General features: G+C 49.5%; 243 protein-coding genes, 7 tRNA genes, 1 pseudogene and 1 other annotated feature (1 of these 252 running past the window's edge). Of the genes and pseudogenes, 150 read left to right on the top strand and 101 right to left on the bottom strand.

The annotated features are described in order from the left end of the window. Positions 1-37 precede the first annotated feature (37 nt). From A1WG_RS00005 to A1WG_RS00090, 18 genes and pseudogenes are all read right to left on the bottom strand, one after another. The gene (locus A1WG_RS00005; protein ID WP_016242514.1) at positions 38-1,342 is read right to left on the bottom strand and encodes a tyrosine-type recombinase/integrase; all 1,305 of its coding nucleotides are present in this window, start codon (positions 1,340-1,342) and stop codon (positions 38-40) included. A gap of 45 nt (positions 1,343-1,387) precedes the next feature. Then, on the bottom strand, positions 1,388-1,633 hold the full coding sequence (locus A1WG_RS00010; RefSeq protein WP_000005726.1) for an excisionase family protein: 246 nt from the start codon (positions 1,631-1,633) through the stop codon (positions 1,388-1,390). 75 nt (positions 1,634-1,708) lie between these two features. Then, on the bottom strand, positions 1,709-2,053 hold the full coding sequence (locus A1WG_RS00015) for a hypothetical protein (protein ID WP_001281193.1): 345 nt from the start codon (positions 2,051-2,053) through the stop codon (positions 1,709-1,711). 76 nt (positions 2,054-2,129) lie between these two features. Continuing rightward, the gene (locus tag A1WG_RS00020) at positions 2,130-2,429 is read right to left on the bottom strand and encodes a hypothetical protein (RefSeq protein ID WP_001447403.1); all 300 of its coding nucleotides are present in this window, start codon (positions 2,427-2,429) and stop codon (positions 2,130-2,132) included. An 87-nt stretch (positions 2,430-2,516) separates the two neighbouring features. Beyond that, positions 2,517-2,798: a hypothetical protein gene (locus tag A1WG_RS00025; protein ID WP_000022062.1), complete on the bottom strand. Its 282-nt coding sequence runs from the start codon at positions 2,796-2,798 to the stop codon at positions 2,517-2,519. Positions 2,799-2,912: 114 nt separating this feature from the next. Beyond that, positions 2,913-3,524, bottom strand: coding sequence for a DUF551 domain-containing protein (locus A1WG_RS00030; RefSeq protein ID WP_016242513.1), 612 nt, complete (start codon positions 3,522-3,524; stop codon positions 2,913-2,915). After that, positions 3,521-3,730 (bottom strand): hypothetical protein, encoded by a 210-nt coding sequence (locus A1WG_RS00035; RefSeq protein WP_000951706.1) that lies wholly within the window; start codon positions 3,728-3,730, stop codon positions 3,521-3,523. The genes A1WG_RS00030 and A1WG_RS00035 overlap by 4 nt, the downstream gene beginning before the upstream one ends. A 1-nt stretch (position 3,731) precedes the next feature. After that, positions 3,732-3,923 carry a hypothetical protein gene (locus tag A1WG_RS25340; protein WP_016242512.1) on the bottom strand — a complete coding sequence of 64 codons (192 nt, stop codon included), beginning with the start codon at positions 3,921-3,923 and terminating at the stop codon, positions 3,732-3,734. Positions 3,924-4,082: 159 nt separating this feature from the next. Then, entirely contained in the window at positions 4,083-4,733 is a 651-nt protein-coding gene (locus A1WG_RS00045; RefSeq protein ID WP_016242510.1) for an ead/Ea22-like family protein, read from the bottom strand. Next, positions 4,733-5,083: pseudogene (locus tag A1WG_RS00050) on the bottom strand (ead/Ea22-like family protein); the annotation flags it as partial. The pseudogene A1WG_RS00050 and the gene A1WG_RS00045, both read right to left, overlap by 1 nt. Further along, the gene (locus A1WG_RS00055; RefSeq protein WP_016242508.1) at positions 5,080-5,247 is read right to left on the bottom strand and encodes a DUF2737 family protein; all 168 of its coding nucleotides are present in this window, start codon (positions 5,245-5,247) and stop codon (positions 5,080-5,082) included. The pseudogene A1WG_RS00050 and the gene A1WG_RS00055, both read right to left, overlap by 4 nt. Positions 5,248-5,257: 10 nt before the next feature. After that, positions 5,258-5,551, bottom strand: coding sequence for a phage anti-RecBCD protein (locus A1WG_RS00060; protein WP_016242507.1), 294 nt, complete (start codon positions 5,549-5,551; stop codon positions 5,258-5,260). A gap of 23 nt (positions 5,552-5,574) precedes the next feature. Continuing rightward, on the bottom strand, positions 5,575-5,958 hold the full coding sequence (locus A1WG_RS00065; protein ID WP_016242506.1) for a hypothetical protein: 384 nt from the start codon (positions 5,956-5,958) through the stop codon (positions 5,575-5,577). Next, on the bottom strand, positions 5,958-6,563 hold the full coding sequence (locus A1WG_RS00070) for an ERF family protein (protein WP_016242505.1): 606 nt from the start codon (positions 6,561-6,563) through the stop codon (positions 5,958-5,960). The genes A1WG_RS00065 and A1WG_RS00070 overlap by 1 nt, the downstream gene beginning before the upstream one ends. 256 nt (positions 6,564-6,819) lie before the next feature. Then, positions 6,820-6,972, bottom strand: a complete 153-nt coding sequence (kil, locus tag A1WG_RS00075; RefSeq protein ID WP_001243355.1) for a host cell division inhibitory peptide Kil — start codon at positions 6,970-6,972, stop codon at positions 6,820-6,822. After that, the gene (locus A1WG_RS24800) at positions 6,957-7,091 is read right to left on the bottom strand and encodes a hypothetical protein (protein WP_000972063.1); all 135 of its coding nucleotides are present in this window, start codon (positions 7,089-7,091) and stop codon (positions 6,957-6,959) included. Before A1WG_RS24800 ends, kil begins: the two co-directional genes overlap by 16 nt. A gap of 75 nt (positions 7,092-7,166) precedes the next feature. Continuing rightward, complete coding sequence (locus A1WG_RS00085; RefSeq protein ID WP_016242504.1) at positions 7,167-7,535, bottom strand: DUF2528 family protein; 369 nt, start codon at positions 7,533-7,535, stop codon at positions 7,167-7,169. Between the two features lie 182 nt (positions 7,536-7,717). Beyond that, positions 7,718-7,918, bottom strand: coding sequence for an antirestriction Ral family protein (locus A1WG_RS00090; protein WP_000213979.1), 201 nt, complete (start codon positions 7,916-7,918; stop codon positions 7,718-7,720). A gap of 209 nt (positions 7,919-8,127) precedes the next feature. Here A1WG_RS00090 and A1WG_RS00095 point away from each other — a divergent pair, with 209 nt between their 5' ends. Further along, on the top strand, positions 8,128-8,622 hold the full coding sequence (locus tag A1WG_RS00095) for a hypothetical protein (protein ID WP_016242503.1): 495 nt from the start codon (positions 8,128-8,130) through the stop codon (positions 8,620-8,622). A 30-nt stretch (positions 8,623-8,652) separates the two neighbouring features. On the opposite strand, the gene A1WG_RS00100 is transcribed toward A1WG_RS00095, so the two are convergent. From A1WG_RS00100 to A1WG_RS00110, 3 genes are all read right to left on the bottom strand, one after another. Beyond that, positions 8,653-9,015 (bottom strand): hypothetical protein, encoded by a 363-nt coding sequence (locus A1WG_RS00100; protein ID WP_016242502.1) that lies wholly within the window; start codon positions 9,013-9,015, stop codon positions 8,653-8,655. 2 nt (positions 9,016-9,017) lie between these two features. Next, the gene (locus tag A1WG_RS00105) at positions 9,018-9,290 is read right to left on the bottom strand and encodes a transcriptional antitermination N peptide (RefSeq protein WP_016242501.1); all 273 of its coding nucleotides are present in this window, start codon (positions 9,288-9,290) and stop codon (positions 9,018-9,020) included. A 345-nt stretch (positions 9,291-9,635) separates the two neighbouring features. Next, a complete protein-coding gene (locus A1WG_RS00110) occupies positions 9,636-10,331 on the bottom strand; it encodes a LexA family protein (RefSeq protein WP_016242500.1) in 696 nt (231 codons plus the stop codon). 76 nt (positions 10,332-10,407) lie between these two features. Here A1WG_RS00110 and A1WG_RS24035 point away from each other — a divergent pair, with 76 nt between their 5' ends. The 37 genes from A1WG_RS24035 to A1WG_RS00275 all read left to right on the top strand — a co-directional run bounded on the left by A1WG_RS24035 (position 10,408) and on the right by A1WG_RS00275 (position 35,962). After that, the gene (locus tag A1WG_RS24035; protein ID WP_000067728.1) at positions 10,408-10,623 is read left to right on the top strand and encodes a helix-turn-helix transcriptional regulator; all 216 of its coding nucleotides are present in this window, start codon (positions 10,408-10,410) and stop codon (positions 10,621-10,623) included. A gap of 141 nt (positions 10,624-10,764) precedes the next feature. Further along, positions 10,765-11,061 carry a CII family transcriptional regulator gene (locus A1WG_RS00115; protein WP_000442612.1) on the top strand — a complete coding sequence of 99 codons (297 nt, stop codon included), beginning with the start codon at positions 10,765-10,767 and terminating at the stop codon, positions 11,059-11,061. A gap of 32 nt (positions 11,062-11,093) precedes the next feature. Beyond that, entirely contained in the window at positions 11,094-11,255 is a 162-nt protein-coding gene (locus A1WG_RS24935; protein ID WP_000166961.1) for a hypothetical protein, read from the top strand. Continuing rightward, positions 11,242-12,063: a replication protein gene (locus A1WG_RS00120; protein ID WP_016242499.1), complete on the top strand. Its 822-nt coding sequence runs from the start codon at positions 11,242-11,244 to the stop codon at positions 12,061-12,063. The genes A1WG_RS24935 and A1WG_RS00120 overlap by 14 nt, the downstream gene beginning before the upstream one ends. Beyond that, positions 12,060-13,436: a replicative DNA helicase gene (locus A1WG_RS00125; RefSeq protein ID WP_016242498.1), complete on the top strand. Its 1,377-nt coding sequence runs from the start codon at positions 12,060-12,062 to the stop codon at positions 13,434-13,436. The genes A1WG_RS00120 and A1WG_RS00125 overlap by 4 nt, the downstream gene beginning before the upstream one ends. Positions 13,437-13,508: 72 nt before the next feature. Then, the gene (locus A1WG_RS24930) at positions 13,509-13,715 is read left to right on the top strand and encodes a hypothetical protein (RefSeq protein ID WP_000229808.1); all 207 of its coding nucleotides are present in this window, start codon (positions 13,509-13,511) and stop codon (positions 13,713-13,715) included. Between the two features lie 128 nt (positions 13,716-13,843). Continuing rightward, positions 13,844-14,089: a phiTE_015 family protein gene (locus A1WG_RS00135; RefSeq protein WP_001341809.1), complete on the top strand. Its 246-nt coding sequence runs from the start codon at positions 13,844-13,846 to the stop codon at positions 14,087-14,089. Further along, positions 14,061-14,471, top strand: a complete 411-nt coding sequence (locus A1WG_RS00140; protein WP_000814611.1) for a recombination protein NinB — start codon at positions 14,061-14,063, stop codon at positions 14,469-14,471. The genes A1WG_RS00135 and A1WG_RS00140 overlap by 29 nt, the downstream gene beginning before the upstream one ends. Continuing rightward, positions 14,468-14,644, top strand: coding sequence for a NinE family protein (locus A1WG_RS0122615; RefSeq protein WP_001254255.1), 177 nt, complete (start codon positions 14,468-14,470; stop codon positions 14,642-14,644). The genes A1WG_RS00140 and A1WG_RS0122615 overlap by 4 nt, the downstream gene beginning before the upstream one ends. Before the next feature lie 2 nt (positions 14,645-14,646). After that, complete coding sequence (locus A1WG_RS00145) at positions 14,647-15,048, top strand: hypothetical protein (protein WP_016242497.1); 402 nt, start codon at positions 14,647-14,649, stop codon at positions 15,046-15,048. Then, complete coding sequence (locus A1WG_RS0122610; RefSeq protein WP_077688242.1) at positions 15,008-15,217, top strand: protein NinF; 210 nt, start codon at positions 15,008-15,010, stop codon at positions 15,215-15,217. Before A1WG_RS00145 ends, A1WG_RS0122610 begins: the two co-directional genes overlap by 41 nt. Beyond that, complete coding sequence (locus tag A1WG_RS00150) at positions 15,210-15,479, top strand: hypothetical protein (RefSeq protein ID WP_016242496.1); 270 nt, start codon at positions 15,210-15,212, stop codon at positions 15,477-15,479. Before A1WG_RS0122610 ends, A1WG_RS00150 begins: the two co-directional genes overlap by 8 nt. Next, positions 15,479-15,769, top strand: coding sequence for a DUF1364 domain-containing protein (locus tag A1WG_RS00155; protein WP_000002243.1), 291 nt, complete (start codon positions 15,479-15,481; stop codon positions 15,767-15,769). The genes A1WG_RS00150 and A1WG_RS00155 overlap by 1 nt, the downstream gene beginning before the upstream one ends. After that, positions 15,766-16,128: a RusA family crossover junction endodeoxyribonuclease gene (locus A1WG_RS00160; RefSeq protein WP_001008200.1), complete on the top strand. Its 363-nt coding sequence runs from the start codon at positions 15,766-15,768 to the stop codon at positions 16,126-16,128. Before A1WG_RS00155 ends, A1WG_RS00160 begins: the two co-directional genes overlap by 4 nt. Next, complete coding sequence (locus A1WG_RS00165) at positions 16,125-16,319, top strand: NinH protein (RefSeq protein WP_016063210.1); 195 nt, start codon at positions 16,125-16,127, stop codon at positions 16,317-16,319. Before A1WG_RS00160 ends, A1WG_RS00165 begins: the two co-directional genes overlap by 4 nt. Continuing rightward, complete coding sequence (locus tag A1WG_RS00170; RefSeq protein WP_000512805.1) at positions 16,310-16,828, top strand: antiterminator Q family protein; 519 nt, start codon at positions 16,310-16,312, stop codon at positions 16,826-16,828. Before A1WG_RS00165 ends, A1WG_RS00170 begins: the two co-directional genes overlap by 10 nt. Positions 16,829-16,891: 63 nt before the next feature. Then, a tRNA-Asn gene (locus A1WG_RS00175) sits at positions 16,892-16,966 on the top strand. Between the two features lie 5 nt (positions 16,967-16,971). Then, positions 16,972-17,047 (top strand) — tRNA-Thr (locus A1WG_RS00180). Positions 17,048-17,289: 242 nt separating this feature from the next. After that, a complete protein-coding gene (locus A1WG_RS00185) occupies positions 17,290-17,613 on the top strand; it encodes a phage holin, lambda family (RefSeq protein WP_000783734.1) in 324 nt (107 codons plus the stop codon). After that, entirely contained in the window at positions 17,597-18,073 is a 477-nt protein-coding gene (locus A1WG_RS00190) for a glycoside hydrolase family 24 protein (RefSeq protein ID WP_000229392.1), read from the top strand. Before A1WG_RS00185 ends, A1WG_RS00190 begins: the two co-directional genes overlap by 17 nt. Next, positions 18,070-18,537, top strand: a complete 468-nt coding sequence (locus tag A1WG_RS00195; protein WP_016242495.1) for a lysis protein — start codon at positions 18,070-18,072, stop codon at positions 18,535-18,537. Before A1WG_RS00190 ends, A1WG_RS00195 begins: the two co-directional genes overlap by 4 nt. Next, positions 18,525-18,677: a hypothetical protein gene (locus A1WG_RS00200; protein ID WP_001139675.1), complete on the top strand. Its 153-nt coding sequence runs from the start codon at positions 18,525-18,527 to the stop codon at positions 18,675-18,677. Before A1WG_RS00195 ends, A1WG_RS00200 begins: the two co-directional genes overlap by 13 nt. Positions 18,678-18,841: 164 nt before the next feature. Then, the gene (locus A1WG_RS00205; RefSeq protein WP_016242494.1) at positions 18,842-19,084 is read left to right on the top strand and encodes a DUF2560 family protein; all 243 of its coding nucleotides are present in this window, start codon (positions 18,842-18,844) and stop codon (positions 19,082-19,084) included. 79 nt (positions 19,085-19,163) lie between these two features. Next, entirely contained in the window at positions 19,164-19,589 is a 426-nt protein-coding gene (locus A1WG_RS00210; RefSeq protein ID WP_000179910.1) for a terminase small subunit-like protein, read from the top strand. Continuing rightward, positions 19,586-21,001: a PBSX family phage terminase large subunit gene (locus tag A1WG_RS00215; protein WP_000200766.1), complete on the top strand. Its 1,416-nt coding sequence runs from the start codon at positions 19,586-19,588 to the stop codon at positions 20,999-21,001. The genes A1WG_RS00210 and A1WG_RS00215 overlap by 4 nt, the downstream gene beginning before the upstream one ends. A gap of 1 nt (position 21,002) precedes the next feature. After that, positions 21,003-23,201, top strand: coding sequence for a portal protein (locus tag A1WG_RS00220; RefSeq protein ID WP_000818366.1), 2,199 nt, complete (start codon positions 21,003-21,005; stop codon positions 23,199-23,201). Between the two features lie 90 nt (positions 23,202-23,291). Continuing rightward, positions 23,292-24,185, top strand: a complete 894-nt coding sequence (locus A1WG_RS00225) for a phage scaffold protein (RefSeq protein WP_016242493.1) — start codon at positions 23,292-23,294, stop codon at positions 24,183-24,185. An 18-nt stretch (positions 24,186-24,203) separates the two neighbouring features. Further along, positions 24,204-25,457 (top strand): P22 phage major capsid protein family protein, encoded by a 1,254-nt coding sequence (locus A1WG_RS00230; protein ID WP_016242492.1) that lies wholly within the window; start codon positions 24,204-24,206, stop codon positions 25,455-25,457. 41 nt (positions 25,458-25,498) lie between these two features. Continuing rightward, the gene (locus tag A1WG_RS00235; RefSeq protein WP_001389518.1) at positions 25,499-25,687 is read left to right on the top strand and encodes a hypothetical protein; all 189 of its coding nucleotides are present in this window, start codon (positions 25,499-25,501) and stop codon (positions 25,685-25,687) included. Further along, entirely contained in the window at positions 25,668-26,129 is a 462-nt protein-coding gene (locus A1WG_RS00240) for a packaged DNA stabilization gp4 family protein (protein ID WP_001140510.1), read from the top strand. Before A1WG_RS00235 ends, A1WG_RS00240 begins: the two co-directional genes overlap by 20 nt. Positions 26,130-26,138: 9 nt before the next feature. Further along, positions 26,139-27,557: a packaged DNA stabilization protein gp10 gene (locus A1WG_RS00245; protein ID WP_016242491.1), complete on the top strand. Its 1,419-nt coding sequence runs from the start codon at positions 26,139-26,141 to the stop codon at positions 27,555-27,557. After that, entirely contained in the window at positions 27,557-28,510 is a 954-nt protein-coding gene (locus tag A1WG_RS00250; RefSeq protein ID WP_016242490.1) for a tail needle knob protein, read from the top strand. Before A1WG_RS00245 ends, A1WG_RS00250 begins: the two co-directional genes overlap by 1 nt. Next, on the top strand, positions 28,510-28,965 hold the full coding sequence (locus tag A1WG_RS00255; protein WP_016242489.1) for a DUF2824 family protein: 456 nt from the start codon (positions 28,510-28,512) through the stop codon (positions 28,963-28,965). Before A1WG_RS00250 ends, A1WG_RS00255 begins: the two co-directional genes overlap by 1 nt. 2 nt (positions 28,966-28,967) lie before the next feature. Further along, a complete protein-coding gene (locus A1WG_RS00260; RefSeq protein ID WP_016242488.1) occupies positions 28,968-29,663 on the top strand; it encodes a hypothetical protein in 696 nt (231 codons plus the stop codon). A gap of 9 nt (positions 29,664-29,672) precedes the next feature. Continuing rightward, a complete protein-coding gene (locus A1WG_RS00265; RefSeq protein ID WP_016242487.1) occupies positions 29,673-31,004 on the top strand; it encodes a phage DNA ejection protein in 1,332 nt (443 codons plus the stop codon). After that, positions 31,005-33,398: a transglycosylase SLT domain-containing protein gene (locus tag A1WG_RS00270; RefSeq protein WP_016242486.1), complete on the top strand. Its 2,394-nt coding sequence runs from the start codon at positions 31,005-31,007 to the stop codon at positions 33,396-33,398. A gap of 164 nt (positions 33,399-33,562) precedes the next feature. After that, positions 33,563-35,962, top strand: a complete 2,400-nt coding sequence (locus A1WG_RS00275) for a phage head-binding domain-containing protein (protein ID WP_016242485.1) — start codon at positions 33,563-33,565, stop codon at positions 35,960-35,962. Between the two features lie 119 nt (positions 35,963-36,081). Here the strand turns inward: A1WG_RS00275 and A1WG_RS0122605 are convergent, their stop codons facing one another. After that, positions 36,082-36,813 (bottom strand): GDSL-type esterase/lipase family protein, encoded by a 732-nt coding sequence (locus A1WG_RS0122605; protein ID WP_016242484.1) that lies wholly within the window; start codon positions 36,811-36,813, stop codon positions 36,082-36,084. On the opposite strand from A1WG_RS0122605, the gene A1WG_RS00280 reads away from it, so the two are divergent. After that, positions 36,814-37,470, top strand: a complete 657-nt coding sequence (locus A1WG_RS00280; RefSeq protein WP_016242661.1) for a DUF1796 family putative cysteine peptidase — start codon at positions 36,814-36,816, stop codon at positions 37,468-37,470. Positions 37,471-38,141: 671 nt separating this feature from the next. Here the strand turns inward: A1WG_RS00280 and pliG are convergent. Together pliG and A1WG_RS00290 are read right to left on the bottom strand one after the other, a co-directional pair. Beyond that, on the bottom strand, positions 38,142-38,543 hold the full coding sequence (pliG, locus tag A1WG_RS00285) for a g-type lysoyme inhibitor PliG (RefSeq protein WP_000700038.1): 402 nt from the start codon (positions 38,541-38,543) through the stop codon (positions 38,142-38,144). A gap of 192 nt (positions 38,544-38,735) precedes the next feature. After that, positions 38,736-39,140 carry a DUF1398 family protein gene (locus A1WG_RS00290; RefSeq protein WP_000373061.1) on the bottom strand — a complete coding sequence of 135 codons (405 nt, stop codon included), beginning with the start codon at positions 39,138-39,140 and terminating at the stop codon, positions 38,736-38,738. Between the two features lie 327 nt (positions 39,141-39,467). Between A1WG_RS00290 and zinT the strand changes: the two genes are divergently transcribed. Further along, positions 39,468-40,115: a metal-binding protein ZinT gene (gene zinT / locus A1WG_RS00295; protein ID WP_001516569.1), complete on the top strand. Its 648-nt coding sequence runs from the start codon at positions 39,468-39,470 to the stop codon at positions 40,113-40,115. Positions 40,116-40,240: 125 nt separating this feature from the next. Here zinT and yedF read toward each other — a convergent pair whose 3' ends face one another. Both yedF and yedE read right to left on the bottom strand, forming a co-directional pair. Then, positions 40,241-40,474: a sulfurtransferase-like selenium metabolism protein YedF gene (gene yedF, locus A1WG_RS00300; RefSeq protein WP_000790504.1), complete on the bottom strand. Its 234-nt coding sequence runs from the start codon at positions 40,472-40,474 to the stop codon at positions 40,241-40,243. Beyond that, positions 40,471-41,676, bottom strand: coding sequence for a selenium metabolism membrane protein YedE/FdhT (gene yedE, locus A1WG_RS00305; RefSeq protein WP_001516568.1), 1,206 nt, complete (start codon positions 41,674-41,676; stop codon positions 40,471-40,473). The genes yedF and yedE overlap by 4 nt, the downstream gene beginning before the upstream one ends. 186 nt (positions 41,677-41,862) lie before the next feature. Between yedE and yedD the strand changes: the two genes are divergently transcribed. Beyond that, a complete protein-coding gene (gene yedD / locus A1WG_RS00310) occupies positions 41,863-42,276 on the top strand; it encodes a lipoprotein YedD (protein WP_001516567.1) in 414 nt (137 codons plus the stop codon). A gap of 33 nt (positions 42,277-42,309) precedes the next feature. Here yedD and amyA read toward each other — a convergent pair whose 3' ends face one another. The 4 genes from amyA to fliD form a co-directional block, all read right to left on the bottom strand. Further along, a complete protein-coding gene (amyA, locus tag A1WG_RS00315) occupies positions 42,310-43,797 on the bottom strand; it encodes an alpha-amylase (RefSeq protein WP_001516566.1) in 1,488 nt (495 codons plus the stop codon). A 77-nt stretch (positions 43,798-43,874) separates the two neighbouring features. After that, entirely contained in the window at positions 43,875-44,240 is a 366-nt protein-coding gene (fliT, locus tag A1WG_RS00320; RefSeq protein ID WP_001015042.1) for a flagella biosynthesis regulatory protein FliT, read from the bottom strand. Next, complete coding sequence (gene fliS / locus A1WG_RS00325) at positions 44,240-44,650, bottom strand: flagellar export chaperone FliS (protein WP_000286599.1); 411 nt, start codon at positions 44,648-44,650, stop codon at positions 44,240-44,242. Before fliS ends, fliT begins: the two co-directional genes overlap by 1 nt. 14 nt (positions 44,651-44,664) lie before the next feature. Next, a complete protein-coding gene (gene fliD / locus A1WG_RS00330) occupies positions 44,665-46,080 on the bottom strand; it encodes a flagellar filament capping protein FliD (RefSeq protein WP_001516565.1) in 1,416 nt (471 codons plus the stop codon). 245 nt (positions 46,081-46,325) lie between these two features. Here fliD and A1WG_RS00335 point away from each other — a divergent pair, with 245 nt between their 5' ends. From A1WG_RS00335 to sdiA, 8 genes are all read left to right on the top strand, one after another. Beyond that, positions 46,326-47,636 carry a FliC/FljB family flagellin gene (locus tag A1WG_RS00335; RefSeq protein WP_001516564.1) on the top strand — a complete coding sequence of 437 codons (1,311 nt, stop codon included), beginning with the start codon at positions 46,326-46,328 and terminating at the stop codon, positions 47,634-47,636. A 305-nt stretch (positions 47,637-47,941) separates the two neighbouring features. Continuing rightward, entirely contained in the window at positions 47,942-48,661 is a 720-nt protein-coding gene (fliA, locus tag A1WG_RS00340; protein WP_000839544.1) for an RNA polymerase sigma factor FliA, read from the top strand. A gap of 45 nt (positions 48,662-48,706) precedes the next feature. Further along, positions 48,707-49,258, top strand: coding sequence for a flagella biosynthesis regulatory protein FliZ (fliZ, locus tag A1WG_RS00345; protein WP_024191890.1), 552 nt, complete (start codon positions 48,707-48,709; stop codon positions 49,256-49,258). Between the two features lie 87 nt (positions 49,259-49,345). Then, a complete protein-coding gene (gene tcyJ / locus A1WG_RS00350) occupies positions 49,346-50,146 on the top strand; it encodes a cystine ABC transporter substrate-binding protein (protein WP_000779811.1) in 801 nt (266 codons plus the stop codon). Between the two features lie 104 nt (positions 50,147-50,250). Beyond that, complete coding sequence (gene dcyD, locus A1WG_RS00355) at positions 50,251-51,237, top strand: D-cysteine desulfhydrase (protein ID WP_001128252.1); 987 nt, start codon at positions 50,251-50,253, stop codon at positions 51,235-51,237. A gap of 14 nt (positions 51,238-51,251) precedes the next feature. Beyond that, the gene (gene tcyL / locus A1WG_RS00360) at positions 51,252-51,920 is read left to right on the top strand and encodes a cystine ABC transporter permease (protein ID WP_001158227.1); all 669 of its coding nucleotides are present in this window, start codon (positions 51,252-51,254) and stop codon (positions 51,918-51,920) included. Then, positions 51,917-52,669 carry an L-cystine ABC transporter ATP-binding protein TcyN gene (gene tcyN / locus A1WG_RS00365; protein WP_001516561.1) on the top strand — a complete coding sequence of 251 codons (753 nt, stop codon included), beginning with the start codon at positions 51,917-51,919 and terminating at the stop codon, positions 52,667-52,669. The genes tcyL and tcyN overlap by 4 nt, the downstream gene beginning before the upstream one ends. Before the next feature lie 228 nt (positions 52,670-52,897). Next, on the top strand, positions 52,898-53,620 hold the full coding sequence (sdiA, locus tag A1WG_RS00370) for a quorum-sensing transcriptional regulator SdiA (RefSeq protein WP_001154282.1): 723 nt from the start codon (positions 52,898-52,900) through the stop codon (positions 53,618-53,620). Positions 53,621-53,686: 66 nt separating this feature from the next. Here sdiA and yecF read toward each other — a convergent pair whose 3' ends face one another. Both yecF and A1WG_RS24795 read right to left on the bottom strand, forming a co-directional pair. Beyond that, positions 53,687-53,911, bottom strand: coding sequence for a DUF2594 family protein YecF (gene yecF, locus A1WG_RS00375; RefSeq protein ID WP_000106471.1), 225 nt, complete (start codon positions 53,909-53,911; stop codon positions 53,687-53,689). Next, on the bottom strand, positions 53,898-54,038 hold the full coding sequence (locus tag A1WG_RS24795; RefSeq protein WP_228929308.1) for a hypothetical protein: 141 nt from the start codon (positions 54,036-54,038) through the stop codon (positions 53,898-53,900). Before A1WG_RS24795 ends, yecF begins: the two co-directional genes overlap by 14 nt. 332 nt (positions 54,039-54,370) lie before the next feature. Here A1WG_RS24795 and uvrY point away from each other — a divergent pair, with 332 nt between their 5' ends. The 7 genes from uvrY (at position 54,371) to yecA (ending at position 58,774) form a co-directional block, all read left to right on the top strand. After that, positions 54,371-55,027, top strand: coding sequence for a UvrY/SirA/GacA family response regulator transcription factor (gene uvrY / locus A1WG_RS00380; protein WP_000611331.1), 657 nt, complete (start codon positions 54,371-54,373; stop codon positions 55,025-55,027). Then, the gene (gene uvrC, locus A1WG_RS00385; protein WP_000116020.1) at positions 55,024-56,856 is read left to right on the top strand and encodes an excinuclease ABC subunit UvrC; all 1,833 of its coding nucleotides are present in this window, start codon (positions 55,024-55,026) and stop codon (positions 56,854-56,856) included. The genes uvrY and uvrC overlap by 4 nt, the downstream gene beginning before the upstream one ends. Positions 56,857-56,912: 56 nt before the next feature. Beyond that, a complete protein-coding gene (pgsA, locus tag A1WG_RS00390) occupies positions 56,913-57,461 on the top strand; it encodes a CDP-diacylglycerol--glycerol-3-phosphate 3-phosphatidyltransferase (protein WP_001160187.1) in 549 nt (182 codons plus the stop codon). 151 nt (positions 57,462-57,612) lie between these two features. Then, a tRNA-Gly gene (locus A1WG_RS00395) sits at positions 57,613-57,688 on the top strand. 53 nt (positions 57,689-57,741) lie between these two features. Further along, positions 57,742-57,815 (top strand) — tRNA-Cys (locus tag A1WG_RS00400). A 12-nt stretch (positions 57,816-57,827) separates the two neighbouring features. After that, positions 57,828-57,914, top strand: a tRNA-Leu gene (locus A1WG_RS00405). Positions 57,915-58,108: 194 nt separating this feature from the next. Then, the gene (gene yecA, locus A1WG_RS00410; RefSeq protein ID WP_000847906.1) at positions 58,109-58,774 is read left to right on the top strand and encodes a UPF0149 family protein YecA; all 666 of its coding nucleotides are present in this window, start codon (positions 58,109-58,111) and stop codon (positions 58,772-58,774) included. 56 nt (positions 58,775-58,830) lie between these two features. Here the strand turns inward: yecA and tyrP are convergent, their stop codons facing one another. Beyond that, positions 58,831-60,042 (bottom strand): tyrosine transporter TyrP, encoded by a 1,212-nt coding sequence (gene tyrP, locus A1WG_RS00415; RefSeq protein WP_000797551.1) that lies wholly within the window; start codon positions 60,040-60,042, stop codon positions 58,831-58,833. Between the two features lie 190 nt (positions 60,043-60,232). Between tyrP and A1WG_RS00420 the strand changes: the two genes are divergently transcribed. Continuing rightward, positions 60,233-60,472 (top strand): YecH family metal-binding protein, encoded by a 240-nt coding sequence (locus tag A1WG_RS00420; protein ID WP_000443798.1) that lies wholly within the window; start codon positions 60,233-60,235, stop codon positions 60,470-60,472. A 37-nt stretch (positions 60,473-60,509) separates the two neighbouring features. Here A1WG_RS00420 and ftnA read toward each other — a convergent pair whose 3' ends face one another. Next, positions 60,510-61,007 (bottom strand): non-heme ferritin, encoded by a 498-nt coding sequence (ftnA, locus tag A1WG_RS00425; RefSeq protein WP_000917208.1) that lies wholly within the window; start codon positions 61,005-61,007, stop codon positions 60,510-60,512. Positions 61,008-61,185: 178 nt separating this feature from the next. Next, a complete protein-coding gene (gene yecR, locus A1WG_RS00430) occupies positions 61,186-61,509 on the bottom strand; it encodes a YecR family lipoprotein (RefSeq protein WP_000681531.1) in 324 nt (107 codons plus the stop codon). A 263-nt stretch (positions 61,510-61,772) separates the two neighbouring features. Between yecR and azuC the strand changes: the two genes are divergently transcribed. Beyond that, on the top strand, positions 61,773-61,859 hold the full coding sequence (azuC, locus tag A1WG_RS24415; protein WP_010723106.1) for a stress response protein AzuC: 87 nt from the start codon (positions 61,773-61,775) through the stop codon (positions 61,857-61,859). 112 nt (positions 61,860-61,971) lie between these two features. After that, on the top strand, positions 61,972-62,223 hold the full coding sequence (yecJ, locus tag A1WG_RS00435; RefSeq protein WP_000082115.1) for a DUF2766 family protein YecJ: 252 nt from the start codon (positions 61,972-61,974) through the stop codon (positions 62,221-62,223). 84 nt (positions 62,224-62,307) lie between these two features. Here yecJ and A1WG_RS00440 read toward each other — a convergent pair whose 3' ends face one another. Beyond that, positions 62,308-62,811, bottom strand: coding sequence for a non-heme ferritin-like protein (locus A1WG_RS00440; RefSeq protein WP_000246123.1), 504 nt, complete (start codon positions 62,809-62,811; stop codon positions 62,308-62,310). 782 nt (positions 62,812-63,593) lie between these two features. Here A1WG_RS00440 and araF point away from each other — a divergent pair. From araF to otsA, 5 genes are all read left to right on the top strand, one after another. Beyond that, positions 63,594-64,583: an arabinose ABC transporter substrate-binding protein AraF gene (gene araF, locus A1WG_RS00445; RefSeq protein WP_000548681.1), complete on the top strand. Its 990-nt coding sequence runs from the start codon at positions 63,594-63,596 to the stop codon at positions 64,581-64,583. Positions 64,584-64,652: 69 nt separating this feature from the next. Further along, the gene (gene araG / locus A1WG_RS00450) at positions 64,653-66,167 is read left to right on the top strand and encodes an arabinose ABC transporter ATP-binding protein AraG (RefSeq protein ID WP_001187777.1); all 1,515 of its coding nucleotides are present in this window, start codon (positions 64,653-64,655) and stop codon (positions 66,165-66,167) included. A 14-nt stretch (positions 66,168-66,181) separates the two neighbouring features. Next, on the top strand, positions 66,182-67,168 hold the full coding sequence (araH, locus tag A1WG_RS00455; RefSeq protein WP_000100211.1) for an arabinose ABC transporter permease AraH: 987 nt from the start codon (positions 66,182-66,184) through the stop codon (positions 67,166-67,168). Positions 67,169-67,331: 163 nt separating this feature from the next. Further along, entirely contained in the window at positions 67,332-68,135 is an 804-nt protein-coding gene (gene otsB / locus A1WG_RS00460; protein ID WP_001516560.1) for a trehalose-phosphatase, read from the top strand. Next, a complete protein-coding gene (gene otsA / locus A1WG_RS00465) occupies positions 68,110-69,534 on the top strand; it encodes an alpha,alpha-trehalose-phosphate synthase (RefSeq protein ID WP_001516559.1) in 1,425 nt (474 codons plus the stop codon). Before otsB ends, otsA begins: the two co-directional genes overlap by 26 nt. A 6-nt stretch (positions 69,535-69,540) precedes the next feature. Here otsA and uspC read toward each other — a convergent pair whose 3' ends face one another. Continuing rightward, positions 69,541-69,969, bottom strand: coding sequence for a universal stress protein UspC (uspC, locus tag A1WG_RS00470; RefSeq protein WP_000122662.1), 429 nt, complete (start codon positions 69,967-69,969; stop codon positions 69,541-69,543). Positions 69,970-70,747: 778 nt separating this feature from the next. Here uspC and flhD point away from each other — a divergent pair. The 14 genes from flhD to flhe all read left to right on the top strand — a co-directional run bounded on the left by flhD (position 70,748) and on the right by flhe (position 84,869). Next, positions 70,748-71,098, top strand: a complete 351-nt coding sequence (gene flhD, locus A1WG_RS00475) for a flagellar transcriptional regulator FlhD (protein WP_001516558.1) — start codon at positions 70,748-70,750, stop codon at positions 71,096-71,098. A 2-nt stretch (positions 71,099-71,100) separates the two neighbouring features. Then, on the top strand, positions 71,101-71,679 hold the full coding sequence (gene flhC, locus A1WG_RS00480; RefSeq protein ID WP_001291590.1) for a flagellar transcriptional regulator FlhC: 579 nt from the start codon (positions 71,101-71,103) through the stop codon (positions 71,677-71,679). 124 nt (positions 71,680-71,803) lie between these two features. Next, positions 71,804-72,691, top strand: a complete 888-nt coding sequence (gene motA / locus A1WG_RS00485) for a flagellar motor stator protein MotA (protein WP_000906344.1) — start codon at positions 71,804-71,806, stop codon at positions 72,689-72,691. Next, on the top strand, positions 72,688-73,614 hold the full coding sequence (motB, locus tag A1WG_RS00490) for a flagellar motor protein MotB (protein WP_000788500.1): 927 nt from the start codon (positions 72,688-72,690) through the stop codon (positions 73,612-73,614). The genes motA and motB overlap by 4 nt, the downstream gene beginning before the upstream one ends. A gap of 4 nt (positions 73,615-73,618) precedes the next feature. Continuing rightward, positions 73,619-75,583 (top strand): chemotaxis protein CheA, encoded by a 1,965-nt coding sequence (gene cheA, locus A1WG_RS00495; RefSeq protein WP_001516557.1) that lies wholly within the window; start codon positions 73,619-73,621, stop codon positions 75,581-75,583. Between the two features lie 21 nt (positions 75,584-75,604). Then, positions 75,605-76,108 (top strand): chemotaxis protein CheW, encoded by a 504-nt coding sequence (gene cheW / locus A1WG_RS00500; RefSeq protein ID WP_000147305.1) that lies wholly within the window; start codon positions 75,605-75,607, stop codon positions 76,106-76,108. Positions 76,109-76,258: 150 nt separating this feature from the next. Then, complete coding sequence (gene tar / locus A1WG_RS00505; RefSeq protein ID WP_001516556.1) at positions 76,259-77,920, top strand: methyl-accepting chemotaxis protein II; 1,662 nt, start codon at positions 76,259-76,261, stop codon at positions 77,918-77,920. Between the two features lie 161 nt (positions 77,921-78,081). Continuing rightward, the gene (gene cheR, locus A1WG_RS00510) at positions 78,082-78,942 is read left to right on the top strand and encodes a protein-glutamate O-methyltransferase CheR (protein ID WP_001516555.1); all 861 of its coding nucleotides are present in this window, start codon (positions 78,082-78,084) and stop codon (positions 78,940-78,942) included. A gap of 2 nt (positions 78,943-78,944) precedes the next feature. Beyond that, positions 78,945-79,994, top strand: coding sequence for a protein-glutamate methylesterase/protein glutamine deamidase (cheB, locus tag A1WG_RS00515; RefSeq protein WP_000036407.1), 1,050 nt, complete (start codon positions 78,945-78,947; stop codon positions 79,992-79,994). A 14-nt stretch (positions 79,995-80,008) separates the two neighbouring features. Continuing rightward, positions 80,009-80,398, top strand: coding sequence for a chemotaxis response regulator CheY (gene cheY / locus A1WG_RS00520; protein ID WP_001516554.1), 390 nt, complete (start codon positions 80,009-80,011; stop codon positions 80,396-80,398). Positions 80,399-80,408: 10 nt separating this feature from the next. Continuing rightward, complete coding sequence (gene cheZ, locus A1WG_RS00525; RefSeq protein ID WP_000983595.1) at positions 80,409-81,053, top strand: protein phosphatase CheZ; 645 nt, start codon at positions 80,409-80,411, stop codon at positions 81,051-81,053. 201 nt (positions 81,054-81,254) lie between these two features. Further along, positions 81,255-82,403, top strand: a complete 1,149-nt coding sequence (gene flhB / locus A1WG_RS00530; RefSeq protein WP_001516553.1) for a flagellar biosynthesis protein FlhB — start codon at positions 81,255-81,257, stop codon at positions 82,401-82,403. Then, a complete protein-coding gene (gene flhA / locus A1WG_RS00535; protein WP_001516552.1) occupies positions 82,396-84,474 on the top strand; it encodes a flagellar biosynthesis protein FlhA in 2,079 nt (692 codons plus the stop codon). The genes flhB and flhA overlap by 8 nt, the downstream gene beginning before the upstream one ends. After that, positions 84,474-84,869 (top strand): flagellar protein FlhE, encoded by a 396-nt coding sequence (flhe, locus tag A1WG_RS00540; protein ID WP_001257156.1) that lies wholly within the window; start codon positions 84,474-84,476, stop codon positions 84,867-84,869. Before flhA ends, flhe begins: the two co-directional genes overlap by 1 nt. 52 nt (positions 84,870-84,921) lie before the next feature. Here the strand turns inward: flhe and argS are convergent, their stop codons facing one another. Then, on the bottom strand, positions 84,922-86,655 hold the full coding sequence (argS, locus tag A1WG_RS00545; protein ID WP_001025346.1) for an arginine--tRNA ligase: 1,734 nt from the start codon (positions 86,653-86,655) through the stop codon (positions 84,922-84,924). Positions 86,656-86,870: 215 nt separating this feature from the next. Here argS and A1WG_RS00550 point away from each other — a divergent pair, with 215 nt between their 5' ends. The 4 genes from A1WG_RS00550 (at position 86,871) to torZ (ending at position 92,126) form a co-directional block, all read left to right on the top strand. Then, on the top strand, positions 86,871-87,437 hold the full coding sequence (locus A1WG_RS00550) for a VOC family protein (RefSeq protein ID WP_001516550.1): 567 nt from the start codon (positions 86,871-86,873) through the stop codon (positions 87,435-87,437). A 13-nt stretch (positions 87,438-87,450) separates the two neighbouring features. Continuing rightward, a complete protein-coding gene (gene cutC, locus A1WG_RS00555; protein WP_001185711.1) occupies positions 87,451-88,197 on the top strand; it encodes a copper homeostasis protein CutC in 747 nt (248 codons plus the stop codon). Positions 88,198-88,571: 374 nt separating this feature from the next. Further along, a complete protein-coding gene (locus tag A1WG_RS00560; protein ID WP_001516549.1) occupies positions 88,572-89,672 on the top strand; it encodes a NapC/NirT family cytochrome c in 1,101 nt (366 codons plus the stop codon). 24 nt (positions 89,673-89,696) lie between these two features. Then, positions 89,697-92,126: a trimethylamine N-oxide reductase TorZ gene (gene torZ, locus A1WG_RS00565; RefSeq protein ID WP_001516548.1), complete on the top strand. Its 2,430-nt coding sequence runs from the start codon at positions 89,697-89,699 to the stop codon at positions 92,124-92,126. 197 nt (positions 92,127-92,323) lie between these two features. Here the strand turns inward: torZ and cmoB are convergent, their stop codons facing one another. Genes cmoB through A1WG_RS00590 form a run of 5 tightly spaced genes read right to left on the bottom strand, consistent with a single transcriptional unit; the run spans position 92,324 to position 95,905 of the window. Further along, complete coding sequence (cmoB, locus tag A1WG_RS00570; RefSeq protein ID WP_001516547.1) at positions 92,324-93,295, bottom strand: tRNA 5-methoxyuridine(34)/uridine 5-oxyacetic acid(34) synthase CmoB; 972 nt, start codon at positions 93,293-93,295, stop codon at positions 92,324-92,326. After that, positions 93,292-94,035 (bottom strand): carboxy-S-adenosyl-L-methionine synthase CmoA, encoded by a 744-nt coding sequence (gene cmoA / locus A1WG_RS00575; protein ID WP_000019599.1) that lies wholly within the window; start codon positions 94,033-94,035, stop codon positions 93,292-93,294. The genes cmoB and cmoA overlap by 4 nt, the downstream gene beginning before the upstream one ends. A 40-nt stretch (positions 94,036-94,075) precedes the next feature. Continuing rightward, positions 94,076-94,471, bottom strand: a complete 396-nt coding sequence (locus tag A1WG_RS00580) for an MAPEG family protein (protein ID WP_000252980.1) — start codon at positions 94,469-94,471, stop codon at positions 94,076-94,078. Positions 94,472-94,523: 52 nt separating this feature from the next. Next, on the bottom strand, positions 94,524-95,342 hold the full coding sequence (locus tag A1WG_RS00585) for a DUF72 domain-containing protein (protein WP_000639250.1): 819 nt from the start codon (positions 95,340-95,342) through the stop codon (positions 94,524-94,526). Then, the gene (locus tag A1WG_RS00590; RefSeq protein WP_000891641.1) at positions 95,339-95,905 is read right to left on the bottom strand and encodes a hydrolase; all 567 of its coding nucleotides are present in this window, start codon (positions 95,903-95,905) and stop codon (positions 95,339-95,341) included. The genes A1WG_RS00585 and A1WG_RS00590 overlap by 4 nt, the downstream gene beginning before the upstream one ends. 310 nt (positions 95,906-96,215) lie before the next feature. On the opposite strand from A1WG_RS00590, the gene aspS reads away from it, so the two are divergent. The 4 genes from aspS to ruvC all read left to right on the top strand — a co-directional run bounded on the left by aspS (position 96,216) and on the right by ruvC (position 99,962). Then, on the top strand, positions 96,216-97,988 hold the full coding sequence (gene aspS, locus A1WG_RS00595; RefSeq protein ID WP_001258665.1) for an aspartate--tRNA ligase: 1,773 nt from the start codon (positions 96,216-96,218) through the stop codon (positions 97,986-97,988). Between the two features lie 117 nt (positions 97,989-98,105). After that, on the top strand, positions 98,106-98,558 hold the full coding sequence (gene nudB / locus A1WG_RS00600) for a dihydroneopterin triphosphate diphosphatase (protein WP_010375688.1): 453 nt from the start codon (positions 98,106-98,108) through the stop codon (positions 98,556-98,558). A 107-nt stretch (positions 98,559-98,665) separates the two neighbouring features. Continuing rightward, the gene (locus A1WG_RS00605; protein WP_000907234.1) at positions 98,666-99,406 is read left to right on the top strand and encodes a YebC/PmpR family DNA-binding transcriptional regulator; all 741 of its coding nucleotides are present in this window, start codon (positions 98,666-98,668) and stop codon (positions 99,404-99,406) included. A gap of 34 nt (positions 99,407-99,440) precedes the next feature. Then, on the top strand, positions 99,441-99,962 hold the full coding sequence (gene ruvC / locus A1WG_RS00610) for a crossover junction endodeoxyribonuclease RuvC (RefSeq protein WP_001516546.1): 522 nt from the start codon (positions 99,441-99,443) through the stop codon (positions 99,960-99,962). A 1-nt stretch (position 99,963) separates the two neighbouring features. Here the strand turns inward: ruvC and A1WG_RS00615 are convergent, their stop codons facing one another. Next, positions 99,964-100,566, bottom strand: a complete 603-nt coding sequence (locus A1WG_RS00615; protein WP_016242660.1) for a YebB family permuted papain-like enzyme — start codon at positions 100,564-100,566, stop codon at positions 99,964-99,966. 277 nt (positions 100,567-100,843) lie between these two features. Between A1WG_RS00615 and ruvA the strand changes: the two genes are divergently transcribed. Beyond that, positions 100,844-101,455 carry a Holliday junction branch migration protein RuvA gene (gene ruvA, locus A1WG_RS00620; RefSeq protein WP_000580346.1) on the top strand — a complete coding sequence of 204 codons (612 nt, stop codon included), beginning with the start codon at positions 100,844-100,846 and terminating at the stop codon, positions 101,453-101,455. Between the two features lie 8 nt (positions 101,456-101,463). Beyond that, entirely contained in the window at positions 101,464-102,474 is a 1,011-nt protein-coding gene (gene ruvB / locus A1WG_RS00625; protein ID WP_000568526.1) for a Holliday junction branch migration DNA helicase RuvB, read from the top strand. An 87-nt stretch (positions 102,475-102,561) separates the two neighbouring features. Here the strand turns inward: ruvB and dsbB are convergent, their stop codons facing one another. Beyond that, positions 102,562-103,092, bottom strand: coding sequence for a disulfide bond formation protein DsbB (gene dsbB, locus A1WG_RS00630; RefSeq protein WP_000943467.1), 531 nt, complete (start codon positions 103,090-103,092; stop codon positions 102,562-102,564). 145 nt (positions 103,093-103,237) lie between these two features. Continuing rightward, on the bottom strand, positions 103,238-104,779 hold the full coding sequence (gene nhaB / locus A1WG_RS00635; RefSeq protein ID WP_001516544.1) for a Na(+)/H(+) antiporter NhaB: 1,542 nt from the start codon (positions 104,777-104,779) through the stop codon (positions 103,238-103,240). A 221-nt stretch (positions 104,780-105,000) separates the two neighbouring features. Between nhaB and fadR the strand changes: the two genes are divergently transcribed. Beyond that, on the top strand, positions 105,001-105,720 hold the full coding sequence (fadR, locus tag A1WG_RS00640) for a fatty acid metabolism transcriptional regulator FadR (RefSeq protein ID WP_001516543.1): 720 nt from the start codon (positions 105,001-105,003) through the stop codon (positions 105,718-105,720). Positions 105,721-105,863: 143 nt separating this feature from the next. Here fadR and A1WG_RS00645 read toward each other — a convergent pair whose 3' ends face one another. Beyond that, the gene (locus A1WG_RS00645) at positions 105,864-107,396 is read right to left on the bottom strand and encodes a SpoVR family protein (protein ID WP_000190867.1); all 1,533 of its coding nucleotides are present in this window, start codon (positions 107,394-107,396) and stop codon (positions 105,864-105,866) included. 329 nt (positions 107,397-107,725) lie between these two features. Between A1WG_RS00645 and dadA the strand changes: the two genes are divergently transcribed. Beyond that, positions 107,726-109,024, top strand: a complete 1,299-nt coding sequence (gene dadA / locus A1WG_RS00650) for a D-amino acid dehydrogenase (RefSeq protein ID WP_001266919.1) — start codon at positions 107,726-107,728, stop codon at positions 109,022-109,024. A 9-nt stretch (positions 109,025-109,033) separates the two neighbouring features. Further along, complete coding sequence (gene dadX, locus A1WG_RS00655) at positions 109,034-110,104, top strand: catabolic alanine racemase DadX (protein ID WP_000197889.1); 1,071 nt, start codon at positions 109,034-109,036, stop codon at positions 110,102-110,104. A gap of 54 nt (positions 110,105-110,158) precedes the next feature. Here dadX and A1WG_RS00660 read toward each other — a convergent pair whose 3' ends face one another. Together A1WG_RS00660 and ldcA are read right to left on the bottom strand one after the other, a co-directional pair. After that, positions 110,159-111,901, bottom strand: coding sequence for a potassium/proton antiporter (locus A1WG_RS00660; RefSeq protein WP_000338390.1), 1,743 nt, complete (start codon positions 111,899-111,901; stop codon positions 110,159-110,161). 95 nt (positions 111,902-111,996) lie between these two features. Further along, positions 111,997-112,911 carry a muramoyltetrapeptide carboxypeptidase gene (gene ldcA, locus A1WG_RS00665; protein ID WP_001516542.1) on the bottom strand — a complete coding sequence of 305 codons (915 nt, stop codon included), beginning with the start codon at positions 112,909-112,911 and terminating at the stop codon, positions 111,997-111,999. 99 nt (positions 112,912-113,010) lie between these two features. Here ldcA and emtA point away from each other — a divergent pair, with 99 nt between their 5' ends. Further along, positions 113,011-113,622, top strand: a complete 612-nt coding sequence (emtA, locus tag A1WG_RS00670) for a membrane-bound lytic murein transglycosylase EmtA (protein WP_001516541.1) — start codon at positions 113,011-113,013, stop codon at positions 113,620-113,622. A 1-nt stretch (position 113,623) separates the two neighbouring features. On the opposite strand, the gene A1WG_RS00675 is transcribed toward emtA, so the two are convergent. Next, a complete protein-coding gene (locus A1WG_RS00675) occupies positions 113,624-114,358 on the bottom strand; it encodes a flagellar brake protein YcgR (RefSeq protein WP_000020127.1) in 735 nt (244 codons plus the stop codon). A 199-nt stretch (positions 114,359-114,557) separates the two neighbouring features. Between A1WG_RS00675 and A1WG_RS00680 the strand changes: the two genes are divergently transcribed. Further along, entirely contained in the window at positions 114,558-114,812 is a 255-nt protein-coding gene (locus A1WG_RS00680) for a GlsB/YeaQ/YmgE family stress response membrane protein (RefSeq protein WP_000511315.1), read from the top strand. A gap of 49 nt (positions 114,813-114,861) precedes the next feature. On the opposite strand, the gene A1WG_RS00685 is transcribed toward A1WG_RS00680, so the two are convergent. The 10 genes from A1WG_RS00685 to dhaK all read right to left on the bottom strand — a co-directional run bounded on the left by A1WG_RS00685 (position 114,862) and on the right by dhaK (position 126,605). Then, entirely contained in the window at positions 114,862-116,832 is a 1,971-nt protein-coding gene (locus tag A1WG_RS00685) for a TonB-dependent receptor plug domain-containing protein (protein WP_001516540.1), read from the bottom strand. Positions 116,833-116,857: 25 nt separating this feature from the next. Next, a complete protein-coding gene (modD, locus tag A1WG_RS00690; RefSeq protein ID WP_001516539.1) occupies positions 116,858-117,712 on the bottom strand; it encodes a ModD protein in 855 nt (284 codons plus the stop codon). Further along, positions 117,709-118,521, bottom strand: a complete 813-nt coding sequence (locus A1WG_RS00695; protein WP_000903986.1) for a class I SAM-dependent methyltransferase — start codon at positions 118,519-118,521, stop codon at positions 117,709-117,711. The genes modD and A1WG_RS00695 overlap by 4 nt, the downstream gene beginning before the upstream one ends. A 9-nt stretch (positions 118,522-118,530) precedes the next feature. After that, on the bottom strand, positions 118,531-119,289 hold the full coding sequence (locus A1WG_RS00700) for an ABC transporter ATP-binding protein (RefSeq protein ID WP_001516538.1): 759 nt from the start codon (positions 119,287-119,289) through the stop codon (positions 118,531-118,533). Then, positions 119,286-120,272 carry a FecCD family ABC transporter permease gene (locus A1WG_RS00705; RefSeq protein ID WP_001261268.1) on the bottom strand — a complete coding sequence of 329 codons (987 nt, stop codon included), beginning with the start codon at positions 120,270-120,272 and terminating at the stop codon, positions 119,286-119,288. The genes A1WG_RS00700 and A1WG_RS00705 overlap by 4 nt, the downstream gene beginning before the upstream one ends. Continuing rightward, positions 120,272-121,294, bottom strand: coding sequence for an iron ABC transporter substrate-binding protein (locus tag A1WG_RS00710; protein ID WP_001516537.1), 1,023 nt, complete (start codon positions 121,292-121,294; stop codon positions 120,272-120,274). Before A1WG_RS00710 ends, A1WG_RS00705 begins: the two co-directional genes overlap by 1 nt. 337 nt (positions 121,295-121,631) lie before the next feature. After that, a complete protein-coding gene (locus A1WG_RS00715) occupies positions 121,632-123,329 on the bottom strand; it encodes an alpha,alpha-trehalase (protein WP_001516536.1) in 1,698 nt (565 codons plus the stop codon). 133 nt (positions 123,330-123,462) lie between these two features. Further along, the gene (gene dhaM, locus A1WG_RS00720) at positions 123,463-124,881 is read right to left on the bottom strand and encodes a dihydroxyacetone kinase phosphoryl donor subunit DhaM (protein ID WP_001516535.1); all 1,419 of its coding nucleotides are present in this window, start codon (positions 124,879-124,881) and stop codon (positions 123,463-123,465) included. A 10-nt stretch (positions 124,882-124,891) separates the two neighbouring features. Continuing rightward, the gene (gene dhaL / locus A1WG_RS00725; protein ID WP_001516534.1) at positions 124,892-125,524 is read right to left on the bottom strand and encodes a dihydroxyacetone kinase subunit DhaL; all 633 of its coding nucleotides are present in this window, start codon (positions 125,522-125,524) and stop codon (positions 124,892-124,894) included. A gap of 10 nt (positions 125,525-125,534) precedes the next feature. Further along, positions 125,535-126,605 (bottom strand): dihydroxyacetone kinase subunit DhaK, encoded by a 1,071-nt coding sequence (dhaK, locus tag A1WG_RS00730; RefSeq protein ID WP_000733746.1) that lies wholly within the window; start codon positions 126,603-126,605, stop codon positions 125,535-125,537. Positions 126,606-126,831: 226 nt separating this feature from the next. Here dhaK and dhaR point away from each other — a divergent pair, with 226 nt between their 5' ends. Then, positions 126,832-128,751, top strand: coding sequence for a dihydroxyacetone kinase operon transcriptional regulator DhaR (gene dhaR, locus A1WG_RS00735; protein WP_001516533.1), 1,920 nt, complete (start codon positions 126,832-126,834; stop codon positions 128,749-128,751). Positions 128,752-128,788: 37 nt separating this feature from the next. On the opposite strand, the gene A1WG_RS00740 is transcribed toward dhaR, so the two are convergent. From A1WG_RS00740 to pth, 3 genes are all read right to left on the bottom strand, one after another. Next, a complete protein-coding gene (locus A1WG_RS00740) occupies positions 128,789-128,971 on the bottom strand; it encodes a hypothetical protein (protein WP_001516532.1) in 183 nt (60 codons plus the stop codon). Positions 128,972-129,161: 190 nt separating this feature from the next. After that, on the bottom strand, positions 129,162-130,253 hold the full coding sequence (ychF, locus tag A1WG_RS00745; protein ID WP_000505858.1) for a redox-regulated ATPase YchF: 1,092 nt from the start codon (positions 130,251-130,253) through the stop codon (positions 129,162-129,164). 116 nt (positions 130,254-130,369) lie between these two features. Next, positions 130,370-130,954 (bottom strand): aminoacyl-tRNA hydrolase, encoded by a 585-nt coding sequence (gene pth, locus A1WG_RS00750; RefSeq protein ID WP_000152932.1) that lies wholly within the window; start codon positions 130,952-130,954, stop codon positions 130,370-130,372. A 277-nt stretch (positions 130,955-131,231) separates the two neighbouring features. On the opposite strand from pth, the gene ychH reads away from it, so the two are divergent. Then, positions 131,232-131,510: a stress-induced protein YchH gene (ychH, locus tag A1WG_RS00755; protein ID WP_000823885.1), complete on the top strand. Its 279-nt coding sequence runs from the start codon at positions 131,232-131,234 to the stop codon at positions 131,508-131,510. Between the two features lie 59 nt (positions 131,511-131,569). Here the strand turns inward: ychH and dauA are convergent, their stop codons facing one another. From dauA to lolB, 4 genes are all read right to left on the bottom strand, one after another. Beyond that, the gene (gene dauA, locus A1WG_RS00760) at positions 131,570-133,249 is read right to left on the bottom strand and encodes a C4-dicarboxylic acid transporter DauA (protein WP_001033338.1); all 1,680 of its coding nucleotides are present in this window, start codon (positions 133,247-133,249) and stop codon (positions 131,570-131,572) included. A 124-nt stretch (positions 133,250-133,373) separates the two neighbouring features. Then, the gene (gene prs, locus A1WG_RS00765; protein ID WP_001516529.1) at positions 133,374-134,321 is read right to left on the bottom strand and encodes a ribose-phosphate diphosphokinase; all 948 of its coding nucleotides are present in this window, start codon (positions 134,319-134,321) and stop codon (positions 133,374-133,376) included. Between the two features lie 150 nt (positions 134,322-134,471). Beyond that, positions 134,472-135,323 carry a 4-(cytidine 5'-diphospho)-2-C-methyl-D-erythritol kinase gene (ispE, locus tag A1WG_RS00770; protein WP_001516528.1) on the bottom strand — a complete coding sequence of 284 codons (852 nt, stop codon included), beginning with the start codon at positions 135,321-135,323 and terminating at the stop codon, positions 134,472-134,474. Beyond that, positions 135,323-135,946 (bottom strand): lipoprotein insertase outer membrane protein LolB, encoded by a 624-nt coding sequence (gene lolB / locus A1WG_RS00775; RefSeq protein WP_001130692.1) that lies wholly within the window; start codon positions 135,944-135,946, stop codon positions 135,323-135,325. The genes ispE and lolB overlap by 1 nt, the downstream gene beginning before the upstream one ends. A 213-nt stretch (positions 135,947-136,159) precedes the next feature. On the opposite strand from lolB, the gene hemA reads away from it, so the two are divergent. The 6 genes from hemA to kdsA are packed head-to-tail and all read left to right on the top strand — an operon-like array spanning position 136,160 to position 141,465. Beyond that, positions 136,160-137,416 carry a glutamyl-tRNA reductase gene (gene hemA, locus A1WG_RS00780; RefSeq protein WP_001516527.1) on the top strand — a complete coding sequence of 419 codons (1,257 nt, stop codon included), beginning with the start codon at positions 136,160-136,162 and terminating at the stop codon, positions 137,414-137,416. Between the two features lie 41 nt (positions 137,417-137,457). Continuing rightward, positions 137,458-138,540, top strand: a complete 1,083-nt coding sequence (gene prfA / locus A1WG_RS00785) for a peptide chain release factor 1 (RefSeq protein WP_001516526.1) — start codon at positions 137,458-137,460, stop codon at positions 138,538-138,540. After that, positions 138,540-139,373: a peptide chain release factor N(5)-glutamine methyltransferase gene (gene prmC / locus A1WG_RS00790; RefSeq protein ID WP_001516525.1), complete on the top strand. Its 834-nt coding sequence runs from the start codon at positions 138,540-138,542 to the stop codon at positions 139,371-139,373. The genes prfA and prmC overlap by 1 nt, the downstream gene beginning before the upstream one ends. Beyond that, positions 139,370-139,762, top strand: coding sequence for an invasion regulator SirB2 (gene sirB2 / locus A1WG_RS00795; RefSeq protein ID WP_000200357.1), 393 nt, complete (start codon positions 139,370-139,372; stop codon positions 139,760-139,762). The genes prmC and sirB2 overlap by 4 nt, the downstream gene beginning before the upstream one ends. A 3-nt stretch (positions 139,763-139,765) precedes the next feature. Further along, positions 139,766-140,575 (top strand): invasion regulator SirB1, encoded by an 810-nt coding sequence (sirB1, locus tag A1WG_RS00800; RefSeq protein WP_001257034.1) that lies wholly within the window; start codon positions 139,766-139,768, stop codon positions 140,573-140,575. Positions 140,576-140,610: 35 nt separating this feature from the next. Next, positions 140,611-141,465, top strand: coding sequence for a 3-deoxy-8-phosphooctulonate synthase (kdsA, locus tag A1WG_RS00805; RefSeq protein WP_000811071.1), 855 nt, complete (start codon positions 140,611-140,613; stop codon positions 141,463-141,465). A 179-nt stretch (positions 141,466-141,644) separates the two neighbouring features. On the opposite strand, the gene A1WG_RS0122585 is transcribed toward kdsA, so the two are convergent. Together A1WG_RS0122585 and chaA are read right to left on the bottom strand one after the other, a co-directional pair. Beyond that, complete coding sequence (locus A1WG_RS0122585) at positions 141,645-141,752, bottom strand: type I toxin-antitoxin system toxin Ldr family protein (RefSeq protein WP_032141347.1); 108 nt, start codon at positions 141,750-141,752, stop codon at positions 141,645-141,647. Between the two features lie 408 nt (positions 141,753-142,160). Beyond that, positions 142,161-143,261 (bottom strand): sodium-potassium/proton antiporter ChaA, encoded by a 1,101-nt coding sequence (gene chaA / locus A1WG_RS00810; protein WP_001516524.1) that lies wholly within the window; start codon positions 143,259-143,261, stop codon positions 142,161-142,163. A gap of 268 nt (positions 143,262-143,529) precedes the next feature. Between chaA and chaB the strand changes: the two genes are divergently transcribed. Both chaB and chaC read left to right on the top strand, forming a co-directional pair. Next, positions 143,530-143,760, top strand: a complete 231-nt coding sequence (gene chaB, locus A1WG_RS00815) for a putative cation transport regulator ChaB (RefSeq protein WP_001146437.1) — start codon at positions 143,530-143,532, stop codon at positions 143,758-143,760. Between the two features lie 157 nt (positions 143,761-143,917). After that, on the top strand, positions 143,918-144,613 hold the full coding sequence (gene chaC, locus A1WG_RS00820; RefSeq protein ID WP_001516523.1) for a glutathione-specific gamma-glutamylcyclotransferase: 696 nt from the start codon (positions 143,918-143,920) through the stop codon (positions 144,611-144,613). A 43-nt stretch (positions 144,614-144,656) separates the two neighbouring features. Here chaC and ychN read toward each other — a convergent pair whose 3' ends face one another. Further along, complete coding sequence (gene ychN, locus A1WG_RS00825) at positions 144,657-145,010, bottom strand: DsrE/F sulfur relay family protein YchN (RefSeq protein ID WP_001516522.1); 354 nt, start codon at positions 145,008-145,010, stop codon at positions 144,657-144,659. 183 nt (positions 145,011-145,193) lie between these two features. Here ychN and A1WG_RS00830 point away from each other — a divergent pair, with 183 nt between their 5' ends. Beyond that, a complete protein-coding gene (locus A1WG_RS00830) occupies positions 145,194-146,588 on the top strand; it encodes a YchO/YchP family invasin (protein WP_000087125.1) in 1,395 nt (464 codons plus the stop codon). Here the strand turns inward: A1WG_RS00830 and narL are convergent, their stop codons facing one another. Continuing rightward, positions 146,589-147,239, bottom strand: coding sequence for a two-component system response regulator NarL (gene narL / locus A1WG_RS00835; protein WP_000070491.1), 651 nt, complete (start codon positions 147,237-147,239; stop codon positions 146,589-146,591). Further along, on the bottom strand, positions 147,232-149,028 hold the full coding sequence (gene narX, locus A1WG_RS00840) for a nitrate/nitrite two-component system sensor histidine kinase NarX (RefSeq protein WP_000918090.1): 1,797 nt from the start codon (positions 149,026-149,028) through the stop codon (positions 147,232-147,234). Before narX ends, narL begins: the two co-directional genes overlap by 8 nt. A gap of 338 nt (positions 149,029-149,366) precedes the next feature. Between narX and narK the strand changes: the two genes are divergently transcribed. The 12 genes from narK (at position 149,367) to A1WG_RS00900 (ending at position 164,969) form a co-directional block, all read left to right on the top strand. Beyond that, positions 149,367-150,758, top strand: a complete 1,392-nt coding sequence (narK, locus tag A1WG_RS00845) for a nitrate transporter NarK (RefSeq protein WP_001516521.1) — start codon at positions 149,367-149,369, stop codon at positions 150,756-150,758. Positions 150,759-151,149: 391 nt separating this feature from the next. Further along, positions 151,150-154,893, top strand: coding sequence for a nitrate reductase subunit alpha (locus tag A1WG_RS00850; RefSeq protein ID WP_001516520.1), 3,744 nt, complete (start codon positions 151,150-151,152; stop codon positions 154,891-154,893). Further along, positions 154,890-156,428: a nitrate reductase subunit beta gene (narH, locus tag A1WG_RS00855; protein WP_016242659.1), complete on the top strand. Its 1,539-nt coding sequence runs from the start codon at positions 154,890-154,892 to the stop codon at positions 156,426-156,428. Before A1WG_RS00850 ends, narH begins: the two co-directional genes overlap by 4 nt. After that, a complete protein-coding gene (gene narJ, locus A1WG_RS00860; RefSeq protein ID WP_001516519.1) occupies positions 156,425-157,135 on the top strand; it encodes a nitrate reductase molybdenum cofactor assembly chaperone in 711 nt (236 codons plus the stop codon). The genes narH and narJ overlap by 4 nt, the downstream gene beginning before the upstream one ends. After that, positions 157,135-157,812 (top strand): respiratory nitrate reductase subunit gamma, encoded by a 678-nt coding sequence (narI, locus tag A1WG_RS00865; protein ID WP_001160120.1) that lies wholly within the window; start codon positions 157,135-157,137, stop codon positions 157,810-157,812. The genes narJ and narI overlap by 1 nt, the downstream gene beginning before the upstream one ends. 251 nt (positions 157,813-158,063) lie before the next feature. After that, a complete protein-coding gene (locus A1WG_RS00870; RefSeq protein WP_001516518.1) occupies positions 158,064-159,071 on the top strand; it encodes a 3-oxoacyl-ACP synthase in 1,008 nt (335 codons plus the stop codon). Continuing rightward, complete coding sequence (locus A1WG_RS00875) at positions 159,068-160,084, top strand: NAD-dependent epimerase/dehydratase family protein (RefSeq protein ID WP_000699365.1); 1,017 nt, start codon at positions 159,068-159,070, stop codon at positions 160,082-160,084. Before A1WG_RS00870 ends, A1WG_RS00875 begins: the two co-directional genes overlap by 4 nt. Continuing rightward, positions 160,062-160,868 (top strand): MBL fold metallo-hydrolase, encoded by an 807-nt coding sequence (locus A1WG_RS00880; RefSeq protein ID WP_001516517.1) that lies wholly within the window; start codon positions 160,062-160,064, stop codon positions 160,866-160,868. The genes A1WG_RS00875 and A1WG_RS00880 overlap by 23 nt, the downstream gene beginning before the upstream one ends. Further along, on the top strand, positions 160,865-162,151 hold the full coding sequence (locus A1WG_RS00885) for a F390 synthetase-related protein (protein WP_001516516.1): 1,287 nt from the start codon (positions 160,865-160,867) through the stop codon (positions 162,149-162,151). Before A1WG_RS00880 ends, A1WG_RS00885 begins: the two co-directional genes overlap by 4 nt. Then, positions 162,148-162,765, top strand: coding sequence for a phosphatase PAP2 family protein (locus A1WG_RS00890; protein ID WP_001516515.1), 618 nt, complete (start codon positions 162,148-162,150; stop codon positions 162,763-162,765). The genes A1WG_RS00885 and A1WG_RS00890 overlap by 4 nt, the downstream gene beginning before the upstream one ends. Beyond that, positions 162,758-163,885 (top strand): sterol desaturase family protein, encoded by a 1,128-nt coding sequence (locus A1WG_RS00895; protein WP_001516514.1) that lies wholly within the window; start codon positions 162,758-162,760, stop codon positions 163,883-163,885. The genes A1WG_RS00890 and A1WG_RS00895 overlap by 8 nt, the downstream gene beginning before the upstream one ends. After that, entirely contained in the window at positions 163,872-164,969 is a 1,098-nt protein-coding gene (locus tag A1WG_RS00900; protein ID WP_001516513.1) for a fatty acid desaturase family protein, read from the top strand. The genes A1WG_RS00895 and A1WG_RS00900 overlap by 14 nt, the downstream gene beginning before the upstream one ends. 16 nt (positions 164,970-164,985) lie before the next feature. Here A1WG_RS00900 and A1WG_RS00905 read toward each other — a convergent pair. From A1WG_RS00905 to A1WG_RS00920, 4 genes are all read right to left on the bottom strand, one after another. Further along, positions 164,986-165,070: transfer RNA gene (locus A1WG_RS00905), tRNA-Tyr, on the bottom strand. A gap of 21 nt (positions 165,071-165,091) precedes the next feature. Beyond that, positions 165,092-165,176: transfer RNA gene (locus A1WG_RS00910), tRNA-Tyr, on the bottom strand. Positions 165,177-165,335: 159 nt separating this feature from the next. Further along, positions 165,336-166,178 carry a formyltetrahydrofolate deformylase gene (gene purU / locus A1WG_RS00915; RefSeq protein ID WP_000555861.1) on the bottom strand — a complete coding sequence of 281 codons (843 nt, stop codon included), beginning with the start codon at positions 166,176-166,178 and terminating at the stop codon, positions 165,336-165,338. Between the two features lie 49 nt (positions 166,179-166,227). Beyond that, positions 166,228-166,686, bottom strand: a complete 459-nt coding sequence (locus A1WG_RS00920; RefSeq protein ID WP_001516512.1) for a YchJ family protein — start codon at positions 166,684-166,686, stop codon at positions 166,228-166,230. A 112-nt stretch (positions 166,687-166,798) separates the two neighbouring features. Here A1WG_RS00920 and rssA point away from each other — a divergent pair, with 112 nt between their 5' ends. The 3 genes from rssA to galU all read left to right on the top strand — a co-directional run bounded on the left by rssA (position 166,799) and on the right by galU (position 169,920). Next, complete coding sequence (rssA, locus tag A1WG_RS00925; protein WP_024191887.1) at positions 166,799-167,710, top strand: patatin-like phospholipase RssA; 912 nt, start codon at positions 166,799-166,801, stop codon at positions 167,708-167,710. An 86-nt stretch (positions 167,711-167,796) separates the two neighbouring features. Continuing rightward, positions 167,797-168,810, top strand: a complete 1,014-nt coding sequence (rssB, locus tag A1WG_RS00930) for a two-component system response regulator RssB (RefSeq protein ID WP_001516510.1) — start codon at positions 167,797-167,799, stop codon at positions 168,808-168,810. Between the two features lie 201 nt (positions 168,811-169,011). Then, the gene (gene galU / locus A1WG_RS00935) at positions 169,012-169,920 is read left to right on the top strand and encodes a UTP--glucose-1-phosphate uridylyltransferase GalU (protein ID WP_000719000.1); all 909 of its coding nucleotides are present in this window, start codon (positions 169,012-169,014) and stop codon (positions 169,918-169,920) included. Positions 169,921-170,063: 143 nt separating this feature from the next. Here the strand turns inward: galU and hns are convergent, their stop codons facing one another. Then, positions 170,064-170,477 carry a histone-like nucleoid-structuring protein H-NS gene (gene hns, locus A1WG_RS00940; protein WP_001287385.1) on the bottom strand — a complete coding sequence of 138 codons (414 nt, stop codon included), beginning with the start codon at positions 170,475-170,477 and terminating at the stop codon, positions 170,064-170,066. Positions 170,478-171,076: 599 nt separating this feature from the next. Here hns and tdk point away from each other — a divergent pair. Beyond that, positions 171,077-171,694: a thymidine kinase gene (gene tdk / locus A1WG_RS00945; RefSeq protein ID WP_000068068.1), complete on the top strand. Its 618-nt coding sequence runs from the start codon at positions 171,077-171,079 to the stop codon at positions 171,692-171,694. A 303-nt stretch (positions 171,695-171,997) separates the two neighbouring features. Here the strand turns inward: tdk and A1WG_RS00950 are convergent, their stop codons facing one another. Together A1WG_RS00950 and adhE are read right to left on the bottom strand one after the other, a co-directional pair. After that, positions 171,998-173,326, bottom strand: coding sequence for an IS4-like element IS4 family transposase (locus A1WG_RS00950; protein WP_001516509.1), 1,329 nt, complete (start codon positions 173,324-173,326; stop codon positions 171,998-172,000). A 125-nt stretch (positions 173,327-173,451) separates the two neighbouring features. After that, on the bottom strand, positions 173,452-176,124 hold the full coding sequence (adhE, locus tag A1WG_RS00955; RefSeq protein WP_000301631.1) for a bifunctional acetaldehyde-CoA/alcohol dehydrogenase: 2,673 nt from the start codon (positions 176,122-176,124) through the stop codon (positions 173,452-173,454). Between the two features lie 478 nt (positions 176,125-176,602). On the opposite strand from adhE, the gene ychE reads away from it, so the two are divergent. The 6 genes from ychE (at position 176,603) to oppF (ending at position 183,568) form a co-directional block, all read left to right on the top strand. Further along, positions 176,603-177,250, top strand: a complete 648-nt coding sequence (gene ychE, locus A1WG_RS00960; protein WP_000616766.1) for an NAAT family transporter YchE — start codon at positions 176,603-176,605, stop codon at positions 177,248-177,250. A 731-nt stretch (positions 177,251-177,981) separates the two neighbouring features. Further along, on the top strand, positions 177,982-179,613 hold the full coding sequence (gene oppA, locus A1WG_RS00965; protein WP_010377652.1) for an oligopeptide ABC transporter substrate-binding protein OppA: 1,632 nt from the start codon (positions 177,982-177,984) through the stop codon (positions 179,611-179,613). 85 nt (positions 179,614-179,698) lie between these two features. Beyond that, positions 179,699-180,619: an oligopeptide ABC transporter permease OppB gene (gene oppB, locus A1WG_RS00970; RefSeq protein WP_001516507.1), complete on the top strand. Its 921-nt coding sequence runs from the start codon at positions 179,699-179,701 to the stop codon at positions 180,617-180,619. Positions 180,620-180,633: 14 nt separating this feature from the next. Next, the gene (gene oppC / locus A1WG_RS00975) at positions 180,634-181,542 is read left to right on the top strand and encodes an oligopeptide ABC transporter permease OppC (RefSeq protein ID WP_000979659.1); all 909 of its coding nucleotides are present in this window, start codon (positions 180,634-180,636) and stop codon (positions 181,540-181,542) included. Between the two features lie 11 nt (positions 181,543-181,553). Next, positions 181,554-182,567, top strand: a complete 1,014-nt coding sequence (oppD, locus tag A1WG_RS00980; protein ID WP_001516506.1) for a murein tripeptide/oligopeptide ABC transporter ATP-binding protein OppD — start codon at positions 181,554-181,556, stop codon at positions 182,565-182,567. After that, complete coding sequence (gene oppF / locus A1WG_RS00985; protein WP_000994879.1) at positions 182,564-183,568, top strand: murein tripeptide/oligopeptide ABC transporter ATP-binding protein OppF; 1,005 nt, start codon at positions 182,564-182,566, stop codon at positions 183,566-183,568. Before oppD ends, oppF begins: the two co-directional genes overlap by 4 nt. A gap of 50 nt (positions 183,569-183,618) precedes the next feature. Here the strand turns inward: oppF and A1WG_RS00990 are convergent, their stop codons facing one another. Both A1WG_RS00990 and cls read right to left on the bottom strand, forming a co-directional pair. Then, the gene (locus A1WG_RS00990; protein ID WP_000366964.1) at positions 183,619-183,948 is read right to left on the bottom strand and encodes an HI1450 family dsDNA-mimic protein; all 330 of its coding nucleotides are present in this window, start codon (positions 183,946-183,948) and stop codon (positions 183,619-183,621) included. A 34-nt stretch (positions 183,949-183,982) separates the two neighbouring features. Then, complete coding sequence (gene cls / locus A1WG_RS00995; protein WP_001516505.1) at positions 183,983-185,443, bottom strand: cardiolipin synthase; 1,461 nt, start codon at positions 185,441-185,443, stop codon at positions 183,983-183,985. Between the two features lie 142 nt (positions 185,444-185,585). On the opposite strand from cls, the gene A1WG_RS24780 reads away from it, so the two are divergent. Then, positions 185,586-185,759, top strand: a complete 174-nt coding sequence (locus A1WG_RS24780; protein ID WP_122983112.1) for a YciY family protein — start codon at positions 185,586-185,588, stop codon at positions 185,757-185,759. A 34-nt stretch (positions 185,760-185,793) separates the two neighbouring features. Here the strand turns inward: A1WG_RS24780 and kch are convergent, their stop codons facing one another. Both kch and A1WG_RS01005 read right to left on the bottom strand, forming a co-directional pair. Next, on the bottom strand, positions 185,794-187,035 hold the full coding sequence (gene kch / locus A1WG_RS01000; protein WP_001516504.1) for a voltage-gated potassium channel protein: 1,242 nt from the start codon (positions 187,033-187,035) through the stop codon (positions 185,794-185,796). 319 nt (positions 187,036-187,354) lie between these two features. Then, on the bottom strand, positions 187,355-187,651 hold the full coding sequence (locus A1WG_RS01005) for a YciI family protein (protein WP_000967596.1): 297 nt from the start codon (positions 187,649-187,651) through the stop codon (positions 187,355-187,357). A 223-nt stretch (positions 187,652-187,874) separates the two neighbouring features. On the opposite strand from A1WG_RS01005, the gene tonB reads away from it, so the two are divergent. Beyond that, the gene (gene tonB, locus A1WG_RS01010; protein ID WP_001516503.1) at positions 187,875-188,594 is read left to right on the top strand and encodes a TonB system transport protein TonB; all 720 of its coding nucleotides are present in this window, start codon (positions 187,875-187,877) and stop codon (positions 188,592-188,594) included. A gap of 39 nt (positions 188,595-188,633) precedes the next feature. Here tonB and yciA read toward each other — a convergent pair whose 3' ends face one another. The 3 genes from yciA to A1WG_RS01025 form a co-directional block, all read right to left on the bottom strand. Continuing rightward, positions 188,634-189,032 carry an acyl-CoA thioester hydrolase YciA gene (gene yciA, locus A1WG_RS01015; protein WP_000108161.1) on the bottom strand — a complete coding sequence of 133 codons (399 nt, stop codon included), beginning with the start codon at positions 189,030-189,032 and terminating at the stop codon, positions 188,634-188,636. A gap of 104 nt (positions 189,033-189,136) precedes the next feature. Continuing rightward, positions 189,137-189,676, bottom strand: a complete 540-nt coding sequence (locus A1WG_RS01020; RefSeq protein ID WP_000808656.1) for a septation protein A — start codon at positions 189,674-189,676, stop codon at positions 189,137-189,139. 30 nt (positions 189,677-189,706) lie between these two features. After that, positions 189,707-190,450 carry a YciC family protein gene (locus tag A1WG_RS01025; protein ID WP_001516502.1) on the bottom strand — a complete coding sequence of 248 codons (744 nt, stop codon included), beginning with the start codon at positions 190,448-190,450 and terminating at the stop codon, positions 189,707-189,709. A 516-nt stretch (positions 190,451-190,966) separates the two neighbouring features. On the opposite strand from A1WG_RS01025, the gene ompW reads away from it, so the two are divergent. Beyond that, complete coding sequence (gene ompW, locus A1WG_RS01030; protein WP_000737210.1) at positions 190,967-191,620, top strand: outer membrane protein OmpW; 654 nt, start codon at positions 190,967-190,969, stop codon at positions 191,618-191,620. Between the two features lie 168 nt (positions 191,621-191,788). Here the strand turns inward: ompW and trpA are convergent, their stop codons facing one another. The 6 genes from trpA to trpL form a co-directional block, all read right to left on the bottom strand. Further along, on the bottom strand, positions 191,789-192,595 hold the full coding sequence (gene trpA / locus A1WG_RS01035; RefSeq protein ID WP_001516501.1) for a tryptophan synthase subunit alpha: 807 nt from the start codon (positions 192,593-192,595) through the stop codon (positions 191,789-191,791). Continuing rightward, the gene (trpB, locus tag A1WG_RS01040) at positions 192,595-193,788 is read right to left on the bottom strand and encodes a tryptophan synthase subunit beta (protein ID WP_000209515.1); all 1,194 of its coding nucleotides are present in this window, start codon (positions 193,786-193,788) and stop codon (positions 192,595-192,597) included. The genes trpA and trpB overlap by 1 nt, the downstream gene beginning before the upstream one ends. Before the next feature lie 11 nt (positions 193,789-193,799). Next, the gene (gene trpCF / locus A1WG_RS01045) at positions 193,800-195,161 is read right to left on the bottom strand and encodes a bifunctional indole-3-glycerol-phosphate synthase TrpC/phosphoribosylanthranilate isomerase TrpF (protein WP_000983852.1); all 1,362 of its coding nucleotides are present in this window, start codon (positions 195,159-195,161) and stop codon (positions 193,800-193,802) included. Then, a complete protein-coding gene (trpD, locus tag A1WG_RS01050) occupies positions 195,162-196,757 on the bottom strand; it encodes a bifunctional anthranilate synthase glutamate amidotransferase component TrpG/anthranilate phosphoribosyltransferase TrpD (RefSeq protein ID WP_000763504.1) in 1,596 nt (531 codons plus the stop codon). Then, positions 196,757-198,319 (bottom strand): anthranilate synthase component I, encoded by a 1,563-nt coding sequence (gene trpE, locus A1WG_RS01055; RefSeq protein ID WP_001194558.1) that lies wholly within the window; start codon positions 198,317-198,319, stop codon positions 196,757-196,759. Before trpE ends, trpD begins: the two co-directional genes overlap by 1 nt. Positions 198,320-198,340: 21 nt before the next feature. Further along, positions 198,341-198,434, bottom strand: a sequence feature (Trp leader region). Beyond that, positions 198,411-198,455 carry a trp operon leader peptide gene (gene trpL, locus A1WG_RS23980; RefSeq protein ID WP_001700591.1) on the bottom strand — a complete coding sequence of 15 codons (45 nt, stop codon included), beginning with the start codon at positions 198,453-198,455 and terminating at the stop codon, positions 198,411-198,413. It overlaps the preceding feature by 24 nt. 137 nt (positions 198,456-198,592) lie before the next feature. Between trpL and rnm the strand changes: the two genes are divergently transcribed. The 6 genes from rnm to A1WG_RS01085 all read left to right on the top strand — a co-directional run bounded on the left by rnm (position 198,593) and on the right by A1WG_RS01085 (position 204,619). Continuing rightward, the gene (rnm, locus tag A1WG_RS01060) at positions 198,593-199,474 is read left to right on the top strand and encodes an RNase RNM (protein ID WP_001285652.1); all 882 of its coding nucleotides are present in this window, start codon (positions 198,593-198,595) and stop codon (positions 199,472-199,474) included. Next, the gene (locus tag A1WG_RS01065) at positions 199,471-200,091 is read left to right on the top strand and encodes an L-threonylcarbamoyladenylate synthase (RefSeq protein ID WP_001516499.1); all 621 of its coding nucleotides are present in this window, start codon (positions 199,471-199,473) and stop codon (positions 200,089-200,091) included. The genes rnm and A1WG_RS01065 overlap by 4 nt, the downstream gene beginning before the upstream one ends. Positions 200,092-200,118: 27 nt before the next feature. Next, a complete protein-coding gene (locus A1WG_RS01070; protein ID WP_001516498.1) occupies positions 200,119-202,020 on the top strand; it encodes a DUF2207 domain-containing protein in 1,902 nt (633 codons plus the stop codon). Positions 202,021-202,232: 212 nt separating this feature from the next. Beyond that, the gene (gene rluB / locus A1WG_RS01075; protein ID WP_001291217.1) at positions 202,233-203,108 is read left to right on the top strand and encodes a 23S rRNA pseudouridine(2605) synthase RluB; all 876 of its coding nucleotides are present in this window, start codon (positions 202,233-202,235) and stop codon (positions 203,106-203,108) included. Between the two features lie 169 nt (positions 203,109-203,277). Next, the gene (locus A1WG_RS01080; protein ID WP_001516497.1) at positions 203,278-204,300 is read left to right on the top strand and encodes a hypothetical protein; all 1,023 of its coding nucleotides are present in this window, start codon (positions 203,278-203,280) and stop codon (positions 204,298-204,300) included. A gap of 10 nt (positions 204,301-204,310) precedes the next feature. Further along, positions 204,311-204,619 carry a hypothetical protein gene (locus tag A1WG_RS01085; protein WP_001516496.1) on the top strand — a complete coding sequence of 103 codons (309 nt, stop codon included), beginning with the start codon at positions 204,311-204,313 and terminating at the stop codon, positions 204,617-204,619. Between the two features lie 52 nt (positions 204,620-204,671). On the opposite strand, the gene cobO is transcribed toward A1WG_RS01085, so the two are convergent. Together cobO and A1WG_RS01095 are read right to left on the bottom strand one after the other, a co-directional pair. Beyond that, a complete protein-coding gene (gene cobO, locus A1WG_RS01090; protein WP_001516495.1) occupies positions 204,672-205,262 on the bottom strand; it encodes a cob(I)yrinic acid a,c-diamide adenosyltransferase in 591 nt (196 codons plus the stop codon). Next, entirely contained in the window at positions 205,259-206,017 is a 759-nt protein-coding gene (locus tag A1WG_RS01095; protein WP_001516494.1) for a YciK family oxidoreductase, read from the bottom strand. The genes cobO and A1WG_RS01095 overlap by 4 nt, the downstream gene beginning before the upstream one ends. Before the next feature lie 217 nt (positions 206,018-206,234). Here A1WG_RS01095 and sohB point away from each other — a divergent pair, with 217 nt between their 5' ends. After that, entirely contained in the window at positions 206,235-207,284 is a 1,050-nt protein-coding gene (gene sohB, locus A1WG_RS01100; protein WP_000422073.1) for a protease SohB, read from the top strand. Positions 207,285-207,319: 35 nt separating this feature from the next. Here sohB and A1WG_RS01105 read toward each other — a convergent pair whose 3' ends face one another. After that, a complete protein-coding gene (locus tag A1WG_RS01105; protein WP_001031530.1) occupies positions 207,320-207,571 on the bottom strand; it encodes a YciN family protein in 252 nt (83 codons plus the stop codon). Between the two features lie 379 nt (positions 207,572-207,950). Between A1WG_RS01105 and topA the strand changes: the two genes are divergently transcribed. The 7 genes from topA to acnA all read left to right on the top strand — a co-directional run bounded on the left by topA (position 207,951) and on the right by acnA (position 217,277). Beyond that, complete coding sequence (gene topA, locus A1WG_RS01110; protein WP_001516492.1) at positions 207,951-210,548, top strand: type I DNA topoisomerase; 2,598 nt, start codon at positions 207,951-207,953, stop codon at positions 210,546-210,548. Between the two features lie 209 nt (positions 210,549-210,757). Then, positions 210,758-211,732 (top strand): HTH-type transcriptional regulator CysB, encoded by a 975-nt coding sequence (gene cysB / locus A1WG_RS01115; protein WP_000776256.1) that lies wholly within the window; start codon positions 210,758-210,760, stop codon positions 211,730-211,732. A 316-nt stretch (positions 211,733-212,048) separates the two neighbouring features. After that, positions 212,049-212,189 (top strand): YmiA family putative membrane protein, encoded by a 141-nt coding sequence (locus A1WG_RS01120; RefSeq protein WP_077627674.1) that lies wholly within the window; start codon positions 212,049-212,051, stop codon positions 212,187-212,189. A 2-nt stretch (positions 212,190-212,191) separates the two neighbouring features. After that, complete coding sequence (yciX, locus tag A1WG_RS01125) at positions 212,192-212,362, top strand: protein YciX (RefSeq protein WP_000261428.1); 171 nt, start codon at positions 212,192-212,194, stop codon at positions 212,360-212,362. A gap of 116 nt (positions 212,363-212,478) precedes the next feature. Then, positions 212,479-212,574 (top strand): small membrane protein YmiC, encoded by a 96-nt coding sequence (ymiC, locus tag A1WG_RS24775; RefSeq protein ID WP_122983110.1) that lies wholly within the window; start codon positions 212,479-212,481, stop codon positions 212,572-212,574. A gap of 447 nt (positions 212,575-213,021) precedes the next feature. Continuing rightward, entirely contained in the window at positions 213,022-214,374 is a 1,353-nt protein-coding gene (gene ltrA / locus A1WG_RS01130) for a group II intron reverse transcriptase/maturase (RefSeq protein ID WP_001516490.1), read from the top strand. 227 nt (positions 214,375-214,601) lie between these two features. Next, a complete protein-coding gene (gene acnA, locus A1WG_RS01135; RefSeq protein ID WP_001516489.1) occupies positions 214,602-217,277 on the top strand; it encodes an aconitate hydratase AcnA in 2,676 nt (891 codons plus the stop codon). 63 nt (positions 217,278-217,340) lie between these two features. Here acnA and ribA read toward each other — a convergent pair whose 3' ends face one another. Then, on the bottom strand, positions 217,341-217,931 hold the full coding sequence (gene ribA / locus A1WG_RS01140) for a GTP cyclohydrolase II (protein ID WP_001176295.1): 591 nt from the start codon (positions 217,929-217,931) through the stop codon (positions 217,341-217,343). Positions 217,932-218,100: 169 nt separating this feature from the next. Between ribA and pgpB the strand changes: the two genes are divergently transcribed. The 5 genes from pgpB (at position 218,101) to yciH (ending at position 221,754) form a co-directional block, all read left to right on the top strand. After that, on the top strand, positions 218,101-218,865 hold the full coding sequence (gene pgpB, locus A1WG_RS01145; protein ID WP_001516488.1) for a phosphatidylglycerophosphatase B: 765 nt from the start codon (positions 218,101-218,103) through the stop codon (positions 218,863-218,865). Positions 218,866-219,013: 148 nt separating this feature from the next. Then, entirely contained in the window at positions 219,014-219,322 is a 309-nt protein-coding gene (gene lapA, locus A1WG_RS01150) for a lipopolysaccharide assembly protein LapA (protein WP_000876278.1), read from the top strand. A 6-nt stretch (positions 219,323-219,328) separates the two neighbouring features. Continuing rightward, on the top strand, positions 219,329-220,498 hold the full coding sequence (gene lapB / locus A1WG_RS01155; protein ID WP_000891363.1) for a lipopolysaccharide assembly protein LapB: 1,170 nt from the start codon (positions 219,329-219,331) through the stop codon (positions 220,496-220,498). Between the two features lie 192 nt (positions 220,499-220,690). Beyond that, a complete protein-coding gene (pyrF, locus tag A1WG_RS01160; protein ID WP_001516487.1) occupies positions 220,691-221,428 on the top strand; it encodes an orotidine-5'-phosphate decarboxylase in 738 nt (245 codons plus the stop codon). Continuing rightward, positions 221,428-221,754 (top strand): stress response translation initiation inhibitor YciH, encoded by a 327-nt coding sequence (gene yciH, locus A1WG_RS01165; protein WP_001516486.1) that lies wholly within the window; start codon positions 221,428-221,430, stop codon positions 221,752-221,754. The genes pyrF and yciH overlap by 1 nt, the downstream gene beginning before the upstream one ends. Before the next feature lie 127 nt (positions 221,755-221,881). Here the strand turns inward: yciH and osmB are convergent, their stop codons facing one another. From osmB to yciZ, 3 genes are all read right to left on the bottom strand, one after another. Beyond that, entirely contained in the window at positions 221,882-222,100 is a 219-nt protein-coding gene (gene osmB, locus A1WG_RS01170; protein WP_000498252.1) for an osmotically-inducible lipoprotein OsmB, read from the bottom strand. A 268-nt stretch (positions 222,101-222,368) separates the two neighbouring features. Next, entirely contained in the window at positions 222,369-223,118 is a 750-nt protein-coding gene (locus A1WG_RS01175) for a DNA-binding transcriptional regulator YciT (protein WP_001088603.1), read from the bottom strand. An 88-nt stretch (positions 223,119-223,206) separates the two neighbouring features. Beyond that, positions 223,207-223,380 carry a YciZ family protein gene (gene yciZ / locus A1WG_RS01180; protein ID WP_001288366.1) on the bottom strand — a complete coding sequence of 58 codons (174 nt, stop codon included), beginning with the start codon at positions 223,378-223,380 and terminating at the stop codon, positions 223,207-223,209. 38 nt (positions 223,381-223,418) lie between these two features. Between yciZ and A1WG_RS25040 the strand changes: the two genes are divergently transcribed. Then, positions 223,419-223,547: a hypothetical protein gene (locus tag A1WG_RS25040; protein ID WP_214678595.1), complete on the top strand. Its 129-nt coding sequence runs from the start codon at positions 223,419-223,421 to the stop codon at positions 223,545-223,547. On the opposite strand, the gene pdeR is transcribed toward A1WG_RS25040, so the two are convergent. After that, positions 223,529-225,514, bottom strand: a complete 1,986-nt coding sequence (pdeR, locus tag A1WG_RS01185; protein ID WP_000849463.1) for a cyclic di-GMP phosphodiesterase — start codon at positions 225,512-225,514, stop codon at positions 223,529-223,531. The genes A1WG_RS25040 and pdeR overlap by 19 nt on opposite strands. A gap of 53 nt (positions 225,515-225,567) precedes the next feature. Here pdeR and A1WG_RS0122555 point away from each other — a divergent pair, with 53 nt between their 5' ends. Further along, on the top strand, positions 225,568-225,690 hold the full coding sequence (locus A1WG_RS0122555) for a hypothetical protein (RefSeq protein WP_000323866.1): 123 nt from the start codon (positions 225,568-225,570) through the stop codon (positions 225,688-225,690). A gap of 62 nt (positions 225,691-225,752) precedes the next feature. Here A1WG_RS0122555 and rnb read toward each other — a convergent pair whose 3' ends face one another. Next, on the bottom strand, positions 225,753-226,691 hold the end of the coding sequence (gene rnb, locus A1WG_RS01190; RefSeq protein ID WP_001516485.1) for an exoribonuclease II. The gene runs 996 nt beyond the window's last position; the window shows 939 of its 1,935 coding nt (coding positions 997-1,935); its start codon lies off the right edge, out of view — the gene reads right to left on this strand; its stop codon occupies positions 225,753-225,755.

The following is a 226,691-nucleotide window of genomic DNA, read 5'->3' as shown; positions in this document are numbered from 1 at the left end:
TGATGTCCATGCAGGTGTAGGTTTTGTAACCTGTTGACTATACTTGTTTAATTACATCCGATTCCACAGCGTGGGGCATGGATGGGGCAAACTCACTCAATTTCTGGTTTAAAATGGATACCTGATCCTGATTGTTTTCTGCCATCCACGATCCGTAAACGCGATAAACCATCTGAGCATCAGAGTGTCCCATTTGCTTCGCGATGAAGTTAGGGTTAGCTCCAGCGGTCAAAGACCAACATGCATAAGTGTGCCTGGACTGATATGCTTTGCGGTAGCGAATCCCGGCGCGTCGCATTGCAGTTTCCCATGACTGATTAATCGACCCAACTGCATAATGGTGCCCGGCAAGGCCATTACGCGTAACGATTTGCGGATTGAAAACAAAAGTGCACGGATGCATTTCAGTTCGACCATACTCACGAAGTTTCACTTCAACCTGATACTGCTTACCAAGCCGTGTCATTTCAGCCTGATTCTTAAGCACGTCTATTGCAGGTTGAATAAGGTTGATAACACGGTTTGTTCCCGCTTCGGTTTTTGGAAGAGTGAACTCTTTCGTTAATGTGTGGTTTCTTCTGATCGTCATTGTCCCAGCCTTCAGGTCTATATCTTCCCATGCCAGAGAAACCAACTCTCCGTGGCGAACTCCCGTATAAACAGCCAGTGACCACATATTTTTTAATTGCTGATGCTTAAATGCGTTAATCAACCTGACAAATTCATCACGGGTTAACGGATCAGGTTCCGTTCGTGATCTCTTCAGTTGCGAAATGGCTGCGAACGGATTTTCTTTGATGTATCCGCTGTCGGCTGCGAACTGAAACATCCCCGCCATGGTGTTCATGTAGTTATTAACAGTTGGCACGGAACGTCCCTTAATGGGTGTTTTTTGCCCGCGTTTCAGAACGTGATATCCGGTCAGCAAATCCTTTCGTATGAACAGTAGCTCTTCCTGAGTCACAGCAGATGCAAGTCTGTTGCCTCCGATTCGGGGAACCATATTTCTTACAATGGAGCTGTAACGCCCCATCGCATTGGTACTGATTTCCAGCTTTTTCAGATCCAGCCATTTCTCAGCCAGGTCTGCGACGGTAATTTCCTTACTTTCCGCACCAAATTTTCTCAGGTTGGGAGAGTCCGGAAACTGAGCGGCATAGTCGAAATTACCCGTCTTAATGGAAAAACAAACAGATGCTCGTAGCTCGCCAGCTATTTTCCTGTTTTTTGGTGTATCCGGCACACCGAGACTTTCCCGCACTCGTGTGCCTTTATACATGAACCATATGCGGAGTGATCCGCCATGGTTCTCAACGCCTGTTGGGTATGCTGTCTTAGCCATTGTTCCCTCCTGACGCCCAAGAGCGCATTAAGCATAAACGGTTCTTCATCGACGCGCACCAGGCTGTTTTTTTGACATACTCTCAACCCACTGGTCGATAGCCTTGCGGTTATACATGCATTCGCTGTTTTCTTTTGGAATACCGTCCGGTGCAACATGGAGATATTCACGACCAACAAGCCAGGATTGTTTACGTGCTCTCTCTATGGTTCCTGGGCGTAAACCTGTAATTTCGATCAGTTTTTGCTCTGTCACCCAGTCGTTGGGCACAATTAAGTTAACTTCGCTCATTGTTTTCTCCGGTGCTGGAATGAAAGGGGGGGGGTTAACATGCCTCATTGGGGTTGAGGCTGTGTGATTCCATGGTTAGTCCTTGCGTAGTTCGCTAATTCTTCTGTAAGTCTCTGGTGCTTTGTTCCCGTACGTCTTCATTTCAGACTTCAACAGAGCAACGAGTGAATCCCATTCGTTGAGGATTCCTTTGAATGCCGGAACGCGCTTTGCAACCTTGTCGAATGAATCCCTGATTTCTGGAATCTGCTCAACAAGTGCAACGCATCGCCGAAAGTCTGCTGCGTCATGGGGAGCGCCGAAGTGATGACCATAGATATTCTTTTTCAGGCCACATGCGATTGAGGCAAGAGTTGCGCTACTGATACCGACATCGCCAGTTGATTGCCATTTCAAAACCTTCATAGCCAAATCTGACATTTCTTGTCTCCAATAAAAACCGCCATCAGGCGGCTTGGTGTTCTTTCAGTTCTTCAATTCGAATATTGGTTACGCCTTATTCGATGCGCACTCCTGGTATTTCACCTTTTGATATTGCTAAGTCATAAATTTGCGCGGCACTATACCCATCTCGCATCCATGAATCTAAGGCGCGAACAGCCTCGCTACGCTTTTTATCTTCTCTCTCATTTTTGATATCAACGAGGACATCAACGCAATTAAGGCAAATGTGGATTTTGTCCTTACATTCGATCATGGCGGCTTTACCATGATTTCCGCCACACAGTGAGCATAAATCTTCAGGGTCTGGCTGGTATTTCTGTAACGTTAGAGGGTTGAATGTTGAACAGACCATAATCATCTCCATAAAACAAAACCCGCCGTAGCGAGTTCAGATAAAAGAAATCCCCGCGAATGCGAGGATAGTTACTTGTTCATATTATTAATCGTCAATGTATTTTGAGCATTGTGGGCAATCATCAATCCCACAATACGATTCATATGCATCCTTTATTGCGTCGCGGGCTTCAGTAAGAGTATTGAATAAGTTGCAGCTATTATCTTTTTGATATAGGTAAGTTCCTAATTTATAAGCAGAAGAAGCATCATTTCCGCTGTCTAAAATTACATCGTTATGGATTCTGCACCTTGCAAGAACTCCTGATCCCATAAGGGTCTGCATAGCCCATTGCTCTTGATCTTCACACAAATCATGAATGCTCATTTCAACACCTCTCTTCACGTTTCACACACGTTAAGATTAACAGTGTTTTTACATGCTTTGGAAGATTTATTTTATAAAAACTCTTTTAATACAAATAGATATAATAGTTCACTATTATAGCTCCTTTAATCGAGGCGGTTCTGGTAGCGGCATCCAGTGGGTTACATTGCGGCTCTGCGTTTCGAAGAACTCCTCACCATTGCGGACAACATCAAAAAACTCACCGTTTCGATATTGCGCATAAAGAACGAATGCGCCATCACATAAAATAATTACGTGCTGACCATCATCCGGCATTCGCTCACTACAGCTTATCCAACCATCCGGAGTTACCGGATAGTTGCCATTCACAAGGTCAGCTCGAACATATAGTGTGTCATCATGGTGCTGATTGTGGCTGCACCACGTTAATTCGCTTAACTCGCCATCTTCTGGCCATACTCCAGCTGTTTGCAGCCAGATATGGGCTGGCGCATCTTGGCAAGGTGTATTAACTGGCAACTTGTAAGTTTGGTTTACAGGTTCGGCTTCCAGCGATGCCAGCGCAATCCGTGCCAGCTCACGCACAACTTCAGGGGGCGCGTGACGGTCATTCAGGTCATCCCACAGACGTAGCATGTTATCGCTATCAGGGTTAACATCCTCATTAGTTCCGGCCAGCGCACTAATAACCTCATCGGCTGCTTCAATAATTTTCTGTGCCTGTTCTCTGGTAATAGTGGTCATTTGTTAATCCTCAAAACTTTATGCCCGGGCGCAAAAGCACGCGTTTTGTCTTTGCTTATTCGCCAGCCATCCTTGCGCGCCTCTTTTGCACAGCCAGCCCATGACGTACCTATATACTCACCGAAGTCTGGCGACTTATATTTGCCATCTGTACACTGGAGGCAATCACAATAGAGATGCATGGTGTAACTTGCGGCAATAGCCATATTAGGCTCCTTTAGTGCGCAAGTGGTTTTCCCAGCGGTTTTGCGCCGCGCTGCCCTTATCTCGGACTCCCTCTCTGGCAATTCCAGAAAATGAAAACAACACCACACGACGATTGCTAACTCTCAACCACTGGCTGGGATAGCAAAGTCTGTATACACGGGAGATAAGCATCTTAGCTTTACGGTTTTTCATCGCACTGCGCCCCCCTTCTCTCGTCTGTTCCGCGACGCGGTGGGTTTATAGTTAAATGCGAATACCACCCTACCAAACATGCCGATCACCGCCCGTTTGTGATTGCTGATTGGTAGCTTCTCGTACCCCGTCGAACGCGATAAAAGAAGTAATTTTGCTTTACGGTTTTTCATCGTTTTGTTCTCCTGCGTCTCCTTTGATGCGAATGCCAGGGGCGCGTGGCACATTAACTTCCACGATGCGCACAGTTGGTTTGTACATCTCAATCGCTGTCAGCCAGTCAGCTCCTGTCATGCGCTTTTCCGCATCGCCATTAGTCCACTGAACCGGTACACCAATAGCCTTCATCGCGATTTCTATTTCCCCGGCAATGGCGCTTTTTCCGCAACCAGTAAAACCAGATACAACGACAAGAACTTCGCCTTTGGCTGGTTTTATTTCCCGTGCTTCCAGTTCTGCTATGCGCTTCTCTGCGGCTTCCAGCTCAACGCGCAGCCTCCCTACCGTTAGCGCAATTTCCTCGTTCTCCTGGTCGCGGCGTTTGATGTATTGCTGGTTTCTTTCCCGTTCATCCAGAAGCGCCAGCACTAATTTAGGGTTGAAAGCTGCGATAAATTCTGCGTTGTTCTCTGCATTTTTCTGGTCGTCAAAGCCAGGCCATTTGATAATGTCTCCGCAACGTTCATCCCCCGGCGTATGCACCGCATATGTACCAGTGTCCGGCGAGATGAATGCACGCCATTCGCCCTGTGTTGCCTGTTGCGCTATCTTACGTAAGGTAGCTAATTGTTCGCTGGTAAAAGTCATCATGGTTGCATCTCCCGTTCTTCTGCCCACTTCCGAAGCCCTTCAATCTCACCATTACGAGCTATCAGCTCGCGACACAGTCTTTCGTTTTCATCCAGCAGCGCCAGCACGGTAGCTGGATTGGCTGCGGCGATGAATTCAGCATTGGCCTGCTGTTCCATTTGGAAATCTTCATAGAAACGGCTTTCTGGATGCGCTCCTTCAATTCTGCAAATAGGAATATATCCAGCAACCTCGCGATGAATTAGTGCATCATCACCATCAAATCGTCCCTCTCCATATTCGAGCGACCACACACCACACGTTGCTTTCTCTGCCTTTTCACGCAGTGCCTGATAGTCAATCTTGCTCACTGGCTGCCTCCTTTGCGCCACATCGCATTCAGATATTTGTTGTCATTAACAGAACCGAAACTCTTTCGCTTAAGCAATTCCTCTCTCGATGGCATTGGCTTTACGCGTTGGCGAATAATCATTTCTGCCGGAAGAATGCCGGGATTGTATGCAAGTCCTCTCATGGTAAATTCCTCAGTCATTACTGATAGCGCCATAGCGTGAGCGGTAATTACGCAGGCGCTGGTCAATTTCAGGGAAGTGGGTATATGTGGCTTTGCGGAATGGTCGGATTGATGTCTGGTAAATTCGCTCGCGTTCTTCTTTCTCTGCAAGCCATATACAGTGGCGAAATTCCTTTTCCTCTTTCGTTTCCTGCGGTAGCGACATTATCAGGTCGTAGTTTTTTCTGAATTTATCCAGCACCTCCGATACGGAATTGCCGGAACAGCGGCGCGCGTCATCCGCACCATACAGAGGCGCTGGCATAATGGAATCCTTATTTTTCTAAATCAGAATGGGATGGAATCGTCGTATACAGGAGTGTTCTGCTGGTTACTGCTTTGTTGCTGTTGGCTGTTTCCTGAAGTTGCAAATCCAATCTTTGAATTCAGTAATTCAAGAGTGATTGATTGACCATTTTGCCCCTGATAAACATCAACCCTGATGTTTTCTCCGGTAATTTCTACAATGCCACCTTCAACCAGAACGCTACGGTAGTAATCCGCTTGCGCTCCCGGCTTGGCAAATACAACGGCGCTGTAGTTTGTCCATTCTTTCTTTTTTGTCTGGCGATCGTAATACTGAACGCCAGCACGGATGTTGAATCCGATATTTTCCCCGGCCTGAAACTCTCTTGCGGGCTTGTTTAGTCTTACAGTAATCGAATGTGCCATTAAGCAGCAGCTCCTTCTAATTCGTCTCGTCTGATGTTGTAAACGTCCTGCGCTTTGTGCTGCTCAGGTGTGCCTTCGAGCATCTTCCACGCTTTGGCGAACGCCTGTTTAAGCTCTTCTACGGTGTTTTTCTGCATTGCTGCGTCAGTGAATGCTTTTAGAACCTGTTCAGGTGTAGGTGATGGTTTTGATTGCTTTGCTACTGCGTTCTGCTGATGTTTATGCTCGTCTGTATCTGCATCTTTCGCATCATCAATGCCGAACAAACCATTGAGGCAATACTTGCGTGCATAAGAGCTTGTAGCTCCCGTAACTTGTGCAGAATCCATTCCTTTCTTGCTTTCTTCCTCTCGTGCAAGAGCGGTTGACGTATGACTGTTTTCGCCATCGGTAATAGTTGCCGTGGCTTTCACGTAATACCGATCACCAATCAACACAACTTCATCGCTGATTGATAAAAACAGACCATTCAGTAACGGCTTAACGCCTTCAAGAATATCTTCGCAGCTTCTGTATTTATATTTGCCGAATGAGTTGTACTGATTCTTTGGCGCGTTCAGATTCTCCTGAATAGCTGCCAGTCTTGCGTAAAATTCTTTGCTCATATGATTGTTCTCAGAATGGACACGGCCCAAGGAAATAACGCTGATTTAATACTTCGACTCGGGACAAATTAAGGCATACCCGCATTCCTTCGCGGTCACCATTATGGCGATACCAGAGAGCTTTCTGCGTGTACATGCGTCTCTGTAACTTGCTCTCCTTCACTGTGGTTGCAAGTGACATGAATATCTCCTTCGTTACCGATTAATTCTTTCATCTGACGAATGAATTCTTCGTCTGACCAGTTATCTGTAAAACTCATTTCCTGCGATACCACGGAAGGTTGATAGCTGATTTCATCGCTTTATTTGCTTCAAGCCACATTTTTGAATCACCAATAAATCGGGCTATTACTGCTTTGTTCTGTGCAGCACGAAGCATCTGGTGATTGATGGCTATTTCATTGCGCATAACGCCTCCAGTTGTTTCTTTGCTGCTCTGATTAATTGTTTAACTCGGCGTGATAATTCAGATTCGTGCGGGTAGAAAGCGGACATGACGCCGCTACCCGCGAGCTGAAAGTGCATCATGGGTAACTCCTTATATTTGATTGCATAACGAAAACGCCTCGAGTGAAGCGTTATTGGTATGCGGTAAAGCCGCACTCAGGCGGCCTTGATAGTCATATCATCTGAATCAAATATTCCTGATGTATCGATATCGGTAATTCTTATTCCTTCGCTACCATCCATTGGAGGCCATCCTTCCTGACCATTTCCATCATTCCAGTCGAACTCACACACAACACCATATGCATTTAAGTCGCTTGAAATTGCTACAAGCAGAGCATGTTGCGCCAGCATGATTAATACAGCATTTAATACAGAGCCGTGTTTATTGAGTCGGTATTCAGAGTCTGACCAGAAATTATTAATCTGGTGAAGTTTTTCCTCTGTCATTACGTCATGGTCGATTTCAATTTCTATTGATGCTTTCCAGTCGTAATCAATGATGTATTTTTTGATGTTTGACATCTATTCATATCCTCATAGATAAAAAATCGCCCTCACATTGGATGGCAAAGAAGATTTCCAATAATCAGAACAAGTCGGCTCCTGTTTAGTTACGAGCGACATTGCTCCGTGTATTCACTCGTTGGAATGAATACACAGTGCAGTGTTTATTCTGTTATTTATGCCAAAAATAAAGGCCACTATCAGGCAGCTTTGTTGTTCTGTTTACCAAGTTCTCTGGCAATCATTGCCGTCGTTCGTATTGCCCATTTATCGACATATTTCCCATCTTCCATTACAGGAAACATTTCTTCAGGCTTAACCATGCATTCCGATTGCAGCTTGCATCCATTGCATCGTTTGAATTGTCCACACCATTGATTTGTATCAATAGTCGTAGTCATACGGATAGTCCTGGTATTGTTCCATCACATCCTGAGGATGCTCTTCGAACTCTTCAAATTCTTCTTCCATATATCACCTTAAATAGTGGATTGCGGTAGTAAAGATTGTGCCTGTCTTTTAACCACATCAGGCTCGGTGGTTCTCGTGTACCCCTACAGCGAGAAAAATAGTAAAATCCTCTCACCCCTACAGTAAGAGAGTAATTTATATGGATGTGTTATCTGGTATAACTGCCGCGAAACAGGCTTATGATCTGCTGAAGACAATAAAAGAAACCAGAGACGATGCGGTTATCGCTAAAGCTATTGGAGATCTACACCAAAGAATAACTGATTTACAGATGCTTAATGCGGAGCTCTCTGGCCTTTATCAGGCCGAGAAGGAGATCGCAATGAAGCTTCGAGATGAAAATAGAAAAATCAAGATGTTTGTTGTGCAAGCTGAGAATTATGAACTTCATACAACTGAAGGTGGTTCTGCCGTGTATAGACCTAAGAGTCATTCCGATCCTTCTATTCAGCAGCATAACCTTTGTGCACATTGCTTCGGCGAACATAAAATATCGATACTTCAACCAAGCACGGTTACTATAAAATCTAATGGGTTCTTTGTGCATTCATGTCCTCGCTGTAAGAATGAATACCGGATGTATAGAGCGCCAGACCCTAAGCCTGTATATGTACCGCCGCTGACAAATTATTAATTTTATTCCTGAAATAGCCTCTTCACCCCCTTACTTTGTCAGGGGGATATCTCCTTCAGTTCTGACCATTCGCCTTAATACTTTCCTTAAGTCGATGTAAAGTTGAAGGTCTCCATTTGCTGCGGCATCAGCCATTTTTTGCCTGACAAGCAGTAATGTTTCATACGGCTCAATAAGAATATCGTCATGAGTAATTAGGTGAAGCGTTGCCGCATCAACTATTCCTAGAGCTGCGCCAAGTATCAAAAATTCCCTGCTATTTTTGTCGCATGAGGAGATAAGCGTATTTAGCGCATACCTAATATTCTTTATAGCTGTTGTTAATGCTGCAATTTCTTCTATGGCGTCTTCTTCAATGAGCTTTTTAAGCTCATATTTTTCTTCCTGACCCATAATTACCTCGCCGTCAGTTGTTTTGATTTCCGGTAGCCTGCCGCGTAAATAGCTACGTTCGGAAGACAAGTTGAACCTTCATATTTTCTGGTCAACGTTGTCAGAGTTATCACTTCTGCTCTCATTGCTGGTTTGCGCTTGCATTGCAAGACCACTCGTGAAGGGGTTGGCCTGTGTAGCTTGTCGGAGCTGATCGCCTCCTGACTTTGCAGATTTGCGCGACGATCTCTACGGCGAGAAGCTGCGGTTCCTTTAAATTCTGTTTTTCTGGACATGGATTCCTCCCGAATAAACTCTGGCGATGCAATCCCGAAGCTACTCCTGAGAGAGTTGCTTCGGCATTGCATCCCACAGCTTATGTGGTTGGGTGATCTGGCTTTTCAGCCACGTAGTCGAGTGTTCGACGTTGTTTAAAGAGCCTGCCAGTCTGTTCCGTTTGGCTTCCAGCTTCCTGCTGATGGCTAAATAGTACGATGTGTACTTTACTGAGTCAATACAAAATGTTCTAAATATGGTTTAGTTTTTTATAACACTTTGTATTTTATTGATTTATATTTTGGAAAAAGAAAACCCGACGCTAAGGTCGGGTTATTGTTGTGTGTTTTAGAGTGGTGAGGCTGTTAACTAAATGTCTCTTCAGGCCACTGGCTGGCGATAACTTTCCCTACTACGGAACAGCTATCATTGCATGGAATCATTGGATATTGCGGGTTTAGTGGTTGTAGGAACACCTGACCGCTATCCCTGATCAGTTTCTTGAAGGTAAACTCGTCACCACCAAGTCTGGCTATGCAGAAATCACCTGGCTCAACAGCCTGCTCAGGGTCAACGAGAATTAACATCCCGTCAGGAAAGCTTGGCTTGGATCCTGTTGGCGCGGTCATGGAATTACCTTCAACTTCAAGCCAAAACGCACAATCACTGGCTTTTTTGGTTGTGCTGACCCATCTCTCCGCATCACCTTTGGTAAAGGTTCTAAGCTCAGGCGAGAACATCCCGGCCTGAACATGAGAAAAAACAGGGTACTCATATTGTTTTTTAACGGGGGCAGATGAGTATTCGCCAACAGGTGAAAATGTACCGTCGTGGTTGAATGAGACGTTATCAATACCAAGGTATTTAAACACCACACCAATCTCGTCAAGAGATGGATGACGAGATCCGCGCAACCAGTGACCAATTCCACCCTGCGTCATACCAAGCTCTTCAGCTAACTTCTCTTGAGTTATGCCGAGCTCTTTCATTCTGGATCTAGCCAGTTCATACCATTTCATTTTCATACCCTTATTATTACGCTCTGTACTAAAATCATCCATGCACAAGATGTATTTTTTTGTTTGCATTCTAAAAGTACATATCGTATTATTGCATTGTGATTACTATGGAGGGCATATGAGCAACCTACGAAAATATCGAGAGTCACTGAATATCTCTCAAACAACACTTGCTAAGGCAGTTGGATGCACACAGGGAGCTATCGGACATTGGGAATCTGGTCGTCGCTTCCCAGACCTTAAAACATGCCGTGCTCTTGTTGAGTGCCTAAACAAGTTAGGCGCAAAAGTCAGTCTTGATGACGTGTTCCCGCCGGAACACAAAGCTGCTTAATAAGCGGATCCGCTCTTTGTAACAACGGACATTCGTCCTACGTCGCTGAAAAGCGAGTCCCAATATATCTGACCAACTAAGGCCATATGCGTTTCCACGCATACCTTTCAACTAACTATTCACTATTGGAAATCTTAAGAAATGGAAAGAACAAGTTACAGCAAACTATCACAGCGTGACGTTGATCGCGCTGAAACTGATTTACTCATCAACCTGTCAACGCTTACCCAGCGCGGTCTGGCAAAGATGATTGGCTGTCATGAATCGAAGATAAGCAGAACGGACTGGAGATTTATTGCTTCGGTGTTGTGTGCTTTCGGAATGGCATCAGACATCAGTCCGATTAGCAGGGCTTTTAAGTATGCGCTTGATGAAATCACAAAGAAAAAATCCCCGGCCGCCACCGAGGATTTTAAGCAAATTGATATGCAATTCTGAGGGAATTACTGGATCAATCCACAGGAGTAATTATGACAAAACGTCGTAAGAAATACCAGGAAAAAGAAGAGATTCGACACCCTGATTCACCTGAGGGATTAGTGGTAGCCGCAGCAAATAACAGGGCGTTCGCAGAGCGCCTTGTTGGTGTTTACAGACTAGCCAAAGCAGGAGTGAAACATGGGCGTCGTTAAGTTAGCTGATTACAGGCCTCAACTTGAGGTCGTGGAGCATCGCGTGGCAGATACCGAAGATGGTTTCATGCGCGTTGCTAACGAGATTACCGACAGTCTGCTGATGGCTGATTTAACCGTCCGGCAGTTGAAGGTGATGCTCGCTATCATGCGCAAGACATACGGATTCAATAAGCCGATGGATCGACTCACAAACACGCAGATAGCAGCCATGACAGGTATTCATCACACTCATGTTTGCGCTGCCAAGCGCCAGCTTATCGAGCGTAAATTCCTCATTGCTGATGGCGTGAAAATCGGAGTGAACAAGGTGGTTTCTCAGTGGATTAGCCAGGACAGCTTAACATTAGCTAAAACAGCTAATAAAACATTAGCCAAGTCGGCTAATGGGTATAAGCCAAGTCAGCTAAACACAAAAGACAATATACAAAAGACAATAAATACAAATACCCCCTTACCCCCTAACGGGGGTGGCGATGGGCAGGTTAAACCTGAACGTCGCAAGGCAGAACGAATCGACTACGAATCCTTCCTGAACGCCTACAACACCGAAGTCGGTGACAGACTGCCACACGCTGTTGCGGTCAACGAGAAACGCAAACGCCGCCTGAAGAAAATCATCCCGCAACTGAAAACGCCAAACGTGGACGGTTTCAGAGCGTATGTCAGGGCGTTTGTGCATCAGGCCAAGCCGTTTTACTTCGGAGACAACGACACGGGCTGGACGGCTGATTTTGATTACCTGCTGAGGGAAGACTCGTTAACGGGAGTTCGGGAAGGGAAGTTTGCAGACAGGGGGATTACATGAGACAGGATATCGAAGCGAGCGTTATCGGTGGCCTGCTGATTGGTGGATTAACACCAACCGCCAGCGACGTTCTGGCAACGCTGGAGCCGGAAGCGTTTTCAATTCCGCTCTACCGGAAAGCCTTCGAGGTTATCCGCAAGCAGGCGAGAAACAGAAACCTAATCGATGCGCTGATGGTTGCCGAGGCGTGCGGAGAGGAGCATTTCACGTCAATCCTGATGACCAGCAAAAACTGCCCGAGTGCCGCAAACCTGAAGGGATATGCCGGAATGGTCGCGGATAACTATCACCGCCGTCTGGTGCTGGAAATCATGGATGAAATGCGTGAACCAATTCAGAGCGGAACCATCGACGCATCGAGTCAGGCGATGGATGAACTTGTAAAGCGTCTTTCAGCCATCAGAAAGCCCCGTGACGAGGTTAAACCTGTACGGTTAGGGGAAATCATTACTGACTACACTGACACGCTTGACAGGCGTCTGAGGAACGGAGAAGAGTCAGATACCCTGAAGACCGGAATCGAAGAACTTGATGCCATCACCGGAGGGATGAACGCGGAAGACCTGGTGATAATCGCTGCTCGTCCTGGTATGGGGAAAACCGAACTGGCGCTGAAGATTGCCGAAGGCGTTGCAAGCCGCGTTATTCCTGGTTCTGACGTCCGGCGCGGAGTATTGATTTTCTCAATGGAAATGAGCGCATTGCAGATTGCAGAGCGAAGCATTGCCAACGCCGGGAGGATGTCGGTTAGCGTACTGCGAAATCCTGCATCAATGGATGACGAGGGCTGGGCACGTGTTGCTAACGGCATGAGTCAGCTTGCAGATTTGGATGTATGGGTAGTCGATGCCTCGCGGTTATCGGTCGAAGAAATACGCTCAATCGCAGAACGGCACAAACAGGAAAATCCAAACCTCTCACTCATCATGGCGGATTATCTTGGCCTGATTGAGAAGCCGAAAGCAGACCGCAACGACCTCGCAATTGCTCACATCTCAGGAAGCCTGAAGGCGATGGCGAAAGACTTGAAAACGCCTGTTATCTCCCTAAGTCAGCTTTCGCGCGATGTTGAGAAGCGACCAAACAAACGCCCGACAAACGCAGATTTGCGTGATTCAGGAAGCATTGAGCAGGACGCAGACTCAATCATCATGCTCTATCGGGAAGCGGTATATGACGAGAACAGTAGCGCCGCGCCATTTGCTGAAATCATTGTGACGAAAAACCGTTTTGGCTCGCTTGGTACGGTTTACCAGCGGTTCTGCAACGGACACTTTGTTGCATGTGACCAGGATGAAGCCAGACAGATTTGCACAGCATCAAATGCACCTGCTTCGCGTGGCAGACGATATGCACAAGGGGCTGACGTATGACCATCTACATCACTGAGCTTGTAACAGGCCTGCTGGTAATCGCAGGCCTTTTTATTTTGGGGAGAGTAAATCGTGGTTGAGTTGATTTTTTCTGCATTGAGGATTCTCGGTGCTATGTGGATGGTGGCGACGTTCATTGTGGTTGCCAGCAGTTTTGTCCGGCTGGTAGGCGAAGGTAAAGACCTGGTTGGTGTGCTTTTCGGTAGCATTTTCCTGTGGGTGATTATCGGTGTTATGCCTGTTGTCGTAGCAAAAGTGGCGTGGCGTTTTGTGAGTTGAACTGAGGGTAAGTACCGATGGACGAATCAAGAAAGCAGTTTGAGGAATACGTTGCCAAAAAATTGAGATTACCATTCGAGATGATAACCGAGGCAAGAAATGGTGATAGGTACTTCGCATTTTCAAGCATGGATATTCGTCACTCCTTAAATGAGTGGTGGACTTTATGGCAGGCATCGCGAGCAGCTATTGAACTGGATATCGACTGGCCAGAATCGAATGACGACTTTTGGAAAGATGGTGAAGAAGGTGCTTATGCGATGGGTTATGAGGATGGGCGTGACAAAACGGTAATTGCAGTAATGAAAGCTATCAGAGCCGCTGGAATTAAAGAGAAGAATTTCGATGAAGCAAACAATATTCCTCCGAACTAAGCAACAACAGCAAGCCGCAATCAACGCCATCCTCGCAACACCACTCGATAAAGACAAGCCAGTCACCATCCGCATTACTGACTACAAGCGCAACCTTGACCAGAACGCAAAATTTCACGCGATGCTGGCGGATATCGCACGTCAGGTTCAATGGTGCGATAAGTGGTTAAAACCAGAACAATGGAAGGTTTTGTTGATTAGCGGTCATGCAGTGGCAACAAAGCAGGAAGCTGATGTTTTGCCCGGCCTTGAAGGCGAATACGTCAACATTCGCGAAAGTAGCGCGCAGATGAGTGTGAAGCGTATGGCAAGTCTGATTGAGTACACGACAGCATGGGCTATTGGTCAGGGCGTCAGATTTACCGACAGGAGGTACGAATGAGACGACAGCGACGAAGTATCACCGACATAATCTGTGAAAACTGCAAATACCTTCCAACGAAACGCTCCAGAAATAAACGCAAGCCAATCCCAAAAGAATCTGACGTAAAAACCTTCAACTACACGGCTCACCTGTGGGATATCCGGTGGCTAAGACATCGTGCGAGGAAATGACAATGCTTTTAATTCAACCAGGATTTGGCCTTAGCATCAAAAAATGGCACATGTTTGGCGAGAAAGAGTCTCAACGAAAAATGGTGCTTATCAAGTTGCCATGTATCAGTATTTGTTGGCTAAACAGGGAGGCAGCAAATTATTTGTCTACATGCGCCAGAGCAGCATTTAACGACCCTGAGTGGTTTGTAGAAAACCATCACGCTGTTCGTCAGGCAAAGAGAAAGGCCAAAACGACATACATGAAGGCGTATCGAAAAGCATGGAAAGAACACCGCGATCGATACCAGCAAGACATGGAAAAGCTTGAATCAGAAAACATGGAATTAAGACGAAAGCTCGGTGAAGCAAAACGATACATTGATGCTTACAAGCGACTTTTTAATGGTGAAAGCCATGCTTAGCCCATCCCAATCCCTTCAATACCAGAAAAAAAGCGTCGAGCGAGCTTTAACGTGCGCTAATTGCGGTCAAAAGCTGCATGTGCTGGAAGTTCACGTGTGCTCCGATTGCTGCGCAGAACTGATGAGCGATCCGAATAGCTCAATGTACGAGGAAGAAGACGATGAGTGATTTCTCTGAGCTTATTTCCTTCAAAAAAGACAGAGAAGAAATGCGGACTGAATCTGTCTATTACGTTCAACACCGGAATAAACGCTCGGTGCTTGATCAGGAGTTGATTATTACCGGAGACCTGGCATTCAGAACATATAAGGCCAGCATGGAAATGAAGGATTTCCCTAAATGTGGTTCTGAAAGAGAAGCCGCGTTAAAGCTGGCTGAGTGGATGCAGAGAATGGCTGCTGCAATTGAGAATTACTGGAGTGAACCATAATGGCTAACCTACGCAAAGAAGCACGCGGCAGAGAATGCCAGGTACGTATTTACGGCGTATGCAATGGCAATCCTGAAACTACAGTTCTGGCACATTACCGGATGGCTGGAATTTGCGGAACGGGAATGAAACCTGACGACCTGATCGGTGCATGGGCTTGTAGCGCGTGTCACGATGAAATCGACCGACGCACCCATAATCTCGACAACAAAGACGCCAGACTTTACCACCTGGAAGGCGTGATCAGGACGCAGGCGATACTGCTGAAGGAGGGGAAGATTAAGCCATGAACGAATATCAGTTTGTGCTTCCATACCCGCCGTCGGTGAACACCTACTGGCGAAGACGGGGAAGCCAATACTACATCAGCGATAAAGGCCAGAAATACCGAAAAGACGTTCAGCAAATCATCCGCCAACTTAAGTTAGACATTTTCACCAAATCACGACTCCGCATCAAAGTCATCGCAGACGTTCCAGACTCCCGCCGCCGCGACCTCGACAACATCCTGAAAGGTTTACTCGACTCCCTTATCCACGCCGGATTTGCGGAAGACGACGAGCAATTCGATGACATTCGCGTAATTCGTGGCGTGAAAGTACCAGGCGGAAGGCTTGGAATAAAAATCACCGAGCTGGAGAACGTATGAACGCCACAATTCAAACGATACCAGAGCTTCTTATCCAGACACGAGGCAATCAGACCGAAGTGGCAAGGATGCTTTCCTGCGCAAGAGGAACAGTGCTCAAGTACAACCGAGACAGTAAAGGCGAGCGTCACGTAATAGTTAACGGCGTCCTGATGGTCAAACAGGGCAAGAGGGGAAGACGATGGGCATAAGAGAACTAAACCTCACCAAAGAGCAGCACGAGTGGCTGAATGGCTGGCTTGAACTGTGGGGCGCATGGGTTTATTCAGGTCGTCTGGAAAAGCGCATGAGCAGCGTAATAGCGAAGTTCATGGAGAGCGTAGAGCCGGGAAGAGTTATGACAAGGCCAATGTGCAATGATGATGATGGAATGTTGATTTCTCAGGTCGTCGATTCCGTCATGTGCATTGACAAGAAAGCCTTTGGCATCCTCCTTAGCTACTACGCTCATGGTTCATCTAAGCGAGCAATTGCATCCTACTATCACGCGACTGCAAAGCCACGCAAGATGTGTGGACGTGGTGGCGAGGGATGGAGAAAACCTTCACTGGCAACCTGTAGAAACGAAATTGACGACATCCTGAAAGCGTCGTTATTTGTTTTGTACCAGCCAATGCAAAATGCTTTCAAAATGCGTAAACGTGTTGAGAAAGTTAAGCATGTTGCTGTTAAAAGCCTTGACATGCAATTATCCATTTAGCCATAATTAGAAGGTAAGCTGCCGTTAGTGACTCTTAAGTTGCAACGGTGGCTTTTTTTATTTGGGTCAGTCGTATAAAGGTCATTACGGAAGGCTGTTAATCTTCTTATCGTGGTTCGAGTCCACGCTGTCCCGCCAAACATGCTGGTTTAGCTCCAATGGTAGAGCAGTCGCCTTGTAAGCGAATGGGTAGCGGTTCAAGTCCGTTAACCAGCACCATAACTGAGCCGTAGCCACTGGCTATCCTGAATTCATCAGTGATAGTTATGCTGCGGCCTTCTACACATGACCTTCGTGAAAGCGGGTGGCATGAGGTTGTTAGCGCAACCTCATGCCGTTTTGCCCGTGCATATCGGTCACGAACAAATCTGATTACTAAACACAGTAGCCTGGATTTGTTCTATCAGTAATCGATCTTATTCCTAATTAAATAGAGCAAATCCCCTTATTGGGGGTAAGACATGAAGATGCCAGAAAAACATGACCTGTTAGCCGCCATTCTCGCGGCAAAGGAACAAGGCATCGGGGCAATCCTTGCGTTTGCAATGGCGTACCTTCGCGGCAGATATAATGGCGGTGCGTTTACAAAAACAGTAATCGACGCAACGATGTGCGCCATTATCGCCTGGTTCATTCGTGACCTTCTCGACTTCGCCGGACTAAGTAGCAATCTCGCTTATATAACGAGCGTGTTCATCGGCTACATCGGTACTGACTCGATTGGTTCGCTTATCAAACGCTTCGCTGCTAAAAAAGCCGGAGTAGAAGATGGTGGAAATCAATAATCAACGTAAGGCGTTCCTCGATATGCTGGCGTGGTCAGAGGGAACTGATAACGGACGGCAGAAAACCAGAAATCATGGTTATGACGTCATTGTAGGGGGAGAGCTATTCACTGATTACTCCGATCACCCTCGCAAACTTGTCACGCTAAACCCCAAACTCAAATCAACAGCAGCCGGACGTTACCAGCTTCTTTCCCGTTGGTGGGATGCCTACCGTAAGCAGCTTGGCCTGAAAGACTTCTCTCCCAAAAGCCAGGACGCTGTTGCGCTGCAGCAGATTAAGGAGCGTGGCGCTTTGCCGATGATTGATCGCGGTGATATCCGTCAGGCTATCGACCGTTGCAGCAATATCTGGGCTTCACTGCCGGGTGCTGGTTATGGTCAGTTCGAGCATAAGGCAGACAGCCTGATTGCAAAATTCAAAGAAGCAGGTGGAACGGTCAGAGAGATTGAGGTATGAGCAGAGTAACCGCGATTATCTCCGCTCTGGTTATCTGCATCATCGTCTGCCTGTCGTGGGCGGTCAATCATTACCGTGATAACGCCATCGCCTACAAAGAACAGCGAGATAAAAAAGTCAGTGAGCTGAAGCAGGCGACCGCCACCATTACTGACATGCAGCAGCGCCAGCGTTCTGCTGATGCACTCGATGCTAAATACACGAAGGAGTTAGCTGATGCGAAAGCTGAAAATGATGCTCTTCGGCGCAAGCTTGATAATGGTGGTCGGGTGTTCGTCAAAGGAAAATGCCCTGTGCCATCCTCAGCCGAAACCTCCAGCGCCTCCGGCATGGGCAATGATGCCACCGTCGAACTCTCTCCAGTTGCTGGACGAAACGTTCTCGGTATCCGGGGCGGAATTATCCGCGACCAAACAGCACTGAGAACGCTTCAGGAATACATCAGGACGCAATGCCTTCGATGATAGCGATAATTTTACTCATCATCCTTCACATCTGGCTCTGTAGACAGGATGGTGATCACTTCTGGAGTGAATCCAGATTAAACATCTCATTGCTGATGCTTGATATTGAGCATCTTGCGCGCGGTAAGGGGCTGCGTTGAGATAAGAGCCAGTCATTACAAATACCAGGATTTAGCCTCGCATTCGCGGGGCTTTTTATTGCCATTACAAAAGCCATTCCCTACAGAGTGGCTTTGATAATGGCTTATACCCTACACGGGATAACTTAACTGATATCCCTTTTAACGGATAAACGGAGCCAACAATGGCAGAGATTATTCCCATGACTGAAGAACAGAAATTCCAGTTAGAGATTTACAAACTGGTCATGAACCAGAACGCAGCCGCAGAAGAAGCATTTCAGTTCATTGGCACTGACGAACTGAAGCTTGAGCTATTCAAAATTCACTTCCAATCAGGCGGCGCTAATTCGGATATCACGACCCGCACTATCGAAGCGGTGCGTAAATCGAAGGAAGCGTTAGACCTGTTCACTACCGGAACGTAAACATGGCAACTCAAGGTTTCGACAACCCATCCAAATTCCGCGATGAATGGGATAAGCAAGCAGAAGGGAAATAATCAATATGGCGACTGAGAAAAAGAAAGGTGGTCGCCCCTCTGATTATATGCCGGAGGTGGCTAATGACATTTGCGCATTGCTTTCCTCCGGTGAGAGTCTGCGCAAAGTTTGCGAACGCCCAGGAATGCCGAGCAAAACATCAGTTTTTCGCTGGCTGGCTGAACATCAGGAGTTTCGTGACCAGTACGCGAAGGCAACAGAGACTCGGGCCGACTCTATTTTCGAAGAGATATTCGAAATTGCTGACGACGTAATCCCTGATGCCGCCGAGGTGGCAAAGGCAAGACTTCGCGTTGATACCCGCAAATGGGCGCTGGCCAGAATGAATCCCCGTAAGTATGGAGACAAGGTAACTAATGAGCTTGTCGGCAAAGACGGCGGCGCAATTCAGATTGAAACATCACCGATGAGCACTCTGTTCGGAAAATGACCTCGATTAATCCTATCTTTGAACCGTTCATTGAGGCGCATCGCTACAAAGTCGCCAAAGGCGGTCGAGGTAGCGGTAAATCATGGGCAATTGCGAGGCTGCTTGTTGAAGCGGCGCGTCGGCAGCCAGTGCGTATTCTCTGCGCTCGTGAACTGCAAAACAGTATCAGCGATTCGGTAATCCGGTTGCTTGAAGATACCATCGAGCGTGAAGGGTATTCGGCTGAGTTTGAAATTCAGCGTTCCATGATTCGTCATCTCGGAACGAATGCTGAGTTCATGTTCTACGGCATCAAAAACAACCCGACGAAGATTAAATCGCTCGAAGGCATTGATATCTGCTGGGTGGAAGAAGCGGAAGCGGTAACGAAGGAATCATGGGATATCCTGATACCAACCATCCGCAAGCCGTTTTCCGAAATATGGGTGAGCTTTAACCCGAAGAACATACTCGACGATACCTATCAGCGATTCGTTGTAAATCCTCCCGATGATATTTGCCTGCTGACGGTGAACTACACCGACAACCCGCATTTTCCTGAAGTTCTCCGTCTGGAGATGGAAGAGTGTAAACGCAGAAATCCGACACTGTATCGTCACATCTGGCTTGGTGAGCCAGTAAGCGCAAGTGATATGGCAATCATCAAACGTGAATGGCTTGAAGCCGCAACCGATGCGCACAAGAAACTCGGATGGAAAGCGAAAGGCGCTGTTGTCTCTGCGCATGACCCGTCAGATACAGGGCCAGATGCTAAAGGTTACGCATCGCGTCACGGTTCGGTAGTTAAGCGCATTGCCGAAGGTCTGCTGATGGACATCAACGAGGGTGCTGACTGGGCTACTTCGCTGGCGATTGAAGACGGCGCTGACCATTACCTGTGGGATGGTGATGGCGTCGGTGCGGGCCTACGCAGACAGACAACGGAAGCGTTCTCCGGCAAGAAAATCACCGCCACGATGTTCAAGGGCAGTGAATCGCCATTCGATGAAGATGCGCCGTATCAGGCCGGAGCATGGGCTGATGAAGTCGTACAGGGCGACAACGTTCGCACTATTGGTGATGTATTCCGCAATAAGCGAGCGCAATTCTATTACGCGCTGGCTGACAGGCTGTATCTGACATATCGGGCGGTTGTCCACGGTGAGTATGCAGACCCCGACGACATGCTGAGCTTCGACAAAGAAGCGATAGGCGAGAAGATGCTGGAGAAGCTGTTTGCAGAACTGACGCAGATTCAGCGCAAATTCAATAACAACGGGAAGCTGGAGCTAATGACTAAGGTCGAAATGAAGCAGAAGCTCGGTATTCCATCTCCTAACCTGGCTGATGCGCTGATGATGTGTATGCATTGCCCGGAGTCGGCTGCGCAACCCGACTATTCCAGTTACTCAATTCCTTGTGGTGTAGGTTGATATGGCAGAAAAAAAGATGACTGACTGGCATCGCAAGGTGCTGTGCAACTTTGATAATGCCTGGTCAGCAACGCAGGATATGCGTGAGCAGATTATTGAGGCTCAACGTTTCGTCCGGGTATCCGGCGCACAGTGGGAAGGCAGCACAAACGCTGGTTACTCATTTGATGAAGGAAGGTTTGAGCATTATCCGCGCTTTGAACTGAATAAGATTGCCCGTGAATGTGATCGCATCATTGGCGAGTATCGACAGAATCGCATAAGCGTTAAATTCAGGCCGAAGGACGATAAGGCATCGGAAGCGTTAGCCGAAAAGATGAACGGCAAATTCCGCGCTGACTATCAGGAAACATCCGGTGGCGAAGCGTGTGATAACGCATTTGATGATGCTGTAACGGGCGGATTCGGTTGTTTCCGCATGTGTGCCGATTACGAAGATGAAATGGATCCGAGTAACGAGCAGCGACGCATCAGCCTTCTTCCTGTTTACGACCCAGCGACATGCGTCTTCTTCGATCAGGACAGCAAGCAATATGACCGTTCTGATGCTATGTGGGCTATGGAAATGTTCTCCATGACGCCTAAAGCGTTCGAGGCTGAATACCCTGATTCCATCGCGGCAAGCCTTTCTCGTGATGACACTGGCACTCAATATGACTGGTCAACGCCAGATGCCATCTATGTTGGGCGCTACTACGAAGTTCGCATAGAGAAGGTGAAGCTCACTGCATGGCGCAACCCTGTTAGCGGAGAAACGGCAATCTATGATGAAGATCAAATCAAAGATATTGTCGATGAGCTAACTGATGGTGCATTCGAACTGATTGGTGAGCGGACGGTGAAGAAACGCAGAGTTTATTGCGGTCTTCTGTCTGGCGCTGAATGGCTGGAAGAACCTAAGCGTATTCCGGGCGAACATATTCCTCTCATCCCGGTATATGGGCGTCGTTCATTTGTTGATAATCAGGAGCGAATCGAAGGCCACGCAGCAAAAGCGATGGATGCACAGCGTCTTGAGAACCTGATGGTTTCCATGATTGCAGATAACGCTACTCAGGCTGGCGGTGATGGCATTCCTGTAGTTGATGTTGACATGATTCCTGGTCCTCTCGCCACTCATTGGGCGGAGCGCAACAAAAAGCGCCCGGCGTTCCTGCCGATGGTCAGTCTGAAAAACAAAAACGGAGATATTACTGCGCAGGCTCAGGTCAGCAGTTATACGCCTCCGACACAAATGCCTCCAGCTCTTGCCGGGCTATTGCAGTACACCGGAACGGCTATTCAGCAAATTACAGGTGCGTCGCAGCTTGAGAACATGCCGAGCAACGTCGCCACCGATACCGTTGATAGCATCTTTAACCGGATGGATACGCAGTCCTATATCTACATGGACAACATGGCTAAATCCATGCGTCGCGCTGGCGTTGTGTGGCTTTCTATGGCTCGTGAAGTCTATGGCAGCGATACGCCGATGCGTATCGTTAATGAGGACGGCAGCGATGACGTGGCGCTGATGACTGGTGAAGTGGTTGACCGTCAGACAGGGCAGGTTATCGCGCTTAACGACCTTTCGCAGGGTAACTATGAAGTGACTGTCGATGTTGGTCAGTCGTTCGCTACTCGCCGTGATGCAACGGTTAAGTCGTTACTTTCCATGCTGGCACTTATCCCACCAGGAACGCCGAAGCACGACCTTGTATCGTCGATGATTCTCGACAATATGGACGGTGAAGGGATGGACGACCTTAAAGAATACAACCGCAATCAGTTGCTTCTGTCTGGTGTTATCAAGCCGAGAACACCAGAAGAACAGCAGATGGTTGAGCAGGCGAAACAACAACAGGCCAGTCAGCCAGATCCGGCTATGGTTGCTGCGCAAGGTCAGCTTCTTGCTGGTCAGGCTGAATTGCAGAAAGCGCAGAACGAACAGGCAGCCATTCAGGTTAAAGCATTCCAGGCACAGACTGATGCTCAGGTTGCTGCGGCAAATGTTGTGAAAATCCTCGCATCTGCCGATAGTCAGCAGAAATCTGATATCCGCGAGGCTCTGAAACTGCTCGGACAGTTCCAGCAACAGCAAGGAGACAATGCCCGTGCTGATGCAGAGCTTGTCCTGAAAAGTCAGGCACAGGGCCATGCGCAGCGCATGGACATCAGCAGCATCCTGCAAAAATCAACTCAGCAACAACCACAGCAGTAATTAACCCATAACGTGCAATGGCTGTCTTTATGAGGCCTGGCACCCTATTGCCTTCCGATGGGCTGAACATCGAGTAAACAGGGGTAACAAATGGACCAGATGGCAGAAAACACACCAGAAGTTGAAATCGAAACCGACGCGTCAGAGCAGATTCCTGATGATGTCGAACTGGCTGAAGAAGTCGAAACAGAAGATGGCAGTGAGTCCTCCGGCAATGATGCAGAGGAAGCTACTGAAACTGATGACGACGAATCAGAGCAGGAATTCTACTTTGGTGACGAAAAGCTGGATTCGCCAACCAGCGAAGATGGCGCAGAGCATGGACTGGTAAAACACCTGCGCAAGACGATTAAAGAGAAAGACCGCGAGCTGAAAGAGCTGATGCGTCAGTCTCAGAAACCCGTCGAGCAGCAGCCGGTAATCACTCAACCACCGCGAATGCCAAAACTGGATGATGAGGACATCGGTTTCGATGAAGAAATCTATCAGCAACGCATGGCTAAGTGGGCAGATGATAACGGAAAGTACCAGCAACAGGAGATGGCTCGCAAGCAGAAGGAGCAGGAGCTTCAGGCTGCTTATCAAGAGCGATTATCCAAATATCAGCAACGTGTTAAGGCTCTCAAGGTTCCTGGCTATCAGGAAGCAGAACAGGCCGTACTCGAGGAAATCCCCATCGAGACACAAAACGCGATCCTGTTTGAGTCAGAGAAGCCGGAAATCGTTGTTCTGGCGCTTGGTCGCAACGCTGAACTGCGCAAGCAACTGGCAGAAGCTACCAACCCCGTAGCAATTGGTCGTCTGCTGGAACGTATCGAATCGAAGGCCAGAATCATGCCAAAAGCAAAAACCACGGCAGCCACAACCCCGACAGTTAAGGGGAGCAACGGCGCAGTAATCAATAACCTCGACAAACTGAAAGCCAAGGCGCTGGAAACTGGTGACTGGACGCCGTATTTCGCCGCTAAAAAGGCAAAAAAATAACCTATCGGAGCATTAAGCATGGCTAACCAATTAGCAAAAGACCTTGAAATCATGTTCGAAAACTACGTTGAAGGCTTTGAGGCCGCCTGCGTAGTTTCCCGTAACGCTAAAAAATTCCGTCCCGGTGATACAGCAATGCAGCGAGCAGGTGATGTTCTGTATCGTCCGCAGCATTACCACATGAACATTGAGGAAGGCCTCGACCTCAGCAGCAAAACGCCAACAGCACTGGTTCAGCGCCTTGTTCCTTCTGTGTTCAAGGAGCCGAAAAACATTCTGTACACTCTGGATGCGCGTGAAATGCGTGACCCGGAACATAAAACTGAAGCTGGTCGCGCCGCAGGTATGCGCCTTGCTGCACAGATTGACTCTGACCTGATTTCCATGGTCACGCAGCGTGCTACTAACGTGATCACAATGGCTGACTCAACCACTGGTTCACAGGGCCGTGATTTGTGGAACTGTGCGGCAGGTATTGATGCCACCATGACGGCGATTGGTGTGCCGCAGGGTATCAATCGTCGCTCTTTCTGGAACCCCTTCAACTACAAAGACCTTGCTGGCGAGCTTGGTCACCGTGCCTATGCTCAGGGCGCAACCCTGACAGCATACGAAAAAGCGCAGATCCCTACGGTTGCGTCCTTCGATAGCTACAAGACCGATATTTCTGGTCGTGTTCCGAAGGGTACAGCAACTTCCATTACGCTGGCATCAGCACCTGCGCACAAGGTTGAAGCGAAAGATGCTAACGATATGCCAGTGGATAACCGACAGGGGACCATTACGGTATCTGCTGAAGGTTTGCAGGTTGGCGATGCGTTTACCATCGCAGGGGTGAATTCCGTACACCAGATCACCAAAGATACCACCGGGCAGCCGCAGGTATTCCGCGTTCTGGCAGTTAGCGGAACGACAGTAACTATCTCCCCGAAAATTCTGCCGCCTGACAACGCGGATGTCGCCAGCCGTCCATATGCAAACGTTGATGCTAATGCGGCAAGTAGCGCAGCAATCACCATTCTCAACAAAAATGCCGCACCGGCTAACCTGTTCTGGGCTGATGGTTCTGTTGAACTGATGTACGGCAAACTGGCGTTCCCGACTGGTCAGGGTCCACAGGTAATGACAGCAACCACCGAGCAGGGCGCTACGCTGATCATGTCTTACGCCTTCGACCACATCAAAGGCGTAACCACTGCTCGTTTCACCACTCTGTACGGTTGCTCTGTACTGGTTCCTGAATATACGGGCATCGTTATTGCCGGGCAGTAATTTTGGTGGGGCTTCGGCCCCATTTTTATTGGGAGAAGACAATGGCACGAACAATGCTCTATAAGCCGGGCAACATGATCACCTGTGGTCAGTTTGCTGTCGATTACATCATTGTTGATGACGAAGAAGTTAAATCTCATCTGAAAAAAGGCTGGGTAAAAACTCCTGAAGAAACCGCAACGAAGCAAAAAGTTGCTAAGGCGGAAGAAGATGGCGAAAACGAAGGGTGATCTCGTTCTAAAGGCTTTACGAAAAGCCGGGCTGTATTCCAATGCCACGTTGACAGATGCTGACCCTCAGGCAATTGAAGATGCCATTAATGACCTCGAAGACATGATGGCAGCATGGCAGGCGAAAGGTATCGAGCTTGGGTATCAGTTTGCTGATACAGAAAACGGCATCATGCCGTTACCTGACGATGATTCAGGTATCCCTGCATGGGCAAATGATGGCGTCGCTTTGAAACTCGCTGTGCAAGTGTGCATGGATAACGTCATTCAGCCGTCAGACGCTCTCCTTACCGCTGCTGACAGTGCATATCAGACAATCTGCATTGCTTTAACCAAAATACCACCACTTGAGCGGCGAAATGACATGCCTCGCGGTAGTGGTAACAAAAGCGCGTTTACGTGGAATCGGTTTTACATCGAGAAAGATGATCCGAGTACGTGAGGTGAATAAATGCCGATTCAGCAACTTCCGCTTATGAAAGGTGTCGGTAAAGACTTCCGAAACGCCGACTATATCGACTATCTGCCAGTGAATATGTTGGCTACACCCAAAGAAATCCTGAACAGCAGCGGATATCTTCGCTCATTCCCGGGCATTGCCAAACGCTCTAATGTGAACGGCGTATCGCGCGGCGTCGAGTACAACATGGCGCAGAGTGCTGTTTATCGCGTGTGTGGTGGCAAGCTGTACAAAGGAGAAAATGCAGTCGGTGATGTTGCCGGAAGTGGTCGCGTATCAATGGCGCATGGCCGGACATCACAGGCGGTAGGCGTTAATGGTCAACTTATCGAGTATCGCTATGATGGCACGGTTAAAACCGTCTCAAACTGGCCTACAGACAGCGGATTCACGCAGTATGAGTTAGGTTCAGTCCGCGACATTACACGCTTACGTGGGCGTTATGCGTGGTCAAAAGACGGCACGGATTCATGGTTTATCACTGACCTTGAAGACGAATCGCATCCTGACCGTTACAGTGCACAATATCGTGCCGAGTCTCAGCCTGACGGAATCATCGGCATCGGCACATGGCGAGACTTCATCGTCTGCTTTGGTTCATCGACGATTGAATATTTTTCCCTCACTGGTGCAACCACAGTTGGTGCCGCGTTGTATGTCGCACAGCCATCGCTGATGGTGCAGAAAGGCATTGCCGGAACTTACTGCAAAACGCCGTTTGCTGATTCCTATGCGTTCATCAGCAATCCGGCAACAGGTGCTCCGTCTGTATACATCATCGGCTCCGGTCAGGTATCACCAATCGCCAGCGCGAGCATTGAGAAAATTCTCCGCTCCTACACTGCTGATGAACTGGCTGATGGTGTGATGGAGTCTCTGCGATTTGATGCGCATGAGTTGCTGATTATCCATCTTCCGCGTCATGTTCTTGTTTACGACGCATCTTCAAGCGCCAATGGTCCGCAATGGTGTGTGCTGAAAACAGGCCTGTATGACGATGTGTACCGCGCTATCGACTTCATTTACGAAGGCAATCAGATAACGTGCGGCGATAAGCTGGAATCGGTGACCGGGAAATTGCAATTCGATATCAGCAGCCAGTACGACAAGCAACAGGAACATCTGCTGTTTACTCCGTTGTTCAAAGCGGATAACGCCAGAGTGTTCGACCTTGAGGTTGAATCGTCAACTGGCGTTGCGCAGTACGCCGACAGCCTGTTCATCTCTGCAACCACTGACGGCATAAATTACGGTCGTGAGCAGATGATTGAGCAGAATGAACCGTTCGTTTATGACAAACGTGTTTTGTGGAAGCGAGTAGGGCGCATCAGGAAAAATGTCGGCTTCAAATTGCGCGTTATAACGAAGTCACCTGTCACTCTGTCTGGCTGCCAGATAAGGATTGAGTAATGGCTGATTCGAATCTCAATGAGCCGGTAATCATCCAGGCTACGCGGCTCGACACATCAGTCCTTCCGCGCAATATCTTCTCGCAGTCATATCTGCTGTACGTTATCGCACAGGGCACTGATGTTGGTAACGTGGCTAACAAGGCCAACGAAGCAGGGAAGGGGGCTTATGATGCACAGGTGAAGAATGATGAGCAGGATGTCACCCTTGCAGACCATGAATCCAGAATTGAAGCTGCTGAAGCAACTCTCATCAATCATGAACATAGAATTGCAGCAGCGGAAAGCACTCTTGCAGATCATGAAACAAGGATTACGGCTGCTGAAACAGAGCTGGCTGATCACGAGACACGAATTGCTGCCAATGAATCTGAGTTAGCAAACCATGATGCGCGCATAACTCAGAATAAAACCGATATCGACGCACTTGATACCAGGCTCACAGCGGCAGAAGGAAGTATTTCGACGCTACAAAGCACAGTTGGTGATCACTCAACAAGAATATCTGCGCTTGAGTATGCCACCACGCGCAAGAAATCAGAGGTTGTTTACTCAGGAGTATCTGTAACCATCCCGACAGCGCCGACTAACCTTGTTAGCCTGCTGAAAACGCTCACGCCGTCATCCGGAACGTTGGCACCATTCTTCGACACCGTTAACAACAAGATGGTTGTGTTCAACGAGAACAAAACCTTGTTCTTCAAGCTGTCGATCGTCGGGACGTGGCCCAGCGGAACCGCTAACAGGTCAATGCAGCTAACCTTGTCCGGTTCTGTTCCTGACACGTTGGTTAGCAGTCGTAATGCGGTGACAACAACCGACAACATCCTGTTAGCTACGTTCTTCAGCGTGGATAAAGACGGCTTTCTTGCCACAAATGGCAGCACGTTAACCATTCAGTCGAATGGTGCGTCGTTTACTGCCACAACCATCAAGATAATCGCGGAGCAGTAATGATTCAGTTCAAACCAACGCGAAACATCGACCTGATCGAAGCAGTCGGAAATCACCCTGACATTATTGCCGGAAGCAACAACGGTGATGGATACGACTACAAGCCTGAATGCCGTTACTTTGAGGTGAACGTGCACGGGCAGTTCGGCGGCATTGTTTACTATCAGGAGATTCAGCCGCTGACCCTCGATTGCCACGCCATGTACCTGCCAGAGATTCGCGGCTTCAGCAAGGAAATCGGGCTGGCGTTCTGGCGATACATTCTGACCAACACCACCGTTCAGTGCGTCACATCATTTGCTGCACGCAAATTCCGCCACGGGCAGATGTACTGCGCAATGATTGGCCTTAAGCGTGTAGGAACCATCAAGAAATACTTCAAAGGCGTGGATGACGTGACGTTTTACAGCGCCACACGCGAAGAACTAATCGACTTCCTGAATCACGGGAGATAGCCATGTTATATGCATTTACGCTGGGCAGAAAACTGCGCGGCGAGGAACCTTATTGCCCTGAAAAAGGCGGGAAAGGTGGCAGTTCTGATAAAAGCGCAAAGTATGCCGCAGAAGCTCAGAAGTATGCCGCAGACCTGCAGAATAAGCAGTGGCAGACGATCATGAAAAACCTTGCTCCGTTCACGCCACTCGCTCAGCAGTACGTATCACAATTGCAGAATCTTTCCTCTCTTCATGGGCAAGGTCAGGCACTTAACCAGTATTACAACTCTCAGCAGTACAAAGATCTTGCTGGTCAGGCTCGCTATCAGAGTCTGGCTGCAGCGGAAGCAACAGGTGGATTGGGTTCCACTGCAACCGGTAATCAGTTAGCAACAATCGCACCAACGCTTGGTCAGCAGTGGCTGTCTGGTCAGATGAACAACTACCAGAATCTGGCAAATATTGGTCTTGGCGCACTGCAAGGTCAGGCAAACGCCGGGCAGACATATGCCAACAACATGAGTCAGATTTCGCAGCAAAGTGCGGCTCTTGCCGCTGCTAATGCCAATAAACCATCAGGTCTTCAGACAGCAATTAGCGGCGGAGCTTCAGGGGCTATGACTGGCGCTGCTCTTGGCTCTATTGTTCCCGGACTTGGTACTGGATTAGGAGCGGCAATTGGTGGCGGGCTTGGCCTGCTTGGCTCGTTGTTTTAAGGGGTAATCATGGCTACTTGGCAAGGATCAAATGGCGGATTGTTGGCTGGTATCGGTGGCGTCAACTCAAACGCTCCTAGCGTAAATGACATCGGCAATACGCTTCAGCTTATCAGGCAGAACAATGATTTTGAGCGTTCAGGCGCTAACAATGTTGGGCTGACTGCTTTGCAAGGTCTTTCAGGTATAGCGAGTGTTTTTCAGCAGGAAAAGCAGGCTCAGCGGCAGAAAGAATTTCAGCAGGCATACGCTAATGCTTATGCGTCTGGTGATCGCGGTGCCTTGCGTCAGTTGGCTACTCAATATCCAGACCAGATTGAATCCGTTCGTAAAGGCATGGGATTCATTGATGAAGATCAGCGTAATTCTATCGGCACCTTAGCGGCTGGCGCACGCCTTGCGTCATCGTCTCCAGAAGCAATGCAATCATGGCTGCAAAACAACGCCGGTGAGTTAGCTCGTGTTGGCGTTAATCCTCATGACGTCGCTCAGATGTACCAACAGAACCCGCGGCAGTTCGGCGAATTTGTCGATCACCTAGGGATGAACAGTCTCGGGCCCGAAAAATACTTTGACCTACAGGATAAAATGCAGGGTCGCCAGGTTACCATGCGCGGTCAGGATCTGGATTCGCAAACCGCCGCTCGGAATCAGGCAATCACAATGCGCGGACAAGATATCCAGGCGAATTTAGGTCAGCAGCGCATTAATCTGGACGCAGAAACAAACCGCATTAACAACGAAAATAAGCGCCTTGACCGGATGCTATCAGCAGAAACTAACGACCTGAAGCGCCAGGAAATACAGAGCCGCATAGCAGCCAACAACCAGCAGTTGCAGCAGAAGCAGCAAGCGCTAAATGATGGCTACAAAGACGGCATCAACACCCTCACAACCAGCATGTTCACTCTGAACGATATCGTTAGTTCTCCTTCACTTAAGAGCATTACAGGCTTACGTGGAGTAATCCCCAACGTTCCAGGCTCACAGGCTGCAGACACTCAGGCACGACTTGATACCTTTAAATCACAAGCATACCTGACAGCGGTTCAGGCCATGCGAGGCATGGGCGCACTTTCTGATGCCGAGGGCAAAAAGCTCGACCAGGCTGTTGGTTCGCTGCAGAACTCGCAGAGCGAGGAGTCCTTTCGTCGCAACGCTGGCGTCATTCTGAACACGCTCAACCAGAAGCGTAATGAGGCGGTTGGTAAGTACGTTCAGCAAAACGGCATCAAGCGAGTGGAAGCGCCTCAGGCTTCTATAGATTACCTGAAGCAGCACCCCGAGCTGTCAATCGACTTCATTAATCGCTACGGATATCTTCCATCTTTGGGGCAGTAAATGGCTAATTACCGTGATTTGTTAGAGCAGGCTGGCGCACGTTACGGTGTGCCAGAAGGGTTGATGACTGCACTGGGTGCCAAGGAGTCTTCTTACAACCCTGCCGCAGTAAGCTCCGCCGGGGCTGTAGGGTTGACTCAGGTCATGCCTGGGACATGGCGTGATATGGGTTATACCGATGAGCAAATGCAAAACCCCGAATATCAGGCTGACGCTGGCGCGCGCTATCTGGCAAAGATGTACCAGCAGTTTGGTAACTGGCGTGACGCTCTTCAGGCTTATCACGACGGTCCCGGCAACGTTATGAAGGCAAAGCGTGGCGAATATACGCCAGGACCTGAAGGCCGCGGTTACGTTGATGATCGCTTTGCTCAATGGGCGGGTGACCCGGTGACAGACTCAACAGTCGAACAGCGCGCCACCTCTGCAAAGGTACATCCTCAGCAAGACCCTAACAACCCGTTTGCACAACTGGAAGCACAGTCATCCGAACAAGTATCGGCATCAGGCGTGCAGTCAGACCCAAATAATCCATTTGCTCAGATTGAGCAGCAGGCAGCCAGTCAGCAGCCACCTCAACCCGTAAGTTCTGTCGCACCGAAACCTGTTCAGCAGCAAGGCGGAATAATGTATGACCTTGGTAATGGACTTGCTGAAACCGGGCGCGGCTTACTACAGGCAGGAATCAACGTAGCGAACATACCTGCTGAACTCACTGATGCTGTAACAAGCGCGGCGGCTTGGGCTGGCGGTAAACTCGGTATTGGCGATGGTACATATCAACCAGCACCACGAGTAACAACGCAGGGATTAGAGCAAGACTTTGGACTTAAGCAAGGCGCGCTGACTCCACAAACGACAGAGGGAAGGGTATTTGCTGAAGCATTGCCTTACCTCACTCCTGCTGGCATTGAGAGAGCGGCAACACAGGCACCAACACTTGCTGGTCGAATTGCTCAGGGGGCAACTCGCCTTCTAGCAGAAAACGCAGTTGGATCACTTGCTGCAAATAGTGCGAAAGATGATGCGGAAGCACTCGCCACCGATTTAGGCGTTGGTGTACTTGCTGGCGGTGCTATTAACGCTGCCGGACGTGGATTAGGTGCTGCTTATCGTGGCGTTCGTGGTGCTATCGCGCCAGAAGCGCAGCAAGCTATCAGATTTGCAGAGCGTGAAGGAGTGCCTCTGCACACCACAGACCTGTTACAGCCTACTTCCCGCGTCGGAAAAATGGCGCAAACGACAGCAGAAAATATCCCCCTGGCTGGCACAAGCGGAATGAGAGCAACGCAACAGGAAGCGAGAAGCCAGTTGGTGCAGAGATTTGCTGATAAATTCGGTGAGTATGATCCAGCTGTTGTTATTGACAGCCTTAAAGCGAAAACATCAGGAATTCGTCGTGCTGCAGGGAACCGTCTTGAGCAGGTTCAGAATGCAATGGCGGGAGTCAATATCCAGCCTGCGCGAGCAATTCAGCAGATTGATACTGAGATATCTAATCTGAAGAAGCTTGGTAAGGTTGCTGATAACGAGACAATTTCAAAACTTCAGTCATATCATGATGAGCTTGTTCGCAATGCTGGCCCTGATGGTCCGGTAAATCTGGATTTGAAGCAATTAAGCGACCTGCGCAGTCAGTTCAGAATGGACGTGAAGGGTGAGCGACCAGTGTTACCAAACCGTTCCGATGCTGCCATTCAGCGCGTTTACAAGGCGATGACCGACGATATCAATGGTGCCATTGGTCATAATCTTGGCAACGATACTCTCCGTAAATATCAGCAGGCCAATGCCGTCTACGCTGACGAAGCGGCGAAACTAAAGAATACCAGGCTGAAGAATGTTCTCATGAAAGGCGACCTGACACCGGAAATTGTCAACAACATGCTATTCAGCAAGAACAAATCGGAAATTAAGACGCTGTATAACTCAGTTGGTCGTGTTGGCAGGGCGCAAATGCGCAATGGCATCATTGGAAAGGCGATGGAGAAATCTGGCGGATCCCCTGACCAGTTCCTTCGGCAGCTTAACATCCTGCAAAACCAGACTGGCATCACATTTAAGGGGCAGGATGCTGCTTATCTGAAAGGATTGAAAAATTACCTTCAGTCCACTCAGCAGGCAGCAAAAGCGGCAGTAACAACACCCACAGGGCAGCAAACCATCCCGTTCATTATCGGGTATGGGACGGCAATGAACCCGGCGACAACTGGCGCAGCAGTAAGCTACGGACTTCTTACTCGCGCCTATGAGAGCGAACCATTCAGAAATGCAATGCTCAGAATGGCAAACACCCCACGCGGATCAACAGCCTTTGAGAAAGCAATGCAGCAGGCACAAAAGGCAATTAACGCTCTGACGCAGGGGGCTAAGTCTGATTCGTTGTCAGAATAGCTTTGCAAACACCAGAAATGTGCAAAAACCAAATATATAGAACGCAATATTCAACTGATCTTTTTGCATAGACTCATCTCATAGTTAACAAATCATAACTTACATTAATGCAATGCCGGGCAAGTTGCATCTTGTTCCGCATTGCTACGTCTGGAGAAAATTAAATGACAGACATTACAGCCAATGTTGTAGTGAGTATGCCTTCGCAACTCTTCACTATGGCGCGTTCTTTTAAAGCAGTAGCCAACGGCAAAATTTATATCGGAAAAATTGACACTGACCCGGTAAGTCCAGAAAACCAGATTCAGGTTTATGTAGAGAACGAAGACGGCTCTCATGTTCCTGTTTCGCAGCCAATCATCATTAACGCTGCTGGATATCCGGTATATAACGGGCAGATTGCCAAATTCGTAACTGTTCAAGGCCATTCTATGGCTGTATATGATGCATATGGCACTCAGCAGTTCTATTTCCCTAATGTGCTGAAGTATGACCCGGATCAGCTACGGCAGCAGTTAGAAGACCCGGATGGTGCTAAAAAATATCCCGAATTGCAGATTGCACGATGGCGTGATGACAAAGATGTTCGCGGTTGGGGGGCTATCAGTGATGGAATAACTGACGCTACTGAGGCATTCTCTAACGCAGGCTATAGAATGTTTGTTCCTGATGGCGATTTTGCAGTAAATACTCTCGAAGTTGATGTATCTTCTGCTCGAGGTATTGGGAGGATTGTTGCAGATAATGGCTCTCTTATTTCCGTTTCTCGTCTACTTGAAACTGACAAACTTGCGCAGAGAAAAATGATGGAACCTTTTTTTGGTTTTCAGGGAGAAACAAACACAGAAATTTATCCTAATGCCAGAAATGCGTTACAGGGGATCGCATATTGCCGTGTTAATGGCATTGAAAAACTATTTGTCACACAACGGCCTGTTGGGCCAACCTGGTCGGATAAAGAAAGAGTTCGTATTGTTGAGTTTAATCTTTATGATGATGGAAGGGTAGTAAACCATGTTGCGTATTCTCCAGAATTAAACCTTGGGCACGGATTTGATCTTTCTGCCATGGTGGAGAATGGTCAAGTATATTTATATACATCAAGTGTAACCAATTCAGGTGAAGATGGGGAGTCTGCAGGCAAAGGGTTTAGTAAAATAACTTGGCGAGGGGCAGGAACAACTCAGTCTGACGTAAAAAGTTATAATGTATGGGGGATTACTGGTAGCGGTCACCCATTTCAAGATTACAATCGTGCAGGAATTGCCATTTCTTCTGACGGTCGTCTTTTAATAATGGTTAATACACCAAAGAGTGATGCCGCTAAACGAACTGTATTTATATACGATAAAATATCAATTGATAAACTTGAAGATAAAACATTAGCAAACCCCATGTTTGTTTGGGAAATGAGCGACTCACCTTCTGAAGGCGCTTACTCTGTACAAGGTATTGCGTCTGATGGAAGATATATACATATACTTAAGGGAGGCACTAATGCTTTTGGAAAGCATCATATCTTTACATATGATTTAACAGGTAATTTACTAAGAAAATTAGATATCGATGATGCAAGGTCGCAATATGGGCGCGATGGGTTGCTTAACCATCCAACTCTTGGGAATCCAGCCAGATTCGAGCCGGAAGGTTTAACTATTCGTGGCGAAGAAATAATTATAAGCTGCATAGAAACATGGAGGGCAGGAGCTAATATTGTAAACTGGCGTGGAAGAAGATGGGCTGCATCATCTATTGAGACTTCTGGAATAATTGGTGTTCCTCCATCAAATGGCTCTTATTGGGTGGAAACAACCAAGGATGCAAATTCTGGAGACTGGAGTCCTGATACAGATTATGGATGGGGAAGTAGCTATTCTCTTGAGAAAAAGACAATTTACTCTATACGACCAGCGACTGGTAACAACGATGAGCAGAACCTTAATTCTGGCATAACCAATGCTTCAAGTAATGCAGGTGTAGATGCCGGAGAAAGCGGGCGAAATATATCATTTAGATGGCGCAATGCTTTTAATATTGTTGCATTTAGCGAACGTCTTGGTGAGTACTTCGACGCTATTATGTATGATAATAGCTCAAGACTAAGAATATACGATCAGCAAAACGGTAGTGATAACACTGTTTATGGCTCAATCCAGGCACTATTTACGTCATCATTTAAGGGATTGATTTTAAGGGGGAGGGGGGTATCAGCATCAAATAGTTCCTATATTAGGTTACATTCATCTGATGATCCAAACTACCCAAATTCGATCATTGAAGGAACAAGAACAGATGGAAGTTTTTCCAGGGAAACAGATTCAAACGGCACCACTACATTTGCATCGGACTCAGAGCACGAACCGTTGCGTATCAGAAGGGCTTCAGATGGTTTGTTGTTTGCATACGAGAAAGTAAGAGGTACAACTCTCTTTGGAATTTATAGAGGCTCCGGTTCACCTGAGGGTGTTGTGACCGCACCTCAGGGGTCAATGTACATTGATTATAATGGTGATTGGTATCAAAAAAAAACAGGAACAGGAAATACCGGATGGATACTAAAATAAATATAGTTTTTTCAATTAAAGTGCTAGTGCATTAAGCCATGATAAACAAATAAAATAAACCTCTATTGCTTTATTCTATATAAAAAACCACCTCATAATGAGATGGTTTTTTACTATTCTTATTTTTTAATTAAAGGGTATATGATTGACGCCCACATTAAATACCCATTACCATTTAGATGGACTCCATCATCGCTATACTTAGCTAGTATTTTTCTATCTTTTGCCATGTGCACGTTAAGATCTACGAAACGACAATAATTAGATACAGAGCAATAGTTATTTATTGCATTATTTAATTTTAATATTTTTATGTTGTCATTTAACCTGCTTTCTCTTGACACGTAAAGGGTGGACTGAATGAATACATTAATTCTGTGTTTGTGTAGTTTTTTTATTATATGCTTATAGTCACGAACCACATCATCAACACTTCTTTTTCTTCTGAAATCATTTGTTCCGCCCATAATGAATACATATTTGGGCTTTAATAAAAATATAGAATCAATCCTTCTTTTCATAAATTTAACTTCATCTCCCCCAATGCCCCTATTTGCTACAGATAAACTAGGAAGAAGCTCATTCCACTCTCCTCGCGCGGTTATGCTATCGCCAAGCATAACAATATCCCTTTGCTCCTTTAATAACTCAAACATCGACTCCCTCATGCGATATGGTGGCGTTTTGTTTGTATCAGAAGCAAATGAAAAAAATGGTATAGATAACAAAAACATAAAAATAAACAAATTATCAACAATGTGCTTACTTGTTTGTTTGCTTTTGTTAACTGTTTGACTGATTAATAAGGCAATGTTATGATTTTTGTCGTCATAAAATGTAAGGAAAATCATATGAATAAAGGCCTTTTTCTTCCTTGTGGAGAGTATGATTTTATAGCAAGCCTTGGTAAAAAATGTCAACCAGCAGGAAGGTTAAAGCGATTTGGGTTGAGGACATTTAGTGGACCATTTGATTGGTTTGCCTCTCAAAAACTACCTCAAGTTACAAAAATAATTAATAAGGGGTGCGACCACCTTTTCTTGCCTGAAAATATAAAAATTAATGGCAGATTTAAAAATTGTATTGATATCACAGATACAGCGACTGGATTTCGAAGTATTCACGATATTCTTATTGATGACTATGAAAAACAAGGTATTGAAGTCTGCTTGTTTAATATGATGAAAAAAATAAAGGCGAGAAGAAAAAGATTTATAGAGAAAACCAATGAGTCGGAACGTGTTTTACTCGTTAGATTGAATGCAGAACGAGATGCTGTGTATAAACTGAGAAGTGTTTTGGATAAAAAATTCCCAACAACAAAAATAGATCTTCTTATTTTTAAGGAGCGCAAAGGAGAAGACCTTTGCAATATAGACTTTGATATGCCAGATACTTATGTAGTATCTGGTGATAATGAACCAACCAACGATGAGTGGTTGGGTAGCGATCAAGCTTGGAAGATTATGCTTTCATCTGTAAAGATTAGGACTTATTATAGTTCATAATATTTAAATGTTAGATAGCACTGGCAGTATATAATTTATATAGCCATAAAAAATAACACACAAAGCTTTGCACTGGATTGCAAGGCTTTGTGCTCTTCGATGCTGAGTGGTGGGGCATATATGGGGCAAATCACACCGTTAGATCTACGGAGAACTACGATGCTTGATGTTTCAGTCAACTCTAACCGCCTGTTATCTGGTGTGCTCTTGGGCGATCTGTGTCATTTATGAAATATACATGGTCATATGATGTCCATGCAGGTGTAGGTTTTGTAACTTGTTGACTATGAGAGTGAAAAGAAGCGCGGCTGTCGGATTGGAGCCGCGGGACAAGGTCCAAAATTATCTAAGAGTTGTTGAATTTCCCAGCTTCTGTTGAAGCATATGCATCTTACTAATAACTAAAAAAGGTTTAAACTAAAAAATTAACCGTATTTTCAGGTAAGTCTTACCGACATATCCTCACCGCATTCAGACGGTTAAAGAAGCCGTATTTAGCGCGTAAACAGGGCGCTGGGGTGTCCCTTATGCCAGCAGATTCAATCGGGTGGGAAGACTCCGGGTCATATTTCATGTGGCAGGAACAGCGTCATAGACAGCCTCTGTCTGTTACTGACAGTTATCCTCAGGTACAGGAAAGCAATGACGGGGATAGCCCCGTCAATTTCTGTTTACTCAATCTGTATGTTGACGCTGTATTTTTTTACTTTGTTTTTACGAGCGTCATTACGGGTTTGAAGCACTCTTAGCTCATATTTACCGGAAGCGGGAAGGATGTACTGACCATTGTCATCAAGCTCGGGAGAATATCTGGAGAGATCAACAGAGTCGCTAATTCCTGGCCCAAAGAGGACAATATCAGCACCCTCATTGGAGATACTGATATGCACCTTCTGGCCTTTTTTGGCATAGAAGTTATATGTGTCGTAATCGTACCCCTTTATCTCTCCTGAGTACTGGGCGCTACTATGCCCCTTTCTGAACTCAACATTAATGTCCTTGCCAGCGGCAGAGGCCGTTGAGGTTAGCAGTGCAAAAAGAAAAATGGCTTTACCTATGGCATTGATTTTCATGTGTGTTCTCCTCAGTCAGGGTAAAACTGTTCGCTGTTATAATATAACAATTTTTGGCAGGCATTTTCCATGAACTTCCCGTCTGGGAGCTGCTATGAGCGTGAGTGGTGTCAGAGAAGAGAAAATCAAGCCAGAGATAATCTGACAGATACCTGTACGGATAACTGTCAGATCTGAAATGAGCTAATACATCTAAATTAAGGGTTTATTGTTCTCAACATCTTCAATATATAAGAGTGTATTATCGATAGAATAGTAACGACGTTTATTATCGTTAACGTCAGTAACCCACCGGAAGACACCCGCATTCGCGAGCGTTATACAATATTCCCGAAAAGTAGATCTTCTGGCAATGTGAGTCCGGGCTGCTTTTATTACTTGCTCAGGGTTCTTAGTGGCACTGACTTTTAATAGATTTCTGCTTCCTCTTATTAACAATACCTTGTCATCGTGTGTAACGATCCTAATGTTATCTGTAGCAAGATAGTAAATGTAATGCGCAATATGATGACGTTTTAACTCTGTGTAAAACCAGGAAAAGTTTAGCTCCGTTCTCACTTGCTCAAACATCTTTTGGAAAATAGCAACCTGATCCATCAGGGGGAATAATCTCTTGTTGGTTGTGAGAGTTTGTAGTTTGCATGATTGGTGCTATTCCTTCAATCAGATCCGATGACTTAATGTTGTCTCTGTACTGCATTCATGATTTCCCGTTATTACTGGCAGCGCAGTAAGACAAAATCATTACAATAAAAGCTTTCAACGGCGCATTTTTTCAACGGTTGTAGTTGGTGATAAAGACGTACTAAATGTAGGGTTATGGTGCGTGTGTTTGGTTAGGTTTTGCTATTCGTTCTTCAGTGTTGTTTTTATTAAATGTTATGTTATAACATTATGTGATGTTGAAGCGGGAGGACAAACTGGATGATGATTGTTAATAAATTGGCTTTTGCTCTGGGGTTACTATTAGCAGGCAACTATGCACTTGCTCATGGGCATCATTCACATGGGGCACCACTGACAGAAATGGAACAAAAAGCAGCAGAGGGTATTTTTGATGATAATAACGTGAAGGATAGATCCCTCGCTGATTGGGAGGGTATTTGGCAATCGGTGTACCCCTTGCTTCAAAGTGGTGATCTTGATCCTGTCTTTAAAATGAAAGCAGAAAAAGAACCGGGTAAATCATTCGCAGATATTAAAGCCTACTATCAGAAGGGATACATAACAGATGTTGACACAATTGGCATCGAAAATGGTGTTATGGAGTTCCATCGAGGGGAGGAGATGACTTCCTGTAAATATAATTACAGTGGGTTTAAAATACTGACATATAAATCAGGGAAGAAAGGTGTGCGTTATCTGTTTGAGTGCCGGGAACCAGCCAGTAAAGCCCCTAAGTTTGTGCAGTTTAGTGATCATATTATTGCCCCTCGTAAATCATCCCATTTTCATATATTTATGGGGAATACGTCACAACAGCAGTTACTTGAAGAAATGGACAACTGGCCAACTTATTATCCTTATCAGTTACAGACGAAAGAAATTGTGGATGAGATGCTTCACCACTAATTCATTCCTGCGTGGTCATAAAATATTGAGACTATTTTTCTGATATACCACGGACTTTCTGTACGTCCACAATGGAGAATTCGTAGCAAAGATACTCCCGCTGCCTGAAACAGCGGGAGAAAAGATTACTTCTGAATTAAATAACGAATGGTCGGCCCGTCTTGTTGGATATCCAGTACGGTATAGCCGTGGTTACGTGCGTCCAGTGGAATATTATTAATTGACTGCGGACAGTCGCTGACCACTTCGAGGATCTCGCCTTTTTTTAACTGCGGCATCGCCTCAAGGGTCGCGACCGCCGGATAAGGGCAGGGTTCACCCACCATATCAAGACGGTAATCAGGAACGATATTTTTCATGCAATCTCCTTAGCAGTTTGCAGCGCCGCGCGGCGGAAGAAGCGTTTCTCCCAGCCGATAATCAACATCAGGGCAGCGAACAACAGTAAATATGTCACCAGCAGGCCGCCCATTGGGCCAAAGGTTTTCAGCAGGTTGATTTTGTCCCAGTCGGTGGCCAGTGCCGGGGCGAAGTCATCCCAGTAATAAGCCAGAATCGTTGAGCCGATAACATTACCCAGCCCAACCCACCAGTAGTGCACCTGGCCTTCCACTGCACGGTACATCCAGCCAGTTTCGCAGCCGCCCGCCAGCACAATACCAAAGCCAAACAGTAACCCGCCAATGACGGCGTTCGGGCCAGCCCACATGATTTTCGGTTCTACACCTAACTGTACGTAACTGAAAATACCGATGGCACTTACCGCCATACCGATAATGATCGCTTTCGCCATATGGGTACGCCCGGTGATCCACATATCGCGGAACGCCGAAGTAAAGCAGATTTGCGCGCGTTCAATCAGTAAGCCAAAGCCGACGCCAAACAGCATTGCCAGCCCCAGCTTCGGTTGATTCATCGCCGTTAACAGCGCCCAGCCCAACATGCCAAAAAAGACCAGCATCCCGAGGCGGAAACGACGCCGTGCCTGATCTGGTTTTTGTGTTAGCGGTGAGGCGGCAGAGACTTTTTGCATTTTTACCGGGATACGGAAGACTGGCAGCAGAGTAAAGCGTGCACCAAACCATGAGCCAATGGCGGTGGCGATGGCAAAGAACCAGGCGTGCAGTGAGAACTGCGGAATGCCAGTGAAAAATGCAGCCAGGTTACAGCCCATCGCCAGACGCGCGCCGAAACCAGCGATAATCCCGCCAATAATAGCCTGCATAATGCGGATACGGCTGCGCGGCATACGTAATTTAACGTTGTTGGCCCACAGAGCCGCGGCAAAACAGCCGCCAAACATACCAAGAATCATCATCCCGTCAATGCGGGTTAATGGCGATCCTTCCAGATGGATAATTTTAAAATAGCCCCACTCTTCGGCATGGACGCCAAACAGTTGCAGGAGCTGACCACCCCAACGGGTAAATTCGCCGGTAACAGCCCAAAAGGTGCCGGTGATGCCAAAATAATAAGTGGAGAGAATACCCGCCGCGATGACCGCAGGGATGGGGGCCCAGAATTTAATCAACCAGGCTTGTTTGAATTGCTGCCATGACATGTATATAGCCTCTGAACTCAGAAGGTTTGAAACAAGAGCCGCGAATAATACACCAGACAAATTCTTTTTCGTGGTAATAATTCACAAAAATAATGGTTAGATCAAATTTATCTTTGGGCCTGGAAAGGCTGGCAGCATCAAGGCATTAATGCCACAATCTTCTTTTCTTCTCATGCAGGATGAATGATGAAAAAACTCGCAATTGCAGGCGCACTTATGCTGCTGGCTGGCTGTGCCGAAGTTGAAAATTATAACAATGTTGTGAAAACGCCCGCGCCAGACTGGCTGGCGGGCTACTGGCAGACTAAAGGGCCGCAACGTGCTCTGGTCAGCCCGGAAGCGATAGGTAGCCTGATTGTCACTAAAGAGGGTGATACGCTGGATTGCCGTCAGTGGCAGCGGGTGATTGCTTTACCGGGTAAGTTGACGCTGATATCTGATGATCTCACTAACGTTACTGTCAAACGTGAACTGTACGAGATTGAGCGTGACGGTAACACTATTGAATACGATGGCATGACGATGGAACGCGTGGATCGACCAACGGCTGAATGTGCTGCTGTGCTGGAAAAAGCGCCGTTGCCGACGCCACTACCGTAATGAAATATCCCCGGTTTGCCGCCGGGGATGTGTTTAAATCACCTCTTCGATAACCCACACACTGACGCTACCGCCGTTGCAAAAAAAGGTCGCTTCGCCATTTTCATCGGTCACCACGCTCTCTTGCCGATTGCCCAGAAAATCACGCCAGGTTTTATTGCCGTAATTCTCTCCCAGATGAATGGTTTTTTCGCCATCGTCACCGTTTGACATCACCACCACACAGCCTGGATATTCGTCGGTGCCGCTGCGACTAAAGGCAATACAGTTCGGATGATCGAAAAATAACGTCTGTACACCGTGGGCGAAGCGCTGGCGGGCGAGGATTAACTCATCGAGCTGTTCGATTATTGGCATATCTATCGGATAGGTTTGCCCGTCACCGCCGACATCTTCGTAATGAGCACCGTACAGATCAGGGTAGAACACTGAAGGGACGCCATTTTCCCGCAGCAAAATAAGGGCATACGCCAGCGGTTTAAACCACGGTTCTACCGGAGCTTCAAGGGCTTGTAACGGTTGGGTATCGTGGTTGGCGACCAGTGTAACGGCATGGAAAGGATCGGCTTCCACCAGCGTACCGGTGAATATCTGCGTCATATCGTAGTTGCGCCCCATTCGGGATGCTTCATGGAATTTCATTTGCAGCGGCGCATCAAATAGCATGGTTTTGCCTTCTACCTGGGCAATATATGTTTGCAGCTTATCTACTTCACGCGACCAGTATTCCGCCACAATAAATAGCGGTTTTGGCGCGACTTCCTGCACGTGTTCGATCCACTCTTTATAAAACCAGGCTGGAATATGTTTTACTGCGTCGAGACGAAAACCGTCGCACTGCGTTTGCTCCATCACCCAGCGTGCCCAGTATTTAAGCTCTTCCGTGACGGCATGGTTGCGAAAATCGATATTTTCGCCCATCAGATAGTCGAAATTACCTAACTCATCATCAACCTGGTCATTCCAGCCTTCGCCGGTGTAGTCGTTGACGATTTTAAAAATGCCATCTTCGTTTGGATTTTCGATATGGTCGATGCCGCTAAAACATTTGAAGTCCCAGATGAACTGCGAGTATTGACCGGCACGAGCCGGGAAGGTGTAACGGGTCCAGCCTTCGCACTCAATGATTTCATCATCAATTTGCGTGCGATCATCTGCATTGACGCGCTGTACGCGAATGGCTTCTTTTTCGTCAGCCCCCATTTTGTGGTTGACGACCACGTCCAGCAGTACGGCAATGTCATTGCGTTTGAGTGCGTCAATGGCCGCCAGCAACTGTGCTTTATCGCCATATTTGGTGGGGATGCTGCCTTTCTGATCAAACTCGCCTAAATCAAATAAATCATAGGAGTCGTAGCCAACAGAATACCCGCCCGATGCGCCTTTATAGGCGGGCGGCAGCCAGATCATATTGATACCAATATCATTTAAACCGTCGGCGCGCTCGGCCAGTTCAGGCCAGAGCTTGCCGCCTTCCGGGTAATACCAATGAAAACATTGCAACAGCGTGGGGTTACGCATTCTTCGACTCCGCTCAAGGGGAACATTAGAAGCGTAGCCGTAATCGGATTATTCGCGAGCAATCAGCTCTTTAAGCTTCAAAAGAGATTTTCCTGCGGCGCCAGCACGTAGCCACCCTGATCGCCGTAGGTGCTTAACACCGATTTTTGCATTGATGACTGACCGACCAGTTTCGCCAGTTCATCCATCCGAATCTGCAATAACTGTTTTACTTTGTTTTCGTTTTCCAGAACGAGGCGCAGCATAGGTCTGAGTTGCTCCTGGATCATGGCAGAGGGTTCCATTTCTTCCGTTAAGTGTGCAATTTTTTGCACCGCATTGACATATTCCATTTCGCTGGCGATGAGTTCATCCCACCGTCCTTCTGTCGCCAGGCGTAACATGAGCTGGCTTTTTTCGACGAGTTGTTGCCAGGCAAAATACAAGTGCGGTGCATGGTTCATCAGACAGGGTCCTGAATCAATGAAGGGGAGAGTAGAGACTCTTTCCAGGCATCGGCAAGATTGCGCATTAAAGTTTCCACTTCTGCGACTGCGGAGACATCGTTGCGTAAATTAGCTTGCAGCAAACGCCTGATCATATAGCTATAGAGTGCAATCAAATTCTGGGTTAATTCGTCCTGACTTTCTTCGTCAAGACTGAGTCTCAGCCCGTTCTCAATAATGTTGATCGCTTTTGACAAAGAGACGCCTTTGCCTTCCTGATTGTTGTCCTGCATAAACAAGCGCGCTCTTACCAGCGCACTCAACACGCCGTCAAATAGCATGGTGACCAGTTGCTGTTGGCTGGCACTCATTACGGCGCTTTCGACGCCAATTTGTGCGTAGGCCTGGGTGCCTTTTGCGCTGTACATTGTCTCTCCTGAGATTATTTCGAACTGCTATTTGAGGTGTCGAACTGTTGTGTCAGATAGCTGCTGGTGGAGTTCAGCGAGTTCATTAACACATCTAATTGGGTGAACTGGGCTTTATAGCGCGCCATTAATGTATCGATGCGTTCGCTGGCGGCATTGTATTGATCGGTCAAATTGTTCAGCGTTTTGCTGACGCCATCTTTTGCGGCCTGGATTATCCCGGTGGAGGAGAGCCAACTGGTCAGGTTGCTGCTAATGCTGGTGGTTACGCCTGTACTTTTACCGTCACCAATAAACATTTCACCGACGCCAGCAGCATCTTTTTTCAGCGCTGTTTGCAGTTTGTCGGTCGCTATTTCCAGCTTTCCGGTACTGGCATCGCTGGTAATGCCAATTTGTGCCAGCGTTTTATAGTTTGAACTGCTGTGGGTATTGGCGAGCAAGGTTTTAAGCTGAGTCTGGATGGTACGCAGTGTGGAGTCACCGAGTAATGCACCATTGCTGGAATCCTGGTTTTCAGCACCGGCATCGACGGCTGTGTATTTCGTTAAGTTGCTGAAGGTATCCTGTAATGCGTTATAGGCATCCACCCACGCTTTAACCGCATTTTCAGCTTTGGATGTATCTTTACTGATGGTCAGTGTCTGATTACCGGTGGTGACGTCATTCAGGTTGAGGGTGATATCTTCCAGCGCGTCACTGATAGTATTGCTGCTGTTTTCAATCTCAACGTTATTGACCGTCAGTTTGGCGTTCTGCGCGGTGACGCTTTCAACCATGCCATTGCTGCTATCACCCGAAGTTCCGTTGTAACCCATAAAACTTTGCAGGGTGCTGTCACCGCTGACGCTGAGCTTCATGGCGTTGTCGCTACCGGTATCATTGGCGGTGATGGACAAACGATACTCGCCATTACCCACATTGATGATACTGGCGCTGACACCAGCTTTGGCGTTGTTAATGGCATCGCGAATACCGGAGAGCGACGAATCAGCCGCACTGATATCAATCGTGACCGGCTCTTTACCGCCGCCTTGCTGGATGGTCAGTACGCTATCGCTGGTGGCGATGGCGGCTTTACTGTCTTTTTGACTATTTTGGGTGGTCAGCGTCTGCGCCTGCGCCAGTTGGCTGACGCTAATGGTGTATTTCCCGGCAATCGCGCTGCCCGTGGTCGTGGCGCTGAAAGCTGATGAACTGCTGGTGGTTGAGGTGGCGGTAAATAAATCGGCTTTATTCAGTGCTGTATTGGCCGTCTGGAAACTCTCCAGCGCGCTTTTCAGCGTCCCGTAGGCGCTCAGTTTCGCGGTGTAAGAACTTTGCTGTTTCGATATCGGCGTCAGGGTAGATTTTTCTGCCGCCTCCAGACTGTCGAGGATGCTGCTTAAGTCCAGCCCCGACCCAACCCCAAGCGTTGAAATACTCGCCATATAGATTCCTTAATCATGCGACATGTAGAACGAATACCGGGGTTATCGGCGTAAGTGGGGCAAAGTTTACGATTTATTTTTGGGCTTAATGACACGAACAGCAACGAGGAAGGGGAGTATTTCGACCGCTAGAAAAAAATTCTAAAGGTTGTGAGTGACCAGACGATAACAGGGTTGACGGCGACGAAGCCGAAGGGTGGAAGCCCAATACTTAAACCGTAGACTTGAAAACAGGAAAATGAATTATGGCACAAGTCATTAATACCAACAGCCTCTCGCTGATCACTCAAAACAACATCAACAAAAACCAGTCTGCGCTGTCGACTTCTATCGAACGCCTCTCTTCTGGCCTGCGTATTAACAGTGCGAAAGATGACGCTGCCGGTCAGGCGATTGCTAACCGTTTCACCTCTAACATTAAAGGCCTGACTCAGGCTGCGCGTAACGCCAACGACGGTATTTCTCTGGCGCAGACCACAGAAGGTGCGTTGTCTGAAATCAACAACAACTTGCAACGTGTGCGTGAGTTGACCGTTCAGGCGACGACCGGTACTAACTCTGATTCTGACCTGTCATCTATTCAGGACGAAATCAAATCCCGTCTGGATGAGATTGACCGTGTTTCCGGTCAGACCCAGTTCAACGGCGTGAATGTACTGGCAAAAGACGGTTCGATGAAGATTCAGGTTGGCGCGAATGATGGCCAGACTATTAGCATTGATTTACAGAAAATTGACTCTTCTACATTAGGGTTGAATGGTTTCTCCGTTTCTGCTCAATCACTTAACGTTGGTGATTCAATTACTCAAATTACAGGAGCCGCTGGGACAAAACCTGTTGGTGTTGATTTCACTGCTGTTGCGAAAGATCTGACTACTGCGACAGGTAAAACTGTCGATGTTTCCAGCCTGACGTTACACAACACCCTGGATGCGAAAGGGGCTGCCACCGCACAGTTCGTCGTTCAATCCGGTAGTGATTTCTACTCCGCGTCCATTGACCATACAAGTGGTGAAGTGACGTTGAATAAAGCCGATGTCGAATACAAAGACACCGATAATGGACTAACGACTGCCGCTACTCAGAAAGATCAGCTGATTAAAGTTGCCGCTGACTCTGACGGCGCGGCTGCGGGATATGTAACATTCCAGGGTAAAAACTACGCTACAACGGCTCCAGCGGCGCTTAATGATGACACTACGGCAACAGCCACAGCGAACAAAGTTGTTGTTGAATTATCTACAGCAACTCCGACTGCGCAGTTCTCGGGGGCTTCTTCTGCTGATCCACTGGCACTTTTAGACAAAGCCATTGCACAGGTTGATACTTTCCGCTCCTCCCTCGGTGCCGTTCAAAACCGTCTGGACTCTGCGGTAACCAACCTGAACAACACCACCACCAACCTGTCTGAAGCGCAGTCCCGTATTCAGGACGCCGACTATGCGACCGAAGTGTCTAACATGTCGAAAGCGCAGATCATCCAGCAGGCGGGTAACTCTGTGCTGTCTAAAGCTAACCAGGTGCCGCAGCAAGTTCTGTCTCTGCTGCAGGGCTAATCGTCGTAATATAATGACAGCAAACGCCAAATTGCCTGATGCGCTATGCTTATCATGCCTACAAGGTGAATCGCAATTAATTAAATTTGCATATTCGCGTAGGTCGGATAAGGCGTTTACGCCGCATCCGGCAAGATGAGGCGGACTTTGTCAGCTATCTTAACCCCGCTCCAGCGGGGTTATTCTGCTCGCTATTTACCGATTACCCCAAATAACCCCTTATTTCACCCATTAATCGTCCGATTAAAAAACCTGCAGAAACGGATAATTATGCCGATTATTTATATAACGCAGGGCTGTTTATCGTGAAATCACTCTATACCGCTGAAGGTGTAATGGATAAACATTCGCTGTGGCAGCGTTATATCCCGCTGGTGCGTCACGAAGCATTGCGCCTGCAGGTTCGACTGCCCGCGAGTGTAGAACTTGACGATCTGCTACAGGCAGGCGGCATTGGATTACTTAATGCTGTTGAACGTTATGATGCCCTGCAAGGAACGGCATTTACAACTTACGCAGTGCAGCGTATCCGTGGTGCTATGCTGGATGAACTTCGCAGCCGTGACTGGGTGCCGCGCAGCGTGCGACGCAATGCACGTGAAGTGGCGCAGGCAATAGGGCAACTGGAGCAGGAACTTGGCCGCAACGCCACAGAAACGGAAGTGGCAGAACGTTTAGGGATTGAAATCGCTGATTACCGGCAAATGTTGCTTGATACTAATAACAGCCAACTTTTCTCTTATGATGAGTGGCGCGAAGAGCACGGTGATAGCATCGAACTGGTTACTGACGATCATCAGCGGGATAACCCGTTACAGCAGTTACTGGACAGTAATTTGCGCCAGCGGGTAATGGAAGCCATCGAAATGTTGCCGGAGCGCGAACAGTTGGTATTAACGCTCTATTACCAGGAAGAGCTTAATCTCAAAGAGATTGGCGCGGTGCTTGAGGTCGGTGAATCGCGGGTTAGTCAGTTACACAGCCAGGCTATTAAACGGTTACGCACCAAACTGGGTAAGTTATAACTCAGGTAAATGCCGCACATTAATTTTGAATACCAGGAGTTCTTAATAATGATGCAGCACCAGAAAAGGCGGCCATTAAGCCGCTATCTTAAAGATTTTAAACACAGCCAGACTCATTGCGCATATTGCCGTAAATTACTCGATCGCATTACCCTGGTTCACGATGGCAAAATAGTCAATAAAATCGAGATTTCCCGTCTTGATACGCTGCTTGATGAAAATGGCTGGTATGAGGAACAAAAATCATGGGCAGCGTTATGCCGTTTCTGCGGTGATTTACACTGCAAAACCCAGAGTGATTTTTTTGATATTATCGGCTTTAAGCAGTTTCTTTTTGACCATACTGAAATGAGCCCCGGTACAGTGCGCGAATATGTGGTTCGTCTACGTCGTTTGGGTAATTATTTAAGCGAACACGATATTTCCTCTGACCTGTTGCAGGATGGTTTTCTTGATGAAAACCTCGCACCCTGGCTGCCCACCACCAGCACCAATAATTATCGCATCGCATTACGTAAGTACCAGTGTTACCAGATGCAAACCCGCGGCGACCTTGCGCAGAAATCCCCCAGTCTGTCAGCTTCTGATATATATTAAATAAGAATAAGATGTAGCAGAGTTGTTTTTGTGTCTACGAACAATGGCTCTACACTGCAAACCAACATAACAACATTCGGGGTGAATATGAAATTAGTACATCTGGGGCGTCAGGCGTTGATGGGTGTTATGGCCGTGGCGCTGGTTGCGGGTATGAGCGTGAAAAGTTTTGCCAACGAAGGCCTGCTCAATAAAGTAAAAGAGCGAGGCACTTTGCTGGTAGGACTGGAAGGGACTTACCCGCCGTTTAGCTTTCAGGGCGATGACGGTAAATTGACTGGTTTTGAAGTGGAGTTTGCTCAACAACTGGCAAAACATCTGGGCGTTGAAGCCGCATTAAAACCGACCAAGTGGGATGGTATGCTGGCGTCCCTGGATTCTAAGCGCATCGATGTGGTGATTAATCAGGTTACCATCTCAGATGAACGTAAGAAAAAATACGATTTCTCTACCCCTTACACCATTTCCGGTATTCAGGCGCTGGTGAAAAAAGGTAATGAAGGCACAATAAAAACCGCAGACGACCTGAAAGGTAAAAAAGTTGGCGTTGGTTTAGGCACCAACTATGAAGAGTGGCTGCGTCAGAATGTTCAGGGTGTTGATGTGCGCACCTATGATGATGACCCGACCAAATATCAGGATCTGCGCGTAGGTCGTATTGATGCCATCCTGGTTGACCGTCTGGCGGCGCTGGATTTGGTGAAGAAAACCAATGATACGCTGGCAGTAACCGGCGAAGCCTTTTCCCGCCAGGAGTCAGGTGTCGCGCTGCGTAAAGGCAACGAAGACTTGCTGAAAGCAGTCAACGATGCCATCGCAGAAATGCAAAAAGATGGAACCTTGCAAGCTCTTTCCGAAAAATGGTTTGGTGCTGATGTGACCAGGTAATCAGCATAATGACAAAAAAGGGCGCTTTAATCGGCGCCTTTTTTATTTAAGCGTTTTCAGCGTGCATAATAACAATATCACAACAACAGACATCGGAGGCTTTTATGCCACTGCATAATTTAACTCGTTTTCCACGGTTGGAGTTTATCGGCACACCGACACCGCTCGAATATCTGCCACGTTTTTCTGATTATCTCGGTCGGGACATTTTCATCAAACGGGATGACGTCACCCCGTTGGCAATGGGCGGAAATAAGTTACGCAAACTGGAATTTCTCGCAGCAGACGCCTTGCGCGAAGGTGCTGACACACTGATTACAGCCGGAGCGATTCAGTCTAACCATGTGCGCCAGACTGCCGCAGTGGCCGCAAAACTTGGTCTGCATTGCGTGGCGCTGCTGGAAAATCCCATTGGCACTACTGCAGAAAATTATTTAACCAACGGCAACCGCTTGTTGTTAGATCTCTTCAATACCCAGATTGAAATGTGCGACGCGCTGACCGATCCCAATGCCCAACTGGAAGAGCTGGCGACTCGCGTCGAAGCACAAGGCTTTCGCCCATACGTCATTCCGGTTGGCGGTTCCAATGCTTTAGGCGCGTTGGGCTATGTGGAGAGCGCGCTGGAAATCGCGCAACAGTGTGAAGGGGCGGTTAATATTTCTTCGGTGGTGGTGGCGTCGGGCAGTGCCGGAACGCATGCCGGGCTTGCAGTAGGGCTGGAACAACTGATGCCAGAAAGCGAACTGATTGGCGTGACCGTGTCACGTTCCGTTGCTGACCAGTTGCCAAAAGTGGTTAGCCTGCAACAGGCAATCGCGAAAGAGCTGGAATTGACCGCGTCAGCAGAAATTTTACTCTGGGATGACTACTTTGCCCCTGGCTACGGCGTGCCAAATGACGAAGGCATGGAAGCGGTGAAACTGCTGGCGCGGTTGGAAGGCATTCTGCTTGATCCTGTGTATACCGGAAAAGCGATGGCGGGGCTGATTGATGGCATCAGTCAGAAACGCTTCAAAGACGAAGGGCCGATTCTGTTTATTCATACTGGCGGCGCACCTGCGCTGTTCGCCTATCATCCTCACGTCTAGCTCCGGAAACGCTCATGCAAGAAAGTATACAACTGGTTATTGATTCTTTGCCGTTCCTGCTAAAAGGGGCTGGGTATACGCTGCAACTCAGCATCGGCGGTATGTTTTTCGGTTTGCTGTTGGGGTTTATTCTCGCGCTGATGCGCCTGTCACCCATATGGCCCGTACGCTGGCTGGCGCGTTTTTACATCTCCATTTTTCGCGGTACGCCGCTCATTGCACAACTGTTTATGATCTACTACGGTCTGCCGCAGTTTGGCATTGAATTAGATCCGGTTCCGTCAGCGATGATTGGACTGTCACTGAACACCGCCGCCTATGCTGCCGAAACGCTGCGGGCAGCGATTTCGTCTATTGATAAAGGTCAGTGGGAGGCGGCTGCCAGTATTGGCATGACGCCGTGGCAAACTATGCGTCGCGCAATTTTGCCGCAGGCGGCGCGGGTGGCTCTGCCGCCGCTGTCGAACAGCTTTATCAGCCTGGTGAAAGATACCTCACTGGCCGCGACGATTCAGGTGCCGGAACTGTTTCGTCAGGCGCAGTTGATAACCTCGCGTACTCTGGAAGTGTTCACCATGTATCTGGCGGCTTCGCTCATCTACTGGATTATGGCGACAGTGTTATCGACGCTGCAGAACCATTTTGAGAATCAACTAAATCGCCAGGAGAGAGAGCCAAAATGAGTGCCATTGAAGTTAAAAACCTGGTGAAAAAATTCCACGGTCAGACGGTGCTGCACGGTATCGATCTGGAGGTCAACACCGGCGAAGTGGTGGCAATTATCGGCCCGAGTGGTTCCGGCAAAACCACGTTGCTACGCAGCATAAATTTGCTGGAACAGCCAGAGGCGGGGACCATCACCGTTGGCGATATTACTATTGATACCGCACGTTCGTTAAGTCAGCAAAAATCGCTGATTCGCCAGTTGCGCCAGCACGTCGGGTTTGTGTTCCAGAACTTTAATCTGTTCCCGCATCGTACGGTGCTGGAAAACATTATTGAAGGGCCTGTGATCGTTAAAGGCGAACCGAAAGAAGAGGCCACGACACGCGCCCGCGAACTGCTGGCGAAGGTCGGGCTGACGGGGAAAGAGACCAGCTATCCGCGTCGTTTGTCCGGCGGTCAACAGCAACGTGTGGCGATTGCGCGTGCGCTGGCGATGCGCCCGGAAGTCATTCTGTTTGACGAACCTACCTCGGCGCTGGATCCGGAGCTGGTGGGCGAAGTCCTGAATACCATCCGCCAACTGGCACAGGAAAAGCGCACGATGGTCATTGTGACGCACGAAATGAGCTTTGCTCGTGACGTTGCTGACCGCGCGATCTTTATGGACCAGGGGCGGATAGTTGAGCAGGGGCCAGCAAAAGCGTTATTTGCTGATCCGCAGCAGCCCCGTACCCGCCAGTTCCTTGAGAAGTTTCTGTTGCAATAATAAGAAAAAATCAGCCCCGTCGGCTTTCCAGACGGGGCGAGAACGCGCTCTCAATCTGGTGAATTGCTTAACAAATCAGCATAACTTATTAATAACATAAAAGAATGCTATGTCTTGCAAAAGTAATTCATTGTCTGAATAATATAAATTATATATAAATCTTATTTATGTGATAGTTTGAGTTATCAATATAAATGATACTCACTCTCAGGAGCGTTGCGGTTAACTATGCAGGATACGGATTTTTTCAGTTGGCGTCGCACGATGCTGTTACGTTTTCAGAGAATGGAGGCCGCGGAAGAGGTCTACCATGAAATAGAGCGGCAGGCTCAACAACTCGAGTACGATTTCTATTCATTATGTGTGCGTCACCCGGTGCCATTCACGCGACCGAAAGTGGCCTTCTACACCAATTACCCGAAATCATGGATTAGTTATTATCAGGCAAAAAACTTTCTTGCCATTGATCCGGTGCTTAACCATGAAAACTTCAGTCAGGGGCATTTATTGTGGAATGATGACTTATTTAGCGAAGCGCAGCCGCTATGGGAAGCCGCGCGTGCACATGGTATACGCCGTGGTGTCACTCAGTATTTAATGCTGCCAAACCGGGCGCTGGGTTTTTTGTCCTTTTCCCGTAGTAGTACGCGTGAAATACCTGGCCTTAGTGATGAACTGCAATTAAAAATGCAGTTATTGGTGCGCGAAAGTCTGATGGCGTTGATACGCTTAAATGATGAAATAGTGATGACGCCAGAGATGAATTTCAGCAAGCGGGAAAAAGAAATTCTGAAATGGACCGCGGAAGGAAAAACGTCAGCAGAGATAGCGATGATCTTGTCAATCTCTGAAAATACGGTCAATTTTCATCAGAAAAACATGCAGAAAAAAATCAATGCACCGAATAAGACACAGGTTGCCTGCTACGCTGCTGCAACTGGCTTAATATGACATCAATTACATTCTGCGTGCCAGATGCAAAACCGGCTGAAAGGCGCGCTTTCAGCCGGTTTTATATTACTGACGGTAGGCTTGTTTAATTTGCTTAACCGTTTTGGAAAATATTGCAGCCTGGGTTTCGTCTTCGATCAGCGCAAGCTGTTTTTCCATCTTTAACATCACGCGGCCCGCGTCAGCTTGTCCCATCGCCTGCAGCATCAGCGTCAGCATCGCTTTCAGGCAGGAGACTTCATTTGCCAGATCTTGATTATTCTCGGCAGTAGAAAAATCAGGCGTACTCATTTATTTTCCTCGTCATGTTGCAATAAAAATTTGCGGTGAAAAATGTTAAGGCGGCGGAGTATACCATAAGCTTTGCTAAAAATATTAGTGGTTGTTTTTTGTGCGCTGTATCGTCAACTATATTAATTCAGTCAATATAATGACCAATAAATATTTTTATCATGAATGTTTTTTGCACGTATTGTTCGGGTTAATTAATGTTACATATTCATACCGCTGATTTTTCATTTGTGCTGAATAAAGTCAATTTTTGTCACATCTCGCCGTTGGTTGTGCTGTGAAACGAACCGGCAAACCTTTGATGACGGGCGTGATCATAACTGTGGACAATCGAATTTACAAAAACGAGAGAAAAATCGAATACCCACCATTTTTAACGTTTCAAAGTTGCAATAAAACCCGCTAATATACTAATGACTAACTATCAGTAGCGTTATCCCTATTTCTGGAGATATTCCTTTGATCAACGTTCTACTTGTTGATGACCACGAACTGGTGCGCGCAGGGATACGACGCATTCTGGAAGATATAAAGGGTATTAAAGTTGTCGGTGAGGCATCCTGCGGTGAAGACGCCGTTAAGTGGTGCCGGGCAAATACCGTTGACGTTGTGCTAATGGACATGAGTATGCCTGGCATTGGTGGTCTTGAGGCGACGCGTAAAATCGCCCGCTCGACAGCCGATGTCAAAATCATCATGCTTACGGTTCATACCGAAAACCCTTTACCAGCGAAAGTGATGCAGGCCGGTGCCGCGGGCTATCTCAGCAAAGGCGCAGCCCCGCAGGAAGTCGTGAGCGCGATTCGTTCTGTTTATTCAGGGCAGCGTTATATTGCTTCTGACATTGCTCAACAAATGGCGTTAAGCCAAATCGAACCAGAAAAAACAGAAAGCCCGTTTGCCAGTTTGTCGGAACGTGAATTGCAGATTATGCTGATGATTACCAAAGGCCAGAAGGTCAATGAGATCTCAGAACAGCTTAATCTCAGCCCGAAAACGGTGAACAGCTATCGCTACCGTATGTTTAGTAAATTAAACATACATGGCGATGTTGAGTTGACTCACCTGGCAATTCGCCATGGTCTGTGTAATGCGGAGACATTAACAAGTCAGTGAGTGTTCAGTTTGACGCAAAAGCGTTTTTAAAAACCGTAACCAGCCAGCCGGGCGTTTATCGCATGTATGATGCTGGTGGTACGGTTATTTATGTCGGCAAAGCGAAAGACCTGAAAAAACGGCTTTCCAGTTATTTCCGTAGCAACCTCGCTTCGCGCAAAACCGAAGCGTTGGTCGCCCAGATCCAGCAAATCGATGTCACGGTTACCCACACCGAAACAGAAGCGTTATTGCTGGAGCACAACTACATTAAACTCTATCAACCGCGTTACAACGTTCTGTTACGCGATGATAAATCTTATCCCTTTATCTTCCTGAGTGGCGATACCCATCCGCGTCTGGCTATGCATCGCGGCGCGAAACATGCCAAAGGTGAATATTTCGGCCCGTTCCCAAACGGTTATGCCGTGCGTGAAACCCTGGCGCTGCTACAAAAAATTTTCCCGATTCGCCAGTGTGAAAATAGTGTTTATCGCAACCGCTCGCGTCCGTGTCTGCAATATCAGATAGGGCGTTGTCTGGGGCCGTGCGTTGAAGGGCTGGTGAGTGAAGAAGAATACGCCCAGCAGGTAGAGTATGTGCGCCTGTTTTTATCCGGCAAGGACGATCAGGTGCTTACCCAACTGATTAGCCGCATGGAAACAGCCAGCCAGAATCTGGAATTTGAAGAGGCTGCACGTATTCGCGACCAAATCCAGGCGGTGCGGCGCGTAACCGAAAAACAGTTTGTCTCCAATACTGGTGATGATCTTGACGTTATTGGCGTGGCGTTTGATGCAGGCATGGCTTGTGTCCACGTCCTGTTTATTCGTCAGGGCAAGGTGCTCGGTAGCCGTAGTTATTTCCCGAAAGTACCTGGCGGTACGGAATTGGGCGAAGTGGTGGAAACTTTTGTCGGCCAGTTCTATTTACAGGGTAGTCAGATGCGCACTTTGCCGGGTGAAATCCTGCTCGACTTTAATCTTAGCGATAAAACGCTGCTTGCCGATTCTCTTTCGGAACTGGCGGGGAGAAAGATTAACGTTCAGACCAAACCACGTGGCGATCGGGCACGTTACCTGAAGCTGGCGCGCACCAATGCGGCGACTGCGTTAACCAGCAAACTTTCGCAGCAATCTACTGTTCACCAGCGTCTGTCTGCGCTTGCCAGCGTGTTGAAACTGCCGGAAGTGAAGCGGATGGAGTGTTTTGATATCAGCCATACCATGGGCGAACAAACAGTCGCTTCGTGTGTGGTGTTCGATGCTAACGGCCCGCTGCGAGCGGAGTATCGACGCTATAACATTACTGGTATTACGCCGGGCGATGATTATGCGGCGATGAATCAGGTGCTGCGTCGGCGTTACGGAAAAGCTATCGACGACAGTAAGATCCCGGACGTGATCCTTATCGACGGCGGCAAAGGACAGCTTGCGCAGGCGAAAAATGTTTTCGCTGAGCTGGATGTCTCATGGGATAAAAACCATCCGCTGTTACTTGGGGTAGCGAAAGGGGCCGATCGTAAGGCTGGTCTGGAAACGCTGTTCTTCGAGCCGGAAGGAGAGGGATTCAGCCTGCCGCCAGATTCACCTGCGCTGCATGTCATCCAGCATATTCGCGATGAATCACACAATCATGCGATTGGTGGTCACCGCAAAAAACGGGCAAAGGTCAAAAATACCAGCACCCTGGAAACCATCGAAGGTGTCGGGCCAAAACGCCGGCAAATGTTGTTGAAATATATGGGCGGTTTGCAAGGTTTACGTAACGCCAGCGTCGAGGAAATTGCAAAAGTGCCGGGTATTTCGCAAGGTCTGGCAGAAAAGATCTTCTGGTCGTTGAAACATTGATGTCTCTGTAGCAACATAGGGGTAATCTTACTGACAACAGATAGTTACCCGTCATTATGCAATTTAATATCCCTACGTTGCTCACACTGTTCCGTGTCATCCTTATCCCATTCTTTGTATTGGTTTTTTATCTGCCTGTTACCTGGTCACCGTTTGCTGCTGCGCTCATTTTCTGTGTCGCAGCGGTGACTGACTGGTTCGACGGTTTTCTGGCGCGTCGCTGGAACCAGAGTACCCGGTTTGGTGCTTTCCTTGATCCAGTAGCAGATAAAGTGCTGGTAGCCATCGCTATGGTGCTGGTAACAGAACATTACCATAGCTGGTGGGTGACTTTACCGGCAGCAACGATGATTGCCCGTGAAATTATCATCTCCGCGTTGCGCGAATGGATGGCTGAATTGGGTAAACGCAGCAGCGTGGCCGTATCCTGGATCGGTAAAGTTAAAACTACTGCTCAAATGGTAGCGTTGGCCTGGCTGTTATGGCGCCCGAACATTTGGGTTGAATACGCTGGTATTGCACTTTTCTTTGTGGCAGCGGTACTGACTTTGTGGTCAATGTTGCAATATTTGAGCGCTGCGCGTGCAGATTTGCTTGATCAGTGATCGTTTCGACGCAAAATTCAGCAAACGATCAAAACTGGTGAAAAATATCGTTGACTCATCGCGTCAGGTAAGTAGAATGCAACGCATCGAACGGCGGCACTGATTGCCAGGCGATAATAAAATCAAGTGATTAGCTGATTGCTTGATGAATGCGGGAATAGCTCAGTTGGTAGAGCACGACCTTGCCAAGGTCGGGGTCGCGAGTTCGAGTCTCGTTTCCCGCTCCAGTTTAAAAGACATCGGCTTAAGCGGGTGTCTGGCTGAAAAGTCTGAAGAATTTGGCGCGTTAACAAAGCGGTTATGTAGCGGATTGCAAATCCGTCTAGTCCGGTTCGACTCCGGAACGCGCCTCCACTTTTTTCCCGAGCCCGGATGGTGGAATCGGTAGACACAAGGGATTTAAAATCCCTCGGCGTTCGCGCTGTGCGGGTTCAAGTCCCGCTCCGGGTACCATGGGAAAGATAAGAATAAAATCAAAGCAATAAGCAGTGTCGTGAAACCACCTTCGGGTGGTTTTTTTGTGTCTGCAACTTGTCGTTACACCCCTCTTATTTTTAATCACCGGGTAATCCACGCAAAAAGTATCTCTCTGCCAGACCGACATGTAAGATAGGCGCTGGCGAGTCGAGATCCACAAGGAAAAGCGTATGAAAACTGGACCGTTAAACGAAAGTGAGTTGGAATGGCTGGATGATATCCTGACCAAATACAACACTGAACACGCCATCCTTGATGTGGCTGAGCTGGACGGTTTATTGACGGCGGTGTTGAGTTCTCCGCAAGAAATTGAACCAGAACAGTGGCTGGTTGCTGTCTGGGGCGGGGCGGATTATGTGCCGCGCTGGGCGTCAGAAAAAGAGATGACGCGCTTTATGAATCTGGCTTTTCAACATATGGCCGATACCGCAGAACGTCTGAACGAATTTCCTGAGCAGTTTGAACCGTTGTTTGGCCTGCGAGAAGTTGACGGTAGCGAGCTGACGATTGTTGAGGAGTGGTGCTTTGGCTATATGCGTGGCGTTGCCCTCGCTGACTGGTCGGCATTGCCTGATTCGTTAAAACCGGCGCTTGAGGCGATAGCTCTACACGGTACAGAAGAAAACTTTGCGCGGGTAGAGAAGTTGTCGCCAGAAGCATTTGAAGAAAGCGTAGAAGCCATTCGACTGGCAGCGCTTGATTTACATGCTTACTGGATGGCGCATCCGCAGGAAAAACCTGTTCAGCAACCGATCAAAGCAGAAGAAAAGCCGGGCCGTAACGATCCTTGTCCGTGCGGCAGTGGTAAGAAATTTAAGCAGTGTTGCCTGCATTAAGAGGGCATATTGGGTGCTGGAGATGTTTCCGGCACCCAACGTTGTTATCAAGGCGATTATCCCACTTCGGGTAACAATCCTGCCGCAATCAAAAATTGCACACCAATCACGCCAATGCCGCAGAGAAACACTAACACCAGCGCCGGACGGCCACCTTTCACTCGATAAGCAGCTTGTGGATTATGCTTTCTGCTCTGCCAGGTCAGCAGGGAAGGGATAATTAACGCCAGCACCGCCAGCGCCACACCGGCGTAACCCAGCGCCATCACAAAGCCACGTGGGTAAAACAGCGCAAACGCCAGCGGCGGCAGAAAAGTAATTGCACCAGTTTGCAGTCGCCCTCCAACGGTATTTGAACGCTGAAACAAATCTGCCAGATAATCAAATAAGCCTAACGCTACGCCGAGAAAGGATGTTGCGAGGGCTAAGTCAGCAAATAAATGCACCGCCAGTTCGACATGCGGTGAGGCCACCACTTCGCGTAACGCCTGTAACAGTCCGTTTAACCCGGCATGATTAGCCAGCAGCCCCATAAAGGTTGTTGAATCAATGCTGCCCAGCGTCGCCAGTTGCCAGAAGATATACGCCACCAGAGGGATCGCACTACCAGTAATAAACACCCAGCGCAGCTTGCGAATGTTGCCATCCATATAACTAACGATGCTCGGCACACTACCGTGGAAGCCAAACGAGGTAAAAATTACCGGGATCGCAGACAACGCAAGTCCTTGTTGCAGCGGCAGGGTTAAAAGATTCATTTTATGAATATGCGGCAACAGCAGTACCAGCATCACCACCAGAAAAATAATTTTGGCGCTAAACAGAAAGCGGTTAAACAAATCGACCAGCGACGTCCCGACACAAACCACACCACCGGCAACAAAAGTGAACAACAACACGCCAGCGGTTGCCGACACTGGAATGCCTGTCCAGTCGCTGATGCTGGAGGCAAGTAATTCACCTGCACCGCTGATGTACGCCGCCGTCAGGGCATACATTAAAAACATCATACTGAAGCCAGTCAGCCACTGCCCATAACGCCCCAGATAGCGCTTTGCCAGCGTGCCCAGACCGGTGTCTGCCGGGACATGCTGGTACACCTCCAGCAGTAACAGCGCTGTGTAGCACATCAATGCCCAAAGCCCAATCAATAAGATTAACGTGACGCTAAAACCGACACCTGCCGCTGCCAGCGGCATTGCCAGCATACCCGCGCCAATTGTGGTTCCTGCCACGATAAAAACACTTCCCAGAGTTCTGTTTTTCACGCTTTCTTCTGTCCTGACGATCTTTATAAGTGATATCTGCGGCGCAGGTTAAGGCATTCTACATTTTTCGTCAAATCGACGTTACATTAGATGTAAATAAAACTGTACGATAAAATGCATTCAGAACTGCGCTGGCGCAAAGCCTTGATGAGCGGCTATCGCTACGCTATGCCTTTTTTGAGGAGGAACGATGGAATCTATTCACGGTCATGAAGTGTTAAATATGATGATTGAATCAGGTGAGCAATATACGCACGCCAGTCTGGAGGCGGCGATTAAAGCGCGTTTTGGTGAACAGGCGCGTTTTCATACCTGCTCAGCAGAAGGGATGACTGCGGGCGAGTTGGTGGCGTTTCTGGCGGCGAAAGGTAAATTTATTCCCAGCGAAGAAGGGTTCTCAACCGATACAAGTAAAATTTGCCGTCACTGATATGCAACGGCGGCAGAAAATCTGCCGCCGGAGAAGATTAGTTTTGCGTGTCGAGGGTAGAGAGTTCTTTATCGATGAAATAAAGACCTTCGCCGCTTTTACCTGCCAGGCTTAATTTATCAATAATTGATTTGAACAATTTCTCTTCTTCATGTTGCTCAGAAACATACCATTGCAGGAAATTAAATGTCGGGTAATCCTGATTGGTCATGGCAGCATGAGCCAGTTCGTTAATTTTCTGCGTGATTAATTGTTCATGCTTATAAGTTTCCTGGAATAATTCATCAAGTGAAGAATATTCAGCAAACGGGGATTCAACAGTATTAATACGCGGTAAGTTTCCGGTATCGGTCAGATAGTCAAACAGACGCTGCATATGCGTCATCTCTTCCTGGGCGTGACGGCGCAGAAACGCGGCCGCGCCTTCAAAGGTATGGTAGCTGCACCAGGCGCTCATTTGTTGATAAAGCAGCGAAGAGTACAGTTCCAGGTTCATCTGCTCATTGAGTTTTTCAATCATTTCTGGTTTCAGCATGATAGTGCTCCACAAAGGTTATTTTTGTTTCTGTGGCGCCACTATAATTTGTTATTTTATTATTTGCAAAAGGTAAAATATTAAATTCAATTATTAAAAATACGAATGGGAATAAAACGCATTACTGCTATTTATGGCATCAATTAACCAGCGAAGCCTCCCTCGCTGATTAAGGTCTTTATTGATAAGTCGAGGGTATTAAAATTTGGCACTGATACGACAGTGTAAATTCCGTATTCAGACATAACGACCCCGCAAACACACTACAGTTACTTACAGGTTGCCCAAATGCAATGGCGCGGGTAAACCCTGCCTGCTGACATGCACGTTGCGCTATTTCCTGATTGAGATAGCTGTCAGTACGGGCGTTTTGTAAAAATGCCTGATCGTAAACGAGGCGCACAATACCGCTCGTGGCGTTGACTTCGCTCAATTGAGCCTGACGAGTTACGGTGCAGCCCGCTAATGTTAAAAGTGAAAGAACAATTATCAGATGTTTCATGTCACTGCCTGAAGAGGAAGAAGAAACAGGTATTGTACTTGCGGATACGACCAGGCTATGGACAGAAAAGACGACGTATCGGTGCTATTCCTTGCTTTTTCCAGAGGTCAGACAGTTAGCGGTGACTTTATGGTTATCATTTTTATAACATTAAAGGGGTATTTATGTGATTCAGGTCACATAAAGATTGATTTTTGTGATGATTGTCATATTATAAGTGCAAAGACGATAACACCTGCATAACAAATGGTCGGAGTGCCGCGATGAAACTGCGCAAAATCCTGAAAAGTATGTTTAATAACTATTGCAAGACGTTCAAAGATGTACCGCCAGGCAATATGTTCAGATAACAAGAAACCTGCTCCGGCAGGTTTTTTGTATCCTGAGGACGGTGGATGTGACTATCGCTGAAGAAGTGAAGCCGCTACTATATCGGCTTTCAAATGCTATCAGGAGTTTACAATGTCCCAGCCGCTGAATGCCGATCAGGAACTGGTTTCTGATGTTGTCGCTTGCCAGTTGGTGATCAAACAAATTCTCGACGTACTCGATGTGATTGCACCTGTTGAGGTTCGTGAAAAAATGTCTGGCCAGTTGAAGAATATTGATTTTACTAACCATCCCGCCGCAGCCGATCCGGTTACGATGCGTGCTATCCAGAAAGCTATCGCATTGATTGAACTCAAGTTTACCCCACAAAGTGAATCCCATTAAAAAAACCGCTGCTTCAAGAGTATGAAGCAGCGGTTTTCTCAACAATTTTTATATCCGGCGCGTGATTTAAGGCGTCGATTTTTATTAGTGTATCTGATGCGACACAACATTAAGAACATGCTGGTCGGTCTGGACAGGGCACATACCGGCACGTTTCGCGCTGCGTACTTCATCAAGAATGGTTTGCAGTAACAGGCCATCGTGCTGCTGTTCTTTTTCCAGATCGCGCAGGAAATCGACGGTTGAATCATCATTCAATTCTTTAGCTTCATCGGCTAATTGTGCCAGCTTGCTTGAACGCTGCTCGTATTCTTCCATCGTTTTTTGGAAGAGTTCTTCCAGAGAGTTAAGCTTTTCACCTGGCACATCAATAGCTTTAACGATGGGCGTCGCGCCGATACTTTTCATAAAATTAAACATGCGCATCATTTGGGTCACGTTACTCTGTGCCTGGGCGCGAAGGAAAGTAGCGGTGCCATTCAGACTTTGTTCAGAACACCAGTTGCTCAGGTGAAGGTAGAGATTGGATGCGTAAAACTCGCGGTTCATTTGGGTGTTGAGTTTGAGAAGCATTCCAGTGGTTGCCATACCTAATATCCTTATATCCAGAAGACGTGAGGTGCAAGATGAATCAAAACACCGTAATTACTGTTTGCAGAATAATTCCTTTCTGCATGTCCGAAATGTGATCGTGGAGTCAATTCTGACGATGATCTGAAATAAGCATAACGTCTGAACGAATATAAGAAAATCCTTAAATCACCAAGTTTATAATTTTTTACATTTCATTGATAAGAGCAATGGGTTTGCAATAATTGTCAATGCTGTGCATTTGTGTATCTCATTGATATTAAATTAAAATATTAATGACATGATGACGATGTGATATTTTAAAACTTTTCCTGACTATGAGAGGTGGCTCTCATTATCGATTTACTCTTAATTAATGATGGTGGTGATAATTAACGCCGAAATGAATTTTGTACAAGCGCTTACCCATTTTACTATTCAGCTTAAAATGGACAGACTTCTGTCCGGTAATAATTAGATTAAAAAAAAGGCACTCCAGACCACTCAACGCATACCACAAGGACTTCCAGGCTAATGTCATGGACTAATCTGCTAATGCACTTTTTATTTGTCAGACAATTGTTGTTTCCAGTATGTCATTTCTCGCTAAATTCATGCACGTTCTGACTGTAATTCTGCGATGTGATATTGCTCTCCTATGGAGAATTAATTTCTCGCTAAAACTATGCCAACACGGCCAATTATCTTTTCGTTAAAGGTAATGCTTTGTTTTCCGATTAAATTAACCAAAGTTCTTAGTTTTTACCCTACAAAAAATGATGCTAAAGCTGGAGATAACCATGCACAAATTTACTAAAGCTCTTGCGGCCATCGGTCTGGCTGCTGTTATGTCACAATCCGCTATGGCAGAAAACCTGAAACTCGGTTTCCTGGTAAAGCAACCCGAAGAGCCGTGGTTCCAGACCGAATGGAAATTTGCCGATAAAGCCGGGAAAGATTTAGGCTTTGAAGTTATTAAGATTGCCGTACCGGATGGTGAAAAAACGCTAAACGCTATCGACAGCCTGGCGGCCAGTGGCGCGAAAGGATTTGTCATTTGTACGCCAGACCCGAAATTGGGTTCCGCTATTGTGGCGAAAGCACGTGGCTATGGTATGAAAGTTATTGCCGTGGATGATCAGTTTGTAAATGCCAAAGGTAAGCCGATGGATACCGTGCCGTTGGTGATGATGGCGGCGACCAAAATTGGCGAGCGTCAGGGCCAGGAACTGTATAAAGAGATGCAGAAACGAGGTTGGGATGTAAAAGAAAGTGCCGTAATGGCGATTACAGCTAACGAACTGGATACCGCTCGTCGTCGTACTACAGGCTCTATGGACGCGCTGAAAGCTGCCGGATTCCCGGAAAAACAAATTTATCAGGTTCCTACCAAATCTAACGATATCCCGGGGGCATTTGACGCCGCCAACTCCATGCTGGTTCAGCATCCTGAAGTTAAACACTGGCTGATCGTCGGGATGAACGATAGCACTGTGCTTGGCGGCGTGCGCGCGACGGAAGGTCAGGGCTTTAAAGCGGCAGATATCATCGGTATCGGTATCAACGGCGTGGATGCAGTAAGCGAGTTGTCCAAAGCCCAGGCTACCGGTTTCTACGGTTCACTGCTGCCAAGCCCGGACGTACATGGTTATAAGTCCAGCGAAATGCTCTACAACTGGGTAGCGAAAGACGCAGAACCACCGAAATTCACTGAAGTTACCGATGTCGTTCTGATTACGCGCGACAACTTTAAAGAAGAACTGGAGAAAAAAGGGTTAGGCGGTAAGTAATCTGCCGAAAAAATTCCCCTCTGCGTGATGCAGAGGGGGTGTGAATGACCAGTGATTCACGGAGACGTTATGCAACAGTCTACCCCGTATCTCTCATTTCGCGGCATTGGTAAAACCTTTCCCGGCGTTAAGGCGCTTACGGACATCAGTTTTGACTGCTATGCCGGTCAGGTTCATGCGTTGATGGGTGAAAATGGTGCCGGTAAATCAACACTCTTAAAAATCCTTAGCGGCAACTATGCGCCAACCACGGGTTCTGTCGCAATTAGCGGACAGGAAATATCCTTTTCCGACACTACCGCTGCGCTTAACGCGGGGGTTGCGATTATTTACCAGGAACTGCATCTCGTGCCGGAAATGACCGTCGCGGAAAATATTTATCTCGGCCAGCTTCCTCATAAAGGCGGCATAGTGAATCGTTCGCTGCTGAACTATGAAGCGGGTTTACAACTTAAACATCTGGGGATGGATATTGACCCCGGTACGCCACTGAAATATCTCTCCATCGGCCAGTGGCAGATGGTTGAAATAGCCAAAGCGCTGGCGCGTAACGCCAAAATTATCGCCTTTGATGAGCCAACCAGTTCTCTGTCGGCACGAGAAATTGACAACCTTTTCCGCGTCATTCGTGAACTGCGAAAAGAGGGGCGAGTGATCTTATACGTTTCTCACCGTATGGAAGAAATATTTGCCCTAAGTGACGCCATTACCGTCTTCAAAGATGGGCGTTATGTCAAAACCTTCACTGATATGCAGCAAGTAAATCATGAGTCACTGGTACAGGCGATGGTTGGTCGCGATCTCGGTGATATCTACGGCTGGCAACCGCGCAGCTATGGTGAGGAGCGGCTGCGTCTGGATGCAGTGAAAGCACCAGGTGTACGCACGCCAATAAGCCTGACTGTTCGCAGTGGCGAAATCGTCGGTCTGTTTGGACTGGTAGGGGCAGGGCGTAGCGAATTAATGAAAGGTATGTTTGGCGGTACGCAAATCACTGCCGGTCAGGTTTATATCGACCAAAGGCCGATCGATATCCGTAAACCGGGCCACGCTATTGCTGCTGGCATGATGCTCTGCCCGGAAGATCGCAAAGCGGAAGGCATTATTCCGGTGCATTCCGTTCGTGACAATATCAACATCAGCGCCCGTCGCAAGCATGTGCTCGGCGGTTGTGTGATCAACAACGGCTGGGAAGAAAACAATGCTGATCACCACATTCGTTCGCTCAACATCAAAACGCCGGGCGCAGAGCAACTGATCATGAATCTCTCTGGTGGTAATCAGCAAAAAGCCATTCTTGGGCGCTGGTTATCGGAAGATATGAAGGTCATTTTGCTGGATGAACCAACGCGCGGCATTGATGTGGGCGCTAAGCACGAAATTTACAACGTGATTTATACGCTGGCGGCGCAGGGCGTGGCGGTGCTGTTTGCCTCCAGCGATCTGCCCGAAGTCCTTGGCGTAGCTGATCGTATTGTCGTCATGCGTGAGGGCGAAATCGCCGGTGAATTGCTACACGAACAGGCAGATGAGCGTCAGGCACTAAGCCTTGCTATGCCTAAAGTCAGCCAGGCTGTTGCCTGAGTAAGGAGAGTATGATGTCTTCTGTTTCTACATCGGGGTCTGGCGCGCCTAAGTCGTCATTCAGCCTCGGCCGTATCTGGGATCAGTACGGTATGCTGGTGGTGTTTGCGGTGCTGTTTATCGCCTGTGCCATTTTTGTACCGAACTTTGCCACCTTCATTAATATGAAAGGTCTCGGGCTGGCAATCTCCATGTCGGGAATGGTGGCTTGCGGCATGTTGTTCTGCCTCGCTTCGGGGGACTTTGACCTTTCCGTCGCTTCGGTAATTGCCTGCGCAGGTGTCACGACGGCGGTGGTTATCAATCTGACCGAAAGCCTGTGGATTGGCGTGGCGGCAGGCTTGCTGCTGGGCGTCCTCTGTGGTCTGGTGAATGGTTTTGTTATCGCCAAACTAAAAATCAACGCCTTGATTACGACGCTGGCGACGATGCAGATTGTTCGTGGTCTGGCGTACATCATTTCTGATGGTAAAGCGGTCGGTATCGAAGATGAAAGTTTCTTTGCTCTTGGTTATGCCAACTGGTTCGGCCTGCCTGCGCCAATCTGGCTTACGGTGGCTTGTCTGATTGTCTTCGGTTTGCTGCTGAACAAAACCACCTTTGGGCGCAACACGCTGGCGATTGGTGGTAATGAAGAGGCGGCGCGTCTGGCTGGTGTACCCGTTGTCCGCACCAAAATCATTATCTTTGTTCTCTCTGGTCTGGTATCGGCAATTGCCGGGATTGTTCTGGCTTCACGTATGACCAGCGGTCAGCCGATGACTTCGATAGGCTATGAGTTGATTGTTATCTCCGCCTGCGTTTTAGGCGGCGTTTCTCTGAAAGGTGGCATCGGAAAAATCTCATATGTAGTGGCGGGTATCTTAATTTTAGGCACTGTAGAAAACGCCATGAACCTGCTCAATATTTCTCCGTTTGCGCAGTACGTTGTCCGCGGCTTAATCCTGCTGGCGGCGGTGATCTTCGACCGTTATAAGCAAAAAGCGAAACGCACTGTCTGATGTTTTTTTCAGCATAAATTTAGTTCGACTTTCCTCCACAGCCAACCGCCACAAAGGTTGGCTGTTCTTTTTTGCAAATGGCGAGCTACGTCACACTGTCTATACTTACATGTCTGTAAAGCGCGTTCTGCGCGAACTATAAAAAGATAAGGAGGAGTACCGGGTGACAGAACCGTTAACCGAACCCCCTGAACTATCCGCGAAATATGCCTGGTTTTTTGATCTCGATGGAACGCTGGCGGAAATCAAACCGCATCCTGATCAGGTCGTCGTGCCTGACACTATTCTGCAAGGACTTCAGCTACTGGCAACCGCAAGTGATGGTGCATTGGCATTGATATCAGGGCGCTCAATGGTGGAACTTGACGCACTGGCAAAACCTTATCGCTTCCCGTTAGCGGGCGTGCATGGGGCGGAGCGCCGTGACATCAATGGTAAAACGCATATCGTTCACCTGCCGGAAGCGATTGCTCGTGATATTAGTGTGCAACTGCATATGGCGATTGCCCAACTTTCCGGCACGGAGCTGGAATCCAAAGGGATGGCGTTTGCACTGCATTATCGTCAGGCACCGCAGCATGAAGACGCCTTATTGACGTTAGCGCAACGTATTACTCAGATTTGGCCGCAAATGGCATTACAACAGGGAAAGTGTGTCGTCGAGATTAAACCGCGAGGCACCAGTAAAGGGGAGGCTATTGCTGCATTTATGCAGGAAGTTCCCTTCATCGGTCGGAAGCCGGTGTTTCTGGGCGATGATTTAACCGATGAATCTGGCTTCGCGGTTATTAATCGACTGGGGGGAATGTCAGTAAAAATTGGTACAGGCGCAACTCAGGCATCATGGCGGCTGGCGGGCGTGCCGGATGTCTGGGGCTGGCTTGAATTGATAACCAACGCATTACAAAAACAAAAAAGAGAAAATAACAGGAGTGATGACTATGAGTCGTTTAGTCGTAGTATCTAACCGAATTGCACCACCAGACGAGCACGCCGCCAGTGCCGGTGGCCTTGCTGTCGGCATACTGGGGGCACTGAAAACTGCAGGTGGACTGTGGTTTGGCTGGAGTGGCGAAACAGGGAATGAGGATCAGCCGCTAAAAAAGGTGAAAAAAGGAAATATTACCTGGGCCTCTTTTAACCTCAGTGAAAAAGATCTCGACGAATACTACAACCAATTCTCCAATGCCGTTCTCTGGCCGGCATTCCATTACCGACTCGATCTGGTGCAATTTCAGCGTTCAGCGTGGGAAGGCTATTTACGCGTGAATGCGTTACTGGCAGACAAATTACTGCCGCTGCTGGAAGATGATGACATTATTTGGATCCACGATTATCACTTGTTGCCATTTGCGCAGGAATTACGTAAACGCGGCGTGAACAATCGCATCGGTTTCTTCCTGCATATTCCTTTTCCGACACCGGAAATCTTTAATGCGCTACCAATTTATGACACATTGCTGGAACAGCTTTGTGATTATGATTTGCTGGGGTTTCAGACAGAAAACGATCGTCTGGCGTTCCTGGATTGCCTTTCCAACTTGACGCGGGTCACGACACGTAGCTCGCGCAATCACACGGCCTGGGGCAAAGCATTTCGTACAGAAGTTTACCCGATTGGTATTGAACCGGATGAGATTGCTAAACAGGCTGCCGGGCCGCTACCGGCAAAACTGGCGCAATTAAAAGCGGAACTGAAAAATGTGCAGAATATCTTTTCTGTCGAGCGGCTGGATTATTCCAAAGGTTTGCCAGAACGTTTTCTTGCTTATGAAGCGCTGCTGGAAAAATATCCGCAACATCATGGTAAAATTCGTTATACCCAGATCGCGCCGACCTCGCGTGGTGATGTGCAAGCGTATCAGGATATTCGTCATCAGTTGGAAAATGAAGCCGGGAGAATTAACGGTAAATATGGGCAATTAGGCTGGACGCCGCTTTATTATCTGAATCAGCATTTTGATCGTAAATTATTGATGAAAATCTTCCGCTATTCCGATGTCGGGTTAGTGACGCCGCTGCGTGATGGGATGAATCTGGTCGCAAAAGAGTATGTCGCCGCTCAGGATCCTGCAAATCCGGGCGTACTGGTACTTTCTCAGTTTGCCGGTGCGGCAAACGAACTGACGTCAGCGCTAATTGTTAACCCATACGATCGTGATGAAGTCGCGGCGGCGCTCAATCGGGCGTTGAGCATGTCGCTGGCGGAACGTATTTCCCGCCATGCAGAAATGCTGGAAGTTATTATCAAAAACGATATTAAACACTGGCAGGAGTGCTTTATCCGCGACCTAAAGCAGGTAGTACCGCGAAGCGCGGAAAGTCAGCAACGCGATAAAGTCGCTACCTTTCCAAAGCTGGCGTAAGTGGAATTAATCCCCTTTAAGTGGAACTAACAGCACATCAACCTCACTTGAGGCAATCACACTTTTCGCTGAGCAGGACGCTCGCGAAAAGAAACTGTGATTATGGTTACCGCAAATCACCAAATCGAACTTATGTTTACGGCATACTGCCAGAATATGTTCGCTTAACTCTCCGTAAGCAATAAATGTCTCTTCTACCGGATATCCCGCATCCTGAATTAATTTATCAAGAAAGTTTTGTGTTTCTTCCTGCATCACGCTGCGTAAATCTTCAAGCATCGGCGCGGCTAATTGATTGAACATTTCCGGGTCGGAAGCGAGAGTGATTAAACTTATGCGCCCATTTACCGGACGGGCGATAGAAACCGCTTTTGCTAACAGTTGCTGACTTTCTGGTGAGACAGCAACAGCAACAAGAATATTGGTATAGCTCATAACCTGCTCCTTATTCTGTGAACTTCAGGTGTTATTACAGCTTTACTCTGAATGAGGTACTGATGCAATAACAACTCAGTCAAAACAGTAAATATTAGGCTGGTTATTAGTAAGTGAAGCTAATTAATAACGTGTAGTTATCACATGATTACAGATGAGGTTATAAAAACTAAAATTATCAACTCCCCGCATAGAACAAATGGATAATATTTATAGAACATTGTTGTAACATATGAGGTGTTCCCGGATTTATTTTCACTTGAAGAAACTCATGTTATGTAACTCTCTGTTTGAAAATAAGTTATAGGAGGTGAATATATTTATTTTATATGTAGCAGGTGGTTATTTACGGTGATTTATATTAACAGTGCGCAACATCATCATTTTATCTACCCACTTCATTTTTGAAGCCAGGCAAGCTGAAAAACTTTTTAACAGAATGAAATATGACCAAAACAAAAGTATGACTTATACATTAATGTTAAGTAATTGATTGTTTTATGTGATCTGAGTCACACATTATCGAAAATCGCAACACCGCTCCGTTGTATGTATGAGTGGTGACGAGTACAGTTGCGTCGAATTAGGAAAAATCTTAGATAAGTGTAAAAAACACTGTTCTCTGTAAGGGATTGTTTCATCTCTTACACTGCCTGTGTGTTTTTTCGTTGATCGCAACTATTCCATTGTTCTTTACTTTTTACCGGGATTTCCCGGCGACATCACGGGGTGCGGTGATACCGCATAAAAATAAAGTTAGTTATTCTGGATGGGAATAATGCATACCTCCGAGTTGCTGAAACATATTTATGACATTAATTTGTCATATTTACTTCTTGCACAACGTCTGATCGTTCAGGACAAAGCGTCCGCCATGTTTCGTCTCGGTATTAATGAAGAAATGGCAACAACGTTAGCGACGCTGACTCTTCCTCAAATGGTTAAACTGGCAGAAACCAATCAACTGATTTGCCATTTCCGCTTTGACAGCCACCAGACTATTAATCAGCTAACGCAGGATTCCCGCGTTGACGATCTCCAGCAAGTTCATACCGGCATCATGCTATCTACGCGTTTGTTGAATGATGTTAATCAGCCCGAAGAAGTGCTACGTAAAAAAAGGGCCTGACAATGAGCGAAAAAAGCATTGTTCAGGAAGCCCGGGATATTCAACTGGCAATGGAGTTGATCACCCTTGGCGCTCGTTTGCAGATGCTGGAAAGTGAAACACAATTAAGTCGTGGACGGCTGATCAAACTCTATAAAGAACTGCGCGGAAGCCCCCCACCGAAAGGCATGTTGCCATTCTCCACCGACTGGTTTATGACCTGGGAACAAAATGTTCATGCGTCAATGTTTTGTAATGCATGGCAGTTTTTACTGAAAACAGGGTTATGTAACGGCGTCGATGCAGTGATCAAAGCCTATCGTTTATACCTCGAACAGTGCCCGCAAGCCGAAGACGGTCCGCTACTGGCGTTGACCCGTGCCTGGACACTGGTGCGATTTGTTGAAAGTGGTTTACTACAACTTTCCAGTTGCAAATGTTGCGGCGGTAATTTTATCACCCATGCCCATCAGCCTGTTGGCAGCTTTGCCTGCAGCTTATGTCAACCGCCATCACGTGCGGTAAAAAGACGTAAACTTTCTCAAGACCCTGCCGATATTATCCCTCAACTGCTGGATGAACAGAGAGTACAGGCTGTTTAACTCACACGATGTGGCGAAACACTCCAGCAGCGGTAAGTGATTGCCGCTGCTTTTTTTTCCCAACGGTAAGTTAGCGTCTGACGACTGAACATCCTGTCATGGTCAACAGTGAAAGGATGATGTCGTGCTTATCTTATTAGGTTACCTGGTTGTTCTCGGTACAGTTTTCGGCGGTTATTTGATGACCGGCGGAAGCCTTGGAGCACTCTATCAACCCGCTGAACTGGTGATTATTGCCGGTGCAGGTATTGGGTCGTTTATTGTCGGTAACAACGGTAAAGCAATCAAAGGCACGCTCAAAGCGCTGCCGTTACTGTTTCGCCGCTCCAAATACACCAAAGCGATGTATATGGATCTGCTGGCACTGCTTTACCGACTCATGGCGAAATCGCGACAGATGGGCATGTTTTCGCTGGAGCGCGATATTGAAAACCCCCGCGAAAGCGAGATCTTCGCCAGTTATCCCCGCATCCTCGCGGATACCGTTATGCTTGATTTTATCGTTGATTATCTGCGCCTGATCATCAGTGGCCATATGAATACCTTCGAAATCGAAGCGCTGATGGATGAAGAAATTGAAACCCACGAAAGCGAGTCGGAAGTTCCCGCTAACAGCCTGGCGCTGGTCGGTGACTCGCTCCCGGCATTTGGTATTGTCGCGGCAGTGATGGGGGTGGTTCACGCGCTGGGATCGGCTGACCGGCCTGCCGCCGAACTGGGGGCGCTGATTGCTCATGCGATGGTAGGGACTTTCCTCGGTATCTTACTGGCTTACGGATTTATTTCCCCACTGGCGAGTGTTTTGCGCCAGAAAAGCGCAGAGACCAGCAAAATGATGCAATGCGTCAAAGTCATACTGCTTTCTAATCTGAACGGTTATGCACCGCCAATTGCCGTTGAATTTGGTCGTAAAACGCTCTACTCCAGTGAACGACCATCGTTTGTTGAGCTGGAAGAACACGTTCGCGCGGTAAAAAATCCGCAACAGCAGACGACAACCGAGGAAGTATGAAGAATCACGCGCACCCAATAATTGTCGTCAAACGACGCAAAGCAAAAAGCCACGGCTCGGCGCATGGATCGTGGAAGATTGCTTATGCTGACTTTATGACCGCGATGATGGCTTTTTTTCTGGTGATGTGGCTGATCTCCATTTCCAGCCCAAAAGAGCTGATACAGATAGCGGAATATTTCCGCACGCCGTTGGCGACCGCGGTAACGGGTGGTGATCGCATTTCTAATAGCGAAAGCCCAATTCCCGGCGGTGGTGATGATTACACTCAGAGTCAGGGAGAAGTGAATAAGCAGCCGGACATTGAAGAACTGAAAAAACGCATGGAGCAAAGTCGGTTGCGGAAATTGCGTGGCGATCTCGACCAGCTTATAGAGTCAGACCCGAAACTACGGGCGCTGCGTCCACATCTCAAAATCGATCTGGTACAGGAAGGTTTACGCATTCAGATTATCGACAGCCAGAATCGCCCGATGTTTAAAACCGGCAGTGCTGACGTCGAACCCTATATGCGCGACATTCTGCGGAGTATTGCGCCAGTGCTGAATGGTATTCCTAACCGTATCAGTCTCTCCGGTCATACCGATGATTTCCCTTACGCCAATGGTGAGCAAAGCTACAGCAACTGGGAGCTTTCTGCCGAACGCGCTAATGCGTCGCGCCGTGAGCTAATGGTGGGGGGGCTGGCTGATGGCAAAATTTTGCGCGTCGTCGGCATGGCGGCGACCATGCGTTTAAGCGATCGCGGACCTGATGATGCTGTCAACCGTCGAATCAGTCTGCTGGTCCTGAACAGACAGGCCGAGCAGGCCATTTTGCATGAAAACGCTGAAAGCCAGAATGAGCCGGTAAGTGTACTGGAAAAAACTGGGGGCGCTCCGCAGGTCAGTGTTCCCACAATGCCATCAGCCGAACCGAGGTGACAGCGTGAGCATGGATATAAGCGATTTTTATCAGACATTTTTTGATGAAGCGGACGAATTGTTGGCCGATATGGAGCAACATCTGCTGGATTTGCAGCCAGAAGCGCCAGATGCCGAACAATTGAATGCTATCTTTCGTGCGGCCCATTCCATCAAAGGAGGGGCAGGAACTTTTGGTTTTACCGTGTTACAGAAAACCACGCATCTGATGGAAAACCTGCTCGATGAAGCCAGACGCGGTGAGATGCAGCTTAATACCGACATTATCAATCTGTTTTTGGAAACGAAGGATATCATGCAGGAACAGCTCGACGCTTATAAACAGTCGCAAGAGCCGGATGCCGCCAGCTTCGATTATATCTGCCAGGCCTTGCGTCAACTGGCATTAGAAGCGAAAGGCGAAACGGTGCCCGCAGTGACCCGGTTAAGTGTGGTTGCCAAAAGTGAACCGCAAAATGAGCAGAGTAACAGTGAGTCGCCGCGACGAATTATCCTTTCACGCCTGAAGGCGGATGAAGTCGATCTGCTGGAAGACGAACTGGAGCAGTTGACCACATTAACTGACGTGGTTAAAGGCGCGGATTCATTATCTGCAACAATGTCGGGAGATATTGCGGAAGACGACATTACCGCCGTGCTCTGTTTTGTGATTGAAGCCGATCAGATTGCCTTTGAAGCGGTAGAGCCTGCACCAACAGTATCGACCCCGCCAGTGCTGGAACTGGCCGCAACAGAAGCGCCAGCCGGACGCGTAGAGCGGGAAAAAACGACGCGCGGTAGCGAATCGACCAGCATCCGTGTGGCGGTAGAAAAGGTTGATCAACTGATAAACCTGGTCGGTGAACTGGTCATCACCCAGTCAATGCTCGCTCAGCGCTCCAGTGAACTGGACCCGGTAAATCATGGGGATTTGATTACCAGCATGGGGCAGTTACAACGTAACGCCCGTGATTTGCAGGAATCGGTGATGTCGATTCGTATGATGCCGATGGAATATGTCTTTAGCCGCTATCCGCGGCTGGTGCGCGACCTGGCGGGTAAACTCGGCAAACAAGTAGAACTCACGCTTATAGGCAGCTCCACCGAACTCGACAAGAGTCTGATAGAACGCATTATCGATCCGCTGACCCACCTGGTACGCAACAGCCTTGACCACGGTATAGAACTGCCGGAAAAACGCCTCGCCGCAGGTAAAAATAGCGTCGGAAATTTGATCCTGTCAGCCGAACATCAGGGCGGCAACATCTGCATCGAAGTGACCGACGATGGCGCGGGACTAAATCGTGAGCGGATTCTGGCAAAAGCCGCCTCGCAAGGGCTGCCTGTCAGCGACAACATGAGCGACGACGAAGTGGCGATGTTGATATTTGCTCCGGGTTTTTCCACGGCGGAGCAGGTTACCGATGTTTCCGGGCGTGGCGTCGGCATGGATGTCGTTAAACGTAATATCCAGGAAATGGGCGGCCATGTCGAAATCAAGTCGAAGCCGGGCACAGGTACAACGATCCGCATTTTGCTACCGCTGACACTGGCGATCCTCGACGGTATGTCCGTGCGCGTTGCTGATGAAGTTTTCATTCTGCCGCTGAATGCTGTCATGGAATCACTGCAACCCCGTGAAGTCGATCTGCATCCGCTGGCAGGTGGCGAGCGGGTACTTGAAGTGCGTGGTGAATATCTGCCAATAGTCGAACTGTGGAAAGTGTTTAATGTCGCTGGTGCGAAAACTGAAGCCACCCAGGGGATTGTCGTGATCCTGCAAAGTGGTGGTCGTCGTTATGCCTTGCTGGTGGATCAATTAATTGGTCAACACCAGGTGGTGGTGAAAAACCTTGAAAGTAACTATCGCAAAATTCCTGGAATATCCGCCGCAACAATTCTTGGCGACGGAAGCGTAGCACTGATTGTTGATGTCTCAGCCTTGCAGGCAATAAACCGCGAACAATGTATGGCGAACACCGCCGCCTGATTGAGTAAAAAGGTAATAAATATGACCGGTATGACAAATGTAACAAAACTGGCCAGCGAACCGTCAGGCCAGGAATTTCTGGTATTTACCCTTGGTGATGAAGAGTACGGCATAGACATTCTGAAAGTGCAGGAGATCCGTGGTTACGACCAGGTCACGCGGATTGCGAATACGCCAGCGTTTATCAAAGGCGTCACTAACCTGCGCGGCGTCATTGTGCCAATTGTCGACTTACGCATTAAGTTCAGCCAGGTCGATGTGGACTATAACGACAACACAGTCGTGATCGTCCTGAATCTTGGCCAGCGCGTGGTCGGCATAGTGGTTGACGGCGTATCGGACGTTCTTTCGTTGACGGCGGAACAAATTCGCCCGGCACCGGAATTTGCCGTGACGCTTTCCACTGAATATCTTACGGGACTGGGCGCGCTGAGTGACCGCATGCTGATTCTGGTTAATATCGAAAAACTGCTAAATAGTGAAGAGATGGCGCTGTTAGATAATGCGACCGCAGACGTCGCGTAATTTCGCGTTCAGCAATAAATAAAGGCAGAACCCGATGATGCGCACATCGGGTTTTTTTATTTTAAGTCACTCTCTACGATTGATCTAAGCAATAAAGTTTCCCACCTTCCTGCCGATAACGGGATCAACTTGTTTTCAGGAAGGTGCCTTATGATTAACCGTATCCGCGTAGTTACGCTGCTGATGATGGTGCTGGGGGTATTTGCACTGTTACAGCTCATGTCCGGCAGTCTGTTTTTTTCTTCGCTGCACCATAGCCAGCAAAGCTTTGTGGTTTCCAATGAACTACGGGAACAACAGGGCGAGTTAACTTCAACCTGGGATCTCATGCTACAAACGCGCATTAACCTGAGTCGTTCAGCGGTGCGGATGATGATGGACCCATCCAATCAACAAAGTAGTGCAAAAATTGAATTGCTTGATAGCGCCAGGAAAACGTTGGCGCAGGCGGCTGTTCATTATAAAAAATTCAAAAGCATGGCACCGTTACCCGAAATGGCTGCCGCCAGTAGTCATATTGATGAAAAATACAAAAATTACCACACGGCATTAACTGAACTGATTGATTATCTTGATTATGGTAACACCGGAGCCTATTTTGCCCAGCCAACCCAGGGAATGCAAAATGCGATGGGAGAGGCTTTTGGGCAGTACGCCCGTAGCAGCGAAAAATTGTACCGCAATATCGTTGTCGACAATGCCAGTGATTACCGTTTTGCCCAGTGGCAACTGGCCGTTATCGCGCTGGTGGTGGTACTGATTCTTCTGGTGGCATGGTATGGCATTCGCCGCATGTTGCTTAACCCGCTGGCAAAAATCATTACCCACATCCGTGAAATTGCGGGTGGTAACCTGGCGAATAACCTGGCCATTGCTGGACGCAGTGAAATGGGCGAGCTGGCGCAGAGCGTTTCGCATATGCAACGTTCTCTGACTGATACAGTCACCCACGTGCGCGAAGGTTCAGATGCCATCTACGTTGGTACGCGTGAAATTACTGCAGGTAATACCGATCTCTCCTCCCGAACTGAACAGCAGGCCTCGGCACTGGAAGAGACTGCTGCCAGCATGGAACAACTCACCGCCACGGTGAAACAGAACGCCGATAATGCCCGCCAGGCCTCGCAACTGGCGCAAAGTGCCTCCGACACTGCCATGCACGGCGGTAAAGTGGTGGATGGCGTGGTGAAAACCATGCACGAAATTGCTGACAGTTCGAAGAAAATTGCTGACATCATCAGCGTTATCGACGGTATTGCTTTCCAGACCAATATACTGGCGCTGAACGCCGCCGTAGAAGCTGCCCGTGCCGGTGAACAGGGACGTGGTTTTGCCGTGGTTGCGGGTGAAGTGCGTAATCTTGCCAGCCGTAGCGCCCAGGCGGCAAAAGAGATTAAAGCCCTGATTGAAGACTCAGTATCCCGCGTCGATACCGGTTCGGTGCTGGTTGAAAGCGCCGGAGAGACGATGACCAACATCGTTAATGCGGTTACGCGCGTTACCGACATTATGGGGGAAATTGCTTCAGCCTCCGATGAACAGAGCCGTGGCATTGATCAAGTGGCGCAGGCCGTGTCGGAAATGGATCGTGTGACTCAACAGAACGCCTCGTTGGTGCAGGAGTCAGCCGCTGCAGCCGCCGCGCTGGAAGAGCAGGCCAGTCGTTTAACGCAGGCAGTATCCGCGTTTCGTCTGGCTGCCAGCCCGCAATCCCAAAAACCACCGCTTCAATCCCGGCCAGCCAGTGAAAAACCACCAACACAACCACGCCGGCATATCGCTGAACAAGCTCCAAACTGGGAAACATTTTGATGGCTATTTACTCAAGCACCATTGTTGCCAGATTGATCAGATGATGCAACAGAACGTCGCGCGTATCGTCTCTGATGGCGCTATTTACAAGTGGTTATACGACACAATCGGCGCAGTTACAGGCTGTGCCAGTGGTTTCCTGAAGTGACTGAGAAGGCGCTATGACATCATCTCTGCCCTGTGGGCAAACGTCTTTATTGTTACAGATGACCGAGCGCCTCGCGCTTTCCGACGTTCATTTTCGGCGGATAAGTCAATTGATCTACCAACGTGCGGGGATCGTTCTGGCCGATCACAAACGTGACATGGTCTACAACCGGCTGGTACGCCGTTTGCGTTCGCTGGGACTGGCAGATTTTGGGCATTATCTGAATATGCTGGAATCTAATCAGTGCAGCAGCGAGTGGCAGGCATTTATTAACTCATTGACGACCAACCTGACGGCATTTTTTCGTGAAGGGCATCATTTTCCGCTGATCGCAACTCACGCCCGCCGCTGTTCTGGGGAATATCGCGTATGGAGTGCAGCGGCATCGACAGGCGAAGAACCGTACAGCATTGCGATGACGCTGGCGGACACATTGGGCACTGCGCCCGGACGCTGGAAAGTCTTTGCCAGTGATATCGATACCGAAGTCCTGGAGAAAGCTAAAAGCGGCATTTATCGCCATGAAGAGCTGAAAAACCTGACGCCACAACAACTCCAGCGTTACTTCATGCGCGGCACGGGACCGCATGAAGGGCTGGTGCGCGTGCGTCAGGAGCTGGCGAATTATGTCGATTTTTCGCCGCTGAATTTGTTGGCGAAACAGTACACCGTACCGGGGCCGTTTGATGCGATCTTCTGCCGTAACGTCATGATCTACTTTGATCAAACGACTCAACAGGAGATTTTGCGTCGCTTTGTACCGCTACTTAAGCCCGACGGATTGCTGTTTGCGGGTCACTCTGAAAACTTTAGCCATCTTGAGCGCAGCTTCACGTTGCGAGGTCAGACGGTGTATGCGCTAAGTAAGGAATAACGATGAGCAAAATCAGGGTGTTGTCAGTCGATGATTCGGCATTGATGCGCCAGATCATGACGGAAATCATCAACAGCCATAGCGACATGGAAATGGTTGCGACGGCTCCTGATCCGCTGGTCGCGCGTGATTTGATTAAGAAATTCAACCCTGATGTGTTGACGCTGGACGTTGAAATGCCGCGGATGGACGGACTGGATTTCCTCGAAAAATTAATGCGTTTGCGACCAATGCCGGTGGTGATGGTTTCTTCTCTGACCGGCAGAGGTTCCGAAGTCACGCTGCGCGCGCTTGAGTTAGGGGCGATAGATTTTGTCACCAAACCACAACTGGGTATTCGCGAAGGAATGCTGGCGTATAGCGAAATGATTGCCGAAAAGGTACGAACGGCGTCAAGAGCGAGCCTGGCCGCGCATAAACCGTTATCGCCACCGGCAACGCTGAAGGCTGGCCCGCTGTTGAGTTCAGAAAAATTGATTGCAATTGGTGCCTCAACGGGCGGAACAGAGGCGATTCGTCACGTACTGCAACCGTTGCCACTTTCCAGCCCGGCGCTGTTAATCACTCAGCATATGCCGCCCGGTTTCACCCGCTCTTTTGCTGACCGACTTAACAAGCTGTGTCAGATCGGCGTTAAAGAGGCTGAAGACGGTGAACGCGTCTTACCGGGACATGCCTATATCGCGCCGGGCGATCGGCATATGGAACTGGCGCGCAGTGGCGCGAACTATCAAATCAAAATTCACGATGGCCCGGCGGTTAACCGTCATCGGCCTTCGGTAGATGTGTTGTTCCATTCTGTTGCCAAACAGGCGGGGCGTAATGCTGTTGGGGTGATCCTGACGGGCATGGGTAACGACGGCGCGGCGGGAATGTTGGCGATGCGTCAGGCGGGGGCATGGACCCTCGCGCAAAACGAAGCAAGCAGCGTGGTTTTCGGTATGCCGCGTGAGGCCATCAATTTGGGGGGCGTCTGCGAAGTGGTCGATCTTAGTCAGGTAAGCCAGCAAATGCTGGCAAAAATCAGTGCCGGACAGGCGATACGTATTTAAATCAGGAGTGTGAGATGGCGGATAAAGAGCTTAAATTTTTGGTTGTGGATGACTTTTCCACCATGCGACGCATTGTGCGTAACCTGCTGAAAGAGCTGGGATTCAACAATGTTGAGGAAGCGGAAGATGGTGCCGATGCTCTCAACAAGTTACAGGCGGGCGGTTATGGGTTTGTGATCTCCGACTGGAATATGCCGAATATGGATGGTCTGGAACTGCTGAAAACCATTCGTGCTGATAGCGCGATGTCGGCGTTACCGGTGTTGATGGTGACCGCAGAGGCGAAGAAAGAGAACATTATCGCCGCAGCACAAGCGGGGGCCAGTGGCTATGTGGTTAAGCCATTTACCGCCGCGACGCTGGAGGAAAAACTCAACAAAATCTTTGAGAAACTGGGCATGTGAGGATGCGATTATGATGCAACCATCAATCAAACCGGCTGATGAACATGCCGCTGGCGATATCATTGCGCGCATTGGCAGCCTGACGCGTATGTTGCGTGACAGTCTGCGGGAGCTTGGACTGGATCAGGCGATAGCTGAGGCCGCTGAAGCCATCCCCGATGCCCGCGATCGTTTGTACTACGTCGTGCAGATGACTGCCCAGGCTGCGGAGCGTGCGCTGAACAGTGTTGAGGCGTCACAGCCACATCAGGATGAAATGGAGAAGTCGGCAAAAGCATTAACCCAACGCTGGGATGCCTGGTTTGCCGATCCGATTGACCTTGCCGATGCCCGTGAACTGGTGACCGATACGCGGCAATTTCTGGCGGATGTGCCTGTTCATACCCGTTTCACCAATGCGCAACTGCTGGAAATCATGATGGCACAGGATTTTCAGGATCTCACCGGCCAGGTGATTAAACGGATGATGGATGTGATACAGGAGATTGAACGCCAGTTGTTGATGGTGCTGCTGGAAAACATTCCGGAACAGGATGCGCGTCCGAAGCGTGAAAGCCAGAGTCTGCTTAATGGGCCACAGGTTGATAGCAGCAAAGCGGGTGTGGTAGCCAGCCAGGATCAGGTCGACGATTTGTTGGATAGTCTCGGTTTTTAATTTGTATTGCCTGATATGACGTGACCCGTCGTATCAGGCGGCCGGATGAGACGTTTACACCACATCCGACAAACGCGGCACCACGCCTGATGTGCGGCGGTAAAAGCCCTAAATCCCGCCTGTTTTGCCCCTTACTCTAACCATTGAACGCTTTCCGCTCTGGCATTATTCACGCTTATCACTATTTCCAGGATTGGCGACGTGTCTGACGAGAGCGACGACAAAACAGAAGCCCCCACACCTCACCGACTTGAAAAAGCACGGGAAGAGGGACAGATCCCGCGCTCCCGTGAGCTAACCTCACTGCTGATTTTGCTGGTGGGCGTGTGTGTTATCTGGTTTGGTGGCGCGTCTCTGGCTCACCGGTTGTCTGGGATGCTCTCCGCCGGGCTGCATTTTGATCACAACATCATCAATGACCCCAACCTAATCCTGGGGCAGATTATTCAGTTAATCAGAGAAGCCATGTTGGCTCTGTTGCCGCTGATTAGCGGCGTGGTGCTGGTGGCACTCATTTCGCCAGTCATGTTGGGTGGTCTGGTATTTAGCGGCAAATCATTACAGCCGAAGTTTTCCAAAATCAACCCGTTACCAGGTATTAAACGCATGTTCTCAGCGCAAACCGGCGCAGAGCTGCTGAAAGCGATACTGAAATCCACTTTGGTCGGCAGTGTGACTGGTTTTTATCTCTGGCATCACTGGCCGCAGATGATGCGCTTAATGGCGCAGTCGCCCATTACTGCAATGGCTAACGCGATGGATGTTGTGGGATTGTGCGCGCTTTTAGTGGTGCTTGGGGTCATCCCAATGGTGGGATTTGACGTCTTTTTTCAAATATTCAGCCACCTGAAAAAGCTGCGTATGTCACGGCAGGACATTCGTGATGAGTTCAAACAAAGCGAAGGCGATCCCCATGTCAAAGGGCGAATTCGTCAGATGCAGCGAGCTGCGGCGCGGCGTCGGATGATGGCCGATGTACCGAAAGCGGACGTCATTGTTAACAACCCAACTCACTACTCAGTGGCATTGCGATATGACGAAAACAAAATGAGTGCGCCGAAAGTGGTCGCCAAAGGTGCAGGGCTGGTAGCACTGCGCATTCGTGAAATTGCCGCTGAAAATAACGTCCCGACCCTTGAAGCACCGCCGCTGGCGCGTGCGCTGTATCGACATGGCGAAATAGGCCAACAAATTCCAGGCCAACTATACGCCGCTGTGGCAGAAGTACTGGCCTGGGTCTGGCAACTGAAACGCTGGCGTCTGGCCGGTGGGCAACGCCCCGTACAACCCACACATCTTCCGGTGCCGGAAGCCCTGGATTTTATCAACGAGAAACAGCCCCATGAGTAATCTGGTCGCAATGCTGCGCCTACCCGCAAACCTGAAATCGACACAATGGCAGATCCTTGCCGGACCGATTTTGATCCTGTTGATCTTGTCGATGATGGTGCTGCCACTGCCCGCATTCATTCTCGACCTGCTGTTTACCTTCAATATTGCCCTGTCGATCATGGTGTTGCTGGTGGCGATGTTTACCCAGCGCACGCTCGAGTTTGCCGCGTTCCCGACCATCCTGCTGTTTACCACGCTGTTGCGTCTGGCGCTCAACGTGGCTTCAACCCGTATCATTTTGATGGAAGGTCATACTGGTGCGGCGGCGGCGGGGAAGGTCGTTGAAGCGTTCGGTCACTTCCTCGTTGGCGGTAACTTTGCAATCGGCATTGTGGTATTCGTCATCCTCGTGATCATCAACTTTATGGTTATCACCAAAGGTGCCGGGCGTATTGCGGAAGTGGGGGCGCGCTTTGTTCTCGACGGTATGCCGGGTAAACAGATGGCGATTGATGCCGACCTCAACGCCGGATTGATTGGTGAAGATGAGGCGAAAAAACGTCGTTCCGAAGTGACCCAGGAAGCCGATTTTTACGGCTCAATGGACGGGGCGAGTAAGTTTGTTCGTGGTGATGCTATTGCCGGGATCCTCATCATGGTCATTAACGTCGTCGGCGGATTGCTGGTTGGCGTGCTGCAACATGGCATGAGCATGGGCCATGCGGCAGAAAGTTATACGCTGTTGACCATCGGTGATGGCCTGGTGGCGCAAATCCCGGCGCTGGTTATTTCTACCGCTGCGGGGGTCATCGTCACGCGTGTCAGCACCGATCAGGATGTTGGCGAGCAGATGGTGAATCAGCTTTTCAGTAACCCCAGAGTCATGTTGTTAAGTGCCGCAGTACTGGGGTTACTTGGTCTGGTGCCAGGAATGCCAAACCTGGTCTTTTTACTGTTCACGGCGGGACTGCTGGGGCTGGCGTGGTGGATCCGTGGACGCGAACAAAAAGCGCCTGCCGAACCGAAGCCGGTAAAAATGGCGGAGAATAATGCCGTTGTTGAAGCGACGTGGAACGATGTGCAACTGGAAGACTCGCTGGGAATGGAGGTGGGGTATCGGCTGATCCCGATGGTCGATTTTCAGCAGGATGGCGAGTTGCTGGGGCGTATTCGCAGTATTCGTAAGAAATTTGCCCAGGAGATGGGCTTTCTGCCGCCGGTGGTGCACATTCGCGACAATATGGATCTGCAACCTGCCCGTTATCGTATCCTGATGAAAGGCGTTGAAATTGGTAGCGGCGATGCCTATCCGGGGCGCTGGCTGGCGATCAACCCGGGGACAGCCGCCGGAACATTACCCGGTGAAGCGACGGTCGACCCGGCGTTTGGTCTGAATGCTATCTGGATCGAAAGCGCGCTAAAAGAACAGGCGCAGATTCAGGGATATACCGTGGTTGAGGCCAGCACGGTGGTCGCAACGCATCTTAACCACCTCATTAGCCAACATGCCGCCGAACTGTTTGGTCGTCAGGAGGCGCAGCAGTTACTGGATCGCGTCGCCCAGGAGATGCCAAAGCTAACGGAGGACTTAGTTCCTGGCGTCGTCACGCTCACCACGCTGCACAAGGTGCTACAAAACCTGCTTGATGAAAAAGTGCCGATTCGCGATATGCGCACCATCCTCGAAACGCTGGCGGAACATGCGCCCATCCAGAGCGAACCACATGAATTAACCGCCGTCGTCCGCGTGGCGCTTGGTCGGGCGATTACCCAGCAATGGTTTCCCGGCAAAGATGAAGTTCACGTTATTGGCCTGGACACGCCGCTGGAGCGTTTGCTGTTACAGGCATTGCAGGGCGGGGGCGGGCTGGAGCCTGGACTGGCGGATCGTTTGCTGGCACAAACTCAGGAGGCATTATCCCGTCAGGAGATGCTGGGCGCGCCGCCAGTGCTGTTGGTGAACCATGCGCTGCGGCCATTATTATCTCGTTTTCTGCGCCGTAGCCTGCCGCAACTGGTGGTGCTTTCGAATCTCGAACTCTCTGATAACCGCCAAATCCGTATGACGGCGACGATTGGCGGCAAATAATGAGGAGCTTATTAGCTATTTTGTTGTTTCCGATGCTTGTGCAGGCTGCCGGGGAGGGCATGTGGCAGGCAAGTAGCGCGGGCGTGACGCTAAATCATCGTGGTGAATCGATGTCGTCAGCGTCTCTGACTTCGCGACAACCGGTTTCAGGATTGGTGACGCTGGTGGCCTGGCGTTATCAGCTTATCGGCCCGACACCTGTAGGGCTGCGCGTGCGCTTGTGTTCGCTATCTCGTTGTGTCGAATTAGACGGGCAGAGCGGGAGTACGGTGGCATTTACCGGCGTACCTGCGACAGAACCGTTGCGCTTTATCTGGGAAGTTCCAGGCGGTGGGAGGTTAATTCCGCCGCTGAAGGTGCAGCGTAATGAAGTGATTGTGAATTATCGGCGGTGATAAAAAAGCCGATGTCCGTAACTGCGACATCGGCCTTTGACACATAACGCGATTACATACGCTCTACAGTCTCAATACCCAGCGTATCCAGACCCAGTTTCAGCGTCTTCGCGGTCAGTTGTGCCAGTTTCAGACGGCTGTTACGCACTTCTTCGTTTTCTGCGCTGAGGATCGGGCAGTGCTCGTAGAAGCCAGAGAACAGACCAGCCAGATCGTACAGGTAAGCACACATCACGTGCGGTGTACCTTCACGGGCAACTACCGTGAGGGTTTCTTCAAATTGCAGCAGGCGAGCGGCCAGTTGCGCTTCACGATCCTCACGGATGACAACCGGAGCCGCAGCCAGTTGATCTTCGTTAATTTCCGCTTTACGGAACACGGACAGCACACGGGTGTAGGCATACTGCATATACGGCGCAGTGTTACCCTCGAACGCCAGCATGTTGTCCCAGTCGAAGATGTAGTCGGTAGTGCGGTTTTTGGAGAGATCCGCGTATTTCACCGCGCCGATACCGACCGCATTGGCCAGTTTTTCCAGCTCGTCGGCTGGCATATCCGGGTTCTTCTCAGCCACCAGACGACGCGCGCGTTCCAGTGCTTCATCCAGCAGATCTGCCAGTTTCACCGTACCGCCAGCGCGGGTTTTGAATGGTTTACCGTCTTTACCCAGCATCATGCCGAACATGTGGTGTTCCAGCGGTACGGATTCTGGTACATAACCTGCTTTGCGTACGATTGCCCATGCCTGCATCAGGTGCTGATGCTGACGGGAGTCGATGTAATACAGCACGCGATCGGCATGAAGGGTTTCATAACGATACTTCGCACAGGCGATATCGGTAGTGGTGTAGAGATAGCCGCCATCTTTCTTCTGAATGATAACGCCCATCGGCTCGCCTTCCTTGTTCTTGAACTCATCAAGGAATACAACGGTCGCGCCTTCACTTTCTACTGCCAGACCTTTGGCTTTCAGATCTGCCACGATACCCGGCAGCATCGGGTTGTAGAGGCTTTCGCCCATCACATCATCGCGAGTCAACGTTACGTTCAGACGATCGTAAGTGATCTGGTTCTGCGTCATGGTGATGTCGACCAGTTTGCGCCACATTTCGCGGAAGTATTCGTCACCGCTTTGCAGTTTTACCACGTAGTTACGTGCACGTTCGGCAAACTCTTCATCTTCGTCGTAATGCTTTTTCGCATCGCGGTAGAAACCTTCGAGATCTGCCAGCTCCATTTCACCGGCGTTTTCCTGCTGCTGTTTTTCCAGCCACGCAATCAGCATACCGAACTGGGTGCCCCAGTCACCGACGTGGTTAGCGCGAATTACGTTGTGACCGAGGAACTCCAGGGTACGCACAGCTGCGTCACCAATGATGGTGGAACGCAGATGCCCTACGTGCATCTCTTTCGCCACGTTTGGCGCGGAGTAGTCCACCACAATGGTCTGTTTTTCTGGTGTAGCAACACCGAGACGATCGGACGCCAGCGCCTGCTGAACATGTTCAGCCAGGAATACCGGATCAAGGAAAATGTTGATAAAACCTGGGCCGGCGATCTCAACTTTACTGGCGATACCGTTAAGATCCAGATGAGTCAGCACCTGCTCTGCTAATTGTCGCGGTGCCATACCCAGTTTTTTAGCAACTGCCATCATGCCGTTAGCCTGATAGTCGCCGAACTGAACTTTTGCTGACTGACGAACCTGCGGTTCGCAATCCGCAGGCGCGCCTGCCGCAATCATGGCCTGACGGACTTTTTCTGAGAGAAGAGCCTGAATATTCACCGGAATACCTTACATTGATGAAGCGAGCGAGAATTGCCCGCACCAGTTAAAGAAATTAGGGCGGGAGTATACTGCAAATGGCTGTTTTCGTCAGCAACGTGCGCGTGGCGTATTGCCGTTTTCACTATTGCACCGGGGACTGCGCGAAATCAGCAGTTGGTTGGCGCAGGGCAACAAGGTAAATTAACGCTTTTGCTGAAAGACGAAGAGTGATTATGGCTAACTGGCAATCTGTCGACGAGTTGCAGGATATTGCAACGGATTTACCGCGATTTATCCACGCATTAGACGAACTTTCCCGTCGTCTGGGGCTGGATATTACTCCGCTGAATGCCGATCACATTTCCTTGCGTTGTCATCAAAACGCCACCGCTGAACGCTGGCGTCGTGGGTTTGAACAGTGCGGCGAACTCCTGTCAGAAAATATGATCAATGGCAGACCGATTTGCCTGTTTAAATTGCATGAACCGGTACAGGTTGCTCACTGGCAGTTTTCGATAGTTGAGTTACCGTGGCCTGGGGAAAAACGTTACCCGCACGAAGGCTGGGAACATATCGAAATCGTTCTGCCTGGTGATCCAGAGACACTGAACGCCCGTGCACTGGCATTACTTTCTGATGAAGGGCTTAGTCAGCCGGGGATCTCGGTTAAAACCAGTTCGCCAAAAGGTGAGCATGAGCGATTACCCAATCCAACGCTGGCCGTCACCGACGGTAAAACCACGATTAAGTTTCATCCGTGGTCCATTGAAGAGATCGTCGCCAGTGAGCAGTCGGCGTAATTAAGGAGTAAAAATGGCATTACTGGAAATTTGCTGTTACAGCATGGAGTGCGCGCTGACGGCGCAGCAAAACGGTGCCGACAGAATAGAGCTGTGTGCGGCACCGAAAGAAGGTGGCTTAACGCCGTCGCTGGGCGTGCTGAAGTCTGTGCGTCAGCAGGTTACTATCCCTGTGCATCCGATTATCCGTCCTCGCGGTGGCGATTTTTGCTACAGCGACGGCGAGTTTGCAGCCATTCTTGAGGACATCCGCACAGTACGCGAATTGGGATTTCCTGGACTGGTGACGGGGGTTCTGGATGTTGACGGTAATGTCGATATGCCACGAATGGAAAAAATAATGGCGGCTGCCGGTTCGCTGGCCGTCACTTTTCATCGCGCCTTCGATATGTGCGCTAACCCTTTAAATGCACTGAATAATCTTGCGAAATTAGGCATTGCCAGGGTGCTGACATCGGGGCAAAAATCAGACGCGCTGCAAGGTTTATTAAAAATTATGGAACTTATTGCCTATGGTGATGCTCCAATCATCATGGCCGGAGCTGGAGTTCGTGCAGAAAACCTGCACCACTTCCTCGATGCCGGAGTGCTGGAAGTCCATAGCTCCGCGGGAGCGTGGCAAGCCTCACCGATGCGTTATCGTAATCAAGGATTGTCCATGTCATCAGATGCACTCGCGGACGAGTATTCGCGTTATGTCGTAGACGGGGCGGCGGTTGCTGAAATGAAAGGAATCATTGAACGCCATCAGGCCAAATGATTTTTACCGTTGCATCATGTCGCCCAATATGATGCTTGCTCGTACCAGGCCCCTGCAATTTCAACAGGGGCCTTTTTTTATCCTTGATCAGTATGAAAAATGAACAGTCATCGTGTAATAGCGTGCAAAATCATGCTGCTAAAAATGTTTTATATATTCATATTAATTATGTGATTTAAATTTTTAAAACTGCCAAATATATATTAAAAATAACGACTGGTTTCTTCTTTAATAATTAATGGTTAAATTGCAATAAATCATATTTTTTGTCGATTATTTCAGGCAGTGTTGTGCCGAATTTAGTGAGTTATTAATTCGTTGTGTATTTATTTATACAACTGGTTCGGTGTACTGGAATTTAATTAGAGGAATTTATGCGAGGAAAAAAACGCATTTGGTTATTTTTTTTGCTCATGGCAGTAGCGGTGGGTGGCGGTGGGTTATTGCTGGCGCAAAAAACGTTGCACAAAACGTCGGAAACGACATTTTGTCTTTCCTGCCACTCAATGAGCAAACCGTTTGAGGAATATCAGGGAACTGTCCATTTTTCTAATCAAAAAGGTATTCGTGCTGAATGTTCCGACTGCCATATTCCAAAGTCAGGAATGGATTATTTATTTGCTAAATTAAAAGCATCTAAAGATATTTATCATGAATTTGTTAGCGGCAAAATAGACAGCGACGATAAGTTCGAATCCCATCGTCAGGAAATGGCCGAAACAGTGTGGAAAGAATTAAAAGCCTCAGACTCTGCAACGTGCCGTAGTTGCCATACTTTTGAAGCCATGGATATTGCTTCACAAAGTGAATCTGCACAGAAAATGCACACCAAAGCGCAAAAAGACGGCGAAACGTGTATTGATTGCCACAAAGGAATAGCCCATTTTCCGCCAGAAATAAAAATGGATGACAACGCGGCACATGAACTGGAAAGTCAGGCCGTCACATCAGTGACTAATGGTGCGCATATTTATCCTTTCAAACCTTCCCGCATAGGCGAGCTGGCTACTGTAAATCCTGGCACCGATCTCACGGTTGCTGATGCCAGCGGTAAACAGCCGATCGTTCTGTTACAGGGCTATCAAATGCAGGGTAGTGAAAACACGCTCTACCTGGCGGCAGCTCAACGACTGGCGTTAGCCACACTAAGTGAAGAAGGTATCAAGGCGCTAACGGTAAACGGGGAATGGAAAGCTGACGAATACGGTAATCAATGGCGTCAGGCGTCATTACAAGGGGCGCTTATCGATCCCGCATTAGCGGACCGTAAACCGCTATGGCAATACGCTGAAAAACTCGACGATACCTATTGTGCTGGTTGCCACGCGCCGGTTGCCGCCGACCATTACACCGTCAATGCCTGGCCGTCCATTGCGAAAGGGATGGGGACGCGAACCAGCATGAGCGAAAACGAACTGGATATTTTGACGCGGTACTTCCAGTACAACGCCAAAGATATTACCGAGAAACAGTGATCCTCGTTGATCAGGGAGGAAGTTATGACATTAACAAGACGTGAGTTTATTAAACATAGCGGTATTGCGGCAGGGGCGCTGGTGGTGACATCGGCTGTACCGTTACCTGCATGGGCAGATGAGAAGGGCGGTAAAATTCTTACCGCAGGCCGCTGGGGGGCGATGAACGTAGAAGTGAAGGACGGTAAGATTGTTTCTTCTACAGGCGCGCTGGCGAAGACCATCCTGAACTCCTTACAGTCTACGGCGGCGGATCAGGTACACACTACGGCGCGTATTCAGCATCCGATGGTGAGAAAAAGTTATCTCGACAATCCACTGCAACCGGCAAAAGGTCGTGGCGAAGACAGTTACGTTCAGGTGAGCTGGGAACAGGCATTAAAACTGATTCATGAGCAACACGATCGCATCCGCAAGGCCAACGGTCCTTCGGCCATTTTTGCCGGATCTTACGGCTGGCGTTCTTCTGGCGTGTTGCATAAAGCGCAAACTTTACTGCAACGTTATATGAATCTGGCGGGCGGTTATTCAGGACATAGCGGCGATTACTCAACCGGGGCTGCGCAGGTGATCATGCCGCACGTTGTCGGTTCTGTGGAGGTCTATGAACAGCAGACTTCCTGGCCACTGATTCTGGAAAACAGTCAGGTGGTGGTGTTGTGGGGCATGAACCCGCTGAATACCTTAAAAATTGCCTGGAGTAGTACCGATGAGCAAGGGCTGGAATACTTCCATCAACTGAAGAAATCTGGCAAACCGGTGATTGCCATCGACCCTATCCGTTCTGAAACGATCGAGTTCTTTGGCGATAACGCTACCTGGATCGCGCCGAATATGGGCACCGACGTGGCGCTGATGTTAGGGGTTGCGCACACCCTGATGACACAAGGCAAACACGATAAAGCGTTCCTTGAAAAATACACAACCGGCTATCCGCAATTTGAAGAGTATCTGACCGGCAAGAAAGATAATACGCCGAAGAGCGCCCCCTGGGCGGCGGAAATTACCGGTGTGCCAGAAGCGCAAATAGTCAAACTTGCCGAACTGATGGCGGCGAATCGCACGATGCTGATGGCCGGCTGGGGAATTCAGCGGCAGCAATACGGTGAGCAGAAACACTGGATGCTGGTGACCCTGGCGGCGATGTTAGGACAGATTGGTACGCCGGGCGGCGGCTTTGGTTTCTCTTATCATTACTCCAACGGCGGCAACCCAACACGCGTTGGCGGTGTGCTGCCGGAAATGTCTGCGGCGATTGCCGGACAGGCCAGCGAGGCCGCTGATGATGGTGGAATGACGGCGATTCCTGTCGCCCGTATTGTCGATGCGCTGGAAAATCCTGGTGGCAAATATCAACACAACGGTAAAGAACAAACTTACCCAAATATCAAAATGATCTGGTGGGCTGGCGGCGGTAATTTCACCCATCACCAGGACACTAACCGTCTGATAAAAGCCTGGCAGAAACCAGAGCTGATCGTCGTTTCTGAATGCTACTGGACGGCGGCAGCCAAACACGCGGATATCGTATTACCGATCACCACATCGTTTGAGCGCAATGACCTGACGATGACCGGCGATTACAGCAACCAACATATTGTGCCGATGAAGCAGGTTGTTGACCCACAATTTGAAGCACGTAACGATTTTGACGTATTTGCTGACCTTGCTGAATTACTGAAACCTGGCGGAAAAGAGATCTATACCGAAGGTAAAGATGAAATGGCGTGGCTGAAATTCTTTTATGATGCCGCTCAGAAAGGTGCCCGTGCGCAGCGCGTCACTATGCCGATGTTTAATGCCTTCTGGCAGCAAAATAAACTGCTTGAAATGCGCCGCAGCGAGAAGAACGAGCAATATGTTCGCTATGGCGATTTCCGCGCCGATCCGGTGAAGAATGCTCTGGGTACGCCAAGCGGAAAAATTGAGATCTATTCCAAAACGCTGGAAAAATTTGCTTATAAGGATTGCCCGGCACACCCAACCTGGCTTGCACCTGATGAGTGGAGAGGCACCGCCGACGAGAAGCAGTTGCAGCTTCTGACCGCGCATCCGGCACACCGTTTACACAGCCAGCTTAACTATGCGGAGTTGCGTAAAAAATATGCGGTTGCCGATCGTGAGCCGATCACCATTCACACCGAAGATGCTGCTCGCTTTGGTATTGCGAATGGCGATCTGGTGCGTGTCTGGAACAAACGCGGTCAGATTTTGACTGGCGCTGTGGTGACTGATGGGATCAAAAAAGGCGTGGTGTGCGTGCATGAAGGCGCATGGCCGGATCTGGAAAATAGCTTGTGTAAAAACGGCTGCGCAAACGTGTTAACGGCGGATATTCCAAGCTCTCAGTTGGCGAATGCCTGCGCCGGTAACACCTCGCTGGTGTATATCGAAAAATACACGGGCAATGCGCCGAAGTTGACGGCGTTTGATCAGCCAGCCATTCAGGCATAAGAAGTAAATAGCGCCCGGAAACGGGCGCTAAATTGCAGATAAAGTGTGCTTTATTCATGCCGGATGCGGCGTGAACGCCTTATCCAGCCTGCAAATTTGTGCAAATTTAACATATTGCAGGAGACGGGTAGGCCTGATAAGCGTAGCGCATCAGGCGGTTTTGGCGTTTGTCATCAATCTCAGCGCTCGGAAACGGGTTACGGCTTACGCGCAATCAGCACCGCGCGTTTAGGCGCAGGATAGCCTTCTACCGTTTTACTCGGATCATGCGGGTCGAGGAAATCAGACAAAGACTCGGTAACCATCCATTCAGTACGGCGCTGCTCTTCTGTAGAGGTAACGCTCACGTCCGCAATGCGGATATCAACAAACCCACACTTCTTCAGCCAGTTTTTCAGCGCCAGTGCTGATGGAATGAAATAGACATTACGCATTTGCGCGTAACGATCGCCTGGCACCAGTACTGTGTGCTCATCGCCATCAACAATCAGCGTTTCCAGCACCAGTTCGCCTTCATTCACCAGTTGATCTTTTAACTGCCACAGATGTTCCAGCGGTGAGCGGCGATGGTACAGCACGCCCATCGAAAAGACGGTATCAAAGGCTTTCAGCGCCGGAAGTTGTTCAATACCTAACGGCAGCAGATGCGCGCGCTGATCGTTACCTAACAACTTACGCACCGCTTCGAACTGGCAGAGAAAAAGTTGCGTAGGGTCAATCCCCACCGCCAGATGCGCGCCTGCGCCAATCATGCGCCACATGTGATAACCGCTGCCGCAGCCAACATCGAGGATCGTGCGCCCGGTCAAATCAGAGAGATGCGGCAGAACACGATCCCATTTCCAGTCAGAACGCCATTCGGTGTCGATGTTAACGCCATACAGCGAGAACGGCCCTTTACGCCACGGCATCAGGTTGCGCATCAGTGTTTCAATGCGTTTAATCTGCCCGGCACTCAGCGGCTCTTTGCTTTCCGCCGTTACGCTATGCAGTAAATCAAGACGATACGGTTTAATTTCGGGCAGAAATTCCACCGCATTGGACCACTGTTTAAACAGACCGTGCTGCTGTTCACGTTGCCAGTTGGCAATCTGTGCAGGGAGGGTTTCCAGCCAGTGCGAAAGATGATTTTTGGCAATCAGAGAATAAAAGTTACCAAAGTCGATCATGCAGCGTCCTCTGCTTTCAATGCCACCAGTGAGCCAAAGTTAAAGCACTGGAACCATAACTCGCTATGTTCAAATCCGGCTTTATGCAGGCGTGCTTTATGGGTTTCCACAGAATCGGTCAGCATCACGTTTTCTAACATGCTGCGTTTTTGGCTGATCTCCAGCTCGCTGTAACCGTTGGCGCGTTTAAAATCGTGGTGCATGTTGAACAGCAGTTCACCGACTTTGGCATCTTCGAAACTGAATTTTTCCGAAAGCACCAGCGCACCGCCAGGATTCAGTCCTTGATAAATTTTATCCAGTAATGCCTGACGTTCAGAAGGCTCAAGGAATTGCAGGGTAAAATTCAGTACCACCATCGACGCGTTTTCAATGGCAATATCGCGAATATCACCCTCGATTACTTCTACAGGTGTTGGCGCTTTATAGGCGTCGATATGGCGACGGCAGCGTTCAATCATCGCCGGGGAGTTGTCGATGGCGATAATTTTACAATTATCATGATGAATATTGCGACGCACCGAGAGCGTCGCCGCGCCCAAAGAACAGCCCAGATCGTAAACCTGCGTACCAGGTTGTACGAAGCGTTCGGCCAACATGCCAATCATTGAAATAATATTGGAATAGCCGGGAACGGAACGCTGGATCATATCCGGGAAGACTTCGGCTACCCGTTCATCAAAGGTCCAGTCGCCCAGTCTGGCGATAGGGGCAGAAAATAACGTGTCGCGGTGAGACATAACGTAAAAATCCGGGAAAAAGAAAGTGGCGTATTGTGCGCTAACGCAGGGAGAAAACCAACTCCCAGGGCATATACCAAAGATTCGCCAGCACCATCAGCAACAGCGCACACCAGGTGGCGCTCATGCCGGAACGCCGCCAGCGAAACAGACGGTGATGAAAACCGTAATAATGCATCAGACGCCCGGCAAGCAGAACAATGCCGCAAATATGTACCATCCAGGTTTCTGCGCCATTCATTTCCATAAACAGCATCAATACAATCGCGATGGGAATATATTCCACCGCGTTACCGTGAATGCGAATGGCGCTTTGCAGTTCGCTAAAACCGCCGTCACCATAGGCAACGCGATATTGCATTCGCAGGCGAACAACATCAAAAGAGAACTTCATTAATAACAACGCACTTAAAACGGCATACAGCGCGCTTACCATACAAACTCCCTTTAAAATGGCCGATGGCTCCTGTCTATGATAGGTGGCAATTTCAGAAAAGAGAAGATTGCTGTGGAATAGCCGGAACTGCTCCGATCTCTGGAAGTGTCTTACGTAAGTCTTCCCAAAGGGTATGTACCAGTTCCGGTGCCTGGGCAATATCTGGCGTATGTAAAAAAAGATAAGGCGTGGTGGTCTGGTGCCACTGTGCTAATTTTTGTAACCAGACCTGAAATAATTCCCGATTTTGCGTCATATCATCGCTGCCGATAAAACGGATCAGTGGGTTTGTCGCTGTTAATACGGCATGAACCGGAACTTTGGGCTTTTTCCGTTGCGCGTCGCGAATGGCTTCATTATGCGGACGCGCTGCATGAACCGGACGGCTGTCTAAAATCACCCGATTAACGCCGCGCTGATGCAAACCGCGATTAAGCGTTTGTTCCTCTACCTCTTTGGCAAAAAACAGCGGATGACGAACTTCCACACCATAGGTAAATTCGCGAGGAAGGGAATCGAGAAAGTGCCACAGTGCAGACAGATCCCGGGGGCCAAATGTGGCGGGCAGTTGCAGCCAGTATTGCCCAATGCGCGGCGCTAACGGTGACATGCGGGTTAAAAATTCTGCTACTAAATCATCGCAATGTCGCAATGCGGCCTGGTGCGAAATGGTCGCCGGAAATTTAAAACAAAAACGAAAATCATCGCTGGTTTGCTCGCGCCAGCGCAGAACCACTTCCGGCTTTGGCAGAGCATAAAGGGTCGTGTTGCCCTCCACGCAGTTAAAATGGCGGGCGTACTCTTCCAGGCTGGAGATCCCCAACCGCACCCATTTTGGATGCGACCATTGCGGCAGACCGATATAAATCATAACGCGTTGAGGATCTCTTCCACGCGACGCACACGAGCAATGCGCGGGTAGATATGGTTGATGCTGTTGTTGTGCTGTTCGGTACTGGCGGCGCTACAGGCGTCTTCAGCGATCACCAGATTAAACCCTAACTCCCACGCGTTACGGGCGGTGGACTCAACGCCGATATTGGTTGAAATCCCACACAAGACAATGGTGTCAATGCCACGACGGCGTAATTGCAACTCTAGATCCGTACCGTAAAACGCACCCCATTGACGTTTAATGATTTCAATATCGCTGTCAGTTGCACCTAACGCCGCAGGATGCCGCCACCAGTTCTCCGGCAACGTTTTGGCAGGCGAAGGCGCATCAACCGGCTGTTTCAATGCTTCGGCATAATCGGCAGACCAGCCGACGCGCACCAGAAATACGGACTGTCCGTTTGCGCGAAATTTCGCCGCCAGTTTTCCGGCGCGATTAACAACATCCTCGGCAGTATGTGGGCCACCGGCAAAAGGCAAGATGCCTTCCTGTAAATCAATCACCACCAGCGCAGTGGTTTTAGCATTAAGCTCAAGCATGATCTCTCCTGATAAAACAAAATCGTACCTCTCACCTTAATGCGATTAGCCGATGGCAGGATGACAAATTTTGTTAATTTTTATGTGTTCAGGCAACACCTTTATAGCAAACAAGGGTAGAGTCTGATTCCAGGCCTGATATAAAGTGGTAACGAGTCGTTCCAGAGCGGGCCAGACTCTTACGGTGCGGCAGAATTTCCAGTATAATAGCCGCCTTTTTTCATTCAGTTGTGACATACAGCTAACGCTGCGACTTAGGTCACCTGCGCAGCAGGGGACATCCGCCGGCAGCTAAGTTAAGGGATATCTCATGCGTACAGAATATTGTGGACAGCTCCGTTTGTCCCACGTGGGGCAGCAGGTGACTCTGTGTGGTTGGGTCAACCGTCGTCGTGATCTTGGTAGCCTGATCTTCATCGATATGCGCGACCGCGAAGGTATCGTGCAGGTATTTTTCGATCCGGATCGTGCGGACGCGTTAAAGCTGGCCTCCGAACTGCGTAATGAGTTCTGCATTCAGGTAACGGGCACCGTGCGTGCGCGTGACGAAAAAAATATCAACCGCGATATGGCGACCGGCGAAATCGAAGTGCTGGCGTCTTCGCTGACCATCATCAACCGCGCAGACGTTCTGCCGCTTGACTCTAACCACGTCAACACCGAAGAAGCGCGTCTGAAATACCGCTACCTCGACCTGCGTCGTCCGGAAATGGCTCAACGCCTGAAAACGCGCGCTAAAATTACTAGCCTGGTGCGCCGTTTTATGGATGACCACGGCTTCCTCGACATCGAAACTCCGATGCTGACCAAAGCGACGCCGGAAGGCGCACGTGACTACCTGGTGCCGTCTCGTGTGCACAAAGGTAAATTCTACGCGCTGCCGCAGTCTCCGCAGTTGTTCAAACAGTTGCTGATGATGTCCGGTTTCGACCGCTACTATCAGATCGTTAAGTGTTTCCGTGACGAAGACCTGCGTGCTGATCGTCAGCCTGAATTTACCCAGATCGATGTGGAAACTTCTTTCATGACCGCGCCGCAAGTGCGTGAAGTCATGGAAGCCCTGGTGCGTCATCTGTGGCTGGAAGTGAAGGGCGTAGATCTGGGCGATTTCCCGGTAATGACCTTTGCGGAAGCTGAACGCCGTTATGGTTCTGATAAACCGGATCTGCGTAACCCGATGGAACTGACCGACGTTGCCGACCTGCTGAAATCCGTTGAGTTTGCGGTATTCGCGGGGCCAGCGAACGATCCGAAAGGTCGTGTTGCTGCTCTGCGAGTTCCGGGCGGGGCATCGCTGACCCGTAAGCAGATCGACGAATACGGTAACTTCGTCAAAATCTACGGCGCGAAAGGTCTGGCTTACATCAAAGTCAACGAACGCGCGAAAGGTCTGGAAGGTATCAACAGCCCGGTAGCGAAATTCCTCAACGCTGAAATCATCGAAGCCATCCTGGATCGTACCGCCGCACAAGATGGCGATATGATTTTCTTCGGTGCCGACAACAAGAAAATTGTTGCCGACGCGATGGGCGCACTGCGTCTGAAAGTCGGTAAAGATCTTGGCCTGACCGACGAAAGCAAATGGGCACCGCTGTGGGTTATCGACTTCCCGATGTTTGAAGACGATGGCGAAGGCGGCCTGACGGCAATGCACCATCCGTTCACCTCACCGAAAGACATGACTGCCGCCGAGCTGAAAGCGGCACCGGAAAATGCGGTGGCGAACGCTTACGATATGGTCATCAATGGTTACGAAGTGGGCGGTGGCTCTGTGCGTATCCATAATGGTGATATGCAGCAGACGGTGTTTGGCATTCTGGGTATCACCGAAGAAGAACAGCGCGAGAAATTCGGCTTCCTGCTCGATGCCCTGAAATATGGTACGCCGCCGCACGCAGGTTTGGCATTCGGTCTTGACCGTCTGACCATGCTGCTGACCGGCACCGACAACATCCGTGACGTTATCGCCTTCCCGAAAACAACGGCGGCAGCGTGTCTGATGACTGAAGCCCCGAGCTTTGCCAACCCAACTGCACTGGCTGAGCTGAGCATTCAGGTTGTCAAGAAGGCTGAGAATAACTGATATGAATAAAATACACGAAATCATTTGCGGTGCATCGAGGCGGCAACTGAGTGAACTCCCATGAGCATAGATAACTATGTGAATGGGATGAGCGAAAGCAGCCAACGAAGAGGCAGCGTGAAGGATAAAGTGTATAAGCGTCCCGTTTCGATCTTAGTGGTCATTTACGCACAAGATACGAAACGGGTGCTGATGTTACAGCGGCGTGACGATCCTGACTTCTGGCAGTCGGTAACCGGCAGTGTGGAGGAGGGTGAAACCGCGCCGCAAGCTGCTATGCGCGAAGTAAAGGAAGAGGTCACCATTGATGTTGTTGCTGAACAACTGACCTTAATTGACTGTCAGCGCACGGTAGAGTTTGAAATTTTTTCACATTTGCGTCATCGCTATGCGCCGGGCGTGACGCGTAATACGGAATCATGGTTCTGTCTTGCGCTACCACACGAGCGCCAGATTGTTTTTACTGAACATCTGGCATACCAATGGCTTGATGCGCCCGCTGCGGCGGCGCTTACTAAGTCGTGGAGCAACCGACAGGCGATTGAACAATTTGTAATTAACTTAGCCTGAGAAGGCGTATACACAAAATCCTTCGAGCTGTATCAAGGTGGTAAACGAGAGCCGCTAACGCAGGCAGCCTGAAGGATCAAGTGTATAGTTATTTTGGAGATATTTTTATGGCAGGTCATAGTAAATGGGCCAACACCAGACATCGTAAAGCTGCGCAGGATGCTAAGCGCGGTAAAATCTTCACTAAAATCATTCGTGAGCTGGTGACCGCAGCTAAACTGGGTGGTGGCGATCCGGATGCTAACCCGCGTCTGCGTGCTGCCATTGATAAAGCACTGTCTAACAACATGACCCGTGACACCCTGAACCGCGCAATTGCACGTGGTGTGGGCGGTGATGATGATGCGAACATGGAAACCATCATCTACGAAGGTTACGGTCCTGGCGGCACTGCAATCATGATTGAATGTCTCTCTGACAACCGCAACCGTACCGTTGCTGAAGTGCGTCACGCATTCAGCAAATGTGGTGGCAACCTCGGTACTGACGGTTCCGTGGCTTATCTGTTCAGCAAAAAAGGTGTGATCTCCTTCGAGAAAGGTGACGAAGACACCATTATGGAAGCGGCGCTGGAAGCAGGTGCTGAAGACGTTGTGACCTATGATGACGGCGCGATTGACGTTTACACCGCATGGGAAGAGATGGGTAAAGTACGCGACGCTCTGGAAGCGGCAGGTCTGAAAGCAGATAGCGCGGAAGTATCTATGATCCCGTCAACCAAAGCTGATATGGATGCAGAAACCGCACCGAAACTGATGCGTCTGATCGATATGCTGGAAGACTGCGACGACGTGCAGGAAGTTTACCATAACGGTGAGATCTCTGATGAGGTTGCAGCGACCCTCTGATGAGGCCGGCTAAACAACAAAACGGAGACGCGTGATGGCGATTATTCTCGGCATTGACCCGGGTTCACGCGTTACCGGTTACGGCGTTATCCGCCAGGTGGGCAGACAACTGTCCTACCTGGGTAGCGGATGCATACGCACCAAAGTGGATGATTTACCGTCTCGTCTGAAGCTCATTTATGCGGGCGTGACGGAAATCATCACCCAGTTCCAGCCAGATTATTTCGCAATCGAACAAGTCTTTATGGCGAAGAACGCCGATTCTGCCCTGAAACTGGGGCAGGCGCGTGGTGTGGCGATTGTGGCAGCGGTGAATCAGGAATTGCCGGTATTTGAGTATGCCGCTCGCCAGGTAAAGCAAACCGTGGTGGGTATTGGCAGTGCCGAGAAAAGCCAGGTGCAGCATATGGTTCGCACCTTGCTGAAACTTCCCGCTAACCCGCAGGCAGACGCCGCTGATGCGCTGGCAATTGCCATCACCCACTGCCATATCAGTCAGAATGCGATGCAGATGAGCGAATCGCGGCTGAATCTGGCTCGCGGGCGACTGCGTTAAATTATACTGCCTCGGTCAGTTCAGGCTGAGGCGTACCTACACCTTCGGCATGAATCAACACCAGACCCGGATGATGCCACAAACTCGCTGGCGTTACGGTTTTTCGCGCCCACGGAATTGAGCCTAAAAACCAGAATTTCCAGAAAGTAAGTTTTGCATGTGGATTGCTGTGTAATAACTCTTCAAAAGTTTCTATCTCGCCTACCGGAATACATAATGCTTCTTTATAAATATCAAAGACAAACTTTGAGCAGAACTGGCGAGATGACTCATATTTAAACCCGGTGTGATAGAGCTTGCGCAGTCGAGAGGGAACCTGTTCTATCAGCCTTTGTTTTTGCTGTTCTGTCAGCCCTGCACCTAATCGCTTTACGGCATAGCGTTGGTGAGAAGAACGTTTAATAAAATGGGACAGTGTGGTGATGGTGGAGAGGGGAACACGGCTTTCTGCGACCAGAAAATCATCGCCGTCATGACCGATAATGATCCCGACGTGATTACTCCAGCAATTTGATGCGGCAGAAATTTGGCCGAATAATGCGGCACCTATACATGTAAATACAATATCACCAGTTTCATATTCAGCAGGATAATTAATATTCACTTTATCATTCCATTGAAATAAATTTGAATATGTTTAATAACATAAAATCTTTTTTATCGCAGGTATAGTCAAGTTTATTTTTTTTTGGGGGGTCTTTTACCTGAATATTTAATATATAAAATATTTGCTTTCAATATGACCTGGAGAATGAATTATGCAGTGACAATTCTCCGTTCATCGAGACGCCTCGCAATTTTTCTGCATCCTTCGCTGGATATCTATCCAGCATTTTTTTATCATACAGCATTATCTTTGATTCATTACGCAGGAGCGTCATGTGATAGGCAGGCTGAGAGGCATCATTCTGGAAAAACAACCCCCGCTGGTGTTACTTGAAGTGGGCGGCGTAGGCTATGAAGTGCATATGCCGATGACCTGTTTTTATGAACTCCCTGAAGCGGGCCAGGAAACGATAGTCTTCACCCACTTTGTAGTACGTGAAGACGCGCAGTTACTGTACGGTTTTAACAATAAGCAAGAACGCACGCTGTTTAAAGAACTGATTAAAACCAACGGTGTGGGGCCGAAACTGGCACTGGCGATCCTCTCTGGTATGTCAGCGCAGCAGTTTGTTAATGCCGTTGAGCGTGAGGATCCTGCAGCACTGGTGAAATTACCTGGCATAGGTAAAAAAACTGCCGAACGGCTGATTGTTGAAATGAAAGATCGCTTTAAAGGCCTGCACGGCGATCTGTTTACACCGGCTGCCGATCTGGTGTTGACCTCACCGGCAAGCCCGGCAACCGACGATGCCGAGCAGGAAGCGGTTGCTGCGCTGGTGGCGCTGGGCTATAAACCACAAGAAGCCAGCCGCATGGTGAGCAAAATCGCTCGTCCTGATGCCAGCAGTGAAACATTAATTCGCGAAGCCCTGCGCGCCGCGTTATGAGGTAAAGGATGATTGAAGCAGACCGTCTGATTTCTGCCGGTACGACCTTGCCGGAAGATGTGGTAGATCGCGCTATTCGCCCCAAATTACTGGAAGAGTATGTTGGTCAGCCGCAGGTCCGTTCGCAGATGGAGATTTTCATCAAAGCGGCGAAACTGCGCGGCGATGCCCTCGATCATCTATTGATTTTTGGTCCTCCTGGCCTGGGAAAAACCACGTTAGCCAACATCGTTGCCAATGAAATGGGCGTCAATTTACGCACAACGTCTGGTCCGGTACTGGAAAAGGCGGGTGACCTGGCGGCAATGCTGACCAACCTTGAACCGCACGATGTGCTGTTTATTGATGAGATCCATCGTCTCTCGCCAGTCGTGGAAGAGGTGCTGTATCCGGCGATGGAAGATTACCAGTTGGATATTATGATTGGTGAAGGCCCGGCAGCGCGTTCGATAAAAATCGATCTACCACCGTTCACCCTGATTGGCGCGACCACGCGTGCTGGCTCATTGACATCGCCATTGCGTGACCGTTTCGGTATAGTGCAGCGCCTGGAGTTTTACCAGGTGCCTGATCTGCAATATATCGTCAGTCGTAGCGCACGGTTTATGGGGCTTGAGATGAGTGACGATGGCGCACTGGAAGTCGCTCGCCGGGCGCGAGGTACGCCACGTATCGCTAATCGTTTGCTGCGTCGTGTGCGTGATTTTGCCGAAGTGAAGCATGATGGCACCATCTCGGCAGATATCGCCGCCCAGGCGCTGGATATGCTTAATGTCGATGCAGAAGGTTTCGATTATATGGATCGCAAGTTATTGCTGGCGGTAATCGATAAATTCTTCGGTGGTCCGGTTGGCCTGGATAACCTGGCTGCAGCCATTGGCGAAGAGCGTGAAACCATTGAGGATGTGCTGGAACCTTATTTGATTCAGCAAGGCTTTTTGCAGCGTACACCGCGCGGGCGTATGGCGACAGTGCGGGCGTGGAACCACTTCGGGATTACACCGCCAGAAATGCCGTAGAGCGGATAAAGCGTTAACGTTGCATCTGGCATTGAATTATTGACAGGATGAATCGAGACAGGCGCTCCCGCAGGAGCGCCTGATTGATTAGCGACCAAACAGGTCACGTTTTTTCGCTTTAAATGGCTGGGAAATCACCACCAGCACTGCGACAATCAGGTAAGCAACAAAAATACCGAGCAACCACTGCGGCATATCCAGACCTAAAAACTCCCACTGACGCTCAGCGCAATCACCAGAGGCGACAAACACTTGTGGCACCCATTTATCCAGCGGCAGCCAGTCTGGGAAGCGAACCATGAAATCACAGGTCATAAACGGCGAAGGATAGAGCTGGAGCATGGTGTGTTCGTAAGTTAACTGCACACCACGAAACGCGCTATACAACCAGATAATCATCGCCACATAACGCAGCGGCGTTTTCGGGGCGATAGCGCCAATCAACGCGGCACCCAGAACACCGAATAACGCGCAGCGTTCATAAATACAGAGCACGCAAGGTTTCAATAACATCACATGCTGGAACCACAGCGCCGTCAGTTCCAGTGCCAGAGCGGTAAGCGCCATTAACAACCAAGCACCCCGCCCCTGTGAACATTGGTTCAAAAATCGCAACATAATAATTTCCCTGCAATATGCATCGAATGCGCAGTTTAAACCAATTCATTCGTTGCGCCACCAGGAGGGAGTAAAAATAGGATGTAATTGAACAATTATCGGGCGGAAAGGCAAACCGGGCATGAATATGCCCGGTAAGTTGTTATCAAAGCGTTGCTATCCACCCCATTTGCATAAACCATTCAGTTACAGGGGCAAGAGTAAACTCTACGCAGAGTAGCCCGACGAGGGTCAGTACGAGGGTGTAGGGCAGAGCCATCCATACCATGCGGCCATAAGAAAGACGTATCAATGGCGCGAGAGCGGAGGTTAACAGGAACAAGAACGCAGCTTGTCCGTTCGGCGTGGCGACGGATGGCAGGTTGGTCCCGGTGTTAATGGCGACGGCCAGCAGTTCATATTGCTTCATACTGATAGCGCCGCTCTCCATTGCTGCTTTGGCTTCGTTGATATAAATCGTTCCCACAAAGACGTTATCCGAAATGGAAGACAGCAAACCGTTGAAGATATAGAACAGCGATAGCTGGGCGTGTTCTGATGCCTGCAATACAAACTGGATAATTGGGGAGAACAGTTGTTGGTCGATAATCACCGCAACTACCGAGAAAAAGACCGTCAACAGTGCAGTGAATGGCAGAGATTCGGTGAAGGCTTTGCCGATAGCATGTTCATCAGTGACACCGGTCAGTGATGTAGTCAGAATAATGACAGACAAACCAATCAGGCCGACTTCCGCCAGATGCAACGCCAGCGCGGTGACCAGCCAGACGCCGATAATCGCCTGGACAATCAGGCGAATTTTATCCTGACGTGTACGCTGGTTACGGCTTTGATCGTCAAACTGCTGCAGCACTTCGCGGACTTTCTCCGGCAGCGTTTCACCGTAGCCAAACCAACGCATTTTCTCCACTAACAGGCAGGTTAACAAACCACAAATCAGAACCGGGACGGTTACTGGTGACATGCGCAGGAAGAAATCGCCAAAATGCCAGCCAGCAGCTTTCGCAATAATCAGGTTTTGCGGTTCACCGACCATGGTCATCACACCGCCTAATGCAGTACCGACACCCGCGTGCATCATCAGGCTACGCAGAAAACCACGGAACTGCTCCAGCACCACCTTGTAATGCTTGTCGATATGGCTGTCGTCTTGCAGATCGGTATCTTCGGCACGGGAAGAAGCCACTCGGTGATAAATACCATAAAAACCCACCGCAACGCTGATCACCACGGCCACTACAGTTAAGGCATCCAGGAACGCGGAGAGAAACGCAGCCGCCACACAAAAAGAGAGCGATAACAGCATTTTGGAGCGAATGCTTAACAGCAAGCGGGTAAAGATGAACAGCAATAGCTGTTTCATAAAATAGATACCCGCCACCATAAACATCAGTAGCAGCAAGACTTCAAGATTCGCCGCCACCTCTTCACGGACGTGCTCCGCGCTGGTCATGCCTATGAATACCGCTTCGATAGCCAACAGGCCGCCAGGCAGTAGCGGATAGCATTTGAGCGCCATCGCCAGGGTGAAAATAAATTCCGCTACCAACAGCCAGCCAGCAACAAAAGGGCTGATGAGGAAAATTAACGGGTTAACAATTAAGAAAATAATGAGGGCAAGTTTGTACCAGTCAGGTGACTGGCCCAAAAAATTGCGCCATAACGCGCGGCCCCAGGAGATCTCCATGATGGTTTCCCTTACCTTACAAATAATAAATGATGTTTTTATGTTAGAACGCAAAGCTTAACGGCCAGGCAGGAGTGAGGCAAGTCTTGATAGTCAAGCGGAAAGAGATGCGGAAAATGAAGCCCTGATCCCTTTTTTCTTCTTTTTGTCTGCTATCAGCGTAGTTAGCCCTCTGGTATGATGAGTCCAACTTTGTTTTGCTGTGTTATGGAAATCTCACTATGGTCATTAAGGCGCAAAGCCCGGCAGGTTTCGCGGAAGAGTACATTATTGAAAGTATCTGGAATAACCGCTTCCCACCCGGGACTATTTTGCCCGCAGAACGTGAACTTTCAGAATTAATTGGCGTAACGCGTACGACGTTACGTGAAGTGTTGCAGCGACTGGCACGAGATGGCTGGTTGACTATTCAACATGGCAAGCCAACGAAGGTGAATAATTTCTGGGAAACCTCCGGTTTAAATATCCTTGAAACACTGGCGCGACTCGACCACGAAAGTGTGCCGCAACTTATTGATAATTTGCTGTCTGTGCGTACCAATATTTCAACTATTTTTATTCGCACCGCGTTTCGTCAGCACCCTGATAAAGCGCAGGAAGTGCTGGCAACCGCCAATGAAGTGGCCGATCACGCCGATGCTTTTGCTGATCTGGATTACAACATTTTCCGCGGTCTGGCGTTTGCCTCTGGCAACCCGATTTACGGCCTGATCATTAACGGGATGAAAGGGTTGTACACGCGCATTGGTCGTCACTATTTTGCTAATCCGGAAGCGCGCAGTCTGGCGCTGGGTTTCTACCACAAGCTGTCGGCATTGTGCAGTGAAGGCGCGCACGATCAGGTTTACGAAACGGTGCGTCGCTATGGGCATGAGAGTGGCGAGATTTGGCACCGGATGCAGAAGAACTTGCCAGGTGATTTAGCCATTCAGGGGCGATAATCCATCCAGACTGATGACAAACGCGTAATTGCCTGATGCGCTATGCTTATCAGGCTTACGTTGTTCTTGCAATATATTGAATTTTCGATACTTTGTACGCCACATCAGGCAAAAATGAGTCCTCCTCAAATGAGGAGGACTTTTTACAGATTTCCCATTCTTGGCGGGCAACGTTCCAGCAACTCGACGCTGCCATCTTCGTTTTGCTGCTCCAGCGTCACATCAAATCCCCACAAACGATGCACATGTTTCAGCACCTCTTTACGTCCCCGATCCAGCGGAGCGCGGTTATGCGGAATGTAGCGTAGAATCAGCGAACGGTCGCCGCGCAAATCCACGTTCCAGATCTGAATATTCGGCTCCAGATTGCTTAAGTTATATTGCGACGATAATCGGTTACGGATCTCCCGATAACCTTCCTCATTATGAATGGCAGAAATTTCCAGATAATTATGCCGATCATCATCCAGCACGGTGAAGAAGCGGAAATCACGCATTACCTTCGGTGACAGGAATTGACTGATAAAGCTCTCATCTTTGAAATCACGCATCGCGAAATGCAGCGTTTCCAGCCAGTCAGAACCGGCGATATCCGGGAACCAGTATTTGTCTTCTTCCGTTGGTGACTGACAAATCCGCTTAATATCCTGGAACATGGCGAATCCGAGAGCATACGGATTAATGCCGCTGTACCACGGGCTGTTATACGGTGGCTGGAAGACCACATTGGTGTGACTATGCAAGAACTCCAGCATAAAGCGTTCGGTCACTTTCCCTTCATCGTACAGATGGTTAAGGATGGTGTAGTGCCAGAAGGTGGCCCAGCCTTCGTTCATCACCTGAGTCTGTTTTTGCGGATAAAAATACTGGCTCACCTTACGCACAATGCGCAGGATTTCACGCTGCCATGATTCCAGCAGTGGGGCATTTTTCTCCATAAAATAGAGCAGGTTTTCTTGTGGTTCGGAAGGATAGCGGCGCGCTTCGGCAACGGTTTTCTCTTCTTCGCGTTTCGGCAGGGTACGCCAGAGCATATTGACCTGACTTTGCAGATACTCTTCGCGGCTTTTCTGCCGGGCTTTCTCCTCTTGCAGCGAGATTTTTTGCGGGCGTTTGTAACGATCCACTCCGTAGTTCATCAGCGCATGGCACGAGTCCAGCAGCTTTTCTACCTCATCAACGCCATAACGTTCTTCGCACTCGGTAATGTATTTGCGGGCGAAAATCAGGTAATCGACAATCGAACTGGCATCGGTCCAGCTACGGAATAAATAATTGTTTTTGAAGAAAGAGTTATGGCCGTAACAGGCATGCGCCATCACCAGCGCCTGCATGGTAATGGTGTTCTCTTCCATCAGGTAAGCGATACACGGGTTAGAGTTTATGACAATTTCATAGGCCAGCCCTTGTTGGCCATGCTTATACAGGCGCTCAGTTTCGATAAACTTCTTACCAAATGACCAGTGCGGATAGTTAATCGGCATACCGACGCTGGAGTAGGCATCCATCATCTGTTCTGAGGTGATCACTTCAATCTGGTGCGGGTAGGTATCCAGCCGATAGAGTTTCGCCACCCGGTCTATCTCTGCCAGATAAATATCCAGCAGCTCGAACGTCCAGTCGGGTCCATCGCTCAAACGTGTGGTGTCCTTATTCATAGAATCGATCGTCGCCATACGCGCACCTCATTGTTGTCGGTACTCTCTGTGTGGAGGACCTCATTTCAAGCATAGAACACCCGTTAAAAACCGCGTCGCCGGAGAATTTTTTTCTTTGCGATTTCTTATTATCGTAGTGCCAATAATCAGCCTCTGAACGGAATTTTCTGCTGGATAAAAAGCACCTTCAGCAGGAGATACCAAAGACGGCATATTCCCACAGCGTCAGGGAGATGTGAGCCAGCTCACCATAAAAAAGCCATATGTTGAATAATATTTTCATCTAGGTTATCAAGATGTAATTAGATTATTGTTCTTTTACTGTATCTACCGTTATCGGAGTGGCTATGCGAGTTGTCATACTGGGAAGTGGTGTGGTAGGCGTTGCCAGCGCCTGGTATTTAAATCAGGCAGGACATGAGGTCACCGTTATTGATCGGGAACCGGGAGCAGCCCTGGAAACCAGCGCAGCAAATGCCGGGCAAATCTCGCCTGGTTATGCGGCACCGTGGGCGGCGCCAGGTGTGCCGTTGAAGGCGATTAAATGGATGTTTCAGCGCCATGCACCGCTGGCGGTTCGTCTCGACGGTACGCAATTTCAGTTGAAATGGATGTGGCAAATGTTACGTAACTGCGACACCAGCCACTACATGGAAAACAAAGGGCGGATGGTGCGCCTGGCGGAATACAGCCGTGATTGCCTGAAAACATTACGTGCTGAGACTAACATCCAGTATGAAGGGCGGCAGGGCGGGACGCTGCAACTGTTCCGTACCGAACAACAATATGAAAACGCGACTCGCGATATTGCCGTTCTGGAAGATGCTGGTGTGCCGTACAAACTACTGGGATCCAGCCGTCTGGCGGAAGTGGAGCCAGCGCTGGCCGAAGTGGCACACAAACTCACCGGTGGCCTGCAACTGCCCAATGACGAAACCGGCGATTGCCAGCTCTTTACCCAGAATTTAGCGCGAATGGCGGAACAGGCGGGGGTTAAATTCCGCTTTAATACGCCTGTCGATCAACTGCTTTGCGACGGTGAGCAGATCTATGGCGTGAAGTGTGGTGATGAAGTGATTAAGGCCGATGCGTATGTGATGGCATTTGGTTCTTACTCGACAGCGATGCTCAAAGGCATTGTTGATATTCCGGTCTACCCGCTGAAAGGTTACTCGCTGACCATTCCTATTGCACAAGAAGATGGTGCGCCGGTGTCCACTATTCTCGATGAAACCTACAAAATTGCCATTACACGTTTCGATAATCGCATCCGTGTCGGCGGAATGGCGGAAATTGTTGGCTTTAATACTGAACTGCTACAGCCGCGTCGTGAAACGCTGGAGATGGTGGTTCGCGATCTCTATCCGCGCGGCGGTCATGTTGAGCAGGCCACGTTCTGGACGGGGCTACGCCCGATGACGCCAGATGGCACGCCGGTTGTGGGGCGTACACGCTTTAAAAATTTGTGGCTGAATACCGGTCACGGCACGCTCGGCTGGACGATGGCTTGCGGTTCTGGTCAGTTGTTAAGCGATCTGCTCTCTGGTCGCACGCCCGCTATCCCGTATGAGGATTTAAGCGTGGCGCGCTACAGCCGTGGATTTACGCCATCGCGCCCGGGTCATTTACATGGCGCGCACAGCTAAGGACGCGAGATGACCAGACCGATACAGGCCAGCCTCGATCTGCAGGCATTAAAACAGAATCTGACCATTGTTCGCCAGGCCGCGCCGCATGCGCGTGTCTGGTCGGTGGTAAAAGCCAACGCGTATGGTCACGGTGTCGAGCGTATCTGGAGCGCGCTCGGGGCCACCGATGGCTTTGCATTACTTAATCTGGAAGAGGCGATAACGTTACGCGAGCGCGGCTGGAAAGGGCCGATCCTGATGCTGGAGGGATTTTTCCATGCTCAGGATCTGGAAATTTATGACCAGTACCGGCTGACCACCTGTGTACACAGCAACTGGCAGCTCAAAGCGTTGCAAAACGCGCGACTAAAGGCACCGCTGGATATTTATCTTAAAGTGAACAGCGGGATGAATCGGCTGGGCTTCATGCCTGAGCGCATGCTTACCGTCTGGCAGCAATTGCGGGCGATGGCGAATGTTGGCGAAATGACGCTGATGTCGCATTTTGCCGATGCGGAGCATCCTGATGGGATTTCTACGGCGATGGCGCGTATTGAGCGAGCAGCAGAAGGGCTGGAGTGTCGGCGTTCGTTGTCTAACTCGGCGGCAACCCTGTGGCATCCGGAAGCGCATTTTGACTGGGTTCGACCAGGCATTATTTTGTATGGTGCTTCGCCGTCCGGTCAGTGGCGGGATATTGCCAATACTGGATTACGTCCGGTAATGACATTAAGCAGCGAGATTATTGGTATCCAGACACTAAAAGCAGGAGATCGTGTGGGCTATGGCGGTCACTATACCGCGCGCGATGAGCAGCGAATTGGCATTGTCGCCGCCGGATACGCCGATGGTTATCCGCGTCATGCGCCAACCGGTACACCTGTTTTAGTGGACGGAGTACGCACCATGACGATAGGGACAGTCTCGATGGATATGCTGGCGGTTGATTTGACGCCTTGCCCGCAGGCGGGAATTGGTACGCCGGTTGAGCTGTGGGGCAAGGAGATCAAAATTGATGATGTCGCCGCCGCTGCCGGAACGGTAGGCTATGAGTTGATGTGCGCGCTGGCGTTACGCGTGCCAGTTGTGACGGTGTAACTTGCTGTTAGCCGGATAAGACGCACAGCGTCGCATCCGGCGATACAAACTACATCAAATTTTAGATTCGGCTTCGTCCTCTGCCACCCGAACGCCGATCTTCAACACGGCATTATCTTCTTTCTCAGCCACCGTCCAGATCATCCCGGCAAACTCCACCTGGTCACCGACAACCGGTGCCGCGCCTAACAACTGCTGAACAATTTCACCCAGTGTTTGCTGTTTATCGCGATATTCCCGGCCGTCTTCCAGACCATATATCAGCGCCACATCAGCATATTTGGCGCTGGCTTCGAGAATGAAGTCACCAAAGAAGCGTTGATCCAGCGCGACTGGCGGCGACTGGCTGAACAGTTTACCAAGCGCCGGAAGATCGCGCTCCCGACCAATTACACACAGCACATCGCCTTCGCGCAGTCGGGTGCTGCCGGTGGGATGAAGCAACTGGTTATCACGAAACAGTGCCGCAATACGCGTCTCTTTTGGCATATGCAGATCGCGCAGTGCCGCACCCACGCACCATTTATCGGCACTTAACTGATAAACAAACTGCTCCCACGGGTTTTCCGGGTGAATATCCAGGCCAACGCGTGATACAGGACGTCCGACGGGCGGAACCACGACTTTGGCTTTTTTCGCTGCCCACGAGAGTGATGTTCCCTGTAATAGCAGTGAAACCAGCACCACGAAGAAGGCGACGTTAAAGAACAAGCGCGCATTTTCCAGCCCCGCCATCATCGGGAATACTGCCAGAATGATCGGCACCGCGCCGCGTAATCCCACCCAACTGATAAACACCCGTTCGCGCAGATTGAAGCCGCGGAACGGTAATAATCCGGCAAATACCGACAGGGGACGGGCGAAGAAAATCATCCATGCGGACAATATGAGCGCCGGAATGGCAATAGGCAGCAGGTCGCTCGGATTAACCAACAGGCCGAGCACGAGGAACATGGCGATTTGTGCCAGCCAGGCGAGGCCGTCGAAATTTTGCAGAATGCCGTAGCGGTTGCGAATCGGGCGATTACCCAGCAGAAAACCGCACAGATAAACTGCCAGAATACCGCTGCCTTCCAGCGCCGTGGTTAAAGAGAAAATCAGGATACCGCCGCTTAATGCCAGCAATGGATACAAGCCCGCAGGCAGAGCAATGCGGTTAATCATTTGCAGCAGTAAATAACCACCGCCAAGACCGATCACAATTCCCAGCCCAAATTGCTGCAGAATATCGACAACGAACATCCAGCTAATAGTGCTTTCATGATGCTGGATCATCGCAATCAAGGTAATCGTCAGAAAGACGGCCATCGGATCATTGCTGCCGGATTCTATCTCCAGTGTTGAGCCAACACGTTCGTTAAGTCCCTTGCCGCCAAGCAGAGAAAAGACCGCTGCGGCGTCGGTGGAGCCGACAATGGCACCGATTAATAAGCCTTCAATCAAATCAAGATTAAACAACCACGCCGCCATCATGCCGGTTAAACCTGAGGTGATAAGCACGCCGACTGTCGCCAGTGAAAGCGCCGGACCTAATGCAACGCGAAATGAGCTGGCCTGGGTTCGCATCCCGCCGTCGAGCAAAATAATTGCCAGCGCCAGATTACTTACCATGTAGGCAAAAGGATAATTATCAAACGGAATGCCGCCGACGCCATCGACGCCCGCCAACATGCCAATCGCCAGGAAAATAACCAGAATCGGAATGCCAAGGCGGGAAGAAAATGAACTAAGTAAAATACTACTGGTGACAAGGATGGAGCCTAAGATGAAAAGGCTAATGATTGTTGCGGCATCCAACGGTCGGTTACTCCTGATTACGCTGTCTCGTACTATAAACCCTACCATATTCACGGCAGAAACAGCGTTTTACTTGGCCCTGAAGCGTGATTTTTTTACGCTTTCAGAACAGGATGACCGCTTATTGTCATCCGTGTGCCTCTTTTATCGTTATTGAGTATGGCATGTGCGCCCAACGGCAGTGTAACCGTGCGTTGTTCATGACCAAAATCGAGGCCGGTGATGAGTGGGATCGACAGACGAGAGCGCAAGAACGCGTAAACTGACTCCAGGTTGTAACCCGCGTCATAATCATTTGGCGCGCTGCCACTGAAACTACCGAGAATGATCGCGCTCTGACGATGTAAAATACCTGCGTGATAAAGCTGTAACAACATGCGCTCGACGCGGAAAGGATGCTCGTTGATATCCTCCAGCACCAGAATGCCGTTCTCGATTTGCGGCATCCAGGGCGTACCAATCAGCGAAATCAACATCGCGAGGTTGCCTCCCCACAACGTGCCTTCGCTCTGACACGCCGGGCCTTCCCCTTGCCATTCAATGGCGAACGTTTCATTACGTAACGCCAGCCAGAAATGGTGCTCGGTAAAGGCGTTCAACTCATCCGCGCCAAAATTCGCCACCAGCATCGGTCCGCTAAAGGTGATGACATTGCCTTGCGCCAGAAGAGCGCACTGAATGGCCGTAAAATCGCTATGCCCGCAGATGAGCAACGGATCATATTGTTGGCGAGTTACCAGTGCCTGCCAGTCAATGTCTGCCAGTAAGCGACTGGCACCGTAACCGCCGCGTACTGCCAGTACGATAGTGTTGGGTGAGGTCAGCCTGGCAAGGGCATTGATATCCTCCAGTCGCTCCGTTTCCGTACCAGCAAAACGCTCACAGCGTCGGGCAATGACCTCTACGTTATTGACCTGATGACCTGCATCCGTCAGGCGTTGAATACCGCGCTGCGCGGCGTGCTGATTAATGCAGTAACCCGACGGGGCGATTAAGTGAAACTGAGACATGGCAATTCCTTGCTGACAACAGAAACGAATTGTATATCATGCCGCTTAGGTGTGCTGTTGTCACCTCAACGGCGATTCCAGGCTATAAGGATAGATGAAGTGAAATTGAGATGGTTTGCCTTTTTGATTGTGTTATTAGCGGGTTGTTCATCTAAGCATGACTACACGAACCCGCCGTGGAACGCGAAAGTTCCGGTACAACGTGCAATGAAGTGGATGCCAATAAGCCAGAAGGCCGGTGCGGCCTGGGGTGTCGATCCACAATTGATCACGGCGATTATCGCTATTGAATCGGGCGGTAACCCAAACGCGGTCAGTAAGTCGAATGCGATTGGTCTGATGCAGTTGAAAGCCTCAACGTCCGGACGTGATGTTTATCGCCGCATGGGGTGGAGTGGCGAACCGACAACTAGCGAACTGAAAAACCCGGAGCGCAATATCTCAATGGGGGCGGCTTACCTGAATATTCTGGAAACCGGCCCGCTGGCAGGAATTGAAGATCCGAAGGTACTGCAATATGCACTGGTGGTGTCATACGCCAACGGAGCTGGCGCGCTGTTACGGACTTTCTCATCAGATCGGAAAAAGGCGATCAGTAAAATCAACGATCTGGACGCTGACGAGTTCCTCGAGCATGTAGCGAAAAATCACCCCGCACCGCAGGCACCGCGCTATATCTACAAACTCGAGCAGGCACTGGATGCGATGTAACTCAGTCGCGTATTTTGTCCGCTTTCTCCCGGGCTTCCCGTTCGAGTGAGAAAATAATTCGCTGTAATTGCCGCTCCACCGTCGGGCCGACGTTAAGAAAACGAAAGCTCAGACGGGGAGTGGAGATGGTTTCATTTTTGCCATCAATCAATTTGCGTTCGCTGATAGCCAGTAACTGGGCGTCAAAGTGAAAAACTCCCCATTGTCCCATGTTGACCTCAATCTGTGCGAAGCGCATGCCTTCGTGCAATCCGGCTGGTTTTTCCGTTTCCAGCAATGCGCCCATGCCACCTAACGATAAATCATACAGGCGAAAACGTAACGTACTGTTATCTGCCAGTTTGGTCTGGCAATAATAAGGCGGATGAAGTGGGGCGGAGATGCGAAAATATCGGCGTCGTTGTACAAACCATAAGGCGGGAGGGAGTGTGGTGATGAACGCAGGAAGCTGCAAATACTCACTTTGCTGTAATTGTTCAACAGTAAACTCGACTTTCGCCCCCTGAGTTTCGGCGGTAATAGTAATGTGCTGCGCTTTAAGCGCTGCATTATTGTCTTCTGGTTGACTGCCGTGATCCAGCACCAGTTTATCAGGGCTTATTGCCAGTATTTTGCTGATCAACTGACCGCCTGACCAACTGATACGCAAGGGAACAGCGGCTTTGTGCAAATCGCGTAAAATGCCCAGGACTGCTAACGGATTTTGTTTCAGGAACTGCTCATGGTAATGACTCACGCGGAAAAACTCCTGACCGACAAACTGTCTTTGGTTTATCGGTAGTGATTAACAAAACTTAATACAAATGCGTGAATATTTTTTACACGTTGATCTTAAATCAACCGACAGACGCCAGCATCGATCCAGCCCTTGCCTATACTTAGAGCGTTGACGTAAACATTTTCTGCGTCCGATTCATCGAAACGAGGGCCTGAACATGGGAATTATTGCCTGGATTATTTTTGGCCTGATAGCCGGCATTATCGCCAAGCTGATCATGCCAGGGCGTGATGGTGGTGGATTTTTCCTGACCTGTATTCTCGGGATAGTCGGTGCGGTTGTCGGCGGCTGGCTGGCGACCATGTTTGGCATTGGCGGTTCCATTAGCGGTTTTAATTTGCACAGCTTCCTGGTGGCGGTGGTCGGCGCTATCCTGGTTCTGGGGGTATTTCGCCTTCTGCGAAGAGAATAAGATTTTCATAAGGCGGATAGCGGTGCTGACGCCGCTATCCGCTTTCAAATCAGAACGTATACTCCACACCTGCCCAGAAATTACGCCCTTCTTCAATAAACCCTTCGCTGTAGGCATATTTCGTATCAAACAGGTTATTGACGGACGCATTGACGCTGAAGCCATGACCTAAGGCGTAATCGGCACGAATGTGGGTCACCGCAAAACCGGCGGCTTTTTGTGAACCGTCGCTGTTGCTGTAACTGGAGGAACGCGCCTCTTCCGACAGCGTTACGCTTAACGGCTCCCACGGTTTGAGTGTCATCCATGCAGTCATTGTCTGTGTCGGCAGATCGGTTATCTTGCCGATATCTTTGCGTTTGGCATCGGCATGAATCAGAGCGTAGCTCAATCCTACATCCAGTACATTGCTGATTTTCCCCTTAATACCGGCATCCAGGCCACTGTAATCTACCGTGCCGCTGTTCTGGTTTTGAATGGTATCGGCATCGATATTGTGTGAAAGGATGGCGTCACTTACCCGGTTATAGTAAACGCTGACTTCAAATCCCCAGGCGCGGGTGAAAGCGCCATTCCAGGTTAAATCCACTCCGCGAGCGCGTTCTGGCTTAAGTTGTGGATTAACAATGGCTATCTGGTTATACGCCGGTTTGGACGTGGTATAGCGTTCTTTCAGTGTCGGGAAGCGCGTGCGGTCATAGTATGAAAGCGCCAGCGTGTCTTCATTGGCAAAGTGGTATTTCCCCATCACCTGCCAGTTAAAAGCTGACTGATTGTTGTCGTCATAATGGGTGATGCTGCCATCTTTTTCGTGTTTTTTCGCTTCTACGCTATCACGCCAGTCATAGCTGATCCCGGCCACAACATCCAAATTATCAGCAGCAGCCCATTGATATTCACTGGCGAGCGACCAGGTACGATCTTCATAGCGATCGTAAGCGGCGTGAGGTTCACCTTTTTCCCGGTGTACGTCATCCTTCCAGTTAACGGCAAACGACAGCAGATCGTTTTCACGTACATCGGCCGCCAGTTGTAATCCGGCACCATCGCTGTAATCGGAATAGTGACTATAGCTACCGTTTTTACTTTTCAGATCGGCCAGCGAGTTGTACATCATGAGAGTATTTTCAAAGGTGTCGCGATACAGCCGGCTTTTCAGGGTAAAACGGTCGTTTAGCTGTGTGGTTCCCTGATAGTAAAAACTTTCTTTGTCATACTCCGGCCACTGCCAGTAGCGTGACTTTTGGCCACTGTTTCCGCTGTATGGCGGGTTGTCTTTTTCGCCATCCTGCTTAATGTAAGTCAGCGTGTATTCATCGTTTTCACGCGGTGTAAAACCGAGCTTCACAATGCCGCGTTTGTCATCGGCAGATGAGTTAATCATCTTGCCGTGCTTGCCTGCAATATCATTATTAACACCGTGTGGCAGGCCGAGAAAATCCTGTTTTAGCTGGCTGCCGCTGACTTGCAAGTATCCCAGATCGCTGCTGGCGGCAAATGAAGCGTGCATATCGTAGGCGTTGTCCTGACTACGGCTCCATCCCTGACGATATCCCAGACTCGCTTCCAGCGGTTTGGTCGGTTTCTGAGTGGTGATGTTTATGGAACCCCCCATCTGATTAGGTCCCTGTAGCAGTGAGGAATACCCTTTGGAAACTTCGACCGCGCCCAGATTGTTGGTTAAAATCCGCGCCAGATCGAGGTTACCATCATAGGGAACATAAATGGGGACGCCGTCGAAATAGACCGGCACCTGACGGCTATCAAAACCACGAACTTTGACCTGTTCTTCGTTGCGGCTGCCTGATTTTTGCAGCACCACGCCGGGAACGACACTTAATGCCTGAGCAACATTTTGTTTATCCAACGCCTTTATGGTGGGTTGATCGAGAATGGTGGTCGTCGTCGATGATACAGGGCTGGACCATACAGTCAGTGTATCGCTCTCTTGAGCTGCTACGGCCTGCTGGGCAAGTGCAATTGATAATGCTGTGCAGAGATAATGTTTTTTGAATCTCATAAAATAAATTCCGTTTAATAAAGAATTAAAAAGAGGCTTTGGGTTTCAGACTGACTTTGATATCAGCCGGTGCCGCGTAATAAGGCGCGGAGGTAATAAACAGTCGGATGCCACAATCGAGGTAATTTTTGAGAGTTGTCAGATTAATTCCACCCGTCAGAGCCAGCGTGCAGTGAGGAGCCAGTGACGGTGCTTTTTGCGCAATTTCCGTTGCCTGCTGCGGACTAAATTTGTCGAGCTGAAGTACGTCTGGTTGCGCGCGTAACGCGGCAATTGCCTCTTCAGGCGTATCGGCTTCAACAACGATTTTCTTCTCCGGTGCGTGGCGACGTAACTGAGCGATTGCGCCCGACCAGTCCTGCTTGTCGGCAAGAAAATGACGGTGGTTGGCAAACAATAATATGGTCTCCGCACATCCGGCACGGTGAATCAATCCCCCTGCGGCCAGAATTGCCTGCGCTGTCAGTAAACGGGTGCCGGGGATCGCTTTTCTGGTGCAGGCAATATTGCCATCGGAATAACGTTCGCGAAGCAGCATCAACATTTGAGCGAGATAATCAGACACGCCGCAACTCCACTCCAGCACGTTCTGGACTGCTTTCCACCCCTGATGAAGTGCTGCGGCATTGCCATGTGCCCGGATTAGACGCTGACCCGGGTTCGCTAGTGAACCGTCGCTGACAGCATCATCGATGGTTAATCCCAGCGTGGTTAACATCTTGCAAGCCACCGCCACGCCACTGACGCAGCCGCCCTGGCGGTGAAAAAAATCAATAACACCAGGCTGTTCACCGATGCCTAGTGCACGTGTGGTCAGGTCACCGCCCTGGATATCCTCCAGAAGTAACGCATCGATTTGTGCCTGAGAAATGAAAATCATCGCAGTGCCTCCTGTGGCACGCTGTCCCACCAGATGAGTGCCCAGTCGCGGCTGGCAGGGGCGAGGGCGCGAGCATCCTGTTGTTGATACCAGCGATATAACCGTTCGCGTTCATCGTCGTTAAGCGTGCCGAGACTCCAACTGACGTTCTGCTCAAAACGTTCCCAGGTACTGTTATCCTGTTGGCAATTTTGCCCACGGATAAAATCAACGTGAGCATAAATTCCCATCTGATACAGCACGTTAAGTGCAAAGATATAGTTGGGTAATTCGATCACTTCCCGACCTGCCGCCCGCTGGATGGCAGGGGAGACGAACGAGGTACTGACAAGATGGGTGGTATAGACGCGTAACCGTGCCTGATTATTCAGTTTGGTCATCGCCTGGCGCATGTCAGCCACCAGCGTGGATCGGGAAGCCACGGCAATATCGCAGCGTGGCAGGTCACTCCAGTCCTCTTCCCAGGCGCGTTGGATCCAGTGGACATTGTCGGCCTTCATCGCGGCGGCGCGACGGGCGGCAACGTTCAGCATCCCCTGACTGTAATCAACGCCATAAACGGTAGTGACTTTATCAGCCAGTGCCAGTGACACAGTGCCCGGTCCACAGCCCATATCGAATAAGGAATTTGCGCCCTGCAGGTCAATTTTAGCGATCAGTTGTTGCAGATAGCTGTCCGTTGGCGAGGCGCAATTCTCGGCCATTTTTTCCGCCCGTTGATCCCAGTGATCTGGCGTTTTTTCTGTTCGGTGAGCCAGCTTTAATTGCTGAAGATAAAGGTCTGCAAAATCAATATCATCAATGAGCATGATTGTTCCTTAGCGTTTAATGGCAGAGAGGTGATGATGAATCTGGGCGGCGGAAACCCGATACAGGGCTGCCAGTTTGTCCATTGTCAGTTGTTCAGCCGGTAAGCCTTGTGTTACGCGTCCATCTGGCTCAACCCGGATAACGCTGTCGGCAATGGCGTTAGCATGTAGCGGATGATGGGTCGACATCAGCATCGTCATTCCGTTATTTTTTAGCTGCGCCAGGGTGTCCAGCAGTTGGATCTGATGACCAAAATCGAGGCTGGAGGCAGGTTCATCCAGTAACAACAAGCGTGGTTGCTGAAGCAGGGCGCGGGCGATTAATGCCATCTGGCGTTCACCGCCGCTAAGGGTATTCCAGTGCCTTGTCGCCAGATGCGAAATACCCAGCTTTTCCAGTTGCTCTGTGGCTTTCAGGCGTTCTTGCTTACCGGGGACGGAAAACGTCCCCATTATTGGAGTCAGTCCCATTAACACCATGTCCAGTACACTGAAAGCAAAAACACCGTCGTGCGCTTGCGGCACCCAGGCAATAGCTTGCGCGCGCTGGTGATGGCTAAGTTTCTGAACAGGTACGCCATCCAGCAAAATCTCGCCACCTGACAATGGAATCACGCCAAGAATGGTGCGCATCAGCGTAGTTTTACCGCAGCCATTGGCTCCCAGCAGGCAACAAATTGATCCCTGAGACAGGTTGAAGGAAACGTCGTGTAGCACCGGATGGCGGGAGTAACCCAGAGAAGCATGACGGACGGCAAGCAAAGTCACTGGCGACCTCCGCGTAACAACAACAGCAGAAAAAATGGTGCACCAACAAAAGCGGTCAGAATGCCGAGCGGGATTTCTGTTGTCCCAATGCTTCGCGCCAGTGTGTCGGTGAGCAGAAGCAGAATGGCACCTGTAGACATCGCCACAGGCAATAGTTGCTGATGGTTGTGACCAGTCAACAAGCGGGCAATATGTGGGACGACGAGGCCGATCCAACCAATAATTCCTGCTATTGCCACTGTGCTGGCGGTGATTAGCGTGGCGCAGATAATCAACCCTAACCTCAGGCGCGCAACATTCAGCCCCAGCGAGCTGGCTTCATCGTCGGAAAGTGTGAGTAAATTCATGCGCCAGCGGAGGAAAAACAGGGGCAGGGAGCCAATTAGAATGATCGGCGCAGCGTAGTAAAGATCACGCAAGGTTACGGTGGACAGCCCTCCCAGCAACCAGAAGGTTATTGAAGGTAACTGGGTGTAGGGATCGGCCAGAGTTTTTATTAGCGAAATTCCGGCTCCGCATAGCGTACCCAGCGCAATACCGACCAGTACCAGAGTTAAGACCGGATCGTGGCGGGTAACCCGGCGTGTAATCAACCAGACACCCGCGACGACCAACAGTCCGCCGCAAAACGCGTACAGTTGGATGTAAACAATCGACAATCCCCACAGGATTGCCGCGCAGGCTCCGAGTCCGGCACCCGCGGAGACACCCAGAATATCTGGTGAAACTAAGGGATTACGGAACATACCCTGATAGGTGGTTCCCGCCCCCGCCAGCGCAGCGCCCAGTAACAGCGCAGCAAGAATGCGCGGTACGCGGATTTGCCAGAAGACAATGTGTTCCTGCACTGGGACATCTTCTTGACGAAGAATGAGCGCCAGCAACTGCTGCATATCGAGATGATAAGCCCCACTTACGGCAGCAAAAGTGATGCTGATGGCTGCCAGCAGCAAAAGCAAAATAAACCCGTTCACTGTTCTCATTAGCTCGCCACCATTTTTTGATAGTCGGCGTCACTTAATGTGCTATGCCAGAACAGTTGGGCGTAACGCTGCATATCATTTTTAAACTGGCTGTTGACTACGGGATCGAGCCAGGCATGCAATCGGCGTAACCCCAAAAGGCGATTGATTCCTGGTGGGGCATCCAGCCAGCCAAAGGGCAAGCCAGTTAAAAATAAGATGCGTCGTTCCGCGACAGCTTTTACCCCCTGCCAGAGCGGGTCGTTACGGATAAAGTCAGCAGTGACGGGATCCTGAACCAGAATAATATCCGGCTGCCAGCGCAGCAGGTTTTCCATGGATACTTGCGCCAGCCCATGACGATCGGCAATTTGTGCAACATTGTGCAGACCTAATAATTCTGCCGCCTCAGTATGCAACGAACCTTGTAAACCTGTTTCCAGCCCCCGGGCACCACGCGCGGCATAAAAGCGAATGTTGGCAGCGGGCGAGGCGGCGAACGCCTGAGCTTCACGAACGAAACGGTTGGCGAGACTGGCTTGTTCTGCGGCGCGGTTTTCTTCGCCTAACGTTTTGCCCAGCGTTGTTAACTGTTCTGCGGATTGCTCCAGTTTCCCGTTAAGCAATAACCAGGGGATTTGTGTCTGCTCGCTAACCTGCCGGGCCTGGGAGATCCAGGTGTCATCTGTATTGCCGCAATCAACGACCAGATCGGGCTGCAATGCCATCAGCCCTTCCATCGAGAGCGAACTGGCGCGCCCGGCAAGCCGCCCAAGTTTAGGTAAATGGCGAATCGCCGGGGGTAATGGAATAGCCGCTTCGCGGGCAAAGTCAAAGGAAGAAAAACCGACCAGTTTTTCCGGAGCGACAGCCAGCAAAAGCAGATCCGCAGGCGCACCAGCGCTGACTATGCGCGTAATCTTTTTTGCGTCGGGGAGCATCGGTGAGGCCCAGAATTTAACGGGTTGTGCAAAGGACGGCAAATGATACAGGAGCAGGGTGGATGCAAGAGCCTGCGTAAACATCCGTCTGGTTAGTGGCATGAGTAATATCCTGACAATCAAAACCGCTATATATTCGCATATACATCGATAAAGATCATGTTTGATATCAAGATTTATTTAAAGAAACAGATTGGTCTGCTTATTTGCTAAACAGCATTTTGTTTAACAAGAAAAATTATCAGGGAGAATGGGAGACAGACAAAAATATAAATAGAATCGTAATGATTAATAAATTGATAATGCAAGATTTAACGCTTGCTCTGATATAAGGCGGCTAAGGTATAGAATGTATAATGAGCGATTTTTGATATTTCATGGAAAAAATGGGCAATGCCAATTTAATGTGCGGAATGACATTGCCCGATATACAGTAAATTTAAGGCGTAGGTTCCGCCTCTTTTTGTTTAACCGGCGGTGTTGTTGATTTACTGAGTGGGCGACTTGCCGGAACGTTGTCACACGGTTGCGCTTTCGGGCAGATCAAATCCAGCATTTTCAGCGTCACGCCGTTGGTCCAGCCAAAGCCATCCTGCAACGGATATTCGCCACCGCCGCCACCTGTTCCGGTGGTGCTGACATCATATTTTTCGACCAGCTTTTTCTCCCGGTCATAAGTGTGTTGAACATTGGTCAGGAAATTCCAGCTAATATCCATCGCCACCTCATTTTGCCCGTAGTTTTGCAATCCTTCGGTAGCAACCCATTGCAACGGTGCCCAGCCATTTGGCGCATCCCATTGCTGTCCACTTTTCACCGAGGTGGTGTTCAGTCCGCCAGGTTGCAGCAGATGCGTTCTGGTCGCCGTTGCCATTTTGCTGGCACGATCTTTCGCCGCAGCGTTGACATACAGCGGGAACAGGGCGGCGGCAGTTAACTGATTGCGTACTTTATGGCTCTTCAGATCGTAATCGGCATACCAGCCTTGCTGGTCGTTCCACAGGTATTTTTCGATCCCTTGCTGACGGGCATTGGCTAATGTTTCATATTGACTGGCCATCGCGTTATCCCCGGCGGCTTTACTGGCGCTGGCGAGAATTTTTTCCATTTTATACATCAGACTATTAAGATCGACCGGCACAATGCTGGTGGTGCGCAAGGTATTTAACTGCTGTGGATTATCCATCCAGCGCGAGCTGAAATCCCAGCCAGATGCGGCGGCGGAACGCAGGTCGCGATAGATTTCCGTAGCGGGGCGACCGGGATTGCTTTTGGCTGTGGCGATATCTTCCACCCACGATTCCGGACGCGGTGTATCGCGGTCGTCCCAGTAGCGGTTAAGGATAGTGCCATCCTTGAGCTTTACAACGCGTTTTTCCTGTTGCCCGGCTTGCAGGTTTTCAACGCCGTCCATCCAGTAAGCATATTCTTTTTGCAGTTGCGGCAGATACTGTTTCAACGCTGCATCGCCTTCATGTTGTGCCAGTAACTCCACCATCAGGGCAAAGAAGGGTGGTTGTGAACGGCTCAAATAATAGCTGCGATTACCGTTTGGAATATGTCCGTAAGTGTCTATTTCATAGCCAAAATTCGCCACCATATCCGCAACTTTATCCCAGTGACCGCTTTCAGCAAGCCCCAGCATAGTGAAGTAGCTGTCCCAGTAATATACTTCCCGGAAACGCCCCCCCGGCACGACATAGGGTTTCGGCAACGGCAGCAGAGAGTCCCATTTTTCGGTGCTTTCGGTTGTACGGGTTAATACCGGCCAAAGCCCATCAATATGTTCACGTAGCGACTGTCCCTTTGGTGGGATGTGTTTCTCGCCTTCTTTTGGCAGGGAGAAATTGACTTTCACGAAGTGACGCAAATCAAACCCGCTCTGGTTCTGTTGCATCCGGTAATCAGCGAGGATCATCAGCGGATCGCTGTTTGGCACGGCGTCGGCAAAGGTTTTTTGATCCGGAAAAAGTTTGGCGTTTTGTACATCGTCAAACAACGGTCCCAACAAAATATCAGGCGATTGTGGTGTGACGGCAATTTCTTCCGCTTGTGCCGATAGCGCGGCAAAACACAAAAAAAGTGTGGTGGGAATTAACGCCATTCTTTGTGGATGACGAGGGACACGTGGTTTCATCAATCATTCTCCTTTGGCGATACCGAACAAAACGGTATTCAAGTATCAGAAAACCTTAGTTCAGGATCGCCGTAAGGACATGATTGAAATCTTATTCTGCGAACTGACAGACAAATCTGACGGAGAATCTAATTTAACTCTGATGCCTGAAGCGTTGTGCTTTTACATCCAGGGTTAATGTCTCTTCAGGTTGTAGCGCATACAGTTTCTCGCCCTGCTGACAAACCCAGCCAATGCCCAGTTCACGGGCAATTAAGGCGCTGTGGGATACCGGGCTTCCGGCGCTAAGACAGATGCCTTTAACGACAGTCGGGTCCAGTTGCAACATGGTGGAAGGGTAAATATTCTCCGCCAGTAAAATAGTCGGCGCGCTAAATTGCGGCAGTTCTTCTTTCGTCTGTGTCAGGTGGAGCAGGGTACGATGCAGAAGATCGTCTACATCAATATAGCGAGCTTGCAAATATTCATCATCAAGCTGCTGATATTGCTGGCTAAGTTCTTTAAGAACCTGCTGCCAGGCATATTCTGCTGTGCAGTGTTCATGCTGAAGGAGTTCGCTTGCCGCCGCCAGTAGCTCAGGATCGTCTAACAGAGTATGGTGGCCGGAAAAGATCGCGGCGATATCGTCGAGCCCGTTTGCCTCTGCCTTTGCCGATAAGGCCATCAAATCTAACAATGTGAAGTCAATCGCCTGGCGTAATCGTTCCTGTTCTTGTTCCGCTGTCAGAGTTGATTTCGCCTGCACTGTGCATAAAACCGGTTGATAATAGAAGGCTTTACCCGTGACAGGAGGGACTGGGCGCAGAGTCGGTGGCGCTATCTCTTCCGTTTCACCAAAGTTATCTTCAGCCAACTGGCGGAAAGCGGCCAGCGCCTCTTCAGCTTCAGGCCCTTTCACAATCAGGCGCAGAGTATCGTTATAGCGGACTTGTAACAGCGCAATCTGGTTAATACTTTCCGGCGTGACGCATTTACCGTTTTTCTCCAGCAACATGTCCGCATTAAATACCGATAAGGTATAGACCAGTCGGGAGGCCGGGCGCACGTGGAGGCCGTTACGGTTTTTAATCACCACCGCCAGAGAACGAGCCTCTTCATCGTGCGGAGGGCATATGTCAGAGATTTCACTGTCGGATGACGGTAAACCCAGTTGTTCGCGTTTGGCTTCCAGCGCATGCATTGCGTCATGGATAACCTGGTTGATATCCGCACCTGACGCCGCGCTGACCGTCGCAGCCAGCGTCCCTTCAACCAACGGTGCGGCGCACAACCGTACTTTTGCGGCGATCTCTGGCGCAAGCAATTCCAGTGCGGTTTCTGCACTCAATAACGCGCTCCCCATATCCATCATGACCAGCACATGGTCGGCATCGGCAACGGATTCGATGGCTTCCATCACTTTGACGGCATCGGTGCCGATGGGATTTTGTGGATCATCAATCCCCGCGGCAACGGCGATTTTACAACTATCGCTCATCAGCATCTGACGGGCTAATTCACCAACACCTTCTCCCAGTCGGGCGCTATGTGAAACTATGACCAGGTTTACCATCACCAATTCCTTACTCTTTCGCGGCTAAAGCCAGCATTTTCATCATAAACATCACGGAGGTCGCGCCAGGATCCTGGTGACCGATACTGCGTTCACCGAGGTAACTGGCACGGCCTTTGCGGGCTTGCATCGTAATCGTGCTTTGTGCAGCGGATTCAGCGACGCTGCTGGCAGCGTCGAGCGCCGCCGGAACAGAGAGATTTTGCTCGCAGGACTGACGTAACGACTCAACCACCGGCACCCAGACATCGCACATGGTCTTATCGCCGGGCTCGGCTTTTCCCCGGCTGATTACGCCATCCGCACCATCGCGGAACATCTGATAAAGCTCTTCCAGCGTCAGGCTTTGTCGTGCCTGAGTTACCTGTGCGGCGCGAATAAAAAACGTACCGAACAGCGGACCACTGGCACCGCCGACGCTGGAAAGCAACGTCATACCGGTATTTTTGAGGATGAAACCAATATCCTTGTCCTCGATGGCGGGTAGTTTCTCCACCACTTTGCTAAAGCCACGATTCATATTCAGCCCGTGGTCAGCGTCACCAATTTCACGGTCAAGGCTGGTGAGATAATCGCTCTCTTTGCTGAAAATTTCTCCACAGCGAGTGAGCCAGTTAACAATCTGTGTTCTGCTCAGTGACATCATCATCTCCTTATTTACCCCAGTTGAGTGCCGGGGTATGGACCGGGGCGTCCCATAGTGCCAACATTTCGTCATCAACTTTCAGTAAGGTGATAGAAAAGCCGGACATATCCAGTGAGGTGCAGTACGCGCCAATTAAATTACGCTCGATAGTCAAACCCGCTTGCTGACAACGCGTGGTCAGGCGGTTATAGACGCCGTATAGCTCAGAAAGCGGTGTGGCACCAAGATTGTTGACCAGTGCAATCACCCGATCGCCAGACTGTAGCGGCTGTTTGGTTTGCGTCTGTTCCAGCCAGTTTCCTTGTTGATAATCCCAGAAGCGCAGCGTGCGATGATATGCGCCATTTTCCAGCAGGGTATCGAACATTTCATCGACGGTTTGATTAAGGGAAGAGAAGGGGCGACGGTCAATACCTGGTTCACCATGAATGCCAACGCCAAACTCCATCTCATTATCCGCCAACGTAAAAGACGGTTTGCCTGCGGCAGGAACGGTACAGGCACCGAGGGCGATACCAATTGAGTGACCCTGATTATTCAACTTACGCCCCAGTTCTGCACAGGCGTCCAGTGAGTCGCCACGTTCCGCCGCCGCACCCACCAGTTTTTCAATTAATACCGTGTTGGCAACGCCGCGCCGCCCGGCGGTGTAAAGACTGTCTTTCACCGCAACGTCGTCATCGACAACCACTGTGGTGACTTTTACGCCGCTGTCGTGCAGTAATTCTGTTGCTGTTTCGAAGTTAAGAATATCGCCGGTGTAATTTTTGATAATCAGCAGCACACCTTCGCCGCCATCAATTTGCATGGCGCATTCAAAGATTTTGTCTGGCGTCGGAGAGGTGAATATTTCGCCAGGACATGCCCCCGAGAGCATTCCCTGGCCGATATAACCGCAGTGCATCGGCTCGTGTCCGCTGCCGCCGCCCGACAGTAGAGCGACTTTTCCTGCAACGGGTGCATCAGCTCGGGTGACATACAGTGGGTCCTGATGCAGCGTCAGCGAAGGATGGGCTTTCGCCAGCCCTGCCAGTTGTTCGTTCAGTACGTCTTGCACATCATTGATCAATTTTTTCATTATTTTGCTCCAGCATTTACGGTAGGGCATGGATGATGTTCAACGATACGGCGACCACTGACTGCCGATGAATCCATTGTGCATCAGGCAAGGGAAAAGAAAATTAACCCAAATTGCGTTTCATAATGGAACATATGCTTTAATGAATGTTTCATATTGAAACTTGGATGTGTCTTAATACTAAAAATTGCGAGCCGGAACACCTTTTGTCATAAGTGAGCGGAATATGAATGGCGGTTTTAACGACGATAGCCGGGGGCTTTCTCCCTTAATTGCAGCCTCCTGGGAGCGATGCTGTAAGCTGATGAAACGGGAGTTATGGAGCAAACCGCACCAGGCACAGGGCGTAACATTTGCTTCTATTTGTCGGCGTAAAAAGGCGATGCTGACGCTTGGGCAAGCGGCGCTGGAAGATGCCTGGGAATATATGGCACCCCGAGAGTGCGCCCTGTTTATCCTTGATGAAACGGCCTGCATTCTTAGCCGTTATGGTGATCCGCAGACGTTGCGCCAGCTCAGTCTGCTGGGATTCAGCGACGGTACATATTGTGCTGAAGGGATCATTGGCACTTGTGCATTATCGTTAGCGGCTATCTCCGGTCAGGCTGTGAAAACGAAGGCCGATCAACATTTTAAGCAGATGCTTTGGGATTGGGCATTTTGTGCAACGCCACTGTTTGACAGCAAAGGGCGATTGACGGGGACGATAGCCCTGGCGTGTCCGGCTGAACAATCGACGGCAGCCGATTTGCCGTTGACGCTGGCAATTGCTCGCGAGGTGGGGAATTTACTGCTGACGGACAGTTTGCTTGCTGAAACTAATCGGCATTTAAATCAGCTTAACGCCCTGTTAGAAAGTATGGACGATGGGGTGATTAGCTGGGACGAGCAGGGTAATTTGCAATTTATCAATGCTCAGGCGGCGCGTGTTTTGCGTCTGGACGCGACGGCAAGTCAGGGCAAGGCGATCACTGAGCTGTTAACGTTACCCGCCGTTTTGCAACAGGCAATAAAACAGGCGCATCCGCTCAAACATGTGGAAGCGACCTTTGAAAGCCAGCATCAGTTTATTGATGCGGTCATTACCCTTAAACCAATAATAGAAACGCAGGGAACCAGCTTTATTCTGTTGCTGCATCCGGTGGAACAGATGCGGCAATTGATGACCAGTCAATTAGGCAAAGTTAGTCATACATTTGCCCATATGCCGCAGGACGATCCGCAAACCCGCCGCTTGATTCATTTTGGCCGTCAGGCGGCGCGCAGCAGTTTTCCTGTTCTACTTTGTGGGGAAGAGGGCGTTGGTAAAGCCCTGTTAAGTCAGGCAATTCATAATGAAAGCGAGCGGGCAGCAGGGCCTTATATCGCCGTCAATTGCGAGTTATACGGTGATGCGACGCTGGCGGACGAGCTTATTGGCAGCGATCGCCCGGAGAACGAAAATGGTCGCCTGAGTCGGCTGGAACTGGCGCACGGCGGCACGTTGTTTCTTGAAAAAATTGAATATCTGGCAGTGGAGTTACAGTCTGCTTTATTACAGGTTATCAAGCAGGGGGTTATCACGCGGCTGGATGCGCGGCGTTTAATACCGATTGATGTCAAAGTCATTGCTACAACGACCGCGGATCTGGCAATGCTGGTGGAACAAAATCGCTTTAGCCGGCAACTTTATTACGCGCTGCATGCGTTTGAAATTACTATCCCGCCGCTGCGTATGCGGCGCGGCAGTATTCCGGCGTTGGTGAATAACAAGCTGCGCAATCTCGAAAAACGTTTCTCAACCCGCCTGAAAATTGATGACGATGCGCTTGCCCGCCTGGTTTCTTGTGCATGGCCCGGCAATGATTTTGAACTGTACAGCGTCATCGAGAACCTTGCCCTGAGCAGCGATAACGGGCGAATTCGCATCAGTGATTTGCCTGAACATCTGTTTACCGAACAGGCGACAGATGATGTCAGCGCCACACGTCTTTCAACCAGTCTGTCATTTGCGGAAGTCGAAAAAGAGGCAATTATTAATGCAGCTCAGGTTACGGGCGGACGTATTCAGGAAATGTCTGCATTACTGGGGATTGGTCGCACTACGCTGTGGCGAAAAATGAAGCAACATGGCATTGATGCGAGTCAGTTCAAACGCCGTGGATAGTGGGAGAGTATGTACTCTCCCGTCTATGACTTGCTAATTAATAGCGACCATGACCAGGGCTGCCATGATTTGGCCCACCATTCGAGGGGGGCATTGGCTTACCGGAGGCCGCAGGGCCACGAGGGCCATCGCTGTGGCGGTGATGATGGTGAGGAACACAAGCACTTAACAGGCTGGCGAAGACAATTGCTAACAGGCTGAAGGTAAATGTTTTTTTCATGACAAACTCTTGAACGGTTAATGCACTGTGATTGTTATCACATAAAAGCCATATTGTTAATATTGCCAGGAGTCTGATTATGAATTTCGGTAACTCAGAATTGGAAGTAGCAGCGTAGCAGGTAAAAAAAAAGCCATTATGTGCAACTCACATAATGGCTCATTATTAACCGCTCGGGTATTACGCGGAATTAGACGTTGAACAGGAAGTTCATCACATCGCCATCTTTAACGATGTAATCTTTACCTTCTGCACGCATTTTGCCCGCTTCTTTCGCGCCTTGTTCACCTTTGTAAGTGATGAAATCTTCAAACGAGATGGTTTGTGCACGGATAAAGCCTTTTTCAAAATCGGTGTGGATTTTGCCAGCAGCCTGCGGAGCCGTTGCACCAACCGGAATGGTCCATGCGCGCACTTCTTTCACCCCAGCGGTGAAGTAAGTTTGCAGATTCAGCAGTTTATAACCAGCACGGATCACACGGTTCAGACCCGGCTCTTCCAGTCCCAGTTCCTGCATAAACTCGTCACGTTCTTCGTCGTCCAGTTCGGCAATGTCTGCTTCAACAGCAGCACAAACCGGAACCACGATAGAGCCTTCTTTCGCCGCAATCTCACGCACCTGGTCAAGATACGGGTTGTTTTCAAAACCGTCTTCGTTGACGTTGGCGATGTACATCGTCGGTTTCAGAGTCAGGAAGCTCAGGTAACGAATAGCCGCTTTCTCTTCTGCGCTTAAATCCAGCGCGCGCAGCATACCTGCGTTTTCTAGCTGTGGCAGACATTTTTCCAGAACCGCCAGTTCGGCTTTCGCGTCTTTATCGCCACCTTTGGCCTTCTTCTGTACGCGATGAATTGCACGTTCACAGGTGTCGAGATCCGCCAGTGCCAGTTCGGTATTGATAACGTCAATATCGTCCGCCGGGTTAACTTTGCCGGAAACGTGGATGATATTGTCATTTTCAAAGCAACGAACAACGTGGCCGATCGCTTCGGTTTCACGGATGTTGGTCAGGAACTGGTTACCCAGACCTTCACCTTTCGACGCGCCTTTTACCAGACCGGCGATATCGACAAATTCCATGGTGGTGGGAAGCGTGCGCTGCGGTTTTACGATTTCAGCCAGTTGATCCAGGCGTGGATCGGGCATTGGTACGACGCCGGTGTTCGGCTCGATGGTGCAGAATGGAAAGTTGGCCGCTTCAATACCGGCTTTGGTCAGCGCGTTGAACAGGGTAGATTTCCCGACGTTGGGCAAACCGACGATACCGCATTTGAATCCCATGATTTAAATCACCTTAATATCTTAATAATCAACCTGTTATCGTAAACAGATTGTAGAAATGGAAATAACTTTGCCTATTATACACGGCACTCGGCAAAAATGCCGCAGACAACGACTTATTGCGCTTTAAAGGCGTGCAATCGGTTCGTTGCTTTGGTCAGGCCATCTGTAAACCACATTTCAGTACAACGTGCCGCTTCGTCGATGGCGTCATCAATTAACTTCTGTTCACTAACAGGTGGTTTGCCTAACACAAAGCCGACAACTTTGTTTTTATCGCCCGGATGACCAATTCCGATGCGTAAACGGTGAAAGTTAGGGTTATTACCTAATTTACTGATGATGTCTTTCAGTCCATTGTGACCACCGTGGCCACCGCCCAATTTAAATTTGGCGACGCCAGGAGGCAGATCCAGTTCGTCGTGGGCGACCAGAATTTCATCCGGGTTAATGCGGAAAAAACTGGCCATCGCTGCGACTGCTTTGCCGCTGAGATTCATAAATGTAGTCGGGACTAACAGGCGGACATCTTCTCCTCCGAGAGTCACTCGTGAGGTATAACCGAAGAATTTAGCTTCTTCCCGTAGAGGGGCGCGTAAACGCTCCGCCAGTAAGTCAACGAACCAGGCACCAGCATTATGTCGCGTTGCTGCATATTCAGCGCCGGGGTTCGCCAGGCCGACAATCAATTTAATCGTCACGTTTTTTTGTCCTGAGTGAGTACATAACTGGCGCGTAGTTTACTGGTTGCGGCCCCGCTTGACAAAAAACAGCGCCTTATATGCTGACAACACAATAATTGCCTCTACAGACTATTAGAAAGTCAGGGTGTTCAGATGGTTATTTGTAAAGTTTTGTTGAAATAAAGGGGGTAATTGTGATCACACCCGCACATAAGCCACAGGGTGTTGTCTATACTTTACACATAAGGATGAGGGGTATTCCCTGTTACAACCCAGAAAGTTCCGGAGGTGACATATGAAACGCAAAAACGCTTCGTTACTCGGTAACGTGCTCATGGGGTTGGGTCTGGTGGTGATGGTGGTTGGCGTGGGGTATTCAATCCTCAACCAGTTACCACAGTTTAATATGCCCCAGTATTTCGCACATGGTGCAGTGCTGAGTATTTTCGTCGGTGCCATTCTCTGGCTGGCGGGTGCCCGTGTTGGTGGGCATGAACAGGTGTGCGACCGTTACTGGTGGGTTCGCCACTATGACAAACGTTGCCGCCGTAGCGATAATCGTCGTCATAGTTAATGTATAATGCAGTTTACTGACCAGTCAGTTTGCGCTGACTGGTCAATTTAATGCCTTTCTTACAGATCAGCCATCGCTGCGCTGCGATTCGGGAAGAACGCCAGGCGTCCCGGAATCGGTTGAATACCGGATCGAGCCATTGTGCGCAGAGGCTGAAATTCCACGTTACACACGCGCAGTTCACACCCTTCAGGCAGTCGCTTCACAAAACGCTGGAACGCATCAAGACCACCGGCATCAAGCACCGGAACGGCATCCCACTTCAGAATAACAATTCGTTTTCCTTCCAGACGTGATTCCAGTTCAGTGAACAGACCTTCAGCCGCAGCGAAAAACAGCGGGCCGATAACACGCAGAACCAGTACATCGTCAGGCACGTCTACTGCTACCGGAGCCAGGCGAGTCATACGGGCGATACGGCGCATAAACAGCAGCGATGCCAGCACGATCCCTACGCTGATGGCAATAACCATATCAAACAGCACGGTCAGTGACATGCACAGCAGCATGACGATGATGTCATCCTTCGGCGCATGACGCAGCAAATCGACCACTTTATGCGCTTCACTCATGTTCCACGCCACCATCAGCAGCAGGGCAGCCATGGCGGAAAGCGGCAGCCAGGAAAGCAGCGGTGCCAGTACCAGCAGGGCAAGAATAACCAGAATAGAGTGAATTACCGCCGAGATGGGGGAAGTCGCCCCGGCACGGACGTTAGCGGCAGAACGCGCGATCGCGGCTGTAGCGGTAATACCGCCAAAGAATGGGGCAATGATATTCCCCAGCCCCTGGCCGACCAGCTCACTATTCGCTTTGTGTTTCGTCCCGGTCATACCATCCAGTACCACAGCGCAGAGCAGAGATTCAATCGCCCCGAGCATTGCCATTGAGAATGCTGCAGGCAGAAGAGTGCGAATGGAGTCCCAGCTTAGCGTGAATTCTGAATTGGGCAGATCCCACGGTAGCACCAACTGCGGCAGCAGTTGCGGGATACCGTTACCCTGGGAGCCATCGGCCAGAACGTAGTGGAATTGCGAGCCGATGGTAGCAACATGCCCGCCGAGCAGGTTAACAATTCCCATCACCGCACAACCGGCCAGCAATGCTGGAAGGTGACCAGGTAAACGGATGCCCAGGCGCGGCCAGAAAATCAGGATCCCAAGCGTAACAATACCAATTGCGGCATCACCCACGTTAATCGTCGGCAGCGCCATAAATAATGCGCCAACTTTTTGCAGATAATGTTCCGGGACATGAGCCATTTGCAGACCGAGAAAATCTTTAATCTGCATCGTACCGATGGTGATCCCGATACCCGAGGTGAAGCCTAAGGTAACGGAAACCGGAATATACTCAATCAGGCGGCCAAAGCGTGCCAGCCCCATCAGGATCAAAAAGATCCCAGACAACAATGTCGCAACCAGCAGGCCTGCCAGTCCAAACTGTTGCGAAACAGGATAGAGAATTACCACAAATGCCGCAGTCGGACCGGAGACGCTAAAGCGCGACCCACCCGTCAGAGCAATGACAATCCCTGCAACAGCAGCGGTGTATAAACCGTACTGTGGAGCTACGCCACTGCCAATTGCTAACGCCATTGCCAGCGGAATAGCAATAATCCCGACGGTAATCCCGGCAATCAGGTCACGGGTAAACCGTGCGGCAGTGTATTTTTCTTTCCAGCAAGCGTCGATCAGAGCGCGGAAAGGCATCACATGTGAGGAGAATATTTTGTTCACAATAATGTTTCATCCGTGAGCGCATCATCTGTCAACTAAATGGCAGGTGAAGGAGGCATAGGTCATACAAATGGATATTACAGACAAAAAAACCCGCCGCAGCGGGTCTTTGAGCCGGGTTCGATTAATGTTCGAACATAGCAGAGATCGATTCTTCGTTGCTGATACGACGAATCGCTTCGGCCAGCATACCTGACAGGGTCAGAGTACGCACGTTCGGCAGTAATTTGATTTCATCGCTCAGCGGAATAGTATCGCAGACAACGACTTCATCAATTACAGAGTTACGCAGGTTGTTCGCCGCGTTGCCAGAGAAGATCGGGTGAGTCGCATACGCAAATACACGTTTAGCACCACGTTCTTTCAGCGCTTCAGCAGCTTTACACAGCGTACCGCCAGTGTCGATCATGTCATCGACCAGTACGCAGTCACGACCTGCAACGTCACCGATGATATGCATCACCTGGGAAACGTTCGCACGTGGGCGACGTTTATCGATGATTGCCATATCGGTATCGTTCAACAGCTTAGCGATAGCGCGGGCACGCACAACGCCGCCGATGTCCGGAGAAACCACAATCGGGTTATCCAGATTCAGCTGCAGCATGTCTTCCAGCAGGATCGGGCTACCAAATACGTTATCAACCGGAACGTCGAAGAAACCCTGAATCTGTTCAGCGTGCAGATCCACTGTCAGCACACGGTCAACACCGACGCTGGAGAGGAAGTCTGCAACCACTTTCGCAGTGATTGGTACACGAGCGGAACGGACGCGACGGTCCTGGCGCGCATAGCCAAAGTAGGGGATAACAGCGGTGATACGACCTGCGGAAGCACGACGCAGGGCATCAACCATAACGACTAATTCCATCAGGTTGTCGTTAGTAGGGGCACAAGTGGACTGGATGATGAAAATATCACCACCGCGTACATTTTCGTTGATTTGTACGCTGACTTCGCCGTCGCTAAAGCGACCTACAGCGGCGTCGCCGAGTGAAGTGTACAAGCGGTTGGCAATACGTTGTGCTAGTTCCGGGGTGGCGTTACCAGCAAAAAGCTTCATATCAGGCACGAGAAGAACCTCAGGCATGCGTCCATTGGTGGAAAGAATCTGCCGAAAACTGTGCGGGCCAGGCAATATTCTTTCCAGGCGGTGTATTAAAGAGCGCGATGCAACGTCTGGAACAAGGTGACGTTGTCACCGAAACTCAGCTTGCCCGGCTTAAAGCATGGCTCTGTGCAATGGGGAAAGGTTGACGCCTTTCGCCACAAAGCCATTGAGCCATTCCGGGGCTTGCTCTAGCACCTGGCGGGCTTCAGACTCTGTATCAAATTCAGCAAAGACACAGGCCCCTGTCCCAGTCAGGCGCGACGGGGCGTATTCTAACAGCCAGGAAAGCACCGCATCAACCTCGCGAAAACGTTTTCTTGCGATAACCTCGCAATCATTGCTAAATTCACATTTTAGCAACGTTTCTATTGACCTTTTCGGCGTGTTGCGCGGGAGTTCGGGATCTTTAAAAATTACCGGTGTCGGAATACTCACACCAGGGTGTGCTACCAGATACCATTTTTCTGGCGGATCCACCGGTGTTAATATTTCGCCAACGCCTTCGGCAAAAGCAGCATGACCACGCACAAAGACAGGTACATCAGCGCCCAGCGTCAGCCCCATTTTCGCCAGCTCCTCGATGCTGAGTCCACATTGCCAGAGATGATTTAACGCCACCAGAACAGTCGCGGCATTGGATGAACCGCCGCCCAGACCGCCGCCCATCGGCAAACGCTTGTCAATACTGATATCTGCACCGCTTCCCGCCGGAAGACGCCCGCTGGCGGCTGCTGTTTTCATCAGCAAGCGTGCCGCGCGAACAATCAGGTTATCTTCGTTTTCCACGCCTTCAACGGGCGTTAACAGGCGAATTTCCCCATCGTCACGAAGTTCAATGTTGATGGTGTCGCCGTAATCAAGAAACTGAAACAGCGTTTGCAACGTGTGGTAGCCGTCCGCACGCTGACCGGTAATGTATAAAAACAGATTAAGTTTTGCCGGAGAAGGCCACTGAGTCCGCATTATTTCACTATCCAGTTATCCATTTTTAACTTGATGCGCTGACCGCCGTCGGTGAGCTCCATATTGGCAGGCATCGCTGGTTGCGTTTTAGTGTCATAACCACCGTATACCACTTTCCAGTTTTTGCCGTTCTGGCTGTAGGTGATTTCACTCAGGCGATATTGATCGTCCAGTTTGTAGTCGGTCGCGTCTCCCGGCAAACCTAAAATCCACTGACGCAGACTATTGAGCGGTATTGGCATCCCGGTCAATTTGCCTATCATCTCTTCGGCATCATCAGCGGTGTACCGCTGGCCTTTGTTATCCACTAACTGCACGTTACCTGGTTGCGCATTCAGCTCCAGCTCGGTGCTGCCCAATGGGTTAGTCAGCAGCAGACGGTAACGATCCTGACCGGTTTGCTGCCAGAAAAAGCGGGCGTAGACTTTCTGTTGATCGGAAATATAAGCAAACGCACCGCGAGTCTGATACTGATTAAGATTACGAACGTCTTGCTGATGCTGACGCCACTGTGGCGAATCCGGGCTTTTGCCTGGACCTTTGGGCGTGGTAACGGAACAGGCAGTGAGCACGAGGGCTGCCAGCGGTAGCAGGCGGATAAGACGAAAATCGGGCAGGGGCATAATGATGACAAGTCCTTGAGATACGTTGCAGTTATAACCCTTAATGCTAGCGTTACCGTCCGCTATCGTCTATGTTCAAGTTGTCTTAATTGCCAGAATCTAACGGGTTTCGGCAATTACTCCAAAAGGGGGCGCTCTCTTTTATTGATCCCGCGCATCCTGTATGATGCGAGCAGACTAACCATATCAACGTTGGTATTATTTCCCGCAGACATGACCCTTTTAGCACTCGGTATCAACCATAAAACGGCACCTGTATCGCTGCGAGAACGTGTATCGTTTTCGCCGGATAAGCTCGATCAGGCGCTGGACAGCCTGCTCGCGCAGCCGATGGTGCAGGGCGGCGTGGTGCTGTCGACGTGTAACCGCACAGAACTTTATCTTAGCGTTGAAGAACAGGATAACCTGCAAGAGGCGCTTATTCGCTGGTTGTGCGATTACCATAATCTTAATGAAGAAGATCTGCGTAATAGCCTCTACTGGCATCAGGATAACGATGCGGTTAGCCACTTAATGCGTGTCGCCAGTGGTCTGGATTCACTGGTTCTGGGCGAGCCGCAAATTCTCGGCCAGGTGAAAAAAGCGTTTGCCGATTCGCAAAAAGGCCATATGAAGGCGAGCGAACTGGAGCGCATGTTCCAGAAATCTTTTTCTGTAGCGAAACGCGTTCGTACCGAAACAGATATTGGTGCCAGTGCCGTGTCTGTCGCTTTTGCGGCTTGTACACTGGCGCGACAGATCTTTGAATCACTCTCTACGGTGACGGTATTACTGGTAGGGGCGGGCGAAACTATTGAGCTGGTGGCACGTCATCTGCGCGAACATAAAGTGCAGAAGATGATTATCGCCAACCGTACTCGCGAACGAGCACAAATTTTGGCAGATGAAGTTGGCGCGGAAGTGATTGCATTGAGCGACATCGATGAACGTCTGCGTGAAGCCGATATCATCATTAGTTCTACCGCCAGCCCATTGCCGATCATCGGTAAAGGCATGGTGGAGCGTGCATTAAAAAGCCGTCGCAATCAACCGATGCTGCTGGTGGATATTGCCGTTCCGCGCGATGTCGAGCCGGAAGTCGGCAAACTGGCGAACGCCTACCTTTACAGCGTTGATGATCTGCAAAGCATCATTTCGCACAATCTGGCACAGCGTAAAGCTGCCGCCGTGGAGGCGGAAACCATCGTCGCTCAGGAAGCCAGCGAATTTATGGCGTGGCTGCGTGCACAAAGCGCCAGTGAAACCATTCGCGATTATCGCAGTCAGGCAGAGCAGGTTCGCGATGAGTTAACCGCCAAAGCGTTAGCGGCTCTTGAACAAGGCGGCGACGCGCAAGCCATTATGCAGGATCTGGCATGGAAACTGACTAACCGCCTGATCCATGCGCCAACGAAATCACTCCAACAGGCCGCCCGTGACGGGGATAACGAACGCCTGAATATTCTGCGCGACAGCCTCGGGCTGGAGTAGCAGTACATCATTTTCTTTTTTTACAGGGTGCATTTACGCCTATGAAGCCTTCTATCGTTGCCAAACTGGAAGCCCTGCATGAACGCCATGAAGAAGTTCAGGCATTGCTGGGTGATGCGCAAACCATCGCTGACCAGGATCGTTTTCGCGCATTATCTCGTGAATATGCGCAGTTAAGTGATGTTTCGCGCTGTTTCACCGACTGGCAACAAGTGCAGGAAGATATCGAAACCGCACAGATGATGCTCGACGATCCAGAAATGCGTGAGATGGCGCAGGATGAACTGTGCGAAGCGAAAGAGAAAAGCGAGCAACTGGAACAACAACTTCAGGTTCTTTTGCTGCCAAAAGATCCTGATGACGAACGCAACGCCTTCCTCGAAGTGCGCGCCGGAACCGGCGGCGATGAAGCCGCGTTGTTTGCTGGCGATCTGTTCCGCATGTACAGCCGCTACGCGGAAACCCGTCGCTGGCGTGTGGAAATCATGAGCGCCAGTGAGGGTGAACATGGTGGTTATAAAGAGATCATTGCTAAAATCAGCGGCGATGGTGTGTATGGTCGGTTGAAATTTGAATCCGGTGGTCATCGCGTGCAGCGTGTCCCTGCCACGGAATCGCAGGGGCGGATCCATACTTCTGCTTGTACCGTTGCTGTAATGCCGGAACTGCCAGAAGCGGAACTGCCAGATATCAACCCGGCGGATTTGCGCATTGATACTTTCCGCTCTTCAGGAGCGGGAGGTCAGCACGTTAACACCACCGATTCGGCAATCCGTATTACCCACTTGCCGACCGGCATCGTTGTTGAATGTCAGGATGAACGTTCACAGCATAAAAACAAAGCGAAGGCGCTTTCAGTGCTCGGTGCTCGCATCCATGCGGCGGAAATGGCAAAACGCCAGCAGGCGGAAGCCTCGACCCGCCGTAACCTGCTGGGGAGTGGCGATCGCAGCGACCGTAACCGTACCTATAACTTCCCACAGGGGCGCGTCACCGATCACCGTATCAACCTGACGCTCTACCGTCTGGATGAAGTGATGGAAGGTAAGCTGGATATGCTGATTGAACCGATTATTCAGGAACATCAGGCTGACCAACTTGCGGCGTTGTCCGAGCAAGAATAATGGAATATCAACAATGGTTGCGCGGAGCAATAAACCAACTTCAGGCGAGTGAAAGCCCGCGGCGCGATGCTGAAATTTTGTTGGAACATGTTACCGGCAAGGGACGCACTTACATTCTCGCCTTTGGTGAAACGCACCTGACTGACGAGCAACGAGAGCAACTCGACGCGCTGCTGGCGCGTCGTCGCGCCGGTGAACCCGTTGCTCATTTAACCGGTGTGCGTGAATTCTGGTCGTTGCCGTTGTTTGTTTCGCCAGCGACCTTGATTCCTCGTCCGGACACCGAATGTCTGGTAGAACAGGCGCTGACACGCTTGCCTGAACGGCCTTGTCGCATTCTCGATCTTGGTACTGGCACCGGGGCGATAGCCCTGGCATTGGCCAGTGAACGCCCGGATTGTGATGTTACGGCGGTTGACCGAATGCCTGATGCAGTTGCCCTTGCAAAGCGCAATGCACAGCATCTGGCGATTAAAAATATCCATATCCTGCAAAGCGACTGGTTTAGTGCACTTGACGAGCAGCAGTTTGCGATGATTGTTAGCAATCCACCGTATATCGACGAGCAGGATCCACATCTTCAACAAGGCGATGTCCGCTTTGAGCCGTTGTCGGCGCTGGTTGCGGCAGACAGCGGTATGGCTGATATCGTTCACATCATCGAACAGTCGCGTAATGCACTCGCATCCGGCGGATTTCTGCTTCTGGAACATGGCTGGCAGCAGGGCGAAGTGGTGCGGCAGGCATTTATGCAGGCGGGTTATCGTGATGTCGAAACCTGTCGTGACTACGGTGATAACGAGCGCGTGACGCTTGGTCGCTATTATCGATGACAAGTTTCAACACGCTGCTTTGCGTTCATCTCATCAGTATCGTGCTTTCTGTCGGCTTTTTAGCCCTGCGTTTTTGGTTACGCTACCAGGAGCATTCACTGGCATTTGCTCGCTGGACGCGAGTATTGCCGCCAGTTATTGATACAGTATTATTGTTCAGCGGCGTTGCGCTGATGGCTAAAGCGCACATCCTGCCATTTTCCGGGCAGGCACAATGGCTGACTGAAAAGCTGTTTGGAGTTATCATTTATATCGTTTTGGGTTTTATTGCTCTCGATTACCGTCGGGTGCACAGTCAGCAGGTGCGCATTATTACCTTCCCGCTGGCGCTGGTGGTGCTGTACATCATCATTAAACTCGCCACCACAAAAGTACCGTTACTGGGGTAAGTCATGAGATCGTTAGCTGATTTCGAATTTAATAAAGCGCCGCTGTGCGAAGGCATGATCCTGGCTTGCGAAGCAATCCGCCGCGATTTTCCCTCGCAAGATGTATACGACGAACTGGAGCGTCTCGTTAGTCTGGCGAAGGAAGAAATTAACCAGCTTCTACCTTTAGAAGAGCAGTTGGAAAAATTGATCGCGCTGTTTTACGGCGAATGGGGGTTTAAAGCCTCACGCGGTGTTTATCGCCTCTCCGATGCTTTATGGCTTGACCATGTGTTGAAGAACAGGCAGGGCAGTGCGGTATCGTTAGGTGCCATTTTGTTGTGGGTCGCTAATCGTCTCGATTTGCCGCTACTGCCGGTGATTTTCCCGACGCAGCTTATTTTGCGCATTGAATGTTCGGATGGCGAAATTTGGCTGATTAACCCTTTTAACGGCGAATCGTTAAGCGAACATATGCTGGATATATGGTTAAAGGGAAATATCAGCCCATCTGCGGAACTGTTTTATGAAGACCTGGATGAAGCAGATAACATTGAGGTTATCCGCAAGCTGCTGGATACGCTGAAAGCATCACTGATGGAAGAAAACCAGATGGAACTTGCATTACGCACCAGCGAAGCCTTATTACAGTTCAACCCGGAAGATCCGTATGAAATTCGCGATCGCGGGTTGATTTATGCGCAACTGGATTGCGAACACGTTGCGTTGAATGATTTAAGTTATTTCGTTGAACAGTGTCCGGAAGACCCGATCAGCGAAATGATCCGTGCGCAAATTAATAACATCGCGCATAAACATATTGTGCTGCATTAATTAATCGACATTTTACTTAAGATTAAGGCGATCCTATGAAACAAAAAGTGGTTAGCATTGGCGACATCAACGTAGCAAATGACCTGCCGTTCGTGCTGTTTGGCGGTATGAACGTGCTGGAATCCCGCGATCTGGCGATGCGCATTTGCGAGCACTACGTAACCGTAACCCAGAAATTGGGTATCCCTTACGTGTTCAAAGCCTCTTTTGACAAAGCCAACCGCTCCTCCATCCACTCTTATCGTGGGCCGGGCCTGGAAGAAGGGATGAAAATCTTCCAGGAGCTGAAGCAAACTTTTGGCGTAAAAATTATCACCGACGTTCACGAGCCAAGCCAGGCACAGCCTGTTGCTGATGTTGTGGATGTGATTCAGCTACCGGCCTTTCTTGCTCGCCAGACCGATCTGGTGGAAGCCATGGCGAAAACTGGTGCGGTAATTAACGTCAAGAAACCACAGTTTGTCAGCCCAGGCCAGATGGGTAACATCGTTGATAAATTCAAAGAAGGCGGCAACGAAAAAGTTATTCTTTGCGATCGTGGCGCTAACTTCGGTTATGACAACCTGGTTGTCGATATGCTGGGCTTCAGCGTAATGAAGAAAGTGTCTGGCAACTCGCCGGTAATTTTCGACGTTACCCACGCACTGCAATGCCGCGATCCGTTTGGTGCAGCTTCCGGTGGTCGTCGTGCCCAGGTGGCCGAACTGGCACGTGCCGGTATGGCAGTCGGTCTGGCTGGTTTGTTTATTGAAGCGCATCCGGATCCGGAACATGCGAAATGCGATGGTCCATCCGCGCTGCCGCTGGCGAAACTGGAACCATTCCTCAAGCAGATGAAAGCAATTGATGAGCTGGTTAAAGGTTTCGAAGAACTCGATACCAGCAAGTAATCTTTTTGCTTAAAAACAAAAGCCTTAGCGTTTTGGCTGCACCCCAAAAGTTGGACACCCAACTGATTAAGGTGCAGTTTTTTATGGCCAAAGGATACAAAAAAGGCCGCAGGTTGTTACTCCTGCGGCCGGTTTCGGGCGCATATTGCCATCACGGCAGCCTGACACCCGTCTTCACCTTATTTCCGGTTACGCCACCAGCCGACAATCGCTGCGGTGATAATTCCCGCAAGGATCGGTGCTGCCAGGTCGTGCCAGAAAGTTATGGCAAACTGCGCGAGCGTCATATAGCCGCCTTTTTGTTGTAATGACAACGTTTTGCGGCTATTCTTGAAGTGTCTGGTTTCAAGATTAGCCCCCGTTCTGTTGTCAGGTTTGACCTCTCAACGTGCGGGGGTTTTCTCTTTCCAGCAACCAATGCCGCCAGGGATAAAGCCCCCACAACATTGCGCCTCACCGGATAACTCCGGCTTGGCGTGGATACTACACTTCAAGTTTTCTTTACTTCACCCCTGAAACGTTCGTAATGAAGAGTACATTCCGGATTTTCACCAACTGTTGCAGTGATTTCGTGCAAGCGGTGGCACAGGCTCGCAATTCTGATTAATGAATTACTCAGGAAGGTTAAAAGAGATGAAACACGGAGGGATTTTTCTTATCTCCCCCGATCTCTGTCATCAGGGGAGATATCAATGTCAGGCAAATATCGTCATCAAATAGGCGGCAAACAGAGCCAGATGCGCTGCGCCGTTGAGGACGTTAGTACGCCCGGTGGAGAATGAGATATGACACAGTACTAAAGAGGCCACCATCACCACCATCTCCGGTGCACCAAGAGCAAACTGCAATTCGTTGCCCGTCAGAAAGGCGATCAGCGTCACGACAGGTACGGTCAGCGAAATTGTCGCTAATACCGAACCAAAGAACAGATTCATCGCACGCTGGACCTGGTTGTTTAATACGGCTTTTAACGCCCCTAAACCTTCCGGCGAAAGAATCAACAGTGCCACCAGGAAACCGGTAAAGGCCACCGGGGCATTCATGCTGGTGAGGAGCGTTTCCAGTGGGCTGGCGTTCATTTTGGTGACTGCAATCACCGCTATCAGATGGATAATCAACCAGACAGCATGCCACAGACTGCTATGGGCAGACGGTTTGCCGTGGTGCGGATCGTCATCATCGCTGTCATCCTCGTGCTCATAGACAAACAGACTCTGGTGCGTTTTGGTCTGAATCAGCAAAAATACGCCGTACATTGCCGCGGAAATTAATGCCACCAGTAACGCCTGACCGGTTGAGAAATTCGCCGCAGGCAGAGCCATCGGGAATACCAGCACAATAATTGCTAGCGGAAACAGGGCGATCAAATACTGTTTAATACCAAACAGATTCATATATTGGGTGGCAAATTTGCGTCCGCCCAACAGTAATGAAAAACCAACCAGCCCACCGGTAACAATCATAATGATTGAATAGAGCGTATCTCGCATTAACGTCGGCGCGGCATCGCCGGTCGCCATTAAGGCTGAGATCAGACTGACTTCAAGAATAACCACTGAAAGGCTAAGAATAAGAGAACCATAAGGTTCACCCAGGCGATGCGCTAATACGTCAGCATGACGGACAACACTAAAGGCACTGCTTAAAATACCAATAAGCGCAAGAAGGTTGATGGCAATGACCACTGGTAGTGTCTGAGCGCTTCCCCACAGGAACAGCACCACCAGCGCCAGAACCGGGAAAATAAGCGAGGTCTCCTTGTGGCGGGTTTTTACCGCCTCGTGAGCATTTGTCATTATGGTTATCCCTTTGCAGATGAATTTGTCGGAAATGTAATAAATCGGTGGAAAAAATAACAGAAAGTGTCTGGATATCGGTAACATTTTACGAAATTTTACCCCGCTGCCGCTTTTTTACTCTTTGGGGGATAAAAATAATCAACGCGTTTAGCCAATGTTTGTATTAGCGTCTCTTAAGAAGATTCTAACGTGGGAATTCTTATACGCTGGCAAGCGCGGGTATTGTTGACCACACTTAAAGTTCACCTTTAAAAAGGAGTCAATAATGCCGTATAAAACAAAAAGCGATCTGCCAGAAAATGTAAAACACGTTCTACCGTCTCATGCCCAGGATATCTATAAAGAGGCATTCAACAGCGCCTGGGATCAATATAAAGATAAAGAAGATCGGCGTGATGACGCCAGTCGTGAAGAGACAGCGCATAAAGTGGCCTGGTCCGCAGTGAAACATGAATATGCCAAAGGGGATGATGATAAATGGCATAAAAAAGAGTAATCCCCGGAGATGAACTAAAGCTATTCGTGCGGCGTCTCCTTGCAAGTGGTCTGAGAAATGCATATTGTCCCGAGAGTGGTTTCAAAATGAGCAGTAAAAATGTCCGGAAGACACCAATAAGTTGTCGCAAGGAAGTATGCAGTGGCGGAGGTATAAGGTGATAACGCGTGATTTCTTAATGAATGCCGATTGTAAAACGGCATTTGGTGCCATTGAAGAATCACTCTTATGGTCAGCAGAACAACGGGCGGCCTCGCTGGCGGCGACGCTGGCTTGCCGTCCTGATAACGGACCGGTGTGGATCTTCGGCTATGGGTCGCTGATGTGGAATCCGGCGCTGGAGTTTATCGAGTCGTGTACCGGTACGCTGGTTGGGTGGCACCGGGCGTTTTGCCTGCGTCTGACCGCGGGGCGCGGGACAGTGCACCAGCCGGGACGGATGCTTGCCCTGAAAGAGGGCGGTCGCACCACAGGGGTGGCGTATCGCTTACCGGAAGGGTCGCTCGAGCAGGAACTGACTTTGCTGTGGAAGCGGGAGATGATTACTGGCTGTTATCTGCCAACCTGGTGCCAGCTTGATCTTGATGACGGGCGCACAGTAAACGCACTGGTATTTATTATGGATCCACGGCATCCAGAATATGAATCCGACACTCGTGCTCAGGTCATCGCGCCGTTGATTGCGTCAGCGAGCGGTCCGCTGGGAACCAACGCACAATACCTGTTTTCACTGGAACAAGAGCTTATCAAGCTGGGGATGCAGGATGACGGGTTAAATGATTTGCTGGTGTCGGTGAAAAAACTGCTGGCGGATAATTTTCCGGATGGTGTGTTACGGCCAGGATTTGCCTGATGAAACATCTGTCATAGTGGGGCGTCGGACGCCCCGCCAGACATTAAAATGTGAGCACTTTATCGGCTGCCAGCGTCCATTGCGCCAGTTCGATCAGGGTGCCAATTTCAACCCCGTCAATCAGCGGAAGTGGGCTGATGCCGCGACCATCGGTGCAGGTCTTGCACAGTTTCACGGGTACATTTTGCGCCGTGAGGATCTCCAGCATTTGCTGAATATTGTAGCCTTCCCCTGGTTTTTGTCCGCGCAATCCGGCAGTGACCGCATCAGACATCAGAAACAGACGCAGATCCAGGTCGCTCTTCTGCTCTCGTAGCGCAATGGCCAGCCGCAGGCTGTTAAATAAGGATTCACTCCCGTAGGGGGCTCCATTGGCAACGATCACGATTTTTTGCATTATTCACTCCTGTATTCAGAGAATTAGACTTTCTATTTATATCTTACTGTTTTTGTGCTGTCTGACCAATTTGCCGCATTTTTAGGATTTTCCATAAAGCGTGAGAAAGTACGAGAAAAGTTACCAGTAATCGTTATTCTATAAAGTAATGAGTGTTCATTTTTATCGGAAACTACTGACGTTTTGAGCCGTATCGTCTTTCGTGTTATCCCGCTTTTTTTACTCTTGCTGCTGGCAGGCGGTATGGCTGATGCACAGCCATCCTTTGAGCAGCAATCGGCAAATCCTTTTGATAACGATAATGATGGTCTGCCGGATTTAGGAATGGCACCGGAAAATCATGACGGTGAAAAACACTTCGCTGAAATTGTGAAAGATTTTGGTGAAACCAGTATGACTGATAACGGTCAGGATACAGGCGAACAAGCGAAAGCCTTTGCGCTGGGAAAAGTCCGTGATGCGCTTAGCCAGCAGGTTAATCAGCATGTAGAATCCTGGCTTTCGCCGTGGGGGAACGCCAGTGTTGACGTCAAAGTGGATAACGAAGGACATTTCACCGGAAGTCGGGGAAGCTGGTTTGTACCGTTGCTGGATAACGAGCGCTATCTCACATGGAGCCAGGTTGGACTGACCCAGCAAGACGATGGTCTGGTAAGTAATCTTGGCGTGGGTCAACGCTGGAAGCATGGCTCGTGGTTGATGGGATACAACACGTTTTATGACAACTTGTTGGATGAAAATCTTCAGCGGGCAGGCTTTGGTGCTGAAGCCTGGGGAGAATATCTGCGCCTGTCGGCAAATTATTATCAGCCTTTTGCCTCATGGCGTGAACAGACAGCTTCGCTTGAGCAACGTATGGCGCGCGGTTACGATCTGACCGCCCGAATGCGAATGCCGTTTTACCAACATATCAACACCAGCGTCAGCGTCGAACAATATTTTGGCCAGAGTGTTGATCTGTTTAACTCTGGCACGGGGTATCACAATCCAGTTGCCTTGAGTCTGGGGCTAAATTACACACCTGTGCCACTCGTCACAGTGACCGCCCAGCATAAACAAGGCGAAAGTGGAGAACGCCAAAATAACCTCGGACTGAATATTAACTACCGTTTTGGCGTGCCGCTCAATAAACAACTGTCTGCTGGTGAAGTTGCGGAAAGTCAGTCGCTGCGCGGTAGTCGCTATGACAATCCGCAGCGAAATAATTTGCCGGTTATTGAGTATCATCAGCGTAAAACTTTAACGGTGTTTCTGGCGACGCCGCCCTGGGATCTTAAACCCGGCGAATCTGTACCGCTGAAATTACAAATCCACAGTCGTTACGGTATTCGCCAATTGATCTGGCAGGGAGATACGCAGATGTTAAGTCTGACGTCGGGAGCAACTGCCAACAGTACGGATGGCTGGACGCTGATCATGCCGGACTGGCAGAGCGGGGAAGGGGCGAGCAATCACTGGCGATTGTCGGTGGTGGTGGAAGATAACCAGGGACAGCGTGTCTCCTCCAATGAGATCACGCTAACGCTTGCCGAACCTTTCGATGCGATGGCAAAGGACGAACTGCGCTGGGAACCATAATCAGAAAATACGTTCCTGATGCACCCATACCGCGGCTTCCACACGAGATTTGAGCTTCATTTTTTTCAGCATGTGCTTCACATGTACTTTTACCGTGCTTTCTGTGATGTCCAGGCGGCGGGCAATCATCTTATTCGGTAAGCCCTGAGCAATCAGCTTCAAAATATCGCGCTCGCGCGGCGTTAACTGGTTGACGTCGCGTTCAGTAGTCGCGCGGTTAGCACGCAGGCTGGCGGCCAGAACGGGGGTTAACGCCTCGCTTAATACCATTTCGCCAGCAGCAGCCTGATGTAACGCTTTCAACAGATCTTCCGGCTCCATATCTTTTAACAGATAGCCATCTGCGCCGCGTTTCAGGGCGGTGACCACGTCCTCTTCATGGTTAGAGACGCTGAATACCACAATGCGACCGGATAAAGATTTTTCACGCAGTTTATCCAGCGTTTCCAGACCGTTCATGCCGGGCATATTCAGATCAAGCAGAATCAGATCCGGATCGAGAGATTCCGCCAGTTCAATACCCTGCTCGCCATTACTTGCTTCGCCAACCACGGTGATATCGGGGGCCATGCTGATAAGCTGTTTTACGCCAGTTCGCAGCATCGGGTGATCGTCGATCAGCAGGATAGTAGCCGGTTCCTGATTACTCATGGGTATCTCCTTGGACGTCTGTGAAATTTTTTTCGGGAATAAAAGTGACCACCACTTCGGTGCCACCTGATTCACGACGGCGGACGCGGCAGTCGCCACGCAGACTTTGCGCACGGTCACGCATAATTATCATGCCGTAGTGATTGCTGCGGATGGCATTTTCAGGCACTCCGCAGCCGTTATCCTGGACGGTCAGTTTGACCTGATTATCGTTTTGCGCCACTGTTACCACGACCTCGCTCGCTTGCGAATGTTTGAGGGCGTTACTTAATGCCTCACGGGCAATTTGCAACAGATGGATTGCCTGATGCGAAGGCACCAGGCGCGGTGGCAATTGGTAATCCAGCTTCACCGGAAAGCCAAATTTGGCGCTGTATTCTTCACAACTTGCTTCCAGTGCCGGGCGTAACCCCGGTTCGGTGAGCTGTAAACGGAATGTGGTGAGCAGCTCACGCAACTGCGCCCAGGAAGCATTCAGTTCGTTACGGATCTGGCTTAACAGGTCGCGGCTGCTTTCTGGCAGCGCGTCGCCTTGCATCTGTAAACAACTCACCTGCATCTTCATGCAAGAGAGAGATTGGGCAATAGAATCATGCAGTTCGCGCGCAATGGTGGCACGCTCTTCCATCACGATCAACTGCTGCTGGCGTTCCTGATGGCGATCCAGTGCCAGAGTGGCGGTTAATTGCTCAACCAGCGTATCCACCAGTTGCTGTTGATCATGGCTTAGATGGCGGCCCTGCGGCAGAGTCGCCAGCAAAATTCCGTACTGCATATGAGAATCGGTCAGTCGCCATTTCAGGGTCGTGCCGCGATCGCCAACAGGTAATACGCCGCGCGGGCAGAGTTGGCAGCCTTTGTCGTCGCAGGTCATATCCGACTGGCAGGTGAACTCCTGATGGTTCTCTTCATCTTCAGTGTCATACACCCGCAGTTCGATATCACGCAGTAGGGTTAAATTTTGTAAGCCGTTGAGTACGGGAGACAGGCGTTCACACAGCGGGGCGCGAGAATGCAAACGACGGTTAGCCTGCCACAAAAAAGAGAGTATCTGATTTTTATGTTCCAGACCGGCGGTTTTTTCCCGTACTCGCTGCTCAAGTACGGCATAACTCTCCGCCAGTTCCGCAGACATATTGTTCAGCGCTGTTCCTAACATCGCCATTTCATTGCGACCGCTGATATGTGCCCGCTGGCTAAAATCACGGTGACTTACCGCACTCGCCATCGCCAGCAATTGCCGCCACGGTTGCAGCAGTCGCGCTCGCAGCCAGATAATGGTGAAGACCAAGAGCAATGTCATAAACACCGCCATCACCCGGTGGACCATCACCACCGTCTCAATGCGCATTTCAGTGGTGTGATCAAAACCTGAGACTAACTGATCCAGCCCGGCAACAAACTGACTGACGTCTGCCGATACGGTTTCTCTGGTTTGCGCACGTAATAGTCCTGGAACGAGTTCATTGCGCCAGTACTCCTGCAAACTTTTTAGTTGTTCCTGTTGCCCGTCGCGTTCTGCGGCACGGCTTAATTCTGGGCTAAAGGCGGTTTGCTCCATCTCTTTTAGCAACGGCGTGTCTTTCTCGCTTAATGGCACCGCTGCCAGCAGGCGGTAACTTTGCATACGCAGCGATCCTGCTTTGTTGATGGCATGAGCGCTGCCCTGAACGCCTTGCACCAGCCAGCCAGAAACCGCCATCCCCGCCAGTCCAATAGCGGTAGAAAGCAAAACAATAAGCGCAACCTGATTGACCAGGGTGAGCGGAGAGAGACAACGTTTAAGCATGTAAACCTCTTCCTTCAGGCTTTGAATGAGCAATAACCTTAATGAATGTGATGATACATTCTGAAATGGCATTATTCTCAGCTATTGGCTGAAGTATACCCATACCCGGAAAGAGTTACTCCTTATTTGCCGTGTGGTTAGGCGTTTTACATCAGTAAGGGTAGGGATTTTACAGCGCCGTGAAAAATCTCATAATTTTTATGAAATCTCTGTACTCACTATGGGTAATGATAAATATCAATGATAGATAAAGTTATATTGTCGTTTGATTTATATCAAATTACCTTTAGCTACAGCCACTAAGGTGGCAGACATCGAAACGAGTATCAGAGGTGTCTATGAGTCACTCATCCGCCCCCGAAAGGGCTACTGGAGCTGTCATTACAGATTGGCGACCGGAAGATCCTGCGTTCTGGCAACAACGCGGTCAACGTATTGCCAGCCGCAACCTGTGGATTTCCGTTCCCTGTCTGCTGCTGGCGTTTTGCGTATGGATGTTATTCAGTGCTGTCGCGGTGAACTTACCGAAAGTCGGCTTTAATTTTACGACCGATCAGCTATTTCTTTTAACCGCACTACCTTCGGTTTCTGGCGCATTATTGCGGGTGCCATACTCCTTTATGGTTCCAATCTTCGGTGGGCGTCGCTGGACGGCGTTTAGTACTGGTATTCTGATTATTCCTTGTGTCTGGCTGGGTTTTGCCGTGCAGGATACCACTACGCCATACAGCGTATTTATCATCATTTCTTTGCTGTGCGGCTTTGCTGGCGCGAACTTCGCTTCCAGTATGGCAAACATCAGCTTCTTCTTTCCGAAGCAGAAACAGGGTGGCGCGCTGGGCCTGAATGGTGGTCTGGGTAACATGGGCGTCAGCGTTATGCAGTTGGTTGCTCCGCTGGTGGTATCACTGTCGATTTTTGCTGCATTTGGTAACCAGGGCGTAACACAACCGGATGGCAGCGAATTGTATCTGGCTAACGCCTCCTGGATATGGGTGCCGTTCCTCGCCATCTTCACCATTGCGGCGTGGTTTGGCATGAACGACCTTGCTACCTCGAAAGCCTCCATCAAGGAGCAGTTGCCGGTACTCAAACGGGGTCATCTGTGGATTATGAGCTTGCTGTATCTGGCGACTTTCGGCTCCTTCATTGGCTTCTCTGCGGGTTTTGCCATGCTGTCAAAAACGCAGTTCCCGGATGTGCAGATTCTGCACTACGCCTTCTTCGGACCGTTTATTGGCGCACTGGCACGTTCTGCGGGGGGGGCTCTGTCTGACCGTCTCGGCGGCACCCGTGTAACGCTGGTGAACTTTGTCCTGATGGCGATTTTCAGCGGCCTGCTGTTCCTCACCTTACCGACTGACGGGCAGGGCGGAAGTTTCATGGCGTTCTTCGCGGTCTTCCTCGCGCTGTTCCTGACGGCGGGGTTGGGGAGTGGTTCCACCTTCCAGATGATTTCCGTGATTTTCCGTAAACTGACGATGGATCGCGTGAAAGCAGAAGGTGGTTCTGACGAACGCGCTATGCGTGAGGCAGCAACCGACACTGCAGCGGCGCTGGGCTTTATCTCTGCCATTGGTGCTATCGGTGGCTTCTTTATCCCGAAAGCGTTCGGTAGCTCACTGGCATTAACGGGTTCGCCAGTCGGTGCAATGAAAGTATTTTTGATTTTCTATATCGCCTGCGTGGTAATTACCTGGGTGGTATATGGTCGGCATTCTAAAAAATAAATCGTAATATTTGATTATCCTTTGCGCGGCGTAATGTCGCGCTTTTTTTATTTGTCATTTAGTTACAACATACTTTCAGGGGGATAATTATTTCAACGGCGTCATTAAGCATCATTAATATGTCATCCATGGGGGATACTCCTTAATACCCACCTGTATAAAAATCCGAAGCGTTTAAATGTGCTTAGATGTAAAAGTTATTAACTTACAATATGTTAGGTGAAATATTTTAATTACCCCAAAGGGGTATATTAGGAAATTACTTTATTTTTCATCCCCTCCACACTTGATCGTTATCAATTCCCACGACGTTTCAGAGCGTTACCTTCATTTTAAACATTAGCAATGTCGATTTATCAGAGAGCCGACAGGCTCCCACAGGAGAAAACCGATGAGTAAATTCCTGGACCGGTTTCGCTACTTCAAACAGAAGGGTGAAACCTTTGCCGATGGGCATGGCCAGCTTCTCAATACCAACCGTGACTGGGAGGATGGATATCGCCAGCGTTGGCAGCATGACAAAATCGTCCGCTCTACCCACGGGGTAAACTGCACCGGCTCCTGTAGCTGGAAAATCTACGTTAAAAACGGTCTGGTGACCTGGGAAACCCAGCAGACTGACTATCCGCGTACCCGTCCGGATCTGCCAAACCATGAACCTCGCGGCTGCCCGCGCGGTGCCAGCTATTCCTGGTATCTCTATAGCGCCAACCGCCTGAAATACCCGATGATGCGCAAACGCCTGATGAAAATGTGGCGTGAAGCGAAAGCGCTGCATAGCGATCCGGTTGAGGCATGGGCTTCTATTATTGAAGACGCCGATAAGGCGAAAAGCTTTAAGCAAGCGCGTGGACGCGGTGGTTTTGTTCGTTCTTCCTGGCAGGAAGTGAACGAACTGATCGCCGCCTCTAACGTTTACACCATCAAAAAATACGGCCCGGACCGTGTCGCTGGCTTCTCGCCAATTCCGGCAATGTCGATGGTTTCTTACGCATCGGGTGCCCGCTATCTCTCCCTGATTGGCGGTACTTGCTTAAGCTTCTATGACTGGTACTGCGACCTGCCTCCAGCTTCTCCGCAAACCTGGGGTGAGCAGACTGACGTGCCGGAATCTGCTGACTGGTACAACTCCAGCTACATCATTGCCTGGGGTTCTAACGTTCCGCAGACCCGTACTCCAGATGCTCACTTCTTTACCGAAGTGCGTTACAAAGGCACCAAAACCGTTGCCGTAACGCCTGACTATGCTGAGATCGCTAAACTGTGCGACCTGTGGCTGGCACCGAAACAAGGCACCGATGCGGCGATGGCGCTGGCGATGGGCCACGTAATGCTGCGTGAGTTCCATCTTGATAACCCAAGTCAGTATTTCACCGACTATGTGCGTCGCTACACCGACATGCCGATGCTGGTGATGCTGGAAGAACGCGATGGTTATTACGCTGCGGGTCGTATGCTGCGTGCCGCTGATCTGGTTGACGCGCTGGGCCAGGAAAACAATCCTGAATGGAAAACCGTGGCCTTTAATACGCAAGGCGAAATGGTCGCGCCGAATGGTTCTATTGGCTTCCGCTGGGGCGAGAAGGGCAAATGGAATCTGGAGCAACGTGACGGCAAAACCGGCGAAGAAACCGAACTGCAACTTAGCCTGCTGGGTAGCCAGGATGAGATTGCTGAAGTGGGCTTCCCGTACTTTGGCGGCGACGGCACTGAACACTTTAACAAAGTGGAACTGGAAAACGTTCTGCTGCACAAACTGCCGGTGAAACGCCTGCAACTGGCTGATGGCAGCACCGCGCTGGTGACTACGGTTTATGACTTGACGCTGGCAAACTATGGCCTGGAACGTGGTCTGAACGACGTCAACTGCGCAACCAGCTATGACGATGTGAAAGCCTACACTCCGGCCTGGGCTGAGAAGATCACCGGTGTCTCACGTTCGCAAATTATCCGTATAGCCCGTGAATTTGCTGACAACGCTGATAAAACGCACGGTCGTTCGATGATTATCGTTGGTGCCGGTCTGAACCACTGGTATCACCTCGATATGAACTATCGTGGTCTGATCAACATGCTGATTTTCTGCGGTTGTGTCGGTCAGAGCGGCGGCGGCTGGGCACACTACGTAGGTCAGGAAAAACTGCGTCCGCAAACCGGCTGGCAGCCGTTGGCGTTTGCCCTTGACTGGCAGCGTCCGGCACGTCATATGAACAGTACCTCTTATTTCTATAACCACTCCAGCCAGTGGCGTTATGAAACCGTCACGGCGGAAGAGCTGCTGTCACCGCTGGCGGATAAATCCCGTTATACCGGCCACATGATCGACTTTAACGTGCGTGCTGAACGTATGGGCTGGCTGCCATCTGCTCCGCAGTTAGGCACTAACCCGCTGACCATCGCACGTGAAGCAGAAAAAGCCGGGATGAATCCGGTTGACTATACGGTGAAATCCCTGAAAGACGGTTCCATTCGTTTTGCTGCGGAGCAGCCGGAAAACGGCAAAAACCATCCGCGTAACCTGTTCATCTGGCGTTCTAACCTGCTGGGTTCTTCCGGTAAAGGTCACGAGTTTATGCTCAAGTACCTGCTGGGGACGGAACATGGTATCCAGGGCAAAGATCTGGGGCAGCAGGGCGGAGTGAAGCCGGAAGAAGTGGACTGGCAGGACAACGGTCTGGAAGGCAAGTTGGATCTGGTGGTGACGCTGGACTTCCGTCTGTCTAGCACCTGTCTCTACTCCGACATCATTTTGCCGACTGCAACCTGGTACGAAAAAGACGACATGAATACTTCGGATATGCATCCGTTTATTCACCCGCTGTCTGCGGCGGTCGATCCGGCCTGGGAAGCGAAAAGTGACTGGGAAATCTACAAAGCCATCGCGAAGAAATTCTCCGAAGTGTGCGTTGGTCATCTGGGTAAAGAAACCGACATCGTCACGCTGCCGATCCAGCACGATTCTGCCGCTGAACTGGCGCAGCCGCTGGATGTAAAAGACTGGAAAAAAGGCGAATGCGACCTGATCCCAGGTAAAACCGCACCGCACATTATGGTCGTAGAGCGCGATTATCCGGCAACTTACGAACGCTTTACCTCTATCGGTCCGCTGATGGAGAAAATCGGCAACGGTGGTAAAGGTATCGCCTGGAACACCCAGAGCGAGATGGATCTGCTGCGTAAGCTCAACTACACCAAAGCGGAAGGTCCGGCGAAAGGCCAGCCGATGCTCAACACGGCGATTGATGCGGCAGAAATGATCCTGACGCTGGCACCAGAAACCAACGGTCAGGTAGCCGTGAAAGCCTGGGCGGCACTGAGTGAGTTTACTGGTCGTGACCATACGCATCTGGCGCTGAATAAAGAAGACGAGAAGATCCGCTTCCGCGATATTCAGGCACAGCCGCGTAAAATTATCTCCAGCCCGACCTGGTCTGGTCTGGAAGATGAACACGTTTCTTACAACGCCGGTTACACCAACGTTCACGAGTTGATTCCGTGGCGCACGCTCTCTGGTCGTCAGCAGTTGTATCAGGATCATCAGTGGATGCGTGATTTCGGTGAAAGCCTGCTGGTCTATCGTCCGCCGATCGACACCCGTTCGGTGAAAGAAGTGATGGGGCAGAAATCCAACGGTAATCCGGAAAAAGCCCTCAACTTCCTGACGCCGCACCAGAAGTGGGGGATCCACTCCACTTACAGCGACAACCTGCTGATGCTGACCTTAGGTCGCGGTGGCCCGGTGGTCTGGCTGAGCGAAGCTGATGCGAAAGAGCTGGGTATTGCCGATAACGACTGGATTGAAGTCTTCAACAGCAACGGTGCGCTAACTGCCCGTGCGGTTGTCAGCCAGCGTGTTCCGGCAGGGATGACCATGATGTACCACGCGCAGGAACGTATCGTTAACTTGCCTGGTTCAGAAATCACCCAACAGCGTGGGGGCATCCATAACTCGGTCACCCGTATTACGCCGAAACCGACGCATATGATCGGTGGCTATGCCCATCTGGCATACGGCTTTAACTACTATGGCACCGTAGGTTCTAACCGCGATGAGTTTGTTGTAGTGCGTAAGATGAAGAACATTGACTGGTTAGATGGCGAAGGCAATGACCAGGTACAGGAGAGCGTAAAATGAAAATTCGTTCACAAGTCGGCATGGTGCTGAATCTCGATAAGTGCATCGGCTGCCACACCTGTTCAGTTACCTGTAAAAACGTCTGGACCAGCCGCGAAGGCGTGGAGTACGCGTGGTTCAACAACGTTGAAACCAAGCCGGGTCAGGGTTTCCCGACCGACTGGGAAAACCAGGAAAAATATAAAGGCGGCTGGATCCGTAAAATCAACGGCAAACTGCAACCGCGCATGGGTAACCGCGCCATGTTGTTGGGTAAAATCTTCGCTAACCCGCATCTGCCGGGGATCGACGATTATTACGAGCCGTTCGATTTTGACTATCAGAACCTGCATACCGCGCCGGAAGGCAGCAAATCGCAGCCGATTGCTCGTCCGCGTTCGCTGATTACTGGCGAACGGATGGCGAAAATCGAAAAAGGGCCGAACTGGGAAGATGACCTGGGCGGCGAATTTGACAAACTGGCGAAAGACAAGAACTTCGACAACATCCAGAAGGCGATGTATAGCCAGTTCGAAAACACCTTCATGATGTATCTGCCGCGCCTGTGCGAACACTGTCTGAACCCGGCATGTGTGGCGACCTGCCCGAGCGGTGCGATCTACAAGCGTGAAGAAGATGGCATCGTCCTGATCGATCAGGATAAATGCCGTGGCTGGCGTATGTGCATCACCGGATGCCCGTACAAAAAAATCTACTTCAACTGGAAGAGCGGTAAGTCTGAGAAATGCATTTTCTGCTATCCGCGTATTGAAGCGGGTCAGCCGACCGTGTGTTCAGAAACCTGCGTGGGTCGTATCCGTTATCTCGGCGTGCTGCTGTACGATGCGGACGCTATTGAACGTGCAGCCAGCACCGAGAACGAGGAAGATCTCTACCAGCGCCAACTGGAAGTGTTCCTCGATCCGAACGATCCGAAAGTCATTGAGCAGGCAATTAAGGACGGTATTCCGCTGAGTGTTATTGAAGCGGCACAGCAGTCGCCGGTTTATAAAATGGCGATGGAGTGGAAGCTGGCGCTGCCGCTGCATCCGGAATATCGCACGCTGCCGATGGTCTGGTACGTTCCGCCTCTGTCACCGATTCAGTCTGCGGCAGATGCGGGCGAACTGGGTAGCAACGGCATTCTGCCAGACGTTGAAAGTCTGCGTATCCCGGTTCAGTATCTGGCGAATCTGCTGACCGCCGGTGATACCCAACCGGTGCTGCTCGCGCTGAAACGTATGCTGGCAATGCGTCATTACAAACGAGCTGAAACCGTTGACGGTAAAGTCGATACCCGTGCGCTGGAAGAGGTCGGTCTGACCGAAGCTCAGGCGCAGGAGATGTACCGTTATCTGGCAATTGCTAACTATGAAGATCGCTTTGTGGTGCCGAGCAGCCATCGTGAACTGGCGCGGGAAGCTTTCCCGGAGAAAAATGGCTGCGGCTTTACCTTTGGTGACGGCTGCCACGGCTCAGATACGAAATTTAATCTGTTCAACAGCCGCCGTATCGATGCCATCGACGTGACCAGCAAAACGGAGCCGCATCCATGATCGAACTCGTGATTGTTTCGCGCCTCCTTGAATATCCGGATGCTGCCTTGTGGCAGCATCAACAAGAGATGTTTGAGGCTATTGCCGCGTCGGAAAACTTACAGAAAGAAGATGCCCATGCGCTGGGCATTTTCCTGCGTGATTTAACTGCGCTTGAGCCGCTGGATGCGCAGGCGCAGTACAGCGAACTTTTTGACCGTGGTCGCGCCACATCGCTACTGCTGTTCGAACATGTTCATGGCGAATCCCGCGATCGTGGCCAGGCAATGGTTGACCTGTTGGCGCAGTACGAGCAGCACGGCTTGCAGCTAAATAGCCGTGAATTGCCGGATCATCTGCCGCTGTATCTGGAGTATCTGGCGCAGTTGCCGAAAAGCGAAGCGGTAGGGGGCTTGCAGGACATTGCGCCGATTCTGGCGTTGCTGAGTGCTCGTCTGCAACAGCGTGAGAGCCGCTACGCAGTGTTGTTTGATTTGCTGCTCAAACTGGCGAATACCGCTATCGACAGCGACAAAGTGGCGGAAAAAATTGCCGATGAAGCACGCGATGATACGCCGCAGGCGCTGGATGCCGTCTGGGAAGAAGAGCAGGTTAAGTTCTTTGCTGACAAAGGCTGCGGTGATTCGGCAATCACTGCCCATCAACGTCGCTTTGCGGGTGCCGTCGCGCCGCAATATCTGAATATCACCACCGGAGGACAGCACTAATGCAATTCCTGAATATGTTCTTCTTTGATATCTACCCGTACATTGCAGGGGCGGTCTTCCTGATTGGTAGCTGGCTGCGCTATGACTACGGGCAGTACACCTGGCGCGCGGCGTCCAGCCAGATGCTGGATCGCAAAGGGATGAACCTGGCGTCGAACCTGTTCCATATCGGGATTCTGGGGATTTTTGTCGGTCACTTCCTCGGTATGCTGACGCCGCACTGGGTTTACGAAGCGTGGCTGCCGATTGAAGTGAAACAGAAAATGGCGATGTTTGCTGGTGGTGCCAGCGGCGTGCTGTGCCTGATTGGTGGTGTGCTGTTACTGAAACGCCGTCTGTTCAGCCCGCGCGTGCGTGCAACCACTACCGGAGCAGACATCCTAATCCTGTCACTGTTAGTCATCCAGTGTGCACTGGGTTTGCTGACCATTCCATTCTCCGCTCAGCATATGGACGGTAGTGAGATGATGAAACTGGTTGGTTGGGCGCAGTCAGTAGTGACCTTCCACGGTGGCGCTTCTCAACACCTCGACGGCGTGGCGTTTATTTTCCGTCTGCACCTGGTGCTGGGAATGACTTTATTCCTGCTGTTCCCGTTCTCGCGTTTGGTACACATCTGGAGCGTACCGGTAGAGTATTTGACGCGTAAGTATCAGTTGGTGCGCGCTCGCCACTAAGCCAGAAAAATAAGTCGTCTGGCGCAAAATGGCAAAGTGCCTGATGCGCTGCGCTTATCAGGCCTACGAGAATTCTGCAATATATGGAATTAGCTCATTTTTGTAGGCCTCACGCCGCATCCGGCATAACGCAGAGTACGTTGTCAGCCTGCTGAAATTGCCAGTTACACACTGTCAATTTTTTCGGATTGTAGGGAAACGTATCCCACCTCTATGATAGGACCCCCTGGAGCAGTGAAGGAGCACTGACCGTGGATCGACCTAATCAACCGACGATCTCCGCGGCGTTAAAAATAATCGCCACGGGGATCGCCTTACCACCGAATAAAATCACTTCTCAACAACTGGATGTTCAGCTAAATAAACCTGCGGGCTATGTTGAGCGACGTTCCGGCATTTGCTGGCGTTATTTCGCCAGTAACGACGCCAGTCAGGCCGAACTGGCAGCAGAAGCTTTGCATAATGCGTTGTCGACTGCTGCGTTAAAACCGTGTGATATTGATCTGTTAATTTGTGCGTCAGCCGTTGCTGTACAGGCATTACCCTGTAGCGCAATTCATATTCTCAAAGCCGCAGCCATGCCCGCAGGCATGGCCGGGTTTGATATCAACAGCAGTTGCGTTAGCTTTATTTCTGCACTGGAAGTGGCTGCCGGATTATTAAACAGCGGGGCATATCGGCGGATCGCCATCGTTTCGGCGGATATCGCTTCACGCGGTATTGACTGGAACCATGAAGAATCGTCATTAATTTTTGGTGATGGTGCGGCGTGCGCGATTGTTGAGCGGGGCAATGGTCGCAGCGGGATTATTGCCAGCCTGATCGAAATGTACCCCGAAGGCAGCGAACTATGTGAAATACGCTCTGGCGGCACGCGGTGTAATCCACGCTCAGGCGTCAGTAACAGCGACTTTCTTTTTCATATGCAGGGGAAACCGCTGTTTCGTTTTGCCTCTTCGCTTATTGAAGATTATTTTTCGCGCTTACTGCAAAAAAGCGACCTGCGACTGAGTGATATCGGCACGGTCGTTCCTCACCAGGCCAGTCATCTATCCCTTGAACATATGCGAAAACGGCTGCAAGTGCCGGGACCCGCGCTCGTCGATGTCTACCGTTTCTACGGCAATCAGGTGGCGGCCTCTATACCCACGGCGCTGCATGAAGCGGTGATTAGCGGTCGTTTCACTGCAGGTAGACCTGCGATGTTGATTGGCACGGCAGCAGGATTAACACTGGCTGGTCTGGTGCTTTTACCGTGAAGATCCTCGTGACGGGGGCAACCAGCGGCCTGGGGCGAAATGCCGTGCAATATTTGTTGCAATCGGGTGTGTCGGTAGTGGCGACAGGGCGAAATTGCGAGGTCGGTAAAAATCTGACAAGCGCAGGCGCACAGTTTGTGGCTCTCGATTTAACCCTGGCAACTGAGGATGATTGCGCACGGCTGGTAGAAGGCTGCGATGCTGTCTGGCACTGTGCGGCGAAGTCTTCGCCCTGGGGCAACAAAACGGCATTCTGGCTCGCCAATGTCAAAGCGACCCACACTCTGGCACAGGCGGCAGGCAGGCTGAGGATCCCCCGGTTTATCCATATCTCTACGCCTGCGGTTTACTTTGATTTTCAACATCACTATGACTTGCAAGAAACCTATCTTGCGCGAGCATTCTCCAGCCATTACGCCCGCAGTAAATACGCCGCTGAGCAGGCTATTGCCAGGGCAGTAGCTCAATATCCTGCCACGAGGTTTATTCTTTTGCGTCCCCGTGGTTTGTTTGGCCCTCATGACCAGGTGATTGTTCCCCGTCTGATGCAGCAACTGCAACAGGGCGGCGGCTGCTTACGTTTGCCGCGGGGTGGTGAAGCGTTACTGGATCTCACTTTCGTGCAGAACGTGGTGTATGCCATGCAACTGGCAACGCAGGTTGCAGGCTTACGCTCGGGCAGTATTTACAACATCAGTAATCATCAGCCGCAGAAATTATCTGTAATGCTTGACGCCTTGCTGCACCAGCAATTGGGCTTGAGCTACCGAATTGCTGCCGTTCCCTGGCCATTGCTTTCTGTGGTTGCGCGAGGCCTGGAACTGTACGGGAAATGCGTTAATCAGGAACCTGTCATCACACGTTACAGCGCCGGAACACTCTGTTTTGATATGACGCTGAGTGCGCAAAAGGCCATTACAGAGCTGGGATATCACCCGCGCTTTTCGATGGAACAAGGTATTGCAATCACGGGACAATGGCTGAGGGAACATGGCAAAAATAACCGCATTTGAAACGGGCTGGTGTACACATATTGGCTGTATTGCGCTGAAAGGGGCAGGGCTGAAAGTGTGTAAATTCCCCGCCCGTGCGTGGCTGCTGGAAGCGGGTGAGAAATGCTGGCTGTGGGACACTGGCTATTCTTCGTGGTTTGCACATTACACGCAAGCCGGCGTATTTCGCTTTTATCGTCAGGTCACTCCGGTATATTTCGATCCGCAACAAGCGCTGGTACGGCAACTCTCCGCACAGGGACTGATGGCGAAAGATGTTGATACGATTATTCTGTCGCATTTTCACGCCGATCATATTGCTGGCCTGCGAGATTTCCCTAATGTCGCCTGCATCTGTTCTGGTGAAGGCTGGCGGCAGGTAAGAACTCTGCGTGGTGTCGCTGCGCTGCGCCAGGCCTTTGTGCCAGGGCTAATCCCGGAGAGTTTTGAGTCCTCACTCCGTTTTATTGAAAGTTTTGAAGCGGTAAGTTTGCCCGCACAACTGGCACCGTTTGAGCATGGTTACTTGCTACCAGAAAGCCGTGGTGAAGTCATTCTTGTACCGCTGCCGGGCCATGCTGCCGGACACATTGGGGCGTTTGTTCTTACTGATGACGGCTGGATTTTACTGGCTTCCGATGCCGCGTGGGCACCTGCTAGTTATCGGGAACTGCGTGGACCGTCACCGCTGGCGCATCTGGTTATGTCTGACAGCCACGCCTACTACCGCACGCTTGGGCAATTACATCAGCTTTGGCAAAACGGCGCAGTGGATATTCGATTATGCCACGAGGGGGAACTATGATCCCGCTGACGTTGCTCTGGCGCTACTTTCGTACCCGCAGGCTGCATTTTACCGATCGCCAGGCGCTGGAAAACTGGCAGGCAAAAAGGTTGCATTTGTTCCGGCAAAATACCTTGTCTAAAAGTCTGTGGTTTCAGCGTTATCTGGCGTTGCCCTTTAACCAGTGGCCATTGATGGACAAAGCGTTAATGATGACGCATTTCGATGAGATGAATACCGCAGGTTTAAAGCGCGATGAGCTTCTCGCCTGTGCGATGCGCAGTGAGCAGAGCCGTGATTTTAAACCCTGTGTTGGCAAGTTCAGCGTTGGACTTTCATCTGGCACATCGGGGCGTCGTGGGCTTTTTGTCGTTAGCCCACAGGAGCAGCAGATTTGGGCCGCAGGTGTGCTGGCAAAAGTGTTGCCCGATGGATTGTTTGCCAAAGAGCGAGTAGCACTGTTTCTGCGAGCAGATAACAACCTCTATCAAAGTGTGAATAATCGCTGGTTAAGCCTCGATTTTTACGATCTGTTAGCGCCATTCCAGGCGCAAACCAAACGGCTGGAACAACGTTCGCCTACGATCATTGTCGCACCAGCTCAGGTATTACGCGCACTCGCGCTGGCGGTCATTGCGGGAGATTTGACGCTGAAGGTCAAAAAAGTGGTTTCGGTGGCGGAAGTTCTGGAGCCGCAGGACAGGGAATTACTGCGCAGCGTGTTCAACAATGTGGGCGAAATTTATCAGGCGACAGAAGGGTTTCTCGCTTCTACCTGCCGTTGTGGCACGTTACATCTCAATGAAGAATTTATTCACGTTGAACCACAATGGCTGGATGAACGCCGTTTCGTACCGATCGTCACTGACTTTACTCGCACCACACAACCGGTGGTGCGTTATCGACTTGATGACGTGTTGGTGGCAAGCGAACAGCCATGCCCCTGTGGCAGCGCGACAATGGCGATTGCGCGTATCGAAGGGCGGCAGGATGATCAACTGCAACTGCCGACAAGATCTGGTGATGTTCAGACCGTTTTTGCCGATGCCTGTAGTCGTGTGCTGGCGATGACGTTGCCGCTAACAGCCGATTATCGACTGCTACAAACCGGAGCAGCACAGTTGACGTTATTAGCTGATTGCGAACTGCGGATGCTGGAGCATTGTCGGGAGGCGTTGAATGCCTTGTTTATGCGCCAGAATATCGCGGTAGAGCAACTGATATGGTCGCTGGAATCGCAAACTGTGCCCGTTGCTTTTACAGCCAAGCGGCGGCGGATTGTGCGTCAGTGGGGGCGGGAATGAGCAATCTGTTGCGACGCCTGAAACAGATGCTGTTTGGCTGGGGAACTGTTGGGGTTATCTACAACTTTAGCGATCGCCTGCAAGGTGAGGGATGTCAATTAACGCCTTCCGTGATTGATAATCTGATTCCATTTTCCCCTTCAGCCGTGTGGTTGTATCTCTCGTTTTTTCTTGTTGTACCGTTAGGCTATTTATCAACACCACTTTCCCACCTGCGCTGGCTGGCCCGGTCAATGCAACTTTCGGCACTGGCGGCTGGTGTGTTTTATCTTCTCTGGCCCACAACAATGCAATATCCCCCGTTTGTGCAGTCTGGGGTATCTGCGGGTGCACTAAACGGGCTGATAGCGATTGACTCAAGCCAGAACTGTTTCCCTTCTTTACACGCTGCGCTCACGCTGTTGACAGTATGGGCAATAGCCAAAAAGGGGAACCGTTGGCTGACGCTGATGAGCGTGGTTTGGGCGATAGCTATCGCCTTTTCAATTCTGCAATTACGCAGGCATTTATTTATTGATTTAGTCGGTGGCGTGATGTTGGCGTCGATTTGCGGTTGGATAGCTGCGTGGCTGGATATGCGCGACAGGCGAGAAAGGAATATGAATCATGAGTGACTTATTAACCCCTATTATCCTGATGATGTTATTTGTGTTAGTCGAAGCCGGAGTATTGCAAGTATCAGGACGACAGAAAATCGACTGGCTGGACGTTATTTTCAATATCAACTCCGGACATATGATGCTGTGGCTATTTCGCTGCCTGGAAGTGCTCTGCTATAGCCTGGTGGTCAATCACTTTAGCTTTGGGCTGTTTGATAATGCGCCCGTGATCCTGCTGTGGCTGTTTACTTTGCTGGTGTGGGATTTCGGTTTTTACTGGCTACACCGATGGCATCACGAGGTGCGCCCGCTGTGGGCGGTTCATGTAGTGCATCATCAGGGGGAACACTACAACCTGTCATTAGGTGTACGTAACTCGTGGTACTCCTCATTGACCTCAATTCCGTTTTTTATGCTGCTGGCGCTGCTTGGAGTACCACTAAGTGTCTTTCTGGCAGTTTCTATCGCGCATTACAGTTGGCAGTTTTTTAACCATAATGCGCTAACGCCGAAACTGGGTTGGCTGGAAAAGGTGCTGATCACGCCTTCTCACCATCGCATCCATCATTTGAATGAAAAACAATATGCCGATACCAATTACGGTGGCACCTTTTTGTTGTGGGATAAACTTTTTGGTTCGTATAGCGCCGGGCCGGATCATGGCAATGTTGCCTATGGCGTAAAAAATAGTCGATTATCCTGTAATCCGATGCGCGAAAGTAATCTGCCTTTTTTACGCTTAATGGGGTTTCACTCTGTTGGCAAAGCGATTGAACGCCGATACCAGAGTTCTCCGTGGGCTGTGGGTGCAGGGGTTATTCTGCTGTTTATGATGGTGCTGGGCTACATCCAGCAATATGGCTATGGCATTGAGTATATTACCAGTGAGCAGGCTGTATTATTCGTGTTACTGGTGGCAGGCTCAGTAGCTCTGGGGGGCATGGGCGATGGACAACGTTGGGGAATGATTTTGTGGTGCTCTGTGACGTTGTCACTGCTTTATTTTATTCTTTATATGTGTTCATGGAGCACTCTGGTCTGGAAGGGATTAGCTGGCGTTTTGCTGGCCCATTGTGTGTTATTCGTGAGTGGTGTGGGGCGTAAGTCGCTAAGGAAACACTATGAATCTGTTTAATCCCAACAGGTTAATCACTTTTCCTGCCGATGATCCGCACCTGGTAAAACAGTTGCAAAAGGGTACGAAAGCGTATCTGGCAAAATCAGGTGATCATCGATATGCCGACGGATGGGCATTCGCCAAAATGGTGACACTGATTATTGCTTGCCTATCCTGTTATTCACTGGCGTTGTCTCAAAGCCAGTGGGTGTTATATCTATTGTGGTATCTGGCGATGATATTTTGCGCCATGTTGTTAGCAGTCAATGTGGTGCATGACGCTTCGCACGATGCATTTTGGCGTGGTAAAAAGGCCAATGCCTGGCTTAATCGGATGGTTGCTTTTCCGATAGGGCTTGATCCTGACTGCTGGCGGGTGCGCCATGTACGCTTTCATCACGGTTTTACCAATATCGAATTTTACGATCCTGACACCGCAGAAAATGGCATTCTTCGCCAGACGCCATGGCAACGGTGGCGACCTTTTATGCGCCAGCAACATCGCTACTGGCCGTTGGTCGCGGCGCTAACCTTTCCCTGGTATATCTGGGTAGTGGACTGGCTCGATCGTGGAGGGTTCACGCCGGTAACGCCGCATCTGGCATTGCGTGGTTTTACTGGCTGGGGGTATTTTTTAGGCGGCAAACTGGCGCACTTCGCCATGTGCCTGCTGCTTCCTTTCTGGCTATTGTCCGATGTGTTTAGTTTTAGGGCTATTCTGCTGATTTATTTGCTCAGTCAAATGCTCGCTTCTCTGATCTTTGTCATGCTGATCATAGGAACACATTGGGCAAAGGGGAATACCCAGTTGCCGCCAGAAGAGGGGAAAATAGCAGTGGGCAGGCTGGCTCATACTTTCGCTACAACCTTTGACTGGACGCCACAACCGGCATCGCTTGGTTATTGGTTGGGCGGGATTAATTTGCATCTTACCCATCATCTTTTTCCCCACTGGAATCATCGCCACTATCCGGCGTTAAGTCGCATTATTGCGGATATCGCAAAGCAGAAGGGGCTGGATTACCAGTTACTGACGTTATCGGATTTGTTGGGGCTACAGCAGCAATTTTTACGGCGAATGGGTGAGAAGCCTAAGAATTGAGATAAGAACTAAGTGATGGTGGTGGGGGAAGGATTCGAACCTTCGAAGTCGATGACGGCAGATTTACAGTCTGCTCCCTTTGGCCGCTCGGGAACCCCACCAGGGGAAAGTAACGCTTGAGATGGTGGTGGGGGAAGGATTCGAACCTTCGAAGTCGATGACGGCAGATTTACAGTCTGCTCCCTTTGGCCGCTCGGGAACCCCACCACGGGGTAATGCTTTTTACTGGCCTGCTCCCTCATTGGGAAGCGGGGCGCATCATATCAAATGACACGCCGCTGTAAAGTGTTACGTTGAGAAAAATGAACTAGTTGCGTAATTTTCATCCGTAACGGATTAAAGGCAACCAGTTCTTTTGGCTGGCGATTAAAGAATAATCGTCCGGTTACCGTAAACAAAAACGCGCTGGGCCAAAACCTGGTAAAGCGCGCGGCTTAATACATTTTTCTCGACATCACGACCTGCCCGCATCATATCTTCAGCAGTGTAAGTATGATCCACATGAATAACGTCCTGCATGATGATTGGACCTTCATCCAGATTGTCATTTACGTAGTGTGCTGTTGCACCAATAATCTTCACCCCGCGCTCATACGCCTGATGGTACGGGCGTGCGCCAATAAATGCCGGCAGGAATGAATGGTGAATATTGATAATCTTATTCGGAAAGCGCGCCACGAACTCCGGCGTTAATACACGCATATATTTCGCCAGCACCACGTAATCAGGCTGATAAGCATCAATAGCATCTGCCATCTTCTGATCGTGTTCGTTACGACTTAATCCTTCATGGCTGACCAGTTCAAACGGGATATCAAAACGCTCCACCAGTGAACGCAAAGTGTCGTGGTTGCCGATGACTGCCGCTATTTCCACATCCAGTCCGCCATAAGTGGCTTTCATCAGCAGATCGCCAAGGCAATGTGCTTCTTTAGTGACCAGAATGACTATCCGACGACGACCGGCGGGAGTGAGCTCACGCACAGAACCTTCCGGCAATGCGCTATCGAGATCCGCCAGCAGGGTGGAATCATTAAATATGCCTTCCAGCTCCGTGCGCATAAAAAAGCGCCCGGTGCGGTGATCAACAAATTCATTGTTCTGCACGATATTTAACTCGTGCTTGTAGCAAATATTAGTAATACGCGCGATCAGACCCTTTTGATCCGGGCAAATGGTACGCAAAACTTTTCGTTGGAGTGAATGCATTGCTGGAAAAACCTTGTTGAGAGTGTTTGCTTAACCGTACCGTCAACCATTATTGGCCGCAGCACTTTTTAAATTTTTTACCTGAACCACAAGGGCAGGGATCGTTGCGGCCAAACTGTGGACGTGTACCGTCAATATAGTACCACTGACCGTTTTCTTTCAAAAATCGCGAACGTTCAATTATCGCTCCTGTTTTACCCTGTTCGGTAAATCGAGCGACGAAACTAACATAACCTACGTCATCACCTTCATGGTATGAGCGTTCAAATACGGTCAGCCCCAACCATTCGGTATGCGCAAATCCGGCCATCAATTCGGTACGCAACGCTGCAGCGCCACAGGATGGATGCCAGGTCTTTATTAAATAATCTGCGTCTTGCATCACAAAAGCGCAGTAACGCGAACGCATGAGATGTTCAGGATCAGGTGCAACCTTTTCACCAGACACATAAGGGTGGCAACATAGGCTATACTCGACAGCACTACCACAGGGACAAAGCTCAGACACAAATAATCTCCCTGGAAACAATAACGGCGTATTAATCGCCTGCGTAGCACTATGTTAACCGAGCAGTAGCGATGTGGCTACGGCTGCATTCCAGGGGAAGCTTGCAGGAATAATGAGAAAGATAAAAATAGGGCTGGCGCTAGGATCCGGCGCGGCGCGAGGATGGTCGCATATTGGCGTCATTAACGCGCTAAAAGAAATGGGCATTGAAATAGATATCGTTGCAGGATGTTCAATCGGTTCGCTGGTGGGCGCAGCCTATGCATGTGATCGCCTGTCCGCGCTGGAAGAGTGGGTCACCTCTTTTAGCTACTGGGATGTTTTACGGCTGATGGATCTCTCCTGGCAGCGTGGCGGATTGCTGCGCGGTGAGCGTGTATTCAATCGGTATCGCGAAATTATGCCGGAAACAGAGATAGAAAATTGTTCACGCCGTTTCGCTGCGGTCGCCACAAATTTAAGTACGGGGAGAGAACTGTGGTTTACCGAAGGCGATCTCCATCTTGCTATTCGAGCATCATGCAGCATTCCCGGCCTGATGGCACCGGTTGCTCATAACGGCTATTGGCTGGTTGATGGCGCAGTTGTTAATCCGATTCCTATTTCCCTCACGCGTGCGATGGGCGCTGATATCGTAATAGCGGTTGATCTCCAGCACGATGCGCACTTGATGCAACAAGACCTTCTTTCATTCAATGTCAGTACTGAAAATGATGACACTGAAGATGCTTTACCGTGGCATGCACGGCTGAAAGAGCGGTTAAGCAGTTTTACTGCGCGCCGGGCTGTCACGGCACCGACAGCGACAGAAATTATGACTACCTCAATCCAGGTGCTGGAAAACCGCCTCAAACGAAACCGCATGGCTGGAGACCCGCCTGATATTCTGATTCAACCTTTATGTCCGCAGATATCTACCCTGGATTTTCATCGTGCCAACGCCGCGATTGCGGCAGGACAATTGGCGGTAGAAAAGAAAATGGATGAACTTTTACCGCTGGTTCGAACTAACGTTTTAATCTGATTTTTTATCTACACTTAAGTTAATTCTGACAGGCACTGATGGCAATAGCATGTCACTATTGAATAAAGCCAGTCAGGGGAGAGAACATGACGCAGCCATTGGTCGGAAAACAGATTCTCATAGTTGAAGATGAGCCAGTCTTTCGCTCGCTTCTGGATTCGTGGTTTTCCTCATTGGGAGCGACAACGGTACTGGCGGCTGATGGGGTGGATGCCCTTGAGCTACTGGGAGGTTTCACACCCGATCTGATGATATGTGATATTGCAATGCCAAGAATGAATGGCTTAAAACTGCTGGAGCATATCCGTAACCGGGGGGATCAAACTCCTGTCCTGGTGATTTCTGCTACGGAAAATATGGCAGATATTGCGAAAGCGTTACGCCTGGGGGTAGAAGATGTTTTGCTGAAACCGGTTAAAGATCTTAATCGCCTGCGTGAGATGGTTTTTGCTTGTCTTTATCCCAGCATGTTTAACTCCCGGGTTGAGGAAGAAGAAAGACTTTTTCGCGACTGGGATGCAATGGTGGATAATCCCACCGCTGCCGCGAAATTATTGCAAGAATTACAACCACCGGTTCAGCAGGAGATTTCCCATTGCCGGGTTAATTATCGCCAACTCGTAGCTGTTGATAAACCTGGTCTGGTACTTGATATTGCAGCACTATCGGAAAATGATCTGGCTTTTTATTGTCTTGATGTAACCCGAGCTGGACATAATGGCGTCCTTGCCGCTTTGTTATTACGTGCGCTGTTTAATGGCTTATTACAGGAACAGCTTGCGCACCAAAATCAACGTTTGCCAGAGTTAGGCGCGTTATTGAAGCAGGTAAACCATTTACTACGCCAGGCCAATTTGCCTGGTCAGTTTCCGCTATTAGTCGGCTATTACCATCGTGAATTGAAAAATCTCATTCTGGTTTCCGCAGGCTTGAATGCGACGTTGAATGCGGGCGAACACCAGATTCAAATCAGTAATGGCGTTCCGTTAGGGACATTAGGTAATGCCTATTTGAATCAATTGAGTCAGCGATGTGATGCCTGGCAATGCCAAATTTGGGGAACCGGTGGAAGGCTGCGGTTGATGTTGTCTGCGGAATGAGCAAACGATAATTTTGGATAAAATTGCATTACCCGCTAATGTTGGCTGGTGGTACTATCGTCGCCATTCGTATAAGTAATTGTCTTAATTATGTTAACTCACATCCTTTTCGGAACCAGGCCTTGTCAGGGTACTGATATACTGGGATGTGATACAGAAATATGAACACGTTCAATACACGAACAGTCCAGGAGAATTTAAATGGCTGCCATTAACACGAAAGTCAAAAAAGCCGTTATCCCGGTAGCGGGATTAGGAACCAGGATGTTGCCGGCGACAAAAGCTATCCCGAAAGAGATGCTACCGCTTGTCGATAAGCCATTAATTCAATACGTCGTGAATGAATGTATTGCGGCTGGCATTACTGAAATTGTGCTGGTTACTCACTCATCTAAAAACTCTATTGAAAACCACTTTGATACCAGTTTTGAACTGGAAGCTATGCTGGAGAAACGTGTAAAACGCCAGTTGCTTGATGAAGTGCAGTCTATTTGTCCGCCGCACGTGACTATTATGCAAGTTCGTCAGGGGCTGGCGAAAGGTCTGGGGCACGCGGTATTGTGTGCTCACCCGGTCGTTGGTGATGAACCTGTGGCTGTTATTTTGCCAGACGTTATTCTGGATGAATACGAATCCGATTTGTCGCAGGATAACCTTGCAGAGATGATCCGCCGCTTTGATGGAACTGGTCATAGCCAGATCATGGTTGAACCTGTTGCTGATGTGACAGCATATGGTGTTGTGGATTGCAAAGGTGTGGAATTAGCGCCTGGTGAAAGTGTGCCGATGGTTGGTGTAGTAGAAAAACCGAAAGCAGATGTTGCACCATCTAATCTCGCTATTGTTGGTCGTTACGTACTTAGCGCTGATATTTGGCCGCTGCTGGCAAAAACTCCTCCGGGAGCAGGTGATGAAATTCAACTGACCGATGCTATTGATATGCTGATCGAGAAAGAAACGGTTGAAGCCTATCATATGAAAGGGAAGAGCCATGACTGTGGTAATAAATTAGGTTACATGCAGGCATTTGTCGAATACGGTATTCGTCACAATACACTGGGTACTGAATTTAAAGCCTGGCTTGAAGAAGAGATGGGCATTAAGAAGTAACATCTATAGCGATGTTTTCTACGGAACGGCATTGAGTTATCAATGCCGTTTTTTTATAGCTTATTCTTATTGGATAGTCTTAAAACGGACAATAAAAAATCCCGCCAATGGCGGGATTTTAAGCAAGCTGAATCTAAAAAAGATTATTGCTTGATCAGGAAATCGTCGAGGGATTTACCTTGCTCATCCATTGCTTTTTTGATTACTGCCGGAGTACGACCCTGGCCAGTCCAGGTTTTGGTTTCGCCGTTCTCGTCAACGTAGCTATATTTAGCCGGACGCTGTGCACGTTTAGCTTTGGTGCCAGATTTAACAGCAGCCATGCTATTCAGCAGTTCGTTCGGGTCAATACCGTCAGCGATCAGCATTTCACGATATTGCTGCAGTTTACGAGTGCGCTCTTCAACTTCAGCAGCAGCCGCACTTTCTTCTTCGCGACGTTCGTTAACGACAACTTCTAATTTTTCCAGCATTTCTTCCAGCGTTTCAAGTGTACATTCTCTTGCCTGCGCACGAAGAGTACGGATGTTGTTCAGAATTTTAAGTGCTTCGCTCATTGTAGTAATCTCAAACTTATATTGGGGTGGTTTGTTGAGGTAATAATAGAGCCTTAAATTCAGTTGTGCAATAGCCAGGAATGTAAGGAATTCAAAATTGTTCTTTATTTTGTGCCGCCAATAAATATCTTTTCATAAAATTAGTCAGAAAAGACGCGGCATATAGCCCTATTTGCATCGGTACTTTTGCACCACCTAAGGTTAAAACTTCCTGATTCATGTCACATTTTATGTAGGGATTAACATGTGCTGGCACCTTTTACTCTTCGGTATTAGTCATGTTTACGAAATCCCCTATTAAGCGAATGATGAAAAGTAGAACAGTTGCAATAAGTGCAGGGACTTTGTATTGCCGTATGCTGGAGGTCAACAGGGGGTTATTACTTGTGCAACAAGTTAAAGATTGTGAATAGTTACCAGGAGTCATTTACGCAGTTATAACAAGCAAAGCAGTCGCAATGATAGCTCTGAAGGATTATGCCATCCTTCTAAAAGAATGACGTATATACCTCTTCTGCGCGTACTGTTGCACTGTAAAACTGGCGAATTATGATAAACTTCAACCAACTTTATTTCATATCATTGAGGGTCTGTGGCTGATGGCACAGCTATATTTCTACTATTCCGCAATGAATGCGGGTAAGTCTACGGCATTGTTGCAATCTTCATACAATTACCAGGAACGCGGTATGCGCACTGTCGTATATACGGCGGAAATTGATGATCGTTTCGGAGCTGGGAAAGTCAGTTCGCGTATAGGCTTGTCATCACCTGCAAAATTATTTAACCAAAATTCATCATTATTTGATGAGATTCGTGCGGAGCATGAACAACAGGCAATTCATTGTGTATTGGTTGATGAATGCCAGTTTTTAAGCAGACAACAAGTATATGAATTATCGGAGGTTGTCGATCAACTCGATATACCTGTACTTTGTTATGGTTTACGTACCGATTTTCGCGGTGAATTATTTACCGGCAGCCAATACTTACTGGCATGGTCAGACAAACTGGTCGAATTAAAAACCATCTGCTTTTGTGGCCGTAAGGCAAGCATGGTGTTACGTCTCGATCAGGAGGGTAGACCTTATAACGAAGGCGAGCAGGTGGTTATTGGTGGTAATGAGCGTTATGTCTCAGTTTGCCGTAAACACTATAAAGAAGCGTTAGAAGTCGGCTCTCTGACGGCTATTCAGGAAAAACACCAACACGATTAATAAGATTTTCTTTACTGACAGGATGAACGGGACGCCTTTATCCTGTCAGTTCGTTTTACTAACTTCTTCCGGGTCATAAATCCTTCCCTACTCTTAACCATCGCTAAAAGTGTAACCAAACGGTTTTAGTGCTCCGATGCTTCGTCATCTACGAAGTAGAGTCGTTTACAGGTTATCGCAGTTTTCGCACATTAGATAACAGTATAAATATGAGAATACTAACGCTGCTGAGTTATTTGATCTTGCATAGTATCGGTTTATGACAAAAACAAAAAACGGCCCCAAAAGGGTAATGCCAGTCAGTTAAGCAACTGACTGGCTCTTTTTCGGGGCTGTGGGGTATTTCCAGGGCCTCTCCTTTACCACTCTCGGGAAGGCCCTTTCCCTTCTTGTCGGTAATTTCACTAGTTGTCCCATACTTGCAAGATCGCGCATCAGCTCCGGTATACGTCCCGGTGAAGCGCCCTGCAATGTCATCAGCATTCTCATCACCATTCCGCATGATTCTGAGAAACTCAGTTGATTCGGCCAGTAACCTTTCAGATGTTCCGCCATTTTAATCATCTGATATCTCACCAGATTATAAGCCAGTAAGACACCCCACAGCTCTTGCTCCACAAGCTCCGGCTTTTTACTTCTCAGCGTCAGCCTGCTCAGTTGCATCGTCTGTTTTATCTCCCTGTATCCCAGTTCGATTTCCCAGCGATGACTGTACAGATCCGCCATTTCTCCTCCGGGGAAGCGCATGGCGTCCGTCATCGACGTCAGCAGATGGCAGACTTTTCCTTTGCGCGTCACGGTCAGCAGGCGGGCTGTCACCTCATTTCCCAGTCCCGGCCACTTTTTTCGTGCCTGCGGGCTGGTTTTCAGCTTCACCAGATGATCGCCTTTACCCAGTTTTCTGATCTCTTCATATTGCGCTCCCTTTCTGAGAGGGATCATCCAGTGGCGGTGTTCTCCCGCCAGGCTCCAGGCATTTAACAGTCCCAGTGAGTAATAACCTTTATCCATTAACGTCAGGGTGTTATCGCCGGTTTGTTCTATAAGTTGCTCAGCAAGCTCATTTTCGCTGTTCTTCATCGTGCCGAAAGCTGCAGCCGTCAGCAGATGGCTGGTCAGTTCCATCTGGCAGACCATTTTGACCTGCGGGTAGAGCGCCGGGTTCCCGGCATGTGTCTGGCGGGGGAAGGCTGCATCGTTCTCTGGTGTATCCGGTGTGCGCCAGAACACACCATCGATGGCCAGCAGGGTCAGGCCGCACCAGTGCGGATGCGGCGTGGCGTTATGCCAGAGCTGCGCTGTTTTCGTGAACACGCGGCGGACAGCCTCACTTCCCAGGCGCTGGCGGGCCTGAATAACGGCACTGGGGGCAACGAAGGGGCGATTGCCCGGTAGCATGATGTCCAGGCGATTCACAATCTGGTGAAGAGGTTCTTTACGCTCAAGCGCCATGCCAACAATACACCAGACCATCATTTCGAGGGGAAGACGGCGCTTGCGTAGCGTTACAGTACCTGATTCAGCAAGGCAACGAGAGATGAGTTCGGGGTCGAGGTAATCCCCCAGAGAAGTCAGTGGGTTACGCAGAGAATCGTAAAGGGATACCAGATCAAGGGCCTGTCCAATGTGCATAAAAAAATCCGGAAACGAGTGAGCGTTTCCGGATTTTTACACAGCCACTGGATCGGTCAACTGATCCTTAACTGATCGGCATTACCCCAAAAGGGACCGTTTATACTGTTATACAGAGTTATTGATTAAGCGGATTTCTTCGCTTTTTTCTCTGCTTTAGCCGGAGCTGCTTCCTTTGCTGCTGGTGCACCTTCTACATAATCACGACCATAGTAGGTATCCAGCAGAATCTGTTTCAGCTCGGAGATCAGCGGATAACGCGGGTTAGCGCCGGTGCACTGGTCATCGAATGCATCTTCAGACAGTTTATCTACGTTCGCGAGGAAGTCAGCTTCCTGAACGCCAGCCTCACGGATAGATTTCGGAATACCCAGTTCTGCTTTCAGCGTTTCCAGCCATGCCAGCAGTTTCTCGATCTTAGCAGCAGTACGGTCGCCCGGTGCGCTCAGACCCAGGTGGTCTGCAATTTCAGCATAACGACGGCGTGCTTGCGGACGGTCATACTGGCTGAATGCAGTCTGCTTGGTCGGGTTGTCGTTTGCGTTGTAACGAATAACGTTACAAATCAGCAAGGCGTTTGCCAGACCGTGCGGAATATGGAACTGGGAACCCAGTTTGTGCGCCATTGAGTGACATACACCCAGGAAGGCGTTCGCAAACGCGATACCTGCGATAGTTGCCGCACTGTGAACACGCTCGCGTGCTACCGGGTTTTTAGCCCCTTCGTGGTAGGACGCTGGCAGGTATTCTTTCAGCAGTTTCAGCGCTTGCAGAGCCTGACCATCAGAGAACTCAGAAGCCAGTACAGAAACATAAGCTTCCATAGCGTGAGTGACTGCGTCCAGACCGCCGAAAGCACACAGGGACTTCGGCATATCCATAACCAGGTTGGCGTCAACAATCGCCATATCCGGGGTCAGCGCATAGTCTGCCAGCGGATATTTCTGACCAGTAGCGTCGTCAGTTACAACCGCAAACGGAGTAACTTCAGAACCTGTACCGGAAGTGGTGGTGACTGCGATCATTTTCGCTTTCACGCCCATTTTCGGGAACTTGTAGATACGTTTACGGATGTCCATAAAACGCAGCGCCAGTTCTTCGAAGTGAGTTTCCGGGTGTTCGTACATAACCCACATGATCTTCGCAGCGTCCATCGGGGAACCACCACCCAGCGCGATAATGACGTCCGGTTTGAAGGAGTTCGCCAGTTCTGCGCCTTTACGTACGATGCTCAGAGTCGGGTCTGCTTCAACTTCGAAGAAGACTTCAGTTTCTACGCCAGCCGCTTTCAATACGGAAGTGATCTGGTCAGCATAGCCGTTGTTGAACAGGAAGCGGTCAGTCACGATGAGCGCACGTTTGTGGCCATCAGTAATCACTTCATCCAGCGCGATTGGCAGGGAGCCACGGCGGAAGTAGATAGATTTCGGAAGTTTGTGCCACAACATGTTTTCAGCTCGCTTAGCAACGGTTTTCTTGTTGATCAGGTGTTTCGGACCAACGTTTTCAGAGATGGAGTTACCACCCCAGGAACCACAACCCAGAGTCAGGGAAGGTGCGAGTTTGAAGTTATACAGGTCACCGATACCACCCTGAGACGCCGGGGTGTTGATCAGGATACGGGCAGTTTTCATTTTCTGACCGAAGTAAGAAACGCGTGCCGGTTGGTTATCCTGGTCGGTGTACAGGCAAGAGGTATGTCCGATACCGCCCATAGCAACCAGTTTCTCTGCCTTATCTACCGCGTCTTCGAAATCTTTCGCACGGTACATTGCCAGAGTCGGGGACAGTTTTTCATGAGCGAACGGCTCACTTTCATCAACAACAGTCACTTCACCGATCAGAATCTTAGTATTTTCTGGAACAGAGAAGCCTGCCAGTTCAGCAATTTTATACGCCGGTTGACCAACGATAGCTGCGTTCAGCGCGCCATTTTTCAGGATAACGTCCTGAACTGCCTTCAGTTCTTTGCCCTGCAGCATGTAGCCGCCGTGGGTCGCGAAACGTTCACGCACAGCATCATAAACAGAATCAACCACAACAACAGATTGTTCAGAAGCACAGATTACGCCGTTGTCGAAGGTTTTGGACATCAGTACAGATGCAACAGCACGTTTGATATCAGCAGTTTCATCAATAACAACTGGGGTGTTACCTGCACCTACGCCGATAGCTGGTTTACCGGAGCTGTATGCCGCTTTAACCATACCTGGACCACCGGTTGCAAGGATCAGGTTAATGTCAGGGTGGTGCATCAACGCGTTGGAGAGTTCAACAGAAGGTTGATCGATCCAGCCGATCAGATCTTTCGGCGCACCAGCAGCGATAGCAGCCTGCAGAACGATGTCAGCAGCTTTGTTAGTTGCATCTTTTGCACGCGGGTGTGGAGAGAAAATGATGGCGTTACGGGTCTTCAGGCTGATCAGCGATTTGAAGATAGCGGTTGAAGTCGGGTTAGTGGTCGGAACGATACCGCAAATAATACCGATTGGTTCAGCGATAGTGATAGTACCGAAAGTGTCGTCTTCGGACAGAATACCGCAGGTTTTTTCATCTTTATACGCGTTGTAGATATATTCTGAAGCGAAGTGGTTTTTAATCACTTTGTCTTCAACAATACCCATGCCGGATTCAGCAACGGCCATTTTCGCGAGTGGGATTCGAGCATCTGCGGCAGCCAGAGCGGCGGCGCGGAAGATTTTGTCAACTTGCTCTTGAGTGAAACTGGCATATTCACGCTGGGCTTTTTTTACACGCTCTACGAGTGCGTTAAGTTCAGCGACATTAGTAACAGCCATAATGCTCTCCTGATAATGTTAAACTTTTTTAGTAAATCATCTGCTCGAATACGAGAGTATAGTCAGTGCGATGATGATTTGCTTAACCTTTGAAAATCAAAATCTTACTCGTGCTCACACTCACTGTGATTTACTAAAAGAGTTTAAACATTAGAGTCATTGAACTCTAATGCGTCACTTCCAGGTGGCGTAAGCAAGATTACTCACTTCTGGGTACTGATTGCGTGATCTAGATCAAAATTCAGCAAAGCTGACACCTTTCAGCTCCGCTTTTAGCTACAAAAGCTAATAGTTAATAAATTGTAGTATTTATTGTTGGCTACATTAGCATGTTTTGTACGTCTAGATAACAATAATGAATGATAGTGATTTTAAGCAGTTAGGAGGTGAAAAATGCTGCCAAAAGGCGTATTGTCAGCGCGTATTTTTTACCCTTGGTTATGACTAACATTATCCGGCCTTTGCTTCGGAGCTAACTGTGATTCAGACACTCTTTGATTTTCCCGTTTATTTTAAGTTTTTTATCGGGTTATTTGCGCTGGTTAACCCTGTTGGGATCATCCCTGTCTTCATCAGTATGACCAGCTATCAGACCGCGGCAGCGAGAAACAAAACAAATCTGACCGCCAACCTGTCGGTAGCGATCATCTTGTGGATTGCGCTTTTTCTTGGCGACACGATTCTGCAACTTTTTGGCATCTCGATTGATTCGTTCCGTATCGCGGGCGGCATTCTGGTGGTCACAATTGCGATGTCGATGATCAGTGGCAAACTTGGCGAGGATAAACAGAACAAACAAGAAAAATCAGAAACCGCAATTCGTGAAAGCATCGGCGTTGTACCGCTCGCATTGCCTTTGATGGCAGGGCCGGGAGCGATCAGCTCAACTATCGTTTGGGGAACGCGTTATCACAGCATTGGTTACTTGTTCGGTTTTTTTGTGGCAATCGCGTTGTTTGCTTTATGTTGTTGGGGCTTATTCCGTATGGCTCCCTGGCTGGTAAGGGTTCTGCGCCAGACCGGCATCAACGTGATTACCCGTATTATGGGGTTGTTACTGATGGCATTAGGGATTGAATTTATTGTTAATGGAATCAAAGGGATTTTCCCTGGCCTGCTCAATTAATTCCTTTCATCCGAAACGGAGTCATAGTGCTCCGTTTTTTCGTCATTATTTTTACTTTGGCCCAACGCAGTTATCAGAAGCAAACGAAATAGATAAATATTTTTTCTCATATTACAGCCAGTTATAAGAATATCCTTACCTCGCGCTCCTCCTCATCATGTTATTTTCGCGACATCATAATTCAGGGTCTTGCTGAAGAATAATTGAAATGATATTAGTAATTCCACTGGATTTGGTAGAGGAATGTGCTAAATAATGAGCTGTTGTTAAATTATTGTGCATTTCTCTATCATAATGGTTACCAGAAAAGACAGTCTTGCTTCCTGATTTTCTATCTTTATGTTTTTAAATAATTTTATTGGCAGCTTGATGGGGGGTTTAGGTACTGTCATGGTCAATAAAAGAGAATTGCTTAACAATTTTGCAAAATGTATTGGCGAGCAAGAAGCGCATTTGATACTTTCCGGCCAACCATCAGGCAATTTTATTGGTAATGGGAATTATTAACAATAAAATTGCTGCAGTAATAAATGTGTCTCGACAGGGGAGGCACAGTAAGAATCGACGTAAGGTGGTCGTCCGAATCACCAGAATAAACAAAGTCGGTGATAGTAAAGCGTAACGATAAAGTAACCTGGCAGCAGAAAGTCTCCGAATCTGTCCAGGGTCCCAATCCGGGATTACACATGCTGGTTCAAACCAGTAATTATAATGAGGGAGTCCAAAAAACAATGACCAACATCACCAAGAGAAGTTTAGTCGCAGCAGGCGTTCTGGCTGCGCTTATGGCAGGGAATGTCGCGTTGGCGGCTGATGTGCCCGCGGGTGTTCAGCTCGCAGAAAAACAAACGCTGGTGCGCAATAATGGTTCTGAAGTTCAATCATTAGATCCGCACAAAATTGAAGGGGTTCCGGAGTCTAATATCAGCCGCGACTTGTTTGAAGGCTTATTGGTCAGCGATCTCGACGGCCATCCGGCTCCGGGCGTTGCTGAATCCTGGGATAATAAAGACGCTAAAGTCTGGACATTCCATCTGCGTAAAGATGCGAAATGGTCTGATGGCACGCCAGTCACTGCGCAAGACTTTGTATATAGTTGGCAACGTTCTGTTGATCCGAACACGGCGTCTCCCTATGCAAGTTATCTGCAATATGGGCATATTGCCGGTATTGATGAAATTCTCGAAGGGAAAAAACCGATTACCGATCTCGGCGTGAAAGCCATCGATGATCACACGTTAGAAGTTACATTAAGTGAGCCTGTTCCGTACTTCTATAAATTGTTGGTTCACCCGTCTACTTCTCCGGTGCCAAAAGCCGCCATTGAGAAATTTGGCGAAAAATGGACTCAGCCGGGTAATATCGTCACCAACGGTGCCTATACATTAAAAGATTGGGTCGTTAACGAACGTATCGTTCTTGAGCGCAGCCCGACTTACTGGAACAACGCGAAAACGGTTATTAATCAGGTGACTTATTTGCCGATCGCTTCTGAAGTTACCGATGTAAACCGCTATCGCAGCGGTGAAATCGATATGACTTATAACAACATGCCGATCGAGCTGTTCCAGAAACTGAAAAAAGAGATCCCGGACGAAGTTCACGTCGACCCATATCTGTGTACCTACTATTACGAAATTAATAACCAGAAAGCGCCATTCAACGACGTGCGCGTGCGTACAGCGCTGAAACTGGGTATGGACCGCGATATCATTGTTAATAAAGTTAAAGCACAGGGCGATATGCCAGCCTATGGTTACACACCTCCTTATACTGATGGTGCAAAATTAACTCAGCCGGAATGGTTTGGCTGGAGCCAGGAAAAACGTAACGAAGAAGCTAAAAAACTGCTGGCCGAAGCGGGTTATACTGCAGACAAACCGTTAACGATTAACCTGCTATATAACACGTCCGATCTGCATAAAAAGCTGGCCATTGCCGCCTCTTCGCTGTGGAAGAAAAACATAGGTGTTAACGTCAAACTGGTTAACCAGGAATGGAAAACCTTCCTTGACACCCGTCACCAGGGAACTTTTGATGTGGCTCGTGCAGGTTGGTGTGCCGACTACAACGAACCGACCTCCTTCCTGAACACCATGCTGTCGAACAGCTCGATGAACACCGCGCATTATAAGAGCCCGGCGTTTGACAGTATTATGGCGGAAACGCTGAAAGCCACTGACGAGGCGCAGCGCACGGCGTTGTACACCAAAGCAGAGCAACAGTTGGATAAAGATTCGGCCATTGTTCCGGTTTATTACTACGTGAACGCGCGTCTGGTAAAACCGTGGGTTGGAGGTTATACCGGTAAAGATCCGCTGGATAACACCTACACCAGAAATATGTACATTGTGAAGCACTAATGGCAATACGTGGGGTAGGCGAGTCCTGCTCCACGGTGTCTGGTTTTTATCGCATTACAGAAGGCACAGGCCAGAAGGTACGGCAATGTTAAAATTTATTCTACGTCGCTGTCTGGAAGCGATTCCGACGCTATTTATTCTTATTACTATTTCGTTCTTTATGATGCGCCTCGCCCCGGGAAGTCCTTTTACTGGTGAACGCACGTTACCGCCAGAAGTGATGGCCAATATCGAAGCGAAATATCATCTTAATGATCCGATCATGACACAGTATTTCAGCTACCTGAAACAACTGGCGCATGGCGATTTCGGTCCGTCTTTTAAATATAAAGATTATTCGGTCAATGACCTGGTAGCATCCAGTTTTCCTGTTTCTGCAAAATTGGGTGCCGCTGCATTTTTCCTCGCGGTGGTGCTGGGTGTGAGTGCTGGCGTTATTGCCGCATTAAAACAAAACACCAAATGGGACTATACCGTGATGGGGCTGGCAATGACCGGGGTGGTTATCCCCAGTTTTGTGGTTGCGCCATTATTAGTCATGATATTCGCGATCATTTTGCATTGGCTACCCGGCGGCGGATGGAATGGCGGGGCGCTGAAATTCATGATATTACCGATGGTGGCGTTGTCACTCGCCTATATCGCCAGTATCGCGCGTATTACCCGTGGTTCAATGATTGAAGTTTTACACTCCAACTTTATTCGCACTGCCCGCGCGAAAGGTTTACCTATGCGCAGAATTATCTTTCGCCACGCATTAAAACCTGCGCTGTTACCCGTACTTTCATATATGGGACCCGCATTTGTCGGCATTATTACCGGTTCTATGGTCATCGAAACCATTTATGGTTTACCTGGGATCGGGCAATTGTTTGTTAATGGCGCGTTGAACCGTGACTATTCATTGGTTTTAAGCCTGACCATTCTGGTTGGTGCATTAACCATTTTGTTCAATGCCATTGTCGATGTGCTATATGCGGTTATCGACCCGAAAATCCGTTACTGATACTGGAGCTCGCGATGATGTTAAGTAAGAAAAACAGCGAGACGCTGGAAAATTTCAGTGAAAAGCTGGAGGTCGAAGGGCGCAGTTTATGGCAGGACGCACGCCGTCGTTTTATGCATAACCGTGCGGCGGTCGCCAGTCTCATTGTACTGGTGCTGATTGCTCTGTTTGTTATCCTGGCACCGATGCTTTCGCAATTTGCCTATGACGATACCGATTGGGCGATGATGTCCAGCGCTCCAGATATGGAGTCCGGTCACTACTTTGGTACTGACTCATCCGGACGCGATCTGCTGGTACGTGTTGCAATTGGTGGGCGTATCTCACTCATGGTCGGGGTCGCTGCGGCGCTGGTGGCTGTAGTCGTAGGTACGCTTTACGGTTCGCTTTCCGGTTATCTTGGCGGCAAGGTGGACTCGGTAATGATGCGTTTGCTGGAAATCCTCAATTCCTTCCCATTCATGTTCTTCGTCATTTTGCTGGTGACCTTCTTTGGCCAAAACATTCTGCTGATTTTCGTGGCGATTGGCATGGTTTCCTGGCTGGATATGGCGCGTATCGTACGTGGGCAAACCCTTAGTCTGAAGCGCAAAGAGTTTATTGAGGCAGCACAAGTTGGTGGAGTCTCTACGCCCGGTATCGTGATTCGCCACATTGTGCCGAACGTGCTCGGCGTAGTGGTGGTGTACGCATCGCTACTGGTGCCAAGCATGATCCTCTTTGAGTCTTTCCTTAGCTTCCTGGGGCTGGGTACGCAAGAGCCGTTAAGTAGTTGGGGCGCATTGCTAAGTGATGGTGCGAACTCGATGGAAGTCTCGCCCTGGTTGCTGCTGTTTCCGGCCGGTTTCCTTGTGGTGACGCTGTTTTGTTTCAACTTTATCGGGGATGGCTTGCGTGATGCCCTCGACCCGAAAGATCGTTAAGGAGTGCAGCCATGAGCGTAATTGAAACTGCAACCGTACCGCTTGCACAGCAACAGGCTAACGCACTGCTGAACGTGAAGGATTTGCGAGTGACATTTAGTACCCCGGACGGCGACGTCACAGCGGTCAATGATTTGAATTTTTCTCTGCGTGCCGGAGAAACGTTGGGTATCGTGGGTGAGTCTGGTTCCGGTAAGTCGCAAACCGCGTTTGCTTTAATGGGACTGCTGGCCGCGAACGGACACATTGGTGGATCGGCCACTTTTAATGGCCGTGAGATCCTCAACCTGCCAGAACGCGAACTCAATAAACTGCGCGCTGAACAAATCTCGATGATTTTTCAGGACCCGATGACTTCGTTGAACCCGTATATGCGCGTCGGTGAGCAGTTGATGGAAGTGCTGATGCTGCATAAGAGTATGAGCAAGGCTGAAGCGTTTGAAGAGTCGGTGCGGATGCTTGATGCCGTAAAAATGCCGGAAGCGCGTAAGCGCATGAAGATGTTCCCGCATGAATTTTCTGGCGGTATGCGTCAGCGTGTAATGATTGCGATGGCATTGTTGTGTCGGCCTAAATTGCTGATTGCTGACGAACCTACCACTGCGCTGGACGTGACTGTGCAGGCGCAAATCATGACGCTATTGAATGACCTGAAACGGGAATTCAATACTGCCATCATTATGATCACCCACGATCTGGGTGTGGTGGCGGGGATCTGTGACAAAGTATTGGTGATGTACGCCGGGCGCACCATGGAATACGGCAACGCGCGCGATGTCTTTTATCAGCCCGTTCATCCTTACTCTATCGGTTTACTCAATGCGGTGCCGCGTCTTGATGCGGAAGGTGAAGCTATGTTGACCATACCGGGAAATCCACCAAACCTGCTACGTTTACCAAAAGGTTGCCCGTTCCAGCCGCGCTGTCCACATGCGATGGATATTTGTAGCAGTGCGCCGCCGCTGGAAGAGTTCACGCCAGGTCGCCTGCGCGCCTGTTTTAAACCAGTGGGGGAACTGTTATGAATGCTGTTACGGAAGAAAGAAAAGTTCTCCTGGAAATTGCCGATCTGAAAGTTCACTTTGAGATTAAAGATGGCAAACAGTGGTTCTGGCAACCGGCGAAAACCCTGAAAGCCGTTGATGGAGTCACACTTCGACTTTATGAAGGGGAGACATTAGGCGTAGTAGGGGAATCCGGTTGCGGTAAATCCACCTTTGCCCGCGCTATTATCGGCCTGGTTAAAGCGACCGATGGGCGCGTCGCGTGGTTAGGAAAAGAGTTGTTAGGGATGAAGCCTGATGAATGGCGTGCCGTTCGCAGTGATATCCAGATGATTTTTCAGGACCCGCTGGCGTCTCTTAACCCACGTATGACGATTGGCGAGATCATCGCTGAACCGCTGCGTACCTATCATCCGAAAATGTCACGCCAGGAAGTCCGTGAGCGCGTGAAGGCGATGATGATGAAAGTCGGCTTGCTACCTAACCTGATTAACCGCTATCCGCATGAGTTCTCCGGGGGGCAGTGCCAGCGTATCGGAATTGCACGTGCACTCATTCTTGAACCGAAACTGATTATCTGCGATGAGCCTGTTTCGGCGCTGGACGTGTCAATTCAGGCACAGGTGGTGAACCTGCTCCAGCAGTTGCAACGTGAGATGGGATTGTCATTAATTTTTATTGCTCACGATCTGGCAGTGGTAAAACACATTTCCGATCGCGTGCTGGTGATGTATCTCGGACACGCGGTGGAGCTGGGGACGTATGATGAGGTCTACCACAATCCGCTGCATCCTTATACCAAAGCCTTGATGTCGGCGGTGCCAATTCCTGATCCGGATCTGGAGAAGAACAAATCCATCCAGTTACTGGAAGGGGAATTGCCTTCGCCCATCAATCCTCCGTCTGGTTGTGTGTTCCGCACACGTTGCCCGATTGCCGGCCCGGAATGTGCCAAAACGCGCCCGGTGCTGGAGGGCAGTTTCAGACATGCGGTCTCTTGCCTGAAAGTCGATCCGCTTTAAAAACAAAAGGGCTGACAACCGTCAGCCCTTTTTCACACCAAAAGCGATATTTATTCACGCCAGATGATATGGCAAAGTTTGTGATCTTTTTCGCGACATAACAGGATACGGGCGAAAACATCGTTAATTTCACCATCTTCACTGTCCGCCAGACCAATCACCACTTCTGCAAAAAAGTCCGGGTTCAAATCGTAATCAACATGTTCCTGCCAGTCTTCTGCCGGGTCGAATAACTCCGCACCGCCACGTTCTTCAAACTGAAGATTGAACAGCAGAACATCCGCCGGATCGAGATTATCTGCGGCCAGTTCGAGAAAAATATCATAAGCCTGCTCAAGCGTTTCATCTTCAGTCAGGCGATTGTTTAAATCCATATCCATAGTCACTACCCGTTTAACATCTGTTGGCGACGTTTTACAGCAACGGACTGAAGAAGTAAAACAGTCGCTCGGCAACGCGCTGCCAGAGCGGTCGTTTTGCCCACAGCCGCGCATCAAGCAGACGTGAGCGCGAGATATAATCGTCCTGAACAGCAGCCAGGTCAGCACCAAAACCTTTATCGTCGATCGCCAGCGTGATCTCAAAATTTAACCACAGGCTGCGCATATCAAGGTTCACAGTCCCCACCAGACTTAGTTCGCCATCGACCAGCACGCTCTTGGTATGTAATAACCCGCCTTCAAACTGATAAATTTTAACCCCAGCGGCCAACAGTTCAGTAAAGAATGCGCGGCTGGCCCAGCCTACCAGCATTGAGTCATTTTTACGCGGCAGAATAATACTGACATCAACTCCGCGCTGTGCTGCTGTGCAAATCGCGTGAAGTAAGTCATCGCTGGGCACGAAGTAGGGCGTCGTCATGATTAAATATTCGCGTGCTGAATATGCAGCGGTGAGTAACGCCTGGTGAATCAGGTCTTCCGGGAAGCCGGGGCCAGAAGCTATGGTATGGATCGTATGACCGCTGGACTGTTCAAACGGCATAATATTGACATCAGGCGGCGGTGGCAGAATGCGTTTTCCGGTTTCAATCTCCCAGTCGCAGGAATAAATAATCCCCATGGCGGTAGCAATAGGACCTTCCATGCGGGCCATCAGGTCAATCCATTGTCCTACTCCCGCATCCTGTTTGAAGAAACGTGGATCGACCATATTCATGCTACCGGTATAGGCAATGTAATTATCAATCATGATCATCTTGCGGTGCTGGCGCAGATCCATGCGGCGTAAAAATACGCGCATCAGGTTAACCTTTAAGGATTCGACCACTTCGATACCAGCATTACGCATCAGCTCCGGCCACGGGCTGCGAAAGAAAGCCACACTCCCGGCAGAGTCGAGCATCAGTCGGCAATGAGTACCGCGGCGGGCTGCGGCCATCAACGACTCAGCCACCTGATCTGCCATGCCGCCGGGCTGCCAGATGTAAAACACCATCTCAATATTATGGCGAGCCAGTTGGATGTCACGGATCAACGCCTGCATCACATCATCAGACTCGGTCATCAGTTGCAGTTGGTTACCTTTAACGCCCGCGATACCCTGACGGCGCTCGCAGAGCTTAAATAACGGCCCGGCGACACTGCTATTTTCTTCCGCGAAAATGTGTTTACAGGCTTTAAGATCGTTAAGCCATTTAGCCGTAGAAGGCCACATCGCTCTTGCACGTTCGGCGCGGCGCTTGCCTAAATGCAGTTCACCGACTGCCAGATAGGCAATAATTCCGACCAGAGGCAGAATGTAAATGACCAACAGCCAGGCCATAGCGGAGGGAACGGCGCGTCGTTTCATTAGAATGCGTAATGTTACGCCTGCAATGAGCAACCAGTATCCCAGAATGGCCAACCAACTCACCAACGTATAAACGGTTGTCATAGATTAGAAATCCTTTTGAAAGCGCATTGTTATGAGTTTACGCATATGGATTCATCTGGCAAATAAAAACACCGGAAAAGCACTGGTCAGCGTCGGGGGCGGAGGTATAATGACCACTCTGTTATTGCATAGAGTAGTTAACATGAAGCGGAGTAGAACGGAAGTGGGGCGCTGGCGCATGCAGCGTCAGGCTAGCCGACGGAAATCGCGTTGGCTTGAGGGGCAGTCGCGCCGAAATATGCGTATCCACAGCATCAGGAAGTGCCTTCTAAACAAACAGCGTAACTCGTTATTGTTTGCGATCTACAATATCTGAATGAGCCGGGCACCATCACGGTGCCCATCCGGTTTTATTTTTTCACAGTTTCGTTGCCATCATCGTCGTTCTTATCGCTGAAAATACCATGCCCGGAGTTCAGCAACATTGAGACGAGCATATCATTATTAACTTCTTCACCATTGAGAATACGCGCCAGGATTTCACTGCCGAACAGTTGCGGCGAGAGAATGATGTCCGGATGTACCATTTTAATTTTGTTGAGATTTTTGCTATCACTGACGGCAAGCACTGTTTTGACATCTTTGCTCATATCTTTAGCCGACAGGACGACAAAAGCGTTATCTGCATCGTTATCACTGAGCGCCAGAATAGCCCGGCAGTGATCGATTCCCGCTTTCTTTAATACCGAACTGTCATTGCTGTCCCCGGAAATAACATCAGCATTGTCACCTAATCGCTGTTCGAGTTGTTTGATGTCATCTTCTGGCAGATTACTGATAACAGTCACATTTTGTCCGCGTTGATTCAGTTGCAGAATCGTGTTGATTGCCAGAATGGAGTGCCCGCAAACAATAAAGTGATCTTTACGATTCATCGTATGCTTGTTTCCTTTCACAAGTTTATTGAATCCTCCGCGGATAAGCGGACCAAAAATAGACGTCATGGAGGTGGCGAAAACAGTAATGCCGGAAATAATAACCGAAATAGTAAACAGACGTGCCGATTCAGAAACAGGGACGATATCGCCATAGCCCACCGTTGACATCGTTTCTATCGAAAAATAGAAGGCCGTCATCAGACACTCTATTCTCGGATTAAAACCTTCGCTTAAATAAAGCGCGCCATAGGTGGAATAAAACAGTAACGTCGTAAAACTAATAAAAGCGAAAATTGTTCCGGCTGCGGCACTACTGTGGGAGAAGTCTTTGCGCAGCACCAGCAAAATCACCAGTGTAAAGATGCAAAACCCAATGCTGAATTTCAGCCAGGGATAGAAGTGTAGGGTGTAGATAAGTGTAATCAGCAATAAAATGATACTGATCGCCCACGCCAGTTTTGCCCGAAACAGCAAGCCGATTGAGTTCAGTACAAGAAAGACACCCAGCATAAACAGAGGTGCATTCGCCAGAAGGGAGAGGTCAAGTTCTGAAAATGCCTGGATATGGAAAATATCGAGCAGATTGACCGACATGCCATAGATTGTTTTGAAAATAAGCAATCCATTTAGAAAGACGGCCAACGCGATAATATCGTGCCGTAGTGTCACCCATAAATTTACCGCTGTTTGCCGGAATATAGCCCAGTGACTCACTGATACCTCTGTAACCACAATTTTGTTTAATTATCTTTACGCGTACATAATGTGAACATACATACGACTCATGAATGTGTTAATCAATAGTAGATGACTTTATCCGTCGCAATCAAAGGTTTTAAGGCGCTCTGTCGCATAAGGGGAGGATATTATGTATTTTTCCCCTGAATATGCTGATGATATATCAGGATATACAGATAAAGTTATTAACTGTTTGTTGCTGCTGGAGCAATCATTGTGTGGTGTACCTAAGCCAGGAAACAATAAATAAGGGCACGATTTTCACCATCGTGCCCCTTAGAAGAAGAGAAAATGTTCAGAATACTTTTTTGAAGGGTTTCACTGATACTTGTTCATATACACCGGCCGCTACGTAAGGATCGGCATCGGCCCAGGCTTGCGCTGCTTCCAGAGATTCAAATTCAGCAATCACCGTCGATCCGGTAAAACCCGCGGCACCCGGATCATTGCTATCAACCGCAGGCATTGGTCCTGCCGTCAGTAAACGGCCTTCATCATGCAGTAATTGTAAACGTGCTAAATGTGCCGGACGAACGGAAAGACGTTTTTCGAGGCTATCGGCTTTGTCTTGAGCGTAAATAACATACAACACGGGCGCAACTCCTTGTTCGGAAAAGTTGTAAAGTACGTTATTTGAAAGGACAAAGATCTGCAACGGAAAGATGATGTCTTTGTTAAGGCTGTACTTAAAGTAAGGTCAATTGAGCCAAAAAATGCATTTTCACTGATCCTGATCGCCTTGCCTTATTGAATATGATTGCTATTTGCATTTAAAATCGAGGCCTGGTTTTTCTACTGAAACGATTATGACTTCAATGACCCTTGATTTACCTCGCCGCTTCCCCTGGCCGACGTTACTTTCGGTCTGCATTCATGGTGCTGTTGTGGCGGGTCTACTCTATACCTCGGTACATCAGGTTATTGAACTACCTGCGCCTGCGCAGCCGATTTCTGTCACCATGGTTGCACCAGCGGATCTTGAACCGCCACAAGCTGTTCAACCGCCGCCAGAGCCGGTGGTGGAGCCAGAGCCGGAACCTGAGCCGATACCAGAGCCGCCAAAAGAAGCGCCGGTGGTCATTGAAAAGCCGAAGCCGAAACCTAAGCCAAAACCGAAGCCGGTGAAAAAGGTGCAGGAACAGCCAAAACGCGATGTTAAACCGGTAGAATCGCGCCCGGCGTCACCGTTTGAAAATACGGCACCGACTCGCCCGACATCCAGTACGGCAACGGCTGCAAGCAGCAAGCCAGTTACCAGTGTGGCGTCAGGTCCGCGCGCACTAAGCCGTAATCAGCCGCAGTATCCAGCGCGCGCGCAGGCATTGCGCATTGAAGGGCAGGTCAAGGTTAAGTTTGACGTTACACCGGATGGCCGGGTGGATAACGTACAAATTCTTTCTGCCAAACCTGCGAATATGTTTGAGCGTGAAGTGAAAAACGCGATGCGCAGATGGCGTTACGAGCCGGGTAAACCAGGGAGTGGAATTGTGGTAAACATTCTGTTTAAAATTAATGGCACTACCGAAATTCAGTAAGCAAAAACTCAAAAGCCTCCGACAGGAGGCTTTTGACTATTACTCAACGGGTAAAGTGCGAGGCTTTCCTTCAGGATCAACAGCGACATACTTAAATAACGCTTCTGTCGCTTTATAGCGTTGCCCAATCGGTTCGGACGCCACTTTTTTCACCCACACTTCAATATTGATACTGACCGATGTTGTCCCTTTTTGGACACAGCGTGCATAGCAGCACACCACATCACCGACTGCTACAGGTCGCAGAAAGGTCATGCCTTCCACGCGGACGGTCACGACGCGACCGTGTGCAATTTCTTTTGCCAGAATGGCACCGCCAATATCCATCTGCGACATCAACCAACCACCAAAAATATCGCCATTAGCATTGGTATCGGCAGGCATGGCTAAAGTTCGTAAAACCAGATCGCCCTGGGGGACGTTATGTGTTGTTGACATGGTAAAACCGACTAAAAAGGAAAATCACAGGCGCGATGCTACTATGATTTTCCTGATGAGAACAGAGGAGATGCAGCGCCAGTCCCGCAGGACTGGCTGGCAGATTATGATTTATCTTCCTGTGGCATGTGGCGATAGATATAGATACCGCTTAACAGTGTGAAGATTAAGGTGAGGGCGGTCAGACCAAACACTTTGAAGTTGACCCAAATATTTTGTGGCAGCCAGAATGCGATGTAGATGTTCGCCAGCCCACAAAGGATAAAAAAGATTGCCCAGGCCAGATTCAGCTTCGACCACACCGGTTGTGGCAGAGTAAGCTCTTTACCCAACATACGTTGAATCAGCGGTTTCTTCATTACCCATTGGCTAACCAACAGGGCACCGGCAAACAGAGCGTAAATGACGGTGACCTTCCATTTAATAAACTCATCATTGTGGAAGAACAGCGTCAGACCACCGAAGACGGCCACCAGAACAAAGGTGATCAGGGCCATCTTCTCAACTTTACGAAAGCGAACCCAGCTATAAATAAGCACAATCGCCGTGGCGACGATCAGCGCCGCAGTTGCCGCATAGATGTCATAAATCTTGTAGAACGCGAAGAAGACAACCAACGGTAAAAAATCAAGAAACTGCTTCATTTTACGATTCCGTAATCAAATGCTTCAGGATTATTGGCGAATTAACATGTACAGGCGGAACAGATAGATGAGCAATACGGCTGAAATCAGATTGCTCAAGGTGTTCGCCAGTACAGCGCCAATTTCTGGGGTTAATGCGGCAAACGAAGAGGCAAACAGCAACAACAATGTTTTTGCCAGTAACCAGCTCAATACCGCAGGTGCCACCAGACGCATATTCGCCCATGTCAGTCGCATACTGCTGCGCATGGAGGCGAAAACGCCCATTTTATCCTGGACCAGCATCACGGGGGCCAGTGCTAACAGGATGGCCATGATGATACCAGGAACGACCACCAGCATGATGCCTATTTGCACAATTAACGTCGTCAGAAGGATTAGCAAGAATAACTTCGGTAATACCGGAGCGCTCGCGCCAATTGCCCGTAATGCGCTGACCCGCTGACCTGCGGACACTAGCTGGATAATTAATAATACGCCGCCCGCGAGAATGGCGTTACCGATTAATCCTGAAAAGGTGGACGCGGCAGACGCACGCAGCAAAATTTGCTGCTGTTCCGGGGACATATTTTGTACCAGATCGAATAACCCACCGCTGCCACTAACGGGAACACCGTCATTGAGCTGCGCAAGTTGTGCGTCACTGGGTGAGAAAACATGTCCTAACACCACTGTGATAAATGCACATAGCAGTGATACCAGCAGAATGGTCATAAATTGATTACGGAAGAAATTTCCGGTGTCACGGTATACGGACTGCGCCGTGATAGACATGCACTCTCCTTGAGTTTTATGCAGGTGTTAATTAGCGGGCAATTGTACCCTGGTTAGCCTCTCAGTGGCAGCATCAGGACATGTATGGAAAAGCATATCTTTGTAAAGCACTGGTAATCCGCCGAGGGCGTGGGCGCGATTACAGGTTTCGTTGATTTCCCAGACTTCTCCTGATATGGCAAATTTCTGCCATATGGACGGTCTGTTTGCATAAATACCGCAGTTTACCGTTTTCCAGAGGTGCTTTTCAGAGCGACACACTGACGGTTTTTTGGGGTGGCAGAGCAAAAAGGAACCAGATTCAAGAGGCAATAAGGTGGCAAAAGGATGTATTTGGAGTGAAATACGGTGGAATTGATTTACATCACATTAACCAGGATTTGCAATGCAACTTCTAAATTAATCCAGATCAATAAATGGTGATTTAGAAAATGTAGTGTGATCTGTGTAGGATCACTTGTTACTCCAATGTGGGTATATTCGTCACGTTTTTATAACCATAACGACGGAGCGAGCATGAAAAAATTAACAGTGGCGGCATTGGCAGTAAGTACACTTCTCTCTGGCAGCGTTTATGCGCATGAAGCAGGTGAGTTCTTCATTCGAGCAGGTTCAGCGACTGTACGTCCAACTGAAGGCGCGGGTGGGACTCTGGGAAGCCTGGGTGGATTTAGTGTGACCAATAACACCCAACTGGGGCTGACCTTTACCTATATGGCGACCGATAACATTGGCGTTGAACTGCTGGCAGCATCACCGTTCCGCCATAAAGTTGGCACAGCCACGACCGGAGATATTGCGACAGTCCACCATTTACCGCCAACATTGATGGCGCAGTGGTATTTTGGTGATGCCAGCAGTAAATTCCGTCCTTACGTCGGTGCTGGTATTAACTACACCACCTTCTTTAATAATGACTTCAATGATACCGGTGAAGGTCTTGGATTATCCGATCTTAGTCTGAAGGATTCATGGGGAGTGGCGGGGCAAGTTGGTCTGGATTATCTCATCAACCGTGACTGGTTGCTTAATATGTCGGTCTGGTACATGGATATCGATACCGACGTGAAATATAAATCCAACGGCGCAGTACTGCCGGCAGGACATTATTCTGACCATGTGCGCCTTGACCCGTGGGTGTTTATGTTCTCTGCGGGTTATCGTTTTTAATTCTTTGCTATCAACAAACCGCCAGATACTTTCTGGCGGTTTGTTGATGCCGGATGCGGTGTGAACGTCTTGTTTGGCTTACAAAATATTGAAAAATCAATGTATTGTATGGTGTGTGCAGGCCAGGTAAGCGTAGCGCATCAGGTAGTTTTGCATTTGTCATCAGTCTCAAAGACGCGTGGCGTCTTTCATCGGGCGAACAAACGTTTTCAGCTCTGCCAGCATTTTCTCTGGCTGATTAATATGTTGCTCAATGATTTTCACAATTGCTGACCCAGAAATAGCCCCCGCAGCGCCTGCCTCAATCGCCGCTTTTACCTGTTCCGGCGCGGAGATACCGAACCCTTGTAATGGAGGCGCAGCGTTATACTCTTTCAGCTTCGTGACCAGATGATTAAGCGGTAATGCCGCGCGGTTTTCCGCACCCGTCACACCCGCACGCGACAACAAATAGGTATAGCCACGACCATAAGAGGCAATCTGGCGCAGCAAATCATCGTCGGCATTCGGCGGACAGATGAAGATAGGTGCGACGTTATGGCGCAACGCGGCCTGGCGGAAAGGCGCGGACTCTTCTACAGGTACATCAGCAACCAGCACTGAATCGACGCCGACTTTCTCGCACTGCGCATAAAACTCATCAATGCCTTTGTTAAATACCAGATTGGCATACATCAGCAGGCCAATGGGAATGGTTGGGTGCTTCTGGCGAATCAGCGCCAGCATTTCAAAACACTGAGCCGGAGTTACGCCTGCGGCAAAAGCCCGCAGGGTCGCGTTTTGAATAGTTGGCCCATCAGCCAGCGGGTCGGAGAAAGGAATGCCCAACTCCAGCGCGTCGGCACCAGCTTCAATCAAGGCATCGATAATTTTCAGCGACTGTTCAATGCCGGGGTCACCGAGGGTAACAAAAGGAACAAATGCGCCTTCGTTGCGCTCCTTCAATTGGGCAAACAGAGTTTCATAGCGTTCCATCAGATTTCCCCTCGTGCTTTCAAAATATCGTGAACGGTGAAGATGTCTTTATCGCCGCGGCCAGAAAGGTTAACCACCAGCAGTTGCTCTTTCTCTGGGGCTTCGCGCATCATTTTTAGTGCATGGGCAAGGGCGTGGGAGGATTCCAGCGCCGGGATGATCCCTTCATGCAGGCACAGTGTTTTGAACGCTTCCAGTGCTTCATCATCGGTAATTGAAACGTAATCTGCGCGCCCAATGCTGTTGAGATACGCATGTTGTGGGCCGACGGACGGGAAATCCAGACCGGCAGAAATGGAGTAAGACTCTTCAATCTGCCCGTCTTCGGTCTGCATCATCGGTGATTTCATACCGAAATAGATGCCCACGCGACCATGTTTCAACGGTGCACCGTGCTCGCCGGTTTCGATGCCATGACCACCTGGCTCAACACCTATCAGACCGACGTCAGTTTCATTAATGAAATCAGCAAACATACCGATAGCATTCGAGCCGCCGCCAACGCAGGCAATGACGGCATCCGGCAGGCGACCTTCTCTTTCCAGAATTTGCGCTTTCGTTTCTTCGCCAATCATCCGCTGGAACTCTCGCACAATGGTTGGGTAAGGGTGCGGGCCGGCAGCAGTACCCAGCATATAGTGAGCAGTTTCGTAGCTACCAGACCAGTCGCGTAACGCCTCGTTACAGGCATCTTTCAGTGTTGCGGAACCGCTATGTACAGGAATCACTTCTGCACCCATTAAGCGCATCCGAAAAACGTTTGGCGACTGGCGTTCGACATCTTTGGCACCCATATAGATGCGACATTTCAGACCGAGCAGGGCGCTGGCAAGCGCAGAAGCCACACCATGCTGACCGGCCCCGGTTTCCGCGATGATTTCGGTTTTACCCATCCGCTTTGCCAACAATGCCTGCCCCAACACCTGGTTGGTTTTATGCGCGCCGCCGTGGAGTAAATCTTCACGTTTCAGGTACAGCGTGGTGTTAGTTCCCGCCGTGATGTTCTGGCATTTGGTGAGTGCGGTCGGACGCCCGGCATAATTTTTCAGCAGGTCGTTAAACTGCGCCTGAAACTCAGGATCTTTTTGCGCGCTGACGAAGGCTTCTTCCAGTTGGCGCAGAGCAGGCATCAGGATTTGTGGCACGTACATGCCGCCAAATTCACCAAAATAGGGGTTAAGTAATGTTGTCATTGTTTCTTTCCTTAATATGCGCGCAGTGTCTGGAAAACCGAGGCCAAAACGCGTGCATCTTTAATGCCCGGTTGAGACTCTACAGCAGAATTAAAATCAAGCCCGGCGCAGCCGGTTTGTGCCGCTTCCACGCAGTTATCTGCGCCTAAACCACCCGCCAGCAGAACGTTGCTTAGCGATTGACCATGTAACAGTGACCAGTCGAAACGTTGTCCGCTGCCGCCCTGGCCGTTGTCGAAAATATATTTATCGACGAACTGAAGATCGCGTGCAGGCAGGACTTCACCGACGCTTAATGCTTTCCAGATGGCAACATTTTCAGGCAGAGCGTCACGTAGGGCGTCGATATACTCCTGATCTTCACTGCCATGCAGTTGTACTGCCGCCAATGCCAGGGTATTCGCTTTATCAACGACCTCATTAATATCGTGATTGCGGAATACGCCGACATATTGCAATGGTGCTGCAGCTATCACTTCCAGCGCCTGTTCAACGCTGATATAGCGCGGTGATGTGGCAACAAAAATCAATCCGCCGTAAATAGCACCAGCGTCATAAGCCGCTCTGGCATCTTGCCCACGAGTCAGGCCACACACTTTATTCTCACCCAGTAACACCCGACGCACGGCGGCGTTCAAATCGTCATGGGCCATCAGCGCCGAACCAATCAGAAAGCCGTTAGCAAAGTGGCTCAACTCGCGCACCTGAGCATAAGTATTGATGCCGGATTCGCTGATCACCGTCACGTTGTGCCCCAGTTTCGGCGCAAGCTCACGGGTACGGTTGAGATCAATCGACAAATCACGCAGATCGCGGTTGTTGATGCCAACGACTTTTGCTCCCAGCACAATGGCGCGTTCCAGTTCCTCTTCATTACTGACTTCGGTCAGCACGCCCATACCCAGACTATGGGCGACGGCGGAGAGCTGGCGATACTGTTCATCGTCCAGCACTGAAAGCATTAATAAGCAGGCATCAGCCTGATAATAGCGAGCCAGATAGATCTGGTAAGGGTCGATAATAAAGTCTTTACATAAAATTGGCTGTGGTGCGATTTGGCTGACAATAGGGAGGAAATCAAAACTCCCCTGGAAATATTTTTCATCAGTCAGCACCGAAATTGCTGAAGCGTAATGTTTATAAATGGAGGCAATACGTGCAGGATCGAAATCATCACGGATCACACCTTTTGACGGCGATGCTTTTTTGCACTCCAGAATAAACGCGGTGCGTGCGCCCTGCAGCGCATCATAAAAATGTCGCGTGCTCGGCTGAATTTCATTCTGGAAACTGGCCAGCGGTTGTTGCTGTTTGCGGGCTTCTACCCAAATCGCCTTGTCTGCGACAATTTTCGCTAAAACGGTTTGCATCATTTACCCTCGTGCCGCCAGTGCGGTGACTCTGTCGTAAGCAGAACCACTGCGCAGTACCGCAAGAACGGTTTGCGCATTGGCTTGCAGATCTTCATGGCCATGCAGGCGCATTAACATGGCGACATTCGCCGCGACGGCTGCTTCATGAGCGGCGTCACCTTTACCTTGTAACAAGCGTGTTAAAATGTCACGGTTTTCTTCCGGAGTCCCACCAGCCAGTTGCTCCTGGTGGTAGGGCGTCAGGCCAAAATCTTCAGCAGTCAGTTGATAACTTTTGATTTCTCCATCGTGCAATTCCGCAACAATCGTTGGCGCGTGCAAAGAAACTTCATCCATTCCGCCGCTATGCACCACTGCTGCACGTTGATACCCCAGTACGCGCAGGGTTTCGGCAATAGGCAGTACCAGTTCCGGGCTATAAACACCTATTAACGCCAGCGGCGGATGCGCCGGGTTAATCAATGGCCCCAGCACGTTAAACAGGGTGCGGGTTTTCAGTTGCTGGCGAACTGGCATCGCGTGGCGAAAACCGCTGTGGTACTTCGGCGCGAAGAGGAAACAGACACCTAACTCGTCCAGCGCCTGGCGCGATTTATCGGCATTCATATCCAGGTTAATACCAAATGCTGCCAGCAGATCGGACGAACCGGATTTACTGGAAACGCTGCGGTTGCCGTGTTTCGCAACTTTCAGTCCACAAGCCGCGGCGACAAAAGCACTGGCGGTAGATATGTTGATGCTGTTGCTGCCGTCACCGCCGGTGCCGACGATATCGGCAAACAGATAATCAGGTCGCGGGAACGGCGCAGCATTTTCCAGCAGGGCAGTTGCCGCCCCGGCGATTTCATTCGGGTGCTCGCCGCGAATTTTCATGCTCACCAGCGCCGCCGCCAGTTGTTCGGACTTCAGTTCGCCGCGAACTACGGCTGAAAACAACAGGTGGCTCTCCTGCTGGCTAAGCGTCTGTGCCTGATACAGCTTTTCCAGAATCGGTTGCAGCGTGTTGGCCGGTTCCAGCTTCTGTTGCGCCCACGCCAGCGTTTGCTCCAGCAGTTGTGCGCCCTGGGTGGTGAGAATCGATTCCGGATGGAACTGGAAACCGCAAACGCGATCTGCATCATGACGCACCGCCATCACCATGCCATTAAAATGGGCGTTGATGGTTAAACCGGCCGGAATGTTACTGCCAACCAGCGAGTGATAACGCGCCACCGGCAGCGGGTTGCTTAACCCGGCAAACATCGCCTGACCATCATGTTCAATACTGGAAGCTTTGCCGTGGAGTATTTCCCCCGCCTGGCCGACATAACCGCCGTAAGCCTCGACAATCGCCTGATGACCGAGGCAAATACCGATAATCGGCAGCTTGCCACGCAGACGGGTGAGTAGCTCCGGCATACACCCGGCTTCACTCGGCACACCGGGGCCGGGTGAAAGCATCAGCACCGGATTGCTCATCGTCGCCAGACGTTCAATTAAGGTTTGCGCCGGAATATGGTTGCGGTAAATCACCACGTTATGACCATTGCTGCGCAACTGATCTGCCAGGTTGTAAGTAAAAGAGTCGATATTATCGAGCAGCAGAATGTCAGCCATCAGAAAATCTCCTGTGCATGATGCGCGGTGGCGATAGCGCGCAGTACAGCGCGGGCTTTATTACGGGTTTCGTCGGCTTCCGACTGCGGAACAGAATCAAGCACCACGCCAGCACCGGCTTGCACGGTAGCGACGCCGTTTTCCACCAGCGCCGAACGGATGACAATGCAGGTATCGAGATCGCCGTGCGCGGTGAAATAACCTACCGCGCCGCCGTAGCTGCCGCGTCGACGACCTTCTGCTTCGGCAATTAACTGCATGGCGCGCACTTTCGGCGCACCGCTTAACGTGCCCATATTCATACAGGCGCGGTAAGCGTGCAGGGCGTCAAGGTCGTGGCGCAGTTCACCGACCACGCGGGAGACGAGGTGCATCACGTAGGAATAACGGTCAACTTTGGTGAGGTCGGCTACGTAGCGGCTGCCGGGGGTGCAAATGCGCGCGAGGTCGTTACGGGCGAGATCCACCAGCATCAGATGCTCGGAAAGCTCTTTATGGTCGGTACGCATCGATAGTTCAATCCGGCTGTCGAGGTCTCTGTCCAGTGAACCATCGGCGCGACGACCGCGTGGGCGTGTTCCGGCAATCGGGTAGATTTCAATCTGACGACTGGTGGCGTCGTATTTGAGTGAACTTTCCGGCGACGCGCCGAACAGAGTGAAATCATCATCCTGCATAAAAAACATGTACGGGCTGGGGTTACTCTTTTTCAGCACGTAATAAGCTGCCAGCGGTGACGGGCAGGGCAGTGAGAAACGGCGAGATGGCACGACCTGGAAAATCTCTCCGGCGCGAATCGCTTTTTGCAACGAACGCACGACACCGCCGAACTCTTCATCGCTCTGATTACATTCACAACGCATATGTGGCACGGAAACCACTGGCAGTGGCGGCGCGATTTCGGTGAGTTGCTGGCGAAGTTCGTTCAGGCGAGCAGTGAGGCGCTGTTTTTCTTCTTCATTCTGACCAAAAAGGCTGGCCTGGATGCGTGTGCTTTTCTTCTGATGGTCAATCACCATCAGCGTTTCAGCAAGATAAAAACAGAAATCAGGGCAGTTATTTTCAGCCGCCAGTTGCGGTAAATCTTCAAATCCTGCGACCAGGTCGTAAGAGAACAGGCCGCCAAAGAACATCGCTTCTCGTTCTTCCTTCGGCACATTCACCAGATCCTGCAACAAACGAAAAGTGTCAAAAACCGAAAGGGAGCATAAACGGGCATCTTCATCCAAAAGAGTGCTGACGGGCGGAAAACGCAGCACGCGACAATCTGGCGATTGTTCATTTTCTACGCCAGCAGGCAGAGTGCTATCCAGTAATGCAAGCAGAGATGTCCCATTGTCAGTTAGCGCTTTAATTGTGACAGTGTCACCTAATGCGGTAATACGCAGCGCACTATCCACTAACAGCAGACTTTTCAGATCATCTTTGCTGTCAATATCTGCCGATTCCAGCAGCAGCGTAGCAGAGCGTGCTCCGCACAACTGGTGAAAAAGCGCGGTCGGATTATCGCGATAAGCACCTGCGCAGGTTAACAGTTCGAGAGTCGGTTTTTGTGTTTGCATTGTTATTCTCTAATTTTGTTCAAAAAAAAGCCCGCTCATTAGGCGGGCTGGGTATCTGGTTGCTTTACGCATGGTGAATACACTGCCCGTTTCAGGAAGTGCGCCACCAACCTTTCAGTACGAAAATCGCTTTCATTGTCGATACCCTTTTTACGTGAACTTGCGTACTAGTTAACTAGTTCGATGGTTAATTGTCAACAGCTCATTTCAGAATATTTGCCAGAACCGTTATGATGACGACGCAAAAAACATTATCCAAAATGGGAGTGCGCCTTGAGCGACACGAATTACGCAGTCATTTATGACCTGCACAGCCATACTACGGCTTCCGATGGCTGCCTGACACCGGAAGCGCTGGTACACCGTGCCGCAGAAATGCGCGTCGGCACCCTGGCGATCACCGACCATGACACCACGGCAGGGATCTCGCCAGCAAGAGAAGAAATTTCACGTTCGGGACTGGCACTGAATCTTATTCCTGGCGTGGAAATTTCCACCGTATGGGAAAATCATGAAATTCATATTGTCGGGTTGAATATTGATATTTCTCATCCGGCAATGTGTGAATTCCTGGCACAGCAAACTGAACGGCGTAATCAGCGGGCGCAGTTAATCGCAGAAAGGCTGGAAAAAGCGCAAATACCGGGCGCGCTGGAAGGGGCGCGAAGACTAGCGCAGGGCGGCGCGGTAACTCGCGGACATTTTGCTCGTTTTCTGGTCGAGTGTGGCAAAGCCAGTTCAATGGCGGACGTCTTTAAAAAATATCTGGCGCGCGGGAAAACCGGATACGTTCCGCCACAGTGGTGTACAATAGAACAAGCTATTGATGTCATTCATCATTCTGGCGGTAAGGCGGTGCTGGCTCATCCAGGGCGGTACAATCTTAGTGCTAAATGGCTGAAAAGATTGGTTGCGCATTTTGCCGAACATCACGGCGACGCGATGGAAGTCGCGCAATGCCAGCAATCGCCCAATGAACGCACCCAACTGGCGACACTTGTACGCCAGCACCATTTATGGGCATCACAAGGCTCTGATTTTCATCAGCCGTGCCCGTGGATTGAACTGGGGCGTAAACTCTGGCTGCCCGCAGGCGTTGAAGGCGTCTGGCAGCTTTGGGAACAGCCACAGAACAAGACAGAGAGGGAAGTATGAGTCAGTTTTTTTATATCCATCCAGATAATCCGCAACAGCGTCTGATCAACCAGGCGGTGGAGATTGTGCGTAAAGGTGGGGTGATTGTTTATCCTACCGATTCAGGCTACGCACTGGGCTGTAAAATTGAAGATAAAAACGCGATGGAGCGTATTTGTCGCATTCGCCAGTTGCCGGACGGTCACAACTTTACCCTGATGTGTCGTGATCTTTCCGAACTCTCGACCTATTCCTTTGTTGATAACGTCGCGTTTCGCCTGATGAAAAACAACACGCCAGGTAACTACACCTTTATCCTGAAGGGAACGAAAGAGGTGCCGCGCCGACTGTTGCAGGAAAAACGTAAAACCATTGGTATGCGCGTGCCATCTAACCCCATCGCCCAGGCATTACTTGAGGTGCTGGGTGAACCGATGCTTTCTACCTCGCTGATGCTACCTGGCAGTGAATTTACCGAATCCGATCCGGAAGAAATTAAAGATCGTCTGGAAAAACAGGTGGATTTGATTATTCACGGCGGCTATCTCGGACAGAAACCGACAACGGTTATCGATCTCACTGATGACACACCAGTCGTGGTGCGTGAAGGCGTAGGTGATGTGAAACCTTTCTTATAAGAAATTGCGTTCCACGGATGGAAGATTATGGCAGGGATATATCGCTGCATTTTGCTGTTGATAGTTGGGCTTTTTTTCTCTTCGTTGAGTTATGCGAAAAACACGGAGATCCCTTCATATGAAGAAGGGATCTCGCTCTTTGATGTTGAAGCCACTCTGCAACCGGATGGGGTGCTCGACATCAAAGAGAATATTTATTTTCAGGCGCGAAATCAGCAGATTAAGCACGGATTTTCTCGTGATTTACCACGACTATGGATGCAGTCTAATGGGGACGCTGCACTGCTGAACTATCGTATTGTTGGCGTTACCCGTGACGGCGTTCCTGAACCCTGGCATCTTGACTGGCATATTGGGTTAATGAGTATTGTCGTGGGCGATAAACAACGTTTCTTGCCTCAAGGCGACTATCATTATCAAATTCATTATCAGGTTAAAAATGCTTTCCTGCGTGAGGGAGATTCTGACCTGCTAATCTGGAACGTGACCGGTAGTAACTGGCCGTTTGAAATCTATAAGACCCGATTTTCACTCAAGTTCTCTAATATTGCGGGTAATCCATTTAGTGAAATCGATATCTTTACCGGAGATGAGGGCGACACATATCGAAATGGCCGCATCCTTGAGGACGGAAGAATTGAATCTCGCGATCCGTTTTATCGAGAAGACTTCACGGTTCTCTACCGTTGGCCTCATGCCTTGCTGGATAATGTCCCGGCACAACACACGACGAATATTTTTAGCCATCTTTTTGGACCCTCAACATCGTCTCTTATCATTTGGTTACCGTGTTTGCTCCTGGCGTGTGGATGGTTATATCTCTGGAAGCGCAGGCCGCAATTTACGCCGGTAGATGTGATTGAAACCGATGTCATTCCGCCAGATTACACGCCCGGAATGTTACGTCTCGATGCGAAGCTGGTTTACGACGATAAAGGTTTTTGTGCCGATATCGTAAATCTGATTGTGAAAGGAAAAATTCATCTGGAAGATCAGTATGACAAAAATCAGCAAACCCTGATCCATGTTAATGAAGGCGCCACCAGAAATAATGCGGTATTACTGCCCGCAGAGCAGTTATTACTGGAAGCGTTATTTCGTAAAGGCGATAAGGTCGTTCTCACGGGGAGGCGCAACAGCGTCTTACGCAGAGCATTTTTACGGATGCAGAAATTTTATCTGCCGCGTAAAAAGTCTTCCTTTTACCGACCTGATGCGTTTTTGCAATGGGGGGGAATGGCGATATTGGCGGTCATTCTCTACGGTAATCTGAGTCCCATAGGTTGGGCAGGAATGAGTCTGGTGGGCGATATGTTTATTATGATCTGCTGGCTTCTTCCTTTTTTATTTTGTTCCCTTGAGCTTTTGTTGGCCCGCGATGATGACAAGCCTTGCGTTAATCGTGTAATAATCACTTTGTTTTTACCACTGATTTGTTCAGGCGTGGCCTTCTATTCTCTCTACATCAATGTCGGAGATGTATTCTTTTACTGGTATATGCCAGCGGGTTATTTTAGCGCTGTTTTCCTGACCGGTTATCTCACTGGCATGGGGTATATTTTTCTGCCAAAGTTTACCCAAACTGGGCAGCAACGTTATGCCCACGGTGAAGCTATCGTTAACTATCTTGCGCGTAAAGAGGCGGCAACGCACAGTGGGCGGCGGCGGAAAGGGGAAACACGGAAACTGGATTACGCTTTGTTAGGTTGGGCTATATCAGCAAATTTGGGGAGGGAATGGGCGTTACGCATCGCCCCTTCGCTCTCTTCGGCTATTCGCGCTCCAGAGATTGCCCGTAACGGCGTTTTATTCTCATTACAGACGCACCTGAGTTGCGGGGCCTATACCAGTTTGTTGGGGCGGAGCTATTCCGGTGGTGGTTCTGGCGCTGGTGGCGGTGCGGGAGGTGGAGGCGGTGGTGGTTGGTAACCAAACCGATGTTAATCGAAACAAGCTTTAACCATAAAGATAGTGTAGTATGTTGCGCCTCAAAGCCAGGCCAGTTAAAACGTCGAGTCGTTTACTTAAGGCCTGAAGAGTTCAAACAGACTTTACTATCAGTGAGTCAGATGTAAGTTCTGACTCATTGTTGCACAAAAGCATATCAGACGCCTGGGAAGGCGACACCAAAAGGAAGCTCTATGAGCGAAAAGCTACAGAAAGTGCTGGCGCGTGCCGGCCACGGTTCTCGCCGTGAAATTGAATCTATTATTGAAGCCGGTCGTGTGAGTGTTGATGGCAAAATTGCTAAACTCGGCGATCGCGTTGAAGTTACCCCTGGGCTGAAAATCCGTATCGATGGTCACCTGATTTCGGTACGTGAGTCCGCTGAACAAATTTGTCGCGTTCTGGCCTATTACAAGCCAGAAGGCGAGTTGTGTACTCGTAATGACCCGGAAGGGCGTCCGACCGTGTTTGATCGTCTGCCGAAGCTGCGTGGGGCGCGCTGGATTGCCGTTGGCCGTCTCGACGTTAACACCTGTGGTCTGTTGCTGTTCACCACCGATGGTGAACTGGCAAACCGCTTAATGCACCCAAGCCGTGAAGTTGAACGTGAATATGCCGTGCGTGTATTTGGTCAGGTTGACGATGCAAAACTGCGTGATTTGAGTCGCGGCGTGCAACTGGAAGATGGTCCGGCAGCCTTTAAAACCATCAAGTTCAGTGGCGGTGAAGGGATCAACCAGTGGTATAACGTCACTCTTACCGAGGGCCGTAACCGTGAGGTTCGTCGTCTTTGGGAAGCGGTTGGCGTGCAGGTTAGCCGCCTGATTCGTGTGCGCTACGGTGATATCCCACTGCCGAAAGGCCTGCCACGCGGTGGCTGGACGGAGCTGGATCTCGCTCAGACTAACTATTTGCGTGAACTGGTGGAACTGCCGCCAGAAACCAGTTCTAAAGTTGCCGTAGAAAAAGATCGTCGTCGTATGAAGGCGAATCAAATTCGACGTGCGGTGAAACGTCACAGTCAGGTGAGCGGCGGTCGTCGTTCTGGCGGACGTAATAATAACGGTTAATTTACGTTAAGTATAAAATAAAGGCCCTGCGGGGCCTTTTCTTCATTTGAAGCATGATAAATAGTCGCAGCATTTTAATTTAATTTCATACTTGCTTATGAATAATGCCCGGAAATAGCCACATTACTATTTAATTATCTGAGATAAACTCAACGTCAAGAGGTGGGTTATGATTAGATATAGTGGAGTATTTCTATCGCTGTTAATGATTTCAGGTTGTGCAACCGATGCTTTGAAAAATGAACAAGCTGAAACTGTTATTACTGCGGGTAACAAGGCGGTGGCGGCGAATGCAAGTTTCTTTAAACAATACTATGCTTCTCGTGAAAACTTTCTTGTTAATTTTTATGCGACTAATCCGGAGTGTGCACCCCGACCAGATTATGAGGTAGTTATTGAAAACAGTACCAGTAATGAGTCATTGTGTCAGCAACCTGGAGATAAGCACAAAAAATCTCAAGAAGATCTTTTTACTACAAAGATAGTCACTACTGAAAAAGAAAGATTGCTGGCTTCTATGGAAATCATTAGCAGTATGAGTTCTTATGTCGAACTTTTGAATGAGGATTTAGATGTAAAAGACAGCAAACAGTTCATATTGCTTAAACAAGCTCTGGATCACGCGAATAATGCGGGGGCACTTCTGGGCATCAATGATGGTGGAACATTAACAAAATCTGCAGCAGCGGTTAAAGATTTAGTGGTTTATTTCAATGGGTTGTATAATACAAGGGTAAGCGCAGGGAATATAGGTAGTACGGTAAATAATCATTGGCAAAGAATAAAAAATGATCTAACTGATATACGAAACGATATCGCGACAAAAGGTAAACAAACCGGAAGAAATACCTTTGCGACGGTACATAATAATCTCGTTTATTACAATGCCTCCTTAAAAAAAGGAGGAGGTAATGAATTTAAGACATTGAAGAGCAGACAAGAATTCCTGGCTGCGATTATCAGCATTAATGAAACACGTCTTCGTGCAGCAGATCCAGCAATTCCAGCAATACAAGCACTGAACTCATTTCTTGACGAGGGGAATCACCTTAAGGATTTATACACTAATAAAACACGCACAGCGGCTGAACAAAAAAGGCTAAATGAAATATTACGTGCACAAGTAATTAGTGGGTTAAAGGCGTCTGAGGGGCTGGCAAAACTACTTATTGCTAGCGGAATAATGTTATAGGAGGCTTTTTATGAACGATGTACAAAATCGTAGAATACTGGCATTACTCGACATGCTGTATAATACCCTGGGCAATAAAACCACATGTAAGGTTTGTCATAAATATTTTATCCTTATCCTCTCGATTATGAACAACCTGACGATTAACTATGGTTCTGAAACCTCACCAGAGTTAAGCGGAATTAGTTATGAAGATGCGAATGCGTTAATTACTGAACTGATATTATTTATTGAAGATGTTGACGCTGAGAATCATGAAGCATATCCGGGACATTTGAATGAGATTAAACGCATTCTGAATTTCGCTATTGCCGCTTGAATATAATTATGATTAAAGCACCTCAAGAGGCAATCTTTTGAGGTGCTTTCACTTAATAATCAATCCCGATTTGTGCTTTAACTCCTGCATCAAACGCATGTTTGACGGGGCGTAATTCACTGACGGTATCTGCCAGTTCAAGTATATCCCGATGACAGCCACGACCCGTGATAATCACCGTTTGCTGATGTGGACGCTCATTTAAGGCTTGCACCACTTCTTCCAGTGGCAAATAGTCATACGCCACCATATACGTCAGCTCATCGAGCAAAACCATATCCAGCGAGGAATCAGCCAGCATTCGCTTTGCATGTTGCCAGACTTCACGGCAGGCAGCGGTATCAGCTTCGCGGTTTTGCGTATCCCAGGTAAAACCTGTTGCCATCACCTGAAACTCGACGCCGTGTGGTTCCAGTAGATTGCGCTCGCCGTTAGGCCAGGTGCCTTTAATAAACTGCACGACGCCCACTTTTTTTCCGTGACCTACCGCGCGTGTTGCCGTACCAAATGCCGCAGTGGTTTTGCCTTTTCCATTGCCAGTAAAAACAATAATAATGCCGCGCTCATCCTGGGCCTGCGCCACGCGGGCATCCACTTTTTCTTTAACACGTTGCTGACGCTGTTGGTAGCGTTCGTCACTCATTGGGAAATTCCTGGTTTACGGCCCGGTTGGGCGTCAAAGGTCATACCGGTTTTACGGCGGCTGTCATCGCCCATCAGCCAGAGGTATAGCGGCATGATATCGGCGGGTGTTTTGAGCTTCAGCGGATCTTCCGTAGGGAAGGCACTGGCACGCATGGCGGTGCGCGTACCGCCCGGGTTAATGCAGTTCACACGCAGACGCTGCTGATATTCATCGGCCAGTACCTGCATCATCCCTTCGGTGGCAAATTTAGAGGCAGCATATGCGCCCCAGTTGGCACGCCCCTGACGTCCAACGCTTGATGAGGTAAAGACCAGCGAACCGGCGTCCGATTTGAGTAATAAAGGAAGAAGTGCCTGGGTCAGCATAAAGGTAGCATTTACGTTGACCTGTATGACATCCTGCCAGACCTGCGGATTTTGTTCGCTCATCGGGCAAACTTCGCCAAGCAATCCGGCATTATGCAGAACGCCGTCCAGACGCGGATAATTAACGGCAATGCGCTGTGCCAGTTGATGGCAATCTTCGGATGTGCAGGTCAGCAAATCGAGAATAAACCACTGTGGCTGGTGTCCGGTCTCTTCGAACATACGCCGGGCGACCTGACGTAATTTTTCTTCGTTACGACCCAGTAAAATCACCGTCGCGCCATAACGCGCATAAGTCTGAGCGGCTTCACGACCAATTCCGTCGCTGGCACCGGTCACCAGGATAATACGATCATTGAGTAAATCTTGTTTTGGTTGGTAATGCATGGCTACTCCTCAACGACATTATCCGTCGCGTTGCCAGTGTACTTATGACTTTGAGGGGTTATGCCTTAAACAGAGGCGCATTTCAATCAGCCAGGAGCGATAACGCCGTAAAATGAATACTTTGTCATACTTTCTCGTCAAGAATATCTCTGCGAGACGGCTTAACATGCCTGTTGTAAACTGTGAAGCAAAGCGTTGTTTAACCAAGGTGGGACTCGTGGAATTGTTGTCTGAATATGGTTTGTTTTTGGCGAAAATTGTCACTGTTGTGGTGGCGATTGCGGCTATTGCCGCCATTATTGTCAATGTTGCCCAACGTAATAAGCGCCAGCGTGGCGAGTTACGGGTTAATAATCTCAGCGAACAATATAAGGAGATGAAAGAAGAACTGGCCGCAGCGCTGATGGATACACATCAGCAAAAACAGTGGCATAAAGCGCAGAAGAAAAAGCACAAGCAAGAAGCGAAAGCAGCGAAAGCGAGAGCCAAACTGGGCGAGGTGGTGACTGACAGTAAGCCCCGTGTCTGGGTGCTGGATTTCAAAGGCAGCATGGACGCGCATGAAGTGAACTCGCTGCGTGAAGAGGTCACTGCGGTACTCGCGGCATTTAAGCCGCGTGACCAGGTGGTTTTGCGTCTGGAAAGCCCCGGCGGTATGGTTCATGGTTACGGTCTGGCAGCCTCGCAGTTGCAGCGTCTGCGCGATAAAAACATTCCTTTAACCGTTACGGTAGACAAAGTGGCTGCCAGCGGCGGCTACATGATGGCCTGTGTTGCGGATAAAATTGTTTCCGCACCGTTTGCCATTGTTGGCTCCATCGGTGTGGTGGCGCAAATGCCCAACTTTAATCGCTTCCTGAAAAGTAAAGATATTGATATCGAACTGCATACTGCCGGGCAATATAAGCGGACGTTGACATTGCTGGGTGAAAACACCGAAGAAGGGCGTGAGAAATTCCGTGAAGAACTGAACGAAACACATCAGCTATTTAAAGCTTTTGTAAAACGTATGCGTCCGTCTCTGGATATTGAAGAGGTGGCTACTGGCGAACACTGGTACGGGCAACAGGCGGTAGAGAAAGGTCTGGTTGACGAAATAAACACCAGTGATGAAGTGATTCTGAGTCTGATGGAAGGCCGTGAAGTGGTTAACGTGCGTTATATGCAGCGTAAACGGTTAATAGACCGATTTACCGGCAGTGCGGCAGAGAGCGTCGACCGATTGTTGTTACGCTGGTGGCAGCGCGGGCAAAAGCCTTTGATGTAAAAGACAAACGCGAGGTTCAGGCCTCGCGTTTTGCTTTAATCTACCAGATGATATTTTTCCGAGAGCACGTGAGCCAGGTGTTTAAACATATTAAACACCGCGGTGCTTTTCGCAGTCGGCAATCCTTGTTCATCTAAAAAGTAATCGCCGGTAAACACCAGTACGCCATTACGCTGCGTAACGCCGGTGGCTTCAATTCCTGCGAGCGTATCCTCATGCTCACGAATGATTTTGTTGGCCTCTTTCAACAGCGTTTCGCGGTCGATGGGTTGTGTCTCTTTGTTCATTATTTACTCCTTAAACAAGGACATTAGTCTACGCCAGGCATGGCTTGCAGACAAATATACCACGCTGGCGTCAGGTGCGCCTTACTGGCAACTTTGGATTTTGCATGCTAATAAAGTTGCGTAACGGATTTTATCAGGTACAGTGTGACGCTTTCGTCAATCTGGCAATAGATTTGCTTGACATTCGACCAAAATTCCGTCGTGCTATAGCGCCTGTAGGCAAAGACCTGCTAACTCAGTCACCTGAATTTTCGTGAACAGAGTCACGACAAGGGGTTGATATCCGCAGAGAGCGAGTCCATATCGGTAACTCGTTGCCAGTGGAAGGTTTATCAATGTGCGACGCATTCCTGGAAGAATCAAATTAGGTAAGGTGAATATGGGTAAAGCTCTTGTCATCGTTGAGTCCCCGGCAAAAGCCAAAACGATCAACAAGTATCTGGGTAGTGACTACGTGGTGAAATCCAGCGTCGGTCACATCCGCGATTTGCCGACCAGTGGCTCAACTACTAAAAAGAGTGCCGACTCTACCTCCACCAAGACGGCTAAAAAGCCTAAAAAGGATGAACGTGGCGCTCTCGTCAACCGTATGGGGGTTGACCCGTGGCACAATTGGGAGGCGCACTATGAAGTGTTGCCTGGTAAAGAGAAGGTCGTCTCTGAACTGAAACAACTGGCTGAAAAAGCCGACCACATCTATCTCGCAACCGACCTTGACCGCGAAGGGGAAGCCATTGCATGGCACCTGCGGGAAGTGATTGGTGGTGATGATGCGCGCTATAGCCGGGTGGTGTTTAACGAAATTACTAAAAACGCGATCCGCCAGGCTTTCAACAAACCTGGTGAGCTGAATATTGATCGTGTTAATGCCCAGCAGGCGCGTCGCTTTATGGATCGTGTGGTGGGTTATATGGTTTCTCCGCTGCTGTGGAAAAAGATTGCTCGCGGTCTTTCTGCCGGGCGTGTGCAATCAGTGGCGGTTCGCCTGGTGGTCGAGCGTGAACGAGAAATTAAAGCGTTCGTACCGGAAGAGTTCTGGGAGGTGGATGCCAGCACGACCACACCATCAGGCGAAGCGTTGGCCTTGCAGGTGACCCATCAGAACGACAAACCGTTCCGCCCGGCGACTAAAGAACAAACTCAGGCAGCGGTAAGTCTGCTGGAAAAAGCGCGCTATAGCGTGCTGGAACGTGAAGACAAACCGACAACCAGTAAACCTGGCGCGCCTTTTATTACTTCCACATTGCAACAGGCTGCCAGTACCCGTCTTGGTTTTGGCGTGAAAAAAACCATGATGATGGCGCAGCGTCTGTATGAAGCTGGCTATATCACTTACATGCGTACCGACTCCACTAACCTGAGTCAGGACGCGGTAAATATGGTTCGTGGATATATTAGCGATAATTTCGGTAAGAAATATCTGCCGGAAAGCCCGAACCAATACGCCAGCAAAGAAAACTCTCAAGAAGCGCACGAAGCGATTCGTCCTTCTGACGTCAATGTAATGGCAGAATCGCTGAAAGATATGGAAGCGGATGCGCAGAAACTGTACCAGTTAATCTGGCGTCAGTTCGTTGCATGTCAGATGACCCCGGCGAAATATGACTCCACCACGCTGACCGTTGGCGCAGGTGATTTCCGCCTGAAAGCGCGCGGACGTATTTTGCGTTTCGACGGTTGGACGAAAGTGATGCCCGCGCTGCGTAAAGGCGATGAAGATCGTATTTTACCGGCTGTCGATAAAGGTGACTCACTGTCGCTTGTTGAGCTGACACCTGCTCAGCACTTTACCAAACCGCCAGCCCGTTTCAGTGAAGCTTCGCTGGTTAAAGAACTGGAAAAACGCGGTATTGGTCGTCCTTCCACCTATGCGTCGATCATTTCGACCATTCAGGATCGTGGTTATGTGCGCGTAGAAAACCGTCGTTTCTATGCGGAAAAAATGGGTGAGATCGTAACTGATCGCCTGGAAGAAAATTTCCGTGAGTTAATGAACTACGACTTTACCGCGCAGATGGAAAACAGCCTCGACCAGGTGGCGAATCACGAAGCAGAGTGGAAAGCCGTACTGGATCACTTCTTCTCGGATTTCACCCAGCAGCTCGATAAAGCGGAAAAAGATCCGGAAGAGGGCGGTATGCGGCCGAACCAGATGGTTCTGACCAGTATCGATTGCCCGACCTGTGGCCGCAAAATGGGTATTCGTACTGCCAGTACCGGGGTATTCCTCGGCTGTTCCGGCTATGCGCTACCGCCGAAAGAGCGTTGCAAAACCACCATCAACCTGGTGCCGGAAAACGAAGTGCTTAACGTGCTGGAAGGCGAAGATGCTGAAACCAACGCGCTGCGCGCCAAACGTCGTTGCCAGAAGTGTGGCACGGCGATGGATAGCTATCTCATCGATCCGAAACGTAAATTGCATGTCTGTGGTAATAACCCAACCTGCGACGGTTACGAGATCGAAGAGGGCGAATTCCGCATTAAAGGTTATGACGGCCCGATCGTTGAGTGTGAAAAATGTGGTTCTGAAATGCATCTGAAAATGGGGCGTTTCGGTAAATACATGGCCTGCACTAACGAAGAGTGTAAAAACACGCGTAAGATTTTACGTAACGGTGAAGTCGCGCCGCCGAAAGAAGATCCGGTTCCGCTGCCAGAATTACCGTGCGAAAAATCGGATGCTTATTTCGTGCTGCGTGATGGTGCTGCCGGTGTGTTCCTGGCTGCCAATACCTTCCCGAAATCACGTGAAACGCGTGCACCGTTGGTGGAAGAGCTTTATCGCTTCCGCGACCGTTTACCGGAAAAATTGCGTTATCTGGCCGATGCGCCGCAGCAGGATCCGGAAGGTAATAAGACAATGGTTCGCTTTAGCCGTAAAACCAAACAGCAATATGTCTCTTCGGAAAAAGATGGAAAGGCAACTGGCTGGTCAGCATTTTATGTAGATGGCAAATGGGTTGAAGGGAAAAAATAACCTTTAACTTTTTCCGGTTTTTATAAACAAAGGGTCGCGAAAACGGCCCTTTTTTATTACATATTATTTTTTCTGCACACCTATACACTAAAGCTATAAATGATATAGTGGTTATAGTTATCGCTTTTTTTATTATTAAATCGTATTAGTCACCCGCCAGGTGTGACGAAAAAACGATGTTCAGATGGCGTCTAAGTGGATGGTTTAACATGAAATTACAACAACTTCGCTATATTGTTGAGGTGGTCAATCATAACCTGAATGTCTCATCAACGGCTGAAGGACTTTACACATCACAACCTGGGATCAGTAAGCAAGTCAGAATGCTGGAAGATGAGTTGGGCATTCAAATTTTTTCCCGCAGCGGCAAGCATTTGACGCAGGTTACTCCAGCCGGGCAGGAAATAATTCGTATTGCTCGTGAAGTCCTGTCGAAAGTAGATGCCATTAAATCGGTTGCCGGAGAGCACACCTGGCCAGATAAAGGCTCATTATATATTGCCACTACTCACACTCAGGCACGCTATGCGTTACCAAACGTCATCAAAGGTTTTATTGAGCGTTATCCTCGCGTTTCTTTGCATATGCACCAGGGATCACCGACACAAATTGCCGATGCAGTCTCTAAAGGTAATGCCGATTTCGCTATTGCCACGGAAGCACTTCATTTGTATGAAGATTTGGTGATGCTGCCATGCTATCACTGGAACCGGGCTATTGTGGTGACCCCGGACCACCCACTGGCAGGCAAAAATGCAATCACCATTGAAGAACTGGCGCAGTATCCGTTGGTGACGTATACCTTCGGTTTTACCGGACGCTCTGAACTGGATACCGCTTTTAACCGCGCAGGGTTGACGCCGCGTATCGTCTTCACGGCAACGGATGCTGATGTCATTAAAACCTACGTCCGGTTGGGACTGGGGGTAGGGGTGATTGCCAGCATGGCGGTCGACCCGGTTGCTGACCCTGACCTGGTTCGTGTCGATGCACACGACATTTTCAGCCATAGCACAACCAAAATTGGTTTTCGTCGCAGTACGTTTTTACGCAGTTATATGTATGATTTCATTCAGCGTTTTGCCCCGCATTTAACGCGAGATGTCGTTGATGCCGCTGTGGCACTGCGTTCTAATGAAGAAATTGAGGTCATGTTTAAAGATATCAAGTTGCCTGAAAAATAATTACCTGCGTTATTTCCGGCACCTTTATGTTACCAGGGGGCCGGAATATATTCTCTGCTCCTTCTTATTCGTACGCACCCACAATATAATTACCCCTGAAATCTTTATGGTAAATCGATCATAAAGTAGTGCCTAATTATCCGCCTCGCAAACTTCAATCTTCAAATATCTATATCAGGTCAAAAGATTGAATTATTCACTGGATACGATTCGTAAATTAGCTGGATTTTTGGCTAAAGTTTCATTAGGATTTGTCTCATCGTTTGATTAATTTTACCAATTGGTTAACGTCTTACTGATAAGTGATGGCGATCATATGAGGTTAGCAATGCCTTCTGGAAATCAGGAACCCCGCCGGGACCCTGAATTAAAACGCAAAGCCTGGCGTGCAGTATTTCTTGGTTCTGCACTCTTCTGGGTGGTTGTCGCACTACTGATATGGAAAGTGTGGGGATAACGATGGTTGTTCAGGAGCAGCATCAGGAATCGTCACCATTATGTCAGCATAGTGACAACGAAATGGAAACGAAACGAGAATGTTCCGTCGTTATTCCAGATGACTGGAAACTAACGTCGCAGCAGCAAGCCTTTATAGAGATGTTTGCTGAAGATGATCAGCAGAAACAATAATTATCATCATTCTTATTATCCGATATATTCGTGAATTAAACGCTTTTTAATACACCACTGCAATAAAAGGTTGAGTAATTTCAACATAAAGTAATAACAAATAAAGGGTGTAGCCTATGATCATCACAAATACGAAATACTGGTCCTGGATGGGCGCATTTTCTCTGTCGATACTCTTCTGGTCCGAACTCATCTGGATAGTTGCTCACTAATCTCTGACCTCGCTGCGGCGAGGTTTTTCTTTGTGTGCCGGGCATGTTCAGCAGCTCGGGGGTGAAAGTCCCCTGTCCAGCCTGATGGTGGCGAAGGACTAGCGAAGCGCAAGGGCGTCGTCGTGAGGCGGGGTCTGAAGGAAGCGTGAAGCAAATCCATGACCTGACGAACAGAAATCCGATACGAGGCCTACCCGGTTGGCGGAGCAAGCAAAGAATTGCGAAGGCCATAACCATCAAGAACCGGGGTGGTAAATCGGACAGGTGTGTGGTGAAGGCGGCTGAACTTACCCCGGGAGGCCTGTCCGTCGTTCTGTATCCAGAACTGAGCGTACCGTAAGGGGCGCTGACCGGCGGACAGGAGTCAGCAGAGGGCATAGTAGGGCATGACACCCGAAGGCCCGAACGGTAATGAGTGACGAGTATCAACGGAGGTTCTGAACGGTCATGCAGCAGAAAACGCATCGCGACCCTGAGGCCGGGGAACGGGGTGAAGCCCCGAACGCCGCCCTTCCGGGGGCTGAAACCGTGCAGGCACCGACGAACAGAGAAAGTCCGTCGTCAACAGTGTGGCTGATGGAAGCCATTTGTGAACCAGTCAATCTCAGGCAAGCCCTGAAAAGAGTTAAAGCCAACAAAGGTGCAGCGGGAGTCGATGGTATGCGCGTAAGCGAACTGCCGGACTACCTGAGGCACCACTGGCCAGAGCTGAAAGCGCAACTGCTGTCCGGCAGATACCGCCCATCTCCTGTGAGAAGAGTGTCCATACCGAAGCCCGGCGGCGGCGAACGTCTGCTGGGCATCCCGACGGTGGTGGATCGCTTCATCCAGCAGGCGATGATGCAGGTATTGCAGGCACAGTGGGATAGCTCGTTCAGCGACAACAGCTACGGGTTCCGTCCCGGTCGTTCGGCTCACCAGATAGTGATACAAGCCCGGGAACATATCGGGGCCGGGTATCACGGGGTGGTCGACCTCGATCTGGAGAAGTTCTTCGACCGGGTAAATCACGATGTGCTGATGAGCCGGATAGAGAAACGAGTATCGGATAAACGGGTGTTGTCACTTATCCGCAGGTTCCTGAATGTAGGGGGGATGGACGCAGGTCTGGTAAGGCCGGTGACAGAAGGAACGCCGCAGGGCGGCCCACTGTCGCCGCTGCTATCGAACCTGCTGCTTGACGACCTCGACAAGGAACTGGAGAAACGTGGTCTGAAGTTCGTGCGGTACGCAGACGACTGTAATGTCTACGTGAAAAGCGAACGGGCAGGCAACCGGATCATGGCGGGGTTGACGCACTGGCTGAGCCATAAACTGAAGCTGAAGGTCAACGCGAAGAAGAGTGCTGTAGCACGCTCTGAAACGCGCAAGTTCCTTGGATACCGCTTCATAAGGGGGCGGAAGGTATGGTGCGTGGTATCGCCGGAGTCGATAAAACGGTTCAAAATGCGGATAAGAGCACTGACCGGACGCAACACAGGGAGAAGCCTTGAACAGCTAACCCAGCCGCTAAGACGATATCTGACGGGCTGGAAAAGTTACTACGGGCTGAACCAGAGGCCATCGCTGATGCGAGAGCTGAACGGATGGATAAGGCGCAGGCTGCGAAGCATACTCTGGAAACAGTGGAAAACGGGCCGCAACCGCTTCAGGGAGTTGCGCAGTCGAGGCGTAAGCAAGGACCTTGCGGCGCAAACAGCAGGAAGCTGCCATAAAGAGTGGCGGATAAGCTGTAGTCCGGCACTGAATATAGCACTCCCCAATAAGCTGTTCTCCAGACTGGGCCTGCCAGAAGTATAGGCAGGCGACGATCAACATAACCGAACCGCCGTATACGGCCCCGTACGTACGGTGGTGTGGGAGGAAGCTGATCGTGAGATCAGCTCCTATCCCGATTTATCCCTGTAAGGCCTCTCCTCTTTTATCAATTTGGGTTGTTATCAAATCGTTACGCAGTGTTTGTGTTATCTTTAATATTCACCCTGAGGAGAATCAGGGCATCGCAACCCTGTCATTAAGGAGGAGCTATGTCGTCAACCCTACGAGAAGCCACTAAGGACACGTTGCAGGCTAAAGATAAAACCTACCACTACTACAGTCTGCCGCTTGCTGCCAAATCACTGGGCGATATTACCCGTCTGCCTAAGTCACTCAAAGTTTTGCTCGAAAACCTGCTGCGCTGGCAGGATGGCAACTCTGTTACCGAAGAAGATATACATGCGCTGGCAGGATGGCTGAAAAATGCCCATGCTGACCGTGAAATCGCTTACCGTCCGGCAAGAGTGCTGATGCAAGACTTTACCGGCGTGCCTGCTGTCGTTGACCTTGCGGCGATGCGTGAAGCGGTAAAACGTCTCGGCGGCGATACCGCGAAGGTGAACCCGCTCTCACCCGTCGATCTGGTGATTGACCACTCGGTGACCGTCGATCGGTTTGGTGATGATGAGGCCTTCGAGGAAAACGTGCGCCTGGAAATGGAGCGCAATCACGAACGTTATGTATTCCTGAAATGGGGACAGCAGGCGTTCAGTCGTTTTAGGGTGGTGCCGCCAGGCACTGGGATTTGCCATCAGGTTAACCTCGAGTATCTCGGTAAAGCGGTGTGGAGCGAATTGCAGGGCGGTGAGTGGATTGCTTACCCGGATACGCTTGTCGGCACCGACTCGCACACCACGATGATCAACGGTCTTGGCGTGTTGGGGTGGGGTGTTGGTGGGATCGAAGCGGAAGCAGCAATGTTAGGTCAGCCGGTTTCCATGCTTATCCCGGATGTTGTGGGCTTTAAACTCAGCGGAAAATTACGTGAAGGTATCACCGCCACAGACCTGGTTCTTACCGTCACTCAGATGCTGCGTAAACATGGCGTAGTGGGTAAATTCGTCGAATTTTACGGCGATGGACTGGATTCGCTGCCGCTGGCAGATCGCGCGACAATTGCCAACATGTCACCGGAGTACGGCGCGACCTGTGGCTTCTTCCCAATAGATTCGGTTACCCTCGATTACATGCGTTTAAGTGGACGCAGTGAAGATCAGGTCGAACTGGTCGAAAAATACGCCAAAGCGCAAGGAATGTGGCGTAACCCGGGCGATGAACCGATTTTTACCAGTACATTAGAACTGGATATGAATGACGTTGAAGCCAGTCTTGCCGGGCCAAAACGGCCGCAGGATCGCGTTGCGCTGGCAGATGTACCAAAAGCTTTTGCCGCCAGTAACGAACTGGAAGTGAATGCCACGCATAAAGATCGCCAGCCCGTCGATTATGTTATGAACGGGCATCAGTATCAATTGCCTGATGGCGCAGTGGTTATTGCCGCAATAACATCGTGTACCAACACGTCTAACCCCAGCGTGTTGATGGCTGCCGGGTTGCTGGCGAAAAAAGCCGTAACTCTGGGGCTGAAACGACAACCGTGGGTTAAAGCGTCGCTGGCTCCCGGCTCGAAAGTGGTTTCTGACTATCTGGCAAAAGCCAAACTGACACCGTATCTCGATGAACTTGGCTTTAATCTTGTAGGCTATGGCTGTACAACCTGTATCGGTAACTCTGGCCCATTACCCGATCCTATCGAAACGGCGATCAAAAAAGGTGATTTAACCGTTGGAGCGGTGCTGTCTGGTAACCGTAACTTTGAAGGGCGTATTCATCCACTGGTTAAAACCAACTGGCTGGCCTCGCCGCCGCTGGTTGTTGCTTATGCGCTGGCGGGCAATATGAACATCAACCTCGCTTCCGATCCACTTGGACATGATCGCAAAGGCGATCCGGTATATCTGAAAGATCTCTGGCCATCAGCACAAGAAATTGCTCGCGCGGTTGAGCAAGTCTCAACAGAAATGTTCCGTAAAGAATATGCGGAAGTTTTTGAAGGCACGGCGGAGTGGAAAGAGATTAACGTTGCGCGATCAGATACCTACGGATGGCAGGATGATTCGACCTATATTCGGTTATCGCCTTTCTTTGATGAGATGCAGGTAACACCAGCGCCAGTGGAAGACATTCACGGTGCGCGAATCCTGGCAATGTTGGGGGATTCGGTTACCACTGACCATATTTCTCCGGCAGGCAGTATTAAGCCCGACAGCCCGGCAGGGCGATATTTGCAGGGTCGTGGCGTTGAGCGTAAAGACTTTAACTCCTACGGTTCGCGGCGTGGTAACCATGAAGTGATGATGCGCGGCACGTTTGCCAATATTCGCATTCGTAACGAAATGGTGCCTGGCGTTGAAGGAGGGATGACGCGCCATTTGCCTGCCAGCGAGGTTGTCTCTATTTACGATGCAGCGATGCGCTATAAGCAGGAGAAAACACCGCTGGCGGTGATTGCCGGGAAAGAGTATGGATCTGGTTCCAGCCGTGACTGGGCAGCAAAAGGTCCGCGTCTGCTCGGTATTCGTGTGGTTATTGCCGAATCGTTTGAACGTATTCACCGTTCGAATCTAATTGGTATGGGTATTCTGCCGCTGGAGTTCCCTCCAGGCGTGACGCGTAAAACGTTAGGGCTGAGCGGGGAAGAAAAGATTGATATTACCGATCTACAAAGTCTACAACCGGGCGCGACGGTTCCGGTGACGCTAACGCGAGCGGAGGGGAGTCAGGAAGTTGTGCCGTGCCGTTGTCGTATCGACACCGCGACGGAATTAACCTATTACCAGAACGACGGTATTTTGCATTATGTCATTCGTAATATGTTGAAGTAACTGTGCTTTACTTGCCGGATGAGGGGCATCCGGCAAGCAGGCCGAATTTGCATTAAACGAGGATTATTTGTTCAGCAAATGGCCCATTTTTTCCGCTTTGGTATCGAGATAATGCTCGTTATTTGGGTTACGACCGACAATCAACGGCACGCGTTCAACAATGTTAATCCCTGCTTCGGTCAGAATTTCGACTTTTTTCGGGTTGTTGGTTAACAGACGGACTTCGTTGACACCAAGTAACTTGAACATATCGGCGCAAAGAGTGAAATCGCGTTCATCAGCGGCGAAGCCTAACTGGTGATTAGCCTCTACGGTATCGTAGCCTTGATCCTGCAACGCGTAAGCGCGAATTTTATTCAGCAGACCAATGTTACGTCCTTCCTGACGGTGATACAGCAAAATACCACGGCCTTCTTCGGCTATTTGTGTCAGTGCCGCTTCAAGCTGGAAGCCACAATCGCAGCGCAAGCTGAACAGGGCGTCACCGGTCAGACATTCGGAATGGACGCGCGCAAGTACCGGGGTATGCCCGGAAATATCGCCATAGACTAGCGCGACATGATCGTGTCCGGTTGCCAGTTCTTCAAATCCCACCATCAGGAAATCGCCCCAGGGGGTTGGCAGTTTAGCTTCTGCCACACGTTTAAGCTGCATGAAATTCTCCAGATAATGCTGGTTCTGTATCGGCTTATTTTGCCATAACGCGAAGGTGTTCACCTAATCACGACGCGTCAATCGTTCACTGAATGGCACAAATCTGTCAATTTTTCCAGGTCAGAGCATTTTCAGTTATGATTGTGAGACTTATAAGGAAGGAGAGACCATGCGTTCGATTGCCAGACGTACCGCAGTTGGAGCAGCACTATTACTTATCATGCCGGTAGCGGTATGGATTTCTGGCTGGCGTTGGCAACCTGGAGATCAAAGTTGGCTGTTAAAAGCGGCCTTTTGGGTCACTGAAACCGTCACTCAGCCCTGGGGCGTCATTACGCATCTTATTTTATTCGGCTGGTTTCTCTGGTGTCTGCGTTTTCGCCTCAAAGCCGCAGTTATGTTATTTGCTATTCTGGCAGCGGCAATTCTTGTCGGACAGGGAGCTAAATCCTGGATCAAAGGTAAAGTTCAGGAGCCACGCCCTTTTGTTATCTGGCTGGAAAAAACACATCATATTCCGGTTGATGAGTTCTACACTTTAAAGCGAGCAGAGCGCGGTAATTTAGTGAAAGAACAGTTGGCTGAAGAAAAAAATATCCCGCAATATTTACGTTCTCATTGGCAGAAAGAGACGGGGTTTGCCTTTCCTTCCGGCCACACGATGTTTGCCGCCAGTTGGGCCTTGCTCGCCGTTGGGCTGTTGTGGCCACGTAGGCGAACTTTAACCATTGCGCTCTTGCTGGTCTGGGCAACGGGAGTAATGGGAAGCCGCTTGCTGCTGGGGATGCATTGGCCGCGCGATCTGGTGGTGGCTACGTTGATTTCGTGGGCGCTGGTGGCGGTGGCAACCTGGCTCGCGCAACGTATTTGTGGGCCATTAACACCACCGCCGGAAGAAAATCGTGAGATAGCGCAGCGAGAACAAGAAAGTTAAAACTGGTTGAATTTCCGAATTTAACCCTCAAATCATCAACAATGATTGTGGCTACCATTTCGCAGACGTCGTGAAAATGGTACTTTAAAGGGCTATTGCGGTAAGTTGACCATAATTTATTCGCTCTAACCACATAACGGGAAGTAATGTGAAATATTTACTCATTTTCTTACTGGTGTTAGCGATTTTTGTGATTTCTGTCACGTTAGGTGCGCAGAATGATCAGCAGGTAACGTTTAATTATCTGTTAGCGCAAGGGGAGTATCGTATCTCTACTTTGCTGGCGGTATTGTTTGCTGCGGGGTTTGCTATCGGTTGGTTGATTTGCGGCCTGTTCTGGCTGCGAATTCGTGTTTCTCTGGCACGCGCTGAACGTAAAATAAAGCGACTGGAAAACCAGCTTTCACCTGCGACTGGCGTGGCGGTAGCGCCTGATTCGTCAGTAGCGAAGGAATAACTTTCTATGCTGGAGTTGTTGTTTCTGCTCTTGCCTGTAGCCGCTGCCTATGGCTGGTATATGGGCCGCAGAAGTGCGCAACAAAACAAGCAAGATGAAGCCAACCGCCTGTCACGCGATTACGTAGCAGGGGTTAACTTCCTGCTTAGTAATCAACAGGACAAAGCGGTGGATCTGTTCCTCGATATGCTGAAAGAGGATACAGGCACCGTTGAAGCCCACCTTACGCTCGGAAACTTATTCCGTTCGCGTGGCGAAGTCGATCGCGCTATTCGTATTCATCAAACCTTAATGGAAAGTGCCTCGTTGACCTATGAGCAGCGTCTGCTGGCAATTCAGCAACTGGGGCGTGATTACATGGCGGCGGGTTTATACGATCGCGCGGAAGATATGTTTAATCAACTGACTGATGAAACCGACTTCCGAGTTGGCGCATTGCAACAACTGTTGCAAATCTATCAGTCCACCAGTGAATGGCAGAAAGCAATTGATGTTGCAGAACGCCTGGTGAAGCTTGGTAAAGATAAACAGCGAGTCGAAATCGCCCATTTCTACTGTGAATTAGCCCTTCAGCACATGGCCAGTGACGATCTCGATCGCGCTATGGCCTTGTTGAAAAAAGGGGCGGCAGCCGACAAAAACAGCGCCCGCGTGTCCATTATGATGGGACGTGTTTTCATGGCAAAAGGGGAGTACGCAAAAGCGGTCGAGAGCCTGCAACGCGTTATCTCCCAGGACAGAGAGCTGGTCAGCGAAACGCTGGAAATGCTGCAAACCTGCTATCAGCAACTGGATAAAACTGCCGAATGGGCAGAGTTTCTCCAGCGTGCGGTGGAGGAGAATACGGGGGCAGATGCTGAACTGATGCTTGCCGACATCATTGAAGCGCGCGATGGCAGCGAAGCCGCACAGGTCTATATTACGCGCCAGCTACAACGCCATCCGACGATGCGCGTGTTCCATAAGTTGATGGATTACCACCTTAACGAAGCGGAAGAAGGGCGCGCCAAAGAGAGCCTGATGGTGTTGCGTGACATGGTGGGCGAGAAGGTGCGTAGTAAGCCGCGTTACCGCTGCCAGAAGTGTGGTTTTACTGCATACACGCTTTACTGGCATTGTCCGTCCTGCCGTGCCTGGTCAACCATTAAACCGATTCGTGGCCTGGATGGACTGTAATTTATAAAAAAAACCATCTTTAGTTACAACATACTAAGGGTTATTTTTACAAATAGCTTCGGTAACGCCTGAGCAGAAAAAGACTGGCAGGGGGAAAATCGTAACTGTTAATTTTTTATTTCCACGGGTAGAATGCACGCCGTTTACCTGTTTTGCGCCACTTCCGGTGCCCATCATCAAGAAGGTCTGGTCATGACGTTAACTGCTTCATCTCCTTCCCGCGCTGTTACTCATTCTCCTGTTGTTGTTGCCCTTGATTATAATAATCGTGACGTTGCGCTGGCGTTTGTCGACAAGATCGACCCACGCGATTGCCGTCTGAAAGTAGGCAAAGAGATGTTTACCCTGTTTGGGCCGCAGTTTGTTCGTGAACTGCAACAACGTGGTTTTGATATCTTCCTCGACCTGAAATTCCACGATATTCCCAATACCGCAGCGCACGCCGTGGCAGCGGCGGCTGACTTAGGCGTGTGGATGGTAAACGTTCATGCCTCTGGCGGCGCACGTATGATGACCGCAGCACGTGAGGCGTTGGTTCCGTTTGGCAAAGATGCGCCGCTATTAATCGCTGTGACTGTACTCACTAGTATGGAAGCCAGCGATCTGGCCGATCTTGGTGTGACACTGTCACCGGCAGATTATGCAGAGCGTCTGGCGGCGCTGACGCAAAAATGCGGCCTTGACGGTGTTGTGTGTTCAGCCCAGGAAGCTGTGCGGTTTAAACAAGCATTTGGTCAGGATTTCAAACTGGTGACGCCGGGTATTCGCCCGCAGGGGAGCGACGCTGGCGATCAGCGCCGCATTATGACCCCGGAACAGGCGCTGGCGGCAGGTGTTGATTATATGGTGATTGGTCGCCCGGTAACGCAATCGGCGGCCCCGGCGCAAACGCTGAAAGCGATCAACACCTCGTTACAACGGAGTGCATGATGAGTGATTCTAACAGCCGTCTGGTCTACTCAACGGAAACTGGACGTATTGATGAACCCAAAGCGACCCCTGTACGACCAAAAGGCGACGGAGTGGTGCGCATCCAACGGCAAACCAGTGGGCGTAAAGGTAAGGGCGTATGCCTGATTACCGGCGTCGATCTCGATGATGCCGAACTGATAAAGCTGGCGGCTGAACTGAAGAAAAAATGCGGCTGCGGCGGGGCAGTAAAAGATGGAATTATCGAAATCCAGGGGGATAAGCGTGATTTATTAAAATCACTGCTTGAAGCGAAAGGGATGAAGGTAAAACTCGCAGGCGGTTAACAAAAAAAGCCACGGAAATATTTTCGTGGCTTTCGTTTATTTCACTGTGTGTATTATTCAGTTATTTCGTACTGAACAGAGTCAAGCGTATTATAATAGCGAGTTGCTAATCGACATTTATTTACGATTATTTACCGACCTGGTGACCGATAATACCACCAACTGCTGCACCACCTAATGTACCCAGCGTGCTGCCATCAGTCAGTACTGCACCGCCTAAAGCCCCTGCACCTGCACCGATTGCGGTGTTTCGGTCCCGTTTAGACCAGTTAGAACAGGCGCTTAGAGACATTGCCAGTGTAATTGCCAGAACAGCCGCGGTCATTTTTTTGCTCGTTACAAACATAATACTCTCTCCTGAATTTATGATTCACGGAAGTAAGCTCTCTATAACTATAATAGTTCAGAATAGGCCATGTAAAATTATTCCGTGAAATCCTCTCGCGCGCAGGGTTATATCACGCAGGTGATAGTGACTTCCTGTTATATCGCTGATAATAAGTTTATAACGTTAGGGTGTTAATAACAGGTAAATAGTCTTAATTATCAACCAGGAATCATCTTAGTGCGGATGATTTGCGTTAGAGCAAATCATCCGTAAGGAAGGAAAGTGATTATATGTCAACGACGTGAACGATTAATTTACTGTGTTCCAAAGACATCAGATCGCTGGCGCTAATCTTTGAATCGGTTATAACGCGTTTGATTCTCTCAACAGGGCCGATGGAGTAAGAATGTACGGCACCAAACTTTGAGCTGTCAGTCAGGACAATGGTTTCGCACTCTTTTTCCAGTACAGCATTGACCACATCGGTACGCATCATGTCGCGACCTGTAAACCCGGTTTCAGGTTGCCAGCCATCGATACCAATAAATGCCTTACTGAAATGCACCTGTTGGATACACTGACGTGTCAGAGGACCAACCATACTTTCGCTTTTTTTCTGGTACACACCGCCAAGTAAAATGACTTCACAAGGGGCGTCTTTCAATAAATGCGCTATATAGCTGCTGACCGTAATGATGGTGACATTTTTCTTTTGCTCACCCAATGTGCGGGCCAGAAGGGCATTACTGCTGCCATTCTCGATAAAGATGGTTTCTCCCGCTTGAACCAGTGAGGCGGCAAACTCAGCGAGTTCACGTTTCAGCGTATAATTATTCATCATACGGGTTTCGACATCATCGCTATCAAGCGAAACAGCAAAACCATGTGCACGGCGTAGATAGCTAAGTTTTTCGAGGGTGTTGAGATCCTGGCGGATAGTAACTTCGGAAACTCCAGTGGCTTTCGCCAGATCGGTTACGCTAACCTGACCCTGGTCAATGACCATCTGTAGAATAGTTTGTTGTCGGGAATTCATCGCTGTAATTCTTATAACGTTATAATACTCAATAAAAAATGCTGACGCGCCGGGCATCCTTAAATAGGGAAAACTGAAAGCACGATTGTTAAATCTCCCATGGTGCCTTCGGGATGTCTGGCGTAGATGCAGCAACCTGGCGCAAGAGTTCTGCTTTAAGTATCTCAAGATTATGGATCGCAGAGTGGTAATCGCCTGCCACAAGGATATCTAACACAATATCAATACGTTCGGCAACGCGCTGGGCATCAAATTCAGACATCAAGGGTATCCTTAAGGCAAAAAAGGTGAAAATAAATAATGCAAAAATTGCCGCTAAAAGAGAAGTGCTTAACGGCAAAGGTTAATTATCATTCACGAATACGATATGTAATGGAATTATATACCGTTAAATATATATATTCGTCTCTTTATGCGCGTTTCAGATAACGTTTATACCAGCGTTCAAACGCTACGGCGGGCATCGGTTTGGCAAACAAGAATCCTTGTCTCTCATTGATGCCGTTTTTGGTTAAAAAAGCATCTTCTTTTGCGCTTTCTACGCCTTCGGCAATAACCTGCAGGTTCAAGGCCTGAGCTACGGCGACAATTGCCCGTACCAGCGACTGTGAGACAGGTTGTTTGTGAATATCACGGACAAAAACCTGGTCGAGTTTAATGGCATCGATAGGAAATCGTGCCAGTTGAGAAAGGGAAGAGTAGCCAGTGCCGAAATCATCCAGGTGAACCTGTGCGCCTAATTGACTGAATTGCTGAATAACGGAAAGCGCCAGCTCGTCGTTTTCAATCAGGCAGCTTTCAGTCAGCTCGACATCAATAGGGCAATACTCAAATTTAAGTTCCTGGAGTACCTGTTTCAGGTCAGTGAAAATAGTTTGATCAGCGAGTTGGCGTGCTGAGACATTGACTGCCACCCGAAGATTGATGCCTTTATCTCGCCATTTTGCCACCTGGCGAACGACGTCAAGAATAACCCAACGACCCAGAGGCACAATCAGACCGGACTCTTCCGCATAGGAAATAAAGTCCAGTGGGGGAATTAGTCCGCGTTCGGGCGACTGCCAGCGCACCAGAGCTTCCAGACTGCGCACTTCACCGCGCCAGGTGATTTTCGGTTGATAGTGAATAACTAACTGATCGTTTTCCAGTGCTTTACGCAGGTTGGTATCCAACCACAGATATTCAAATACCCGTTGATTCATTTCCGGTGAAAAAACGCAAAATTGCCCTCGACCGCCTTCTTTGGCACTGTACATTGCCGTATCGGCGTGGCGAATAATTGCCGCACTGTCTGGGCCATGTTGCGGTGAAAGTGAAATACCGATCGAACAGCCAGTATAAACTTCGATTAAACCAATGCGAAAAGGCTGACGCAGGCGGGTCAAAATCCGCGATGCCATTGCTTCCAGGGCACTTTGTGAGGTGTTTGGTGCGAGTACCAGAAATTCATCGCCGCCAGAGCGCGCCAGTACCTGATCCGGCTCAAGACAGCTTAAAATGGCCAGTGAAACCTCGCGTAACAACTGGTCGCCAAACAAATGCCCGTAGGCATCGTTCACTTTTTTAAAATTGTCTAAATCGAGATAAACCACGCCGACTTTACTTTCATCCACCTGATTAATGGCGTGATCGATTAATTCCTGCATAGCGTTACGATTCGGCAGCCCTGTAATGCTGTCGGTGTTAGCCAGAATTCGCAAGCGCTCCTGGGCGTGGCGTTCTTCGGTGATATCGGTGCCGGAGCAGATTAAATAGATCTCATTTTTGCCGCTGCCGCTATGCACGAATTTGTTGCGAAACAGAAACAGCCGCTGGCCTTTACGCGTGGGTATCCAGATTTCTACCTCATATGCATTGCCGTTTCGAAAAAATCCACGGTTATTGCGCATGGATGCCGCAGCTTCACGACGACTCATAAACAGTTTAAACACACTTTGCCCGATGACATCGTGTTCTTTCAGCCCCGTGTACTCTTCACATAACCGGTTAAAACGCTGGATATTTCCCCGACTGTCCAGAATCACTATTGCAGAGTGGGCTTCAGAAACCACTTGTTCTGCAAAGGACAGTCCGTGTGATAAATCACGAGCTACCGCCGGTGTGTCATGCCATGCTGACGCGTTTCCACCCCATTCACGCTTATTGATTTTTCGTCCCACCAGATGAACAGAAAGATCACTCTCATCGACTGTCAGGCTCATCATCAGGCTGGAGGTGATAACCGTCATTTCCCGGATACGAGCAGCCTGTTCGGCAGATAACTGCAGAGTACGTTCAGGTTCCGTTGTTTCGGTGGCGGAAAAACGCAAAACATCACTGTTTTCCGACAACCGCCAGTATGGGTTGTGCGATCCGAGAAAGTTGTACAACGTTGTGGACTCCCTAATGGTTTTCATGATGCATACCCTCCGGTTAACAGCGGAGTCCCGCAGTTAAATGAACGGTTCATATGGCTTACATGAAATTAATGGCGGTTAAACGTATTGTTTTTTTTATATATTTATTTGTAATCCAGTTTTGGGAAAACGCCAGTTTTCAAACGGATGTCATTAAAAAAAATCTGCTGAGATAAACGAATGTGGGGGAAGGGAAAGGCAAACGGCCCATCCGTAATGAATGGGCCGTAAAAAGAGATTACGCGACAGGGCGCGCAATAATGCTGCGGGTTTCCATGCGTACTTCGGCAATGGTGACGTCGATAACGTCGGTTACTTTGTAAACTGTTTCACCTTTAATTTGTACGGTGCCGTTTTCCTGACTGCAAACCAGCTCATCGCGCACGGCGTGTAAGAACGGTGCAGGGATAAAGGCGATAGCGCCGTTATCGACCAGACGCACACGCATACCGCCCCGGCTGATATCGACGATTTCTGCCGCAAAACGGGTGTCAGTGCCCGCTTTGTCTTTCAGGAAACGCGCGTACAACCAGTCCCCGACATCACGTTCTGCCATCCGGTTGAGACGACGACGCTCTGCCATTTGGGTGGTGATCTCATCCTGCGGACGCGTCGCCGTTTCGCCTTTGATGATCGCTTTCAGCAAACGATGGTTGATCATGTCGCCATACTTGCGAATTGGTGAAGTCCAGGTGGCATACGCTTCCAGACCGAGGCCAAAGTGAGGACCCGGTTCGATGCTGATTTCCGCAAAAGACTGAAAACGGCGAATGCGGCTGTCGAGGAAGCCAGTCGGTTGCGCATCCAGCTCACGACGCAGTTTGCAGAAACCGTCCAGTGTGAGCACTTCTTCGGCATCAACATGCAGGCCATGCGTTTTCAGCAATGCTGCCAGCGCCTCGGCATTTGCCGGATCAAAGCCCATATGCACGTTATAGATACCGAAACCGAGCTTATCGCGCAGCACGCGGGCCGCACAAATGTTAGCGGCGATCATCGCTTCTTCGACAATACGGTTAGCAATACGGCGTGGTTCAGCGACGATATCCAACACTTCACCTTTTTCACCGAGAATAAAACGGTAATCCGGGCGATCTTTAAACACCAACGCATGGTTATTACGCCATTCGCCGCGACGCTGGCAAATTTGCGCTAACAGGCGGATTTGTCCGGCAAT

Origin of the sequence: Escherichia sp. KTE96 (assembly GCF_000408525.1) — a bacterium.
GTDB lineage: Bacteria > Pseudomonadota > Gammaproteobacteria > Enterobacterales > Enterobacteriaceae > Escherichia > Escherichia marmotae.
Note: the sequence above shows the minus strand (reverse complement) of the source record. Positions and strands in the feature narration are given on the sequence as shown.

Bases quoted from the DNA above. Each gene is read 5' to 3' on its own strand.
- A1WG_RS00205 (WP_016242494.1), top strand. From the start codon at position 18,842: ATGGCAGAGATTATTCCCATGACTGAAGAACAGAAATTCCAGTTAGAG.
- A1WG_RS24780 (WP_122983112.1), top strand. From the start codon at position 185,586: ATGAAGCGGAGTAGAACGGAAGTGGGGCGCTGGCGCATGCAGCGTCAG.
- torZ (WP_001516548.1), top strand. From the start codon at position 89,697: ATGACATTAACAAGACGTGAGTTTATTAAACATAGCGGTATTGCGGCA.
- dsbB (WP_000943467.1), bottom strand. From the start codon at position 103,092: ATGTTGCGATTTTTGAACCAATGTTCACAGGGGCGGGGTGCTTGGTTG.
- A1WG_RS00740 (WP_001516532.1), bottom strand. From the start codon at position 128,971: ATGAAAAAAACATTTACCTTCAGCCTGTTAGCAATTGTCTTCGCCAGC.
- A1WG_RS00850 (WP_001516520.1), top strand. From the start codon at position 151,150: ATGAGTAAATTCCTGGACCGGTTTCGCTACTTCAAACAGAAGGGTGAA.
- ruvC (WP_001516546.1), top strand. From the start codon at position 99,441: ATGGCGATTATTCTCGGCATTGACCCGGGTTCACGCGTTACCGGTTAC.
- A1WG_RS01120 (WP_077627674.1), top strand. From the start codon at position 212,049: ATGAGGTTAGCAATGCCTTCTGGAAATCAGGAACCCCGCCGGGACCCT.
- A1WG_RS01025 (WP_001516502.1), bottom strand. From the start codon at position 190,450: ATGTCTATCACGGCGCAGTCCGTATACCGTGACACCGGAAATTTCTTC.
- otsA (WP_001516559.1), top strand. From the start codon at position 68,110: ATGAGTCGTTTAGTCGTAGTATCTAACCGAATTGCACCACCAGACGAG.
- topA (WP_001516492.1), top strand. From the start codon at position 207,951: ATGGGTAAAGCTCTTGTCATCGTTGAGTCCCCGGCAAAAGCCAAAACG.
- ruvB (WP_000568526.1), top strand. From the start codon at position 101,464: ATGATTGAAGCAGACCGTCTGATTTCTGCCGGTACGACCTTGCCGGAA.
- sirB2 (WP_000200357.1), top strand. From the start codon at position 139,370: ATGACAAGTTTCAACACGCTGCTTTGCGTTCATCTCATCAGTATCGTG.
- A1WG_RS00890 (WP_001516515.1), top strand. From the start codon at position 162,148: ATGAGCAATCTGTTGCGACGCCTGAAACAGATGCTGTTTGGCTGGGGA.
- A1WG_RS00045 (WP_016242510.1), bottom strand. From the start codon at position 4,733: ATGATGACTTTTACCAGCGAACAATTAGCTACCTTACGTAAGATAGCG.
- trpE (WP_001194558.1), bottom strand. From the start codon at position 198,319: ATGCAAACACAAAAACCGACTCTCGAACTGTTAACCTGCGCAGGTGCT.
- fliD (WP_001516565.1), bottom strand. From the start codon at position 46,080: ATGGCGAGTATTTCAACGCTTGGGGTTGGGTCGGGGCTGGACTTAAGC.
- A1WG_RS00220 (WP_000818366.1), top strand. From the start codon at position 21,003: ATGGCAGAAAAAAAGATGACTGACTGGCATCGCAAGGTGCTGTGCAAC.
- A1WG_RS24035 (WP_000067728.1), top strand. From the start codon at position 10,408: ATGAGCAACCTACGAAAATATCGAGAGTCACTGAATATCTCTCAAACA.
- oppB (WP_001516507.1), top strand. From the start codon at position 179,699: ATGTTAAAATTTATTCTACGTCGCTGTCTGGAAGCGATTCCGACGCTA.
- nhaB (WP_001516544.1), bottom strand. From the start codon at position 104,779: ATGGAGATCTCCTGGGGCCGCGCGTTATGGCGCAATTTTTTGGGCCAG.
- amyA (WP_001516566.1), bottom strand. From the start codon at position 43,797: ATGCGTAACCCCACGCTGTTGCAATGTTTTCATTGGTATTACCCGGAA.
- cheB (WP_000036407.1), top strand. From the start codon at position 78,945: ATGAGCAAAATCAGGGTGTTGTCAGTCGATGATTCGGCATTGATGCGC.
- A1WG_RS00120 (WP_016242499.1), top strand. From the start codon at position 11,242: ATGGGCGTCGTTAAGTTAGCTGATTACAGGCCTCAACTTGAGGTCGTG.
- A1WG_RS25040 (WP_214678595.1), top strand. From the start codon at position 223,419: ATGCAAAAATTGCCGCTAAAAGAGAAGTGCTTAACGGCAAAGGTTAAT.
- sirB1 (WP_001257034.1), top strand. From the start codon at position 139,766: ATGAGATCGTTAGCTGATTTCGAATTTAATAAAGCGCCGCTGTGCGAA.
- pdeR (WP_000849463.1), bottom strand. From the start codon at position 225,514: ATGAAAACCATTAGGGAGTCCACAACGTTGTACAACTTTCTCGGATCG.
- ltrA (WP_001516490.1), top strand. From the start codon at position 213,022: ATGCAGCAGAAAACGCATCGCGACCCTGAGGCCGGGGAACGGGGTGAA.
- chaB (WP_001146437.1), top strand. From the start codon at position 143,530: ATGCCGTATAAAACAAAAAGCGATCTGCCAGAAAATGTAAAACACGTT.
- A1WG_RS00135 (WP_001341809.1), top strand. From the start codon at position 13,844: ATGGATATTCGTCACTCCTTAAATGAGTGGTGGACTTTATGGCAGGCA.
- tar (WP_001516556.1), top strand. From the start codon at position 76,259: ATGATTAACCGTATCCGCGTAGTTACGCTGCTGATGATGGTGCTGGGG.
- yciH (WP_001516486.1), top strand. From the start codon at position 221,428: ATGAGTGATTCTAACAGCCGTCTGGTCTACTCAACGGAAACTGGACGT.
- modD (WP_001516539.1), bottom strand. From the start codon at position 117,712: ATGATTTTCATTTCTCAGGCACAAATCGATGCGTTACTTCTGGAGGAT.
- A1WG_RS00695 (WP_000903986.1), bottom strand. From the start codon at position 118,521: ATGCTCATTGATGATATTGATTTTGCAGACCTTTATCTTCAGCAATTA.
- A1WG_RS00085 (WP_016242504.1), bottom strand. From the start codon at position 7,535: ATGTCAAACATCAAAAAATACATCATTGATTACGACTGGAAAGCATCA.
- A1WG_RS00895 (WP_001516514.1), top strand. From the start codon at position 162,758: ATGAGTGACTTATTAACCCCTATTATCCTGATGATGTTATTTGTGTTA.
- A1WG_RS01095 (WP_001516494.1), bottom strand. From the start codon at position 206,017: ATGCATTACCAACCAAAACAAGATTTACTCAATGATCGTATTATCCTG.
- A1WG_RS00185 (WP_000783734.1), top strand. From the start codon at position 17,290: ATGAAGATGCCAGAAAAACATGACCTGTTAGCCGCCATTCTCGCGGCA.
- rluB (WP_001291217.1), top strand. From the start codon at position 202,233: ATGAGCGAAAAGCTACAGAAAGTGCTGGCGCGTGCCGGCCACGGTTCT.
- ftnA (WP_000917208.1), bottom strand. From the start codon at position 61,007: ATGCTGAAACCAGAAATGATTGAAAAACTCAATGAGCAGATGAACCTG.
- A1WG_RS00685 (WP_001516540.1), bottom strand. From the start codon at position 116,832: ATGAGATTCAAAAAACATTATCTCTGCACAGCATTATCAATTGCACTT.
- A1WG_RS00585 (WP_000639250.1), bottom strand. From the start codon at position 95,342: ATGATTTATATCGGTCTGCCGCAATGGTCGCATCCAAAATGGGTGCGG.
- lapB (WP_000891363.1), top strand. From the start codon at position 219,329: ATGCTGGAGTTGTTGTTTCTGCTCTTGCCTGTAGCCGCTGCCTATGGC.
- fadR (WP_001516543.1), top strand. From the start codon at position 105,001: ATGGTCATTAAGGCGCAAAGCCCGGCAGGTTTCGCGGAAGAGTACATT.
- cysB (WP_000776256.1), top strand. From the start codon at position 210,758: ATGAAATTACAACAACTTCGCTATATTGTTGAGGTGGTCAATCATAAC.
- trpA (WP_001516501.1), bottom strand. From the start codon at position 192,595: ATGGAACGCTATGAAACTCTGTTTGCCCAATTGAAGGAGCGCAACGAA.
- lolB (WP_001130692.1), bottom strand. From the start codon at position 135,946: ATGCCCCTGCCCGATTTTCGTCTTATCCGCCTGCTACCGCTGGCAGCC.
- A1WG_RS00900 (WP_001516513.1), top strand. From the start codon at position 163,872: ATGAATCTGTTTAATCCCAACAGGTTAATCACTTTTCCTGCCGATGAT.
- pgsA (WP_001160187.1), top strand. From the start codon at position 56,913: ATGCAATTTAATATCCCTACGTTGCTCACACTGTTCCGTGTCATCCTT.
- oppD (WP_001516506.1), top strand. From the start codon at position 181,554: ATGAGCGTAATTGAAACTGCAACCGTACCGCTTGCACAGCAACAGGCT.
- A1WG_RS01065 (WP_001516499.1), top strand. From the start codon at position 199,471: ATGAGTCAGTTTTTTTATATCCATCCAGATAATCCGCAACAGCGTCTG.
- A1WG_RS00880 (WP_001516517.1), top strand. From the start codon at position 160,062: ATGGCAAAAATAACCGCATTTGAAACGGGCTGGTGTACACATATTGGC.
- A1WG_RS00210 (WP_000179910.1), top strand. From the start codon at position 19,164: ATGGCGACTGAGAAAAAGAAAGGTGGTCGCCCCTCTGATTATATGCCG.
- A1WG_RS01175 (WP_001088603.1), bottom strand. From the start codon at position 223,118: ATGAATTCCCGACAACAAACTATTCTACAGATGGTCATTGACCAGGGT.
- A1WG_RS00115 (WP_000442612.1), top strand. From the start codon at position 10,765: ATGGAAAGAACAAGTTACAGCAAACTATCACAGCGTGACGTTGATCGC.
- A1WG_RS00005 (WP_016242514.1), bottom strand. From the start codon at position 1,342: ATGGCTAAGACAGCATACCCAACAGGCGTTGAGAACCATGGCGGATCA.
- flhe (WP_001257156.1), top strand. From the start codon at position 84,474: ATGAGGAGCTTATTAGCTATTTTGTTGTTTCCGATGCTTGTGCAGGCT.
- narH (WP_016242659.1), top strand. From the start codon at position 154,890: ATGAAAATTCGTTCACAAGTCGGCATGGTGCTGAATCTCGATAAGTGC.
- tcyN (WP_001516561.1), top strand. From the start codon at position 51,917: ATGAGTGCCATTGAAGTTAAAAACCTGGTGAAAAAATTCCACGGTCAG.
- A1WG_RS00275 (WP_016242485.1), top strand. From the start codon at position 33,563: ATGACAGACATTACAGCCAATGTTGTAGTGAGTATGCCTTCGCAACTC.
- narK (WP_001516521.1), top strand. From the start codon at position 149,367: ATGAGTCACTCATCCGCCCCCGAAAGGGCTACTGGAGCTGTCATTACA.
- A1WG_RS00055 (WP_016242508.1), bottom strand. From the start codon at position 5,247: ATGAGAGGACTTGCATACAATCCCGGCATTCTTCCGGCAGAAATGATT.
- A1WG_RS00885 (WP_001516516.1), top strand. From the start codon at position 160,865: ATGATCCCGCTGACGTTGCTCTGGCGCTACTTTCGTACCCGCAGGCTG.
- A1WG_RS00110 (WP_016242500.1), bottom strand. From the start codon at position 10,331: ATGGATGATTTTAGTACAGAGCGTAATAATAAGGGTATGAAAATGAAA.
- A1WG_RS0122555 (WP_000323866.1), top strand. From the start codon at position 225,568: ATGGCTTACATGAAATTAATGGCGGTTAAACGTATTGTTTTTTTTATA.
- rssB (WP_001516510.1), top strand. From the start codon at position 167,797: ATGACGCAGCCATTGGTCGGAAAACAGATTCTCATAGTTGAAGATGAG.
- A1WG_RS00140 (WP_000814611.1), top strand. From the start codon at position 14,061: ATGAAGCAAACAATATTCCTCCGAACTAAGCAACAACAGCAAGCCGCA.
- prfA (WP_001516526.1), top strand. From the start codon at position 137,458: ATGAAGCCTTCTATCGTTGCCAAACTGGAAGCCCTGCATGAACGCCAT.
- narL (WP_000070491.1), bottom strand. From the start codon at position 147,239: ATGAGTAATCAGGAACCGGCTACTATCCTGCTGATCGACGATCACCCG.
- ychH (WP_000823885.1), top strand. From the start codon at position 131,232: ATGAAACGCAAAAACGCTTCGTTACTCGGTAACGTGCTCATGGGGTTG.
- A1WG_RS00255 (WP_016242489.1), top strand. From the start codon at position 28,510: ATGATTCAGTTCAAACCAACGCGAAACATCGACCTGATCGAAGCAGTC.
- ompW (WP_000737210.1), top strand. From the start codon at position 190,967: ATGAAAAAATTAACAGTGGCGGCATTGGCAGTAAGTACACTTCTCTCT.
- ychF (WP_000505858.1), bottom strand. From the start codon at position 130,253: ATGGGATTCAAATGCGGTATCGTCGGTTTGCCCAACGTCGGGAAATCT.
- fliT (WP_001015042.1), bottom strand. From the start codon at position 44,240: ATGAACCATGCACCGCACTTGTATTTTGCCTGGCAACAACTCGTCGAA.
- ldcA (WP_001516542.1), bottom strand. From the start codon at position 112,911: ATGTCTCAGTTTCACTTAATCGCCCCGTCGGGTTACTGCATTAATCAG.
- A1WG_RS0122615 (WP_001254255.1), top strand. From the start codon at position 14,468: ATGAGACGACAGCGACGAAGTATCACCGACATAATCTGTGAAAACTGC.
- ymiC (WP_122983110.1), top strand. From the start codon at position 212,479: ATGATCATCACAAATACGAAATACTGGTCCTGGATGGGCGCATTTTCT.
- cheY (WP_001516554.1), top strand. From the start codon at position 80,009: ATGGCGGATAAAGAGCTTAAATTTTTGGTTGTGGATGACTTTTCCACC.
- A1WG_RS00165 (WP_016063210.1), top strand. From the start codon at position 16,125: ATGAACGCCACAATTCAAACGATACCAGAGCTTCTTATCCAGACACGA.
- ispE (WP_001516528.1), bottom strand. From the start codon at position 135,323: ATGCGGACTCAGTGGCCTTCTCCGGCAAAACTTAATCTGTTTTTATAC.
- A1WG_RS00265 (WP_016242487.1), top strand. From the start codon at position 29,673: ATGGCTACTTGGCAAGGATCAAATGGCGGATTGTTGGCTGGTATCGGT.
- A1WG_RS00100 (WP_016242502.1), bottom strand. From the start codon at position 9,015: ATGGGTCAGGAAGAAAAATATGAGCTTAAAAAGCTCATTGAAGAAGAC.
- A1WG_RS00705 (WP_001261268.1), bottom strand. From the start codon at position 120,272: ATGAGAACAGTGAACGGGTTTATTTTGCTTTTGCTGCTGGCAGCCATC.
- cheW (WP_000147305.1), top strand. From the start codon at position 75,605: ATGACCGGTATGACAAATGTAACAAAACTGGCCAGCGAACCGTCAGGC.
- aspS (WP_001258665.1), top strand. From the start codon at position 96,216: ATGCGTACAGAATATTGTGGACAGCTCCGTTTGTCCCACGTGGGGCAG.
- A1WG_RS00020 (WP_001447403.1), bottom strand. From the start codon at position 2,429: ATGGTCTGTTCAACATTCAACCCTCTAACGTTACAGAAATACCAGCCA.
- dhaR (WP_001516533.1), top strand. From the start codon at position 126,832: ATGAATGGCGGTTTTAACGACGATAGCCGGGGGCTTTCTCCCTTAATT.
- cls (WP_001516505.1), bottom strand. From the start codon at position 185,443: ATGACAACCGTTTATACGTTGGTGAGTTGGTTGGCCATTCTGGGATAC.
- A1WG_RS00580 (WP_000252980.1), bottom strand. From the start codon at position 94,471: ATGGTAAGCGCGCTGTATGCCGTTTTAAGTGCGTTGTTATTAATGAAG.
- A1WG_RS00105 (WP_016242501.1), bottom strand. From the start codon at position 9,290: ATGTCCAGAAAAACAGAATTTAAAGGAACCGCAGCTTCTCGCCGTAGA.
- cutC (WP_001185711.1), top strand. From the start codon at position 87,451: ATGGCATTACTGGAAATTTGCTGTTACAGCATGGAGTGCGCGCTGACG.
- A1WG_RS00710 (WP_001516537.1), bottom strand. From the start codon at position 121,294: ATGCCACTAACCAGACGGATGTTTACGCAGGCTCTTGCATCCACCCTG.
- trpD (WP_000763504.1), bottom strand. From the start codon at position 196,757: ATGGCTGACATTCTGCTGCTCGATAATATCGACTCTTTTACTTACAAC.
- yciA (WP_000108161.1), bottom strand. From the start codon at position 189,032: ATGTCAACAACACATAACGTCCCCCAGGGCGATCTGGTTTTACGAACT.
- osmB (WP_000498252.1), bottom strand. From the start codon at position 222,100: ATGTTTGTAACGAGCAAAAAAATGACCGCGGCTGTTCTGGCAATTACA.
- purU (WP_000555861.1), bottom strand. From the start codon at position 166,178: ATGCATTCACTCCAACGAAAAGTTTTGCGTACCATTTGCCCGGATCAA.
- A1WG_RS00550 (WP_001516550.1), top strand. From the start codon at position 86,871: ATGGCTAACTGGCAATCTGTCGACGAGTTGCAGGATATTGCAACGGAT.
- trpCF (WP_000983852.1), bottom strand. From the start codon at position 195,161: ATGATGCAAACCGTTTTAGCGAAAATTGTCGCAGACAAGGCGATTTGG.
- A1WG_RS00155 (WP_000002243.1), top strand. From the start codon at position 15,479: ATGGCTAACCTACGCAAAGAAGCACGCGGCAGAGAATGCCAGGTACGT.
- galU (WP_000719000.1), top strand. From the start codon at position 169,012: ATGGCTGCCATTAACACGAAAGTCAAAAAAGCCGTTATCCCGGTAGCG.
- A1WG_RS00015 (WP_001281193.1), bottom strand. From the start codon at position 2,053: ATGTCAGATTTGGCTATGAAGGTTTTGAAATGGCAATCAACTGGCGAT.
- A1WG_RS00990 (WP_000366964.1), bottom strand. From the start codon at position 183,948: ATGGATATGGATTTAAACAATCGCCTGACTGAAGATGAAACGCTTGAG.
- tonB (WP_001516503.1), top strand. From the start codon at position 187,875: ATGACCCTTGATTTACCTCGCCGCTTCCCCTGGCCGACGTTACTTTCG.
- oppC (WP_000979659.1), top strand. From the start codon at position 180,634: ATGATGTTAAGTAAGAAAAACAGCGAGACGCTGGAAAATTTCAGTGAA.
- yecJ (WP_000082115.1), top strand. From the start codon at position 61,972: ATGTCCCAGCCGCTGAATGCCGATCAGGAACTGGTTTCTGATGTTGTC.
- A1WG_RS0122585 (WP_032141347.1), bottom strand. From the start codon at position 141,752: ATGACGCTCGCGCAGTTTGCCATAACTTTCTGGCACGACCTGGCAGCA.
- yedE (WP_001516568.1), bottom strand. From the start codon at position 41,676: ATGTCATGGCAGCAATTCAAACAAGCCTGGTTGATTAAATTCTGGGCC.
- A1WG_RS00200 (WP_001139675.1), top strand. From the start codon at position 18,525: ATGCCTTCGATGATAGCGATAATTTTACTCATCATCCTTCACATCTGG.
- A1WG_RS00590 (WP_000891641.1), bottom strand. From the start codon at position 95,905: ATGCTTGAGCTTAATGCTAAAACCACTGCGCTGGTGGTGATTGATTTA.
- A1WG_RS00225 (WP_016242493.1), top strand. From the start codon at position 23,292: ATGGACCAGATGGCAGAAAACACACCAGAAGTTGAAATCGAAACCGAC.
- pliG (WP_000700038.1), bottom strand. From the start codon at position 38,543: ATGAAAATCAATGCCATAGGTAAAGCCATTTTTCTTTTTGCACTGCTA.
- A1WG_RS24935 (WP_000166961.1), top strand. From the start codon at position 11,094: ATGACAAAACGTCGTAAGAAATACCAGGAAAAAGAAGAGATTCGACAC.
- A1WG_RS00245 (WP_016242491.1), top strand. From the start codon at position 26,139: ATGCCGATTCAGCAACTTCCGCTTATGAAAGGTGTCGGTAAAGACTTC.
- araH (WP_000100211.1), top strand. From the start codon at position 66,182: ATGTCTTCTGTTTCTACATCGGGGTCTGGCGCGCCTAAGTCGTCATTC.
- A1WG_RS00095 (WP_016242503.1), top strand. From the start codon at position 8,128: ATGGATGTGTTATCTGGTATAACTGCCGCGAAACAGGCTTATGATCTG.
- cheR (WP_001516555.1), top strand. From the start codon at position 78,082: ATGACATCATCTCTGCCCTGTGGGCAAACGTCTTTATTGTTACAGATG.
- A1WG_RS01020 (WP_000808656.1), bottom strand. From the start codon at position 189,676: ATGAAGCAGTTTCTTGATTTTTTACCGTTGGTTGTCTTCTTCGCGTTC.
- kdsA (WP_000811071.1), top strand. From the start codon at position 140,611: ATGAAACAAAAAGTGGTTAGCATTGGCGACATCAACGTAGCAAATGAC.
- acnA (WP_001516489.1), top strand. From the start codon at position 214,602: ATGTCGTCAACCCTACGAGAAGCCACTAAGGACACGTTGCAGGCTAAA.
- narX (WP_000918090.1), bottom strand. From the start codon at position 149,028: ATGCTTAAACGTTGTCTCTCTCCGCTCACCCTGGTCAATCAGGTTGCG.
- motB (WP_000788500.1), top strand. From the start codon at position 72,688: ATGAAGAATCACGCGCACCCAATAATTGTCGTCAAACGACGCAAAGCA.
- A1WG_RS00250 (WP_016242490.1), top strand. From the start codon at position 27,557: ATGGCTGATTCGAATCTCAATGAGCCGGTAATCATCCAGGCTACGCGG.
- pyrF (WP_001516487.1), top strand. From the start codon at position 220,691: ATGACGTTAACTGCTTCATCTCCTTCCCGCGCTGTTACTCATTCTCCT.
- A1WG_RS00335 (WP_001516564.1), top strand. From the start codon at position 46,326: ATGGCACAAGTCATTAATACCAACAGCCTCTCGCTGATCACTCAAAAC.
- A1WG_RS00270 (WP_016242486.1), top strand. From the start codon at position 31,005: ATGGCTAATTACCGTGATTTGTTAGAGCAGGCTGGCGCACGTTACGGT.
- kil (WP_001243355.1), bottom strand. From the start codon at position 6,972: ATGCGCAATGAAATAGCCATCAATCACCAGATGCTTCGTGCTGCACAG.
- dadX (WP_000197889.1), top strand. From the start codon at position 109,034: ATGACCAGACCGATACAGGCCAGCCTCGATCTGCAGGCATTAAAACAG.
- A1WG_RS00160 (WP_001008200.1), top strand. From the start codon at position 15,766: ATGAACGAATATCAGTTTGTGCTTCCATACCCGCCGTCGGTGAACACC.
- cmoB (WP_001516547.1), bottom strand. From the start codon at position 93,295: ATGATCGACTTTGGTAACTTTTATTCTCTGATTGCCAAAAATCATCTT.
- A1WG_RS00150 (WP_016242496.1), top strand. From the start codon at position 15,210: ATGAGTGATTTCTCTGAGCTTATTTCCTTCAAAAAAGACAGAGAAGAA.
- araF (WP_000548681.1), top strand. From the start codon at position 63,594: ATGCACAAATTTACTAAAGCTCTTGCGGCCATCGGTCTGGCTGCTGTT.
- A1WG_RS00950 (WP_001516509.1), bottom strand. From the start codon at position 173,326: ATGCACATTGGACAGGCCCTTGATCTGGTATCCCTTTACGATTCTCTG.
- A1WG_RS00125 (WP_016242498.1), top strand. From the start codon at position 12,060: ATGAGACAGGATATCGAAGCGAGCGTTATCGGTGGCCTGCTGATTGGT.
- A1WG_RS00090 (WP_000213979.1), bottom strand. From the start codon at position 7,918: ATGACTACGACTATTGATACAAATCAATGGTGTGGACAATTCAAACGA.
- A1WG_RS00145 (WP_016242497.1), top strand. From the start codon at position 14,647: ATGCTTTTAATTCAACCAGGATTTGGCCTTAGCATCAAAAAATGGCAC.
- cheZ (WP_000983595.1), top strand. From the start codon at position 80,409: ATGATGCAACCATCAATCAAACCGGCTGATGAACATGCCGCTGGCGAT.
- dhaK (WP_000733746.1), bottom strand. From the start codon at position 126,605: ATGAAAAAATTGATCAATGATGTGCAAGACGTACTGAACGAACAACTG.
- A1WG_RS25340 (WP_016242512.1), bottom strand. From the start codon at position 3,923: ATGAAAAACCGTAAAGCTAAGATGCTTATCTCCCGTGTATACAGACTT.
- A1WG_RS00230 (WP_016242492.1), top strand. From the start codon at position 24,204: ATGGCTAACCAATTAGCAAAAGACCTTGAAATCATGTTCGAAAACTAC.
- hemA (WP_001516527.1), top strand. From the start codon at position 136,160: ATGACCCTTTTAGCACTCGGTATCAACCATAAAACGGCACCTGTATCG.
- flhC (WP_001291590.1), top strand. From the start codon at position 71,101: ATGAGCGAAAAAAGCATTGTTCAGGAAGCCCGGGATATTCAACTGGCA.
- A1WG_RS00280 (WP_016242661.1), top strand. From the start codon at position 36,814: ATGAATAAAGGCCTTTTTCTTCCTTGTGGAGAGTATGATTTTATAGCA.
- adhE (WP_000301631.1), bottom strand. From the start codon at position 176,124: ATGGCTGTTACTAATGTCGCTGAACTTAACGCACTCGTAGAGCGTGTA.
- dadA (WP_001266919.1), top strand. From the start codon at position 107,726: ATGCGAGTTGTCATACTGGGAAGTGGTGTGGTAGGCGTTGCCAGCGCC.
- yedF (WP_000790504.1), bottom strand. From the start codon at position 40,474: ATGAAAAATATCGTTCCTGATTACCGTCTTGATATGGTGGGTGAACCC.
- uspC (WP_000122662.1), bottom strand. From the start codon at position 69,969: ATGAGCTATACCAATATTCTTGTTGCTGTTGCTGTCTCACCAGAAAGT.
- yecA (WP_000847906.1), top strand. From the start codon at position 58,109: ATGAAAACTGGACCGTTAAACGAAAGTGAGTTGGAATGGCTGGATGAT.
- A1WG_RS00290 (WP_000373061.1), bottom strand. From the start codon at position 39,140: ATGGATCAGGTTGCTATTTTCCAAAAGATGTTTGAGCAAGTGAGAACG.
- A1WG_RS0122605 (WP_016242484.1), bottom strand. From the start codon at position 36,813: ATGATTTTCCTTACATTTTATGACGACAAAAATCATAACATTGCCTTA.
- A1WG_RS00260 (WP_016242488.1), top strand. From the start codon at position 28,968: ATGTTATATGCATTTACGCTGGGCAGAAAACTGCGCGGCGAGGAACCT.
- tcyL (WP_001158227.1), top strand. From the start codon at position 51,252: ATGCAAGAAAGTATACAACTGGTTATTGATTCTTTGCCGTTCCTGCTA.
- chaA (WP_001516524.1), bottom strand. From the start codon at position 143,261: ATGACAAATGCTCACGAGGCGGTAAAAACCCGCCACAAGGAGACCTCG.
- A1WG_RS00420 (WP_000443798.1), top strand. From the start codon at position 60,233: ATGGAATCTATTCACGGTCATGAAGTGTTAAATATGATGATTGAATCA.
- A1WG_RS00030 (WP_016242513.1), bottom strand. From the start codon at position 3,524: ATGACCACTATTACCAGAGAACAGGCACAGAAAATTATTGAAGCAGCC.
- A1WG_RS00715 (WP_001516536.1), bottom strand. From the start codon at position 123,329: ATGAAACCACGTGTCCCTCGTCATCCACAAAGAATGGCGTTAATTCCC.
- A1WG_RS00035 (WP_000951706.1), bottom strand. From the start codon at position 3,730: ATGGCTATTGCCGCAAGTTACACCATGCATCTCTATTGTGATTGCCTC.
- narJ (WP_001516519.1), top strand. From the start codon at position 156,425: ATGATCGAACTCGTGATTGTTTCGCGCCTCCTTGAATATCCGGATGCT.
- A1WG_RS00060 (WP_016242507.1), bottom strand. From the start codon at position 5,551: ATGCCAGCGCCTCTGTATGGTGCGGATGACGCGCGCCGCTGTTCCGGC.
- trpB (WP_000209515.1), bottom strand. From the start codon at position 193,788: ATGACAACATTACTTAACCCCTATTTTGGTGAATTTGGCGGCATGTAC.
- dcyD (WP_001128252.1), top strand. From the start codon at position 50,251: ATGCCACTGCATAATTTAACTCGTTTTCCACGGTTGGAGTTTATCGGC.
- A1WG_RS00240 (WP_001140510.1), top strand. From the start codon at position 25,668: ATGGCGAAAACGAAGGGTGATCTCGTTCTAAAGGCTTTACGAAAAGCC.
- A1WG_RS01085 (WP_001516496.1), top strand. From the start codon at position 204,311: ATGAACGATGTACAAAATCGTAGAATACTGGCATTACTCGACATGCTG.
- A1WG_RS00645 (WP_000190867.1), bottom strand. From the start codon at position 107,396: ATGGCGACGATCGATTCTATGAATAAGGACACCACACGTTTGAGCGAT.
- oppF (WP_000994879.1), top strand. From the start codon at position 182,564: ATGAATGCTGTTACGGAAGAAAGAAAAGTTCTCCTGGAAATTGCCGAT.
- tdk (WP_000068068.1), top strand. From the start codon at position 171,077: ATGGCACAGCTATATTTCTACTATTCCGCAATGAATGCGGGTAAGTCT.
- oppA (WP_010377652.1), top strand. From the start codon at position 177,982: ATGACCAACATCACCAAGAGAAGTTTAGTCGCAGCAGGCGTTCTGGCT.
- zinT (WP_001516569.1), top strand. From the start codon at position 39,468: ATGATGATTGTTAATAAATTGGCTTTTGCTCTGGGGTTACTATTAGCA.
- rssA (WP_024191887.1), top strand. From the start codon at position 166,799: ATGAGAAAGATAAAAATAGGGCTGGCGCTAGGATCCGGCGCGGCGCGA.
- pgpB (WP_001516488.1), top strand. From the start codon at position 218,101: ATGCGTTCGATTGCCAGACGTACCGCAGTTGGAGCAGCACTATTACTT.
- sdiA (WP_001154282.1), top strand. From the start codon at position 52,898: ATGCAGGATACGGATTTTTTCAGTTGGCGTCGCACGATGCTGTTACGT.
- yciX (WP_000261428.1), top strand. From the start codon at position 212,192: ATGGTTGTTCAGGAGCAGCATCAGGAATCGTCACCATTATGTCAGCAT.
- azuC (WP_010723106.1), top strand. From the start codon at position 61,773: ATGAAACTGCGCAAAATCCTGAAAAGTATGTTTAATAACTATTGCAAG.
- A1WG_RS00010 (WP_000005726.1), bottom strand. From the start codon at position 1,633: ATGAGCGAAGTTAACTTAATTGTGCCCAACGACTGGGTGACAGAGCAA.
- narI (WP_001160120.1), top strand. From the start codon at position 157,135: ATGCAATTCCTGAATATGTTCTTCTTTGATATCTACCCGTACATTGCA.
- A1WG_RS00680 (WP_000511315.1), top strand. From the start codon at position 114,558: ATGGGAATTATTGCCTGGATTATTTTTGGCCTGATAGCCGGCATTATC.
- A1WG_RS00215 (WP_000200766.1), top strand. From the start codon at position 19,586: ATGACCTCGATTAATCCTATCTTTGAACCGTTCATTGAGGCGCATCGC.
- ribA (WP_001176295.1), bottom strand. From the start codon at position 217,931: ATGCAGCTTAAACGTGTGGCAGAAGCTAAACTGCCAACCCCCTGGGGC.
- ychN (WP_001516522.1), bottom strand. From the start codon at position 145,010: ATGCAAAAAATCGTGATCGTTGCCAATGGAGCCCCCTACGGGAGTGAA.
- A1WG_RS00170 (WP_000512805.1), top strand. From the start codon at position 16,310: ATGGGCATAAGAGAACTAAACCTCACCAAAGAGCAGCACGAGTGGCTG.
- flhD (WP_001516558.1), top strand. From the start codon at position 70,748: ATGCATACCTCCGAGTTGCTGAAACATATTTATGACATTAATTTGTCA.
- A1WG_RS00440 (WP_000246123.1), bottom strand. From the start codon at position 62,811: ATGGCAACCACTGGAATGCTTCTCAAACTCAACACCCAAATGAACCGC.
- yecR (WP_000681531.1), bottom strand. From the start codon at position 61,509: ATGAAACATCTGATAATTGTTCTTTCACTTTTAACATTAGCGGGCTGC.
- hns (WP_001287385.1), bottom strand. From the start codon at position 170,477: ATGAGCGAAGCACTTAAAATTCTGAACAACATCCGTACTCTTCGTGCG.
- araG (WP_001187777.1), top strand. From the start codon at position 64,653: ATGCAACAGTCTACCCCGTATCTCTCATTTCGCGGCATTGGTAAAACC.
- cmoA (WP_000019599.1), bottom strand. From the start codon at position 94,035: ATGTCTCACCGCGACACGTTATTTTCTGCCCCTATCGCCAGACTGGGC.
- yecF (WP_000106471.1), bottom strand. From the start codon at position 53,911: ATGAGTACGCCTGATTTTTCTACTGCCGAGAATAATCAAGATCTGGCA.
- A1WG_RS00195 (WP_016242495.1), top strand. From the start codon at position 18,070: ATGAGCAGAGTAACCGCGATTATCTCCGCTCTGGTTATCTGCATCATC.
- dhaL (WP_001516534.1), bottom strand. From the start codon at position 125,524: ATGTCACTGAGCAGAACACAGATTGTTAACTGGCTCACTCGCTGTGGA.
- A1WG_RS01080 (WP_001516497.1), top strand. From the start codon at position 203,278: ATGATTAGATATAGTGGAGTATTTCTATCGCTGTTAATGATTTCAGGT.
- fliS (WP_000286599.1), bottom strand. From the start codon at position 44,650: ATGTACAGCGCAAAAGGCACCCAGGCCTACGCACAAATTGGCGTCGAA.
- A1WG_RS24800 (WP_000972063.1), bottom strand. From the start codon at position 7,091: ATGATGCACTTTCAGCTCGCGGGTAGCGGCGTCATGTCCGCTTTCTAC.
- A1WG_RS00605 (WP_000907234.1), top strand. From the start codon at position 98,666: ATGGCAGGTCATAGTAAATGGGCCAACACCAGACATCGTAAAGCTGCG.
- A1WG_RS00190 (WP_000229392.1), top strand. From the start codon at position 17,597: ATGGTGGAAATCAATAATCAACGTAAGGCGTTCCTCGATATGCTGGCG.
- A1WG_RS00070 (WP_016242505.1), bottom strand. From the start codon at position 6,563: ATGAGCAAAGAATTTTACGCAAGACTGGCAGCTATTCAGGAGAATCTG.
- A1WG_RS0122610 (WP_077688242.1), top strand. From the start codon at position 15,008: ATGCTTACAAGCGACTTTTTAATGGTGAAAGCCATGCTTAGCCCATCC.
- cobO (WP_001516495.1), bottom strand. From the start codon at position 205,262: ATGAGTGACGAACGCTACCAACAGCGTCAGCAACGTGTTAAAGAAAAA.
- tcyJ (WP_000779811.1), top strand. From the start codon at position 49,346: ATGAAATTAGTACATCTGGGGCGTCAGGCGTTGATGGGTGTTATGGCC.
- A1WG_RS00235 (WP_001389518.1), top strand. From the start codon at position 25,499: ATGGCACGAACAATGCTCTATAAGCCGGGCAACATGATCACCTGTGGT.
- A1WG_RS00025 (WP_000022062.1), bottom strand. From the start codon at position 2,798: ATGAGCATTCATGATTTGTGTGAAGATCAAGAGCAATGGGCTATGCAG.
- yedD (WP_001516567.1), top strand. From the start codon at position 41,863: ATGAAAAAACTCGCAATTGCAGGCGCACTTATGCTGCTGGCTGGCTGT.
- A1WG_RS01070 (WP_001516498.1), top strand. From the start codon at position 200,119: ATGGCAGGGATATATCGCTGCATTTTGCTGTTGATAGTTGGGCTTTTT.
- prmC (WP_001516525.1), top strand. From the start codon at position 138,540: ATGGAATATCAACAATGGTTGCGCGGAGCAATAAACCAACTTCAGGCG.
- yciZ (WP_001288366.1), bottom strand. From the start codon at position 223,380: ATGTCTGAATTTGATGCCCAGCGCGTTGCCGAACGTATTGATATTGTG.
- A1WG_RS01105 (WP_001031530.1), bottom strand. From the start codon at position 207,571: ATGAACAAAGAGACACAACCCATCGACCGCGAAACGCTGTTGAAAGAG.
- A1WG_RS00065 (WP_016242506.1), bottom strand. From the start codon at position 5,958: ATGGCACATTCGATTACTGTAAGACTAAACAAGCCCGCAAGAGAGTTT.
- A1WG_RS00560 (WP_001516549.1), top strand. From the start codon at position 88,572: ATGCGAGGAAAAAAACGCATTTGGTTATTTTTTTTGCTCATGGCAGTA.
- dhaM (WP_001516535.1), bottom strand. From the start codon at position 124,881: ATGGTAAACCTGGTCATAGTTTCACATAGCGCCCGACTGGGAGAAGGT.
- flhA (WP_001516552.1), top strand. From the start codon at position 82,396: ATGAGTAATCTGGTCGCAATGCTGCGCCTACCCGCAAACCTGAAATCG.